This is a genomic window from Amycolatopsis sp. NBC_01286 (genome assembly GCF_035982555.1).
In the GTDB taxonomy this organism is placed as follows: Bacteria; Actinomycetota; Actinomycetes; order Mycobacteriales; family Pseudonocardiaceae; genus Amycolatopsis.
Genome location: NZ_CP108428.1, coordinates 6,403,717 through 6,626,385 on the forward strand (window position 1 = coordinate 6,403,717; position 222,669 = coordinate 6,626,385).

The window sequence follows — 222,669 nt, forward strand, 5'->3', positions numbered from 1 at the left end:
CCCGGACCGGCCGCTGCTGGTCGGCTCGCTCAAGTCCAACCTGGGCCACACCCAGGCCGCGGCCGGGGCGGCCGGCGTGATCAAGATGGTGCAGTCGATGCGCCACGGCACGGTCCCGGCGACGCTCAACGTCGACCGGCCCAGCGAGCACGTCGACTGGACGGGCGGCCTGCACCTGGTCACCGAGGCGACCCCGTGGCCCGAGGGAGCGATCCGGCGGGCGGGCGTCTCGTCGTTCGGCATCGGCGGCACCAACGCCCACGTGATCCTGCAGCAACCGCCGTCGCAGCAAGAGGTTCCGCGCCCGGCCGACACCGGCGTACCTCCACTGTGGACGATCTCGGCCGGGTCGCCGGACGCCCTGCGCGCGCAGGCCGCCCGGCTGGCCGCGCACTGCGCGGCCCACCCCGAACTGGCCGACCACGACCTCGGGTTCTCCCTCGCGACGACTCGCGCCGCGCTGACCCACCGGGCGGTGCTGACCTGCCGGGAAGCACTGACGGCGCTGGCGGCCGGGAAGACCGATCCCGGGCTCACCACCGGCGTCGTCGGCGAGGGCGGCCTGGCCTTCCTGTTCGCCGGACAGGGCAGCCAGCGCGCCGGGATGGGCCGTCACCTGCACGAGCGGTACCCGGCTTTCGCGCGAACCTTCGATGAGGTGTGCGCCGAGCTGGACCTCCCACTGCGGGACGTCGTGTTCGGCGCGGACCAGGACACCCTGGACCGGACGGAGTTCGCGCAGCCCGCGCTGTTCGCGGTCGAGGTCGCGTTGTTCCGGCTGCTGGAGCACTGGGGCATCCGGCCGGATCTGCTGCTCGGGCACTCGGTCGGCGAGCTGGCGGCCGCGCACGTCGCCGGCGTGCTGTCCCTGCCCGACGCGGGCCGGCTGGTCGCGGCGCGGGGGACGCTGATGCAGGCGTTGCCCGCGCAGGGCGCCATGTACGCGGTGGCCGCCACGGCGGACGAGGTCGGCGAGCTGCCCGCGGGAGTGTCGCTGGCCGCGGTCAACGGCCCCCGCTCGGTGGTGCTGTCCGGCAGCACCGACGCCGTCACCGCGGTGGCCGAGAGGTTCCGCGCGCGGGGCCGCCGCACCAAGCGGCTGCGCGTCAGCCACGCGTTCCACTCCGCGCTGATGGAGCCGATGCTCGACGACTTCCGGGCCGTCGCGAAGAGCCTGGACTACCGGCCGCCCCGGATCCCGGTCGTGTCGGACCTGACCGGCCGCGTGGCCACCGACGAGCAGCTCTGCTCACCGGACTACTGGGTCGACCACGTGCGCGGCACGGTCCGCTTCGCCGACGGCGTCCGCACGCTCGCCGAGAAGGGCGTCACCACGTTCCTGGAGATCGGGCCGACGACCACCCTGACGGACATGGCCGCGGAGTGCCTGGACGACGCCATGGACACGGCCGTGGTCCCCGCGCTGGCCGACGACGACGTCCTCGCCGCGATCGCGGCACTGCAAGTGCGCGGCCACGGCCCGGACTGGGCAAAGTGGTACGCCGGGAGCGGGGCGCGGCCGGTGCCGTTGCCCACGTACGCCTTCCAGCGCAAACGGTTCTGGCTCCTGCCCGAATGGGCGCCGGAGCAGAACCGCGCCGACACGGAGTTCTGGGCCGCCGTCGCGAGCGAAGACCCCCGCCGGTTCGGCGACCTGCTGGGCACCGACCTGGACGTCGCCGGCCTGCTGCCCGCGCTGGCGCGGTGGCGGCGCGGGCACGACCAGGACACCGAAGCGGACCGGCTGCGGTACCGGATCGGCTGGCAGCCGGTCACCGGCCACGACGCCGCGAAGCGCGACTGGGTCGTCGTCCACCCCGCGGATCGGCCCGTGCCCGAGCCGATCCTCGCGGCGCTCGGCGGCACGGCGCTGGCCGTCGACGCCGGAGCCGGCCGTGCGGAACTCGCTGGGCTCCTCCGGGACGTCGAGCCCGGAGACGGCCTGGTTTCCCTGCTGGCGCTCGACGAACGGCCGCACCCGGCCGGGGTGCCCGCCGGGCTCGCGCTGACCACCGCGCTCGTCCAAGCCGCCGGAGACGTCGACCTCGACGTCCCGTTGTGGTGCGTGACGCAGGCAGCGGTGTCCACCGGCGCCGGCGACCGGCTCGGCGCGCCCGTGCAGGCCATGGTGTGGGGCCTCGGCCGGGTCGCGGCCCTGGAACACCCGCGGCGCTGGGGCGGTCTCGTGGACCTGCCGTCCACAGTGGACCACGCCGCCGCCGAGCGGCTGGCCGGAGTGCTGTCCGGCACCGAGGACCAGGTCGCCGTGCGTGCCTCCGGCGTGTTCGCGCGGCGGCTTCTGCGCGCCCCCGCCGTCGGCGCCCCGCCCGGCCGCGCCTGGCCGCGGCACGGCACCACCCTGATCACCGGCGCCTTCGGCGCACTGGGCCGGCACCTGGCCCGCCGGCTGGCCGCCGAAGGCGTGCAGCGGCTGCTGCTGACCGGACGGCACGCCGACGACCCCGAGTTCGTCGCGGAGCTGACCGCGCTCGGCGCCGAGGTCGACGCGGTCGCCTGCGACGTCGCCGACCGCCAGGCCGTCGCGGACCTCCTCGCCGCGATCCCGGCCGACCGGCCGCTGACCGCCGTCGCCCACGCGGCCGGCGTGCTCGACGACGGCGTCATCGACGCCCTGGACCCGGACCGGCTCGCCCGCGTCCTGCGCGCCAAGGCCGACGGCGCGCGTCACCTGCACGAACTCACCGACGGCCTCGACGCCTTCCTGCTGTTCTCCTCCGCGACCGGCGCCGTCGGCAACGCCGGGCAGGCCAACTACGCGGCGGCCAACACCTACCTCGACGCGCTGGCCGAGCAGCGCCGTGCCGACGGCCTCGCGGCCACCGCGCTGGCCTGGGGCCCGTGGGGCGACGGTGGCATGGCGGACGCGGCGGGCGTCGGCAGCCGGTTGCGCCGCGGCGGCATGACTGTGCTCGACCCAGGTGTGGCCGTCGCCGCGCTGGCCACGGCCTACGCCCGCGACGAGTCCGGCCTCGTGCTCGCCGACGTCGACTGGGCGCGCTTCGGCAAGGTCTTCGCCACGACCCGGCCCAGTCCGCTGCTGGCGGAGCTGCCGGAGGCCCACCGGAGTGCCGCCGAACCGCCGGAAGAGGCCCCCACGCTGCGGCTGGCCGGGCTCTCGGCGCCGCAACGGCGCCGCGAGCTGCGCGACCTGGTCTGCCGGCACACCGCGCTGATCCTCGGGCACGACTCCGCCGCGCGGATCCAGCCCGGGCGCCCCTTCCACGAGCAGGGCCTCAGCTCCCTGGGCGTCGTGGAGCTGCGCAACCAGCTCGGCGCGCGGACCGGGTTGCGGGTGCCCGCGAACGCGTTTTTCGACCACCCCACGCCGCTCGCACTGGCCGGCTACCTGGAAGCGGGCCTCGCCGACGATCCGGCACCGGCGGCCGCCGAGCCCACCGAGTCCGCAGCGGACGTGCTCAGCCGGGCCGAACGGGAAGTCTTGCTGGCACAGGAGGATCTCATCGATGGCTGACGACAACGCGGTGCTCGCCACGCTGAACCGGGTGACCACCGCCCTGCGGGACACCCGGGAACGGCTGCGCGTGACGCAGGCGCGGGCACGCGAACCGATCGCCGTCGTCGGGCTGGGCTGCCGGTTCCCGGGCGGGGTCGCCGACCCCGAGGCGCTGTGGCGGCTGGTCGAGGGCGGCCACGACGCCGTCACGGCGTTCCCCGCCGACCGCGGCTGGCCGGCCGACCTCGCCGGCGCGGGCGGTTTCCTCTCCGACCCGGCGTGGTTCGACGCCGCGTTCTTCGGCATCGGCCCACGCGAGGCCCAGGGCATGGACCCGCAGCAGCGGCTGCTCCTGGAGATCTCCTGGGAGGCGCTGGAGCGCGCCGGGATCGACCCGGCCTCGCTGCGCGGCTCCCGCACCGGCGTCTTCGCCGGGACCAGCGACCAGGACTACCGCCAGCTGCTGATGGCCCACCTCGACGACCACCCCGACCACCTCGCGACCGGCACCTCGGCGAGCGTGCTGTCCGGGCGGATCGCCTACCTGCTCGGCCTGGAGGGGCCCGCGGTCTCGGTCGACACCGCGTGCTCGTCTTCGCTGGTGGCCCTGCACCTGGCCGTGCGCGCGCTGCGCGCGGGGGAGTGCGATCTCGCGCTGGCCGGCGGCGCGCTGGTGATGGCCACCCCCGGCATCTACCGCGCCTTCGAGCACCAGAGCGCGCTCGCCGCCGACGGCCGCTGCAAGGCGTTCGCCGACACCGCGGACGGCGTCGGCTGGGGTGAAGGCGCCGGCGTCGTCGTGGTGGAACGGCTTTCCGACGCTCTCGAGCACGACCACCCGGTCCTCGCCGTCGTCCGCGGCACCGCGGTCAACTCCGACGGCGCGTCCAACGGCCTGACCGCGCCCAACGGGCTGGCCCAGCAGCGAGTCCTGCGCGCCGCGCTGGCCGACGCCGGGCTGCGACCGTCCGATGTGGACGTCGTCGAGGCGCACGGCACGGGCACGAAACTCGGCGACCCCGTCGAGGTCGCGGCCCTGCAGGCCGTCTACGGCCGCGACCGGGACCGGCCGCTGGCCATCGGCTCGATCAAGTCCAACATCGGGCACAGCCAGGCCGCGGCCGGCGCCGCCGGGCTGCTCAAGGTCGTGCTCGCGCTGCGCCACCGGACCCAGCCCGCGACGCTGCACGCGGATCCGCCGTCGTCCCAAGTGGACTGGACCGGCGGTGGTGTCGAGGTGCTCACCGAGAACCGGCCCTGGCCGGCGGACGGCGAGCGGCCGCGCCGGGCCGGGGTGTCCGCGTTCGGCATCAGCGGCACCAACGCGCACGTCGTCGTCGAAGAAGCACCGGCTCGCATCGAGGCTGTCCCCGCGAACGCGGCCCAGCTGCCGTGGGTGCTCTCCGCGCGCTCCGAGTCCGCGCTGCGGGCCCGGGCCGGGCAGCTGGCGTCCCAAGTGGACGGCCGGGATCCGGTCGCCATGACCCACGCGCTGATCACGACGCGCAGCACGTTCGAGCACCGCGCCGTCGTGCTCGACGACGACCCCGCGACCGCGCTCGACGCGGTGAGCCACGACGCCACCGTGCCCGGTCTCGTCCGCGGCACCGCGGACCTGACCGGCAAGGTCGTGTTCGTCTTCCCCGGCCAGGGCGGCCAGTGGGCGGGCATGGCCGCGGACCTCCTGGAGAGTGCGCCGGTGTTCCGGGAGCAGCTCGAACGCTGCGCCGTCGCCCTCGCCCCGCACACGGACTGGGACCTCCTCGACGTCCTGCGCCAGGCCCCGGGCGCGCCGTCGCTGGACCGCGTCGACGTCGTGCAGCCCGCGTTGTTCGCGGTGATGGTCTCCCTGGCCGCCCTCTGGCGCGCGTCGGGAATCGAACCGGACGCCGTCGTGGGGCACAGCCAGGGCGAGATCGCCGCCGCCCACGTCGCGGGCGCGCTGTCGCTGGAGGACGCCGCGCTCGTCGTCAGCCGCCGCGCGAAAGCACTGACCGCGCTGTCCGGCCTCGGCGGCATGGCCTCGGTCGAGCAGCCCGCCGAAAGCCTGCGCCTAGACGACCGGCTGGCGATCGCCGCGGTCAACGGGCCGGAGTCCGTGGTGGTCGCCGGGGACACCGCCGCCCTCGACGACCTGGTCGCCGAGCTGAGCGCGGCCGGGGTCAAGGCGCGACGGCTCGGCGTCGACTACGCCTCCCACTCGCCCGCGGTCGAACGCGTCCGCGACCGCGTGCTCGCCGACCTCGCCCCGATCTCGCCGCGGGCCGCGGAGATCCCGTTCCACTCCGCGGTGACCGCGACCGTGCTCACCGGCACGGAGCTCGACGCCGAATACTGGTACGACAACCTGCGCAAACCGGTGCGGTTCGCCGACGCCCTCGCCGGGCTCCCGGCGCCGGAGCACACGTTCTTCGCCGAGATCAGCCCGCACCCCGTGCTCGTCCCCGCGGTACTGGCGGCGGTCGGCGACGACGCCGTCGTCACCGGGACGCTGCGCCGCGGCGAAAGCGGCCGGGACGCGTTCTTCGCCGCGCTCGCCCGGGTGTACGTGCGCGGCCTCCGTCCGAAGTGGACGGAACTGGGCGAGCCCGGCCGCCCCGCGTTCGCCGAGCTGCCGACCTACCCGTTCGAACGCAAGCGCTTCTGGCTGGCGCCGAAGGAGACCCGCAGCAGCGCGCACCCGGTCCTCGACGCGCCGGTCGAGCTGGCCGACACCGGCGAACTGGTGCTGACTGGCCGGCTGTCGTCGGCGGAGACGCCGTGGCTGGCCGACCACCAGGTCCTGGACGCGGTGATCCTGCCCGGCACCGCCTGGCTCGAACTCGCCCTGCACGCCGGGGCGGCCGCGCAGTGCCCGGTCGTCAAGGAACTCACCCTCGAACGGCCGCTGGTCCTGCCGAACGACACCACCGTCGCCGTCCAGCTGCGCGTCGGCGCGCCGGACGCGGCCGGGCAGCGCGACCTGCGCCTGTACGCGAAGGCCGACGGCGCGAAGTGGGAGCGCCACGGCGAAGGGCTCCTCGGCCGGCAGCCGGCGGACCCCGAGCCGATCGGCGCGTGGCCGCCCGAAGGCGCGGAACTCGTTTCGCACAGCGGTCATTACGCGACGCTCGTCGAGCGCGGCCTGCGGTACGGGCCCGCGTTCCAGGGCCTGCGCGCGGTCTGGCGGCGCGGTGACGACGTCTTCGCCGAGGTGGCCTGCCCGGTCGACACGCGCGGGTTCGCCGTCCACCCGGCCCTGCTCGACGCCGCCCTGCACGCGCTCGGGTTCGGCACCGGCGGCCCGGTGGCCGACGGGCCGATGCTGCCGTTCAGCTGGACCGAGGTGACCGCGCACGCCACGCGCCCGGCCGCGCTGCGGGTCCGCTTGCGCGGCGCGGTGGGCGGCTCGGTGCGCCTCGACGTCGCCGACGGCGACGGCGCGCCGGTGCTCTCGGTGGGCTCCCTGGTGCTGCGCCCGGCCACCGCCCGCGGCGACGTCCCCCGCGACGCGCTGTTCCGGACCAAGTGGGTCGAGGTGCCCGCCACGGGCAACACCGCACCGGGTGGCATTGTCGCCGTCGGCCTGGACACCGGCCGGTTCCCCGCGTTCACCGACCTGAACGCCCTGCGGGCCGCCGTCACGGCCGGGCAGCCGGTGCCGAGCGCGGTGCTCGTCGGCGCGTCCGGCGACTCGGTGCGGGAGGCCACCCACCGCGCGCTTGCTCTTGTGCAGTGGTGGCAGGTCTTCCCGGAGTTCGTCGCCTCGAAACTGGTGTTCCTGACCTCGGGCGCGGTCGCGGCCCGCGGTGGTGACGACGTCGCGGACCTGGCCGGCGCGGCCGTGACCGGCCTGGTCCGCTCCGTCCAGACCGAGGAGCCCGGCCGGTTCGTGCTGCTGGACGCCGCCGACGTCACGCCGTTGACGGTGGCCGCCGCGCTGGGCACCGGCGAGCCCGAACTCGCGCTGCGCGGGGGAGTGCTGCTGGCGCGCCGGCTGGTGCGCGCTTTCGCCCCCGCGCCCACGCCGTTCGCCGACGCCGAGGACGTCGTGCTGATCACCGGCGGCACCGGCACCCTCGGCGGGCTCCTCGCCCGGCACCTGGTCACCGGGCACGGCGTGCGGCGGCTGGTGCTGGCCGGCCGGCGCGGCCGCGCGCCCGAATTGGTCGACGACCTCGCCGAGCTGGGCGCGACGGCCGCCGTCGCCGCCTGCGACGTCGCCGACCCCGGGCAGCTGCAACGGCTGCTCGACGAGCACCGGCCGACGATCATCGTGCACGCGGCCGGAACGCTGGACGACGGCGTGCTGCCGGCCATGACCCCGGCGCGCCTCGACGCGGTCCTGCGGCCGAAGGCCGACGCGGCCCTGCTGCTCCACGAACTGACAAAAGACCGGCCGCTCAAGGCGTTCGTGCTGTTCTCCTCGGCCGCGGCGACCGCCGGCAGCGCCGGTCAGGCGAACTACGCCGCCGCCAACGCCGTCCTCGACGCGCTGGCCCACCGGCGCCGCGCGCTCGGTCTGCCCGCGATCTCCCTGGCGTGGGGCCTGTGGGCGGAGCGCAGCGACCTGACCCGCCACCTCGCGCCGACGCCGGATGCCTTGTCCACCAAGGAAGCGCTCGCCCTGTTCGACGCCGCCGTGTCGCTCGGCGACCCGGTGCTGGTGCCCGCCCGGTTCACCCTGGACGGCGCCGTCGACCGGCCGCTGCTGCGGGAGCTGGCCGAACGGCCCGACACCCCGGACGACGACCTGCGCCACCGGCTGGACCGCCTCGGCGGCCCGGACCGGGAGCGAGCGCTGGTCGACCTCGTGCTGACGACGGTCGCGGGCACCCTCGGCCACGACGGCACCGGCGACCTCCGCCCGAACGCCGGCTTCCTCGAGGTGGGCGTCGACTCCCTGGCGGCGGTCCGGATCCGCAACCGGCTGGCCGGGGTGCTGCGGCTGCGGCTGCGCGCGACGGTGACCTTCGACCACCCGAGCCCGGTGGTGCTGGCCCGGCACCTGGCCGAGCTGCTGGCCACCGGCGCGGAGGACGTCATCGACGAGGAAGGCGCGCGGATGCGCGAGTCGGTGCTGAGCACTCGCGACACCGACTGGCAGGAGACCCGCCGGTTCGTCACGTCACTGCACGAGGTGTCGCAACCGCCCCAACCGGTCCGGCTGGCCACCGGCTCCCGGCACCCGGCGCTGGTGTGTGTGCCGGGCATCGTCGGCATGTCCGACCCGGTGCAGTTCGCGCGGCTGGCCAAGTCCTTCCAGGGCGACCGGGACGTCTGGGCGGTGCGCCACCCCGGCTACCGCCGCGCCGAACCGTTGCCGAAGAGCCGGGACCTGCTGCTGGACCTGCACGCCGCCGGGCTGCGCGCCGAACTGGGGGACGAGCCGTTCGTGCTGGCCGGGCTGTCCGCCGGCGGCCTGGTCGCCTACCAGATCGCCCGGCGGCTGCGGGAGCAGGGCAGCCCGCCCGCCGGGGTCGTGGTGCTGGACAGCTACGTCCCCAGCGAGCACCAGCGGCTGGTCCGCCTGCTGCCCGGGCTCGGCGAGGAAGCCCAGGCCCGGATGGACAACCCGAACCACGCGGTGCCGGGCGACGACGGCTGGATCACCGCGATGCTGCACTACCAGGAATTCGACTGGACACCGGAGGAACTGCCGATTCCCGTGCTGTTCGTGCGCGCGGCCGAACCGCTGGAAGGCTGGCCCGCTGATTGGGAACCCGAATGGCCCTTCGAGCACACCCTCGCCGTGGCGCCCGGCAACCATTTCACCATGCTGGAAGCCCACGCCGCGGACACCGCGGGACTGATCGACGGCTGGATGCGCAAATCCCTGGAATGATGCGGGTAAGCGCTTTCGAAGACGAGTGATTCTACCAGAAACGCCATCGCCGGCTTTGCCTGAACGCCGGGGAAAGCCAAAATCGAGAACGCAGCCGACTCGAGGGGAATCCGCGTGCAGCGACCCGAGCGCAACGCCCGACTGGCCGGGCGGACCCTGGGCGAAAGCCTGGCCCTGCTGGCCGGCTCCACCCCGGACGCCCGTGCGAGATTCCCACCGCCGGTGACGAGATCACCGCCACCGAGCTGGACCTGGCCGCGACCGCGGCCGCCCACGGGTTCCTCCGCGCCGGCGTCCGACCCGGCGACGTCGTCGGCGTGCTGGTGCCCACCGCGGCCCGGTTCCTCACCACGATCTACGGGCTCTGGCGCGCCGGCGCGGCGGTCAGCGTGCTGCCGATCCAGGCCGGCTTCGCCGACGTCGCCAACACCGCGCGCCGGCTCGCCCGCATCGTGACCGCCGCGGGCATGCGCCACCTCGTGCTCGACCCCGCCCACGCCGACCTCGGCGACGCGCTCCGCGGCCTCGGCACCGGCGTCACGCTGGTGCCGCCGTCCGCCCCCAGCGGCACCGGTGACGCGCGTGCCCTGCCCACCGTCGATCCCGCGTCGCTGGCCATCGTGCAGTTCACCTCGGGCAGCACCAGCCGGCCCAAGGGCGTGATGCTGCCGCACGAGACGACCATGGCCGGGCTCGAGTCCTGCGTGATCGCGGGGGAGTTCACCGCCGGCGACGTGTTCCTGCAGTGGGTGCCGACCTTCCACGACATGGGCCTGATCGGGCTGCAGTCGCACTGGCTCAACGGCGCCGACGTGCACGTCTTCGCCCCGACGACCTTCCTGCGGCGGCCGGGTGCGGTGCTGGCGCACTTCGCCGCGCACGGCGGCACGGTGATGACCGGCCCCAACTTCTCCTACGACTACCTCGTCGACCGCGTCCCGGCGGAGGAACTGGCCACTTTGGACCTGTCCCGCTGGCGGCTGGCGTTCAACGGCGCGGAACCGGTCAGCGCGGCGACCGTGCGGCGGTTCACCGAGGCCCTGAAACCCAGCGGGGTGGCCGAATCCGTGATGTACCCGGTGTACGGCATGGCCGAGGCCACCCTGTCGATCAGCTACCCGGATCCCGGCAGCACCGCGCGCGTCCGCGCCGTGGACCGCCAGGAGCTGGGCGCCACCGGCGTCGCGCGGCCGGTCGCCGAGACGGCGCCGACGGCCAAGCCGGTCGTCTCGGTGGGCCGCGCGGTGCACGGCATCGACCTGCGGGTGGTCCGCGACAGCGGCGCGGTCGCCACCGACGGCGAGTTCGGCGAGATCCAGATCGCCGGGGACCCGGTGGCCACCGGCTACTTCCGCGACCCCGGAGCGACCGCCGCCGCGTTCGACGGCCGCTGGCTGCGCACCGGGGACCTCGGCTTCCGGCTCGACGGCGAGCTGTACGTGACCGGGCGGCGCAAGGAGATGGTCGTCGTGCACGGCCAGAACTTCTTCCCCGACGACGTCGAGCGCGTCGCCCGGACCGTGCCGGGGGTCTACCGCGGCCGGTGCGTCGCCTTCTCCGACACCGACGACGAAGGCGGCGAACGGATCGGGGTGATCGTCGAGACCGGGGCGGACCCGGCCGGCGTGTGCGAGGAAGTGCGCCGCCGCGTCGCCGCCGAAGTCGACCTCGCGCGGGTGGCGATCTACCCGGTGAAACCCCGCTGGATCCCGCGCACCACCAGCGGCAAGTGGCAGCGGGTGCTCGCCGCTCGCCGCGTCACCGCCGGCGAAGCCGACGGAATGTTCCCGGACAACGCACACGACGGCCGAGGAGAACGGGTGTGAACAACAGGACGACATCGCGGGCCGGCGTACCCCTGCTGGCCGACGAGGAAATGCACAGCGCCAGGATCTTCGCCGACTACCAGCACGCGACGTGGGAGCTGCACCACATCCCGTGGGACTCCTTCCGGGCCGATCTGGTGAAGCCCGAGCACATCATCTTCGCCAAGGGCGTCATCATCGGCGAGTCCAACGTGGTCGCGGCGACCCACGGGCTGCTCAACGAGTTCGGCATGGACTACGACTTCTCCCAGTTCACCTGCATCTGGGGCTACCAGGAGATCCAGCACCACCTGGCTTTCCAGACCTGGCTGCAGCTGGCCGGGCACAGCATCGAGCACCGCACGATCGCCTCGATGCGCGAGGCCTACCCGCCGGGGGTCACCCGGGCGGCGACGCTCGCCACCAACGTCATCTGCGAGGTGCTCGCCACCCACGCCTACAAGTGCGTCGCGCGCAGCATGGAAGAACCGGTGCTGGCCGAGATCCTGCGCAAGGCGAGCGGCGACGAAGCGCGCCACGCCCGCGAGTTCGTGCACTACACCGCGCAGCAGCTGGCCGACCGGCCCGAGGAGCTCGTCTCGGTCTTCGAGACCCTCTACATCTACATGGGCACCACCCGCGACCTCTACCGCCACCCCGTCAGCCGCTTCAAGGGCGACCTGCCCGAGCTGGCCGGCCACGAGACGATCGACGAGATGTTCGCCTACTTCGCCGAGGTCGACGAGGACGGCACCGAGTGGGCCAAGTGCTGCGAGCAGCTGTTCAAGTACTTCTCCACGATCACCGGCTACCCGCTGACGAAGATGGCGGACGTTCGCCGCGCGATCGTCGACGAGTCGCTCAAGGCCGAGGCGGCGGTCGGATGACCATCGCCGCGCACCAGCCGGGGGAGGAGATCGAATTCCCCTGGCACACCGAATCTTCCTTCAACTGCTTCGGCTGCTCACCGCACAACCCGATCGGGCTCAAGCTGCGCATGCGCAGACTGTCCAATGGGGACTACGCGGCCGAGACGGTGTTCTCCGAGGACTACGCCTCCTACCCGGGAATCGTGCACGGCGGCATCGTCCAGGTGCTGCTGGACGAGGTCATGGGCGACACCCTCGCGCTGGTGCACGGCATGCTCGCGTTCTCGGTGACCCTGCGCAGCCGGATGCTGCTGCCGCTGCGCGTCGGCGTCCCGTACACGACGACCGCGCGGATCACCGGCCGCGGCCACGGGGTGCTGCACACCGAAGCCGAGATCACCGGGCCGGACGCCGAGACGCACGTCATGGCAGGCGGCACCTTCCAGCCGATCCGCTCCGAGCAGGCCCGGACCCTGATGGACCTGGACGAGGCCGCCTTCGGCCGCGTCCGGCACTACTTCGACCACGGAACAGGAGAGTCATGACCGCCGAATCCGCCACCCGCGAAGACATCGCGTCCGTCACCGCCGAGTACCTCGCCGGCGAGCTGAAGATCCCGACGGGCGAGATCGCCGCCACCGACGTGCTCCGGGACCTCCCCGGCGCCGACTCGATGAAGATGCTGCGCGTGGTGGCCAAGCTGGAGCGCCGCTGGGACGTCGAGTTCGAGGACGAGGAGATCTTCGCGGTGAAGACCGTCGACGAGCTCGTCACGCTGGTGCGGAAGGGCATCGGCGGCGACCTGGCGGAGTCATGACGGCGACGACCCCGCAGCAGGCCCGCGAGGCGACGAACAAGCACTACGAGCTGCCGCCCGAGCTGTTCGCGCTCTACCTGGACCGTCGCCTGAAGTACAGCGCCGGGCTGTACCCCGACGAGCACACCGACCTCGACACGGCGCAGACGAACAAGCTGCACTTCGTCGCGCGGCAGCTGGGCCTGAAGGGCGGGGAACGGCTGCTCGACGTCGGGTGCGGCTGGGGCAGCCTGATCCTGTTCATGGCCCAGGAGTACGGCTGCCGCGCCACCGGCGTGACGCCGTCCGGGCCGCAGGCCGAGTACATCCGGGCGCGGGCGGCCGAGGCCGGCGTCGCCGAGCTGATCACCCTGGTGCCCGGCTCGTTCACCGACGTCGAGCCGGCCGGGCGCTTCGACGCCGTGACCATGCTGGGCTCGATCGTGCACATGCCGGACCGGACCGAGGTGCTGCGCAAGGTCCGCGGCCTGTTACGGCGCAACGGATCGCTGTACGTGTCGGAGAGCTGCTTCCGCGACCACGAGACCTACCGCGAGTTCTCGCGGCGCCCGGGCACCGTGCACGTCACCGAGGACATCTTCGGGTTCGCCGACATGGTGCCCGCCTCGGTGCTGCTGGAAGCGCTCGAATCGGCGGGGTTCAGCCTCACCGGTCTCACCGACCTGACGGCGCACTACCACCGCACCATCGAGCAGTGGGAGGAGCGCGTGCACGCCGCGCGCGACCGCGTCGAGCAGGTGGCGCCCGGCATGAGCGAACCGCTGATCCGGTACCTGCAGACGGCCAACGCCGGCTGGGGGTACACCACCAAGCACTACGCCCTGACCGCGGTGAAGTCCCGGATGGGCCCCACGGAGGCGCCATGAACCAGCCCGACGCGTCCGACGCCCGGGCGGACCTGGACCCGGCCGAGATGCGCCGGCTGGCCGGGGCCGCTGTCAGCCGCGCGGGCACCCGCCAGTGGTCGGTCGACGACCTCCCGTGGGAGTCCCTGCGGCCGGAGGAACTGACCGAGACCGACTGCTCGGTGGTCCGGTTCATCACCTTCATCGAGGACCACATCCCCGGTTACCTCACCTACTTCCTCCAGGCGTTCCCGGTGTCCGGCGGCGACCAGGCCATCGAGGAGTTCTGCTTCAACCGCGAGTACTTCCGGTTCCTGATCTCCTGGGCCAACGACGAGGAGCGGCACGCGTCGGTGCTGACGCGCTACCAGATCGAGGCGGGCATCAGCGACCCCGACACCCTGATGTGGGAGCTGGCGCGGGAAGGCAGCAAGAAGTTCGCCCTGCCCTACGAGACCCCGGTGCAGGCCTTCACCTACACGCTGGTGCAGGAGAAGGCGACGCAGCTGTTCTACCAGCGGTTCAAGGCCGTCGCGACCGAGCCCGTGCTGCGCTCCCTGCTGCACCGGCTGGCCCGCGACGAGGCCCGGCACTTCGCGTTCTACAGCGAGCTCGTCACCGCCTACATCCGCCGGCACGGCCTCGCCGCGACGGTGCCCGACCTCAAGGACGTGCTCGCGACGTTCCGGATGCCGCTGGCCGACACGCTCAAGGGGTACTGGCGGTGGTCGGTGAAGATCACCGACGCCACGTCGTACGACCACACCGAGGCCTACGACGCGCTGGTCCGGCTGGTGACCGGCTTCGCGGGCGAGAGCGGCCGGGCGTCGGCGGCGGACCTGACCGGGTTCGTGCACCGCATCCGCGCGATCTGAGGGACGGGAACCAGATGACCACGCTGTTCGACCCCCGCGATCCCGCGGTGCGCACCGACCCGTACCCGGTGTACCGGCGCCTGCGCGAGACGGACCCGGTCCACCGGTCGGACTTCGGCTTCTGGGTGCTCTCCCGCTACGCCGACGTCGACGCCGTGCTGCGCGCGCCCGGCGTGTCCAGCGAGTTCTACCGGAACCCGAGCTGGGCCCAGCGCCGCGGCGGCCTGGACAGCCCGCTGGTGCGCAGCGTGCGGAGCTGGCTGCTGATGCTCGACGGGCCCGCGCACCGGCGGATCCGCGGCGTCATCGGCAAGGTCTTCACCCGCGCCGCCGTGGACCGGCTGCGCCCGCGCGTCGCCGCCGAGACGAACCGGCTGCTCGACGTCGCCGGTGAGGGCCGCACCGACCTGATCGCGAGCCTCGCGCTGCCCCTGCCGGTCACCGTGACCTGCGACCTGCTCGGCCTCCCGACGGACGACCGCGACCGGTTCCGGCGCTGGACCGAGCAGATCAGCCGGGTGATCGACCCGGCGATCACGGCCGCGGACGTCGCCGAGCTGAACCGGGCGGAAACCGAGTTCCGGGCGTACGTCACCGGAGAGCTCGACCGCCGCCGCGCCACCCCGCGCGACGACATCCTGTCGCTGCTCGCCCACACCGAGGTGGACGGCGTCCGCCTGACCGACCACGAGATCATCGCCAACGTGCTGTTCCTGTTCGTCGCCGGGCACGAGACCACGGTGAACCTGATCGGCAACGGCCTGCTCGCGCTGCTGCGCCACCCGGAGCAGCTGAAGCTGCTGCGCGAGCACCCCGAGCTGATCCCCGGCGCCATCGACGAGATCACCCGCTTCGACGCGCCCGTGCAGATCGCCTCGCGGCTGCTCGACGACCAGGTCGTGCTCGACGACGTCGCCCTGCCCGCCGGCTCGAAGGTCATGCTGCTGTTCGGCGCGGCCTGCCGTGACCCGGAGCGCTACGCCGACCCGGAACACCTCGACGTCACCCGGACCGGGATCAAGAACCTGGCGTTCAGCGGCGGCCCGCACTACTGCCTCGGCGCGGCGCTCGGGAAGATGGAGGCCGCGACCGTGTTCCGGGCGCTGCTGGACCGCTACCGCGTGATCGAGCTGACCGGCGAGGAGCTGTGCTGGCGGCCCAACGTCAGTTTCCGCGGGCTGGAACGGCTGCCGCTGGACCTCGCACACTGAGCCGGGCGCGAAGGCGGCGATCCAGCCGGTAGGTGCCGAGCGTGGAGCCACCACGGGCGCCCTGCTCGGCGATCGGCTCCGTCGTGGCCCGCACGATCTGCTCCCGCTGCGCCCGGTGGTGACCGACCGCTGGTCATCGTCGTGTACTCGCCCAAGTACACGGCCGCGCGGCGACGCCTTCCGTCACTCGATCGAGGGAGATGACAAAAGCGACCTGTCCGGCGGCGCGACGGCTGCGAACAAAGGGCATACCCGGGAACGAGCCGGGTGAAGTTCTCCGCCGATCGGCCAATCCGGTCCGGCGGGAGCGCCGAACCACCGCCAGTACCCTGGGCAGATCCACAGTGGACTGTCTCCGCCGCCGCAATCCGTGGAGTGATTTCGCATGAGCAAGCTTCGTATCGCCGGTATCGGCCTGACCGCGGTCGCCGCGCTGGCCCTGACCGCGTGCAGCAGCAACGACACCGCCTCTTCGGGCTCGGCGAGCAGCAGCGCGTCCGCGCCGGCCCCGATGTCCTCCTCGGCCGCCGCGCCGGCCGGTGGTGCCACCGACGGCGTGACCACCAACGCCGACGTCTTCGGCCCCGCCTGCTCGCAGCTGCCGCAGGGCTCGTCGCCCGGTTCGCTGGACTCGATGGGCCCGCAGCCGGTCGCCTCCGCGGCGTCGACGAACCCGCTGCTGACCAAGCTCGTTGCGGCCGTCAAGGCCACCAACCTGGTCGACACCCTCAACAGCGCCCCCGCCATCACGGTGTTCGCCCCCGCCGACCCCGCGTTCGCCGCGTTGGGTGACGCGAAGTTCAACGAGCTGGCGGGCAAGCCGGCCGAGCTGTCGCCGATCCTGCAGTACCACGTCGTCGGCAAGCGTTACGACGCCAAGGGCCTCGCGTCCGCCGGCACGCTCGACTCGCTGAACGCCGCGGGTGGTCCGCTGAAGATCGAGGGCACCGGTGACAACATGACCGTCAACGGCGCGAAGATCCTGTGCGGCAACATCCCCACCAAGAACGCCACCGTCTTCGTCATCGACAAGGTGCTGACCCCGGGCACCAACAAGTAACACCGGATCTCCCGGGCCACCTCACCCCTCCCGCGCGGGTGGTCCGGTGACAGAGCAGGCCGCCGCGGCTCCGCCAACTCGGAGCCGCGGCGGTCGCGTCGCATCCACGAGGTGACGTGCCCTCGTGGTCTCCGGCCTGGCGGCGGGTTGCAGGAGATCCGCCGCCGGGGGACGCCGAAGCGGCGGCGTTCCGCCGGTCGCCGGCTCTGCCGGTTCACTCCAGGGCAGGGCCGGCGGCCGGCCCTCGGTCTCGCCGGCCGTGAAGTGCTTTCCGGCAAAGGAAACGAAGGCCACCTCGGGACGCGCCCGAGGTGGCCTTCTGAATCATCTCCTACTGTTCGGTGGAGAGCTGGAACTCGACGCCGCCGAGGTCGTCCTTGCCGTCGGACTGCGACATCCGGAACACGAACTCACCGCCGGCCGCCGCGTCGGTCGCGGTGAACGTCACCGCGGTTTCGAGGCGTTCCTTCGGCTCGATCACCAGGCCCTGCAGCGTCGCCTGCCGCGGGTCGACGATCTCGACCTGCGTGTCCCCGACCGGCCGGACGCCGACGCCCTTCTGGCCGCTCTGGCGCCAGCGCTCGGCGAGCACCTTGCCGAGGTCGACGACGACCGTGCCGGGCCCGCCCGCGAACGGCTTGCCGGGCTGGGTGAAGACCAGGTCCGTGGTCAGCCGGTCGGCGACCGGGTTGCCCAGGGTGAACGGGTGGGTGGTGCCGACGCCGGGCTTGAGCTTGATCGTGTCGACGTTGTGCCACGCGATGTTGTTGTTGTTCCGCGTGTTGGTGAGCGTGTTCGACCCGGGCAGCTCGGGGGAGGTCATCGGGTCGGTCGCGGAGATCCACCGGGCCAGCAGGCAGAAGTGGCCGGGACCGGGGACGCCGGCCCACAGGACCGGGACCTGCACGGACCCCGGGGCCACGGTCACCGTCGCCGAGGAGCCGACCGGGACCCAGTCCGTCGGCCACAGGGCCGCGCCGCCCTGCGCGGTGTAGGAGACCTCCACGTGGCCGGTCGACGCGCCGGAGCCGTACGGGCCCGGGTTGTTGAGCGTGACCACGACGTAGTTCGTCGCGCCGACGACCGGGTTGATCGAGGCGCACGGCGGCAGCGACGCGCACACCTTGATGTCCGGGCTCGTCCAGATCGGGTTCAGCGCGTGCGGCGCGACCCCCGTGTCCGCGGCGGCGTCCTTGATGAACACGTCCGTCTTGCGGCAGTTCTTCAGCGCGTCGAGGATCGCGGTCCCCGCGCCCGCGCCGCTGGCGGGCGTCGCGGCGTAGGTGCCGCCGGTCGTGGTGGCGTAGTCCTGCATGATCGTCGGGATGACCGGGTAGGCCGTGCTCGTCTGCACGTAGACCGACGAGATCTTGATGCCCTTGGTCGCCGCCTGGACCGCCCGGAGGTGGGCGTTCGCCTGGTCGGCCGCCGCGAAGGCGTCGTCGAAGCCGCCGGGGCGGGCGTCGGTCACCAGGATGACCATCTTCGTCGCGTTGCTGCGCCAGACGCCGGCGAAGTTGCCGACCTGCGGCCGCCCGGTGGTGGGCAGGTTGTTGACGGCCGTGTTGACCGCCTCGTCGGAGGCCTCGGGTTCGTTGTTGCCGCCGGTCGCGGTCAGGGCGTTGATCTGCGGGGTGACCGTGGCCAGGTTGAGCGCGGTGAGGTCGCTGTGCACGGTGATGTTGTCCTTGAACGTCACCAGGCCCAGCTTGTAGTCGTTGCCGGAGTTGGACTGCACCGCGGTGGCGATGTTGCCCAGCTCGTTCTTGATGTTGGTCAGGGCCGGGCCCATGCTGCCGGTGTCGTCGATGACGAAGGTGACGTCGAGCGGCCCGCACGGCGAAGTGGGGGCCGGGGCCACGGCCGGGGTGGCGGCGGCGGTGAACACGGGCAGGAACGTGGCCGCGACGGCGACCGCGAGCGCGGCGGCGAACGGTCTGCGGCGCCGGTGGCGCAGAGTGGTGCTCATCGGGGTTTCCTCACGGGAGTGGGGGCTGGACTGCCACCGAGCGTCGCCCCGCGTGGTTGTGAACCGGTTGTCGCTCGCGCGCAGATCAGCTGGTTGGCTGTTTTCGCACCGCATCCGCGTGGTTACGCTCGCTGAGCCGTTTCGGCGCGGGAAGGAGCTGGGGGTGTCCCAACCCGGGGAACTGCGCGTGCTGGGCCCGGTCGAAGCCGTGGGCCCGGCCGGGCTCGCGACGCTGCACGGAACGCGGCAGCGGGTCGTGCTCGGGGTGCTGGCGCTGCACGCGGGCACGGTGCTGCCGATCCCGCGGCTCGTGGACGTCCTGTGGGGCGAGGACCCGCCGCGCACCGCCGTCAAGACACTGCACAGCCACGTCGCGCGCCTGCGCCAGGCCCTGGACGTCTGCGGCTTCCCGGCCGTCCTGGTCACCCGCGGGCCGGGCTACCTGCTCACCGTCCCGCCCGCGACGGTCGACGCGCACCGGTTCGAGCAGCAGTTGCGCGCGGCCGCGGCGGACCTCGCGGCGGGCGCCGTCGAGCGGGCGGCGACGACCCTGCGGGCCGCCGTGACGCTCTGGCGCGGAGACGCCTTCGCCGACGCGGCGCTGTCCGGCTGGGGCCTGCGCGAAGTGGACCGCCTGCACGAGCTGCGGCTCTCGGCGGTGGAGGACCTCTGGGACGCCGAGCTGCGGCTGGGCCACCACGAGGACGCCGTCCGCGAGCTGCCGCGGCTGCTCGCCGCGGCCCCGACCCGGGAACGGCTGACCGGGCTGCACATGCTCGCGCTGTACCGCTGCGGGCGGCACACGGACGCGCTCGACGCCTTCCAGCGGCTGCGGCGGCGGCTCGCCGACGAGTTCGGCGTCGACCCCGGTCCCGAGCTGCTCACCCTGCACACGGCGATCCTGCGCCGCGACCACGAGCTGGAGCCGCGGGCCGCCGCGGCCGGGCCGTCGCAGCTGCCCGCGGGCGTCGGCCACTTCACCGGCCGTGGTGACGAACTCGCGTCGCTGGACGCGGCCCTCGACGACGGCGATCGCCCGGTCGTGGTGATCTCGGGTGCCGCGGGCATGGGGAAGACCGCTTTAGCGCTGCACTGGGCGCACCGCGTCGCGGCCCGCTTCCCGGACGGGCAGCTGTTCCTCGACCTGCGCGGCCAGGACGCGGCCGAGGCGATGCCGGGGTCCCGGGCGCTCGCGCACCTGCTGCGCGGCCTGGACGTGCCGGAGGAGAACATCCCCGGCGACCCGGCCGAGCGCGCCGCGCTGTACCGCTCGCTGCTGCACGGGCGCCGGTGCCTGGTCGTGGTGGACAACGCCCGCGGCCTCGACGACGTCCTCCCGCTGATCCCCGGCACCGGCCCGGCCCTGCTGGTGATCACCAGCCGGCAGACCCTCGCCGCGCTGAGCACCCGCCACGCGGTGCACCCGGTCGCCCTGGACGCCTTCGCGCACGCCGAATCCCTCGCGCTGCTGAACCGCGTCCTCGGTGCCGACCGGGTGAAGCGCGAGCCGGGGCCGGCCGCCCGGGTCGCGCGGTTGTGCGGCGGGATGCCGCTGGCGTTGCGCATCGCGGCGGCCCGGCTGGTGGGCACGCCGAAGCGGCCGCTGGCCGAGCTCGCCGCCGAGCTGGCCGGGGCCGGCCGCCTCGACACCCTTGCGGTGGAAGGGGATTCACGCACGGTCCGCGCCGTGCTCGCGACCGCGTACCTCCCGCTCGGCGACGCGCAGGCCCGGCTGTTCCGCCGGGTCGCGCTGAGCCCGGGCGCCACGTTCACCACCGCGCTCGGGGCGGCGTTGTGCGGGATGACGGCCGGCGACGGCGACCGCGCGACCGCCGGGCTGGCGACCGCGCACCTCGTCACGGCCGCGGGGGAGGACCGCTTCCGCTTCCACGACCTGATCCGCGAGTTCGCCCGGCAGTGCGCGCGGGCCGACGAACCCGCGTCCGCCCGGGCGGAAACCGGCGACCGGCTCGTCGACTGGTACCTGCTGGCCGCGGCCGGCGCGAACCGGGCGCTCGACCCGAACCGCGACCTCGTGACGCCGGTGCCGCGCTACGCCGCGCCCGCCGTGCCGGTCGGGCCAGACCGGCACGCCGCGCTGGCCTTCCTCACCGCCGAGCGCGACAACCTGCTGCCCGTGGTGCGGTTCGCCCGCGAGCACGGCCGCCCGGAAGCCGCCTGGCAGCTCACGTACCTGCTGACCAGCTTCTACGACACCGCCGGGCACTGGCACACCCGCGTCGAGCTGTGCCGCCAGGGCGCGGCCGCCGCGACCGAGATCGGCGACCCGCTGGCCGAAGCCGAGATGCTGCGGGCACTGGGCGTCGCGTACTTCATGACCCGGCGGCTGCAGGAAGCGCTCGACACCAACGCGGCCGCGCTGCGGACGGCGCAGGCCGCCGGCGACGTCCAGGGCGAGGGGCACATCCACAACAACACCGCCAACGCCTACGCGGAGCTGCGCCGCTTCGAGGAGGCCATCGCCTCGCACCGGCTCGCGGTCGCGCGCAACGCCGAGGCGGGCAACGACCTCGGCCACGCGCTGTCCCAGCGCAACCTCGGCCACACCTACGTCCGGATGGGCCGCGCGCGGGAGAGCCTCGACCCGCTGACGGAGGCGCTGGCGACGTTCCGCGACCTCGGCAACGCGCGTCTGGAGGCCGCCACGCTCGACACGCTGGGCGAGGCGCACCTGCAGCGTGGCGACCACGCGGCGGCGCTCGCCCACCTCGGCGAGGCGATCGCGGTGAGCCGGGCGATCGGCGACCGCTGGCTCGAATGGGAGTCGCTGCTCGACGCCGGCCGCGCCCACCTCGGCCAGGGCGACTTCGCCGTCGCGCTGGCGCACTTCGGGCAGGCGCTGGACCTCAGCCGCGACGTCGGCGACCGGCACGGGGAGGCGTCGGCGCTCGAACACCTGGCCCGCGCGCGGCTGGGCGCGGGCGACCTGGCCGCCGCGCGGGAGCACCTGGAACGCGGGCTGGCGCTGCGGGCCACGGTGCCCGACGGTTACGAGCAGGCGCACCTGCACCGCGACCTCGGCGAGCTGGAGGCCCGGCTCGGCCGCCCGGCCGACGCGGCCCGGCAGTGGGCCACGGCCGCCGCGTTGTACACCCAGGCCAACGCGACGGCCGAAGCCCGTGAGGTGGCTAACCGCCGGGCTTGATCGTCACCTCCGTCCGCGCGTTGCCGAGCGTGCCGGCCGAAGGGGAGAACAGCTCCAGCACGAAGCGGGACTCGCTCTGGGTGTCGAGGAGCTTGACGACGGCGTCGCCCCCGCTCGCGCCGACCGGGATGGTGAGGGTCGCGTCCTTCACCGGCACGTACGCCGGGACGCCGTCGCCGACCGGCAGGGTGCGGTAGTGCACGGTCACCGGCGCCCGCACCGGGGTGCTGACGTGCACGCCGATCGCGCAGACCTTCCAGCAGATCTTCCCGCCGTCGGTCGACACGACCACGAGCGGCCCGCCGGCGCCGTCGTCGTCGAGCACCCCACCGGCGGCGAGGTCGTCGGCCAGGGTCACGCCCACGGGGTCGTAGAGGCGCAGCAGGAAGGGTTCGTTCGGCTCCGGGACGGCGTCCTTGACCACCTGGACGGAGACGGTCCGCGAGCTGGCCTCGCCGGTCCAGGTCAGCCGCCCGTTCACCGGGACGTAGTCGGCGGGGCTGGTCGCGCCGGGGGAGCCGTCCTCGGTCTTGTAGGAGACCGTGCCGGTGGGCGCACACCCCGCGGCCGAGGCGACGGACACGGTGAAGCTGAAGGTGGTGTAGCCGGGATTCAGGTCGGGAGTGCCCTCGTAGAGCGTCCGGTCGGCCACCGACACCGCCGCGGGACCGCACCCCTGGGCGGCGTCCGCGGCCGGCACGGGCACCAGGCCGAGCAGGAGCACGACCGCCGCGAGCACCGCTGATCTCATGCGAGCCACCCCTTGGGTCCGGGCGCACGGGAGCAGCGCGCCGCCGGGATATGGCGTACCGCACCCCGGTTGTGGCCGGGTTGTGACACCGTGTGGGGTGTGGCGGAGGAGTTGGCGAGTCGCGCGGCGTCGGCCCGCTGGAAGTGGAAAGCCGAAAGGGCTCGGACCGCCATCAGCGCCGCCTTCGCGAGCCGGGATCAGCACCTGGCCGGCGACTGGTGCGGGTTCGAGGAGTCGACGAGGCTCGGCGAGAGAGTGGAACGGCTTGGTCCCTCGCCCGGCCGGATCATCCAACGGTGGCCGGCGAAACGGCAGTTCGTCGCCGCCCTGCAAGCATGCGGATCCGCGGTGTTTCCCTCGGTCGATGTCCACGTGGTCGTCATGGATGCCCCGGACGCGGGCTGGATCCGGGTCCGGGCCGACCTCGTGGCGGGCGACCTCGCGCGCGCCGTGGGGGAGTGGATGACCGACGGGTTCATCGCGTTCGACCCCGAGGTGGATTCGCTGCTGAGCGTCGATGTCGAAGAGAAGGGCGGCGAGTCCTTCATCGAAACGACGCTCATCGGTGCCGGGTTCGGTGAACTGCGTGCGGGTCTCGCGAAACGCGGGCCGTCGCCGCTGGCCGTCGTGGACCAGGGGTGCCGGCCGTGAGTGGTGTTCCCCGCCACCGGTGCGGGGAACACCACTCCCGGGTCACGTCAGCTCATGGCGACCGCGTTCTTCGCGCGGACCGTCGTCGACGCCAGCAGCTGGTTGTCTTCCGGGCGGGCGTCGCCGGAGTAGACGTTCTCGATGGTCGCCACCACCTTGAACGACGTCCGGCCCGCCGCGACGTCCGCCGCCGTGTACGTGTAGGCGAAGGGGAAGACCACCTTGCGGCCCGCGGCCGCCGGTACCCACTGCTTGAGGTGGCCGATCTCCTGGTTGTAGCCCTGCTCGTCCAGCCGGTACAGGGTGACCGTCACCGTCTCGTCGTGGCGGGTGTTCGCGACCGACACCTTGATCGGCTTGGTCTGGTCCACCCGCGCGGTCGCCGGCACGGTGAAGTCCGACAGCGCCACGTCGTGCGTATCGACCTTCAGCGTGTCGAAGCCGGTCCCGGTCCGGCCGTCGGCGGTCGTGCCGGTCACCTCGACCCGGTAGTCGCCGTCCGCGGCGTACCGGTGCCGGATGTCGGCGCCGGTGATGGGGGCCGAGCCGCCGTCGCCGAAGCGCACCTCGCCGCTGACGAAGGGCCGGCCGAGGCTGTCACCCGAGTACGGCGCCAGCGTGACATCCGTGTACACCGACGGGTTGTTGGGGTAGAAGTTCAGGAACGGCGCCAGCGGCGGCGCCGTCTCGAGCCGGATGTCGAACAGGGACGCGGCATCGACGTCGTCGGCGACGCGGATCTGGTACGTCTCCCCGGCGACCGCGGTGAACACGGCGGCCCGGCGGTCACCGGAGGCCACACAGTCCACTTCGGACAGTGAGTCCGCCGACGTGCCCCGGTACACCGTGATGCCCGGGCCCCAGTCGAACATCGCCAGCGCGCTCACCGACCGCGTGCGGTCCGGGGTGAACCGGAACCACACGGACCGGTCGGCGTCCGGGTCGCAGCTCGGCGCGACCTCGCCGGCCTCGGCCGAGGCCACGGTCAGGTCGCCGGAGTACTCCCCGGGCACGGCGGCCGTCGCGGCCGCCGCGAAGTCGTCGTTCTGCGCCGGCGGCACGGTGGTGAAGCCCACCGTCAGGTCGCTCTGGTTGTACTGCTGGGCCAGCATGACGTGGTAGGTCGTGCCGGCGGTCGCGTGGAACGTCGCGGTCCCCGGGTAGCTCCACGTCGCGCAGGCGCCCGGCACCTGCGTCAGTGCGCCGCGGTCACCGGTGTAGACCGCGACGAACGGCCGGGCGGAGCCGGTGCTGGACGGCGTCACGCGGACCAACGCGTCCGCGGCCGCGGTGTAGTCGTACCAGACGGTCCACGTCGTATAGGTGCCGCACGGCGTCGGGTCGTCGGCCGCCTTGGTCGATTCGGTGACGTCCTGGCTCGCCGTGAACGGCAGGGCGGTGACGGCGGTGGCGGAGCCGAAGTCGTCGTTGGACGGCGGGGCCGCGTGGGCGACCCCGGGCGCCAGCAGCACGGCCGTGAGGGCCGCGACACCGGCGAGCAGTGGACGGGCGGACAGCTTCATCTTGTTCCCCCTGGAAGTGATCAGACGGCGACGATGCGCGAGGCGGGCGGCTTGACGGTCGTGGCGATGGAGATCGCCTCGTTGTCCGCCGGGACGGCGTCGGTCACCGGGTACTGCAGCTGGACCTCGGCGCGGAACGCGACCTTCCCGGCGAGCGTGTCGTCGGGGGTGAAGGTGTAGGCGAACGGGAACCGGACCTTGCCGGTGGCCCGCGCGGGCACCTGCAGCGTCAGCCGGCCGACCTCGGCCCAGTAGTCCGTGGTCCGCTTGGACAGCACGACGGTCACCGACTCGGCGTAGCGCGTGTTGCTCACGTCCACCGAGATCGGCTTGCTGACGCCCTGCCGCGCCGACGCCGGGGTGGTGAACTTCGCGATCCCGACGTCGTGCGTGGTCACCGTGACCGGCTGGGTCACCGTCGCGGTGCGCCCGTCCGGGGACGTCGCGTGGAGCGTGGCGGAGTAGACGCCGTCGGCCGCGTAGCGGTGGTACACCGTCTCCGTGCCGAGCGGGGCCGTCGCGCCGTCGCCGAAGTCCCACGTCCCGCTCAGCGGCAGGTCGATCGAGTTCCACGACGACGCGGAGAAGCCGGCGTTGTCGAACACCGTCGGGGTCGACGGGTACACGGACACGTCCGGCTGGAGCGGCGGCGCCTCGTCGACGACCAGCTGGACCGGCCCGTAGCCGCGGTGCGCCCCGGTGACGCGCAGGAAGTAGCCGGTGCCGGGACTCGTGCGGAACACGGCCGTGCCGCTGCCACTCCGCCGGCAGGTGACCTGCGTCAGGTCCGGCAGCGAGTTCCCGGCGTACACGGTGACGGCGGCTTCGGACCCTTCGACCCGCGCGGTGACCGAGCGCGCCGTGTCCGAGGCCGGGTAGGAGTACCAGACCGACGGGATGCCCTCGTCCTCCACGCAGCTCGAGTCCGGCTCGCCGGCCTGGGCCGTAGCGGTCGAGAGGTCCGCCTGCCGGGTGAACGGCAGGGCGGTGACCGGCTCGGCGGCCGCGAACGCGTCGTTGGCCGCCGGCGCGACGGCGTCGAGCGCGAACGACAGGGCGCCACCGGGCGCGTCGAGGCCGCCGACCAGGAAGGAGTAGGTCGTCCCGGCCGTCACCTGGAGCGTGATGGCCGGGTCGGTCCCGTAGTCGCAGGCGTCGGCCACGCTCTGCAGCCGGCCGCGCGGGCCGGTGTTCGCGGACAGGATCGTCCGGTGGTCGCTGCCGGCCGTCGTGGCGCGCAGCAGCCCGTCCTGGGTCGCGGTGTAGCTGAACCAGACCGACCCGGCCGCGGCGTACCCCGAGCACCAGCCCGGGTCGTCGCTCGTCTTGGTGGCCGCGCTGGTGTCCTCCTGCGTGGTGAACGGCAGGGAGGTGACGGCCACCGCGGCGTCGAAGTCGTCGTTGGCCGGCGGTGCCGCCGCGTGCGCGACGCCCGGGGCCACCACGGCCACCGCCGCGATCAGCACCCCGACCACGGCGACACGGCCGCGTGATCGCAATGAATACAGCACGAAGTGCTCCCCCTCGTGAAACGCCCCCGCCCCCATGACGAAGATCCCCTGCCGGACGTATCGACGGCACCCCGTCCGGCGTGACCGACTTCGCGGGAATTACGCCGGATGCCGTAACGGCGCGGCCCCGCCGTTCGCCGGGCGGTGTATTTCCCCGGCCGCTCCGGCATCCGATCGGTACCACAGCCGATGGGGAAGGAACGATCATGCCGGAACACGGGATCTACCACGCCAGGGCCGACGCCGAGCGCGCGTTGCTGCTGGCCGGGACCACGTCGCCGTTCACCGTCACCGTCCGGTTCGCCGGTGGGCTGACGCCGTCGCAGGTGGACGCCTTCGCCGCGGCCGCGGACCGGTGGGCCAAGGTGATCGTCGGCGACCTGCCGCCGGTCGTGGTCGACGGCGAGGCGATCGACGACGTGCTGATCATCGCCAAGGGCGCCGACATCGACGGCGCCGGCCACATCCTCGGTCAGGCGCACATCACCCACGTGCGGCCGGCCGGCCCGGAGCCCTCGGCGTTGCTGCCGGCTCGCGGCGAGATGACCTTCGACAAGGTCGACCTGGCCAAGATGGAGGCCGAGGGCATCCTCGGCGACGTGATCACCCACGAGATGGGCCACGTCATCGGCGTCGGCTCGCTCTGGGCGGCCAAGGGCCTGCTGGTCGGCAAGGGCACCACCGACCCCACGTTCTCCGGGCCCGGTGCGATGGCCGAGTACCACAAGCTGCGCGGCGGCTCGGGCGACCCGGTGCGGGTGCCCGTGGAGAACACCGGCGGGCCCGGCACCGCGGACGTCCACTGGCGGGACGAGACCTTCGGCGACGAGCTGATGACCGGCTTCGTCAACCCGGCGCCGAACCCGCTGAGCCGGGTCACCGTCGCCGCCCTCGGCGACCTCGGGTACCAGGTCGACGTCGACGCGGCCGACGGTTACGAGCTACCCGTGACCGTCGCACCAGCGGCCCGCTTCGCGGTGCACGCGTTCGCGGTGACGCCGGTGCCGGCCGAGCTGCCGCGGACCGCGCTGCAGGCCTGAAGTCCACAGTGGCCGGTTCCCGCACCCGGGAACCGGCCACTGCTTCAACAGCTCGAATACATCTTCAGGTGGGCGATGTCCTTCCACAGCCCGGTTTCGAAGCTCGCCCAGGCGCGGAACCGGTAGCGTTCCGCGCTGCTCGGCATGTTCTGCACGAACTTGCGCCAGTCGCCGCCGATCGGGTGCTCGGTGGCCAGCGAGCCCAGAACGGCCCAGTCGGCGTCCAGCAAGTCGACGTGCCAGATCACCCAAGCGTCGTCGTCGTCCCCGCTCGTGACGGTGCCGTCGAAGGTGGCGGTGCCGTTGGGGAACAGGGTCCACTTGGCCCCGTCGAACATCGTGCAGTCGCCCTTCTTGATCAACCCCCAGGTGAACTCCCACGGTGTCCAGCCGGTAAGCCGTTCCGCGGCGGCGTTCGCCGCCTCCACGATGGTCGAGGGATCCATGACACTGCCTTCCGCTCGATTCACTGCTGCCGCTGGACAGAGGCGCGGAACGCGACCTTGATACGCGTCACCGGCCCCGCGTGGCGGGCACCGCCAGGGCCAGGGCCAGGTTCTCGTCGAGGAACATCAGCCCGCGCGCGGCGAACTCGCGGAACACGGCCTCGACCTCGGCGACCGGCGCGGTGAGACCGAGCTCGCGGTGCACGGCCGCGGCGGTGCGCGGGCGGTCGACGCAGGCGAGGTAGATGCCGGCGAGCGCGTCGTGGAAGGTGTGGGTGCCGGCGCGGTCCGGCCGGCCGTCGTAGATCTGCAGGAAGCCGGGGGAGGTGCGGTAGACGAGGACCGGCCGCCGGTCCGCCTGCCACGCCGCCGTCCACGCCGACACCGCGTTCCCCAGCGGGGCGTAGACGTCCGCGTCGAGCGCGGCTTCCGTTTCGTAGTCGAAGAAGTAGGCGACCCGGTCGAGGTCCACTGTGGCCGGGTAGACGTGCCGGTAGCTGGGCTCGGGCTCGCGCCGCCGCAGCGGGAACCGGGCCGGCTGGGTGAACAGCGGGCTGAACCGCTCCAGCCAGACCCGGTCCGCGCCGGCCGGCGGCTGGAGGTGGACCAGGTCCGGGACGACCGCCGCCTGCGCCGCGTACGCCTCGGGCGTCTCGCCCGGGAACCCCCAGAGGATGTTCCAGCCGACGGTGATCCCGTAGTACCCGGCCCAGCGCAGCAGGTTGACGTTCTGCGCGGCCCGGACGCCCTTGTCCATCAGCCGCAGCACTTCCGAGCTCAGCGACTCCAGGCCCGGCTGCAGCCGGGTGACGCCCGCCGCGGCGAGGACCTTCAGCTGGGCCCGGGTCAGGTTCGCCTTGACCTCGTAGAAGATCTCGTAGTCGCGGGCCCCCTCGGTCATCGCCGGGAACAGCTCCTTGAGGTAGCCGGGCTCGAGGATGTTGTCGACCGCGTCGAACCGGAAGGTGCGGTACCGCCGGGCCTGCCGGTCGAGCTCGGCGAGCACCCGGGACGGCGACTTGGCGCGGAACCGCATGGTGGTCCCGTTGAGCCCGCAGAACGTGCAGTGGTGCTTGGCGCCCCACCAGCAGCCCCGGGCGGACTCGAACGGGATCGTGACGTGCTCGGTGGGCAACCCGAGCCGTGCCGCCCGGGCGAAGTACTCGCCGTAGTCCGGCACCGGCAGGTCGTCGAGCCGGTCGTGCGGCGCCTCGGGCGGGGTCGCGACGACGTCGTTCCCGGCGCGCCGGGCGACGCCGGGAACCGCGCCGGGGTCGGTGCCGTCCGCGAGCGCGGCCAGCAGCCGCGGGAACGCGACGTCACCCTCGCCGAGGACGGCGAAGTCGACGCAGTCCACCGACCGCACCAGCTCCCGGCCCATGTCACCCTCGAAGTTGGCGCCGCCGAACACGGTGACGATGCCGGGGTGCCGCTCCTTCAGCCGCCGTGCGAGCGCGAACGACGCCGTGTTCTGCTGGAACGTCGAGCTGAAGCAGACCACCCGGACCCCGGCGAACTCCCCGGCGACGGCGTCGAGGTACGCGGGCACGTCGTGCTCGCGCGTGCTCAGCAGCCGGGCCGCCGCGGACTCCGCCGGTCCGTCCAGGTAGGACAGTTCGGTGCCGAGCTCGGCGAGCAGCTTCCCGTCCGGATCGGGCGCGGCGTCGCCGAACGCCTCGACCGAGAACAGCCAGTCGCCGAGCTGCCGGCCCCGGTGCTCGGCCAGGGATCGGTAGTAGTCCAGGCCGATCCGGACGGCGAAGTCGAGGTTCAGGTGCAGGGTCCGCACCGGGAGCCCGTGCTGGTCCGCGATCGCCTTGAGCAGCCCGAGCTGGATGGACGGCCGCTCCACCTCCAGGAACGGCATCGACACGAGAACGGCCGGCACTGCGGTCATGGTCTGGCTCCCCCTGCGAATGGCTGTGGTCGATGAATTCAGGGTCTGATGATGCTTCTGATCATCAGAGGGAGCATGTCACCGAGCGCAATGGCGCCGGACGCGAAGTCGATGACCACCGAGGCCTGGTGCGCGCTGAAAGACTCTGCGAACCCGGAGATGAGCGGCTTCTCGTCTTTGGTCGAGTTCCAGGCGAGCCACAAGATGCTGTCCAGCAACTTCTGCTGCTGGTCAGACAGTTCCTGCTTGAATACTTCGAGTCTGACAAAGAGATCCTTCACTTCATTTTCGAATTCTTTGGAGTCCTCGGCGCTGGTTTCGGACATGAATTTCCTCCTGAGTGAATCATCCACTGTGTACTTCGGACAGTCGTATGCGCACTTCGTCCGCGTCGGGATGGGCGAGGTGCGTGAGGATGTCGTGCGCTCGTTGCCAACCGGCTCGGGCGGACTCGGTGTCGCCGAGTTCGCGGTGGAGGCTCGCGATGTCGATGTGCAACCGCGCCTCGACCATGAGGCTTCCGTTGCGGTGCACGAGGTCCAGGGCCGTCTCGTAGCAGGTGAGCGCGCGGGCGTGGTCGCCGAGCTGCTTGTGGGCGTAACCGAGGCTGTGCCAGCTCTGGGCCGCGCCCATGTGGTCGGCGAGTTGCGTCTGCAGGTCGACCGCTTGGCGGCAGTAGTCGATGGCCACTGCGTGGTCGCCGAGCAGGGTGTGGAACCAGCCGACCGCGTTGAGCGCCGTCGCCTGCCCGGCCCGGTGCTCGGCCGCGCGGAACAGGTCCAGGGCCTGCTCGGCGTGCGCGAGCGCGTCGGCGACGGCGCCCTGCCGGTCGAGCAGCCAGGCGAACTGGCGGTGCGCGTAGGCCTGCCCGACGACGTCGCCGGCGGCGCGGGACAAGGTCAGCGCGGCTTCGAGATCGTCGTGGGCCTCGGTGTGCCGGCCGAACCGGACGTGCGTGCCCGCCAGGTGCAGGTGGCCGAAGGCCTGCTTGCGCTCGTCGCCGAGCCGGTGCGCGGCGGCCGCCGCCACCGTGAGCACGTCGCGTTCGTCGTGCCAATGCCCTTGCATGGAAAGGAAACGCTGCAGCGACCGGGCGAGGTCCCAGACGCGGGTGTCGAACGCGGCGCCCGCGTGGACGGCCAGCAGCAGCACGCGGTGCTCGGCCTCGAACCACGCGAGGGCCTGCCGGTGGTCGGTGATCCGGTCGGACTCGGCCCCGGCCGGGAGCGGGGTCAGCGCCGGCGGCACTTCGAGCCGCGGGTCGAGGAAACCGTCGGCGTGGAAGGCCGTGTGGGCGTAGTGGCCCAGCACGCGGTGGACGGCCGTCTCGCGGTCGGCGGGGGACTCGACCTCGTGCACGAGCTCGGTGGCGTAGGCGCGCAGCAGGTCGTGCACGGTGTAGCGGCCGGGGGCGTGCTCGGTGATCAGGTGCGCGTGCGTGAGCTCGGACAGGATCGGGCGCGCCTTGCCGGCCGGGACACCGGCCAGGCTCGCCGCCGCGCGGAGGCCGACGTCCGGCCCGGGGTGCAGCCCGAAGAGCCGGAACAGCCGGGCGGCGGCCGGATCGAGCCGCAGGTACGACCAGGAGAACACGGCGCGGGCGTCGGTCGCCGGGTCGGTGCCGGAGAACTCGTCGAGGAACCCGCGCGCGTCCCGCAGCTGCCCGGCCAGCGCGGCCAGGCTGAAGCCGGGGTGCGTCGCGGCGCGGGCCGCGGCCACCGCCAGGGCCAGCGGGAGCCGTGCGCACAGGCCGATGATCTCCTCGACGGCCGCGGGTTCGGCGGTGATCCGGCCGGCGCCGAGCCGGCCGCTCAGCAGCGCCCGGGCCTCGGCGTCGTCGAGCAGGTCGACGGTGACGGGGTGCGCGCCCGCGACGACCAGGCCGGCGAGGCGGTCCCGGCTGGTCACGACCACCACGCAGCCCGGCGCACCGGGCAGCAGCAGCCGGACCTGCTCGGCGTCGCGGGCGTTGTCCAGCACGACCAGGACGCGCCGGTTCGCCAGCAGGCTCCGGTACAGGCCGACCTGGGCCTCGACGGTCGTCGGGATCCGGCCGCCCGGCACGTCGAGCGCCTCGAGGAATCCGCGCAGCGCGCCGGCCGGGTCCACCGGCGCGCCGGTCGGGTCGAAGCCGCGCAGGTTCACGTACAGCTGGCCGTCGGGGAACCCGGGCGCGACCGTGTGGGCCCAGTGGACGGCCAGCACCGTCTTGCCCACCCCGGCGGTGCCCGACAGGACGACGATCCGGGTGGCCGGGACCTGCTCGTCGCACACGTCGTCGAGCCGGCTAAGGGCGCTCTCGCGGCCCGCGAAACCGGGGGTGTCCGGGGGTAGCTGGGCCGGAGTGGTCGTCGGCGTGGCCCGCGGCGCGGCCGGCAGCTCGCCCCGCAGGATCGCGCGGTGCAGCGCGCGCAGTTCGGGGCCGGGATCGGCGCCGAGCGCGTCGGCGAGCCGCTGCCGGACCGCGGCGTACCGGTCGAGGGCCTCGGCCTGGCGCCCGGCGTTGTGCAGGGCACGCATGAGGAGCGCTTCCAGCGGCTCCGCGAGCGGGTAGTCCCCGGCCAGGTCGGACAGCGCGCCGAACACGGCGTCCGGGTGGCCGAGGCGCAGCTCCAGCTCGCCCCAGCGCACGGCGGCGTCGAACCGGTGCCGCTGCCAGGTCGCGCGCACCTGCTCGGCCCAGCCGCCCGGGATGGCGGCCAGCGGGGTGCCGCGCGGTCCGAACACCGCTTCGGCGAGCGCCGCCGCCCGCTCGGCGTCGGTGCGGCTCCCGTCGTTTCCGTACTTGACCAGGCGGTCGAAGCGGAGCAGATCGACGTCGTCCGGGTCGATTTCCAGCACGTAACCGGCGGTACCGCGCGTGACGCTCGCGGTCTCCCCGGTGGAATCGGCGAGATCTTTGAACAGTCGACGGATTCGACTCACGTGGGAATACAACACATTGCGCGCTTCGGCCGGTGGATCGTCACCCCAGACCCGGCCGATGATCGTTTCGAGCGAAACGGGACGCCCGGCGTCGGCCGCCAGTGCCGCGAGCACCGCCTGCTGCCGGGGCGTTCCGATGTCCAGGGATCGCCCCGCCACCCGGAGCTGCACCTCCCCGAACAGCACGAACTCCATGCGGCGGCCTTCCCGTTTCCGACGCGTCGCGAATGGCGGAACCGATACTGCTCCGTCCGCAAGATTCCCGCAAGGTCGCCGAGCAGGTCGTGGCGGAATCGTGAACCCGGGAACGGAAGAGTTCGAGGAGGGGCCATGTACCACGATTCGCCGGCACCATTGCTGGAAAACGCCGCCCGGGGTGCGGAATGGGCTTGGCGGGATATCGTCGAGCGTTATTCCGCGCTGGTTTCCGCCGTGTGCCGCCACTACCGGATCAGCGGCGCGGACGCCGAGGACGTCCGCGGCGCGGTGTGGCTGAACCTGGTGACGCACCGGGCGCAGATCCGCGACGCCGAGGCGCTGCCGGGCTGGCTGCGCACCACGACCCGGCACGAGTGCCTGCGGGTGCTGCGCCACCGCACCCGGCAGATCCCGACCGACGCCGTGCTGATCGACGACCCGGCCGAGCCGGACTTCGCCGCCGCGCTGATCGGCGAGGAGCGCCGGGCCGCGGCCCGTCACGCCCTGGCCGCGCTGCCCCCGCGGGACCGGCGGCTGCTCTCGATGCTGATGTGCGATCCGCCGCGGTCCTACCGGGAGATCAGCGCGACGCTGGGCATCCCGGTCGGCTCGATCGGCCCGTCGCGGGCGCGCTGCCTCGCCCGGGCCCGGCGCGCACCGGCGGTGGCGGCGCTGCTCGGCGGCGATCCGCTCGACGTCCCTGGACACACCCCTCAGAGCGCGCGGGTGATGGCGTGATGCGCCGAATCGGCGGTATCACCGCCCATGCTCGCGGCTCCGCAAGCGGAGGAGGAACCACGATGAACCTGTTCCGTACCACCCTGGCCGCCGCGGCCGCGGTGCTCGTCTTCGCGGCGGCCGGCTGCTCCGACTCCGCCGACTCCGGGTCCGACTCCGGCTCCGGCTCCGGTGCGCAGGACGCCACCACGGAGGCACCCCTGCCCACCGGCGCCCCGAGCACCGAGGCGTCCGGTCCGGAGAGCCCGAGGACCGCCGACGACACCGGGGGCGCGATCACGATCCCGCAGCTGCCGATCGGCGGCGTCCCCGAAAATCCGGGTGCCGAGGAGCAGTGCGTGACCGCCAGCTGGCTGCAGCCGGATCTGTTGCCGGACAACGGTGTCGAAGTCACCGGGCTGCAGCTGGAGCCGCCGGGTGCCTTCCGCTTGGGCGGCCGGTGCGGGGAATCGCCCGCGTGCGCCTCGTTCACGTTCAGCGCGGCGGCCGGCACCTGTTCCGTCGCGGTGACAGCGCGCGGGACCGGTGGCGACGCGACGCTGACGATCAAGGGCCAGGTGGTGTGCGCCGCCGGGAAGGACGCTTCATGCCGGGATCTCCCGACCCGGGTGAGCCCCGGGCAGATCGGGCTGACCCAGCCGGAGTCGCCGTCGACCGAGACCACGGCGACCCCCACCGGGTGAGCCCGGCTGCCGCCGGGGCGCTCGAGCGTTTCCTCGACGCGGGCAAGACCGCGATCCCGCCGCTGACGCTGCTGACCGCGGTGCTGTTCTACTTCGGCTACGTCTCCGCGCGGGCGCGGTACGAGTACTTCGGCGTCGACGTCGACACGATCGGGCTCGGCACGCAGGAGTACATCATGCGCAGCCCGCAGCCCTTGCTGACGCCGTTGCTCGTGGTCGCCGCGGCCGGGCTCGGCTCGGTCGCGGTGCGCGCCGCCGTCCGGAAGCGGATCCGGACGGCGACGGCGGTGCGCCGGCTGGGCCGGGTCGCGCAGGGGATCGGGCTCACCACGCTGATCGCCGGTCTCGTGCTGGTGTCCGGCTACACCTTCCTGCGGGACTGGTGGTTGTTCGGCCTGGTGACCCCGTTGCTGATCGCCGTGGGCGCCACGCTCGTGCGGTACGGCGCGACCGTCCGGCGGTCACCGGACGGCGCGCCGCCGTTCCGGCGGAGCTCGGTCGTCCTCGGGTACCTGGTGCTCGCCGTCAGCGTGTTCTGGATGACGGCCACGACCGCGCAGTGGTCCGGCCGAGGGCTCGCGATGGCCGACGCGAACCGCCTCGACAAGCTGCCCAGCGTCATCCTCGACACCAAGGAGAGCCTGTACCTGCGCAGTCCCGGCCTCGAGGAGACCAAGCTGCCGCCGTCCGAGGGCCAGACGTTCCACTACCGCTACCGGCACCTCCGCCTGCTGATCCACGGCAAGGACCGGATGTTCCTCGTGCCGGACCGGTGGTCGGCGAGCGACTCGACGATCATCGTCCCGCTGGACGGCTCGGTGCGGGTCCAGTTCCAGTTCCAGAACCAGCGGCCTCAAGCCGGGCGGTAGGTGGTGATGGTGCCGCCGTGGCTGAACGTCCGGGTCTCCACCGGCGTGAACGGCCGCGGCCGGAACGGGCCGGTGAACGCCGGGAGGCCGTGGCCCGCGACGACCGGGTAGCGCTTGAACACCAGCTCGTCGATCTCCGGCAGCAGCTCGCCCGCGAGCCGCGCGCCGCCGCAGAGCCAGATGTCCGCGCCGGGCTCGTCCTTGAGCCGGCGGACGGTGTCCACCGGGTCGCCGGTCAGCTCGACGGCGGGGTCGGCGCTCGCGCCGAGCGTCGTCGAAGCCACGTACTGCCGGAGGTGGGCGTACGGGCTGGTGACACCGGCGTCGAGCCCCGGCTGGTAGGCACCGCGGCCCATGACGACCGTGTCGAACCGCTTGTTCGGCACGCCGTCGAGCCCGATGTGCGGCCGGACGTGGCTCGGCATGGTCTCCGGGAACTCCGCCCGGAGGTACTCGACCATGTCCGGCGCCTCCGGGTAGAAGTCGAACTCGCCGCCCGGCCCGGCGATGAACCCGTCGATCGAGACGGCGACGTAGTAGACGAGCTTGCGCATGCGACCCCCGGAACAACTCGATGTGTAGTACTTTACTTGTAGTGGTTTGACCATAACACTACAAGCGGAGTGGTCACAAGCGATGGCGCGACGCAATCCGGAACGACGGGCGGCCCTGCTCGACGCGGCGATCGAGGTCCTGGCGGCGGACGGCGCGCGCGGGCTGACGTTCCGCGCGGTGGACCAGCGGGCCGCGGTGCCCACCGGCACCGCCTCCAACTACTTCGCCGGCCGCGAGGAGATCCTCACCGGCGCGGGCGAGCGCGTCTACGAACGGCTGGTGCCGGACGAGGCGACCCTGGCCGCCCCGTTCGACGGCCCGCGTGACCGCGCCCGCCTCGCCGAGCTGATGCACGCCCTGGTCGAGCGGGTGGCGGCCTTCCCGGCGGGCTTCCTGGCCCTGCTGGAACTGCGCCTGGAGGCGGCCCGCCGCCCGGAGCTGCGGGAGGTGCTGACCCAGCGGATCCGCGCGGACCTCGACTTCAACGTGGCGAACCACCTGAAGACGGGCCTGCCCGGCGACGCGACGACGGTCAAGCTGCTGTGGCTGGCGCTGAACTGGCTGATCATCGAGCGTCTGACCCTGCCGGACCTGCTGACCCCGCAGGAACGCGCAGGGCTCGTCGACGCCCTGGTCGAGCGCCTCACCCCGTGATCCCGGAGGTGTCCGGCTAGACCGGTTCCGCGCTCTCCTCGGCCGGCGCCTTGTGGGCGGCGGCGTAGTGCGCGGTGCCGATCGCGCCGGCGACGGCGAGCACGAAACCCGCGATGGCCGCGACCGTGAAGCCGTCGCGGACGCGGTCGTCCAGGATGGTCACGCCGATCAGCGAGGACACGGCGGTGTTGGTGGTGAACATCGTGGCCGTGACGGCGGTCGCGCGGCCGCGTTGCAGGGCCATCGCGAAGACCACCGCGGCGACCAGGCCGTTGGCGATCATCGCCCAGATCGCCGGGTCCAGTGCCACCCGCCAGGCCGAGCCCGACGTGTCGAGCGTCCGGGCGGAGATGCCGACGACGCTGAAGCCCAGGCCGCCGCAGAAGCCCAGCACGGGTGCCGACCAGCGGTGGTCGTGGCGCTGGACGTAGAAGCCGATCGCCGCGATCGGCACCGCCGCGGCCAGCAGCAGGTACCTGGCGGCGGTGGGCAGCAGGTGCGCGGGACCCGGGTCCGCGGACAGGCCCAGCAGGACGAGGCCGGTCGCGCCGACGCCCAAGGCGGCCCAGCCGGCGGAGGCCAGCCGGATGCCGAGGAACGCGGAGATCGTCGCGGTGACGCCGACGCTGAACGCCAGCACCGACTGGACGAGGAACAGCGGTAGCCGGTGCAGCGCGGCGGCGGCGAAGATGAAGCCCAGCAGGTCCACGCCCACGCCGAGGAAGTACAGCGGCTGGCCGCGCAGGGCGACGAGGTCCTGGGGCGCGCCGCCGTAGGCACCGGCCCGCCGGACGCCGGCGGACTCCAGGATCGAGCCGCTGCCCGACGCGACGGCGGCCAGCAGGGCGAGGACGTAACCGAGGATCACCGGTCGAGTCTGTCAGCCCGCCCGCCGCCGGGATCCGAAAGGCCGGTAAAACCGCCCGCGGCGAGGCCCGGCCGCACCCATAACACCTGGGATAACACCGAGGCGGCGACGTCCGCCGCTCGTCGCGAACACCGCGTGCTGACCAGCGGATATGTGACGCGGGCCACCGTGCGGCGAGCCGGTCGTTTACTCATCGTTTACCGACTTGCGTCGGTTGTTGGAGATTTTCGCCTGCCGCACAGTGATGGGGCGAAGTTACCGCGGAATGGGTCCGGAACCGTTCCCCGTCGTCCCCCTTTCCCTTTTGCACAAGGAGAAGCTCGTGGTCATCGCGCTGGACAAACGAATGATGGGCCTGGTTCTCACGTGTGGTGCGGTCGTGGTCACGGCCACGCTCGCGCTCACCCCGGCCGCCGGGGCCCAGTCGGTCGCGCCGCCGGCGCCGAACGGCGTGACGCTCACCCACCCGCTCGGCGACAACAGCGCGCTGCGGCTCCCGGCCGCCGCGAACGCGGCCCGGGACGCCAAGGCCGCGCGCAGCTTGAACTACAGCCAGCAGGTGCAGCAGAACGACGAGTGGTGCTGGGCCGCGGACGGCGCGAGCATCGAGCAGTTCCACGGCGCTTCGACGTCGCAGAACCAGTTCTGCGCCGCGGGCAAGGGCACCAGCGCGGGCAACTGCCCGAACCAGGCCGCGCAGATCGGCGAGATCGTCAACGGCTTCCGCGGCACCGGGTTCTCCGCGAGCAGCGCCGGCGGCGCGGTGTCGTTCTCGACGATCACCCAGCAGATCGACGCCGGGAACCCGGCCCTCACCGGGATCTACTGGACCTCCGGCGGCGGTCACGCCGAGGTGATCTACGGCTACGACGCGGGCAACCAGTCGATGAACGTCGGCGACCCGTGGCCGACCTACCAGCGCTACCGCACGCAGTCCTACAACGACTACCTGCGCAACAGCGAGTTCACCTGGGGCGACACCGTCGTCGGCATCACGGGCGGGCGGTGAGCTAGGCCATGACCAGGTCTGCGGTGAAGGTCCTGACGGCGGTGCTGCTGGCACTGGCGGGTACGGCCGGGTCCGGCGCGGCGGCCTCGGCCGCGCCACCCGCGTGGGTGCCGCTGCCGGCGGCGCAGGTCGCCGCGGCGGTGACCGCGGCCCACTCGGCCGAGGCGATCAGCTTCGCCAGGACCAACTTCCGCAGACCTGGTCAGCCCGACCCGGGCGTCATCACCGTGGCCGGCTCGGGTGTCCCGGCCTACACGCTCGACCCGGCGTTCGTGCGGGGTGACGGCGCCGGCCGGGTCGCGGTCCTCGAGTACGTCGCGGTCGTCGCGCACGCCCAGGACGGCCGCACCGCCACCATCCAGGCCGCCCCCGACGCGGCGGGCTGGCGGGTCGGCAGCGTCTTGTCCGGCGACGACGAGACCCGCCTCGCCACCCGGCTGCCGGCCGGTGCCGTCCTGCTCGACGAGCCGCAGATCAACGGCTGGTACGCGCTGGGCACCGACGGCGTCCGGCTGCTGCAGGCCAGCCTGCCGCAGACGCCGGTCGGCGCGTTCGTCCCGCTGGCGGACTACCAGCGCCAGGTCCACGACCGGTACGCGGACAAGCAGCCCGGCTCCCAGTACCAGCGTGACGGCGGGCTCGGCTTCGCCCAGCACCCCGAAACCGCCGCGCCCGCGACGTCGGGGTGGTGGTGGTTCGGCCTCGCGGGCCTGGCGGTCGTGCTCCTGGCCGTCGTGGCTCTGGTGCTCGTGCGTCGCGGTCGCGCGACGTCTCCGGCCCGGAACACTGAGGTGGCCGCCGGGCGCCCGTGACGGGCTCGCGGGTCAGCGCAGCCGGTCGCGCAGGCCGGCGGCGAGACCGGCGACGGTCAGCAGGTCGACGAGCCCGCCGCCGTACTCGACCAGCCGCGGGCGGCGCGCGCCGCTGAGCCGGAACCGGAGGTGGACCCGGGTGGTGCCGGGGCCGTCGCCGGTGAGGCGGATCGCCCAGCTGATCTCCAGGCGGCCGCGGGTGGAGCGGTGGACCAGGGTGTGCGGCGGGTCGTGGGTGACGATCTCGAAGGTCGCGTCGCGGCCGCCCCAGTCGTCGATGACGTCGCCCGGGCGCAGGTGCTGCAGCGCGGGGTCGAGGTGGCGCAGGGCGCGGCGCCGCCGGGGGAGGAGCGCCTCGATCCCGGTGGGCAGGTACCAGCCCGCGCGGTTCTTGCCGAGCTGGGCGAACCAGGGCCAGACCCGCTCGGGCGGCGCGTCCAGGGTGAACCCGCGGTCCATCACGACGTCCGGGTGGGGGACGAGGTCGTCGCCGGGTGCGGGCGCGGCGACTTCGTCCGCGCGGGGTGCCACTCCGAAGCCGATCACCTTGACCACCGCCGTTCCGTATCGAATGAAACCGTATCACCCGACGCCCGTTGGGGTAGGGTGCTCGCATGACCGCCAAGCCCAGGACCCGCGCCACCGACCGCCCGGGGGACGTCTCCCCGTTCGCGTTGGGGTTGCTGCTGCGCCGGGCGCACGCCCGCGCGGCGGGGGCGATGGCCACCGCGATGCGCCCGCACGGGTTGGAGCTGCGGCACTTCGCCGTGTTGATCATCCTCGTGGACCGCGGGCCGACGACGCAGCGGGACCTGGTCGAGGCGACCGGGTCGGACAAGGCCGGGATCATGCGGGTCGTCGACGACCTGGAGGCGAAGGGGTTCGCGGTCCGCAACGCCGTGCCGGGGGACCGGCGGGTGCGCGAGGTCGAGATCACCCCGGACGGCGTCAAGGCCTTCGACGCCGCGCACGAGGACGCGCTCGCCCCGGCCGAAGCGCTGCTCTCGCACCTGCGTGCCGGCGAGCCGGCGAAGCTGATGGACCTGCTGACCCGGTTCACCTATCCGCCCGGGGGCGAGGCGTAGGCCTCACGCCGCGGCGAGCCCGTACCGGAGGGCCGCGGCCATCGTCGCGACCCGGCGGCCTTGCGAGCGGGCCGCCGTCAACGCCGTTTCGCCGACGGCGATCGAGCCGTCGTCGCCGGTGACATGACCGGCGCCGTAAGGGTTTCCGGCGGAGTCGTTCCGGTGGTCCTTGTATCCGGGCGGGACGATGACACCGCCGAAGTGGTAGACGGAGTTGTAGAGCGCCAGCAGCGTCGACTCCTGGCCACCGTGCGCGGACGCCGTCGAGGTGAATCCACTGTAGACCTTGTCCGAGAGCAGATCGCGCATCCACAGCCCGGACAAGGTGTCCAGGAACTGCTTGAGCTGGCTCGCGACGTTCCCGAACCGCGCCGGGGTGCCGAACACGACCGCGTCGGCCCAGAGCAGGTCGTCGTGGGTGGCCACCGGGATGTGCCCGGTGCCGGCCAGGTGCTCGACCCAGGCGCCGTTGCGGGCGATCGCCTGGACGGGCGCGATCTCCTCGACGCGCCGTAGCCGCACCTCCGCCCCGGCGTCGGCGGCGCCGGCGCGCACGGCGTCGGCGAGGGTGAAGATCGTGCCGGTCGCGGAGTAGTAGACGACGGCGACGTGACAGGTCGGCTCGGACATGACCGCTCTCCTCGTTGATTCATCACTCGGTGAATCCTTCACGACTGAACGTATCACATGATACCGTCGCGAGTGCAACCAAATGACTGCGTCGAAAGGAGGCGTATGGACCTGGACGGGATCGACGCGATCGGGCGGACCGCGTTCGAGGTGGCGCTGCTGCGCGCGGCCGAGGACCGCCGCCCGGACCGGCTGGCCGCCGACCCGTGCGCGCGGCTGTTCCTGGAGGCCGCCGGGATCACCGAGGAGAAGCCCGACTTCGCCGCGCTGATGGGACCGCAGGTCGCCGTGCGGACGCGGTTCCTGGACGACGCGCTGCTGGCCGCCGGGGCCCGGCAGGTCGTGCTCGTCGCGTCCGGAATGGACGGTCGCCCGTGGCGGCTCGACTGGCCCGCCGGCACCGAGGTCTTCGAGATCGACCAAGCCCCCGTGCTGCGGTTCAAGGACGCCGCCGCGGCGTCCCTGGCGGCCCGGTGCGTCCGGCGTCCTGTTGTCGCCGACCTGCGTGACGACTGGGCGGTGCCGTTGCGGGAGGCCGGTTTCCGGCCCGACCGGCCCACGGCGTGGCTGACCGAAGGGCTGCTCTACGCGCTGGACGAAGCCGCCGCGGACGGGCTGCTGGCGACGATCACCGGGCTCAGCGCGGCGGGCAGCACCCTCGCGTTCGACCACGTCGAGACCAGTGCCGCCCTGCGCGCGGCGATCGGCCCCGACCTGGCCCGGTTGTGGCGGTCGGGGCCGGTCGATCCGGCGCGGTGGCTGACCCGGCACGGCTGGGAGCCGGACGTGGGCGAACTCGCCGACGTCGCCGCGAAGTACGGGCGGCGGATCCACCCGGCCTACGACCCGGCGGCCGGTGGCACGGCGCGTGCGTGGCTGGGCCGAGCCGTCTTCCTCGGACAGGAAAGGTGACCATGAGCGCACCGAAGTTCGTCACCCACCCCGACGGCGTGCACCCGCCGCCGGGCAACGCGTTTTCGCACGCGGTCGTCGCCGGCGGCCTGGTGCACACCTCGGGCCAGGTCGGCGTGAGCCCGGACGGCCTGCTGCTGGACGGCTTCGAAGGCCAGGCGAAGCAGGCGTTCGAGAACCTGGAGGTGGTGCTCGACGCGTGCGGCGCCGGGCTGGCCGACGTGGTGAAGGTGACTGTCCTGGTCGCCGAGACGGCCGACGTCCGCAAGTACCTGCCGATCGCGGCGAAGTACCTCGCGCACCGCCCGGCGAGCACCCTGCACGCGGTGAAGGCGTTCGCGATGCCGGGGCTGCTGTTCGAGGTGGACGCGGTCGCGGTGCTGCCGCGCTGAGCGGGCGGTGCCGGGGGAACCCGCCCCGGCACCGCTCACTCCGCCGCTACGTGGCTCGACGCCACCGTGAACTGCCGCACCACCGGCCGGGCGATCGCCCACGCGGGCGCCATCCGCGCCCGCACGACAGGGTCGTCCATCGTTGCGCGGATCGCCGCCGCGTCGGTCCAGCGGGCGTGGTTGACGACCGTGGTGCCATCGGGTGCGGCGAGCAGGTCCGCCGTCACGAAGCCGGGCTGGTGGCGCAGCACCTCGTCGGCGTTGGCGCGCAACAGGTCCAGGAGCTCCCGCTGCCGTTCGGGCGCGACCGTGAAGGTCGAGATCACGACGAGCACGGCTCAGCGCACCGGGAACATACGCTGCTTGACCGGCGGCAGCGCTTCGGCCAGGCGCAGCACGGTCCGGAAGGCGTGCCGGGGTAGCCGGGACGTCGTCGCCGCGCCGCGGGCGTTGCGGGTGGACAGCGCGAGTGCCGCGTTGGCGTAGGCGCGCATGTCGGCTTCGTACCCCCGCACGCCGCCGTCGCCGGCCAGGTGCCGGCGCAGTGTGTCGGCGTCGCGCAACGCCGTGTTGGCGCCGATCCCGGCCATCGGGGTCATGTTGTGGATCGCGTCGCCCAGCAGGGTGACGGCCGTGGGCGCCCAGTGCGGCAGCTCCGGCATCGTCTTGAGCGGGATCGCCGCGATGGTCGCGGGATCGGTCTCGGCGATCATCCGCCGGAGCGGGGGCGCCCAGGTCGCGGTCCGGTCCCGGACCAGCTCGCGCAGGCGGGCGGGCTCGGCGGTGCCGAGGTCGTCCGGGTAGGTCGAGCGGTCCGCGGCCCACGCCCACACCACGTACCGCGCCTCGGCGCCGGCGTCCCAAGTGGACAGGAACAGCCAGCCGGGCCGGGCGGGCACGACGTTGTTGACGGCGCCGTCGACGAGCGTCGCCGGCAGGGCGGTCGCGAGGCCGGGCGTGAGCCGGACGCGGCCGGCGATGTTGACGATGCCGAGGTCCTGGCGCCGCAGGTCGGGCAGCCGCTGCTCGCGGACGCGGGAGTTCGCGCCGTCGGCCCCGACGAGCAGGTCCGCGTCGATCGCGTGGCCGTCGGCGGTGTGCACGCGGACGCCGTCGCCGGTGTACTCGAAGCGGTCGAACGCGGTGCCCCAGCGGATGAGGCCGTCGCAGCCGAGGAGCAGGGCGTCCCGCAGGGCGTCGCGGTTCACCGCGCGCCGGCGCGTCACGGGATCGGCGTTGGCCGGGGTGCCGGTGTGGTCGCGTTCGGCGAGCACCCGCAGGTCCTGGTCGTGGAAGCGGACGACGTCCGGCGCCGGGGTCGACGTCGCGACCAGTCGCGCCCAGTTCTCCCCGGGCAGGCACGCGTGCAGGGCGCGCAGGCCGTCGGCGTTGAGGTGGATGCCGTAACTGGCGGGCCGGGCGTCCGGGGTCGGGTGGCGTTCGAGCACGACGACGTCCACGCCGCCGCGGCGCAGTCCGTGGGCCAGGCACAGGCCGCCGAGCCCGGCGCCGGCGATGACGACTCGCATGAAGGTTCTCCCTCGTCGGTGGATCAGGCTTTTCGGTGGGTCAGGGTCGGTAGGTCAGGCTTCGCCGGGAAAGGCGAGCCGGGTGAGCAGGTCCAGCAGGAGCCGGACGTCGCCGAGGCCGCCCTGCAGGTGCGCGGCGACGGGCTCGGCGTGGCGGTGGGCGGTGCCGAACACGGCCGTCCCGGCGGGGGTCGGGGTGATCGTGTGCACGCGGCGGTCGCCGGGGCGCGGATCGCGGGTGACGAGCCCGGCGCGTTCGAGGTCGTCGACGACGCGGACCATCGTGGCCTTGTCGCTGCCGACGGCGCCGACGAGCGCCCGCTGGCTCATCGGCCCGCGGTGGTGGAGCGCGACGAGCACGATGAAGTGCCGGAACTCCAGCCCCAGCGGCCGCAGGACACCCAGCAGCTCCGCGGCGACGCGGTCGTGGGCGCGCCGCAGCAGCAGGCCGAGGGCGAACGGCGACTCGTCACCCGGTCCGTCCGTCGCCCACGCCGTGTCCAGCTGCATCGTCATGACCGAGAACGTATCAATCGATACGACCTTGTGCAAGAAGGTTTCATGTGAGACGTTCTCTGGTGTGAACACGAACCAGGAAGTCCGCGTCCCGTCCGAACCCGCCGCCCCGCCGCGCAAGAACCGCTGGGAAGGAATCGTGGTGACCGCCGCGCCGACGGTGGCTTTCGTGGCCGCCAACGCCGTCGGCGACCTCACCGCCGGCCTCGTGACCGCCGCGGTCACCGCGATCGCCGCGTTCGCCTGGCGCCTCTACCGACGTCAGTCACTGCGCCAGGCCGTACTGGGCCTGCTGCTGGTCGCGGCGTGCGCGGCGGTGGCCGCCGTCACCGGCGAGGCACGCGGGTTCTTCCTCATCCCCGCACTGATCCCGTTCGCGGTCATCGCCGTCTGCGTGACGACCGTCCTCATCGGACGCCCACTGACGGGCCTCATCCTCAACCGCGTCGCCGGCGGCCCCGCGGACTGGCGCTCGGTGCCCCGGCTACGCCGCATCTACACGGTCTCGACGCTCGCCTGCGCGGCGGTCAACGTCGTCAACGGCGCGCTGCAGGTGATCTACTACCGGGGCAACCAGCCCTTGGTCCTGGGCGCGGTCCACATCGCGACGGGCCCGGTGTTCGCGCTCATCGTGGCGGTGACGATCGCTTGCGTCCGCCGGTCCCGGCGCGGCTGATCCCTTCGACCGCGCTTCCGAGGACTTCCGGCCCGGCTCCGGGTCAGGTCCGCTTGCGGCTCGCGATCTCGTCGGAGAGCTGCCGCACGTGGGCGGGGTCCGCGTCCCGGGCCAGGGCGACGTAGTGGTCCATGACGGCCGGCCGGTAGCGCACGGGCAACGTCTGTCCAGGGGCGAGCCGGGTGAGCTCGGTGATCGTGAGGTCTTCGTCTGCGATACCGCGGAACGAGAGGCCGCCGGCGGTCTCCACGTCGAACATCAGGACCACGCGTGGATTGCTGTTGACCTCCCGCCAGTCGACGAGAACGCCGAGCGCAAGCGCCCCCGTACGCAGTTCCGCATTGCGCTTGCCCGCATCACCGCTCAGGAGCGGGTTCGGGGCGACGCCCGGGAAGCCGGGCCCGACGCCGAGCGCTTCCCGGCTCAGGTCGGGCCTGAGCTGCGCCATCAGATCGTTCAGATCGTTGCGCTTCTTCTTCCGACCGAACATCCTGACCCCTCCCTCACGCCGGTGCCGGAATCTCGGCCTGGCGCTTCGCCCTCACTGCGATTGTACGTCGCGGTCCGGGAGCGCGCTTCCGGTCAAGTCATGGGGTGCGGCGTTGTTCCACAACGCTTCGGCTTCGTCGACGAACGTCCGATACCCGAGGGCAGTGCCGGGCTGGAGGACGAACTTCGGCTCGCCGGGAAGTACTCCGCGAAGACCGCGGACAACGGCCCGGCGTGGTCCGGGCGGCTGTCGATGGCGATGACGCCGACCGCGATCGGGTGCGCCACGAGCCGGACCGTCAAGTCGCCCTCGGTCGCGGACTTCAGCTCCGCCAGCAGCCTCAGCGTGTGGCGCACTCGTTCCCGGGCGCTGGCGGGCGAGCGTTCCGCGTAGTAGCGCGACGCGGCCGCGTCGATCGCGGCCGACTCGGGATCGATGAGCACGAACCTGATCACGGTCCCGGCCTTCAGCAGCCTTTCCAGCTTGGCGTAGTGGTTGTTGACGAAGGAGTTGCGGGCCATGCCCGTGACGAACAGGTCGGCGGCGTTCTCGATCGCCCGGTCCAGTTCGGGGCCGAAACTTTCGCTGAAGACCGGACGTCGGGTGCGGGCGAGCTGCTGGACGCTGATCAACCCGCGTTGGCCGGAGGCGTCGAGGCAGTTGAAGCCCGCGGCCGAGATCCGGGAGGAGACGCGCACCTCCAGCCGGCCGGTCGTCCTGGTCCGCAAGGTCGTCAGGTCGTCCAGCGTGGTCATGATCCGTTGCCGCAGCCTGCCGTTCGCGAGGGTCTGCGAGATGCGCCGGCCGGCCGTTTCGATGAGCACGTCGTCGGTCGGGTCGAGGACGAGCACGCGGATGCGGCCACCGTTTTCGAGGATGGCGCGCATGTCAGGGCCGTCGGGTCGGCCTGGTGCGATCGCCGGATCTGCTCGGTCAGCCGTCGCGACCGGATCTGGGAAAAGGCGAGCAGCGCCAGCAGCGCGAGGACCACGAAGCACCCGCCCTCCCCGGTTCCGGGCCGGCCTATCCGTACCGCAGCGTGCGTAGGGCGGGTTCACGCGTACGGCGGCGGGCGTAGCCGCGAAGCCGCCTCTCGACCGGCGACGGCTGTGCGCTCATCCCGGGACACTGTGCGGGTCAACACATCCGCAGTGGATCAGAGGTGGCGCTCATGACCGGAACACAGCTCGGCGAACAGCGGACGGCGGCGGGCTGGGCGCGGGCGATGCGGGTTGTCGCGACGGCGGAGGTGCTTCTCCTCCTGGTGCAGGCGGCCACCGCGGGGCAGCTGCTCGAAGGGGTGGCGTCGGCGCGGACGTTGCACGGGGCCGGGGCGATCCCGGTGGCCGTGTTCGCGGTGGCGGAGCTGCTCGTCGCCGCGGTGGTGTGGCGGCGGGGGCGGCGTCCCGCGTGGCCGGTGTGGGCGAGCGGGATCCTGGTCGTGCTGGTCTTCGTGCAGGCGATGCTCGGCGGGATGGGCAACCGGGCGGTGCACGTGCCGCTCGGCGTCGGGGTGGTCGTGCTCTCTTCGGTGCTCGCCGCGTGGGCGTGGCAGGCGTCTACTGTGGACACACCCGGGAGGTGAACGTGTGCCGTCCCGGGCCTTCGGTCGTGGTGCCGCCGGGGAGGCGGATCTCGGCGCGGGTGCCGGGTGGGACGTCGACCGTGAGCCGCAGTTCGTCGGCGTCGAGGTGCCACGAGCTGCGGATCGGGCCGTACGGGCTGAGGTGTTCCGCCTCGGCCCGGCGCAGGCCGCCGCCCGGGCTCGGCTGGATGACGAACCGGCGGTACCCGGCCTCGTCCGGGCCGGGGTCCGCCGGGAGCCGGATGCCCGCGATGTGGGTGTACAGGAACGACATCGCCGCGCCCTTGCTGTAGTGGTTCAGCGAACCCCGCACCTCACCGCCGTCGACGGCGTCCCAGCGCTCCCAGAACGTCGTCGCGCCGCGGTCGAGCATCTCCAGCCACGACGGGATTCCCGTCGACAGGAGCACCCGGTACGCGACGTCGAGGTAGCCGTGGTCGGCGAGGGTGGGCAGCAGCAGGCCCGTGGTGAGGAACCCTGTGCCGACGTGGTCACCGGCCTCGGCGACCAGCGAGGCGAGCCGGCCGGCCACGGCGTCGCGCAGCCGTGAAGGCACCAAGCCGAACGCGAGCGCCCGGACGTGGTTGCCTTGCGTGGACTCGCCGAGCGTGCCGAGGTACTCGCGCTGCCACGCGTCCCGGGCGCCGTCCGCGAGCCGCCCGAACCGGACGGCGTCCGCCGCGTGCCCGAGCAGCGCTGCGACGCGACCGAGCACCCGGGCCGAGCGGGCGAGGTAGGCCGTGGCGACGATGCCGTGGTCGGCCGTCGGGTCGGGGTGGGGCGGGACGCCGGGCTCGAGCCATTCGCCGAAGTGCCCACCGGTGTCCCACAAGAACTCGTCGTGCGGGGCCGAGCGCACGCGGTCCGGGTGACGGCGTTCGCGGGCGGCCGCGGCCGCGTACTCGACCCAGCGGACCATCGATTCGTATTGCCCGGCAAGGACTTCCCGGTCGCCGTACGCCCGCCAGAGCTCCCACGGCACGAGCACCGCCGCGTCGCCCCAGCCCGCGGACCCGGCCATCGCGTCCGGGAAGGCGTTGCCGGACGGGCCGTCGCCCGCGGGGTCGGGTGTGATCGTCGGGACGCGGCCGTCGGGCCATTGGTCGGCGGCCAGGTCCCGCAGCCACTTCCGGGAGAACCCGGCGACGTCGTGGGTGAGCGCGGCGGCGGCGACGTAGACCTGCCAGTCGCCGGTGAAGCCGGAGCGTTCCCGCTGCGGGCAGTCGGTCGGTACGTCGCAGGCGTTGCCGCGCAGGCTCCACACCGCGGCCCGGTGCAGGGCTTCGAGCCGCGCGTCGCCGCACGCGAACGTCCCGGCCACGGGCAGGTCCGTGTGGACGACCACGGCGGTCACGTCGGACGCGGCGAGCCCGCCGGGGAGCCCGTCGACCTGGACGTACCGGAAGCCGTGGGTGGTGTGCCGCGGCTCGAAGACGTCGCGGCCCGCGGAAACGACCGTGTCGACCTGCCCGGCGGGCAGGAGTTCCCCACTCGCGAAGTCGAACGCCCGCAGGTGGTCGGTGGTGACGCGGCCGTCCGGGCCCAGGTGCTCGCCGTGGGTCAGCCGCAGCCGGGTGCCCGCCGGGCCGAGGTCGGCGAGCCTGACCCAGCCGTTGAGGTTCTGCCCGAAGTCCACGACCACACCGCCGGGGAACCGGGTGATCGACACCGGCGGGATCTCCTCGATCCGGCGGACCGGCGGCGCTTCCGTGAGCACCAGCTGTTCGGGGCCACCCTCGCGAACCCGCGCCGGGTCCCAGCCGGGCGCGTCCAAGCTCACCGAACCCGGTGCGGGGAGCCGGAAGTCGGTCGTCTGGCCGTCCATCAGGTCCGCGGTGATCCGGCTCGGCCGTGACCACCAACCCGGGCCGGTGGTGACCGCGGTGGTGCCGTCGATCGCCAAGGTCAGCCACGCGGCGACGCGGTCACCGAAGCCGTCGGCCGCGCGCTCGAAGCCGTGGCGGCCGCGGAACCAGCCGTCGGACACCAGGAGTTCGACGGAGTTCACCCCTGGCCGCAGGAGAGAGCCGACGTCGAACGGCTCCACCTGGACCCGCTTGCGGTAGGCGGTGAAGCCCGGTGTCAGTTCGAGGTCGCCGACGCGGGTGCCGTTGACGAACAGCTCGTAGATCCCGTGCGCGGTCGCCCAGGCCGTCGCGGTGCCGACCGGTCCGGTGAGCGTGAACTCGTGACGCAGCTGGTAAGCCGGGCGCTGGCCGGGTGGCGCGACGACCGGCTCGTGCGGCTCGACCCACGTCGCCGACGTCGTGGGCAGCGTGACGGCGGTCCACGGCGCGGGCTCCGACCAGTCGCTCTCCCCGAGGTCGGTCCAGACGCGGACCTGCCACGCCGTCGCCTCACGCTCCGGCAGCTCGACGAGCATCGACCGGTCGCTCTCGCACCGGCCCGACGTCCAGTCCGGGCCGGTCAGCCGGACCTCGTACGCGTGCTGGACGGCCGCGCCGCCGGGCAGCCACCACGACAGCCGCGGTCGCGGTCCTGACGGCCGGCCCGGCGTGAGGTGGTCGAGCCGCAGCCGGGTGGGGGCGGTGCTCACGTCAGCCGGTAGAGGTCGTAGCGGACGGTGCCGGGCGTGCGTTCCGCCGACGCCACCAGGATCCCGGCGGACAGCCGTCGTTCGACCGCGCCGGAAAGCGTTACGGTGAGCCGGAACTCGTACCGGGACCGCTCGACGTGCTCGCCGCGGGCGAGCGCGGCCAGCACCTCGGGCGGCCCGCTCCGCACCCCGGTCGAAGTGATCGAAACGAGCCCGTCGATGGTCTCGACGAGGTAGCGCGCCTCGACCAGCGTGGTGCCGTCGGGCAGGAGCCGTTGCCAGTCCGCACCGACCGCCTGGATGCGGCCGGTGAGCCCGGGACCGGTGAAGCTCCCGCCCGTGATCGGGACGACCCGGCGGTGCCCTTCCAGGGTCTCGCCGACGTCGAGGACCTCGCCGAGTTCGACGACCGCGCTGCTGACGTACTCGAGAGCGGGTGGTTCGAAGAGTGGCACTCAGCGGACCTTCCGGATCGGCAGGATCAGCACCGCGCCCAGCAGGCCGGCGATCGCGCCCGCGATGAACAGGGCGGGGAAGTTCTGCGGCACGGCGGCTGTCGCGCCGATGGCGAGGATAGCGGGCGCCAGCGCCGGCACGACCGACGTCGGCAGGTTGCCGGCCAGGTTCATCAGCCCGAGGTCCTTGGCCGTGTCGTCGGGGTTGGGGAGCACCTGCGTGATGAGGGCGATGTCGACGGCGAAGTAGACGCCCTGGCCCAGGCCGATCACGCCCATCGCGACCAGGAACAGGGGATAGGTGCTGGTGAACGTCGCGAGCAGCAGCCCGATCCCGAAGATCACGGCCGCGGTGACGACGAACGGCTTGCGGCGTCCGACGCGGTCGGAGATCTTGCCGGCCAAGGGGGCAAACAGCAGCGCCGCGCCGGTGAGCACGAGCGTGGACAGGAAGACCGCGTTCGCGATGCCGGCCGGCGGGATGTGGAAGACGTTCATCAGGTAGAAGGCCTGGTACGCCTGGATCGCGGCGACGCCGAAGAAGATCAGCAGCCGGCTCAGCCAGGTGAAGCCGAAGTTGGGGTGGCGCACAGGGTTCACCCAGAACGTGCGGGGCAGGTCGCGCCACGCGAACGCGGGCCGCTCCTCCGGGGAGAGCCGCCGGTCGCGCATCGTGAAGGTGAGCAGCAGCGTCCCGAGGACCGCGAGCCCGGCCGGCAGCAGGATCATCGCGGGCAGGTTCGGCGCGACCAGCTGCGCGATGAACAGGCCGATGACCGCGCCGACCGGGAGGCTCAGCCCGACCACGGCCGACGCCGGGCCGCGGCGGTCCGGGGGCAGCTGGTCCGGGATGACCGAGGTGAACGCGACGGTGGCCGCGCTCGCGCCGACCGTCGTGCAGCTCGCCGCCAGCGTCAGCGCGAAGGTCGTCGAGCCGAGCTGCAGGCCGATCGCGCCGAACGTGAACAGAATGGCGCCGAGCAGGAGGAACGGCCGGCGCCGGCCGAACCGGCCCGTCGTCCGGTCGCTGAGCCGGCCGAAGACCGGGAACGCGATGAGCGAACACAGCGCGCTGATGCTGGTCACGATGGAGACCATCGTCGTGGCGCCCGCGGGGTCGAGCAGCGTCGCCTTGACCGACAGCGTCAGCACGGCCGGGACCAGGACCGCCATCCCCGCGCCGACCGCGGCGAAGGCGAAGAAGAAGAGGAACCCGCGCCGTGGCCCGGGAAACGTCGTGCCGGTGGTGGACTCTTGGCGGAAAGAAGTACTCATCGTTGGGCACCTTTCGCGTCTCGGTCGGCTGACCTGCGGGGAAGGATGAGCGCCCGGTGCGGTGTACCGTGAGGGGGATGCCAATCAATGGAACGCCGAGGTCGACATGACCGAGTCCGCGCGGGTGCGGGGCCGCCGTCCGGCCCACGGCGAACCGGTCGTCGACCGCGCGCTTTCCCTGCTCGCGTCGTTCGACGCCGAGCACCGCACCCTCACGCTCGCTGAGCTGAGCCGGCGGGCCGAGATCCCGCCGAGCTCGGCGTTGCGGCTCGCGAACCGCTTGGTGGACTGGGGCGCGCTGGAGCGCGACGACGCCGGCCGGTTCTGTGTCGGCCTGCGGTTGCTGGAGGTCGCGACGCTCGCCCCGCGCGGCCACGGCCTGCGGCAGGTGGCGCTGCCGTTCATGAACGACCTCGCCGAGGTGACGCACCAGCACGTCCAGCTGGCGGTGCGCGACGGGATGCAGGCGATGCTCGTCGAACGCCTGTCGGCCCACCAGGCGACCCCGGTGGACTACCGCATCGGCGGCCGGCTTCCGTTGCACTCCACCGGTGTTGGCCTCGCGCTGCTCGCTTTCGCACCAAAGGAGGTCCAGGAAGAGCTGCTGTCGAAGCCGGTCTACAGCGAGCCCGACAACCGCCTGATCCTCCCGGACGCCCTACGCCGCACCCTGGCCGACGTCCGCCGCGAGCGCCTGGCCATCTTCCGACGCGAGGACGAGCACGAGTCGATCGTTTCGGTGGCCGCGCCGGTGTTCGACCGGGAAGACGCCGTGGTGGGCGTGGTGGGCGTGCTGGTCCCGAAACGCGTCGCGCAGCCGCGGCGCCTGGGGCTCGCGGTGCAGACGACGGCGCGGGGCATCTCCCGTGAACTGGGCGCGGCCCGGGTGCGTCTCTGAGGCTGCCGGTTCTTTCGTGGCGCTGATGAGCGACCGGAATGCAGCTCAGGGTTGGCGGTGCGGAGCATCTCCCGCGTGATCCGGATGCGGCGTGGCGGGTGCTGGTGTCGAAGCGCGCAGCCGCGGCGGCTGGGTCTGGCAGTGCAGACGACGGCGCGGAGCATTTCCCGCGAGCTGGGTGCGGCCCGGCTGCGCCTCTGACGCTTGCCATTGAATGGCAGGGCCGTAGGTGGGCCGGATCGCGCGCGGTCATTCTCGGCGCATGCTCCTTCTCCACGACGGCAACGGTGTCGCCTTCCGCGATCTCGACGGCGACGGGGTGATGGCCCCGTACGAAGACCCGCGTCGGCCGGCGGAGGAGCGCGTGCGAGACCTGCTCACGAGGATGACGGTCGCCGAGAAGGCCGGGCTGCTGTGTCACGCGCCGGTGTCCGTGGCGCCGGATGGCGGCCTGGTCGACGCGCCCGCCGGGCTGTTGCCGACCGCGCCCACGACGTCGGTGCTGCGTGACGGGCACGTGCGCTGCCTGAGCCTGATGGCCCCGGTCGCCGCCGGGCCGCTCGCCCGCTGGCACAACCGCGTCCAGGACCTCGCGGCGGGCAGCAGGCTCGGGATCCCGGTGCTGCTGTCGTCCGACCCGCGGCACTCGGCGAACGAGAACCCGCTGACGTCCGTGCCGTCGGGTGGCTGTTCGCGCTGGCCGGAGCCGCTCGGGTTCGGCGCCCTGGACGACGAGGACCTGGTGCGCGAGTTCGCCGGGATCGTGCGGGCCGAGTACGCCGCGGTCGGGATCCGGCTGGCCCTGCACCCGATGGCCGATCTGGCCAGCGAGCCGCGCTGGGCCCGGATCTCCGGCACCTTCGGCGCCGACCCGGACGTGGTCGCGCGCTTGGCCGCGGCCTACGTCGAAGGCCTGCAGGGCCCGGCGCTCGGCCCGGGCTCGGTGGCCGCGATGGTCAAGCACTGGCCCGGCGCGGGACCGCAGGCGGGCGGGCTCGACGCGCACTTCGCGTCCGGGCCGGACCAGGTCTACCCGGCCGGGCGGTACGACCTGCACCGCGACCGGTTCCGCCCGGCGCTGCGGGCCGGCGCCGCCGCGGTGATGCCGTACTACGGCCGTCCGGTCGGCGTGCCGGGGCTGCGTGAGGTCGGGTTCGCGTTCGACCCCGAGGTGGTGGCCGGGCAGTTGCGCCGCGACGAAGGCTTCGACGGCCTGGTGTGCACGGACTTCGGGCTGCTGACCGACAGCGTCCTGGCCGACGGGACCGTGTGGCCGGCCCGCGCCTGGGGTGTCGAGCACCTCGACCGGACCGAGCGGGCGGTGCTGCTGCTCGACGCCGGCGTCGACCAGTTCGGCGGCGAGTGGTGCCCCGAAGTGATCACCGGCCTGGTCGCGACGGGCCGGGTGAGCGAAGCGCGGCTCGACGAGTCCGCAGGCCGGGTGCTGGCGCTGATGGTCCACTTGGGACTGTTCGAGAACCCTTATGTGTCCGAAGAAGCCGCGGTCGAAACCGTCGGCCGCGCGGACTTCACCGCCGCGGGTGCGGCGGCCCAGCGGCGGTCGATGGTCCTGCTCGACGAGGGGATCCTGCCGCTCGCCGAGGGCGTCCGGCTCTACGTCGAAGGCGTCGACCCGGCGGTCGCGGCGCGCTATGCGTCCCTTGTGGACACACCGGCGGACGCCGAGGTGGCGCTCGTCCGCATCAACGCGCCGTACGAGCCCGCGCGGCAGCTGCCCGAGGCGTTCTTCCACCAGGGCCGTCTCGACCTGCCGGACGACCGTCGCGACCAGCTGACCGCGCTCGGCGCGACGGTGCCGATCGTCGTGGACGTCTTCCTCGAGCGCCCGGCGATCCTGCCGGAGGTCGCGTCGGCCGCGGCCGCGCTGCTCGGCGACTTCGGCGCCTCCGACGAAGCCGTGCTGGACGTCGTGTTCGGTCGCGCGCGGGCAGAGGGCCGGTTGCCGTTCGAGCTGCCCCGGTCGATGGCCGCGGTCGAGGCCCACCCCGAAGACCTGCCGGGCGGGACGGCCGACCCGCTCTTCCCGCTCGGACACCCCCAGAAAGGCTGACCCGCATGCCGATCCACCCCGCCGTGGCCGCGAAACTCCCGCTGCTCGACGGCGTCCCGTCCTTCGAGGCGCTGGTCACCGATCCCGCGTTCCGCGACCGGATGATCCAGTTCATGACGCCGTCGGTGGGTGGCCCGCCGCCGGTCGTCGAGACCCGCGACGAGAAGGTGCCCGGTCCGCACGGGCCGGTGCCCGTCCGCGTCTACGCGCCCGGTGCCGGGCGGCCGTGCCTGGTGTGGCTGCACGGCGGCGCGTTCAAGATGGGCGACCTCGACATGCCGGAGGCGGACTGGGTGGCGCGCGAGATCGCCGTCCGCGCGGGCGCGACGGTGGTCAGCGTCGACTACCGGCTCGCCGTCCCGTACCCCGTCCCGCACGACGACGTCGTGGCCGCGGTCCGCTGGGCCCGCGACACGCTCGCGTCGGAGCGGATCGTGCTGGGCGGCGCCAGCGCGGGCAGCAACCTCGCGGCGGGCGCGGCCCTGCGCCTGCGCGACGCCGACGCTTGGCAGCCCGCGGCGCTCGCGCTGGTGTACCCGGTGCTGCACCCGGAACTCCCGCCGCCGACGGCGTCCCTCACCCAGCTGATGACCGAAGTGCCGCCGCTCCTGCACTTCCCGCCGGCCGAGGTCCGCTCGATCACCGAGGCCTACCTCGGCGGCCCGGTGAGCAGCGCGGACGGCTACGCGATGCCGGGCCTGGCGGTGCTGGCGGACCTCAGCCCGACCCTGCTGCTGACCGCGGAGTACGACGACCTGCGCCCCTCGGGGGAGCGCTTCGCGGGCGCGCTGGCCGCGGCCGGAGTGGACGTGCACCACGTCCAGATCCGCTCGGTGCTGCACGGCTTCCTGGGCCTGCCCTCGGCAATCGAGCCGGTGGACCGCGCACTGACGCTCATCGCGGGAACGCTCGCGTAGCCCACCCCGCTACCCGACCCGCGACCCCGCCGCAGCCCCCCAAGCGCCCCGAAAAGCCGTGAAGGCCTCCTTACCGGCCATAAGAGCCGGTAAGGAGGCCTTCACGGACGACCCGCGACCCGCTCAGCCGAGTGCGCGGAGGAACTGCACCGAGCGGTCCACGATCGCGCCGACGTCCCGGGCGTCCGTCCACATGTGCCGCGCGCCCGGGACCAGGTCCAGCTCCACCGGGGCACCCACCGCCCGCAGCGCCGACGCCAGCCGCTCGCTCTGGGCCGGCGGGACGAGGTCGTCGGCGTCGCCGTGCATCAGCAGGATCGGCGGGGCGTTCCGGTGCGCCAAGGTGAGCGGGCTCGCCGCCCGTGCTCGGTCGGGGTCGGCCGAGGGGGCCACGCCGAGCAGATCCGTCTCCCGTGAGTCGTCGGTCCCGCCGCCGGACGACGCGACGTCGCCGGGCAGGCCCAGCAGGTCGGTCGGCGGGTACCAGGCGACGACGCCGTCGACGTCACCGCCGTCCAGCGCGGCCAGCAGGGCGAGGTGGGCGCCCGCCGACTCGCCCCACAGGAACGTCGCGGCACAGTCCACTTCGGACCGCAGCCAGGTGATCGCCGCGCGGACGTCGGCCAGCTGGGCGGGAAAGCGCGCCTCCCCGCTGAGCCGGTAGTCTGCCGCGGCGACCGCGAAACCCCGCTCCGCCAAGGTCGGGCACAGCGTCGCGGGGATCGTCGTCCGCCGCGAGCCGCGCCGCCAGCCGCCGCCGTGCAGGTACACGATCGCCGGGTGCGGGCCGGGGCCGGTTGGCAGGTGCAGGTCCAGCTCCAGCGGCCGGAAGCCGAGGACTTCGCGGTAGACCGTCACGCGGCGGGTGCCTTGTGGAACCGGCCGCCTTGCATGATCGCCAAGAGATTGTCCTTGTCCTGCAGCACAGTCACGTCCGACGTCGGGTCGCCGCGCACCACCAGGATGTCGGCGAAGTAGTCCTCCGTCAACACGCCGATCGGCATGTCCAGCACCTGGCCGCCGTACTGCGTCGTGGCGCGCAGGGCCTCGGCGGGGGAGTAGCCGAACAGGCGCACGAACAGGTCCAGGTCCCGCGCGTTGCGCCCGATCGGGTTGTTCGGGAAGCCGTAGTCGCCGCCGGGCAGCACGCGCAGGCCGCGTTTGCGCAGCTCCGGGTAGAGCTGCTCCATCGCGGCGAGCGACTTCACCGAGCCCATCTTCTCCGCCAGGCCTGCGTCGATGCCGAACTCGGCGCCCTCGTGGACGTTCGCCCACATGATGCCGACGGCGGGGGACAGGAAGATCTCGTCCTTGTGCTCCTCCAGGAGGTCGATCGCCTCCTGGTCGGCGTACGAGCAGTGGTACACCGAGCGGAACCCGCTGCGCACCGCCAATTTGATCGACTCGGGCGACTGCGCGTGGCAGTTGAGCCAGACGCCGGACTCGCGCGCCTGCTCACCCGCCGCGGCGGCCTCTTCCGCGCTGTACTGGGTGACCATCGAGCCGCCTTCGAAGAAGACGTCGTCGTTGCTCATCAGCAGCTTGACGCTGTCGAAGCCGAGCGCGGCCTGCTCGCGGATGAACGCGCGGACCGCCTCGGGGCCGATCTCCTTGGGCGTCGGGCCGTTCGGGCCCAGCTGCACGGGGTTGTTGTCCCGTTCGAACGACGCCGCCCGCATCCGGGGGCCGGCCGTCAGGCCCGCGGCGATCCGGTCGCGCAGCCGCACCTCGGTCGGCACCGGCGTCAGCGACCCGGCGGAGTACGCGCTGGTGAAGCCGTGGTCCAGGAGGATCCGCGCGTTGCGCTCGGCGAGCGCGAGGTGCTCGTCGGGCGTCGGCATGTGGTGGAAGAACGACACGTCCAGCGGCGGGTTGAACGACGGGTCGACGTGCCCGACGGCGGACGGGAACGTCAGGTGCGCGTGCGACTCCACCAGGCCCGGCATGACCGTCGCGCCCCGGCAGTCGACGACGCGGTCACCCGGTTCGGGTTCGACGCCGGCGCGCACGGCTTCGATCTTGTCGCCGCGCACCACGACGTCGCCCGGCACCGCCGGAGCGCCGGTCCCGTCGAACACCCGGCCGCCGGTGAACACCACTCTGGGTTCGCTCATCTGCTCGTCCTCACTGACGAAGTCATGCACCGATCATGTTGTAACCGCCGTCGGCGACCATGAAGCTGCCGGTCATGTGGCTCGCGTCCGCGGTGGCCAGGAACAGCGCGGTCCCCGCGAGTTCCTCCGGCCGCGGGATGCGGCCGAGCGGGGTGTCGCCCCGCAGCTGCTCGCCGCGCCCGGACTTCCAGTCCTCGCGGCCCAGCGTCGCCTCGGTCTCGATGAAGCCCGGCGCGAACACGTTCACCCGCACGGTGGGCGCGAAGGCGCGCGCGTAGGACTTGGTCAGGCCGATGATCCCGTACTTGGCCGCCGCGTACTGCGGGGCGCGGGCGCTGCCCCGGGCGACGACCGTGGAGCCGATGTTGACGATCGCGCCGCCGCCCTGGGTGAGCATCCGGTCGCCGAACTCGTGGGTGCACAGCAGCGTGCCCTTGATGTCGACGGCCAGGACGTGGTCGATCGACTCCTCCGTGATGTCCCGCCACGACATCTGCTCGCGCGCGACGTCGCCGACGTTGTTGATCGCGACGTCGAGCCGGCCGAAGTGACTCCAGACCTCGTCGGCCAGCCGGACGATCTGCGCGCGCTCGGCGATGTCGGCCTGCACGATGAACGCCTTGCGCCCGGCCTCTTCGACGCGCTGGGCGGTGCGCTCGGCCCCGGCGCGGGAGCCGCGGTAGTGCACGGCGACGTCGGCGCCCTCCTGCGCGGCGCGGACGGCGATCTCCGCGCCGAAACCGGTGCCCGCGCCGGTGACCAGGACGGTCTTGCCGGTGAACCGCTGGGGGAAGGTCACGAAATGTCTCCTTAGACGAGGGTGCGGCCGCCGTCGGCGTACAGGATGTGTCCCGTGACGAACGCCGAGCGGTCGGAGCAGAGGAACAGGACGGGGCCGACGAGGTCGTCGACGGTGCCGAGACGCCCCGCCGGGACCAGCGACGTCAGGCCGTCGCGGACACCGGGCTTCTCGAGGTGGTGGCGGGTCAGCCCGGTCTCGGTGTAGCCGGGCGCGACGGCGTTCACCGTGACGCCACTGGCCGCCCACTCCCGGGCCATCACCCGGGCGAGCTGGTTGACCCCGCCCTTCGTGGCGGCGTACGGCGCGTGGTGCGGGTGCGCGAGCAGCCCGGACACCGACGAGAGGTAGACGATCCGGCCGTGCCCGGCCGCCACCATCACCTCGCCCGCGGCCTTGCCGGTCCAGAACGCGCTGCCCAGGTTGAGCGTGACGATGCCGTCCCAGACCTCGTCCGGGGTCTCGAGCACCGGACGCCGGTCGTTGACGCCGACGGCGTGCACGAAGACGTCGAGGCCGCCCAGCAGCTCGGTGGCGCGGGCGACGCAGTCGCGGCTGCCCTCGGCCGTGGTCAGGTCCGCCCGCAGCGTGTTGGTCCCGACGGCGGCCAGCCGCTCCTCGTCGACGTCGGCGACCACGACGTCGGCCCCCGCCTCGGCGAGCGCGGCGGCGACCCCGCCACCGATCCCGCCGGCGCCCGCCACCAGGGCCTTCCGCCCGCCCAGCCCGAGCCAGTCCACCCGCACGCTCCTTCACCGTTCTTGGTCCGCCCGACGCTAGGTCCGGAGCCCGGGCCGGGAAACGGCCGTGCCATTGGTTGGCAGATCCGGGCGCGCCGGCCGGGGGCGCTGGTGGGATGGCGGCATGAGCAGGCTGCCGCACCTCACCCCCGACGACCTGAACCCCGAGCAGCGGGCGCTGTACGACGAGATCACCGGCGGCCCCCGCGCGGCCGGGCCGCAGCGGTTCTCCCTGAAGGACGACGAAGGACGGCTCGCCGGCCCGTTCAACGCGATGCTCGTCGCGCCCCCGGCCGGGCAGGCGCTGCAGGCGCTCGGCGCCGCGATCCGGTACGAAACGACGTTGAGCGACCGCGTCCGGGAGCTCGCGATCCTCGCCGTCGCGGCCCGCTGGGCCAGCGCGTTCGAGCAGCACGCCCACGAGCCGCACGCGCTCGCCGCCGGGCTCACCGGGGCGCAGGTCGAGGCCGTCCGCACGGGTGCGATCCCGGACCTGGCCGACGAGACCGAGCGGGCCGCGCTGCGGTTCGTGTCCGCGCTGCTGCGCGAAGAGGACGTCGACGACGTGACCTACGCCGAGGTCGTGCCAATCATTGGCAACCGGATGGCCGTCGAGCTGACGACTCTGGTCGGCTACTACGCGACGCTGGCCCTCCAGCTGCGTGTGTTCCGCGTGGCCGACCCCGCAGGAAGTGGACTCCGATGAAGCTCGTCACCTTCAACGACAACCAGGTCGGGCGCATCGCCGACGACCAGGTGCTGGAACTCGACACCGCCTCGACGCGCGAGTTCTTCGAACGCGACCGGGACGTGCCCGAGACCGGCCGCCGCTACCCGCTGGCCGACGTGCGCCTGCGCGCGCCGATCGTGCCGAAGAAGTTCTTCCACACCGCCGGGAACTTCCGCGAGCACCACGAGGACCTCGTCCGGGTGAACTGGTCGCACCCGGTCAACAAGGGCATCGTCTTCTTCCAGAACGTCGACGCGATCATCGGCCCGGAGGAGCCGATCGTGTACCCGTCGCACCTGACGTCGGAGCTGGACTACGAGCTGGAACTGGCGATCGTGCTCGGCAAGCCGGGCAAGTTCTTCACCGCCGAGCAGGCGGCCGAGCACATCGGCGGCTACCTCGTCTTCAACGACATCACCGCGCGCGACATCCAGCGCCGCGAGATGGAGTCCGGCGTCTTCTCCTTCTCCAAGGCCATCGAGACGTTCTGCCCGATCGGCCCCTACATCGTGACGGCCGACGAGATCGAGGACCCGCACAACCTGGACATGGAACTGCGCGTCAACGGCCAGGTCCGGCAGAAGTCCAACACCGGCCGGATGTCCGTGTCGATCCCGCAGCTCATCGCGTACCACTCGCCGCAGACCTACAGCGCGGGCGACCTCATCACCACCGGCACGGTCGCCGGCGTCGCCGCGAGCACCGAGGACCCGTTCGCGAACTACCTCAAGCCCGGCGACGTCGTCGAGGCCGAGATCGAGGGCATCGGGATACTGCGCAACCCGGTCGTGTCCTGGCAGGACGCCCACGGCACCCCGCCGCCGGCCGCGGACCAGTGGGTCTGATGCGCCTGTCCACAGTGGACGACCGCGCGGTCCTGGTGGCCGATGACGGCGTCATCGACGTCGCCGGCGCCAGCGACGGCCGGTTCGGCCCCGATCCGATGGCCGTCCTCGAGGAGTGGACGGCGTTCCGGGTGTGGGCGGCGAACGCGGCGCTGCCCGCGGCGGAGCCCCTGGCCGGCCGCGCGCTCGACGCGCCCGTGCCGCGGCCGCGCCAGGTCTTCGCGATCGCCCTCAACTACCCGCCGCACGCCGCCGAGGCGGGCTACCAGCCGCCCGCCGATCCGCTGGTGTTCACCAAGTTCCCGAGCTGCATCACGGGCCCGGACACCACGGTGGAGCTGCCCGGCGACCGCGTCGACTGGGAGGTCGAGCTGGTCGCGGTGATCGGCGTCGGCGGGCACCGGATCCCCGCCGGGGACGCGTGGCACCACGTCGCCGGGCTGACCGTCGGGCAGGACCTGTCCGAGCGCGGCGTCCAGCTGCTCGGCACGCCGCCGCAGTTCTCGCTCGGCAAGTCGTTCCCGGGCTTCGGCCCGACCGGCCCGGCCCTGGTGACGCCGGACGAGTTCGCCGACCCCGGCGACCTCCGGCTGGTCACCGAGCTGAACGGCACGGTCGTCCAGAAGGCGCGGACCGGCGAGATGATCTTCGACGTGCCGGAGCTGATCGCCCGGCTGTCGGCGATCTGCCCGCTGCTGCCGGGCGACCTCGTCTTCACCGGAACCCCGGCGGGCGTGGGCAACCGGATGAGCCCGCCGCGCTACCTCGGGCCGGACGACGTGCTCGTCAGCCGGATCGAGGGGATCGGGGAGCTGCGCACCCGCTTCCGGACCGCCTGACACCACACCCCGGCCGTGGCTTCGGTGATCACCCGGCGTGACCGGCCGCGGCAGGTCGCGCCGGGCGTCGCCGTCGCCGGGCCGGACGGCGCCGCGATCGAGCGGCGGTCTGCGCGGCCGCTAGTCCCGGTCGCCGGCCGCTTTGGCGCGGTCGTGGGCCCAGCCAGCCAAGACGACGCCGATCGCCGTCACGACCAGGTAGCAGACCAGCGTCCCCGCGAACCCCGCGTCGAGCCAGGCGAGCAGGCCGAGGTTCCCGTGGTCGATCAGCAGCCGGATCGCGCCCTGCGCGCCGGCCACCAGCAGCACCATCCCCAGCACCTGCAGCACCCCGAACTTCATGCTGTCCCCTCCCGTTGTTGATACGACTGCATCATAACCAGGAGTGACCAGCGCGCTCAACCCCCGGGAGCGCGGTAGCGTGTCCGGCGTGGCGGGGAGCCGGATCACGGTGCGGGTGGGCGAGCGGCAGCTGACGCTCTCGAACCTCGAAAAGGTGCTCTACCCGAAGACCGGGTTCACCAAGGGCGAGGTGCTCGACTACTACACGCGGATCGCTCCCGTGCTGCTGCCGCACATCCACGACCGGGCGATGACCTTCGTGCGCTTCCCCGACGGCGTCACCGGTGGCTCGTTCTTCGAGAAGGACGTCTCCCGCCACGCCCCGGAGTGGGTCCGCACCGCGAGCCTCACCGTCGCCGGCCGCGGCAAGGAACCCGAGATCGTCAACTACCCGCTGATCAACGACCTGCCCGAGCTCGTCTGGGCGGCCAACCTCGCCGCGCTCGAACTGCACATCCACCAGTGGACCGTCGTGGACGGTGACGAGCGGAGCCTGCCGGACCGGCTGGTGTTCGACCTCGACCCGGGCCCCGGCGCGACCGTCGTCGACTGCTGCCGGGTCGCCGAGCGGCTCTACGACGTGCTGGCCGATGACGGCTTCACCCCGGTCGCGAAGACCAGCGGCTCCAAGGGCATGCAGCTCTACGCGGGCGTGGTGACCGCCGACGCCGGGGAGACGTCGCAGTACGCGAAGGCGCTGGCCGAGCGGCTGGCCGGCGAGACCCCGGACCTGGTCGTCGCGCGGATGACGAAGACCCTGCGCCCGGGCAAGATCTTCATCGACTGGAGCCAGAACAACCCGTTCAAGACCACGGTGGCGCCGTACTCGCTGCGCGGGCGCGACGAGCCGACCGTGTCCACTCCGGTCACTTGGGACGAGGTCCGCGCCTGCCGGCACGTCACGCACCTGCGGTTCACCGCGGACGAGGTCCTGGAGCGCGTCGACGAACTCGGCGACCTCTTCGCGGACGTCGAGCGGACGCGCGTGCCGATTCCGGCATTCGGCTGAATTTCGGAAAACGCAATTCTCCGCCGATTCGCCTCCGGTTCTCGCGGTGGCCGCCGGGATGCCGCGAAGAATTGCCGGACACCAGCCTGACCAGCGCTATTTGATCGTCCACAACGGACCCGTGCACGTGCAGACGGGCGTGTCGGTGCACGACCCATCGGCCGGGCGGTTCCCGTTGTGCGCCAAGGTGGACGGACTCGGTACGGTCTACGCGTAAACCGTCAGCATGAGCCGCCGGAGCCGGTCATGAGAATCCAGAAACCACCGCGGCTTTCGCGGGCATTCGGTCGCAGTTCGCCGGGCGCGTTGTGCGAGCCGTTCGCGGTCACCACGGTGCTCGAAGGGGCCCGGAGCACGGTCGTCACCGTGGCCGGTGACATTGATCTCGCCACCGTCGGAATTCTTGTCGAATGTGGGGAAACCGCGATTCGCGCGGGTGGCGTGCTCGTGCTCGACCTCGGCCAGGTGCGGTTCTGCTCCGGGGTCGGCCTCCGCGCGCTGCACCGGCTGCAGGGCGCGGCCGAGGAAGCGGCCGTCCCGGTCGCCTGGGTAGTGCGGACCCCGCGGCTGTGGCGGTTGCTGCGAGGAGCCGGTGCCACCGGCTTCTCCTGCTACCGGGACCGCGCCGACGCGCTCGCCGCCGTCGGCTGATCCCGGCACGACCGGCCGGGCAGGGCGCCCGGGCGGCTTCGGAGGAGGGAAAGGAAACGGGTGTCCGGCCTGATCGACGCCGATCTCGAGTTCTGGTTCCAGCGCGGCTTGCGCGCCTACCTCGGCGAGGTGGCCCGGGCACTGGGCTTCGGCCTCGAGTCGTGCACCGTGGACGTCGACGTCCCGGTGTCGGCCTACCTCGCCGTCGACTGGCGGCTGCGGCGCTTCCCCGAGCGCGACGTCGCCTTGCTGTGGGACGAGGTGCACGGCTGGGCGGTCGCGGTCGAGGCGGCCTGCGGGGAGGAGATGATCGTGCTGGCCTACCTGGGCGGGGCCGACATCCTGCCGGACCCCCGGGTGATCGTCCGGTTCCTGGCCGCGCTGCGCGCCGGTGACCTGGCCCCGGACGGGCTGGGTTCCCCGGTGTTGCGCCGCGCCGGGAGCCACCAGGACCTGCTGCCGCTGCTGCCGACCGGCTAGGCGCTGTCCTGTGAGTCTGCTCGATGGGCTTCGTGATCCAGGTGGTTCCTGGCGGTGCGGGCGGGTCGCCCTCGTACCGGGGTTGTACTCGGGTGAGCCGCCCGTGCCGTCAGGGGCCGCCTGGGCGCGAAGACCGCGAGCTTGACTCGCAGGACAGCGCCTAGGCACGCGGGCCCCCATCCTCCACACTGGACGGCATGGTGGGGACGAGCACGGTGCCGGACGCGGTGGCGCCGATGCTGGCCGTCGACGGGCCGCTCCCGGACGACGACCAGCACGGCTACGAGTGGAAGTGGGACGGGTTCCGCGGGTGCGTGCGCGTCGCGGGCACCGGCGAAACCCGGATCACCAGCCGCAGCGGCAGCGACCACACGGCCCGGTACCCGGAGCTGGGCGACGTCTTCGGACCCGCGCTCGGCGGCCGGGCCGCCGTGCTGGACGGCGAGGTCGTCGCGCTGAACCCGGCCGGGCGGCCGGAGTTCGAGCTGATGCAGCGGCGCGCCATGTACGAGCCGACGCCGAAGCTGCGCGCGGAGGTCCCGGTCGTCTACTTCGCCTTCGACCTGCTGTGGCTCGACGGCGAGTCGCTGCTGAATCTGCCGTACGCGCAGCGGCGCGAGCTGCTGGCCGGCCTGCTCCAGCCGGCGGACGGCCGGATCGTCGTGCCGCCCTGGTACACCCGCGCCGACATCGCGCCGGCGCAGCTGCTGGCGACCGCGGCCGAGCACGGCATCGAGGGCGTCGTCGCGAAGCGCCTGGACGCGCCGTACCTGCCCGGCGCGCGGTCGCCGGTGTGGACCAAGCGCGCGCTGACCCACACGGCCGAGGTGGTGGTCGGCGGCTGGCGGCCCGGCGCGGGCCGCCGCGCGGGCACCCTGGGCGCGCTCCTGCTGGGCGCCTACGACGACGAAGGCGCGCTGGTCTACCTCGGCGACGTCGGCACCGGCTTCTCCGACGACGCGCTCAAGCACCTCAGCGGCGTGCTCGCGTCGCTGGCCCGCCCGGCGAGCCCGTTCGACACTGAGGTCCCGCGCGACCGCGCCCGCGGCGCCCGGTGGGTGGAGCCGTCGCTGGTCGGCGAGGTCGTCTACCGGCGGTTCACCCCGGACCGGCGGCTGCGGCACACGTCGTGGCGCGGCCTGCGCCCGGACCGGACGCCGGCCGAGATCGGGCTGCCCCCGTTGTGAAGTAGCGGAAACTGTCGGTGCCGCGTGGTTGCATGGGCACCATGACGACCTCGGTCCTGCACGCCCCACCCACGCGCATCCACCGCCCGGACGTCCCGGTCATGGAGCGGACCACCGCCGACGAACTGCCGAGCATCCAGGAACTCTGGCCGGCGTTCGAGCGGCTCGTCGGGCTGCGCGGCCGCAAGATGTACGGGCGGGCCGACGTCAAAGCGGGCACCTACACGGCGTGCACGCCGATCAAGGAGGAAGACCGGCCGGCGGAACTCGGGCTGGCGACCGGGATCCTGCCCGGCGGCTGGTACCTGCGCGGGAACCTGACCGGTGAGCCGCCGGGCATCTTCGAGAAGATCGGCGCCGGGATGGCGGAGCTCGAGGGCGCCGGGCCGATCGACGACAGCCGCCCGCTCGTCGAGTTCTACCGCCGGTACGACGCCATCGAGCTGTGGGTCCCGGTGTTCCCGGCATGAGCTCGCCGGTGCGGCTGGTCGAGATCACCGACGTCAACCGGGATGCCGTGTGCGCGTTGCACGTGCACCCCGGTCAGCAGCGGTTCGTCGCGTCGGTGGCGCGGTCCCTGGAGGACGCGGCGACGACACCGGAGGGCGAACCTTGGTACCGGGCCGTCTACGCGGGCGCCGAGCCGGTCGGGTTCGTCATGCTCAGCTGGGACGTGCCGCCCGGGCGCCCGGGTGTGCTCGGGCCGTACTTCCTGTGGCGGCTGCTGATCGACGCGCGGCACCAGGGGCACGGCTACGGCCGTGCGGTGCTCACGCTCGTCGCCGGACTCGTGCGCGCGGACGGCGGCACCGAGCTGCTTACCAGTCACCAGCCGGACGAAGACGGGCCCGGGCCGTTCTACCGGAAGTTCGGCTTCCGGCCGACCGGCGAGATCGACGACGGGGAGGTGGTCCTGCGGCTCGCACTGTGACACTCAAAAGCTGAATCACATCAGCAGGAAGGCCACGTACACCCCGCCGCCGGCGGCGGCCAGGCCGATGAGGAAACCCACCCACCGCGGGATGTCGTAGTCCTCCAGCAGGGATTCGCGCACGAGCGCGACGAGGAGGCCGATCGAGGCGAACACGATGATGCCGACGTCGTTGCCGACGGTGTTGCGCAGGTCCACGACGGTGCCGTTCTTGCGCACTGACACGATGTCGTTCGTCGTCCGCGACACCTGCACCACGACCAGCGTGCCCGGTTCGGTGTCGAGGGCCTGCTGTTCGTCGCCGAACTCGAAGTCCCCGGTCGCGCTGCGGACGGTGATGAAGTAGGTCGTGTACCCGGTCGAGTCCTGGGACGACTGGTGGTACACGTCCCGGTGCCCGACGACCGTGCCCTCGATGCTGTAGGTCGGCGCGTCGCGCACGTCGAGGTCGTGCACGGCGTAGGTGAGGAAACCGGCCGGGAGACCGAACCAGAAGAGGGTGCCGAACAGGCGCAGCACGAGCATCGCCCAAGCGTGCTCGCGCACGGCGTCCGGCGGGAGGGGACAACGGCCCTCACGGGGGTGACCACGGTCACGTCGATCGCTGTCACACGGACGCGGCGGCGGGGGTCGAGCAGGTGACGGACCCGAAGCGCGGGCCGGAAACCCTTGAGGAGCCCCGATGTCCACCGCTCACCTGATCGTCAGCATCGCCGGTGCCGCCATGGCCGGGTTCTCGGCCTTCTCGGTCTTCAGCCACGCGAAGTGGGTCGTGGAGCCGCTCGCCGAGTACGGCGTGCCCCGCTCGTGGTGGCCTTGGCTCGGCACGGCCAAGGCCGCCGGCGCGGCCGGGCTGATCGCGGGCCTGGTCGTCCCGCCGATCGGCGTCGCCGCCGGGATCGGCCTGGTGCTCTACTTCACCGGCGCCCTCGTCACGGTCGCGCGGGCGAAGTCGTACGCGCACCTGGCTTTCCCGCTCGTTTACGTGGCGCCCGTCGTCGCTTCGCTGGCGCTGGCGTCCTGATCAGCGGCGCCGCCGGCGCTGGGGTGCTGATCAACGGCGCGCGAGCCACGCGAGAGCGTCGGTGGCGTGGTCGAGCACCGAGAGGTGCCCGTCGGCCGGGTGCGGCCGGAACTCGGCGGTGGGGCAGTGCGCGGCGAGCCACGCGCCGTGCGACGCGGGGATCAGCCGGTCGCGGCCGCCGTGCACCAGCAGCAGGGGAGCGGTGATCAGCGCCGGATCGCAGCCCCACGGGGTGACGTAGGCGAGATCGTCGTCGATCAGGGCACCCGGCCCGGCCGCCAGCGCCGGCCCGACGACGTCGTTCAGCCACGCCTGCGAACCGTTGAGCGCGGGCATGTCCGCGTCGGTGAAGACATCGGGATCGAACTCGGCGGCGGCCTCGTACTTCTCCTTGGCCACACGACCTTCGGCCGCGGCGCGCAGAGAAGCTTCGCTCGCCGGGGCCATGCCGCCGAACCAGTCGAGCCCCGCGGCGTCGAAGGGCGCCATGGCGGAAATGCTCACGACGGCGAGGACCCGCGCCGGCAGCAGCGCCCCGCAGGCGAGGGCGTGCGCCCCGCCGCCGGAGTGCCCCACAACGGCGAATTCGTCGATACCGAGCGCGTCGGCGACGGCGGCGGTGCACGCGGCGGCGTTCGCGACGTCCCGCCCGGGAAGGGACGTGGAGCCGCCGTAACCGGGCCGGTCGTAGGACACCCACCGGACGTCGTGGCGCGCCCGGACGAGCGGCGGGGGCGGGGTGCCGACGTTGGGCGTCCCGTGGTGCCAGACGACGGTGAGCCGCGCGGGCGTCCCGGTGTCGTAGACGTGCAGGGTCCGCCCATCGGGCAGCACCAGGTCGGTCTCGGTCACCATCCCCCGAGCCTAGCGGCGGCCGTCCCGCTGTAACGAAACCCCGGCGCCGGCCGTCGGAGGACCACGACACCACCACGAGAGGAGCCGACATGAGCGACGGGAACTACGTGACCCTGGACGACAACCGGAACCCGGTCCACGTCTGGTACGACGCAAAGGACGAGGAGATCCACCTGACCTGCAACGACCCGCGGCTGACGAACGAGAACGGGCAGAAGCCCGGATTGCACGTGGTGGTCAACGCCAAATTGACGTCGGCCAACTACAACCCCGCCACCTTCAACCAGCTCGCCCGTCTTCTCCGGCTCGAAGGCAAGTCCGCGCCGGCCGAGGCCGAGCTGCACCCGCGGCAGCTCGCCCAGCGCGACCAGGTGATCAAGCAGGCAGGCGGCTGAACCTCCGTCAGCGGGCCAGCCGTTCCGCCAGCCAGGCCAGCGAAAGCGGGTAGCGGTAGTCGATCGCGGCGTGGCCGGCGTCGAACAGCTCGAAGTGCACCCGCTCGTCCGGGACGCCCGCCTTCGTGAGCTGGTCCCGGAACGCCTGGGCGCCGACGTCGAGGTAGTACTCGTCGCGCGTGCCTGCGTCGATCCAGACCGCGCGCAGGGACCGGAGTGCCTCGGCGTGGCCGGGCGCCATCCGGACTGGGTCCCAGTCCAGCCAGCGCTGCCACGTCTCCGGGCGCAGCACGCCCGTCGCGGGGTCGAACGGCAGCTCCGGGCGGCCATCTTCGCCCGGCGAGAAGCAGGCGGAGACGCCGATCAGCTGCAGCAGGTTCGCGTCCTCCGGCTTGGTGAACGCCGGACGGGCGCGGAAGTCCGCCCACCACGCCTGGATGTCCTGGTCGTAGCCGCGAAGGGCGCGGACGGCGTCGCCGAAGTCCGGGACGTAGCAGAGTTCGTAGAGCGTGTCGCCCGCGTGGGTGGCCAGCGCGCCGAACAGGTCCGGGCGCAGCATCGGCGTGATCATCGCGCCGAAGCCGCCCGACGACTTGCCCGTGATCGCGCGGGATTCGCGGTCCGGGATGGTGCGGTAGTGCTCGTCGACCCACGGCACGATCTCGTCGCACAGGTACGAGTGGTACCGCCCGGTGCCGGGCGAGTCGACGAACTGCGAGCCCCCGTAAGCGGTCCACGCGTCGACGTACACCACGACGCAGCCCGGCGCCCCGGCGGCGAAGACCGCGTCGGCCGTCTCGGGGAACGGCTGCCGGAACGCCGTGCGGTTCGCCCACATCGCCAGGTGCCCGGTGTAGCCCTGGATCACGTACACCGCCGGGTAGCGTTCGGCGGAGTCGTCGTAGCCCGGTGGGACGTACACCCACAGCGGCCGCTCGTGCGGGTCGCCGAGCGGATTGCCGCGCAGCAGCGCGGAGTTCACGGTGTGCCGGTCGAGCCGGCCGGCGAGGTCGCCGTCCCAGGGCAGCATGGCGCCAGTCAACCACGCGCGCCGACCACTTGCAGGGGCTAAGCGATAGCTCTTTTCCTCGCGTAGCGTTGAGCCGCTCGGCTCCGACGTCCGTGTCAAGGGCACGGTGGTGGAGAGGGAATGCGGGGACGATCATGAAACATCCGGGACCGTTGTTCACCCTGCTCGCGGGCGTCGCGCTCGCCGGTGGGATCGGGATGGCCAATCTGGCGACGGGGACCGGCGCGCCGCCGGTCGCCGGCGCCGCGAACGCCGCGGGCGCGCCGCCCACGACACAGCAGACACCAACGACACAGCCGCCGACGACCCAGCCGGCCAAGACGGTCGACGCGCCCGCGCGGGCCGACTACGCCGGGCACGTCGACGGCGGCGGCGCGTCGGTCGCGGTGTCGGTCCGCGACGGCCACGCGATCGCCTACGTCTGCGACGGCAAGAAGGTCGAGGCCTGGCTGCAGGGCGTGACCGTCGGTGGGAAGCTGGACCTCAAGGGCACCAAGGGCGCGAACCTCGCCGGCAGCTACGACGCCGCGGCGGTGACCGGCTCGGTCACGGCGGGCGGCAAGACGTGGAAGTTCACCGCGGGCCCGGCCAAGAAACCCGCCGGGCTCTACCGCGCGACGCCGAAGGTGAAGGGCAAGGGCGCGAAGGTCGGCTGGATCGTCCAGGCCGACGGCAGCCAGGTCGGCATCCTCACCACGGACGACGACCAGCAGTCGATCGCCGCGCCGGCCCTCGACCCGGCGGCCGGGACCGCGACGGTCGACGGCGCGCCGGTGACCGCCGAGGCGATCAGCGGGATCGCGGGTGGGTTCTGATGACCGCGCCCGCGAGGAACAACCGCGCCGGGGCCGCGCTCCTCGTGCCGCTGGCGATCGGCGCCGTCGTCGCGGTGGCGCTCGGCGTCTACGGCAACCTGCACACACCCACCGGCGTGGCCATCAACGTCGCGGGCTTCTCGAGCCCGCAGGCGGTGAAGGCGTGGCTCGCCACGGTCGTCGTCGTGCTGGCCATCGTGCAGCTGGTCACGGCGCTGGTGCTGTACGGCAAGCTCGGGAGCGGCGCGCCCGCGTGGGTCGGGCCGGTGCACCGCTGGTCGGGGCGCCTGGCGTTCCTCGTGTCGATCCCGGTGGCGCTGCACTGCCTGTACGCGCTCGGGTTCCAGTCGTTCGACACCCGCGTGCTGCTGCACTCCCTGCTGGGCTGCTTCTTCTACGGCATCTTCGTCGTGAAGATGTTGCTGCTGCGCAAGGACGGCGCGCCCGGCTGGTCGCTCCCGGTCGTCGGCGGCCTGGTCTTCACCGCGCTGGTCGGCCTCTGGCTGAGCGCGTCGCTGTGGTTCTTCACCCAATCCGGCTTGACCTTCTAGGGGGACGATCGTGCGCGAAGAGGAAACGCTGGCCCGCCGGACGGCGCTCGCGGTGCTGGGCGCCGGTCTGGTGGCCGGCTGCAGCACCTACGGCGGCGGCACGAACGGGACGTCCGCGCCGGCACCCGCCACGGGCAGCGGCACCGAGCTGGGCGCGGCGGGCGACGTCCCGGTCGGCGGCGGAAAGGTGTTCGCCGACAAGCAGGTGGTGGTGACGCAGCCCGCGGCGGGGACGTTCGCCGCGTTCTCGGCGATCTGCACCCACCAGGGCTGCGCGGTCGACGCCGTCGCGGACGGCACCATCAACTGCCCCTGCCACGGCAGCAAGTTCAAGATCGCCGACGGCTCGGTCGCGGCGGGCCCGGCGAACCAGCCCCTGGAGAGGAAGACGGTGACGGTCACCGGCGGCAAGATCACGCTGGCCTAGGCGTAGGCCTTCGCGATCGTCATCTGCCGCAGCGGCGGGGCCTGGTCCGCGGCCTGGACCGTCCACAAGGGATTCACCGGGTCCGGGTCGCCGTAGAGGAACGTCTTGGCGCTGCAGGCGAACCGGGCGTTCAGGCCGGCCACCGGGGGCGCGCCGCCGGTGACGCCGAGGCACTGCAGGCCGCCGTCCAGGGCGAGGAGGAACGGGTTCGCCGTGCCGTCGCCCTGGGGCGGCGACGGCAGGGCCCCGGTGTAGGTCAGCAGCACCGCCTTCGTCGCCGTCGAGGGGCAGACGACCTGGTGCCGCGCGTTCGGCGCGGTGGCGGCGAAACACGGGTCGTACACCTTGTCCTTGACCGCGCAGCGGTAGGCGTCGTGCCGGCCGGACACCGTCGACGCCGCCGAGCAGGCGCCGGTCGCGGCCGTCGTGCGGATGCCCGCGGTGACGCGCGTGCCGGTCCACGGCCGGTACGCGACGGTCTGGGTGAACCGCTCGGTGCCGCTGCCCACGGTCAGCGGCACCGCGAAGGCGGGGCCTTTCGCGGCGTCGGCGAGCCAGCCGGTCACCGGGCCGATCCCGGCGGCCAGGAAGCTGTGCAACGCGCCCGCGTCCGCCGTGCCGCACGGTGTCAACGCGGCCCAGACCTCCGCCGCGACCTGGGCGAACGGCCGGTCGGCGGCGTAGTGCGCGGCGCCGGCGTCCGCCGCGCAGGCCAGCACGCCGGGGTCCTGCTCGAGCTCGCCCGGCCGGGCGAGCGCCATGCCGAACAGCGCCGCCGCGCGGTGGGCCGTCCAGGCCAGCGCCAGCCCGAGGTACGGGCCGGGGTCGGCCTGGCCGCGGATGCTCGCGGGCAGCCGCTCGACCGGGACGTCGTAGGTGACGCCGGCGCCGGGCCAGAGCAGGTCCCGCAGCCGGGGCTGCGGGAACAGCTGGACGGTCGCGGTGCTCGGCGCGGCGGTGCGGGCGCTCGGTGCCGGCCAGCCCGGCGGCAGGACGATCCGGTAGGGCACCCGCGCGTTCGACGTCAGGGTGACGCTCGCGCCGCTGCCGTCCTCGGTCACGCACGCCCCGACCGGTGCCCGCGCGTCGGCCGGCCCGCCCAGTTCCACCGTGACGCCGGCCGTGCTCGCCGCACGCCCGAGGCACGTCGGCGGCGGATCGGCCGCCGCCTGGGCGACGTCGCGGCCCAGCGCGGCGAAGTCGAGCAGGCCACCCCAGAACGCGCCCTCGGGGGCCAGGTCGGCGACGATCCGGCGGGTCGTGGCGTCGTAGGAGGCGAGCGCGAGGCGCGTCCCGTTCGCGGTGATGACGACCGGCGCGAACCCGGACGGCGGCGCGGTGGGCACCGCGATCCGCACCTGGACCGGGAGCCGCGGCGGCGCGCCGGCGTCGAAGGTCAGTTCGGCGCCGCCGCCGGTCCGGCGGGCCACCGGCGTCAGGGCGCCCGGCTCCGGCGCGGCGTGCGCGGCAAGCCGGGTGCCGGCCAGGACGGCGTCCGGGGGCACGACGACCTCGACGTCGCCGACGGTCAGCGTCGCGCCGGCCGCTCCGGACACCGCGGCCGCGTCCCCGGCGCCGGCCAGCCGTTGCTGCACCAGCACCCCGGCGGCCCCCAGCAGCAGCACGACCACGGCCGCCGCCAGGGCGAGCCGGGCCGGCCCGTGGTCCGTGGCCATCCGCACCTCCCAGCACCTGCTCGTCGAGTCTCCGGACGGCGCGCGGTCGTCAGCCGTCGTCGCCCAACCGTGACCGGGTCGCATTATGGGCCCCCGGGTGGCGCGCACGCGAGGCTTCGGCCGGGATCACCGCAGGTAAGAACTCGCCGCCGCCCGGTTCGTCTGGCACCATCGGGCGGGTGAACCCGGTCGAGATCGCCTGCGACGAGTCGGGTTCGGAGGGGGAGAACCTCGTCGGCGGCGAGACGGACGTCTTCGTGCACGCCGGGATCCGGATGTCCCCGGCGGCGGCCGAGGCCTGCGTGCGGGAGATCCGCCGCCGCATCGGGTCGCCCGCCGAGGAGTACAAGGCCAACCACCTGCTGCGCGCCAAGCACCGGCCGGTGCTCGAATGGCTGCTCGACCCGGCGGGCCCGCTGGCCGGCCGCGGGCACGTGCACCTGACCGACAAGACCTTCTTCGCCGTGCGGGCCGCGGTCACGCTGCTGGCCGAGCACGGCACTGCCGCCATGGCGCGCACCCTCCACCGCGAGGGCCCGGCCGCGTTCGGCGCCGACTGGGACTTCTTCCTCGCGGCCTTCACCAGCGTGCTGCGGCTCCGGCCACGCCGGGGCGTGCCGACGTCGCCCGCCGAGTTCTTCGCGCTGGTTGCGAAGCTCGCCGAGACGCCGGGCGAAGCCGGCGAGATCATGGGCCGGTTCGCGGGCGGCGGCGACCGCGTGGCCGCCTACCGATCCCGGCTGGCCACCGACGCGAGCGTCGTGCCGGTGCTGGACCCGCTGGTGCCCGCGGTGCTCCACACGATCCGGCACTGGAGCGCCGACGGCACCCCGGTCGCCCTGGTCCACGACGAGCAGCTCGCGCTGACCGCCGAGCGCGTGCTGCAGCTCAAGGCCACGCTCGGGTCCCGGCTGGCCGGCGTGCGGTTCGTCGACTCGCGGTCCGACGCCCGCGTCCAGATCGCCGACTTCCTCGCCGGCGTCGCCCGGCGGATCGCCTCCGAGGAGCTGAACGCCCGCGGTGACGCCACCCTGACCGCGCTCCTCCAGTCCTTTGTGGACGCGGACTCGGTCTGGGCCGGCCCGTTCGTCAGCAGGTGACGACCGCGACCGGCGACGACGTCGTGTCGAGCCGCTTGACGTAGGCGGCTCCGGTACGCCGCGCGCACGCGCTTTCCTTGCCGGTGAACGGCCCGTCGAAGACGGCGTACACGTCGGCGCCGTCCACCTGCTGCCGCAGCGAACCGCAGCCGGTGCTCGGCGTGTGCAGGTAGCGCGCGCCCGGGTGGGCGTTCAGCAGCTGCTGAACGTCAGTGCGGTAGCGGGCCGGCGTGACGGCGGAGCCGAGCACGACGACGTAGGAGCCGTCGCACGCGGGTGTGCTCATCGGCGTCGTCAGCCCGAGGTCGGCGGCGGGGACGACCGACGTCTGCACGGTCACCTGGGTGGTCGTCACCGGTGGCACGCTCGCCGGCGAGGACGTCGGCGGCGGCGGTGCCGTCGTCGAGGAGGTAGGTGCCGCCCCGGCCCGCGACGACGCCCGGTCGACCAGGAACCACGCGGCCACGGCCACCAGGGCCACCAGCGCCACCCCGGCGACCAGCCACGGCGCTTTCGAACTCCGCGGGACCGCGGGCGACGCCGTCCGGGTCGCCTGCCGGGTCGGGGGCGCGGCAGCGGGGACCGGGCTCGGGCCGCCGAGCGCGGCCCGCGCGGCGGCGGCCAGCTCCGTGACGCTCGCGAAGCGCCCGGCCGGGTCCTTCGCCATGCCGCGCGCGACGACGTCGTCGAACGCCGCGGGCAGGCCGGACCGCAGTGAACTGGGCCGGGGCGGCGGCTGGTGCAGGTGGGCGCCGATCAGCGCCGCGGCCGTGGTCGCCGCGAACGGCTTGCTGCCGGTCAGGCACTGGTGCAGCACGCAGGCCAGGGCGTAGACGTCGACGCGGTGGTCGGCGGGCGCGTCGGCGAACCGCTCCGGCGCCATGTAGTCGAGCGTGCCGACCGCGCCGCCGGTCGCGGTGAGCCCGGTCGCGGGCCCGGCCGCGCGGGCGATGCCGAAGTCCACGAGGTAGGCGAAGCCGGTCGGGCCGACGAGCACGTTCGACGGCTTGACGTCCCGGTGCACCAGGCCCTCGGCGTGCGCGGCGGCCAGGGCCTGCGCGACCTGGCCGACGACGTCGACGGCGTCGGCGGGGGCGAGCGGCCCGCCGGCGGTGAGCCGGGAGCCGAGGTCGTCGCCCTCGACCAGGCGCATGTCGAGGTAGAGGCGCCCGTCGATCTCGCCGTAGGCGTGGATCGGGATGACGTGCGGCTCCCGCAGCCGCGCGACGGCGTGCGCCTCGCGCCGGAACCGTTCCTGGAAGTCGTGGTCGGCGGCGAACTCCGGGGCGAGCAGCTTCAGCGCCACGACGCGGTCATGGCGCGTGTCGTAGGCGCGCAGCACCTCGCCCATCCCGCCGCGGGCGATCAGCGACTCCACCCGGTACGGCCCGAACTGCCAGCTCACGCGTCTTCCTCCACCACTCGCCAGGCGTGAGGAGACTACGCGACCCGGACGGCGACCCAGCGCGACCGGGGGACCGGGCGCCGGAGTCCACAGTGGAGCACGACGTCCGGTCCGGCCGGCCTACGTCCGGGGCGTCCCGAAGTCCTGCGTCCAGTACGCCTTCTTCGCCGAGTCGACGCTGTAGCCGATGCCGATCTCGCGCAGCGAGCAGTCGAGGATGTTGGCCCGGTGCACCGGGCTGTGCATCCACGCGTCGACGACCGCGGTGGGGGTGCGCTGCCCGGCCGCGATGTTCTCGGCCCACTGTGCCCAGCGGTACCCGGCGTCGGTGATCCGCACCGCGGGTCCCTCGCCCTTGCGGCCGGTATGGCTGAAGTAGCGGTACTTCGCCATCTCGTCGTTGTGCGCCTGGGCGGCCACGGCCAGCTGCGGGTCGCTGGTCAGCGGCTTGCACCCGTTCTGGACCCGGTTGCTGTTGGTCAGCTGGAGGACCTGGGCGGGGTAGAGGTCCGCGGCGGACGCGGGCGCGGACCACCCCGGGGCGAGCGCCGCCACCACCGCGGTCGCGCCGCAGGCCACCATTTTCCGGAACATCACAACCTCCTCGATGGACGGTTTTGCCGACACCAGAGGACTGCGCCGGGGGACCGGGTGACCAAACCCGCCCGTTGGGACGGTTCCCGCCGGTACGGGCCGTGCCCGCGGAAGGCGGATTTTCACCGGACCGGAGACCGGCGGCACCGGCTGGGTGGATCTCCGGAGGCCCTCCCCGACGAACAGTCGCGGCACGTGCAGGCTCACGTGCGGCGGAATCCTTGACCACCGTCGGCGAACGGAGCGGAATCCGGCGTCCGACGGCGCGCGCCGGTCCGGGAAGTCCACGTAGGCTGGTCCGGTGCGGACACGGCCCACCCTGACCTGGACCTCGACGGACGCGCCGCTGCCGCGGACGGCCGGCCTCGACGAGCTGACCGCCGTCGTCGCGCGGCGGCGGGTCGCGGTGCTGAGCGGCGCCGGCCTGTCCACGGAGTCCGGGATCCCCGACTACCGCGGCGAGAGCGGCAGCCTGCGCCGGCACACGCCGATGACCTACGACGAGTTCGTCACCAGCGACGCCGGCCGGCAGCGGTACTGGGCGCGCAGCCACCTCGGCTGGCGCACGATCGCCCGCGCCGACCCCAACGACGGCCACCGCGCGGTGACCGCCCTGCGCGACGGCGGGTACGTCGCCGGCGTGATCACCCAGAACGTCGACGGCCTGCACCAGGCGGCGGGCACCGCGGACGCCGTCGAGCTGCACGGCAGCCTCGACCGCGTGATCTGCCTGGACTGCCGGCGCACCAGCCCGCGCGCCGAGCTGGACCGGCGGCTGCGCGCGGCCAACCCGGACTTCGAGGGCACGGCGACCCGGATCAACCCGGACGGCGACGTCGAGCTGCCCGAGGACGTCGTGCGCCGGTTCGGCCTGGTGCCGTGCGCGGACTGCGTGTCCGGCGTGCTCAAGCCCGACGTGGTGTTCTTCGGCGAGAACGTGCCGCGGCCGCGCGTCGAGCAGTGCTTCCGGCTGGTCGACGAGGCCGACGCGCTGGTGGTCCTCGGCTCGTCCCTGACGGTGATGTCCGGCCTGCGGTTCGTCCGGCACGCGGCGAACGCGGGCAAGCCGGTGGTGATCGTCAACCAGGGCGAGACCCGCGGCGACCGCTACGCGACGGTCCGGGTGGACCGGCCGCTGGGCCAGGCCCTGACCGAGCTGGCCGACCGGCTGGGCTGCCCGGTCAGCGGGGGTCGCGGCCGAACCGCGTGAGCAGCCGGTCCTGGCGTGACGCCGGGGGCGCGCCGGCCGGCGGGTCCGCGAAGAACCGGTCGACCGCGAGCCCGGCGAAGATGTCGTCGTAACCGTCGTCGACCCAGGCGACGAGGTCCGCGTCGAGCGTGTCGCCGGCCCCGAGCGCGCGCGCCAGGTCCCAGGTGTGCACGACGCTGTCGGCGGTCCGCACGGCCAGGGCCCGCCGCCCGGTCAGTGCGCCCATCGGGTAGTCGACGACGCGGTCGAGCGCGCCGCTCCCGGCGAACGCGGCCGTGCAGGCCTCGGCCGACGCGGTGAACGCCGTGACCGGGTCGTCGCCGAGCGCGTCGGCGTCCCGCTGGGCCAGGAACTCCTCGCGGGTGGCGCCATGGACCAAGCCGACGTAGTTGAGGTTGCCACGCGTCATGTGGTTGGCCAGCTGCCGGACGTCCCACTCGGGGCACGGCGTCGGCGCGCCCCAGCCGCCGGGTGGCACCGCGCGCAGGTGGTGTTCGAAACCCTTGGCCGCGCGGCGGAACCGGTCGAGGACGTCGTCGAAGGTGTCGGCCATGCTGCCGAGTCTGCCCACCTCGCGCGGCCGGAGCCAGCGGAAATCGGTCACGGCGTCCGGTGGACGAACCGACCCGGGCGGGTTGGGGGGAAACGCGCCCGGGACGGCTCTGCGACGGACCTCCACAGCCAGTCGTTGCCCACAAGACGTCGCGGCCGCCCCGGGCGTTACACCGGCTGCAACCCGTTCCACGACCAGTGCGGCACGGCCAGGCCGGCGGGCACTTCTTCGTGGGGACCCGGGTAGGTGAGCACCTCGGCCACCGCCCACTCCATGTAGGACCGCAGCGCGGCCCGGAACCCGGGATCGGCGGGCAGCCCCGCGTCGTCGGCGGCGAGCACGAAGCAGTCCACGAACCGGCGGCCGAGGTCGGTCATGTCGCCGTTGCCGGCGTGCATCCTGAGCATCGCCGAGTGGTCCGCGCACTCGGTGGAGAACCGCGGCGGGCCGCCCATCACCTCCGCCCAGTACCAGGCCAGCCGCTCCACGTGCTTCGGGTGCTGACCCGGGTGGGAGAACGGGTGGTTCAGCTCGGGATCGGCGAGGCAGCGTTCGTGGTGGGCGGTGGCCAGCGCGAGGAACGCGGGGTCGCCGCCGGCGAAGTCGTACAGCGTCGGGCGCACGGGCCGAGCCTGGCACGCGCGGCCCGGCAACACCAGCGCGTCAGCGCATCGCCGCGCGTTCCGCCGCGGGCGTGAAGCCGCCGTAGGAGTCGATCGCCATGCGGACGTCCTCGGCGACGAGGTCGTGGTTGAGCGCTCCGGCGGCGGCCGCGCCCTGGGCCGCGGCGATGATCACGGTGGCCCGCGCGTCGACGACGTTGCCGGCGGCCCACACGCCCGGGACGCTGGTCTGCCCGCTCGGGTCGACCTTGACGACGTCGTTCTCCACCGCGCAGCCGAGCTCGCGCAGGTGCGCGTCGTGCGGGACGGTCCGGGTCCGGATGAACAGCGCCGCCCGCGGCACGAACCGGCTGCCCAGCTCGACGCCGGTGAGCTCGCCGTCCTCGCGCCGCACCGCGGTCACGGTGCCCTCGACGACCCGGATGCCCCGCGCGTCGAGCCGCGTCCGGTCCTCTTCGGACGGTGGCGCGGTGTGGGCGAAGTAGACGACGTCCGGTGACCACTGGCGCACGAGCAGGGCGTGCTCGACGCTCGCGGCTTCGGTGCCGAGCACGCCGAGCGGCCGGTCGCGGACCTCGTAGCCGTGGCAGTAGGGACAGGTCACCGCGTCGGTGCCCCAGCTTTCGCGCAGGCCGGGGAGGTCCGGGAGGTCGTCGTGGACGCCGGTGGCGTACAGGACGCGCCGCGCGGTCAGCACGCGGCCGCCGGCCAGGCGCAGCGTGAAGCCGGGCTCGAGGCTGGTGACGTCGTCGTCGACGAGGTCGACGCCGTACCCCGCGAGCTCTTCGCGGCCGATCTTGAGGAGCTCGTCCGGCGGCAGCCCGTCGCGGGAGAGGAAGCCGTGCATGTGGGCGGCGGGGGCGTTGCGCGGCGCGCCGCCGTCGACGACCGCGACGCGCCGCCGCGCTCGGCCGAGCATCAGGGCGGCGTTGAGGCCCGCGGCCCCGCCACCCACCACCACTACGTCGTAACTGCTGTTCTCGGTCATGCGGCCACCATGACCCCGGCGTCACGAATCCGACAACTTCTGTTGCCGTTTCCGGGACGAAGGAGTTTCCTGGGGGCATGACGGACGCGATCAACCAGGCACTGGCCGAGGTGGGCCCGCGGCTCAAGCGGGTCCGCACGCAGCGGCGGGTCACCCTCGCCGACCTCTCGGAGGCGACGGGCATCTCGAAGAGCACGCTGTCGCGCCTGGAGGCCGGCCAGCGCAAGCCGAGCCTGGAGCTGCTGCTGCCGATCGCGCAGGCCCACCAGGTCCCGCTGGACGAGCTGGTCGGCGCCCCGGAGGTCGGCGACCCGCGCGTGCGCCTGACGGCGCGGCGTATCCCGCGCCACAACGGCGCGACGATGACGGTGCTCCCGCTGACCCGCCAGCCGGGTGCGCCCCAGGCGTTCAAGATGATCCTCGAGCCGGAGACGGGCGAGCCGGACCCGCAGGTCCACGAGGGTTACGAGTGGCTGTACGTGCTGTCGGGACGGCTACGGCTGGTCCTGGCGGACCGCGACATGACGCTGGGTCCGGGCGAGGCGGCGGAGTTCGACACGCGCCTGCCGCACTGGTTCGGCGCGGTCGACGGGCGGCCGGCGGAGATCCTGAGCCTGTTCGGCAAGCAGGGGGAGCGGCTCCACCTGCGCGCGAAGTCCCGCTGACGGCTCACCCCGCCGGCAGCGGGGCCTGAGCCTCCAGGAGCGGTGCGAGCAGGTCCCCGTGCGTCTCGACGCGGTCCAGGACGTCGTCGGCGGTGAAGGTCAGGCGGCTGACGTGCCGGCACGCGCGGACCTCGGCCCACGTGAGCGGCGTCGAGACCGTGGGGTGCTCGCGGCCGCGCAGGCTGTACGGCGCGACTGTCGTCTTGGCCGGGTTGTTCTGGCTCCAGTCGATGAACACCCGGCCGGCGCGCTGGGCCTTGACCATGACGGCGGTGACCGTCGCCGGGGTCTCGCGCGCGAGCCGTTGCGCCAGCCGCTTGGCGTAGGCCGACGGCGCGGCCGGGTCGTCCGTGCGGATGCCGCAGTAGAGCTGCATCCCCTTGGAACCGGACGTCTTCGCGAACGGCGTCAGCCCGTCGGCGAGCAGGACGTCGTGCAGGCGTTCGGCGACCCGGCAGCAGTCGACGATCGACGTGCCCGGGCCGGGGTCGAGGTCGAACACCAGCCGGTCCGGCGGCCGGCGGGTCGCGCCGGGGCCGACCGTCCACTGGGGAACGTGCAGCTCCAGCGCGGCCAGGTTCGCGGCCCACACCAGCGCGGGCAGCTCGTCGAGCAGGGCGTAGTCGATGGTCCCCTCGCCGCGGCCGGACCGGGAGCCGGTGCTGGGCAGCGTGACGGTCGGCAGCCAGTCCGGGGCGCCGCGCGGGGCGTTCTTCTCGAAGAACTGCTGGCCGCCGACGCCGTCGGGGAAGCGGATGAACGTCACCGGCCGGCCCGCGAGGTGCGGCAGCAGCACGGGCGCGACGCGGGAGTAGTAGTTGATGACCTCGCCCTTGGTGAAGCCGTCGGGGAACAGCGGTTTGTCCAGATTGGACAGTGTCAGCCGCCGGTTTCCGGCCTGCACGGTGATCTTCGGTCCCAACGGGGGAGCGGGCTCCGAGGGTGCGGGCTCCGGCGCGGCTTGGCCGGTCGAGCGCGGGGCGCGGACGTCGTCGGGGCTCTTGTCGGCCCGCAGGCCCCGCCAGGCGGTGTGGCGGACGCGGCCGCCGCGGGTGAACTGCCGGTAGACGACCTCGCCGACGAGGTGCGGTTCGACCCAGCGGGCGCGGGTGGTGTCCTCGCGCGGCGGCGTCGTGGCGAAGGGGTGGGTCCGGCGATCGAGCGGCGTCAGCATGGTGACGAGATCGGCGCGGGCTGCCTGGGAGAAGCCGGTGCCGACGTCGCCGATGTAGACGAGGTCGCCGGTGGCGGGGTCGTGGGCGCCGAGCAGCAGGCCGCCGAGGGTGCCGGTGAAGCTGCGCTGGCCGGGGCGCCAGCCGCAGACGATGACCTCCGCCGTCTGGATGAACGGGTGCTTGAGCCAGGAGTCGGGCCGGTGGCCGGGCTGGTAGGTCGAGCTGCGGAGCTTGGCCACGACGCCCTCGTAGCCGGCGTCGGCGGCGTGGGCGAGGAAGTCGGCGGGGGAGCGGTGGTCGGCGTCGAGTTCGGCGAACGTGACCGCGCGGACGACGGAAACCTTGTGGAGGTCGGGCATCGGCAGCGTGGTGAGCAGGCGACGGCGTTCGTCGTAGGGCTCGGCCAGCAGGCTGCGCTCGCCCAGCTGCAGCAGGTCGAAGGCGAGGAACCGGACGGGGAGGTCGTCGAAGGGCTCGTCGCGGCGCAGGGAGCTCTGGTGCTTGACGTAACGGCCGCGGCGTTCCTGCATCAGCTCGAAGTCGATCCGGCCGTCCTCGTTGTAGACGACGACTTCGCCGTCGAGCAGCGCGGCTTGGCCGTCGAGGTCGAGGACGCCGGTGACGCCGCGGAACTCGGCGGTGAAGTCGATGTTGTTGCGGCTGGTGAGCACGGTGGTGCCGTCGGGGGCGATGCGCATGGCGGCGCGGTAGCCGTCCAGCTTGTACTCGTAGGCCCACTCGGGGCCGCTGCGCAGGCGCCCGCCGTCGGCCTTGGCCAGCATCGGCTCGACCCAGGCGGGGACGCGGGCGGTGTCACGCGCTGCCATGCCGGCCTCCGTTCCCCGCTCGGTGCTCCGACCGTAACCCGTTCGGCCTAGCTTCGCTGGGTTTGTGCAGGTGAAAGCCGTACTGGTAGCGCGCGGGACCGGGCGTCAGGTCGCTGACAGCGCCGTGTGCGGCCCGTGCCAGCGGCCCGCGTCAATCTTGGAATGTAATTCCAACGGCGGCCGCGCCTCGGCTCACCAGGCGGCCGCGATCGGCGAAGGAGCCATCATGAACACCCCAGTCACGATCATCGGTGCCGGACTCGGCGGCCTCACCCTCGCCCGCGTCCTGCACGTCCACGGCATCCCGTCCGCGGTGTACGAGGCCGAGCCGTCTCCGATGGCCCGCATGCAGGGCGGGATGCTCGACATCCACGACTACAACGGCCTGCTCGCCGTCGAGGCGGCCGGCCTGACCGAGGCGTTCCAGGACCTGGTGCTGGAGGGCCGGCAGGCGATGCGGATCCTCGACCACCAGGGGAAACTCCTCTTCGAGAAGGTCGACGACGGCACCGGCGGCCGCCCCGAGGTGCAGCGCGGCGAGCTGCGCCGACTCCTGCTCGACGGGCTCCCGGACGGGACCGTCCGGTGGGGCCACAAGGTCAGCGCCACCCGCGTCCGCGCCGAAGGGGACTACGAGGTGACCTTCGCCGACGGCTCCGCCGTCGTCACGAACCTGCTGGTCGGCGCGGACGGCACCTGGTCGCGGGTGCGGTCGCTGGTCACCGGCGCCGTCCCCGAGTACGACGGCACGGCGTTCATCGAGACCTACCTCTACGACGCCGACACCCGGCACCCGGCCACGGCGAAGGCGGTCGGCGGCGGCTCGATGGCGTCGAACGGGCCCACCCCGGACCGGGCGATCAGCGCCCACCGGGAAAGCGGTGACACCCTGCACGCCTACGTCGCCCTGACGGAGTCCCTGGACTGGTTCGAGGCTCTCGACTTCGCCGATCCGGCCGCGGCCACCGCGCGGATCGCCCGGGAGTTCGACGGCTGGGCTCCGGAGCTCACCGCGCTGATCACCGACGCCGACACCGCGCCGGTCTTCCGCCCGCACTACGCCCTGCCGATCGGACACCGCTGGGACCGCCTGCCGGGCGTCACCCTGGTCGGCGACGCCGCCCACGTGACGGCCCCGAACGGCGAGGGCGCCAACCTGGCCATGCTGGACGGCGCCGAACTCGGCCAGGCACTGGCGGCCCACCCGGGCGACGTCGAAGCCGCGCTCGCCGACTACGAGGAGGCCATGTTCACCCGCACCGCCACCCCCCTCGACGACGCCGCCCTGATGGAAAGCCTCTTCGACGGCGAACTCCCGGAGAGCCTGCGGGAGATGTTCAGCGGAGACCAGCAGAAGTCCTGAGCCCCGACACCCGCGTGTCGACCCTCCAAACACGCGTGTCGACCCTCTGATCACGGGAGTCGGCTTCCGGATCACACGGGCCGCGAGCGAAGTCGTGGGCCGGCACCGCCGGCGCGTGGGCCGGAGAGGTCGGCTCGCGTGATCGGGAGGTCGACTCGCGTGATCCCAGGGTCGACACCCGTGATCGCCGGGACGACACGGCGCATCCGGACGAACCAGGCCGCCGCGGCGGGCGTCGGCCTAAAGCCGTCCGTAGGCCGGGGCGGTGTGCCGGGGGACGTCGGGGCCGCGCCAGGTGGCGGCCAGTTCGTGCAGCGGCGTGTCCAGCACTTCGCCGAGGCGGACGATCGTGCCGAAGCCGGGGGAGGGCAGGCGGCCGGTCTCGATCTTGCGGAGGGTCTCCGGCGAGATGCCGGCCGCCTGCGCGACTTCCGCGAGGTCGCGGCCCGCCCGCGCGCGGCGCAGCAGGACGCCGAGCCGCCGGCCGGCTTCGACCTGGGCGGGCGTGAGCGGTTGACGGACCATGCTCCGAGGGTAGGACTGGTATTACTATACCGGCAAGTGCTACGGTCCCGGTATAACTATACCAACCCTGTGACGTGAGGTTTTCGTGATCGAACTGAAGACGCCCGCCGAGATCGAGCGCATGCACGTGGCCGGGCGTTTTGTCGCCGAGGTGCTGACCGAGGTGGGGCGGCTCGCCGACGTCGGCGTCAACCTCATGGACCTGGAGCACCACGTGCGCGGCATGATCGAGCGCCGCGGCGCGGAGTCGTGCTACTGGGACTACGCGCCGTCCTTCGGCAAGGGCCCGTTCCGCAACGTCATCTGCCTCTCGGTCAACGACGCCGTCCTGCACGGCCTGCCCCACGACTACGTCCTGCGGGACGGCGACGTGCTCAGCGCCGACATCGCGGTCGGCATCGACGGCTGGGTGGCGGACTCGGCGCGCACGGTCATCGTCGGCACCCCGGCCGAGGAGGACCAGCGGATCATCCGCGCCACCGAGGAAGCGCTGGAAGCGGCGATCGAGGTGGCGCGCCCGGGCAACCGCCTCGGCGACATCTCGGCGGCGATCTACGCGGTGGCGTGCGACTACGGCTACCCGGTCAACACCGAGTTCGGCGGGCACGGCATCGGCCGCACCATGCACGAGGACCTGCACGTCTCCAACAAGGGCCAGGCGGGCCGCGGGATGAAGCTCCGGCCGGGCCTGACCCTCGCGCTCGAGCCGTGGTTCGCCCGGACGACCGACAAGATCGTCTACGACCCCGACGGCTGGACCATCCGCTCGGCGGACGGCTCGCGCACGGCCCACTCCGAGCACACGGTCGCCGTCACCGACGACGTCCCGCTGGTGCTGACCCGGCGTGCCCCGGAGACCCCGGCGGCGCGGGACGACGCCGACCGGCTGTCCACAAAGGACGCCTGACGCGGCCCGCCGCCGGTCGTGATCGACCGAGTACGGTGGATCACGACGCGGCGGTCGGCGACCGCCCTCCGGCGATCGCGACGAGAAGGGCCCCGCTCATGGCCGACCCCGACCTGCCGGACAACTGGGGCCGCTGGGGCGCCGACGACGAACTGGGCACGCTCAACCTGATCACCGACGACGTGCGCGCGCAGGCCGCCGCCGAGGTGCGCACGGGCCGGTGGGTGTCGCTGGCGCAGCCGATCACGCCGAACCCGATGATCAGCAGCCCGTTCGCGCCCACGACGGTGGACGTCTCGCCGGTGCAGCAGCTGATGTCGTACACCGGGGTGGGCGTGTCGGCCGACCTGATGCTGGTCACCAACCACCACGCGAAGTCGACGCACCTCGACGCGCTGGCGCACTGGTCGACCGGCGACCAGGTCTACCCGGGCCGGCCGCGGGCCGAGGTCGTGACCGCCGGCGGGGTCACGCACGCGTCGACGTCGGCCTTCGCCGCCGGGATCGTGACGCGCGGGGTCCTGCTCGACCTGGCCGTCGACGGACCCCTTCCCTCGGGATACGCGGTGACGTCACACGACTTCGAGGAAGCCGAGCGGCGCCTGGACGTCGAGGTGCGGCCGGGTGACGCACTGGTGGTCCGGCTCGGCTGGCCGGCCACCCCGGTCCCCGGCACGCCGACCCCTGGCATCAGCGTCGACGCCGTGCGCTGGATGGACCGCCGCGGCGTCGCACTCTGCGCACCCGACCGGGGTGACGCCTTCCCGCCGCTGGACCCGGGCGGCCCGTCCCCGCTGCACGGCATCGGCCTGGGCCGGCTGGCGATGCCCCTGATCGACGCGGTCGCGCTCGACGACCTCGCGGCGCTGTGCGCGGAGCTGGAGCGCTACAGCTTCCTGCTTTCCGTTGCCCCGCCACGTGTCCACGGCCTGACCGGCATCCCGGTCAACCCCGTCGCGCTGTTCTGAACGAGGTCTCCCGCCGGGTCTCAGGTGATGGCCAGGTCCGTCCGAAGTGGACGGCCCTGCATCGCGCACCAGACCGCCGCCGGCGTCAGCGGCATGTCCGCGTGCCGCACGCCGTACGGCCGCAGTGCGTCGACGACGGCGTTGACGACCGCGGCGGGGGAGCCGACCGTCGCGGACTCGCCGATGCCCTTGGCGCCGATCGGGTGGTGCGGGGACGGTGTGCACGTCTCGCCCAGCTCCCACGACGGGCATTCGAGGGCCGTCGGGAGCAGGTAGTCCATGAAGGAGCCGCCGAGGTGGTTGCCGTCGTCGTCGAACGCGATCAGCTCCATCAGCGCCATCCCGATCCCGTCGGCGAGGCCGCGGTGCACCTGCCCGGCCACGATCGCCGGGTTGATCCGGACGCCGCAGTCGTCGACCGCGACGAACCGGCGCACCCGGACCTGGCCGGTGCCGGGATCGACGTCCACCACACAGATGTAGGCGCCGAACGGGTAGGTCAGGCTCGGCGGGTTGTACACGCAGGACGCGTCGAGCTGCCCTTCGACGCCTTCGGGCAGCGCCAGGTCGGAGTGCGCGGCGCGGGCGATCTCGCGCATCGTCCGGCCCTGGTCCGGCACCCCGCGGACGAACCAGCGGCCCGGCTCCCACTCCAGGTCGTCCGGGCTGACCTCGAGCATCGCCGAGGCGACGAGCCGCGCCCGCGCGCGCACCTTCCGCGCGACCAGCACGGTGGCCGCGCCGGACACCGGCGTCGAGCGCGAGCCGTAGGTGCCGAGGCCGAACGGCGTGGCGTCGGTGTCGCCCTGCACCACCTCGACCTCGTCCGTCGGGATGCCCAGCTCATGCGCGACGATCTGGGCGAACGTCGTCTCGTGGCCCTGGCCCTGGGACATGCACGACAGGCGCAGCACGGCCGAACCGCTCGGGTGCACGCGCAGCTCGGCGCCGTCGGCCATGCCGAGGCCCATGATGTCCATGTGCTCGCGCGGGCCGGCGCCGACGGCTTCGGTGAAGAAGCTCAGCCCGATGCCCATCAGCTCCCCGCGTTCGCGCTTGTCCTTCTGCTCGCGGCGGAGGTCGTCGTAGCCCGCCATCTCCTTGGCCAGCGCCAGCGCCCTGGGGTAGTCGCCGGAGTCGTACTCCCAGCCGGTCGCGCAGGTGTACGGGAACTGCCCGGGCCGCAACAGGTTCCGCTCCCGCAGCTCCGCCGGGTCGACGCCGAGGTCGTAGGCGAGCACGTCCATCATCCGCTCGACCAGGTACACGGCTTCGGTGATGCGGAAGGAACACGCGTATGCCACGCCGCCGGGGGCCTTGTTCGTGTGGACGCCGGTGACCGCGCAGTGCGCCGCGGGCAGGTCGTAGGAACCGGTGAAGACCTGGAAGAACCCGGCCGGGAACTTCGACGGCTGCGCGGTGCCGTTGAACGCGCCGTGGTCGGCCAGCACCCGCACGCGCAGGCCGAGCAGCTTCCCGTCGCGCGTCGCCGCGATCTCGCCGTGCATGTGGTAGTCGCGGGCGAACGACGTGCTCATCAGGTTTTCCGAGCGGTCCTCGACCCACTTGACCGGCCGCCCGGTGAGCATCGTGGCCGCGACCGCGCACAGGTAACCCGGGTACATCCCGACCTTGTTGCCGAAGCCGCCGCCGATGTCCTGCGCGACGATCCGGATCTTGTGCTCGGGCAGCCCGGTGATCATCGAGTAGAGCAGCCGGTGCGCGTGCGGCGCCTGCGCGGTGGCCCAGACGGTCAGCTTGCCGGTGACCGGGTCCAGCTCGGCGACCGCGCCGCAGGTCTCCATCGGCGCCGGGTGCACCCGCGGGTAGAGCATGTCCTGCGTCGCGACGACGTCCGCGCGCGCGAAGGCGTCGGCGGTCGCTTCGGCGTCACCGGACTCCCAGTCGAAGATCCGGTTGTCCGTACGGCCTTCGACGTCGTCGCGGATCAATGCGGCGTCGGCGTCGAGGGCGGTCCGCGCGTCGGCGATCACCGGCAGCGGCTCGTACTCGACGTCGATCAGCTCGAGCGCGTCTCGCGCGGCGTAGCGGTCTTCGGCGACGACGAACGCGACCTCCTGGCCCTGGAACCGGACCTTGTCGGTGGCCAGCACGGCCTGGACGTCGTGGGACAGCGTCGGCATCCACGCCATGCCGCGCTCGGCCAGCATCGCGCCGGTGATGACGGCCCGGACCTTCGGGTGCGCCTCGGCGGCACTGGTGTCGATCGCGACGACGCGGGCGTGCGCGTGCGGGCTGCGCAGGATCGCGCCGTGCAGCATGCCGGGCCGGGTCACGTCGTCGAGGAACGTACCGCGGCCGCGGACGAACCGGCCGTCTTCCTTGCGGGGCAAGGAACCGTGGCCGTTCGCGGTCACGCTTCACCGTCCGGGTGCTCGGCGGCCCAGCGGACCGCGCGGACGATGTTCTCGTAGCCGGTGCAGCGGCACAGCTGCCCGGAAATGGCCTCGCGGATGGTGTCCTCGTCCGGGTCGGGGTCGCGGTCGAGCAGCCAGCGCGCGGTCATCAGCATCGCCGGGGTGCAGAACCCGCACTGGACGCCGTGGCAGGCGACGAACCCCTGCTGCACGGGGTCGAGCCGTGGGCCGTCGGCGAGGTCCTCGACGGTCCGGACGCGCTTGCCGTCGGCCATCGCCGCGAGCACCGTGCACGACTTGACCGGCAGCCCGTCGAGCCAGACCACGCAGGTGCCGCAGTTGGACGTGTCGCAGCCCCAGTGCGTGCCGGTGAGACCGAGGTCGTCGCGCAGGAAGTGCACCAGCAGGAGCCGGGGCTCGACGCTGCGCCGGTACGCCTCGTCGTTGACGGTCACGGTGATCTCCACGTCACCCCGCCCGCCGCGCGTGCGCCTGGTGCAGCGCCCTGGCGGTCAGCTGCGCGACGAGGTGGCGCTTGTAGTCGGCGGGCCCGCGCTGGTCGGCGGTGGGGGAGCAGTGCGCGGCGGCGATCGTCCCGGCCTCGGTGAGCCGCTCCGGCGTCGCCGGGCCGCCGCGCAGGAAGTCCGCCGCCTCGGCGGCGGCGAAGTGCGGGGCGCCGACGGCGGTGAGGCCGAGCCCGGCTTCGACGATGACGTCGCCGTCCAGCCGCAGTGACGCGCCCGCCGCGGCGATGGCCCAGTCCCCGGCCCGCCGGCCGACCTTGGCGTACGCGCTCCCGGTGCCGTCGCGGATCGGCAGCCGCAGCTGCACCAGCAGCTCACCCGGCCCGACGGCGGTCTCGTACGGCCCGGTGAAGAACTCCCGCACGGGCACGACCCGCGTCCCGGTGCCGCCCTCGACGACGGCGTCGGCCCGGACGGCGGTGAACGCGGCCGCCAGGTCCTCCGACGGATCGGCCTGGCACAACGAGCCCCCGACGGTCCCGCGGTTGCGCACGATCGGGTCCGCGACCACGCGTTCGGCGTCGTGCAGGATCGGGAACAGCCGCCCGGCTTCGGCCGAATCGAGCAGTTCGGCGTGCCGCACGAGGGCCCCGATCCGCAGCTCCCCGCCGACGACCTCGATCCGGGCCAGCTCGCCGAGCTCGTTGATGTCGACCAGCGCTTCGGGCCACGCCAGCCGCAGCTTCATCATCGGGATGAGACTGTGCCCGCCGGCGATCACCCGGCCCTCGGGGCCGTACTTGGCCAGCAGCTCGAGGGCGTGCCCGACACTGGTGGCCCGCTCGTACTCGAACTGCGCCGGCACCTGCATGACCGCCGATCGTCCCCGCCGGGTCCGCGGTCCGCAACAGTGGATTAAGGGAACTCTGAATCCGGGCGTGCCGACCAGCGCCCCGAGGCGAGGGTCAGACGTCGGCGGGGGCGTGGGTCCACTGGAGCGCCTCGTGCCACTCCGCGATCAGGGCTTCGTCGTCCGCGAACGTCGGTGTTGTTCCCACCGGGACCCACGACTGGCCTACCAGGTCGCCGTCTTCGACGCGCTGGACCGTGATTCCGGTGTACTTCACCACCTCGCGGCCGAATTCGGCCGGGGCCGAGACCTCTCGGGTGCCCAGCCGCAGCCGCACCTGTCGTTCGCCCGTCACCCGACCACCCTCCCCTTCATTCTCGACAGTGCTGTCGCGAATGAGTGCGGATCTGTAACAGCCTGGGCGGGTGGACTGCGGTAAGCGGCCGGAATCGGCCGGTGGACGGCAGATAAATTAGCTCTCGTGAATCGCACCGAACGGCTGTACGCCCTCGTGGAAGAACTTCGCGCCGTCTCGCCCCGGCCGCGCAGTGCGACCTGGCTGGCGCGGCGGTTCGAGGTCAGCGTCCGCACCGTCGAACGGGACCTCGACGCGCTGCGGGAGTCCGGTGTGGCCATCCGGAGCGGCACCGGGCGCAACGGCGGCTACAGCCTGGACCGCGAGCGCACCCTCCCGCCCGTGACGCTCACCGCGCGCGAGGCGCTGGCGATCAGCGTCGCGCTGCGGGCCGCGTCGGCCACGCCCTTCGCGGACGCCGCGCGGCGGGCGGCGCAGAAGGTGCTGGCCGTTTTGCCGCCCGATGTGCGGCGAAGGGAGGACGCGCTGGCCGCACGCGTGCACCGCGTCGGCCCGCACCCCGACCTGCCGGTGATCCGCGGTGCGGTCGCGGACGCGGTCGAGGACGCCGTCGTGTCGAGCCGGGTGCTGCACGTGACCTACACCGACCGGGCGGGTGCGGCCTCCGAGCGCGACGTCGAGCCGCTGGGCCTGCTCTGGGGGCCGCACGGCTGGTACCTCGTCGCGTGGTGCCGCCTGCGCGACGGCGTCCGCGGGTTCCAGCTGCACCGCATCACCGCCACCGCGCCGACCGGCGAGCGGTTCCGCCCGCGCGAGGCCGAGTGGGCCGCGGAACTCGACCGGCTGGACGCGGAAGCCCTGCGGTGAAATGCCGGGAAATGTGACGCCGAACACCGACAGGACGGTGTCGCGGACCGCTGGAACCGTGGCGGACATGGAAAACAACGAAGAACGGATGCGGCAGTGGTGCCGCATGTGGAACGAGGACCCCGCGCTGGCGCACGAGCTGATGAGCCCGACCTGCGTGCAGTGGTCCGGGCAGACCCCGGGGCTCGACAGCGTGGTCGGGCCGGCGGAGCAGGTGCGGTTCCTCGAGGGGTACCGCGGCAAGCACATCAACATCTTCCGCCCGCGGGTGCTCGCCGACGGCGGTGACCACTTCGCCTACCTGTGGGACGTCGACAAGGCGGACGGCCGGAAGATGACCGGCTTCGACGTCAACATCCTGCACGGCGGCGGGATCGCGGAGAACTGGACGTTCGTGGGGGAGCGGCGCGACACCACGCCCGACCCGGCGTACACCGCCGGCGACGACCTGGACAAGGTCCTCGACGGCTGGCTCCGGTGGCGCGCCGGCGAGCCGGTGGACGTCATCACCGGGGACTTCGGGTTCTTCTCCGGCGCGGCGGGCCCGCTCACGCGCCCGGATCCCGCGGTCCTGACGCCGCATCGCGCGCCGATCGTCGATCCGGTCCGGGGCACCGTCGCGTTCCTGTGGACCGGACCCGCGGCGAGCGGCGCCGACCTGCTGTCCGTGCGCGACGGCCGGGTCGCCCGCGCCTGGTCGCTGACCGGGACCCGGTCCTTCCGCTACTGAGTCCTACCCGGGTGCGACAGCGCGCCGGACGCTCTCCCGCAGGAGCGTCCGGCGTTGCTCGTGCAGCTCCGGCGGCTCCTCGCCGGTGGCGGCGTAGACGTTGCTGACCGGCGACCACGCCATCGACATCGCGATCACCATGGCCATCAGGTCGAACGGGTCCCCGGCCCGGACGAGCCCCGCGGCCTGCGCGTCGGCGATGGCGCCGAGCTTGGCGGCGTCGAGGCGGTCGGCGTCGGCGACGAGGTGCCCGGCGGGGCGCCGCTCCAGCCGGACCCAGGTGGCCAGCCGGATCAGGTCGGGCCGGCGGAGGTACTCGTCGTACAGGCGGACGGCCCAGTCCGCGAGGTCGCCGGCGTCGATCGGGACGCCGTCGCGGATCGAGCCCATCGAGTCGAGGAAGATCGTGTCGAACAGCTCTTCCTTGCTGCCGAAGTAGCCGTAGAGCTGCGCTTTGTTGGTGCGGGCCGCGGCCACGATCCGCTCGACGCGCGCCCCGGCCAGGCCGTACCGCGCGAACTCCTGGGTCGCCACGTCGATGATGCGCTGCTTCGTCGCGGCGCCCCGCGAGGTCAGGGGCTTGTCGGCCATGCGGCCCACGATAACAACAGACCAGTCTGTTTGCCGGATCGCCGATGCTCGGCTACGGTCAAATAGACCGAACAGTCTGTTTGTTTGAGGAGCAAGCCATGAGGACGACCGTGGGCTGGCAGGCCGACCACGCCGGGGACGCGTTGCGGCAGGTGCCGCTCGAACGCCGTGACCTGCGGGCGGACGATGTCGCCGTGCGCGTGGACTACTGCGGGGTCTGCCACAGCGACCTCCACGCGCTGGGCCGGCCCGGCCGGGATACGCCGCTGGTGCCCGGCCACGAGTTCACCGGCGTGGTGACCGAGGTGGGTAGCGGCGTCACGCGGTTCGCCGCCGGGGACGCCGTCGCCGTGGGCAACATCGTGGACTCGTGCGGGGAGTGCCCGATGTGCCGGCGGGGGCAGGAGAACTTCTGCTACGCGTTCCCGACCCTGACCTACGGCGGCACCGACCGCCACGACGGCACCCCCACCCTGGGCGGCTACTCCCGCGAGTACGTCGTCCACGAGGCCTTCGCCTACCCGCTGCCCGCGGGACTCGACCCGGCGGCCGCGGCGCCGTTGCTGTGCGCGGGGATCACCGTCTGGGAGCCGTTGCGGGCGCTGGACGTCGGCCCCGGCACGCGTGTCGCCGTGGCCGGGCTCGGCGGCCTCGGGCACCTCGCGGTCAAGTTCGCCGTCGCGCTCGGGGCCGAGACGACGGTCCTCAGCCGGACCGACGGCAAGGCCGAGGACGCCCGCCGCCTCGGCGCCCACGACCTGGTCGTGTCCACCGACAAGCGGCAGCTGGCCGCGGCGCGGGACCGGTTCGACGTCGTCGTCGACACCATCGCGGTGCCCCACGACCTCGCCCCGTACCTGAAGCTGGTCGCGCTGGACGGCACCCTCAGCGTCGTCGGCCACCTGGGCTCGGTCACCGTGTCGATGATGGATCTGCTCGTCGGCCGCAAGAAGCTGGGCTCCGCGGGCAGCGGCGGCCGCCCGGCGACGGCGGAGATGCTGGAGTTCTGCGCCGAGCACGGCGTCACCGCCGACGTCGAAGTGCTCCCGTCGAAGCAGGTGAACGAAGCCCTCGAGCGGCTCGGCCGCAACGACGTCCGGTACCGCTTCGTGCTCGACCTGGCCGACCTTTCGTAGCCCGGACACTGCGGCATTCGGGTCATTCTTTGCGTTTCCGGTGAGAAATATCGAGGGTTTCCCGCTTCCCGTCGAGCACGCATCGTGCAAATACCCCGGTCCGGCGTCGCTCTGAAGCGTGACGTTTCCCGATCGGCTTTCGACGGCTCGGCCCGGTCAGTACCTGGTTGAGTAGCCCGATTTCCCGGTGATCGCCCATTGGGCGCCTTGACACAGGGCACTCCGGGTGAACCGCGGGCGAAGTGCTAACGAAGCAGGCCATTTTCCGTCTTCCTCAGGCCAGCCACCGGAAATTCTCGAAAGGGAAGTCATGTCCCGAAGATCAGTGTTCGTCGCCTTGACGGCCGTCACGGCGTTGCTCGCACCGACGGCCGTCGCCGCCGCGGCGCCGCCCGGGGTCGATCCGGCCACCGTCGACCTCACCCTCAACGCGGGCCAGAGCACCACCGTGACCAAGCACGTCACGACGTCGGCCGTGCCGCCGAACCCCGACCTCGTGCTGCTCGCCGACACCACGGGCAGCATGGGCGCCGCGATCGGCAACGTGCGCGCGAACGCCGACACCATCACCGGTGACGTGCTCGCCGCGCAGCCGACCGCGCAGTTCGGGGTGGCCGAGTACAAGGACTTCGGCGACCCCTTCGCGTTCCGCGTCAACACGGGCATCACCGGTGACCAGGCGGCGGTCCAGGCCGGCACGAACCAGTGGGTCGCCTCCGGTGGCGGCGACGGCCCGGAAGCCGACCTCAACGCCCTGTACGAGCTGGCCACCGGCGCGGTCACCTTCCGCCCGGACGGCACGCGCATCGTCGCCTGGTTCGGCGACGCGCCGTCGCACGACCCGAGCGGCGGGCACGACCTGGCCCAGACCATCGCCGCGCTGAAGGCGGCGAACATCCGCGTCGTCGCGGTCAACGTGGGCGCGCTCGACCTCGACGGGCAGGCCAGCGCGATCACGTCGGCCACGGGTGGCGTGCTGCTCAACAACGTGCCCTCGAGCGCGGTCTCGCAGGCCATCCTCGACGGCATCAAGTCCATCGAGGTCACGGTGGCCCCGCACGTCACGACGTGCGACCCGCAGCTCACGGTCACCAACGCGCCGGCCAGCGTGAAGGTGCCCAGCGGTGACGTCGCCACCTTCACCGAGACGGTGGCCGCCGCGGCGAACGCCGCGCCGGGGACGTACCACTGCACCGTCGACTACCTGGTCGACGGCGTCTCGCGGGGCTACATCGAGACGACGACCGTGCGGGTGCTCGGCTTGAGCATCAACGACGTCACGGTGGCCGAAGGATCCGGCGGTGCTCCGGTACCGGCGACCTTCACGGTGTCGTTGCTCGGCGGGGCCAGCCCGAACCCGGTGACGGTCCACTACGCCACCGCGAACGGCACGGCGACCGCGCCGGCGGACTACGCGGCGGCGAGCGGCGACGTCACCTTCGCGCCCGGTGAGACGACCAAGCCGGTGACCGTGCTGGTCAACCCGGACACGGTCGACGAGCCGGACGAGACGTTCACGGTGACGCTGTCGGCGCCGGTCGGCGCGGGCCTGGTCGACCCGACCGGGATCGGCACGATCACCGACGACGACCGGGACGGCGCGTTCTCCTGCACCGGCACGGCCGCCAACGTCATCGGCATCACGGCCGGCGTCGCCAACCCGGCGAACCTGCCCTGCGCCGACGACAGCCAGACGGTGCTGGGCGCGACGCTCAACGCCGGCCTGATCAAGGTGGAGACCAAGGCGCTGACCGCGTCGACGGACGTCACGCCGGACAACCAGTCGGCGGCCCCGGCCGCCGGTGACCACGCGCAGGCCACCGCCAAGATCGACAAGACGGTGATCAGCACGCTCGGGCTGACCATCGAGCTGGGCGTGATCCAGTCGCAGGCGTCGGCGACCTGCCAGCCGGCCACGGGCGGTCTCGCCCCGGTGCTCGCGGGCAGTTCGACCATCGCCTCGCTGAAGATCAACGGCCTCGCGGTCACGGTCGGCTCGGCCCCGCTGACCATCCCGCTGGTCATCGGATCGCTGAAGCTGAACGGCCAGACCGTGGTGAACGGCGTCGTGAAGCAGCAGGCGGTCGCGCTGGACACGGCGCTCGCCAAGATCGTGCTCGCGGAGTCCCAGGCCGACGTGCACGGAACCAACGCCCACCCCGCCGGCAACCCCTGCCGGCGCTGACCAGGTGAAGTGAGCGGGGGCGGCCGGTGCATCCGGCCGCCCCCGCCTTTTCAGCCGAGCAGCCGGGGATCCGGTTCGCCGCCGGCCTCGCTCAACGCGCCGAAGACCGCGCGCACCAACGTGGCCAGGTCCTTCGGGTTCTTCTTGTCCAGCCCGCCCAGCAGCTGCTTCAGCACGGTCAGCTGGTCGAAGTAGACGCGCTCGGTGACCAGGTTCTCCTGCTCGTCGAAGACGAAGTACGCCGTCATCCGGGTGCGGTGCGTGCTGCCCGTCGGCGGGATCTTGCCCAGCGGGCCGAGGTGGGTGCCCTTCAGCCAGAACTCGACGACCACGGCGTCGGCCGTGTGGCGCAGGGCGATGATCTCGTGGTCCTGGTCGGGGAACGCGACGCGGGTGTCGTGGTAGTAGCCGCGGACCTCGCTGGTGCCGTCGTGGACCGTCATCGACGCGATCAGCTCGTAGTGCGGGTGCGGGAACGTCTCCAGCACGTCGTCCCAGGCCTGGCGCACCTCGTCGTGGAAGTGGTCGAGGACGAGCTTCTCGCGAGCGCGCAGCACGTCTTCCGGCGGCAGGGTGTAGGCGGTCGTCATCCGGGGTCCTCAGTCTTGGTGGGATAAAACCTACGCCGTAGGTATGGGCCGACCGTAGACCTACGCTGTAGGTTTTGTCCAGGAGGTGCGGGATGGACACCGAGACGGACCCGCCGCGGCGCGGCCGGCCCCGGCGTGGGCAGGAACCCTTGTCGCGCAAGCGGATCGTCGACGCCGCGATGGCGCTCGCCGAGGCCGAGGGCGTCGAACGGCTGACCATGCGCGGTGTCGCCAAGCGGCTGGGCGTCGACGCGATGAGCCTCTACAACCACGTCGCGAGCCGGGACGCGCTGCTCGACGCGATCACCGAGGCGGTGCTGGCCGGCCTGCGCCTGCCGGCGCCGAGCGGCGACCTCGCCGCCGACGTCCGCGCGGTCGCCCACGCCTTCCGGCGTTCCGCGCTCCGGCACCCGCGCTGCGTGCCGCTGGTGCTGACCCGTCAGCTCGACGCGCCCGCCGTGCTCGGGCCGACCGAGGCGGTGCTGGCCGTCCTCGACCGGGCCGGGTTCCCGCCGGAGCGCGCCGTGCACGCGCTGCGGACGTCGCTCGCCTTCCTGGTCGGCTCGCTGCTGCGGGAGGTGTCCGCGGGGCCGGCGTTCAGCGGCGCCGACGTCGAAGGCGCCGGGCGGCGCGAAACCGAGCTGACGGCGTCCGGCCTGCCGCACGTCGTGGCGGCCGCCCCGCACCTGGCGGTCTGCGACCACGACGCCGAGTTCGCCTTCGGCGTCGACGCTCTGGTCGCCGCGCTGGAGGCCGCCCGCCGCTGAGCATCACCGTGTGTGCCGGGGCGTGCCCCGGCCGGGGTGAACCGGTGGTGCGCCCCGGTGAAAACGCGGCAAAACGGTGATTCCACACCTTGGGGTGAAACGGATTCACGGCCCGGCCCGCCGGGCGCAAACTGCTCGGGGAACAATCCCGACGCGAAAGGTCAAAAATCGATGGGTGCCACCGCGGTCGACCGGATCAAGCTCGTTTTCACCCTCTTCGACGTCGACCGGAACGGCTATCTCGAAGAACGGGACTTCTCGACGATGGCGGACCGCGTGCTGCGGGCGGCCCAGGGCTCCGGCGCCGCCGCGAAGCAGGCGATGGAGGCGGCCTTCCACCGGTACTGGACCACCCTGGAGCGGGAGCTCGACGCCAACCACGACGGCAAGGTGAGCTACGACGAGTACGCGGCCTGCGTGCTGTCGCCGGAACGGTTCGACGCCACGGTGACCGAGTTCGCGGAATCCCTTGCCGCACTGGGGGATCCGGACGGTGACGGGATGATCGAACGCCCGCTGTTCGTCGCCCTGATGACGGCGATCGGGTTCGACCGCGACAACATCGACGCCCTGTTCGAGGCCTTCGGGCCGTCGGCGGGCGACCGCGTCCGGGTGCCGGTCTGGACCGCGGCGATCAAGGACTACTACAGCCCGGACAAGGTCGGCATCGCCGGCGACCACCTGGTCGCGAACGTGGCCGGCTGAATGGGCGCGCACCGCGCGCGGCCGGTCGTCGGGCTGGCGGTCGGCCGGGGTACGGGTCCGGAACTGGCGGACGTCTTCGAAAACGTGCTGACCAGAATCGGCCTCCGGCACTCGACCGAAATCGAAATCGTGCGCTCGCCCCGGTTGTACCATTCCTATTTCTCACTGAAGGGTGAAGGGGAAACCGAGCGGATCCGCCGGCTGACCCACGAGGACGCCGAGCACTACGAGCGGTTCTGCCGGGAGCAGGCGCGGGCCGACGTCCCGGCGATCTTCCGCACGGCGATCAACGCGCAGTCGCTCTACCTGGTCCGGGAGCGGCTGCAGGCGGTCAAGGTCGACCCGATCACGCCGGGCCTGCTGCTGGTCCGGGACCAGGCCCAGGGCTTCTACACCGGCGAAAACCGGCACACGCCGGGCGTGCTGACCCGCACGACGGTGTTCAGCAAGGAGATCACCGAGAAGGTGATCGTGTTCGCGCTGCGCCGGGCCTGGGCGCAGTGGCCCGACGACGGACCCGCGCGGATCGTCCTGGCGTACAAGTTCCACCTGCTCGACGGCGCGCTCGGGGAGTGGGTCGCCGAGATCGCCGGCCGGCTCGGGGTGACCGTCGAGCTCTGCCAGCCGGACACGGTGAACCGCAACCTGATCGAGCACGGCCTCACCCCGCGCACGCTGGTCGTCGCCGGCAACGAGTGGGCCGACATCATGCACGTCGTCCTGCTCGACGCGTTCGGCGGCGAACGCCAGGAGCGCCGCTACACCGAGAACGTCCTCCTCCACCCGGACGTCGCCGGGCTCGTCGAGTACCAGACCGTGCACGGCTCGGCCGACGACCTCGCGGGGACCGGCCGGGTCAACCCGACGGCCACCATCCGGGCCGCCGCGGCCATCGCCGAGCGGCACGCGGGCTGCCCGGGCGCCATCGCGGCGACCGAACAAGCGCTGGACGCCGCGCGCGACCGGGGCGTCGGCACCCCGGACGTCGGCGGCCGGCAGTCGACCGCCGAATTCGTGGCCGAAGTCCTGGCCGCGCTCGACCCGGCGGCCGGCCGGGTGCCGGTGGCGGGCGCGTGAAGACGGCCCTGGTCGTCGTGGACCTGCAGAACGACTTCTGCGCCGGGCCCGTCGTCGCGGCCCGGTACCGCGGCGCACCGGGGACGTTGCAGCGGGCCACGACGAACGCCGCGCGCGCCGTCGACCTCGCCCGGCGGGCCGGCACGGAGGTCGTCTTCGTGCGGTTCCTCGGCGACGTCGAGCACCAGCGGCCGAGCTGGCGGCGGCGCGACCGGGTGCTGGGCAAGCAGCCGAAGTGCCGGACCGGTTCGTGGGGCGCGGAGTTCCACAAGGTCGCGCCCGCGGCCGGCGAGCGCGTCTTCACCAAGTACGCCTGCTTCGACGCGTTCCTGGCGCACGGCTTCGGGCAGTACCTGCGCCGGCGCCGGATCGGGCACCTCGTCCTCGCCGGGGTCTACGCCGACGTCTGCGTGGACTCGACGGCGAGAACGGCGTTCCAGAAGGGATTCCACCTCACGGTCCTGACCGACTGCACGACCGCCCTGCACCGGTCCGACGAGGAAACCCTGCGGTTCATGGAAACCGTCTACGGGGCGCGGACGACCACGCACGACCGGCCCGCGTCGTGGACCCGATTCGCGGAGGAGGACGAGTGGTCACCACCCGAGGCGTCGAAGGCGGCGTCGGCCGGACCGCGCTGATGGTCGCCGCGGCCAGGGCGATCGAGGCGACCCGGCCGGATTCCCTGGCGCACGACGGGTTCGCGCGGCACTTCGTCCGGGCGGCGCGGGCGTCGGGGGAGTGGCCGGTGCACTGGCACGACGTCCCCGGCGGGGCGGCGAACCCGCTGTGGGGCCGGCTCGGGCGCTACTTCGGCCTGCGCACGCGGGTCCTGGACGACTTCCTGCTCGACGCGGTGCGCGCCGGCACCGGGCAGGTCGTGCTGCTGGGCGCCGGGCTGGACTCGCGGGCCTTCCGGCTTGCGTGGCCGGCCGGCTGCCCGGTCTTCGAGCTGGACCGGCCGGACGTGCTGGCGTTCAAGCAGGAAGTCCTGGACGACCTGGGCGCGACGGCGAGCGCGGCCCGCAAGACGGTCGCGGTGGACCTGTGCGAGGACTGGGTCCGGCCGCTGCGCGAGGCGGGGTTCGACCCGCGCGTCCCGACGGCGTGGCTGGCCGAGGGCCTGCTGCTCTACCTGCCCGCGGACGCGGAACGCCGACTCATCACGACGGTGGACCGCCTGGCGGCGCCCGGCAGCTGCCTGGCGTACGAGGTCAAGCTCGGCGTGGAGTACCGCACCAGCGCGATCTACCGCAGCACGAAGGAACAGATCGGCGTGGACCTGACGGCCCTGTTCGACGCCGAACCCCGCCCGGACTCGGCGGCCGCACTGCGGGCCGGCGCCTGGGAGACATCGGTCCGCACCCCGTTCGACCTCGCGGTGGAGCACGGCGCGGGCCTGGTGCCGGAGCGCCATGACGCTTTGGCGAGCAACCGCTGGGTCTTCGCGGCCAAACCGCCGCGGTGAGTCGGGGCGCTGGTGTGGTGAGTCCTTCGAGGGCGACGCGGCGATTGTCTGGATCCGCGGCCGGTTCGAGCCTGCCGAGGCCGCCGCGCTTTCGTAGGTCGGTCGGGCTGGTGAGCTGCCGCGGTTCTCGTGGTGAACCGGTGGTGAGCCGGGGCCGTGCTTTGGTGAAGAAGCAGTGGTGTGCACCGGCGACGGCGAGGTCGTCCGGGTCGTGGCCGGTCGAAGTGCGCCGGTCGGCTGGAGTGGATCCGGCGGGCGTCCCCTGGCCTTCACCGGCAAACCCGCGCGGTGAGCCCGGCCCGGGCCCTGTCGTAGACTTCCCGCGGGTGGTGAGGGCTGGGAGGCTTTCGGTTGGTCGTGCGTGAACCGGCGTTGCCGGTCGATCCGAGGCTGCCCGGCGAACCGTCGTTCGCCGAGGTGACCGCCACGCGGATGTGGCTTGCGCGGCACGGGGTCGAGGTCGGGTTGCCGACCCGGCTGCTCGCGTTGCGCGTCGGCACCCGGGAATGGCTGCGGCGGCCGACCGTGTTCGCCGTGCTGGTCGTCTGCCTCGTCTTCTGGCCCGGTTTCCGCGCGCCGCGGGAGCTGGAGCTGCTCCGGCCGTTGCTGGTCGGCGTGGTGCTGGCCGCCTTGCTCGTGATGCGGTGGCGCCAGGTGCAGGCGCGCGAAGAGCTCGCCGAGAGCCTGACCGGCACCGGCACCCCGCCGCCGTGGCGTGCGGCGGCGCGGCAGGTCGGCTGGTGGCACCTGGCCGCGACGGCGATCACGTTCGGCGGCGGAGCCGTCCTGTGCGCCCTGCAGTTCCTCACCGAACCCGCCGCGCCCCTGGACGCCGGGGCCCGCACGCTCGGGCTCGCCGCCGGGGCCGGGGCGATCGCGCTGGTCCTCGGCCGGGTGCTGCGCGCGCCGATCATCGCCGAGGACGCCGCGTCCCGCGCCGTCGACGGCGTGCTGCGGGCCCAGGACGCCCACCGGTTCGCCCCGTCCGCCCTGTTCTTCGTCGCGGTGTGGCCGGCCGGAATGGACCTGGACCACCTCGGCGCGCAGGGGTGGTTCGCCTTGTCCTACCTCGTGCTCGCGGCCGGCACGCAGCTGGTCGGCTGGCTGCGTTTCCGCCGCCGCTTCCGGCAGCTGCCCGCGGGCTACTACGGCGACGCGGACCGCTCGGTCAGTCCGCCGCGACACCGCGGGAGCGAAGGACCTCCCGCAACCGCGGGCCGAGGAACTCCGAGCCCACGACACGCCGCAAGTTCGGCAGCAGGGCGAGATCGTCGAGCGAGCTGACGTCGAACAGCTCGTCCTCGCCGTCCCAGATCGGCGCGCACTCCTGGTACACCCGCAGCCCGCCGTCCATGACCAGCTCCGTCACAGTGGCCAGGAGTCCGTCGCCGATCTCCAGCGCCTCGAAGTACTCACGCGCCTCCGGGACCACTTGGTGGGCGAGCCCGCGCTGGTAGGTGTGCTCCCAGGTGTCGGTCACGCCCAGGACGTCGGCGATGCGGAACGCGGGCGTCAGCGTCTTGTCCGTGTACATCAGCTGCTCGACGACGATCAGCTTGAGGTTGAAGTCGGTGAAGTCGGCCATGGGCGCAATCTATGGGTTAGCGTGGACGCGCGAGAAGCTTGAAACGTTTCATGTTCGGCAAGGAGGCCGGCACGATGACAGGCACCCGCAGGCTCCGGTCCGCGATCACCCTCGTGCTGGCGGCGGTACTGGCGGTGACGCTGTCCGCCCCCGCCGAAGCACGCGCGTTCACCACGACCGTCACCAACTTCGACGCGCAGGGAAACCAGGTCGTCCGGTTCGACACGCGAGGTGACGCGGTCGACGCGCACGACGGCGAGATCGCCCTCTTCGGCGGTACGTACTACCTCTACGGCACCAGCTACGACTGCGGTTTCGCCTGGCAGGCGACGAGTTCGCCGTTCTGCGGGTTCAAGGTCTACACCTCGCCCGACCTCGTGCACTGGACCGACCGGGGCCGGCTCTTCGACGCCACCGGCGTCTGGCAGACCCGCTGCAACGGCGCCACCTACGGCTGCTTCCGGCCGCACGTCGGCTACGACGCGGCCACCCGCAAGTACGTGCTCTGGGTCAACGTCTACGACAACAGCGTCGGCTTCCGGGTCCTCACCAGCGCGAACCCGGCCGGCCCGTTCACCGAAGCCCCGGTGCCGACGCTCGCGGTGAACAACAACGCGCCGGCGGGCGGGGTCAACAACGGCGACCACGACGTCTTCGTCGACACCGACGGCACCGCCTACCTCGCCTACACCGACTGGCGGGCAGGCGGCGACATCGTCGTGGAGCGCCTCGCCGCGAATTACCTGACCGGTACCGGCGCCTACACGCGGCTCGGCCAGAGCCAGACCGAAGCGCCCGCCCTGTTCAAGCGGAACGGCGTCTACTACCTGACCTACTCCGACCCGAACTGCGGCTACTGCGCGGGCACCGGCACGTCGTACCGGACGGCGGCGAACCCGCTGGGGCCGTGGTCGGCGCCGGTGAAGATCAGCCAGGACTCGTGCGGCGGGCAGCCGGCGTTCGTCTCGGCGCTCCCGACGACGTCGGGCACCGCCTACGTCTACGCCAGCGACCTCTGGAACAACGGGCAGCGCAACGAAGCTCTCGCCAACTACTACTGGGCGCCGCTCGAGTTCACCGCCACGGGCGCGATCGCGCCGATGACCTGCCGGAACTCCTTCTCGCTGGACCTCGCCACCGGGTCGGCCGGGCACCAGGACCCGCCGCCCGGCGTGGACCAGGCCGACGGCGTCGCCGGCTTCCGGACCTACTGCGACGTCGGCGCCGGCGTCGCCCGGTTCCAGACGTTCGTCCCGAGCCGCGGCGGCACGCTGTCCGCCGTCTCGTACACGAGCTTCCAGGCCGGAAACCCCGGCGCGGGCCTCGAAATCGGCGTCTACGCCGCGACGGAGGAGTTCCAGCCGACCGGCGCCGCGCTGAGCACGACCGTCGTGCCGGCGACGTCGATCGGGTGGTCCCCGCGCGCGGTCACGGTGACGCCGGGCATCGCCGTGACGGCCGGGAAACGCTACGGGCTGCTGGTCCGCTCGGCGACCACCACCGGCTGCTACGGCTTGGAGTACAACGACTCCAGCCCCTACCCGGGCGGCGGCGAGGCCTACAGCAACGACCACGGCGTGACGTTCCGCGCGGAGCCGGGCCGGTCGCTGAAGTTCTCCACCAGCGTCGGCTGAGCGTGAGAGGGCACGGCGGGAGAACGATGATCGCCTATGCTCGGGGACGACCACGCCGCCGGTCCCGCACAGGAGAGAACCGCATGCCGATCCACGACCTCGTCTTCCGGGGACGGCGCCTCACCAGCGACAACGCGCTGGTGATGGCGATCGTCAACCGGACCCCGGACTCGTTCTACGACAACGGGGTGACGTTCGAGGAGGAGCGGGCGCAGGCGGCGATCGGCCGGGTGCTCGACGACGGCGCCGCCGTGATCGACATCGGCGGCGTGCCGGCCAGCCCGGGCCCCGAGGTCACCGTCAAGGAGGAGATCGCCCGGGTCGTCCCGACCGTGGCGTGGGCCCGCGAGCACTTCCCGGACGTCGTGATCAGCGTCGACACCTACCGCGCCGAGGTCGCCGACGCCGTCTGCCGCGCCGGCGCGGACCTGATCAACGACAACTGGGCCGCCTACGACGCCGAGATCCTGGACGTCGCCGCGGAGCACGGCGCGGGCTACATCTGCGCCCACACCGACGGTCTCGACCCGCGCACCGACCCGGTGAAGCCGGTCTACGACGACGTCGTCGCGTCGGTGATCGCCGACACGACCGCACTCGCCGAGCGCGCGGTCGAGCGCGGCGTCCCGCGCGAGGGCATCATGATCGACCCCTGCATCGACTTCTCGAAGAACACCCACCAGTCGCTGGCCGTGCTGCGCAACGTCGACAAGCTGGTGGCCACCGGGTGGCCGGTGCTGATGGCGCTGTCCAACAAGGGCGTCGTCGGCGAGACGCTCGACGTCGGCATGGACGACCGGGTCACCGGGACGCTGGCCGCCACCGCGCTCGCGGCCGCGCACGGCGCCGCGATGTTCCGGGCGCACCAGGTCCGCGAGACGCGGCACGTGGTCGAGATGATCGCGAGCATCGTCGGCACCCGGCCGCCGAAGAACGCGGTGCGGTGGCTGTGAAACTCCAGCAGATCTGGCCGCCCGAGAGCGTCCGCGAAATCGGGCGGGACGACCTCGAAGCCCTCTACCGCTTCCCCGACGTCGCGAAGTGGCTGGTCGTCAACTTCGTGTCGAGCACGGACGGCGCGATCACCGTCGCCGGCCGCTCGCGCCCGCTGTCGACCGAGCCCGACCGGGTCGTGTTCAAGCTGGGCAGCGACCTCGCCGACGTCGTCCTGCTCGGCGCCGGGACCGCGGTGGTCGAGGAGTTCGACGGCGTCCACCCGGACGAGGAGACCGCGGACCGCCGCCGGCGCCACGGCCTCGAGCCGGTCCCGCCGATCGCCGTCGTCACCACCGGCCGCAGCCTGCCGCCCGACGCGCCCGTGATCACCGGCGCCGCTGTGCCGACCATCGTCATCACCAGCGAGCGGACGCCGGAGGACCAGCGTGACGCCTGGGTCGCGGCGGGGGCCGACGTGATCGTCGCGGGGGAGGAGCACGTCGCGCTCGACCTCGCCGTGGCCGCCCTGACCGAGCGTGGTCTCCACCGGATCGACTGCGAAGGCGGGCCCCGGCTGTTCGCGTCGCTGGCCGAGGCGGGCCTGGTCGATGAGTTCCGGCTGACGGTCGCGCCGTTCCTGGTGGCCGGAACGGCGGACCGGGCCGCCGTCGGCGGTGCCTTCGACCCGCTGAAGCTGGACCTCGGCACCGTGCTCACCGACGGGTCGAGTCTCCTGACGCGCTACCTGGTGCCGTAAGGCCGGTCCGCGTGCCCGCGACCTCGCGGACGGCTCCGGCGACCGCGCCGAAGTCCTTGCGCAGGATCGCGCCGTGGTTGCTGGTGACCTTCGCGCTCACCTCGATGTGCGGGTTGCGGGCGACCGCGGCGTCAAGCCCGGCGCGGATCCGCTCCTGCTCGTCGCCGCGGCTGCCCAGCGACGTCCCCGACGCGACCACGAACCGCGTCGGGACCGTGATCGCGTCGAGCACCGGGCCCAGCTCGCGTTCGCGGGAGAGCACGCCGACCTCGATGTTGCTCTCGGCCTGCTGCTCGGCGCTCATCCGCGGGGCCAGGCCGGTGGGGCGCAGCAGCGGCAGGAACCAGCTCATCCGCTTGAACAGCTTGCGGATCCGCTGCTCCATGGCGTCGTCGAGCCAGTCGTACGGGAAGGCGCCGTCGACCAGGACCGCGCCGATCGCGCGTTCCGGGTTCCGCGCGGCCCAGTGCGCGCCGACCAGCGCGCCGTAGGACCAGCCGACCACCAGCGCCCGGTCCACGCCCCGAGCGGCGAGCACGGCGTCGACGTCCCGGACGGCGACCTCGAAGGAGTAGTCGCCCGAGCGCTTCGACTTGCCGCGCGCCCGCTCGTCGTAGGTGATGTGCCGGAAGCCGTCGCCGAGCTCGGCGACGACCCGGCGCCAGTAACCCTGGGTGGCGAACTGGCCGTTGAGGTAGACCACGGGGATGCCGGGACCGCCGGTGTCGGTGACCGCCAGGGCCGTGTCGTCGATCGCCACCATGCCGGACCAGGTCGTGCTGTTCGTTGTCATGAGGCGACTGTCGGCGGCTCGCCTGACACGGCCCTGACGCCGTCCTGACACGCCGATCAGACCGCTGTCCCCCCGGTGACCGGTTGCACGACGCCCGTCACGAAGGACGCCCGGGCGCGGTGCTTGATCGTTGAGATCCAGCAGCTGAGTCAGATCCGGGTGGCGATCAGCTGACGCAGCTCGCCTTCGCCGAGCCCACCCCAGATGCCGTGCGTCTCCCGCACCGCGACGGCGTGGTCGAGGCACTGCAGGCGCACCGGGCAGCTCGCGCAGATCTGCTTGGCGAGGTCTTCGCGGCGCTTGCGCGCCATCCCGCGTTCGTTGTCGCTGTGGAAGAACACACCGGCGTCCATCCCCCGGCACGCCCCGCGCATCTGCCAATCCCAGTTCTCGCTGACGACCACCGGAAGCCGGGACACTTCGGACACCGGGACCACATCCCCTCGAATTTCGGGCCGCGAACCGGCCACCAAGCGGCGGTTACCCGGTATCCGCGCTGATCACCCACGCCACCACGAAGATCACCCACGTGTGGTACGCCACGGCCGGCCTCGACGGTTAAGCGAAGGGTTATTCGCTCGTTGCCCTGCGTGTCCCCCGGGGGGACCATCCGATCACCTGATCGACGGCGGAAGCGGGTACGCGGCATGCGGATCGAGTCCGACGGGCACAGCCGGGGCAACCCGCGGCTGTACGAACTCGTCGAGAACGCGCCGAAGGAAGGGCCGGGCCCGACCGTCTGGGCGTGGCCCCAGCTGATCGGGTTCCTCAAGGTGGCCGGGCAGCCCGTCGCGGGGCCGTGGCCGCCGCACCAGCGGCCGCGGCCGGAGCCCGAGGAGGACACCCTGCCGGTCGCCGTCCCGGACGAGGACTGAGGACGGAGGACTGACGCCCATGTACCCGAGCCGGTTCTCCTACGAGGCCCCGCGCGAGCTCGACGAGGCGCTCGGCCTGCTGCGCGAGCACGGCGACGAGGCGAAGGTCCTCGCCGGCGGGCAGAGCCTGGTGCCGCTGATGAAGCTCCGCTTCGCCGCGCCCGCGCTGCTCGTCGACATCAACAACCTCCCGGGGCTCGACCACCACGAGGTCGACGACGCCGGAAACCTGCACGTCGGCGCGCTCTGCCGGCACGTGACGCTGGAACGGTCGGACCTGCTGCGCGACACCCAGCCGACCATGGCCGCCGCGGCGCCGCTCATCGCCGACCCGATCGTCCGCAACCGCGGCACGCTCGTCGGGTCGTTGTGCCACGCCGACCCGCAGGGCGATTGGGCGTCGGTGGTGCTGGCCCTCGACGGCTCGATCGTCGCGGCCGGGCCGGGCGGACGGCGGAGCATCCCGGCCCGCGAGTTCGTGCTCGGCCCGTTCCAGAACGCCCTGGCCCCGGACGAGATCGCCGTCGAGGCCGTCATCCCCGCGCCGCGCGGGACGCCGTCGGGTGGCTACCTCAAGCTGGAACGCCGGGTCGGCGACTTCGCGACGGTCGGCGTCGCGGTCGCCGTCGACACCACCCCCGACGGCCGGGTCGGCCGGGCTGGGATCGCGCTCACCGGCGTCGGCGGCGCCACCATCGAGTGCGCCGACGCGGCCGCGGCGCTCGTCGGCGGACCGCTGACCGCCGAGACGATCGAAGAGGCGGCGACGCTCGCCGCGGCGGCCGCCCGGCCGAAGTCCGACCACCGCGGCAGCGCCGCGTACAAGCGGCACATGGTGCACACCTTCGTGGTGCGCGCACTGGAAGGGACCACCCGATGAGCCTCGTGCACGAAGTCCGCGACGAACCGGCCGCGGGCGTGCCCGAACGCCGGATCACGGTGACCGTGAACGGCCGCCGCAGGGTCATCGAGTGCGAGCCGCGGCTGCTGCTGTCGCACCTGCTGCGGCAGGGGCTGCGCCTCACCGGCACGCACATGGGCTGCGACACGACCAGCTGCGGAGCCTGCACCGTGCTCGTCGACGGCACGCCGGTGAAGTCCTGCACGATGCTCGCCGTGCAGGCCGACGGCCACGAGGTGACCACCGTCGAAGGCCTGGCGTCGGCCAGCGAGCTGCACCCGGTGCAGGAGGGCTTCCGCGAGGAGCACGGCCTGCAGTGCGGGTTCTGCACGCCCGGCATGATGCTCGCCGCGAAAGCGTTGCTGGACCGCGAACCCGATCCGTCCGAAGAGGACGTCCGCTGGGCCCTGTCGGGCAACCTCTGCCGGTGCACCGGGTACCAGAACATCGTCAAGTCGGTGCTCTGGGCCGCCGCGAAACTGCGGAAGGAAGACCAGTGACGAAGGCACTCGACGAGGTCGGGATCGGCGGCATCGGCGCGAGCCGCAAGCGCGTCGAGGACAGCCGATTCATCCGCGGCCAGGGCCGCTACACCGACGACATCGTGCTGCCTGGCATGCTGCACATGGAGATCCTGCGCAGCCCGATGGCGCACGCGCGGATCAAGTCGATCGACACCAGCAAGGCGTGGGAGATCCCCGGCGTCCACCTCGTGCTCACCGGCGACATGGCCGCGACGCGCAACCTCGCGTGGATGCCGACGCTGTCGTACGACACCCAGGCCGTGCTGGCCACCGACAAGGTCCGGTTCCAGGGCCAGGAGGTCGCCTGCGTCGTCGCCGACGACCCGTACATCGCCAAGGACGCCTGCGACGCGATCGACGTCGAGTACGAGCCGCTGCCGGTGGTCGTCAACCCGGAGCAGGCGCTCGCCGCGGACGCCCCGGTGATCCGCGACGACAAGGCCGGCCAGGACGGCAACGTCGTCTACCACTGGGAAGTGGGGGACAAGACCGGCACCGACCGCGCGTTCGCGAGCGCGGACCGGATCTCCAAGCTGCGCCTGCACTACCCGCGCTCGCACCCGTCGCCGATCGAGTGCTGCGCGTCGGTCGCCGACTACGACCGCGCGACGCAGAAGCTGACCGTCTACATGACCACGCAGGCGCCGCACATCGTCCGCGCCGCCGTCGCGATGATCGCCGAGCTGCCCGAGCACATGATCCGGATCGTGTCGCCGGACATCGGCGGCGGCTTCGGCAACAAGGTGCCGGTGTACCCGGGGTACGTCTGCTCGATCCTGTGCTCGATCCTGCTGGAACGCCCCGTCAAGTGGATCGAGGACAAGTCCGGCAACCTCATCTCCACCGGGTTCGCCCGCGACATGTACCTCGACAGCGAGCTGGCGCTGCGCGAGGACGGCAAGATCCTCGGCGTCCGCATCCACGCCGACGCCGACCACGGCGCGTTCTTCGCCGACGCCCAGCCGAGCAAGTTCAAGATCGGCCTGCTGCACTCGGCGTTCGCCTGTTACGACATCCCGGCCGCACACCTCACCGCGCGCGGCGTCTACACGAACAAGGCGCCCGGCGGCGTCGCCTACCGGTGCTCGTTCCGCGTCACCGAGGCGATGTTCTTCCAGGAACGCATGGTGCACCAGGCGGCGAAGGACCTCGGCATCGACCCGGCGGAGTTCCGGCGCCGCAACTTCGTGCGCGCGGACCAGTTCCCGTACCGGACGCCGTTCGGTTTCCTCGTCGACTCCGGCCAGCCGGAGAAGTGCCTCGACGTCGGCCTGAAGGCGATCGGCTACGAGGACTTCCTGAAGCGGAAGGAAGAAGCGCGCAAACGCGGCCGCCTGCTGGGCATCGGCATCTCGACGATGACCGAGCCGCTGGGCGCCGGCAACAGCCGCGAGTACGACATCCTCGGCATCAAGATGTTCGACTCCGCCGAGCTGCGGGTGCACCTCACCGGCAAGGCGCTGCTGCGCGTCGGGACGAAGAGCCAGGGCCAGGGCCACGAGACGACGTGGGCGCAGATCGTCAGCCACGAGCTGGGCATCCCGGCCGAGGACGTCACGGTCGAGGAGGGCGACACCGACACCGCGCCGTTCGGGATGGGCACCTACGCCTCCCGCAGCACGCCGGTCGGCGGCGCGGCGATCTCGATGGTGTCGCGCAAGATCCGGGCCAAGGCGCGGAAACTCGCGGCGCACCTGCTCGAAGTGTCCGAAGAGGACGTCGAGTGGGAGCTGGGCCGGTTCTACGTCCGCGGCGTGCCCGACCGCGGCGTCACCATCCAGGAGTGCGCGATGGCCGCGTACTCGAACATGCCCGACGGGATGGAACCGGGGCTCGAGAACCACGCCTACTACGACCCGCCCAACCTGACCTGGCCGTTCGCCGTCTACATCGCGACCGTCGAGGTCGACCCGGAGAGCGGCGTGTGGGACGTGCTGAACCTCGTCGCGGTCGACGACTGCGGCGTCCGCATCAACCCGATGATCGTCGAGGGGCAGATCATGGGGGGCCTCACCGAGGCGTACGCGATGTCGAACATGCAGTTCATCACCTTCGACGAGGAAGGCAACTGCGTCGGCTCGAACTACATGGACTACCTGCTGCCGACCGCGTGGGAGACGCCGGGGTTCGAGCTGCACAGCGAGGTCGTCACGCCGTCACCGCACCACCCGATCGGCGCCAAGGGCATCGGCGAGTGCGCGGCGGTCGGCGGGCCGGCGGCGTTCGTCAACGCCGTCATGGACGCGCTCGACGGCACCGGCATCCGCAACATCGACATGCCCCTGCTGCCGGACCGCGTGTGGCAGGCGCTGCGGACCGGCCGGGACGTCTCGGGCGTGCCGCCGGTCCGGACGGACGACTGATGGACGGCTGGGACGTGCTGGCGGAGGCAGGCGACCGGGCCCGCCGCGGCGAGGCGTTCGCGCTCGCGACGGTCGTGTGGCGCGAAGGCCCGTCGTCGGGCAAGGAGGGCTGCCGCGCGATCGTCACCGAGGACGGCGAGCTGCACGGCTGGATCGGCGGCGCCTGCGCCGAACCCGTGGTGCTGCGGGAGGCCCGGCAGGCGCTGGCCGAGGGCACCCCGCGGCTGCTGTTGCTCGGCACGCCGGACCGGTTCGGGTCGGTGCCCGACGGGATGACCGTCGTGCCGATCTCGTGCCAGAGCGAAGGCGCGCTGGAGATCTACGTCGAGCCGGTCGTCCCGGCGCCGCACCTCGTGGTGGCCGGCCGCTCGCCGCTGGCGCACACGCTGGTCGCGCTGGCGACGGCGCTGGGCTGGCGGGCGGAGCTGAGCGAAGACTTGGCTTCGGTGACCGAACGGTCCTACGTGGTCGTCGCGACCCAGGGCCACAACGACGAGGAGACGCTGGAACGCGCGCTGACGCGGAACCCCGCGTACGTCGGGCTGGTGGGTTCGCGCAAGCGGGGCGAGGCGGTGCTCGGCTACCTCGCCGACCGCGGGGTGCCCGCCGACCGGCTCGCCCGCGTCCAGGTGCCCGCCGGCGTCGACCTCGGCGCGGTCGAGCACCGGGAGATCGCGGTCGCCGTGCTCGCCGAACTGGTCCGGCTGCGCGCGGCGGCGCGTCCGGTGCGGGTCGTCGAGCGCGTCGCCGAGGAGGCCGTGGACCCGGTGTGCGGGATGACCGTGGCCCGGCGCGACCCGGTCGAGTGCGACGGTGTCGCGTACTACTTCTGCTGCGCCGGGTGCCGCGACGCGTTCCGCCGGGACCCGGCCGCGTACGCGAAGAAGGAGAGCCGATGCTGATCGAGAACGAGTTCGCGGTCGGGCAGCCGATCGACAAGGTCTGGCGGTTCTTCGACGACGTCCCGAAGGTGGCCGCGTGCCTGCCCGGCGCCGAGCTGACCGAGGACCTGGGCGACGAGGCGTACGAGGGCCGCGTGAGTGTCCGCATGGGACCGGTGGCGCTGAAGTTCGGCGGCACGGCGAAGATCGCTTCCCGGGATGACGCCGCGAAGCGCATCGTCGTCGACGCGGCAGGCGCCGACGAGAAGGGCCGCGGCCAGGCGAGCATGACCGTCACCGCCCGGCTGACGTCGGCCGGCGGCGTGACACGCGTGCACGTCACCCAGGACCTGCAGGTCTCCGGCGCGGCGGCGCAGTACGGGCGCGGCATGATCGCCGACGTCACCTCCGTGCTGATGCGCGACTTCGCGGCCAACCTGCAGCGCGGCATCGACCACGCCGAACGCGGCGAAGAGGTCGCCGGCGCGGCCCCGGCGCGCGGGTTCAGCATCGGCCTGCAGGCGACGCTCATGGCGCTGAGACGCGTGTTCCGCCGGTTCTTCCTGCCCTATCCGAGCTCGTCGGTCTGAGGAGGAGACATGGTCCTGTGGTGGATCGGCAACGCCGTGCTGCTGCTCGTCGTGCTGCCGGTGGTGATCGCGCTGCTGAATCGCGTCCTGGCCGCGTGCGAACGGATCCGCGCGGCCACCGACGCGATCCTCGTGGGCGGCGTCGAGCTGGCCGGGCAGCTGGAGCCGGTGCCGGCGGCGCTCGCCCAGACCGGCCGGACCATCGGCGAAGTCGCCGTCGGCGCCACCCGGTACGCGGGCAGCGTCGCGAAACTGCTGGGCTGAAAGGAGTTCCGTGATGCCGGTCGTCGCCTGGTTCACCCTGGCCATCGCCGCGCTGATCATCCTGTTCGCCGCCGTCGGGCTGCTGCGGGTGATCCTCCACTTGCGACACGTCCGCGACACGCTCCGCGCCGTCACCGGCGGCGTGCGGGTGGTCGCCGACCGGACCGCGCCGGTGCCGGGCGCGCTCGCCTCGGTCAACGCGAACCTCAAGCCCGTCCGCGACTTCTGCGAGTCGGTGTGAGCACCGGCTGGGTGGTGGGGTTCGCGATCGGGATCGTGGTCGTGCTGGTCGTCGTCGCGCTGGTGGTGCCGATCCTGCTGCTGGCCAGGTCGATCGGGCGCGAGGCCCCGCTGATCGACGGCGCTCTGCGCGACGCTGTCCGCAACACGGCGCCGCTCGCGGAGCTGAGCGCGACCATCGAGCACGCCGAAGTGATCGTCGCCGGGCTGCGGCGCGGCCGGACCAGGCTGGGAGGCTGACATGACGTCGTGGTGGGTGGCGGTGATCGCCGGTTTCGTGGTGGTGCTCGCGGTGGCGGCGCTGCTGAGCGTGCTGATCGTGCTGGTCCGGGTGATCGACCGCCGGGTGGTGGCGGTGCGCGACACCCTGGCTGCGGCCGCGGCGAACACGGCGTCGACGTCGTTGATCCCGCAGACGGCGTCGCGAGTGGACGCCGTGCTCGCGGAAGGCCTGGAGCACCACCTGTTCCTGGGGAGGGCCCGGACATGACGCTGCTGGTCGTCTTGACGGTGCTGGACATCGTGCTGCTGATCGCGGGCCTGGCGTTCTACCTGTGGTGGGTAGGATCGCTGCTGGCCCGGATCGCGACGAACCTGGAGGAGTGCGCGGAGACGGTGCGCACGATCAACGGCCACGCGGCGCTGATCGTCCCGGGCGTCACGCACATCAACCGGACGGGGGCAGTGGTGGCGGGCGCGCTGCCGCTGCTGTACGGAATGGCGGAGGACATCGTCCGGGCCGCCCCGGCACCGGCCGCCGCAGTGGCCCGTCCGGCATCGGGCACCCGCCGCTCCCGCCTGCACGACGCCGTCGGCTTCGCACCGCGTTGAGCCGTTTCGCCCCTTTCGCGCGGGATGCGCTGGTAGCGTCCCGGCGATGCGAGTGTGGTGGTGCGGCCTGGTGCTGACGGCGGGAGTGGTCCTCGCCGCCTGCGGCAGTGGCCGGTCGGGAAACGGTCAGGTGGTGCAACAGTCGACGACATCGGTTCCGTCCACAACGGAATCGACGGTGACTCAGTCTGTCTCCACGACAACGCCTCCGGTGACCACGACAACGGCCCCGGACGACCGGACAACCCGAGCCCACACGACAACGGTGACCCCAAGGAAGACGACCACACACCGCCGCACAACCACCCGCCGGTGGCCGGGCTAGCGCTCGTCGAGCGTGTCCGGTCGCGACCGGACACGCTCGGAGCGATCCTCAGTCCGTGTCCGCTGCCTCTTCGGCGTCCCCTTCGCCGCCGTCCTCGGCGGCTTCCGCCTTGTCCGGCGTGGCGTCGGCGATGCCGGTGTGTTCCGCCTGCTCGGCGGCCTCCTTGGCTTCCTTGATGCTTTCCCGGACCTCGGCGAGCTGTGCTTCGCCTGCGGGCTGATCGGTCACGGCGACTCCTCGATCGACAACAAGACTCAACGGCCCCTGAGCTGCGGTTTCGCCAGCCCCAGCGCGGCGCAGACGATCAGGACCACCGCCAGCACCGCCACGATGATCTCCAGGGCCGGCATCCGCGCGGCGGACGTCGACAGCGTGACGATGCTCGACACCAGCAGCAGGACGCCGGCCGCCATGCTGAGCCAGCAGAGCGGCGTGGTCCGCGGGATGACGTGCCAGCGTGTGGCCATCGAACCTCCTCGGTCGGGTCTGCCCGCTGAACTGCCCCGAACCCCCGGTGATCAAACCGGCGGGAATCCGACGTCACCCGAGTTGTCGCGAAACCGCCGGCGCCCGCGGACCCCGGGCCCGTCTACTGGCGATCATGACCGCACGCCACCCCCGCGCCGTCGCCGCCGTGACGCTCGGGATCTTCGCCATCGTCACCACCGAGATCCTCCCGATCGGGCTGCTGACGCCGATCGCGGACGGCTTCGGCGTCTCGGCCGGGGTCGCAGGCTGGACGATGACCATGCCCGGGTTCGTCGCGGCCGTCGCGGCGCCCGTCGTCACCGTCGCGACAAAACGGCTCGACCGGCGGCCGATGCTCGCCGCGCTGATGCTCCTGCTCGCCGTCTCCGGCTTTCTCACCGCCGCCGCGCCCGCGTTCTGGGTGCTGCTCCTCGCGCGGTTCCTCGTCGGCCTGGTCATCGGCGGGTTCTGGTCGATCGGCGCCGGCCTCGCGCCGCGGCTCGCCCCCGCGAACACCGCCCGCGCGACGTCCGTGATCTTCGCCGCCGTCCCGCTCGGCTCGGTGCTCGGCGTGCCGCTCGGCACCCTCGTGGGGCAGCTCGCCGGCTGGCGGACGGCGTTCCTCCTGCTCGCCGTGCTGAGCCTGGCCGCCTTCGCCGCGCTGCTGGCGTTCGTGCCGTCGCTGCCACCCGGCACCGTGACCCGGGCGGCCGTCCTCAAGAACCTGCTCCGCCGGTCGGGTGTCCGAAGTGGACTCGCGGTGACGTTCCTCGTCGTCCTGGCGCACTTCGGCACCTACACCTACGTGACGGCCCTGCTCAGTCCCGGCCTGACCAGCGCGTACCTCCTGGTCTACGGCGCGGCCGGGATCGCCGGGACGTTCCTCGCCGGCACCCGCCGCCTCCCGGTCACCTTCACCGCGGCGGCGCTCCTCATCGCCGTGGCCGCCGCGGCGCTGCCGTTCGCCGGCCCGATCGGCGCGTTCCCGCTGCTCGTCGTGTGGGGCCTCGGCTACGGCGCGGTGCCGGTCTGCTCGCAGACGTGGTTCGCCCGCGCGGCCCCGGACGCCCCGGAGGCGGCGACCGTCGTGTTCACGGCGTCCTTCCAGGCGACGCTCTCGGCGGGCGCGCTGGCCGGCGGGTTCGTGGTGGACGCGCTGTCGGTCCCGGCCGTGATGGTGGGCGGCGCCCTGGTCGCGGTGGTCGCGGCCGTGACGGTTCAGGGCACGCGGCGCACCGTCGCCCCGGCCCGCAGCGCGCGCGGGATCTCGGCGACGGCGTCGACCGCCGCCAGCAGCCGGTCCAGCTCCTCGGCCGACGCGGGGGAGTCCAGCTCGACCCGGTAGCTGATCCCGGTGGACGCCCAGGTCTCGGTGTCGAAGCCGCCGCCGGCCGTCACGCGGACGCCGGTCAGCTCGACGCCCAGGGGTTCCGCCTCGCGGTACAGGTCGTTGAGGACGCACCCCGCGGCGGCGAGGTTGAGCAGGTGGCCGCCGGTGAAGTCCGTCTCGACGCTCACCCCCGCGGGCGTCCACCGGTGCGGGAACGTCACCCCGCTGACGCTGCGCAGCGAACCCGCCCCGGCCACGACCTCGAACGCCGGTGTCACCGGCTGTGCCCGATCCATTCGTCCTCCCAGGCGTGTTCGTACCGTTCGCGGTTGCAGCGCGGCCGGTACACCGCCGCGAGCTCGCGCACGATCTGCTCGCGGTGCGACCGCAGCCCGCCCGGCGGATCGTACGTGCAGATGTGCACTTTCCACCGCGAACCCGCCCGCGAGATCCAGCACGGCGCCCGCGGGTGCCGGAACGGCAGGCCCGCGGCGGCGAGGTCGTCGGCCTGCCCGGCGTAGATCACGGCGTAGCGGCCGGGGCGCGCCTCGGCGTCGGGGCGGCAGAGGATCGCGTAGACGGCCGGGGCCGCGGGCGGGGTCCAGCCGCCGAGCAGCCGGGGGCCGTCGAACGGGTAGCCCGCCGCGGTGCCGAGGCGGATCACGAGCGCTCCAGCGCCGGCAGCAGCGCGGCCAGCTCCTCGAGGCCGCGCAGGTCTTGGCCGGAGACCAGGACGTCGACGTGCGGGCGCACCACGCTCAGGCCGAGCGAGTCGCCGCCGGGGTGCGGGTTCGTCCACACGAGACGGTGGCACAGCCGGGCCAGCCGCTCCACCGCGCGGGCCAGGACGTCGGGGTCGCCGCGGTCGAGGCCGTCGGAGCAGACGACGACGATGCCGCCGCGGCACCGTCCCCGCCGCCCCCACGTGCGGACGAACTCGGCCAGCGACGCGCCGATCCGCGTCCCGCCGTCCCAGTCGAAGACGGCTTTCGCGGCGCGGTCGAGGGCCTCGTCGACGTCACGGGTGCGCAGCTCGTCGGTGATCCGCGAGAGCCGGGTGCCGAAGCAGAACACCTCGACGTGCGGGGTGGCCCGGCCCGCCGAGTACGCGAACTGCAGCAGGGCGCGCGAGTAGTCCGCCATCGACCCGGAGACGTCCAGCACGAGGGTCAACGGCCGGGGCCGGACGCGGCGGCGGCGCCGGTGCAGCCGGGCCGGCTCGCCGGACAGCCGCAGCGATTCGCGCACGGTGGCACGCAGGTCGGCGATCGGCCCGGTGCGGGCGGGGCGGCTGCGGCGGGTCCGCCGGCGCGGGGGCGTCAAGCCCAGGCGGACGGTCATGCGGCGGATCGCCGCCAGCTCGTCGGGGGTGCAGGCGCCGAACGCCTTGTACCGCAGGCTGTCCACAGTGGACGCGGCGAGTCCGGCGGCATGCGGGGTCTCCTGTTCTTCCCCGGGGTTCCCCGACTCCGGCAGGGAGAGCACGGCGGCGGACTCCAGGGTGGCGGTGAGGGTGGCGAACTCGGGCGGCGCGTCGTCGGCGTCGAGGAAACAGCGGCGGAAGACGACGTCGTAGCGCGCGATGTCCTCGCGGCGGCGCACCAGCGTCAGCCGGCCCGCCCAGTAGACGTCGACCAGGTCGGCCGGGTCGAGCCGGGCCGCCGCCCGGCAGAAGGTGAGCATGTCGCCGGTGCCGACCGCGAGCCCTTCGTCCCGCAGCGCGCGCCCGAACCCCACGAGGACCCGCGCCAGGTCAGGCACCGGAAGTGAGTTCCGCCAGGTGCTCGCGCACGACGTCGAGGTCGTCGCGGTCCTTGACGACGGCGCCGAGGGTGTCGGTGGCCGACGCGTGGTCGAGGTCCGCCGCGCCGAGGAAGGTGAGCATCCGCGCCCAGTCGACGGTCTCCGCGACACCCGGCGGCTTCGCCAGGTCGAGCTCCCGGAGCCGGTGCACGGCCGCGACCACCTTGCGCGTCAACACTTCTCCGACGCCGGGCTCGCGGATCCGGACGATCTCGGCTTCGCGCTCGGTGTCCGGGTAGCCGATCCAGTGGTACAGGCAGCGCCGTTTCAGCGCGTCGTGCAGCTCACGGGTGCGGTTGGACGTCAGCAGCACGACCGGGGGCGTGGCCGCGGAGATCGTGCCGATCTCCGGGATGGTCACCTGGAAGTCGGCCAGCAGCTCCAGCAGGAACGCCTCGAACTCGTCGTCGGCGCGATCGATTTCGTCGATCAGCAGCACCGCCCCAGCACCGGCGCGGACGGCGGCCAGCAGCGGGCGCTCCACCAGGAACTTCGGCCCGAAGAGCTGGTCGACGGCCGTCTCGCCGGCGGCCTCGCGCTCCGGCAGGGCCCGGATCTGCAGGAGCTGGCGCGCGTAGTCCCATTCGTAGAGCGCCTGCGCGGTGTCGATGCCTTCGTAGCACTGGAGCCGGATCAGGCGTTTTCCGAAGACCGCGGCGAGGGTGCGCGCCAGCTCGGTCTTGCCGACCCCGACCTCGCCCTCCAGCAGCAGCGGCCGGTGCAGCGACATCGCCACCAGCAACGCGGTGGCGAGGCCGCGGTCGGCGAGGTAACCGCCGCCGCGCAACGCCCCGGTGAGCTCCGCGACGGTGTCCGGGTAGTCCATCTACCGGTCCGGGCCGAGCACGAGGTCGCGGACCGTCGAGCCGCCGAGCTTGCCCTCGCGGGCGAGCCGGGCGCGCCACGCGGCGGCCGGGTCGTCGTCTTCGGCGAACCGGTCGAAACCGACGTTCGCCATGCTCTTGCAGGATTTCTGGGGCCCGCGGTCGAGGTCGTCGCCGGCCTGGCCGGTGGCACGCCAGACCGCGCGGAACACCTTCAGCGCGTCGCCGGGCTCGTCCATGGGCGGACGATAACTCGGTCGGACGCTGGGCCGGGGCGCGGATTAATGGTTCGCTTATCCGCGGTTGTGGCGGAACCGGGGTCACGGAGAGCATCTGCGCATGACGTTGGGCCAGCTGAACGCGTTCGTGCTGGTGGCCAGGCTGGGGTCGGTCACCGACGCGGCGAAGGCGCTCGGGGTGAGCGAGCCCGCGGTGTCCCAGGCGCTGGCCGCGCTGCGCCAGCACCACGGCGACAAGTTGCTGATCAAGCGCTCCGGCGGGATGACGCTGACCGCGGGCGGCAGCAGGCTGCTGCCGATCGCGTCGCAGATGGTCGCGCTCGGCGCGGAGGCCGACGCCGCCGTCCGGCAGGCCAACGGTGTCGCCGCGCGGCTGCGGCTCGCGGTGACCAGCGAGATCGCCGAGTTCGTCGCGAACCCGCTGCTGGAGGCGTTCCGCAGACGGGCGGGCAACACGATCGACGCGAACGCCGGCGTGGCGCGCACGGCCGAGCTGCCGGTCCTGGTCGCCAACCGGCTCGCCGACGTCGCGCTCGGCCCGCAGCCGGGCGCCGAAGGCGGGCAGGGCCTCGACAGCGTGCCGATCTTCCGCGGCTCGCTGGTGGTGGTGGGGTCGCCGCACGGGCGGCACCAGGGCGGCCCGGCGCACTGGCGCTGGCTGCTCGACCCGGCGGGCGCCGACCCGGGCAGCGACACCGGCCGCCTGCTGCGCGCGCTCGGTGTCGCGGACGACGCGATCCAGGTGTTCCCCAACCAGACGGCGGCCTGGTCGGCCGCGGCGAGCGGCGGGGGCGTGTCGGTGGCGCTGGAACACCTGGTCGCGCCGCAGCTGCGGCGCAAGGAGCTGACGGTGGTCCCGACCCGCGCGACTCCGGTGCCGGCCTGCTGGTTCGTGACGACGTTGCCGACGGACCGCCGCACGGGTGCGGCCAACTCGCTGCGGCACTTCCTGGGCACGCCGGGCGCGATGCACGTGATGCGGGCGCCGGGCAGCGGGGTGCCGCCGTCCCGCTTCCGGCCGCCGGTCTACGTGACGATCTGGAGCTGACGGCGTTCCACTGGTCGGAACACCGGGCTGTCGCGCGGGCCGGGCCCGGTGCGACGGTCGGGGCATGGCTCCCGTGATGGCGGCGATCGTCGGCCCCGGCAACATCGGCACCGATTTGCTGGCGAAGCTGCGACGCAGTGAAGTGATCGAAGTCGGTTACGTCGTCGGCGTGGTCGAGTCCGACGGGCTCGAACGCGCTCGCGCGCAAGGGATCGCGGCGTCCGCCGAGGGCGTCGACTGGCTGTTGCGCCAGGACCCGTTGCCGCAGCTGGTGTTCGAGGCGACGTCGGCGAAGGCGCACGCCGCCAACGCGCCGCGCTACGAGGCCGCCGGCATCCAGGCGATCGACCTGACCCCGGCGCACCTCGGCCCGATGGTGTGCCCGCCGGTGAACCTCGGCGCGCACCTCGACGCCCCGAACGTCTCGATGATCACCTGCGGCGGTCAGGCCACGATCCCGATGGTGCACGCGGTTTCCCGGGTGACGCCGGTGCCGTACGCGGAGATCGTCGCGTCGGTCGCCTCGCGCGGCGCGGGGCCAGGGACACGGGCGAACATCGACGAATTCACCCGCACGACGTCCGGCGCGGTGGCCGAGATCGGCGGCGCTGGGCGCGGCAAGGCCATCATCATCCTCAACCCGGTCGAGCCGCCGATGATCATGCGGGACACGGTGTTCTGCGCGATCGGGATCGACGCCGACCGCGACGCGATCACCGCGTCGATCCACGAGATGGCCGACGAGGTCCGCAAGTACGTCCCCGGCTATGCGCTGCGGGCGGATCCGCAGTTCGACGACGCGCGTGAGGAGTGGGACGGCAACGCGCGCGTCGGGATCTTCCTGGAGGTCCGCGGCAACGGCGACTACCTGCCGGAGTACGCCGGCAACCTCGACATCATGACCGCCGCGGCCGCCCGGGTGGGCGAGCTGATGGCCCGCGCGAAGCAGGAGGTGCCGGCGTGAGCAGGCCCCAGTTGAAGCACGACGTCCGGATCGTCGACACCACGCTGCGCGACGGCAGTCACGCCATGGCGCACCGCTTCACCGAGCAGCAGGTGCGCGACACGGTGCGCGCGCTGGACCGCGCCGGCGTCGAGGTGATCGAGGTGACCCACGGCGACGGCCTCGGCGGATCGTCGTTCACGTACGGGTTCTCCGCCGTCGACGAGCTCAAGCTGATCGCCGCGGCGCGTGAAGAGGCGAAGCAGGCGAAGATCGCGGTGCTGCTGGTGCCCGGCATCGGCACGGCCGAAGACCTGCAGCAGGCGTTCGACGCGGGCGCGGAGATGGTCCGCGTCGCGACGCACTGCACCGAGGCGGACGTCTCGCCGCAGCACTTCGGCCTGGCGCGCGAGCTGGGCATGGAGACGGCCGGGTTCCTGATGATGGCGCACCGCACGCCGCCCGAGGACCTGGCGAAGCAGGCCCGGATCATGGTGGACGCGGGCTGCCAGGCGGCCTACGTCACCGACTCGGCCGGCGCGCTGCTGATGCACGAAGCCCGCGCCCGGTTCGAGGCCCTGGTCGCCGAGGTCGGCGACGAGGCCTGGGTCGGCTACCACGGCCACCAGAACATCTCGCTCGGCGTCGCGAACTCCGTGCTGGCCTACGAAGCCGGGGTCCGCTACATCGACGGGTCGCTCTGCGCCCTCGGCGCCGGGGCGGGCAACTCGCCGACGGAGGTCCTCGCGGCGGTGTTCGACCGCCTGGAGGTCGACACGGGCCTGGACGTCGGCGGCCTGCTGGACGCGGCCGAGGAGATCGTCCGCCCGTACCTGCAGCGCTGGCCGAAGATGGACCGCAACGCGATCGTCCAGGGCTGGGCCGGGGTGTACTCGAGCTTCCTGCTGCACGCCGAGCGCGCGGCGGAGCGGTACGGGGTGCCCGCGCAGGCGATCCTGCGGCGGTGCGGGGAACTCGCGCTCGTGGGCGGCCAGGAGGACATGATCATCGACGTCGCGGTGCAATTGGCCGCGGAGGGGTAGGCAACCGGATCCGGGGTTCGCGCGTGGTGGAGGCATGACATCAACCGCGACTCAGGACCCGGCGGTCATCTCGCTGGAGGTCGTCTGCCGCCGCGCCCTGCGCACGGGCCCGCCGTACCAAGAGGCGTCGACGCTGCGGCAAAGTCCCGCAGTCGTCTTCGACATACTGCTGCACCTGCTCGCCGGGTGCATCGCCGGGACCGCGGCAGCGGGCTCGCTGGGCTTCTTCCCCGGTCTGGTGCTGGGGTACATCGTGGTGTCGTTCGTGCACCGGGTCCCGCTGCGGCGGTGGTGGGGCGCCACCACCGGCGGGGCGATCTTCGGGCTCCGCTGGGTCGTAGCCGGGACACGCCGGAAGCCGCCCTTGGGCCGGCTCATTTCGGTGTGGTTCGGCGGAGTGCTGCTCACGGTGCTGACCGTCCTTCTCGGCGGCTAGCGAACCGGTCCAGCGCGGCCAGCGTCCAGGCGCGTTTCGCCGGGCTGCCGCGGTGCCCGGAGTGGTCGTCGATCAGCAGTTCCGCGCCCGGCCACGCCCGCGCCAGCTCCCACGCCGTCGTCACCGGGCAGCTCAGGTCGAGGCGGCCGTGGACCAGTACGCCCGGGATGTCCGCCAGCAGCCCGGCGTCGCGGATCACCGCGCCTTCCTCGAGCCAGCCCGCGTTCGCGTAGTAGTGGGCCGTCAGCCGGACGAACGCCATCATCGCGGCGTCCGGCGGTCCACTGTGGACACGCGGCGTCGCGCCCGGCTCCAGCGACAGCACCGTGTCCTCCCACTCCCGCCAGGTGAGAGCCGCGCGAACCCGCTTCGCCGGGTCGTCCAGCAGCCTGACGTAGTCGGCGACGACGTCAGGGGATCCGCCGCTGAACCGCTGCCACGCCTCCGGGAAGAACCGGCCGACCCCGCGGTAGAGCCAGTCGATCTCCGAGCGCCGCGTCGTGCTGATCGCGCTGAGCACGATCTCCGACACCCGGTGCGGGTACCGCTGCGCGTACACCAGCGCGAGCGTCGTGCCCCACGACCCGCCCGTCAGCAACCAGCGGTCGATGCCGAGGTGCTCGCGCAGCCGTTCCAGGTCGGCGACCAGGTGCTCGGTCGTGTTGTGCGCCAGCGACGTCGCCGGGTCGGCGGCGTGGGGCAGGCTGCGGCCGCAGCCGCGCTGGTCGACCAGCACCGCGCGGTAGCGGGCCGGGTCGAACACCCGCCGCATCCCCGGCGCGCACCCCTGGCCGGGTCCGCCGTGCAGCATGACCGCCGGTTTGCCGTCGGGGTTGCCGCAGGTCTCCCAGTACACCTGGTGCCCGTCGCCGACGTCGAGCAGCCCGTGGTCGTACGGCTCGATCGGCGGGTAAAGCTCGGTCATGAACGCGCCCCCGTGTCCTCGTGCGGTCACCGTCCGGATCCGACCCGTGATCATTCCGGATCGTCGCCGTCCACACGAGGGGATTTCTCGGCCGGCGGCTCGTCCGGCGCGTTGCTCAGTCCGGCTCGACCGGAGAGGTGCAGCTGCCGTCTGGCCTGCTGCACCTCTCCGGTCGAGCACCTCGCCGCGATGAGCCACGCTTCGCTTACCGATGCGGCGGGGCGCGCCGGCTCCCCGGCGCGCCCCCTGCGAGGTCAGGCGGGTTCGCCGAACCACCGGCGCAGCGCGGCGTCCAGTCCCGCGGTGCCGCCGTCTTCCCGGGCCCAGGCGATGTGCCCGTCCGGCCGGATCAGGACGCCGGTCAGGGCGGGTTCGGTCTTCGCGGTGAGCACCCCGACCCGATCGGCCCAGCCGCTCGCCGTCGCGCGCAGTTCGGCGGACTCGGCGAGGTCCAGCAGCAGCCCCCGGCCGTCCTGGAGGTGCTCGCCGAGGCGGGTGCCGTCGGCGAACGCGAAGTCGGGGGCGGCGCGCCCGGTGAGGTCGTGCTCGCCCTCGATCGGGTAGCGGTGCAGCACGCCGGAGAGCTTCTTGGCCAGGTAGGTCGCGCCGTCGCCGGTGTTCAGCAGGTCGGTGACGACGTGGCGCAGCGCCTGCGCCCGCGGGTCGGTGCGCATCAGCGCGATCTGCGCCCGCGTCCACTCGAGCACCCACTCACCGATCGGGTGTCGCTCGGTGGTGTAGCTGTCGAGCAGCCCGTCGGGTGCCGACCCGCGGATCGTCGCGGCCAGCTTCCAGCCGAGGTTGACCGCGTCGCCGACGCCGAGGTTGAGCCCCTGCCCGCCGAACGGCGAGTGCACGTGGGCCGCGTCGCCGGCCAGCAGGACCCGGCCGCGGCGGTAGGTGCTCGCCTGGCGCGCGTTGTCGGTGAAGCGCGTCGCCGTGTGCACCTTCGTGACACGAACGTCGACACCGGACACCCGCCGCAGGCTGTCTTCCAGCTCCTGCGCGGTGATCGGCGCGTCGCGGTCCTCGGGCGGCCCGTCGAACTCGACGGTCAGGATCCGGCCCGGCACCGGCCCGTGGACGTAGACGCCGTGGTCGGTGTGGTTCCAGCCGGTGCGGAGCGCGTCGGCGCCGGTCAGCTCGACCAGCGCCTGCCGCCCGGTGACGGCGGGGTCGGTGCCGGGGAAGTCGAACCCGGCCCCCTTGCGCACCAGGCTGCGGCCGCCGTCGCAGCCGACGAGCCAGCCCGCGCGGATCTCGTCGTCGCCGAGGTGGACGGTCACGCCGTCGTCGTCCGCCTCGAACCCGGTCACCGCGACCCCGCGGCGCACCTCGACGCCCAGGCCGGCGGCGCGCTCGGCGAGCAGCGCCTCGACCGCCTGCTGCCGCACCACGACCACCCCGGCCGCCGGGCCGACGTCGCGGAACGCCGGATCGTCGAAGTGGACGCCCGCCGAGCTCACCATGACCCCGGCGAAGTGCCCCACGGGCGGCACCGGCCTCGCGCCGCCGGCGCCGCGGCTCTTCAGGAACTCCTGCATCCGCGCGATGTCCTCCTGCACCAGCGCCTGGAGCGCGGGCAGCATGCCGCGGCGGTAGAACGCCTCGGCCGTCGGCAGGTTGATCGACCCCGCCTTGATCGTCTGGTCCGGTTCGGGCAGCCGTTCGGCGACGAGCACGTCGACGCCAGCCAACCGCAGTTCGCAGGCGAGCATCAAGCCCACCGGTCCGCCCCCGGAGATCACCACATCCCTGTTCATGCTTTTGATGATGCCGACAAACTTATACCGAGTCAAACTTTGTGCTCGGTCTATACTCTCGGTCCATGGCGGATCACGGACTGCGCGAGCGCAAGAAGCGGGCGACCCGGCAGCTCATCGCGGACATCGCGAGCGGCCTGTTCATCCAGCGCGGCTTCGAAGAGGTGACGGTCGCCGAGATCGCCGAGGCGGCCGGCGTCTCGAAGATGACGGTCTTCAACTACTTCCCGCGCAAGGAGGACCTGTTCCTGGACCGCCACGCCGACCGCATGGCCGACCTGGTCGCAGCGGTGCGCGCCCGGCCGTCGGGCACATCGGCGGCTGCCGCTTTGAGACATCACCAGCACGAACTGCTGGCCGCCGGCCACCCCCTGTCGGGCGCGATCCAGGGCGCGTCGGGCTTCTGGTGGGTCCTGCGCTCGAGCCCGGCGCTGATGACGAGGTTCCACGAGCAGGAGCGCGAGATCGCGGAAGCGCTGGCGGAGGTGCTGTCGGAGGAGACGGGCGAGCCCCTGCGAGCCCGCACGGTGGCAGCGCTGCTGACAACGGCGATCAGCACGATCTTCGCCAACGCGGTAAGCCGCCTGGTAGCGGGCGACAAGGAAGCCGAGGTCCGCCGCGACCAGGTGACGGTGATCGACCAGGCCTTCGACCTGGTGGAACACGGAGTGGGCGACTACCCGGGCTGAGTTCGCTGCCGCCATGCTGGAGCCTTTGCCTTCCACCCGGCCCGCGACCTGCGCCGCCGCCATCGACTCGGCGGCGGTTGGCGAGCACACGGGGGTTGCGCGGTCAAGCTGCGGCGGCGCGGTTCACCCGGCTGCCCGGACCAAGCGATCGAGCCGCGGGTTCGATGGCGGTGGGTGCGATCGGCGGCCGACCGGGCCCTGACCCCCGGTTGCCGCCCTCCGGTTGCTGTAGCGGCTCTCCCGGCAATCGTGTCGACTACTCCGGTCAGCATGGTGGCAGTTGCGGTCGGGGTGGGGGCCGTCGGCGGGCAACTCGGCCATTCGCGACCAGCCAACACGGCGACGGGAGTGTCAACGTGGCGCCGGGAGTGGTCGACACAGCGACCGGAAGGGCGGGCGCGGTGAGGTGCCGGGGCGGCCGACACGGCGCCGGGAGTGGCCACCATGGCGACGGGAGTGGCCAACGTGGCGACGGGAGTGGGCGACATGGCGACCGGAAGGGCGGGCACGGTGAGGTGAGCGGGGTGGCCGACACGGCGCCGGGAGTGGCCACCATGGCGACCGGAAGGGCCAACACGGCGACGGGAGTTGCCGACACGGCGACCGGAAGGGCCAACGTGGCAACCGGAATTCAGCGCAATGCGGCCTTCGCGCCTTTCGCGACCGCGTCTGCCACCGTGGCCAGGCCGGGTGAGTCGAGCTTCCACTGCTGCCAGTGCAGCGGGACGTCGAGTGGACGGTCCGGTGCCAGGTCCACCAGGGCCTCGCCGCGTGGGGCCGCCTGGATCTCCGGCACCATGCCCCAGCCCAGGCCCGCCGCTACCGCGTCCACAAAGGACTCCGATGCCGGGATGTGGTGGCGTACCAGCGTGAAGTTGCGGCGGCGGGTCAGCCCGCGGAGGAAGCGGTCCTGCAGGTCGTCCTTGCGGTCGAACACGATCACCGGGGCCGTCGGGAGCAGCTGCGGGAGCGGGCCGCCGGTCAGGCGGCGCTCGATGAACTCCGGGGACGCCATCGCGCGGTAGCGCATCCGGCCCAGCCGGCGGGATGTGCAACCCTGCACCGGCTGTGGCGCCGCCGTGACCGCGGCCATCACCAAGCCCTCGCGCAGCAGCGCCGCCGTGTGGTCCTGGTCCTCGCGCTGGAGGTCGAAGCAGATCCCGAGGTCCTCGGGCACGGCGGCGAGCGCGGGCAGGAACCACGTGGCCAGGGAGTCGGCGTTCACCGCGATCGTCAGCGTCCGCGTGCCCTCCTCGCCGAATCCCAGCTCGCCGAGCGCGTCCTGCTCCAGCTGGGCCAGCGACCGCGCGAACCGGACCACCACCTGGCCCGACTCGGTGAGCCGCACCGGTTTCGTCCGCAGCAGCAGGACGCGGCCGGTGCGCTGCTCCAGGGCCTTCACCCGCTGGCTCACCGCGGACGGCGTCACGTGCAGCACCGCCGCGGCGGCGTCGAAACTCTGCTCGTCGACGACGGCGAGCAGTGTCCTGACCTGGTCGAGCGGCAGATCCGACATCACGAGCGCTAATGTTACGTAAGAATCTTTAGCTGGAGTAATGCGGCCCTCGACCTTAACGTCGGTGACGTGCTCGCTCTCCTCCTGGCCGGGTTCGGCACCGGCCTGTCCCTCATCGTCGCCATCGGCTCCCAGAACGCCTTCCTGCTGCAGCAAGGGCTGCGCGGCGGCACCGTCGCGCCGCTGGTCGCCATCTGCGCGGTGTCCGACCTGGTCCTGATCGCCTTCGGTGTCAGCGGGATCGGCGTCGTCCTCGGCCGGTGGCCGACGGCGATCGGCGTGATCGCCGTCGGCGGCGGCTTGTTCCTGCTCGGGTACGGTGCTCTCGCCGCGCGGCGGGCGTTCCGGCCGTCGGTACTCAGTGTCGGCGACGAGCGCACGCCGCTGCGCAAGGCTGTCCTCGCGTGCCTCGGCTTCACCTGGCTCAACCCGCACGTGTACCTCGACACCGTGCTGCTGCTCGGCTCGGTCGCCGTCGCCCACGGCGACGGCCGCTGGCTGTTCGGCCTCGGGGCCTGCGTCGCGAGCGCCGTCTGGTTCAGCGCCCTGGGGTTCGGCGCCCGCCGCTTGGCCGGGGTGTTCGCCCGGCCGGCGGCGTGGCGGGTGCTGGACGTGCTCATCGCGGTGACGATGGCCGGCCTCGGTGTGTCGATGGTGCTGAGCCGCGTCTGATCACCCGCGTCCGGTCACCACAGCTGGCCGCGGTCTTCGGCCGGTGGACGTTCCAGTTCCAGCAGGAACGCCTTGCGCTTCAGACCGCCCGCGTACCCGGTGAGCTTGCCGTTCTTGCCGACGACGCGGTGGCACGCCACCAGGATGCTCAGCGGGTTGCGCCCGACCGCCGCGCCGACCTCGTGCGGCAGCCCGCCGACGGCCTTCGCGAGGTCGCCGTAGGTGGCTGTCCCGCCGTACGGGATCTGGTCGATCGCGGCCCAGACGTCCCGCTGGAACTGGTCGCCCTCGGCGCGCGTCGGCACGTCGAACTCCGTGCGCTGCCCGGCGAAGTACTCCTTCAGCTGCCGGGCGGCCTCCGGGAACGCCGTGTCGTCACGTTCGCCGAACGCCGTGCGGTCCGGGCGCGTCCAGTGGTGCGGGAAGTACAGGCCGGTGACGACGGTGCCGTCGTCGTCGCCGACCAGGGTCAGCTCGCCGATCGGCGAGTCGATGATCGCGTGTTTCACCAGTTCTCCCAACTGCTGCCGTCCGCCCGCGCGCCACGCAGGCCGGGCAGCGGACTCGCTCCGACGGCGGCCGTGACCACCGTCCGATGTGGACTCCACGACGTCGACGTCGTGAGCCGCCGGGCCATCCCGGCCCAGCCGGCCGGCGTCGCGCTGACGACCCAGACGTCCGGTTCGGGGGCCGCGAACCGCCGGGCTTGCCGCAGCCACGACGCCGCTGTTTCCGGCCACGTCACCGTCGCCAGGACCAGGCCGCCCCACGCCGCGGCGATTCGCGCGCCGTCGGCCCGCGACCCCGCGTCGGCCGCCGTGCCGAGCACGATGTGTCGCGCCCGCCCCACGAGACGCAGCACGGCGTCGAGTTCCGCGTCGGTCATGTCGCGTCGTGGAACACGAGACCGAGCGTGTGCCGCTGCCCCGAACCGACCGCTGACACGCCGTGCCGCACCGGTGCCGCCGACCAGCCGCGGGCCGAGCGGACCGGCCGGTCGCGCGTGGTGAACACCAGGCCGTGGCCCTGCGGGATGAGCGTCGCCGTGCCGCGGGACTGCGCCCGCGGACGTTGCTCGACCAGCAGGAACTCGCCGCCGGTGTGGTCGATGCCCGGATCGTTCAGGTTGATCACGACCTGCAGCGGGAACACCTTGTCCCCGTAGAGGTCCCGGTGCAACGCGTTCCAGCCGCCCTCCTGGTAACGCAACAGGATCGGCGTCGGCCGGGCCTGGCCCGCGTCGTGGCAGATCGCCAGCCACTCCTCGAGGGTGTCCGGCCACTCGGCTTCCCGGCCGAGCCGGGCGGCCCAGTCACGCGCGATCGGCAGCAGCCGCAGGTACAACGCCTGACGCAGCGCCCGGATCGGTTCCGGGAACGGCTCGGCGAAGTAGTGGTAGTCGCCGTGGTCCCCGAATCGGTACCGCCGCAGGTTCACCGTCGCCCGGAAGTGCTCCGGCTCGCCCCAGAGCGCGACGAGCTTCGCGCATTCCGCGGGCGTGAGCAGCTGCGGCAACAACGCACAGCCGTAGTCGTCGACCTCGGTGGCCACCGAGGCCCAGTCGGCCGAGGCGACGCGCTTCTCGAAAGTGCTCATACCTTGTAGACGCGCGGGCCGGGTGAAACGTGAGATCGGAACCGGCAGCTCAGGCCGCGGCTTCCAGGTCGAGCAGGACCCGCTTGGCCTCTTCGCCGCCGGCGTACTGGCCGTACGAGCCGTCGGAGCGGACGACGCGGTGGCAGGGGACCACCACCGGCAGCGGGTTGCGGGCGCACGCCGTGCCCACCGCGCGGACCGCCTTCGGGCTGCCCGCGGCCGTGGCGACCTGGGCGTAGCTCTCGGTGTGGCCGTAGCCGATCTCGGGCAGGTGCTCCAGGACCGAGAGCCGGAACCCGTGGGCCAGCCGGAAGTCCAGGGCCACGTCGAAGGTTTGCCGGCCACCGGTGAAGTACTCGTCGAGCTGGCGGGTGACGGCGTCGAGGCGGGCGGGGGCGCGCAGGATCCGGGGGCTGATGATGTCGGCCAGCTCGGCCAGCACGGCGTCGTGGTCTTGGCGGTCGAAGGCCACCTTGACCAGGCCCCGCTCGGTCGCGGCCAGCAGCAGCGGGCCGACCGGGGAGTCGAGGGTGCGGTAGGCGAGGTCCAGCAGGCCCTCGCGCTCGGCGGCGGCGGACAGCCGCTCGTGCATGTGGTGTGGCACGACTTCGTAGCCCGTCCCGGGGTACGTCATGAAGATGTCACTCATGAGTGCGCTCCTTCCAAGCTCACCGGATAGGTGACCCGCAGGGCTTTGACGCCGTCGGCGGCCGCCCGCCGGGCGGCGTCCGTGCTGCCCCCGATGATCTCCGCGATGTCGCGGTAGGGCAGCCCGGCCAGGTAGTGGTAGGCGACGGCGGCACGCTGCTTGTCCGGCAGCTTCGCCAGCGCGTTCCACAGGTCGCCGTCCCACTCCGCGGCCCGGCCGGGCCGATCCGGGACGTCGCCGACCGGGACCGGGCTGCGGGCCTGGGCGCGGGTGACGTCGACGGCCTTGCGGTGCGCGATCGTGACGAGCCACGCCTGGACGTTGGCGTCAGGCGGCAGGTCCGGGTACGCCTTGAGCGCCGAGAGGAAGGTTTCCGACCAGGCGTCTTCGGCGTCCGCCGGCCCGAGCACGGCCCGGCAGACCCGGAGGACCATCGGCCCGTGCTCGGCCACGACTTGCTCGAACGGTTTCACGATCACACCTAGTAGACGCGCCGGACGCGGGAAACGTGAGACCCGATCTTGTCACGCGTACGGGTACACCCAGTACCCGTCCCCGTCGAGGAGGTGGTTCGCGACGACGAACTGCCGGACACTCGCCAGCAGCGCCTGGTAGTCCGTGTCCGGCACCGGCTGGACCGCGTAGGACGGGCCCCGCTCGACGCCCGGCGCCGGCAGCGTCGCGCCGTCGTAGGTGGTGTCGAACGGGTAGACGGCACACGTGTTGACCAGCCCGTCCGGCCGGTTCGCGTAACCCGGGCCCCAGCGCTGGGCGCAGGCCTGCTCGGCGGTCGCGCGGTGGGCGGCCTGCGCCGCGGTGTCGTGGTGCAGCCGCGTGATCGGGTACGTCCGGCTCGCGCCGGTGCCCTGGTAGCCGGGGTTGCCCGGGACGAAGTGGCCCTGCCGGAGGCCGGGGTAGGTGGTCGGGAAGCCGGTCATCGCGGTCCGGACCAGCGCGGCCGACGCCGGGAAGCCGGACGTCGCCGCGTTGTCCAGGACGTAGAGCGGCTGGAAGCCGAACGCGCAGTCGCTGCCGGCCGCGTACGCCGGGTCCAGCAGACGGGCGACGTCGCAGCGCAGGTACGCGCTGTGCGCGCCGGTCACCAGTGTGGTGCGGCCGCCGGTGTCCTCGGCGACCAGGTGCCGCTCGCCGACGTACCAGGTGCGCTGCTCCGCCCGCACCGGCGGCGAGTCGGCGGGGGACGCGGGATCGGTGCCCTCCATGGTGAACACGCGCGTTTCGTCGGACTGCGCGCGCCAGTCGGCGACGCTCTTGAGGACCTGCGCGCTCGCGGTGTCGCAGTGCGCGGTGCCGGTGGTGTAGCGCGGGCCGCAGCTCATCGAGACGCCGAACTTCATCGCGTCGGTGACCACGCCGGACAGCGACCAGCCGACCATCCGCGTCGCGACTTCGAGACGCCGTTGCGCGGGCAGCAGGTTGCTGGTCGAGATGACCCGGGCCCACGCCTCGCCGATGACGGCGCAGCCCGCTTCCGGGCAGGCGTAACGCTGGTAGGCCATGTCCGTGATGGTGCAGCTGGCGAAGCGGTTCTTCGTCCAGTAGCCGTTCTTGACGTCCTTGCGGCATTCGTCGAACGTCACGGGCGCCGGGGTGTTCTGGTCGAGGCCGGACAGCTGCCGGGGTGCTTCCGCGGCGGCCACCGGGATCGCGCGGAAGACGCCGACCGCCCGATCCGGTGCCGCGGAGGCGGTCGCCGAAATGCTCGAGAAAAGGATGGTGGCAATTCCCAATGAACCGAAGAGCCGTGTTCTGAAAGGCATTACTCCCCATTCCGCGGATCCGGGCTGTCACGCTAGCGCGGCCCGATCAGTGGGGTCACTCCGACGAAGGAGTGAACGGAAAGTGTTGCCTCATCAACCAGTCACACGATCGAGGCGGTTCCGCTCACGACGGTGGCACCGAGTTCCGCGGAATTGTGCACCCGCGGTGACAGCCCGGCCGCGGCGAAGATTTCCCCGGCGACCGGAGCCTGCCGCTCGCTCGATTCGATCAGCAGCACGCCGCCCGGAGCGAGCCAGCCCGGAGCGCCCGCGGCGACCCGGCGGGCGAGGTCGAGCCCGTCCGCGCCGCCGTCGAGCGCGGTGAGCGGTTCGTGCAGCCGTGCCTCCGGCGGCATGGTCGCGACGGCGTCCGACGGCACGTACGGCACGTTCGCCAGGAGCACGTCGACGCGGCCGCGCAGGGAATCCGGCAGGGCGTCGTAGAGGTCGCCCAGGTACACCGCGCCGGGCACGTTGACGCGGGCGCATTCGACGGCCGCCGGTTCGACGTCGGCCGCGTGCAGCTCACCGGGGGTGACCAGCGAGGCGAACGCGGTCCCGAGCGCGCCGGACCCGCAGCACAGGTCGAGCACGACCGGGTCCGGCGGGGCCAGCGAGACGGCGACGTCGACCAGGAACTCCGTGCGGTGCCGCGGCACGAACACCCCGGGCGCCACCGTGATCCGCAGGCCGTGGAACTCCGCCCAGCCGAGCAGGTGTTCCAGCGGGAGGCCGGCGACCCGGCGTTCGACCAGCGACTCGAGCTCGGCAGACGTCGTCGCGGCGGCGAGGAGCAGGTCCGCTTCGTCCTCGGCGAACACGCACCCGGCGGCGCGCAGCTTCGAGACGACGTCGGCGTGGGAGGCGTGGGAGGTGTCGGGCACGGATCACCGTACCCGGGGATCAGGCCCGGACCTGCACCGCGTCGCCGACGCCGAGGCCGTCGAAGAACGCCGCCGAGTCGGCGTCGGACAGGTGCACGCAGCCGTGCGACGGCGCGTCCAGCGGCCCGGCGTGGAACGCGATGCCGCCGGCGGCGAAGAACACCGAGTTGGGCATGTTCGTCCCGTAGATGCTGCTGTGGTGGTCCCGGTCCTTCCAGACGACGTGGAACGACCCGGCCGGCGTCGCCTGGTCCGGTGGCCCGAACCCGGCCGGGACCGGGCCGCGCACCACCTGACCGTCGTGCAGCAGCCACGCCAGGTGCTGCGACAGGCTCACGCACGCGCCGGTCTTGACGTCGCAGGGCGGCGCGGGCGGCGGTGCCGGGGTGGGTGTGGGGGTCGGGGTCGCCGAGGTGGTCGGCGGGAGCGTCGACGGCTCCGCGATCAGGCTGGGCGTCGTCTCCCGCGGCGCGGCACAAGCCGCCGTGACCAGCAGGAACCCCAAGAGGGCCACCGCCCGCGTGCTGCGCATCCGTCGTCTCCTCGTGTCGTGCGTCCGCAGTTCAGTACGTCCGAGCGGGCCGAAAGGTTGAGCCGGGCGTGCAACGGGCGTGTCCCTGCGTGCAGCGCGGCTACCGCGGCGGGTACCCGGACGGTCAAGGTCGAACCATGACGAAGCTGAGCGCCGAGCAGATCGCCCGGCACGCCTACGACGCCGGGTTCCGCGGCCAGGGCCTGACCACCGCGGTCGCCGTCGCGCTGGCCGAGTCCGGCGGCCGCACGACCGCGCACAACGGCACCCCGCCGGACAACTCCTACGGCCTCTGGCAGATCAACATGCTGGGCGCGCTCGGCCCGGACCGGCGCCACCAGTACCACCTGAAGTCGAACGACGCGCTGTTCGACCCGGACACCAACGCGCGGGTCGCGAAGGACATCTCCAGCGACGGCAAGGACTTCACGCCCTGGTCGACGTACACGAACGGCGCCTACAAAGACCACCTGACCGCGGCGCGCAAGGCCGCCCAGGACGTCACGAAGCACCACGGCAAGCCGTCTCACGCGCAGTCCGGGAGCACGCAGAGTGGTGCGCTCCGGGTCGACGACACCGTGCTGCACGCCTACGTCAAGCGCACCCACGGCGTCTCCGACGCCCTCGGCGGCGCGGCCGGGCACCTGGGCGACGTCCGGGACATCGCCGGGGACAGCTTCGGCAAGATCGGCAAGGAGTCCGGGTTCGCCGACGCGCTCGCCGGCTTCGGGCTGGCGCTGCAGAAGCAGGTCAAGGGCGTCGGCACGCACGCCACCGGGCTGGCCACCGCCGCGCAGAAGGCCGCCAAGTCCTACCGCGACCACGAGACGGCCACCGCCGCCGCCCTCGACGAACACGCCCGACGGAGCTGACATGGACACGACCGCGCTCGCGCACTCGTTCGCGAAGGACCTCATCGCGCACCGCAACAAGCTCGCCGGGAAGGCGGAGGACGCCGTCCGCGCCGAGTACGCGCTCAACCGGGTGGCGTCGTCGCTGGACGACCAGCACGCCGCCTACCACAAGGAAAGCACCACCGTCCTGGGCCACTGGGACGGCCACGGCTCCGACGGCTTCAAGCACAACAGCGCGAAGCTGACGAAGGAGCTGAAGGTGACCGGCACCGCGGGGGCGGCGGCCGAGAAGATCGTCGCGCACATCGCGTCCACAGTGGACAGCGGGCACACGGCCGTGCAGCGGCTCGTCGACGAGTACACCACCAAGGCGAAACAGGTCCTCGACGCCGGCACCACCGCCGGGACGCAGGCCGCGCTGATGCGGGCCGTCGGGCACGCCGCCGACCTCGCGCCGCACTACACGCGGCAGTCGGCGTCGACCCTGCGGCACGTCGACGCCGAACTCAAGGCGGCGGCGAAGAAGCTGCGCGCGTTGCAGAAGGACCTGACGCACGACGGCGTCATGGACAAGGCCGTGGCGAAAACCGAGGCCACGCACGCCAAGAAGCCCCACGGTGGCGGCACGAGCAAGGCGTCCGCCAAGGGCAAGGACGTCGTCCACGCGGCGCGGATGCAGATGGGTGTCCGCGAGAACCCGCCGGGCAGCAACAAGAACCCGTACGGGCCGACCGCCGCGTGGTGCTCGTCGTTCGCGACGGCGATGTGGCGCAAGGCCGGGGTGAAGATCCCGATCCTGCCGTTCAGCGGCGACGTCTACCACTGGGGCCAGGAGAACGGGCACGCGTACGGCAAGAACTCGCTGCACGACGCGCGCCCGGGTGACGTGCTGATCTTCGGCACCGGCCCGCAGAACACGTCGACGAGCACGCACATCGGCATCGTCGAGAAGGTCGAGGGCGACAAGGTCACGATGATCGAGGGCAACTCCGGGGACGCGGTCCGCCGCAACACGCACACGCTCTCGTCGTCGACGTTCTACGGAGGGGTCCACCCGTGATCACCGGAAAAGCCGCCGATCGGACGGTCGCCGTCGAGGTCGCGCCCGGCGGCGCGCTGCAGGAGCTGACGCTGGAGGCGTCGGCGCTCCGCCTCGAGCCGGACGAACTGGCCCGCCGCATCCTGCTGCTCACCGCGGCGGCGTCGGCCCGCGCGACGGCGTCGCTGTGGCACACCCTGCCGGAAGGCGACCTGGACGCGCTCGGCCTGAGCGTTCCCGGGGAGCAGGCGGAAGAGACGACGCCCGAGAGCTGGCGAGCCCAGTGAGCGCCGAGCGCACGGCCGTGGAACTGGCCGACGACGCCTTCGCGACGCCCGACCCGGGCTACGGCGCCCGGCTGGCCCTGATCCGCGCCGCCGCGGCCGCCGACGGCGTCTCGCTGGCGGTGGACCTGCACGGATCCCTGGTGGACCTGCGGTTCGACCGGTGGGCGCTGAACCGCTCGCCGGGGGAGCTGGCGGCCGTGGTGAAGCGCCTGGCGGCCGAGGCCGCCGCCGACGCGCTGCGGCAGGGGCGCGAGGTGCTGGGCGAGCTGCTGCCGGAGTCCTCGCCTGCCGAGCGCGTGTGGGGGCCGGAAACGCATCCCGTCCGGCTGGCGCGGCTGGACCGGGAGGACGACGCGTTCGCCCCGGCGACCTGGGCCACCTGACGGTCGTGAGTGGTAATTCGGGTTAGAACCCTCATTACCACTCACGACGAGCCGCGGCAGGACGCTAGCGGGCGTCGTCGGTCAGGCGGGTGACGCGGTCGGCGAACCAGGCGTCGTCCGCGGGGGTCACCATCACCCACGGCTCGCCGCCGACGCTCTCCGGCGTCACGGCGTAGCGGCCCGCCGCCGTGTCGAACCAGGCCAGCACCGGGGTGCGGCCGGCCGGGCCGGTCGCGGCGAGCTGGCCCGCGGCGTAGCGCTCCGCCGTCACGAGTGTCGCGAGTGGACGGATCGCCCGGCCGGTGATCCCGGCCGCGCCCAAGGCCCGCTCGAACGCGTCGTACCCGGCCTGCGCGTACGCGTCCATCGCCGCCGCGTACGCCGCGCGCGGCAACCGGAGCTGCTCGCCGGGGCCCGGGGGCAGCGCACCGAGCATGCGCGTCACCGCCGGCACCAGGTCGGCGGCGCGCATCGGCTCCAGCACCAGGTCCCGCTCGTCCAGCACGGCCAGCACCCCGGCCGGGCCCCGGACGGCGGCCAGCAGCCGCCACGGCGCCTCACCGAGCACCAGCGCGTCCACGCTCAGCGCGGGCGCCCCGAGCAGCACGAACAGGTCCGCCAGCCCCGGGTCGACGGCGTCACCGTCGGTGAGACCGGCCTCGGTGAGCCCGGCGAAGACACGCACACCCAGGTCGTCGCGCTCGGCGTGGGTGGCGCCGTGCGCCGGCACGTCGAACGGGTACGGCGGCGGCCCGCCCGGCCCCAGGTCCTCCCAGAGGAGATCGAACTCCAGATGCGACAGGATCACTCCCGCCGCCGTCGCGGTGCGCCGCGCCATGGTCCCCCTTCCCGTGGGATGCGGCCGCCGTCGGGCACGATGGTGCCGATGGCCGAGCCGCACTCAGTCGACGTACCCGCGACCGGGTACCTCGTCGTCCGCGCTTCGGGCGCCGCGGCCGCCCGCGCGGCCATCCTCGGCGGCCCGGCCGCGCCCGAGAGCGTCCAGCTGCTGCTGCGCTGCCCGGTCCCGCGCGCCGTCGCCGAGTCCGGCGCGAAGCTGACGTTCGCCGACGCGACGCTGCACCTGCAGCCGTCCGGCGTCGTGATGCTGACGGTCGCGGCGGCGAAGCTGTCCATCTCGTTCGCCGAGCTGCGGCCGCTGATGTTCCGGCCCGTCGAGGTGGCCGCGCCGCTGCGGTCGCTGTTCGCCGGCGCGGTCGCGCACGTCCTGGCGGCGGGCCCGCGGCTGGACCCGCACGGCCTGGCCCACCACCTGCTCGGCCTCGCCGAGCTGGTGCTGCGAAGCGCGCTTCGCGTCGAGCTGGACCGCGTCGACGCGCTCGCCGCGCGAAGGCGCGAAGCGGTGGAGTACATGCGCGCCCACCTGGGCGAACAGTCGCTGAGCGCGGACCGGATCGCCGAAGCGCTGTACATCTCGCGACGGCGGCTGTACCAGCTGTTCGACGACGGCCAAGGCGTCTCGGAACGGTTGAAGGGGCTGCGGATCGAGCGGGCCAAGGTGCTGCTGGCCGACCCGGCGAAGGCGGGCCGCGGAATCGCGGAGATCGCGCGGGACTGCGGATTCATCAGCGCCCCGCACTTCTCGCGGACGTTCCGCCGCGCCACCGGGCGGACGCCGCGCGAGTTCCGGGAGCAGGCGCTGCGGGGCTGACGCATCAGCGTCTCGCACTTCTGGCGGCACCCGCGCGGGGTTCGGCCGGCGTCAGGTCGACGCCCGCGACCAGCGTCCCGGCCAGCCCCGCGACCTCCAGCCAGCCGCGTCCGCCGGGGGAGTGCAGGGTGAACACGGCCGCGCGCGGGCGGTCCGGGTCGAGCACGACGGCCTGCAGCTGCGCACCCGCCAGGCCGATCCGCTCGACGATCACCACCGGGTAACCGCGGCCGGTGCGGGCGCTGCTGACCTCGCGGATGCCCGGCGTCTTGTCGGCGACGAAGTGGCCGAGGTCCGCGGCGGCGGTCTCGTCGAGCGGGCCGTCGACCGCGACGACGCCGGCGATGAGCAGCGCGGGGTCGGCGTCGCGGTGCTCGACCAGCGCCAGCAGACCCGCGCGCTGCTCGTGGGCGATCTCGGCGGCCTGCACGGCGGCCGCTTCCAGGCCCAGGTCGCGGGCGGCGTCGGGGCCGCGCAGCCGCACCATCAGCGCGTGCAGCTCGGCGGTCGTGCGCTCGACCGAGGCCAGGCTCACCGGGCTGATCCCGGGTACGGCGGGCAGTTTCACCGGCCACCCAGTGCCGCGGTGAACGTGCCGACGGCGCCGGCGGGCGGCGTGACCGGCGCGACGGGCGTCCGCGCGACGGTGACGCCCAGATCGCGGCCGGCTTGGGAGAACGTGTCGAGATGTGTTGCCAGGCCACGGAAATCCGGTGCGCTGGGCAGTGGGGCGCCGTCGCCGAGGGACCGCAGCCGTTCGGCGACGCGGGCCGCTTCGGTGCGGTGGACGCGTTCGAGGTCGCGGGCCTGGTCCAGCAGGCGGTCGAGGTCCCGTTGCGCGGCCGTGAGCCGGCTGCGCGCCGCGGTCAGTTCGCCTTCCGCGCCGGGGGAGAACTGGACGGTCGTCTCGGCGCGTTCGACGTCGTCCTGGGCGTCGACGACTACGCGCCGGGCGGTGCCGGCCCGGTGGTCGAGATCCTCGGCCTGACGTCGGTGGGCCGCGAGGACACCGGCCCAGTCGTCGAGGACGGCGGCGGCCTTGCGGAGTGCTTCGGGCACGGCGGCGAGGCCCGCGCGGGTGCGCCCGGCGCGGTCGGCGAGGGCCTGCGCGGACCGGCCGGCCCACTCGGGGATCTCGCCGGGCGTGGGCGCGTCGCCGAGCTTCGCGGCGGCCGCGACGCAGCGGCGAGCCGCTTCGGCGACGGCGTCCGCGCTGCCGGGGACGGGGTCGAAGCCGAGACCCCGGAACTCAGCCATCGGCACGGCCGGAATCGCCGAAAACGGCCGGGCCGAAACGGTGGGCGCCGCCGGGGTCGGTGCGCCGGGTGGGGGTTTGGCCGAGGTTGTCGCTGAGGGTCTGGTCGGCGTCGGCCGGCTGGTGGGGCTGCGCGGTGGTCTGGCCTGGGTCGGTGGAGAGGCCCTGGTCGGGTTCGGCGGGCCAGTGCGGTTGTGTCGTGGTTTGGCCTGGGGCGGGGGTTTGATCGGCGTCGGCGGGCCAGTGCGGCTGTGCCGCGGTCTGGCTTGGGGCGGTGGCGGTGGGCTGGCCGGCGTCGGCAGGCTGGTGGGGCTGCGTTGTGGTCTGGCCGGGGTCGTCCGAGCCCGGCTGTGCGGTGATGCGGCCCAGTGCTTCCGCCGCGCTCGCGTCCGCGCCGCGGAAGGCCTTCGCCGCCGCGTGGACGCTGTCCGCCGTTGCCGCGTAGTCCGTTCCCACGGCTCGTATCCTTCCTGACCACTCGCCGGTCAGCGCGGTGAGTGCGGCCGCGACCGCCTGCGGGCCGAGGTCGCCGCTTGCCGTCGCCTCGACGTCGGCCGCGGCTGCCGCGAACTCGTCGGCCGTGTCCTCCAGGCGCACTGCAAGGGCGTCTAGGGCGGCCGGGTCGGCGTGGAACCCGGTCATTCGCCGAACACCGGGGGATAGGCCGGGGGCAGGTCGTCCAGCAGGTCGTAACCGTCGGCGTACTTGTCGCGGTGTTCCGTGTCGTCCTCACCCCGCGCGCCGCCCTGGCCGGGCGGGTACATGCCGTAGCCGCCCGCCGAGCCGCGGCCGCCGGTCGTGCCGGGGCCGAAGCCGGACGTTCCGGCGCCGAACCGGCCCGTGCCCGCCCGTTCGCCCTCGCCGAGCCCACCGGCGCCCGCACCGGCACCGGCACCGCTGCCCGTCATGCCCGGCATGCCCGCGAAGCCGGGGACCGAGCCGGAACCGGAGCCACCCGCGCCGATCACGCCGTCGAGACCGGAAAGCCCGGGCAGCCCGCCGATCCCGCCGGGTACAGACCCGGTGAGCGTGCCCGGCAGCACACCCGCGGTCGTCGTCGAGTCGTCCGGCAGGCCGCCGGAGCCGCGGTCCGGGCCGGGCGAAGGCGTAGGAGACGGCGACGGCGACGGCGTGGGTGAAGGCAAAGGCGAAGGCGTGGGCGCGGGAGGCACGCGGGGCGCCACCGGGTTCTCACCGTTCGCGCTCACCTGCGGTGCCGCGTCGAACGCCGGCGGCAGGCGGTGCCGGACCTCGTGGCTCGCCCCTTCGTACTGCTCCATCACGCGGACGGCTTCGGCCTTCGCGTCGTCGGCCTGCTTCTTCGTGGGGAGCTTGTCGTCCAGCAGGTCGTTCAGCATGTACGTGCCCTCGGGGCCGTCCAGCCGCTTGACCGCGTAGCCCTCCTGGAACCACCGCTCGGCCCAGTAGTGCACCGGCTCCGGCATCTTCCGCCGGGCCTCGCCGATCGCCGAGGTGTAGGTGTCGAGGCCGTCGCCGATGCTCCGGGCGTTCTCGCCCGCCGTCGCGGCCCAGCCGGTCAGCTTCTGGATCGAGTCCGCGGCCTGCGCCGCCGACGGTCCCCGCCACGACAACAGCAGCTTCTGCACCGTCGCGTGGACGTCGCCGGTGGCGGTGTCGACGCCCTTGGCGAGCTCGGCCCACCGGTGCGCCTGCTCACCGAGCTTCGGCGGGTCGGCCGACTGGACCATGTCCCACATCTCGCGGTGGTCGTAGCTGTCCCAGTTGATCCGCCCGAAGGCGTCCTCTTGCCGGTTCGCGATCTTCTCCCGGCGGACGCGCCGCGCCTTCGCCTTCTCGCGCTTCGTCGGCTCGTGGTTCGTCGAGTGGTAGTCAGGCATCCTGCGCCCCCGCGCTCGCCGCCAGCGTGGCGGCGGCTTCTTCGTCGTTACGGCGGTGCGAAGCGGCGACGGTGTCGAGCGCCTGCCGCAGCGAAGCCAGTTCGGTCAGGTAGGACAGCAACGCCGTCTGCACGCCACCGGCCTCGGCGCCCCCGCGCAGCCCGAACGACGCGCGCATCCAGTGCGAGACCGGCCCCTTGCCGTCGGCGAGCGGGGTACCCAGGTCCTGGGCGTTGCCGAGGTAGCGGGCGACCTCCTGGTACCGCTCGTCGAGGGCCTTCTGCGCGGCGGCGATCTCGGCGTAGTCCAGCGCGAGCACGTCACCGCCGTCGGCGACGAGCGTGGCCGAGCCGACGCCTTCCGGCTTCGCGACGGTCGAGGCCTTCTCCCGCGGTTCGTGCTGGTCCTGCTTCTCCTGCCGCTGCTGCGCGCGCAGCTGCCGCCGCGCGTCGGCCTCGTCGCGCACTGTCGCCATGGAGGTCCTTCCCTACGCCACCCAGGCGTCCATTTTGACCAATGGGCGGCCCGGAGACCAGCGACACCCCCACCGCTGCACAGGTGGACACGAACAGTGCACGAACCGGATAGGGCAGGATGTCCGAATGATCCGCCGCGCCCTGACCGCTGTGTTCGCCTCCGCCGCCGTACTCCTGCTGTGCACGCCGCCGGCGTCGGCCCACACCGAGCTGACGTCGAGCTCGCCCGCGGAAGGCGCGTCGCTGGCCGAGGCGCCGTCGCAGGTCCAGCTCACGTTCGAGGAGCCGGTCACGCTGCCGCCGGACGCCGTGAAGATCACCGGCCGCGACGGCACCGCCTGGCCGGTCAGCACCCCGGTGGCGGCCGGGAACGTCGTGACGGCGCCGGTGACGCCGGCCGGGCCCGCCCAGGCCTACACGCTGACCTGGAAGGTCATCGCGAAGGACGGCGACAACGTCACCGGCACTCTCCACTTCACCCTCACGGCCGCGGCTACCGCGGCGCCGGCGACACGCGCGGCGATCACCGAGGCCGCGCCCACCTCGCAGGCCCCCGTCGTCGGCGTGGACACCAGCAGTTTCCCCGGCTGGGTCTGGATCGTGGTCGCCGTCGTCGGCCTGCTCGCCGTGATCGTCGTCGGGCTGCGCTTCCTGCGCGGCGGCGGCCCGAAGGCCTAGTCCTGCGGCACCGTCACGACCCACCGTTCCGGACGCCGGCGCAGGTAGCCCCACCAGTACAGCGCCGCCACCAGCAGCACCCCGGCCGTGATGCCCAGGTCGAGGGCGCTCTGCTCGACCAGGATGTAGACCAGCGCGGCGACGGCGAGCACCGGCACGACCGGCCACGCCGGCATCCGCCACACGTGCGGCTTCCGGTGCGCGGCCCGGCGGGCGCCGAGCGCGGCGGCCGCGACGCTGAGGTAGAGCGCGACGACGGCGACCCCGGTGACGCCGTTGAGCGTGTCCACCGGCACGAAGCACAGGACGGCCTCGGACAGCCCGGTCACCAGCGTCGCCACCCACGGCGAGCCGTACCGGCGCCCGACCACGCTCATCACGCGGTTCACCGGCTCCGGCCAGGCCCGATCGCGGGCCGAGGCGAACAGCACCCGCGAGTTCTGGATGACCATGACGATCACGGCGTTCACGATCGCCGCCGCGATGCACAGGCTGATCGCGACGCCGACGCCCGAGTTGCTCCAGCTCGTGACGAGCGCGGTCAGGTCGAGCCCGGCGAGCGCCGCGGCGTCCGGCACGGCGAGGGTGATCGCGACGACCGGCACCAGGATGACCAGCGCGCTGACGCCGAGCGTCCAGAACACCGTCCGGACGACGGTCCGGCGCGGCTCCCGCATCTCCTCGGCGAGGTAGACGGCCGTGCTGAAGCCCTGCACGACGAACAACGCGACGGCGAGCCCGGCGATCACCGCGATCGGCCCGATCCCGCCGGTGCCGAGGCTCGGCTTGACCAGCACGGCCGGGCTCTGTGAGGTGTGCGTGAAGCCGAGCAGCGCTACGACGAAGATGGCGACCAGTTCGATGACCAGGAAGATCCCGGTGATCCAGGCGTTGGAACGCAGGTTGAGCAGACCCATCACGGTCGCCGCCAGCATCACGATCGCGCCGGCCACCGACGGGTCGATGGCGACGGCCGCGGCGAGGTAGTCCGCGACGCCGATGGCGATGATCGGCGGCACGACGAGGATGACGATCACCGACAGCATGAACGTCAGCCAGCCGGCGAACCGGTTCGCGACGGTGGTCACCATGGCGTATTCACCGCCCGCGCTCGGGACCAGGGTGCCCAGCTCGGAGTAGCAAAAGGCGACGCCGACGCAGAGCAGCACGGCGAGGGTGATGGTGAGCGCGGTGCCGGTGCCGAGGTCGCCGAACAGCGGGGGCACCAGGACGAACAGGGACGACGCCGGCGTCACGCAGCTGAGCGTGAGCAGCGTGCCGCCGCCGACACCGATGGAGCGGGTGAGCGAGCGGGGTCCGGCGGGGGTGGTGGCCGTCGCGGTGCTGGGCGGGACAGGGGTGCGGGGCATGGGCGTTCCCTCCGGCCGGGGCAAGGTGCGACGGATGGAACAGCACTGATTCGGTGTTGTCAACGCCAGAAATTCGACTGATTTCGTCGTTCAGGCGGTCGGCGGCCTTCGCATTTAGTGACCATCCGTGATCGAATCGCCGGGTTTGCCTCGCGTCGCCCGCGTCAGGGATGATCCCGGGCGTGAGCAGCCAGGACACCCCCAGTCGGCCGGCACCGCCGGTGCTCGACGACATCTCGCGGCAGATCATCGCGCAACTGCAGGAGGACGGCCGGCGCGCGTACGCGACCATCGGCAAGGCCGTCGGCCTGTCCGAGGCCGCGGTGCGCCAGCGGGTGCAGCGGCTGTCCGACTCCGGCGTCATCCAGATCGTCGCCGTCTCGGATCCGTTGCAGGTCGGGCTGTTCCGGCAAGCGATGATCGCGATCACCGTCGACGGTCCGCTCGAGCCGGTCGGCGACGCGCTGGCCGAGATGGACGAAATCGCGTACGTGATCCTCTGCGCCGGACGCTACGACGTGCTCTGCGAAGCCGTCTGCGCCGACGACGAAGCCCTGCTCGAGCTGATCTCGACGCGCATCCGCGCACTGCCGGGCGTCCGGCACGCGGAGGCGATGGTCTACCTCAAGCTGCGGAAACAGACCTACCAGTGGGGCACTCGCTGACCGTGACGACTGAATCCGAAGGCAAGATCGCACCTTCAGTCGATAATTAGTTGTTGATGATGGTGACGGCGACCGGATCGCTTGCGCAACGTCGATGGCGCGTGCGATAACCGAGCCATGACCACAACCGCCGACCCGGCCGCCACCGTCGACGCCGCGGCCCTCGCCCAGTCCGCTCGCAGCAACCTCTGGATGCACTTCACCCGCCACTCCGCCTACGACACCACCGACGTCCCGGTGATCGTGCGCGGCGAAGGCGCCTACATCTGGGACGCCCGCGGGAAGCGGTACCTGGACGGGCTCGCCGGGCTGTTCGCGGTCCAGGTCGGCCACGGCCGCGAGGAGCTCGCCGAAGCCGCCGCGCGCCAGACGAAGCAGCTCGCGTACTTCCCGCTCTGGGGTCACGCGCACCCGTCGGCGATCGAGCTGGCCGAGCGGCTGGCCGCCGCGTCGCCCGGCGATCTCAACCGCGTGTTCTTCACCGTGAGCGGCGGCGAGTCGGTCGAGACGGCGTGGAAGCTGGCCAAGCAGTACTTCAAGCTCGTCGGGAAACCCACCAAGCACAAGGTGATCAGCCGCGCGCTGGCCTACCACGGCACCTCGCAGGGCGCGCTGTCGATCACCGGCATCCCCGGCGCGAAGGCCGACTTCGAGCCGCTGGTGCCGAGCACGATGCGCGTGCCCAACACGAACTTCTACCGCGCCACCGAGCACGCCGACGACTACGCCGCCTACGGCCGCTGGGCCGCCGACCAGATCGAGCAGGCGATCGAGTTCGAGGGCGCGGACACCGTCGCCGCCGTCTTCCTCGAGCCGGTGCAGAACACCGGCGGCTGCTTCGTCCCGCCGCCCGGCTACTTCGAGCGCGTCCGCGAAATCTGCGACAAGCACGACGTCCTGCTGGTGTCGGACGAGGTGATCTGCGCGTTCGGCCGGGTCGGGTACGACTTCGCCGCCAAGCGCTACGGCTACCAGCCGGACATCATCACGACGGCGAAGGGCCTGACGTCCGGGTACGCGCCGCTGGGCGCGGTGCTCGCGAGCGAGCGGCTGATGGACCCGTTCACCCGCGGCGCCACGACGTTCATGCACGGCTCGACCTACGGCGGGCACCCGGTGTCGTGCGCGGTGGCGCTGGCCAACCTCGACCTGATGGAGCGCGAGGACCTCTACGGCCACGTGCTGGCCAACGAGTCCGCGTTCCGGTCCACTTTGGACAAGCTGACCGACCTGCCGATCGTCGGCGACGTCCGCGGCGCGGGGTTCTTCTACGGCATCGAGCTGGTCAAGGACAAGGCGACCAAGGAGACGTTCAGCGCAGCCGAGTCGGAGCGCGTGCTGCGCGGTTTCCTGTCGGACGCGTTGTTCGAGGCCGGGTTGTACTGCCGCGCCGACGACCGCGCCGAGCCGGTCGTGCAGCTGTCGCCGCCGCTGATCTGCGACCAGCACCAGTTCGACGAGATGGAGCAGATCCTGCGCGACACCCTGACCCAGGCCTGGAAGCTGCTCTAGCCGCCGCCGGAAAAGTCGTGTTCGTGCGAGCCGGTTAGCCCGGACGGGCAACGAGGCGGGCCGCCGGCCGCCCGGCTGGGTACCGTGGATCGCAGGGGACCGGGGGAGCGGCCGTCACCGGCCCGTCCGTTCGTGCCGTCGGCCGCGCACCCGGGAGGATCCTCGATGACCGCGACCACGGACACCCCGCGCCTGCCGTTCGCGCGGCCGAACGTCCTGGAGATCGCTCCGCTCTACGACGTGCTGCGGCGCGAGGGGCCGGTGGTGCGTGTGACCACGCCGGTGGGTGACCCGGCGTGGCTCGTCACCGGCTTCGACCAGGTGCGGACCGTGCTGTCGGACCCGCGGTTCGGCCGCTCGCACCCCGCGCCGGAAGAGGCGTCGTCACTGTCGGACGCGGCGATCCTCAGCCGGCCGCAGGGTGACCACGACACCGAGCACGCCGAGCACGCGCGGATGCGGAAGATGCTGGTCCCGTCGTTCTCCGCCAACCGGATGCGACGGCTGGCCGGCCACGTCCAGGAACTGGCCGACGGCTGCTTCGACGCCATGGACCGGGCCCGCGCCGAGCACCCCGGGGAGCCGGTCGACCTGCACGAGCTGCTGTCGTTCCCGCTGCCCGTGCTGGTGATCTGCGAGCTGCTCGGCGTCCCGTACGAGGACCGCGACACGTTCCGGGTGCTTTCGGAGCGGATGGGCCGCACGGACATCGGGACCGGCGCCGACGCCGCGCTCGACGAGTTCGCCGAGTACATGGGCCGCCTCGCCGCGGCGAAGCGGCGCCATCCCACCCAGGACGTCGTCTCCGACATGGTCCGCGCCCAGGCCGACGACCCGGCGTTCAGCGACGACGACCTCGCCCGGCTCGCCGCCGGCCTGCTGTTCGCCGGCCACGAGACGACGTCCAACCGGATCGACCTCGGCGTGTTGTTCCTGCTCACCGACCTCGCCCAGCGCGACGCGCTCGTCGCCGACCCCGAGGGCCGCGTCCACGGCGTCGTCGAAGAGATCCTCCGGATGTCGGCACCGGGCGGCCTCGGCCTCCTGCGGTACGCGCACGACGACGTCGACCTCGGCGGCGCGGCGATCGCCCGCGGTGACGCCGTGGTCCTGTCGATCAGTGCCGCCAACCGCGACGAGTCCGTGTTCCCCGGCGCCGCGACGTTCGACCCGGAGCGCAAGCCGAACGGGCACGTCGCCTTCGCCCACGGCGGCTGGTTCTGCATCGGCGCCAGCCTCGCCCGCACCGAGCTGCGGGTGGTGTTCGGCTCGCTGTTCCGCCGGTTCCCGGGGCTGCGGCTGGCCGTCGGGGTGGATGAACTGGAGGTCCGGACGAATCGTGTCACCGGGGGAGTGGACCGCGTGCCGGTCCTCTGGTAGACCGAAGCGGCTTCGACGCCGTTATCACCGGAAAGTCAGGACAGCATGGCCCTGTGGGACAAGCTCGGAATGGACGACAAGCTCGTCAAGGTGCTGAAGGAGATCCCACCGGGCCCGGAGGCCGAGGACTTCGGCCCCGCCTTCGTCACGATCCACCAGCTGGCCGTCGAGCTCGACCAGCGGTTTCCCGAGGTGCGGCGGCAGCTGGACGTGCCGTTCGGCGGTGGCGCGAGCCGGCACGCCGGGCTCGTCGAGCTGCTCGGCAAGGAGCTGGTCGACAAGATCAAGCGCTACGGCGACGTCTACCCGATCGAAGCCGCACAGCTGTCGTCGGTGCGGTTCCGGGAGCTGCGGCTGCGCGGTCCGGGCGGGCGTGACCTGGTCGGCGCGTCGCGGACCGACCTGCCGCTGATCCGCCTGCGGGCCAAAGACAAGCCCGAGGACTGAGCGGTGCTCCCACCGCCACCGGTCCGGGTCATGGTGGCCGAGCGCGACACCGGCGTGCGGGACCGCCTGAGCGGGATCCTCGGCGAGGCGGACGGCATCGAGGTCGTCGGCTCGGTCGGCGACGCGACGGCGGCCCGGGCCACCCTCCGGCGGCGGCTGCCCGACGTGGTGCTGCTGGACCCGCGCCTGGCGCCGCTGGGTCCGGTTTCCCGGCGCCCCGCGGTGGTCGTGCTGGCCACGTTCGACTCCGAGGCGGGGATCCTGCGCGCGCTGCGGGACGGCGCGGCGGGGTTCCTGCTGCGCTCCGCCCGGCGCAACGAGCTGATCAAGGTGGTCCGGCTGGCGGCCGACGGGCACGTGGTCCTCTCGCCGGACGCCTCCCGCCGCCTGGTTTCCGCGGCGACGCGCCTGTCCGGCCCCCGCGACGAGCGGCTGGCGCGGGTGGACCTGCTGTCGGAGCGCGAACGGGAGGTGCTGGTCGGCATCGGCTCGGCCCTGACGAACGCCGAGATCGCGACGCGGCTCGAACTGCCGGAGCCGGTGGTGCGGACCCTCGTCACGCAGGTCGTGAAGAAGCTCGGGTGCGCGCACCGGACGGAAGCCGGGCTGCTGGCCATCGAACGCGGCCTCTGCCGCTGACGGCCCTGCCATGAGGGGCACCCTCAGGGACACAAACGCCCTGAGGGTGCCCCTCACGACCTTCGTCAGAACCCGCCGAGGGCGTTCGGGACGCCGACGCCCGTGGGGGCGTCGTAACCCGGGGCGGCCACGCACAGGTAGTCGCCGCCGCACTTCGTGCCGCCGCCGACGGGATCGTTGTTCCCGGCCGTGATGTCGACGAACTGCGACGCCCGGGCGTAGAGGTCGGCCGGCTGCGCGACCCCCGCGCGGCCGGACCGGCCGTACAGCCCGGCGACGAACGGCGCCGACGCGCTGGTGCCGTTCACCGGGAGCCAGCCGCCCACGTCGGTGTTGTAGATCGCCAGGTCGTCCGCGACCGCCGCGACGTCCGCGACCGTCCGCTTGCCGCAGTGGGTGTCCTTCTGCCACTTCGGTTTCGCGACGTAGGCCGAGCAGCCGCTGCCGCCGTAGGCCCACGCCTGCTCCGCCCAGCCGCGCGCGGAGTCCGGGTCCCTCGCCAGCGACGTCCCGCCGACCGCGACCGTCGTCGCCAGCGCGGCGGGGTAGCTCGCCGCGGTGAACCCGGAGTCGCCCGAAGAGGCCACCACCGTCACGCCCGGGTGCCGGTAGTGGCTCGCGAACGCCAGCTGCGCACCGCCTTCCCGCGAGCCGTAGCTGTTCGACACCACCTTCGCGCCCAGCCGGACGGCGGTGTCCTCGGTCTCGGCGAGGTCGGCGAACCCGGGGGTGGTGCCTTCCACGACGACGATCCGGCACGACGGGCACGCCGCGGACACCATCGAGACGTCCAAAGTGGACTCGATGGCCCAGCCGAAGTCGGCCGCCGGCAACGGCGTCGCGGCGCCCTGCTGGTTGACCTTGCGGAAGCAGCCGTTCGCCGTGGTGCACGGCGGCAGGCCGTACTGCGCCCGGTAGGTGGCCAGGTCGGCCTCCAGGTTGGGCGCGTCGTAGGCGATCGAGATGCCGACGACCGTGTCGGGCCCGGTGCTCGCAGGCAGCCGGTAGGCCGAGGCCAGGTCGTCGGCACCCCAGCCGACCGGGCCGTCGGCCAGCGCGCGCGTGGCCCCCGGCGTGAAAGTGGTGAGGCAGCGCAGGACGCCCGGCCCCGCGTCGGGACAGGCCGCGCGCGGCCCGGGTGCGGCGGCCGCGGCCGGAGCCAGCGCGATCGCCGCTGCGCACACGGCGGTCAGTACGCCTAGCTTTCGAATGGACACAGTGGACACTCCCCTCAAGATGCGTAGACGTGGTAGGCGGCGGTGATCGTCTCCGCGATGGTCGCCCCGGTGGCGTCGGACGCGGTGACCCGCAGCGAGACGTCCGTGCCGCGGAAGGTGTCCGTGGTCGCGGCGAAATCCGCGTGGTAAACGCCGTTCCCGCGGGCCGTGACGGCCGCGTCCTGCCAGGTGGTGCCGTCGGTCGAGTACTGCACGGTCGCCCCGGTGATCGCGCTCGCGGCGGCCGACTGCAGGTGCCCGGCGGTGAGGTCGAGACCCTGCGGCCCGGACGCGGTGGAGCCGTCCGCCCGGAGCCCGCCGACCGCGTACCCCAGCGTCAGCAGCGGCTCGACCGTGCAGGACCGGTCCGGCCCGTCGGCTCCGCGCGCGCAGTACAGCGCCTGCGGCAGGGCGACGCCGTCGACGTGCTGCGACTTCCACGTCCACTCGGTGCGGGTGGCCGTGCTCTGGTGGTACATCGGGCCGGTGCGGCCCGCGTCGAGCGTCAGTCCCAGCGTCGACGGCCCGGCGCCGACCTCCTGTTCCAGGTTGAGCGCGAAGCCGCCGACCGGGTCGCCCTCGGCGACCGTCGTGCCGTCCTCGGTCAGCGTGTAGTGCCCGGTGATCGTGTCGCGCGACTCGCCGTAGTAGCCGAAGCCGGTGTGGCCGGGCTCGTTGTCGCTGAACGGCGTGATGGCGAACCGCAGCAGGTCGCCGGCCCGCGTCGCGGCCGGCTGGGTGTACACGGTGGCGTCGTCCAGCGGCTCGAGGGCGACGGCACCGGCCGGGTGCAACGGGAACCGGTTCCAGCCTTCGGTGACGGCGGTGCCGCCCCGGTAGCCGTGGAACGCCTCGTACTGGCCGCCGGCCCAGCCGGGGAACGGCCCGGGCAGGACGTACTTCGAGAACCCGCCGAACCAGACGAGGTCCGGTGCGGCCGAGACGTACTCGGTCTGCCGCCGCGGCAGGTCGATCGGGTGCGACGGCCGCCCGCTGGTGTCCTCGAAGGCGAACATGCCGCTGCGCTGCCGCAGGCCGGCCGAGGCGTACTCGCTGTAGTAGGTGGCGTCGACCGTGGCGACGTCCTTCGCCGTGATCACGTACCGCTGCTGCGGGATCGTGCCGGCACTCGCCTTCTGCAGCACGTATTCGTACGGCGTGCCGGGTCCGGGCGGGGACACGAGCCGGCTGTACGGGTACGTCTGCAGCGCCCCGGTGGTGACGGGTTTCGCCGTCGGCGACACCGAGATCGGCACACCGGGACCGGCGTCGAAGTCGACGAGCAGCGCGGGCCCGGTCTTCGCGGCCCGGCGGAACAGGAACCCGGTGTCGTCGAGCAGCGCGGGCCGCGGGGTCACCCAGGTCAGCTTGCTGGTGGCGCGTTTCGCGTCGACCCGGACGGTGGTGTCGGACTTCACCGCGAACTCGGGCTGCGCGCTGAAGCGCAGTTCGGTCGGGTTGCCGTCGGCGTCGGCGGTCCAGAAGACGCCGAGCGCGCTGTAGTTCCCGTCCGGCGCGCTGAACTTCGCGGTTCCCCCGGCGAAGTAGTTGTAGTTCTCGTTCGGATCCAGGACGTTGCCGTCGTCGGTGTTGTAGAGGAACGCGATCCCGGTGTCGGCGGGCTTTCCGCCGATGTCCTTGGCGTCCACCGAAACCGTGCGCATCACCGACCGTGGCTGCGCTTTCGGCTGCTTCACGCCCTTGAGCGCGAAGCTCGCTCCGCCGGCGAAGAGCCCTTGCCCGCCGAAGCGGCCGCGGGCGTTGTCCTCCTTGAACTGCTTCGCCAGCGCAGCACCGAAATCGGACACGTCCTCGGCGACCTGCCCGCCGGCCAGCAGCGCCTTGACGTCGAACAGGCTCAGGTCGAGCCCGCGCCCGAGGTAGGGGAGCGCGGTGCCGGGAACCTCGTAGTCCCGCCCGCCGAGGCGCAGGTGCACGAGCGCGCGGGCCATCCCCTTGGCCGCGGCGGGCTGGACGTCGAAGGTGTCCCGGCCGTCCGGAGCGGTCCGGACGGTGACCCGGTCACCGGTGATGAGCGTGGCGGTGGCCGCCGCGGTCGTCGCGCTCGCGGGTGGCGGGGCGAGCCCGGTCAGCCCCGCCTGGCCGGCGAGCAGGACCGCGAACACCGAAAGAGTTCTTCGCACTGGCGCCTCCGTGTGGTGGTTGATCACCACTACGACGAGCCAGTCGCCGGGACCGTTGAGCCCGGTTCCCGAACCTGCCGGAAGTTACCTCGAACGGCTCAACCACCCAGAGTCAGGAAGAGTGGACCGCCGGCACCGGCCGGGCGACGCCGAAACCGCCGTACGGTCCGGCTTTCGCGCGCTTGCGGACCTCGTCGAAGTGCCGGTGCACCGCCTCCGCCGCGGCGTCCGGGTCGCGCAGCAGGAGGGCGTCCACGATCACCTGGTGCCGTTTCGCGGTGGCCGTCGGCGAGGCGGCCGGGCCGCCCAGCTCGCCCTCCGCGATCCGGTAGACGTCCCAGAACAACCCCGTCAGCTCGCGTGCCAGGTCGAAGCCGGCTTCCGCGCAGATCAGGTCGTGGAACTCGCGGTCGGCCTCCGCCGCGTCCGGGCCCTTGCGGCGCATCCGGGCCACGCACGCCTGCAGGTCGTCGATCAGCTCCGGCCGGTGCTCGACGGCGACGCGGCGGGTCAGCTCCGTCTCCAGCATCTCGCGGACCTCGAGCAGGTCGCGCAGGCGGCCGACGTCGGTCGCGCCGCGGGCGCGCGTGCGGAACAGCAGCCACGTCTGCAGCGACTCCGAGCCCGCCGACCCGACGAACGTGCCGTAGCCGTGGCGGATCTCGACGATGCCCAGGGCCTGCAGGGCCTTGATCGCCTCGCGGATCGAGTTGCGGCTGACGCCGATGTCCTCCATGAGGCTCAGTTCGGTCGGCATCGGCGCGCCCGGCGGGAGCTCCCGTTCGACGATCAGGTCGATGATGCGCTTGGTGATCTCTTCGCTGCGCTGCGGACGGGCCACTGCTTGTCCTCCCCGGATGCGTCGTGAGAGGACATCCTACGTCATACGTCCAAGACTCTTGACCGCCACGCGCCCCAGTCCTAGGCTCACGCCGGTCATAGGACGTCCCATGTCCTACCGTTCGAGGCCCGCAGGAGACAGCGATGTCCCAGAGCCCGTCGCTCAGCCGCCGCCAGGTGCTGCGCTACACCACCTTCGCCGGCGCGGCCCTGGCGTTCCCCACCGTGCTCGCCGCGTGCGGCGGCCCGGCGTCCACCAACAAGACCGGCAGCTCGACCGGGTCGCTGACCGCCGTGATCGGCTACGGCAACAACCAGACGTGGGACCCGCTGCAGACGGCGTCCGCCTTCTCGATGGCCGCGATCCTGCACTGCTACGAGTCCCTGGTGGAGGGTGACCCGATCACCCGCGCGCCGTTCCCCGGCCTGGCGAAGGCCCTGCCCGCCGACGCGAGCGGCACGAGCCTGAAGTTCGAGCTGCGTGACGGCGCGAAGTGGCACGACGGGCAGCCCGTGACCGCCGACGACGTCGTGTTCACCTACGCGCGGGCGCTCGACGACCAGGAGAACGTGCTGATCCACAGCTTCTTCGCCACCTGGCTGCAGGAAGTGCGCAAGACCGGCGACCGCGCGGTCGAGTTCGTCCTCAAGTTCCCGTTCCCCTACGCGCTGCAGCGGATCCAGTGCTGCAAGATCGTCCCCAAGCACGTCTACGACGGCAAGTGGGCCGACGCCGCGGCGGGCAAGGTCGTCGGCTCCGGGCCCTACAAGATCGTCGAGCAGGCCCCGCTGTCGCACACGAGCTTCGAGAAGTTCGCCGGCTACAACGGCCCGCGCCCGGGCGCCTACGACAAGATGCTGTGGAAGTCCATCGTGGACTCCGCGCCGCGCGTCGCCGCGATCTCCGGGGCGGCGCCGGACGCGCAGATCGCCGAGAACATCCCGCCCGCCAACGCCGACCAGCTGCGCAAGGCCGGCCGGACCGTCGAGTTCGCCGACGGCGGCAACAACCTCTTCCTGCTGTTCAACACCGCGCACGCGCCGTTCGACGACAAGCTCGTGCGCCAGGCGCTGCACTACGCGATCGACAAGAAGAAGATGGTCGAGATCGGGCTGAAGGGCGCCGGCTCGCCCGGGACGTCGTTCATCAACCCGAAGCTCCCGTCCTCGCAACCCGCGGCGCAGGACTTCGCCTACAACCCCGACAAGGCGAAGTCGCTGCTGCAGCAGGCGGGCGCGACCGGGCTGAAGATCACGCTGTCCACGACGAACACGTCGCTGGTGGCCGACTGCGTCAAGGTGATCAAGGAGGGCTGGGACGCGATCGGCGTCCAGACCACTTTGGACGCCCAGGACACCAAGGCGCTCTTCTCCAAGCTGGACGCGGGTACCGACTTCCAGGTCGTCGCCTCGACCAACAACCCGATGCAGTTCGGCAACGACCCCGACCTGATGATCCGCTACTACTACGACGCGAAGTCCATCCTGACGTCGAAGTACGCGCGCTGGACCGGCGCCGACGCCCAGGCGCTGCTGGGCCTGCAGGACCAGGCCGCGGCGGAGACGGACGAGGCGAAACGCACGAGCCTGAACAAACAGCTGCTGGACGAGATTTCGGAGCAGGCCGTCATCTACCCGGTGGTGTTCACCCAGCTCGGGACCGCGTGGGACCCGAAGGCGATCACCGGCGTGCACGCCCAGGGCTACCCGGGCATCTACCTGAACCAGGCCAAGCCCGCCTGAGCGAGGAGAGCCCCCGTGGTCGTCGTCGTGCGGATGCTGCTGAGCCGCGTCCTCGCCCTGATCCCGCTGCTGCTGGGCGTGATCCTGTTCGTCTTCGTCGTGATGCGGTTCGCGCCGACCGACCCGGCGCTCGCCGCCTTCGACGGCGCGAACGCCACCGCCGAGCAGCTGCAGCGGTTCCGGCTGGACAACGGCCTGCTGGACCCGCTGCCGCTGCAGTACGTGCACTTCGTCTGGCACCTGATCCAGGGTGACTTCGGCACCAGCGTGATCACCAAGCAGCCGGTCGGCGAGACCATCGCCACCGCGCTGCCGCTGACCGTGCAGCTGACCCTGCTCGGCCTGGTCATCGCGCTGGTGGTGTCGCTCGTGCTCGGGGTGACGTCGGCGCTGTACCGCGACCGCTGGCCGGACAAGGTGATCCGGGTGGTCACGCTGGCCGGCGTCGCGGCCCCGGCGTTCTGGGTGGCGCTGCTGCTGGTGCAGTGGCTGGCCGTTGACCGCGGCCTCTTCCCGACCAGCGGGTACGTCAGCCCGGCCGACTCCCTCGGCGGCTGGCTGAACTCGCTGACGCTGCCCGCGGTCTCCCTCGCGCTGCCGGTCGCGGCGCAGCTCACCCGGGTGATCCGGACGTCGATGGTCGAGGAGCTGGACAAGGACTACGTCCGCACCGCGCGCGGCGGCGGGCTGCCACCGGTCGTCGTGGTCGGCCGCAACGTGCTGCGCAACGCGCTGGTCACCCCGCTGACCGTGCTCGGCCTGCGGGTCGGCTACCTGCTGGGCGGCGCGGTCGTCATCGAGACGATGTTCGCGCTGCCGGGAATGGGGCAGAACATGATCCAGGCCGTCAAGGACGGCGACACCGCCAAGGTCCAGGGTTTCGTGATCACCATCGCGATCGGGTTCGTGCTGGTCAACCTGATCGTCGACGTCCTGTACCTGATGGCGAACCCGCGGCTGCGGAGCCACTCGTGAAGCGGCTGCGCGGGGGTTGGCCCGCGCTCGCGGTGCTCGGCGTCCTGCTGCTCGTCGCCGTCGTCGGCACGCTCGTCGCGACGCACAACCCGGACGCGCTGAGCACCGACACCGGCGGCCCGAGCGCCGCGCACTGGTTCGGGACCGACCAGTCGGGCCGGGACATCTTCTCCCGGCTGGTCGCGGGGACACGCTGGTCGCTCGCCATCGGCCTGGGGGCGGTGGCGCTCGCACTCGTGTCCGGCGCGACGATCGGGGCGTTCGCCGCGACGTCGGGCGCCCGGGTGGACGCCGTGGTGATGCGCGTGCTCGACATCATCATGGCGTTCCCCGGCATCGCGCTGGCCGCGGTCCTGGTGGCGGTGTTCGGCCACGGGATCCTGGTGCTGATCCTGGCCATCGGGTTCCTCAACACGCCCCCGGTGGCGCGCGTCGTCCGGGCGAACGTCCTCGCGCAGTACGGCGAGGACTACGTCGCGGCCGAAAGCGTCATCGGGGCGCGCCGGTTCTACGTGCTGACCCGGCACGTCGCGGTCAACTGCGCGGCGCCGGTCCTGGTGTTCTGCACGGTGACGGTGGCCGACGCGATCGTCTTCGAGGCGTCCCTGTCGTTCATCGGTGCCGGCATCCAGCCGCCGGACCCGTCGTGGGGCTCGGTGCTGGCCGACGGCAAGGACCTGGTGCTGACCGGCGGCTGGTGGGCGACGCTCTTCCCCGGCCTGCTGATCCTGATCACCGTGCTGGCGCTGAACGTCCTGTCCGAGCGCGTCTCGGACGCGTGGGCCGCGCCATCGGCCCGCGCGGCCCGGGCCGGTGCCGTGGCCAAGGCCGTCGCCGCGCGCGAAGACGCCGACACCGAGCCCGTCCTGCCGATCGCCGGGCTGCGGGAAGCGGGGGAGCGGCTCGCCCGCACCGCCCGCTCGCTGGACGACCGCGAGACGGTCCTCGAGGTGGACCGGCTGGCGATCGCGTTCCCCAGCCGCCACGATGGCGTCAACGTCGTCGACGGCGTCTCGTTCAGCGTCCGCGCGGGCGAGGTGCTCGGCCTGATCGGCGAGTCCGGTTGCGGCAAGTCGCTGACGTCGCTGTCGATCCTCGGCCTCCAGCCGCCGACGGCGACGGTGACCGGGCAGATCCGGTTCGCCCAGCGTGACCTGCTCGCGCTGCGCCCCGGCGAGCGCCGCCGGCACCTCGGCCACGACATCGCGATGATCTACCAGGACGCGCTCAGCTCGCTCAACCCGGCGATGACCATCCGCGCCCAGCTCAAGCAGTTCACCCGCCGCGGCGGTACCCGCACCCCGGCCGAGCTGCTCGACCTGGTCAACCTCGACCCGGGGCGGACGCTGCGCGCGTACCCGCACGAGCTGTCCGGCGGGCAGCGGCAGCGCGTGCTGATCGCGATGGCGCTCTCCCGCGAACCGAAGCTGATCGTCGCCGACGAGCCGACCACCGCGCTCGACGTCACCGTGCAGGCCCAGATCATGGCGCTGCTGCTGAGGCTGCAGGAAGAACTCGGCTTCGCGCTGATCCTGGTGTCGCACGACCTCGCGCTGGTCTCCGAGATCGCCGACCGCGTCGTCGTCATGTACGGCGGCCAGGTCGCCGAGCTGGGTGCCACCGCGCAGGTCATCGGCTCGCCGCGGCACCACTACACACGCGGCCTGCTCAGCGCGGTGCTGTCGCTGGAGGAGAACGAGGCCCGGCTGACCCAGATCAAGGGCGTCGTCCCGGCCCCGGCCGAGTTCCCGGCGGGCTGCCGGTTCGCCGGCCGCTGCCCGGCGGCCCGCGGCAAGTGCCACGACGAACCGCCGGTCCGCTTCGGCGAGCCGGTCGACCACCTGGTCGCCTGCCACTTCCCGGCGGTCGACCTCGCTCGCGAGAAGGAGGCGACGGCGTGAACCTGCTGGAGCTCGACGGCGTCCACGTCGTCCACCAGTTCCGCGGGGCGAACCTGTTCGGCCACGACAGCGTCTACGCGCTGACCGACGCCCACCTCGTCGTGAACCCGGGCGAGACCGTCGGCGTTGTCGGCGAATCCGGCTGCGGCAAGTCGACGCTGGCCAAGGTGATCGTCGGCCTGCAGCGCCCCACCGCGGGCACCGTGCGGTTCCGCGGCAAGCCCCTGGACCGCGGCTTCGGCCGCGAGGTCGGCATGGTCTTCCAGGACCCGTCGACCGCGCTCAACCGCCGGCTGGCCGTCGCCCGGATCATCCGCGACCCCCTCGACGTCCACCGCGTGGGCACGCCGGACGAGCGGGACGACCGCGTCCGCGAGCTGATGACGCTGGTCGGCCTGCCCGACAGCGTCGCCGACGCGGTGCCGGGCCAGCTGTCGGGCGGGCAGCGCCAGCGCGTCGCCATCGCCCGGGCCCTGGCGTTGGGACCGGCGCTGCTGGTCGCCGACGAGCCGACGTCGGCCCTCGACGTCTCGGTGCGCGCGCAGATCCTCAACCTGCTGCTCGACCTGCGCGAACAGCTCGGGCTGGCGATGGTGTTCGTCTCCCACGACATCCAGACGGTCAAGAAGATGAGCGACCGGATCGTCGCGATGTACCTCGGCCGCGTCGTCGAAGAAGCCCCGGCTGCGGACCTGCCCGAGGCCGCCCGGCACCCGTACACGCGGGCCCTGTTCTCGGCGACGCCCAGCCTGCTGCACCAGGTCGAGCCGATCGTGCTCACCGGCCCGGTGCCGTCGGCGACCCACCCGCCGAGCGGCTGCCCGTTCCGCACCCGCTGTCCGAAGGCCACCGGCGAGTGCGCGGCCGACCTGCCGCCGCTCGCCGTGGCCGACGGTGGCCACACCTACCGCTGTATCCATCCCGAGACCCCTGCCGGAGTGAGCGCCTGATGCCGAAGTTCGCCGGAATCGTCCCCCCGCTGTGCACGCCGTTGACCGACGACTTCAGCGTGGACACCGACTCGCTGCGCCGCCACGTCGAGTTCCAGCTCGACGCCGGCGTGCACGGCATCTTCGTCCTCGGCTCGTCCAGCGAGGTCGCCTTCCTCCCCGACGCCCAGCGCCGGGTCGTCGTCGAGACGACGGTCGAGCAGGTCGCCGGGCGCGTCCCGGTGCTGGCCGGCTGTATCGACATGACGACGTTGCGGGTCGCCGAGCACATCCGGGCCGCCGAAGCCGCCGGGGCCGACGCCGTCGTCGTCACCGCGCCGTACTACACGCGCACGCACGTCGCCGAGATCGACCGGCACTTCCGGCTGCTACACGAGCGCACGTCGCTGCCGATCGTCGCCTACGACATCCCGGTGGCGGTCCACACGAAGCTGGACGGCGCCCTGGTGCTCGACCTCGCCGCCGACGGCGTCCTCGCCGGCCTGAAGGACTCCAGCGGCGACGAAGCGGCGTTCCGCGCGGTGCTGCTGGGCAAACGCGAACGCGGCCTCGACGCCTTCGCCGTGTTCACCGGCTCCGAACTCGTCGTCGACGCGGCGCTGGCGATGGGCGCGGACGGCGCCGTCCCGGGCCTCGGCAACGTCGACCCGGTCGGTTACGTCCTCATCCACGACCACTTCAAGGCCGGCAACCTCGCCGCGGCCCGCCGTGAACAAGAGCGTCTGCTGAAGCTGTTCTCGATCACCTCGGTGGCCCCGCCGAGCCGGATGGGCCGCGGCTCGGCCGGCCTCGGCGCGTTCAAGGCCGCGATGAAGATGCGCGGCTTCATCGACAACGCCGTCATGGCCCCGCCGCAGCTGCCCCTGGACGACGAGGAACTGCTGCGCATCAAGGAGAAACTCGTCGAAGCGGGCTTGCTCTGACGGTCCCGCCCACCCGGCCGAGGGAGATGAGGACGACGCCGGCGATGCTGAGCGCGCCGCCGGCGACGTCCACCCAGGTCGGCGTCTCGCCCAGCCACACGAACGCCACCGCCAGGGCCACGGCCGGGACGAGGTAGAGCGCGCCGGTCGCGACGGCGATCGTGTGGCGGGCCACCGCGTACCCCCAGGCGACGAACCCGGCCGCCGAGGGCAGCACACCCAGGAACACCACGGACAGCGTCGCGCTCAGCGGCGCCGTCTCGACGCCGCGAAGGGCCGCGGGCGCGAGCGGCAGCAGGAACAGCGTCCCGGCCCACATCGCGTAGCAGGCGACCTCGAGCCCGGTGTAGCGCTTCAGCAGGGGCTTGCTGCCGAAGTGGTAGACGGCCTGGACCGCGGCGGCGGCCAGCACGACCCACGCGGCCCCCGAGTAGCCCAGGCCGCCGCCGAGCGCGATGAGCGCGCTGCCGCCGAACGCCACCGCGCTGCCCAGCACCTTCGCCGTCGTCAGGCGCTCGCCCAGGAACGCCGTCGCGAGCAGCACGCTGAACACCGGCGCCACCGAGACGAGCAGGCTCGCCGTGCCCGCCGGCACGCGCACCTCACCCCAGTTGAGCAGCAGCTGGTACGCGCTCATCCCGGCCAGCCCGCATCCCGCGATCAGTGGCAGGTCGGCCGCGCGCGGCCGCCGCACCCCCAGCACCGGCGCCACCAGCAGCAACCCGGCCGACGCCACCGCGAGCCGGGCGAACGACAACCCGGCGACGCCGTAGCCGCCGAGCCCCACCTTGATCGCCGGGAACGCCGACGCCCACAGCACGACGGTGACGGCCAGGGCGAGGGTTGCCTTGAGAGTGGGCTTCACGACGGATATCGTCGGCCGGAAGATACAGAAGTACCAGTTACGATTTCCTTGCTGAAGAGAAAGTCTGACTTCATGTTGGAGCTGCGCCGCCTGCGCATCCTGCACGGTCTCGCCCAGCACCGGACCGTGGCCGCGACCGCCGCGGCGCTGCACCTGACCGGCCCGGCCGTCTCGCAGCACCTGGCCGCCCTCGAACGCGAAGCGGGCACGCCGCTGCTCGAGAAACAGGGCCGCGCCCTGGCCTTCACCTCGGCCGGGCGGCTGCTGGTCTCGCACGCCGAGGTGATCCTCGACGACCTCGCCGCCGCGGAGTCGGCGATGGCGGCCGTGTCCGAGAACGGCGGCACCGGCACGGTCCGGCTGGCCGCGTTCGCCTCGGCGGCGCGGCAGCTGCTGCCGGCGGCGTGGGCCGGGCTCCGGGAGGCCGGCACGGTCTCGCTGCGCCTGGTCCAGGAGGAGCCGGATGACGCGCTGGAGTCGTTGCGCCGCCAGGACGTCGACATCGCGCTGGTGCACAGCTATTCGCTGCTGCCGCGCAGCATCCCGCCGCGCTGCGAGGACCGGCGGCTGCTGGCGGACCCGGTGCTGCTCGCGCTCGCCCCGGCGCTGGCCGCGTCGGCCGGCCTGGCGCCGGGCGAACCCGTGCGGCTGGCGCGGTTCGCCGGCCACCCGTGGCTCGTCCCCGCCGCCGACCTCTCGTGCCGCGAGATGATCCACCGGGCGTGCGGCGCGGCGGGGTTCGTGCCGCCGGTGGTGGCGGAGGCGAGCGACTTCGCGGTCCTCGTCGCGCTGGCCGCGTCCGGCGCGGGCGTGGCGTTGGTGCCCGCCATGGCGTTGCCCGCCGGGCCGCCAGGGGTCAGCCTCCACCCGCTCGAAGAACCGTTGACGCGCAAGGTGTTCGCGCTGACCCGGACGGGCACCGCGCGGCGCCCGGACATCCGGGTCGTGCTCGACGGACTGGAGCGGTCGGCTCGCGACTGGGCGGACCGCTACTGCTGAGGCCGCGCCTTCTCCACGGCCTCCAGGAACTTCGCGACCTTCGCCCGCATCCCGTACGGGTACAGGAACGTGTTCCTGGCCAGCTTGTCGGCGAACAGGGGCACGTTCGCGACGACGTCCGCCGCCGCATCCGGGACCACGAAAACGATCTTGCCCAGTTTCCAGGCCGTCGGCGGCGTGTGCTGGATCTTGCTGATCTTCTCGACCGGGAACGTGTTCTTGGTGTCGCCCGGGAGGATGAACCAGCTCTTCGTCGCGATGCTCAGCGTGACGGTGTGCCCGTCGAAACGGATCGACCTGCGCCTGGCCCTCAGATGCACGCGTCCGACTATGGCAGAGCGCGCGCCCTTCGGGACAGGTGCTTCCGGGTGCTCAGAGCGTTTTGCAGGTCAAGGCCGGGCGCGCGGTGCCGTTGCCCTGCCCCGTCAACGCGGTGAGGCCGAACGACGTCGAGCCGTTCGCGTCGAGCTTCGCGTTCCAGTCCGCGTTGTCGACCGTGACGGTCGAGCCGTCGACGGTGAAGGTGCCGTTCCACAGGCCGGTGATGTGGTGGCCGTCGGGCAGGGTCCAGTAGACGCGCCAGCCGAGCAGCTTGACGGCGCGGTCGTTGTGCACGGTCACCTCCACCTGGTAGCCGCCGGGCCACGAGTTCGTCACCCGGTAGTCGGCCGCGCAGCCCAGGTCCGCGGGGGCCGGGGAGCTGGTGACGGGCGTCGACGGCGGGGGAGTGGTGGAGAACGGTACGGGTGCGGGCGCGGCCACCGTCGTGCCGCTGTCGGGCACCAGCGCCGTGCCGATGAGCACGCCCAGGGCCAGCAGCAACGCGCCGCCCGCACAGGCGAGGACGAGCTTCCGGCGGGGCCGGCGGACCTGCAGCAGGCGCGTCCCGACCTGGGGGACCACCCGCGGCGGCGGCAGCGGACGGCCGCCGGTGACCGCCTCGAACAGCTCCTGCACCTCGGCCATGGCCGGCCGCTGCGCGGGATCGCGCTGCAGGAGCCGCCCCAGCACCTCGGCCAGCGGGCCGCTGTGCTGCGGCGGGATGACGTCGTCCTGGGCGATCCGCCGCAGCAGGACGATGGTGTTGTCCTCGTTGCCGAACGGCGGCATACCCTCCAGCGCGCGGTAGAGCGTCGCGCCGAGGGAGAAGACGTCCGCCGGGAACCCGGCTTCGGCGCCCCCGGCGACTTCCGGCGCCAGGTAGGCGGGCGTGCCGGCGATGAACCCGCCGCCGGTCACGGTCCCTTCGCCGGTCGCGCGGGAGATGCCGAAGTCGGCGATCTTCGTGACGCCGTCGGGGGCCATCAGGACGTTGCCGGGCGTGACGTCCCGGTGCACGATGCCTTCGGCGTGCGCGGCGGCGAGCGCCGACGCGACCTGCTCGCCGACGCGTGCGACCTGCTCGGCCGGCAGGGTTTCCCGCTCCAGCAGGACTTCGGCCAGGCTCTGCGACGGCAGGTACTCCATCACCAGGTACGGGTCGCCGGCGTGCTCGACGACGTCGTGCACGGTGATGGCGTGCGGGTGCCGCAGCCGCGCGGTGAGCCGTGCCTCGCGCAGCGCCCGCGGGCCGCCCTGCCCGCCGCCGGACGGGTCGAAGCCCAGCTGCTTCACCGCGACGACCCGGTCGAGCCGCTCGTCGCGGGCACGCCAGACGACGCCCATCGCTCCCTGGCCGATCCGGTCGACCAGCCGGTAGCGCTCGGCGATCAGCTGTCCTGCCTCGGTCACGACGACCCTCCGGTACCGGTGCTCGCCCAGGCCTTCCCCGGTGACACGGATCCGGGGACCGAACGGTTCGAGCTTAACGGCCTGCTCGTTGCCCCGCCGACGAGCAGGCCGCCGCCAAGCTCACGCGCCGAGCGGGTGCAGCTGGTCCCACGAGGGGACGCGTGGGGTGATCCGCAGCCTCATCCCGGCCTCGGCGGGCAGCTTGTCCGCCTTGCGGGCGTTGCAGCTGCGCGCCGTCCCGCCGCACGCGGCGACCGTGTTGAGCCAGTCGGTCCGCGCGCCGCCGCGGCTCAGCGGCACCACGTGGTCGATCGTCGTCGCGCGCTGCCCGCAGTAGGCGCAGCGGTGCCCGTCACGTGCCAGCACACCACGCCGGGACCAGCGTGGCGGCTGCGTATATCGCCACTTCATGACGACGTACCGCAGCAACCGCACGATCTTCGGGCGCGGGAACAGCCCGTAGGCGAGACCGGCTTCGGCCTCGTGGACCACGGCGACGTCGCGCACGAGCATCCGGATGGCGTGCGGGACGGACACGGTGTGCAGCGGCTCGTAGCCGGCGTTGAGGACGAGAACCCCCATGGCGCAACCTCTTTCGGTGTGGACGGATACGAAAAGCCGCCCGGATCGCGGTGATCCGGGCGGCTTTCCGCGAAGCGACCCGTTCATGGTCGCCGAGGTTCGCGAGAGGCGTCAATCGTGTTTCAGCGCCGGTTAATGCAACGGGTGATTCCGGAAGAACCGCCAGATCACCGGGGTCGCGTCGATGACGGTCGGCGTGGCCGAGTCGAGGTTCGGTTTTGTGCTCGGCCAGACGTGCCCCGCGCCTTCGACGCGGTAGTGCTCGACCGTGCCGCGCCGGTCGCAGGCGAGCCACTTCTGCGCGACGACGCCCTTCACCGGCGTCCACGACAGCGGCCCGAACCGGCAACCGTCCCTTGTGGACCACGCAGCGAGCCAGTCGGGGATCGGCGGCAGGCCCTTCTCCGGAACGCCGGTGTAGGGGATGGTCGTGTCGGCGGTGCCGTGGAAGTCGAGGATCGGCACCGGCCGGCTCGGGTGGCAGGCGCCGCCCTGCGGGTAGAAGGCGCCGGACACCGGGGCGAACGCCGCGATCCGGCTCGCCAGGCGGCAGGCCAGCACGCCGACGAACCCGCCGCCGTTGGACTTCCCGGCGGCGAAGACGCGGTTCGCGTCGACGCACAGCGTCCGCTGCAGCTTCGTGATCAGGTCGCTGGTGAGCAGGACGTCGTCCGCGGCGGCCGAGTAGGGCGCGCCGGTCCAGGCGGTCTCGCCGTCGGTCCCGACGAGGCCCTGCGGGTAGACCGAGATCGCGTCGAGCGCGGAGAAGCCGGACAGCTCCTCCTGGTACTGGGACGTGCGCTTGTGCCCGTGGAACGACAGGAGCACCGGGTAGGACCGGCGCGGGTCGTAGTGCGCCGGCAGGTGCACGGTGTAGGTGCGGTCGAGGCCGCCCGAGGTGAGGTGCTGCGTCGTCGTCACGCCGGCCGGGACGGGCGCCGGGCGGCCGCAGCCGGTGGTGCGGACGGGGTGGTCGACGACGTGCGACGGTGTCACAGCCGCGGCGGGTGCGGCGAAGCCGGTGGTCAGCGCGCAGGCCGCGGCGAACGCGGCCGCCCACCGGGGCCGGGGGAAGCGTCCGGGCACTCGATCCTCCTTGATCGGCAGCAGGGCGTGGCCAGCATCACACCGGCTGTCGCGGCCCGCCTACATTGCGTTCATAAAGTGCGCGGCCGGGTGACGGCCCGGACTGTCGGACCCCCTCGGTACGATCGCACCCGTTCGCCGTGACACCCGGAAGGAAGCCCGTGACCACCCCGATCGAGACGCTCGAGTTCCAGTCCGAGGCGCGTCAGCTGCTCCAGCTGATGATCCATTCGATCTATTCGAACAAGGACACGTTCCTGCGGGAACTGGTGTCGAACGCTTCGGACGCCCTCGACAAGCTGCGGCTGGAGTCGTACCGCGACAAGGACCTCGTCGCCGACACCGCCGACCTGCACATCACGATCGAGTCGGACCCGGCCGAGCGCACGCTGACGGTGCGGGACAACGGCATCGGCATGACCCGTGACGACGTCGTCGGCCTCATCGGCACGATCGCGAAGTCCGGCACCGCCGACTTCCTCGCCAAGCTCAAGGAAGCGCAGGACGCCGCGGCGTCGCAGGACCTGATCGGCCAGTTCGGCGTCGGCTTCTACGCGAGCTTCATGGTCGCCGACAAGGTCACCCTCGTGACGCGCCACGCGGGCAGCGCCGAAGGCGTCCGCTGGGAGTCCGAGGGCGAAGGCACCTACACGATCGAGCCGGTCGAGGACGCGCCGCAGGGCACCGCGGTCACCCTGCACCTCAAGCCGGAGGACGCCGAGGACGCGCTGTACGACTACACGTCCCCGGCCAAGATCCGGGAGATCGTGAAGAAGTACTCCGACTTCATCACCTGGCCGATCCGGATGACCGCCGACGCCGCGCCGGCCGCCGAGGGCGAAGAGCCCGCCGAGCCGGTGGTGGAGACGGTCAACTCGATGAAGGCGCTGTGGGCGCGGTCGTCGAGCGAGGTCTCCGAGACCGAGTACAGCGAGTTCTACAAGCACGTCAGCCACGACTGGCAGGACCCGCTCGAAACGATCCGGCTGCAGGCCGAGGGCACGTTCGAGTACCAGGCGCTGCTGTTCCTGCCCTCGCACGCGCCGATGGACCTGTTCCTGCGGGAGCGCAAGCGCGGCGTGCAGCTCTACGTCAAGCGCGTGTTCATCATGGACGACTGCGAGTCGCTCGTCCCCGAGTACCTGCGGTTCGTCAAGGGCGTCGTCGACGCGCAGGACCTCTCGCTCAACGTGTCGCGGGAGATCCTGCAGCAGGACCGCCAGATCCAGCTGATCCGCCGCCGCCTGGTCAAGAAGGTCCTCTCGACGGTCAAGTCGATGATGTCTTCCGACGCCGAGAAGTACGCCACGTTCTGGCGTGAGTTCGGCCGCGCGGTCAAGGAAGGCCTGCTCGACGACTTCGAGAACCGCGAGGCGATCCTCGAGATCTCGTCGTTCCCCTCGACGCACGACGCCGAGAAGCCGACCTCGCTGCGCGAGTACGTCGAGCGCATGAAGGAGGGCCAGGAGCACGTCTACTACATGACCGGCGACTCCCGGTCGGCCGTCGAGAACTCGCCGCACATGGAGGCGTTCGCGGCCAAGGGCTACGAGGTGCTCGTGCTCACCGACCCGATCGACGAGATGTGGGTCGACGCGGTGCCGGGCTTCGACGGCAAGCAGTTCCAGTCCATCGCCAAGGGCCAGGTCGACCTGGACTCGGACGAGGACAAGAAGGCCACCGAGGTCGCGCGCGAACAGCAGCAGAAGGACTTCGAGGGCCTGCTGTCGTGGATGGGGACGTCGCTGGGCGAGGACGTCAAGGAGGTCCGGCTCTCGTCGCGGCTGACGACGTCACCCGCCTGCATCGTCGGCGACACCCACGACCTGACCCCGACGCTCGAGAAGATGTACCGCGCGATGGGGCAGGAGCTGCCGCCGATCAAGCGGATCCTGGAGCTCAACCCGGAACACGCCCTGGTCACCGGCCTGCGCGAGGCACACGCGTCGCGCCCGGAAGACGCCGGCCTGGCCGAGACGGCGGAGCTTCTCTACGGAATGGCCCTCCTGGCCGAAGGCGGCGAACTGGGCGATCCGGCCCGCTTCATCAAGCTGCTGGCGAACCGCCTGGAGAAGACGCTCTGAGACAGCGGCCCGGGCGGGACTTCCCGCCCGGGCCCGCTCCTCTGCCGGGGCGGCACTTGCGTGCTCGGCTCAGCGGCACGTCCGGCCGGACCCGGGGGCGGTGGCTCTCGCTCGCGGCGGGCATACGCATGTCCTGCTCGCTGGTTCAGCGGCACTCGCGCCTGGACCTGCGGGCAGCGGCTCTTGCCCGCGGCGGCATGCACGTGTCCTGTCCGCCGGACCCGCCCGCGGCGACGCGATCCGTCGGCATCTGGCTGGAACTTCACCTTCCGGGCCCGCCAGCCGGGCCGGCGTCGGCGTGGACCTGTCCAGCTTGCCGGTGGCTCCACGTGCCGGCATTACCCGCGTGGGCCGAGACTCCTCCCCAGACCCGCCCGAGGAGGACACTCACCCGAGAGGCTCTCGTCGGGTGAGAGGAGCTCTCGTGTCCTCGTCGCAGGTTTTCGCCAACCGCGAGGACGGCGGCCGCCGGCTGGCGCGGGTGCTCGCGCGCCGGACCTGGGCCGATCCGCTCGTGCTCGGGCTCGCGCGGGGTGGGATGCCCGTGGCGGCCGTCGTCGCGCGGTGGCTCGGTGCGGAACTGGACGTCGCGGTCGCGCGGAAGATCGGCGCGCCCGGGCGGCGCGAGTACGGCGTCGGCGCGGTCACGCCCCACGGCCCGGCCCTCTACTCCGACGCGAGCCTCCGGGCGCTGCACCTCACCGCCGGTGAGCTGACGCGGACGGAAAACCGCGAGCGGGCCGAGGCGCGCCGCCGGCTCGCGCGCTACCGCGGGGACCGGGCGCCGGTCGGCTGCGCCGGCCGGGACGTCATCCTCGTCGACGACGGGCTCGCCACCGGCGTCACCGCCCGCGCGGCGCTGCGTGATCTGCGCGCCGGCGAGCCGCTGACCTTGGTTTTCGCCGCTCCCGTGTGCGCTCCGGACGCCGTCGCGCTGCTGCCCGAGGCCGACGACGTCGTCAGCGTCGTCGAGCCGCCGGAGTTTCGCGCCGTCGGCCAGTGGTACGCCGATTTCCGCCAGACGCGTGACGAAGAGGTGCTCGCGCTGCTCGCCCGGTGACCGTCGGCGGTTCCACAGAGGACGCACCGTGACGTGCTGCTCCACCCGGGGAACACCCGATTGAGCGGCTGGGCGGCGGGGTATCACCGGGCGGGGGTACCGACTGATGGGGCAGGTGTCATGGCGGAACGGGACGGACTCGGCGCGCCGGCGCTCGGACTGCGGCAGTACCTGCTGGCCGTCGCGAGCAAGCTCGACGCGCCCGCGTGGTTCTGCGAGGTCGAGGTGCCCGCCACCGCCTACCTCGCGCTCGAACTGCGTCTCGACCGGTTCCCGGACCACGAGACGGCGCTGCTGTGGGACGAGCAGGACGGCTGGGCCGCGGCCGTCGAGTCGGCGACCGGCGAGGACGTGGTGGTGCTGGCCTACCTCGGCGAGGACCTGCTGCCCGCGCCGTGCGCCGTCGAGGAGTTCGTCCGCGACCTCTACGGGGACGGCTATCCGGGCCGGCCGGACCCGCCGGACTTCCGCAGACCCGGTGCGGCGGACGGCTTCGACGAGCGTCTCGCCGCCTACGCCGGGAAGAGCGTCTGCCTGCCGGAAGGCCAGGCCTGAGGGCCACCCGTTCGTCCGTCCACATCGGACACAGTGCGCCCCGCCGGGTGACGGCCGGACCTGATCGCACTACCCTGGGACGACCAGGAGTGACCAGCGGGAGGCCCAGTGAGCACGGAAGCCGCCGACGCGGTGGTGATCGGCGCCGGGCACAACGGCCTGGTCGCGGCCAACATGCTGGCCGACGCCGGCTGGTCGGTGCTGGTCCTGGAGGCGACGGACCGGCCGGGCGGCGCGGTCCAGACCGCCGAGGTCACCGAACCCGGCTTCCACGTCGACCTGTTCAGCTCGTTCTACCCGCTGGGCGCGGTGTCGCCGGCGATCCGCGGCCTCGGGCTCGAAGGGCACGGTTTGCGGTGGCGGCACGCCCCGGACGTGCTCGCGCACGTGCTGCCGGACGACCGGTGCGCGGTGCTCTCGCGCGACCTCGACCGCACCGCGGCGTCGGCCGACGAGTTCGCGCCGGGCGACGGTGACGCGTGGCGGGCGCTGGCCGCGCAGTGGAAGGAACTTCGGGAACCGTTGCTGGCGGCGCTGTTCGCGCCGTTCCCGCCGGTCCGCCCGGCGCTTAAGCTGTTGCGGCGCACCGGAACCGCCGACGCGTTGCGCCTGGCGCGGATGCTGACGCTGCCGGCGCGCCGGTTCGGCGAGGAGGTGTTCGCGGGGGAGGGCGCGCGGCTGCTGCTGGCCGGAAACGCCGCGCACAGCGACGTTTCCGTGGACAACGCGGGCAGCGCCGTGTTCGGCTGGTTGCTGGCGATGATCGGGCAGGACACCGGGTTCCCGGCCCCCGCGGGCGGCGCGGGGGAGCTGACGGCGGCTTTGGTGCGCCGCCTGGAGTCCCGGGGTGGGAAAGTCCACTGTGGACGTCCGGTGCGCGAGGTCATCGTCGCCGGCGGGCGGGCACTGGGCGTGCGCGACGCCGCGGGCGACCCGGTCCGGGCGCACCGCGCGGTGCTCGCCGACGTCCCGGCACCGATCCTGTACGGCGAGCTGGTCGGCGCGGAGTGGCTGCCGTCCCGGCTGGTCGACGACCTGCGCCGGTTCGAGTGGGACAGCGCGACGGTGAAGGTGAACTGGGCGCTGTCGGGCCCGGTGCCGTGGACGGCCGAGGGCGCGCGCGGCGCGGGCACCGTCCACCTCGGCACGGACCTGGACGGCCTTTCAGCGTTCGGCAACGAGCTGGCGCGCGGCCGGACGCCGCGCCGCCCGTTCCTGCTGTTCGGCCAGATGACGACGACCGACCCGGACCGCTCACCGGCGGGCACCGAGGCGGCGTGGGCGTACACGCACGTCCCGCGTGGCTCGATGGCGGGCCGCGGCGCGCTGGAACGACGGGTCAAGCGGATCGAGGAGACGGTCGAGGCCCACGCGCCGGGGTTCGCGGGCCTGATCAAGAACCGCTACGTCCAGGGCCCGGCAGAGCTGGCGGAGCACAACCCGGGCCTGGTGGGCGGAGCGATCAACGGCGGCACGACGGCGATCCACCAGCAGCTGTTCTTCCGCCCGGTCCCGGGCACGGGCCGCGCGGACACCCCGGTGGACCACCTGTACCTGGCGGGCGCATCGGCCCACCCGGGCGGAGCAGTCCACGGCGGCCCGGGAGCCAACGCGGCCCGCGCGGCTTTGGCCCGAGCGGGCAAACTGGGCGGCGGCTACGCGGCCCTGATCCGAGCGGCCCACCGAGCAATCTACGGCTGAGGCAAGCGACCGGAGCGGCCACCATGGCGACCGGAAGGGCCGACACGGCGCCCGGGTGGTCAACACGATGCCGGGACCGGCCAACGCGGCGCCCGGCGTGGCACTGGCCCGGCCGACACGGTGACCGGCGCGGCCGACGTGGAGCCCGGAGTGGCCAACACAGCGACGGGAACGGCTGACCACGGTGCCGGGAACTGCCAACACGGCAACCTGATCGGCCAGCTCGGCGACCTGAGTGACCGACCCAGCGAGCGGGAAGCGCTAGTTCTCCACCACCGGGATTGCGCAGCGGCGCCACTGGACCTGGTCGCCCGTGCGGTCCGCGTGCCAGATTTCGGTGGCCGTGTCCGATTCCCACGTCGGCAGGAGGCGGCCCGTCACCACCTGGCCTCGAGCCACCCGGCCGAACAGCTCGACGCCGTCCGCTCGGCGGGCTGCCGGGATCCACGCGGGGAAGCGGGTGCGGGGGAGCTTTCGTTCGATCCACTCGCGGGCGGAGCCTTCGCTGCCGTGGTCGGACTCGACGATGCTCGACACCGGGCCGTCGGCGCCGACGGCCAAGCCTATCGACGCGCGCCAGCGCACGGTGGGGGCGGTGCTCCGCCGGTCGGGTCCTGATCCGTCTGACATTCCATCCAGGCTCCCGGAAGAACGGGTACGGGGACCACTACACTTTCGGATGGATCGGCGTTCACTCACGGTGCCCCCTGGCGTTTCCGGGACCTCGGTCACGCAAGATCTTCCCCACCCGAGTGATGTTTAATCACGGCCCGCGCCGGGGAACCTTCGGGGCCGGCCATCCCGAGCGACCGTGCGGCGCCGTCCACAGTGGACGCGAACGGCCGGGCCGCGGCTCGGGACCCGATCACCAACAGCCGGTCTCGGTTACCCGAAGCGGACGATACGGCTACCGTGACGGGGGTGAGGAGGTGGTCGCCGTGCCCTTCCAGCGTGACGTCGTGGTGATCGGCGCCTCCGCGGGCGGCGTCGAGGCCCTCCGAACCCTGGTCCAGGCCCTGCCGGCGGACTTCCCCGCGGCGATCCTGGCCGTCATGCACCTGTCGCCCGGCGCGTCGAGCGCCCTGCCCCAGATCCTGAGCCGCGCCGGCGCCCTGTCCGCCGTGCCCGCGCGCCACGGCGGGCCGCTGACCAAGGGCGTCATCCACGTCGCCCCGCCCGACCGGCACCTGCTCATCGCCGACGGCGCCCTGATGCTCAGCCGCGGCCCGACCGAGAACGGCCACCGGCCCGCCATCAACGCCACGCTCCGGTCCGCGGCGGTCGCCGCCGGCCCCGCGGCGATCGGCGTCGTGCTCTCCGGCGCGCTCGACGACGGCTCCGTCGGGCTCTGTTCGGTGGTGGAGCGCGGCGGCCTGGCGATGGTCCAGGACCCGGAGGAGGCGCTCTACCCGGACATGCCCGCGAACGCGCTGGCCCGGACGCCGACCGAGCACGTCTACCCGGCCGGCGTGCTCGGCAAGGTGCTGGACAAGCTGGTGCGCGTCCCGGTGGACGCGGTCGCGGTGGACCCGCCGTCGCCGGCGCTGCTGCTGGAGGACCGGATCGCGCGCGACGGCGTCCGGCTGGACGCGGTCGTCCCCGGCGAAGGGACCCCGGCCTCGGGCTACAGTTGCCCGGACTGCCAGGGCACGTTGCTGGAAATCAGCCAGCCGCACGGGCAGTACCGCTGCCGCATCGGGCACGCGTGGTCGGCCGAAGCCCTGCTCAGCGCCCACGACGCCGAGTTCGAGCGGGCGTTGTGGACGGCGTTGCGTTCCCTCGACGAAAAGGCCGCGCTGGCCCGGCGCATGCAGCGCGACACCAGCCACCGCGGCCTCGCCGGCCTGACCGGCCGCTACGACACCACCGTGCACGAGTGCACGACGGCCGCCGAAACCCTGCGGAGGTTCCTCATCGCCCGTCACCCGGAGACCGGGCCCACGCCGTGACCGCCGACCGCGCGGCCGTGACCCTGGTGCCGGACGTCCGCGCGGGCTCGACCGTCGTGACGGTGACCGGGGTGCTCAGCCTAGACACCTATCCCGACCTGCGCGACGGCCTGCTCAAGATCGCCACGGACGCCCCCGACAGCGTCGTCGCCGACATCCAGGGCCTTCGCGTCGACGACGACAGCCTGGCGAGCGTCTTCTCCGTCGTCGCCATGCGGATCGGCGACTGGCCCGGCGTCCCGTTCGCGCTCGTCTCCACGCGGCCGGAGCACCTGGCCCTGCTGGCGAACCGGTCGATCGACCGGTTCGTCGCGGTCCACGCCGACGTCGGCACGGCCGAGCGGGAACGGGACAACCCGCCGCGCCGCCGCGCGGTGCAGCTGCTCGCGCCCATGACCGGCGCGTCGGCGCTGGCCAGGCAGTTCGTCGCCCGCGTCTGCGCGGAGTGGGGCGTGCCGGAGCACGAGGAGGACGCGCAGCTCATCGCGACCGAGTTCGTCGAGAACACGATCCGGCACACGATCTACGCGCCGCGGCTGCGCCTGGAGCTGCGGCGCGGCATCTTCACCGTCGCGGTCGGCGACGACGACCCGCGCCCGGCCGTGCGCCACGAGCGGCTCGGTCCCGGGGAAGCCGGCCTCGGGCTGCAGCTGGTGGCGCAGGTCGCCCGGGTGTGGGGCTGCAGCCGGTCCTGGTCGGGCGGCAAGGTGGTCTGGGCGGTGCTGACCAGGCGCGGCCGCCCGGGAAACCGGGCCGGGTAGCGTATCCCCGGTGACGGATCCCGGGCCGGAGGCCGACCGCCAATTCGAGTCGGTGCTCACCTACCTGAAGGAGTCCCGCGGGTTCGACTTCACCGGCTACAAGCGCACCAGCCTGATGCGGCGCGTCCAGCGGCGGATGAGCCAGGTCGGGGCCGGGAGCTTCGCCGACTACATCGACCAGCTGCAGGTCAACGCGGACGAGTTCGTCGCGCTGTTCAACACGATCCTCATCAACGTCACCGGGTTCTTCCGCGACCCGGACGCCTGGGACTACCTGCGCGAGCAGGTGATCCCCGCGCTGCTGGCCGAACGCACCCCGGAAGAGCCGATCCGCGTCTGGAGCGCCGGCTGCGCGGCCGGTCAGGAGGCCTACAGCCTGGCGATCGCGTTCGCCGAGGCGATCGGGGTCGACGCCTTCCGCCAACGCGTCAAGATCTACGCCACCGACGTCGACGAAGAGGCGCTCGCCCAGGCGCGGCAGGCGACCTACACCCCGGCCGAGCTCGACGGGGTGCCCGAGGACAAGGTCGAGGAGTACTTCGAGCAGTACGGCAGCCGGTACAGCTTCCGCAAGGACCTGCGCCGCTCGGTCATCTTCGGCCGCAACGACCTCGTGCAGGACGCCCCGATCTCGCGGATCGACCTGCTCGTGTGCCGCAACACCCTGATGTACTTCAACGCGGACACCCAGACGAAGATCCTCGAGCGGTTCCACTTCGCACTCGCCCCGCGCGGCATGATGTTCCTGGGCAAGGCCGAGATGCTGCTCAGCCACGGCCGCATCTTCGAGCCGCTCGACCTCAAGCGGCGGGTGTTCCGCAAGGTGGCCAACTCACCCGTCGGCTACAACCGCTTCGTCACCTACGGCTACCCGGCGCGGCGCCCGGCCGACGTCTCGGGCCTGGACCAGCTGCGCGAACACGCTTTCTCGGCCAGCCCCGTCGCCCAGATCGTGGTGACCGGCGACGAGGTGACGGCGCTGATCAACCAGCAGGCGGAGCTGGCGTTCGGACTGTCCGAACGCGACATCGGCCGCAAGCTGTGGGACCTCGACGTCTCCTACCGCCCGGTCGCGCTGCGCCCGTACGTCGAGCAGGCCCGCCTGGAGCGCCGGTCGCTGCGCATCAAGGACGTCGAATGGCGCCGCGCCGGCGACGTGGTGTGGTACGAGGTGCACGTCAACCCGTTGCTGGGCAAGGAGAAGAGCCTGCTCGGCGTGTCGGTGGTGTTCCACGACGTCAGCTGGGCGCGGTTGCTGCTCACCGAGCTCGAGCACTCGAACCGCCAGCTCGAGTCGGCCTACGAGGAGCTGCAGTCGACCAACGAGGAGCTGGAGACCACGAACGAGGAGCTCCAGTCCACAGTGGAGGAACTGGAGACGACCAACGAGGAGCTCCAGTCCACCAACGAAGAGCTCGAAACCATGAACGAGGAACTGCACTCCACCAACGACGAGCTGCAGACGATCAACGACGCCCTGCGTGACCGCGGCGTCGAGCTCGACGACCTCAACGACTTCCTGGAGTCGGTGCTGACCTCGATCCAGGCCGGCATCGTCGTGATCGACACCGAGATGCGGATCAAGGCCTGGAACCGCGGCGCCGAGGAGCTCTGGGGCGTCCGCCGGGAAGAAGCCGAGGGCACCCACCTGCTCAACCTCGACATCGGCCTGCCGCTCGCCGAGCTGCGCCCGGTGGTCCGCGACGCGCTGGCCGACGCCGAATCGCAGGCCGAGCTGACCCTGGACGCGATCAATCGCCGCGGCCGCGCGGTCGTCGTCCGGCTGATGTGCAGCGCCCTGCGCGGGGCCGACGGCCGCAGCCACGGCGCGTTGCTGATGATGGAGGAAACCCGCACGGGCGCCGGCGGCTCCGCCTAGGCTGGGGCCATGAACGAGTCGCGACGCGCCGGTGGTTCGGAAGAGCTGGCCCGCACGCTGCTGGCCACGGCCCGCAGCGCCGCGACCGCGGCGGTGCGGGCGGGGCTCGAAGACATCGAGGAGCGGCACGGGCAGCACGTCGCCGACGAGGTCGCCGGCTTGATCGACGTCGCCGACGTGTACGCCGGGCTCGCCGACCACGACGTCCGGCCGCGCGGCCGGGCCGACCGGCGCGACCGGGACAACCGGGATGATGACGGGCCCTGGGAGTTCAAGCCGGTCTCCGCGGTGTGAGCGGCGCGGGTCACTTCCGCCAGTCGTAGCTGAGGACCGGCGGGTCGTCGGACCCCTTCGTGACGGTCAGGTGCTCTTCGGGGTGCGCGGTGGCGTACCGCGTCATCTCGTCGTACATCCGGTCGCGCATCCCGACGTCCTGCACCTCGATCGTGGCGCGCTGGCCCAGCCGGCCGGGGTCCACGTCCGGGTCGGTGCGGATCGCCAGGTTCCAGAAGTGCCGTTTGTCGGTGCCGTCGGCGCCCTGGCCGTCGTTGGTGAAGTAGACCTCGCCGCTTTCCTTGTCGTAGATCTGCTGGGTCACCTTGATCTGGTCGTCGCCCTGGGCGGCGGAGAAGTAGCCGGAGTCGTCCCCGGCGTCGCTGGTGTAGAAGCCGACTTCGCCGCCGAACGCGCTGCCGAAGCCGTAGCCGCCCTTCCACAGTTCCAGGCGGTACTGCTTCCCGGTCTCGGGATCGGTGAACTCCATGTTGTCGCCCTGGGCGCTGGTGCGGTCGAGGTCCGCGCCGATGAGCTGTTCCATCTTGTCGTAGATGTCGTGCCAGCCCAGGTAGCTCTGCACGGAATGCTCGCCGGTGGTGTAGAAGTCGCCGTCCTCGACGTACTCGAAGCCGAAGTAGTCGTAGATCTTCCGCGCGACCGCGGGGTCCTGCATGATCGTGTCCCAGTCGCCCCTCAGCAGGGCGAGGTCGAGCTTCGGGTTCTTCGCCACCAGTGCGGCGAGGCCGGGGATCTCGGCGAGGATGATCGCCGCGATCTCGGCCGGGTTCCGCTTCTCCGAGCCCGCGAGTTCCCACACCCGGCCTGTTTTGTTGCGGATCTTCAGGCCTTCGACGAGCAGCACCGCGTCGTAGGTGGTCACCACCCGCTGCATGTCGGCCAGCAGGACGAGGGCCCGCCCCTTGATGATCTTGTCCTCCGCCCAGGCGAGCACGACGGTGCCCGTGCCGCTGCCGAGGCCGTGCCACACGTTGTCGAGCTTCGTCTGCAACGCGTCGGCGTCCGCGCGTTTGCTCCGCGCTTCCAGCTGCGCCTTCGCCAGCGCGTCGCGGACCACCTCGAACGACTTCGCCGACTCCTCGAGATCTTCGGCCTGTTCGTCGCGGTTCTTTTTGAAGTCTTCGAGCGAGGAGAGCGCCGCCTCGCCGGCGCCGCCGTGCCAGCCCTGGCTCAGCTCCACGCGGACGCTCTCGACCAGGGCCTTGGCGTCCTTGACGGCTTCCTTGGTGGTCCGGCAGGCGCGGGCCCGGTCGTCCAGTTCGGTCGTGCTGCCCTTCTCGACCTGGTCGGCGAGCCCGCGGATCCGGTCGAACACCGACGTCATCGGTCGATCCGTTCGAAGCCGCTGTCGAGGGTCTTCAGGAAGGCGTCGCGGGCGTCGGCGTCGGTGCTGTCGTAGCTCTTCGCGGCGCTCTTGATGCTTTCCACGAGGCTCTCGACCTGCTGCTGCGCGGCCTGCAGGTCTTCCTGCCGGGTCAGCAGCCAGACGTCGTAGTCGCCCGCGTAACCGCCGGCCCGGTCCGTGCCGCCGACGTTCGGCGAGCCCCCGGCCGCGAGCGACGGCGGCGTCCCCGCGCCGAGCTTGGCCGCCGCCTTGCTGATGTCCGCGACATCGACCTCGAACCCCACCGACCATCCTCCCGCGTGACGTTTCGCGCGGGAAACGTAACACCCGTGCCGCGGTCAGACGTCCGGTTCGGCCATTTGGTTCCTAGTTGTCCCGGCGCAGGTCCAGCCGCTCGGGGTGCGGCCGGAAGCCGGCCGAGGCGTAGGTGGCGACGGCGGCGGCGTTGGCGCTCGCGGTGCAGACGATCGCGCTCGACGAACCCAGCTCCCGGAGCGCGGCCGCCGCGGCGGCGGTGATCGCCCGGCCGTGGCCGTGACCCCGGTGGTCGCGGTGCACGCCCATCGGCTCGATCAGCCCGGGCCGGCCCGGACCCGCCGACCACACCGTCACGATCGCCACGGCGTTGTCTTCGCCGTCGTACCCGATCAGGCTCCGGGCGTCGGCGTACGGCGACCCGGCCGCCATCGTGTGCCAGCGGTCCTCGGTGGCCGTCGACCGGTCGAACGACGCCCGCAGGACCTCGGTCCAGACCGCCGCCTGCGCCGGCCCGGCCACCTCGATCCGCAGGTCCACCTCCGGCACCGGCTCCGCGAGATCGCGGTGCAGCGGCGTCCACGGCTCGTCGGCCCGCCAGCCGTCCCCGGCCAGCACGTCCCGGAGCAGCACGTCGTCCGGTGCCTCGACCGACACCGGCCCCGCGGGCAGGACACCGCGCTCCGGGGTGGACACGTCTTCGGCCAGCTGCCGCGCCAGTTCCGCGTCCTGCCGCACGTCCGGCGCGATCGTCAGCCGCACGAGCCCGGGGCCGTCGAGCAGCCCGACGGCGACGATCCGGCCGTCGCGGGTCCAGGTCCGGACCACCGCGGCCGTCGCCGCCGCGCCGAACCGGTAGTTCCAGCCGAGGTCTCCCGGGTGCAGCTGCAGCGGCGCGTCGTCGCTCTGCCACTGCCGCAGCGCGGCCACGGCCTCGGTCAGGCCTTCGGTTCCCGGGGTCTCCACGACGATCGCCATACCCGTGATCACACACCAGCGCGCGGCGGTCCGCACCCGGTTTTCGGGTCGGTCCTACGGCGTCACCGACATGAGGTCGACGACGTCCGCGGCGCGTTGCCGCTTCGCGAAGGACTCGCGTTGCCGATCGGCGCCGCCTTCGCCGGCGATCAGGCGTGCCGTTCCCTCCCAGGCGAACTCGCGGTCGCCCGCCGCTTCGAGCGCGGGACCCGTCAGCGTGATCAGGTCGTCGAGCACCACCGAGGCGGGCACGAGGTCGCCGGTGCGCGGGTGCGGGCAGCGGCCGGTGACGCCGTCGCGCGAGGCCCGCCAGAGCTGGCCGCGCAGCACCTCGTTGGGCAGGTCCGGCGGGGGAGTGCTGTCGTCCAGCGCGGTGGCGACCAGGCCGCGCGCCAGCACGGCCAGCAGCACCGCCTCTTCCGGCGTCGCGGCGACGTCGGCGATGCGGAACTCCAGCGTCGGCTGGTTTTCCGAGAGCCGGACGTCCCAGTAGACCATCCCGCGGTCGAGGATCGAGCCCGCGCGCAGCCACGCGTCGACGACGCTCTCGTACTCGTCGAGCGAGGCGAACTTCGGCGGCGGGCCGGCCGAGGGCCAGCGGCTCCACTGCTGGTAGCGCCAGCTGTGGTAACCGGTGTCGTAGCCGTCGGTGATCGGCGAGTTGGCGGTCAGCGTGAGCAGCGCCGGCAGCCACGGGCGCACCCGGTTCAGCACCTGGATCCCGGTTTCCTTGTCCGGGATCGCGACGTGCACGTGGCAGCCGCAGGTGAGCGCGGTCCGCGCGGTGGCGCCGAAGTGCTCGGCCATCTGCTCGTAGCGCGGGGTGGGCGTGATGATCGGTGCTTCCACTTCGGACAGTGGCGCGCAGCCGCTGGGCAGCACCCGCAGCCCGCGCTTGGCCGCCGCGCCGGCGAGATCGGCCCGCAGCCCGCGCAGCTGGCTCAGGGCACCGGAATGCGTGCGGCAGATGTCGGTGGCGGCCTCGGCCTGGGTCCGGGTGAGCTCGTGCTGCAGCTCGCCCTGGTCGCCGCCGGCCGCTTCCGCCGCGTCGACGACGTCGTCGCCGGCGTGCGAAAGCATTCCTCGGCGGTCGACGACGAAGAACTCCTCTTCGACGCCGAAGGTCAGTACCTGGTCTGTCACCGGGGTTCTCCTGGGGGGTTGGGGAACCAGCGGGATACCCGGACGCGGTATGCGGCAAACCGGGTGACGGCGCGACTACGCTTGTGTGACCGCGCGCACTCGGGGTATTCCGGTGACATGGAGTGGCACGAAGAGCTTCACGAGCAGGCGGACGAACGGGTCGAGCGTCTGGACGAACGGTTGTGGCGGGTGGCGACCGCACTGCACGCGCGCCCCGAACCGTCCTTCGAGGAGCATGCCGCGGCCGAGCTGCTGACCGGCGAGCTGGCCGCGGACGGCTTCGAGGTCGAGACCGGCACCGCCGGGATGCCCACGGCGTTCGTCGCGCGCGCCGGCACCGGCCGCCCCTGTGTGGCGCTGCTGCTGGAGTACGACGCGGTGCCCGGCCTCGGGCACGCCTCCGGGCACAACCTGGTCGCCGCGGCCGGGCTCGGCGCCGCGCTGGCCGCCAAGGACGTGCTCGGCGACAGCCGCGGCTCGCTGCTCGCGGTCGGCGCGCCGGCCGAGGAGAGCGGCGGTGGCAAGCAGGCGCTCGCCGAGGCCGGGATCTTCGACGACGTCGACGCCGTCCTGATGGTCCACCCCGGAGTGCACTCGTGGTCGTGGGCGCCGTTGACCGCGCGGGTCGAGCTGAAGCTGACCTTCCACGGCCGCGCCGCGCACCCGACCGCCGACCCGGAGCACGGCGTCGACGCGCTGGCCGCGCTGATCCAGGCGTTCGGCGCGCTGGCTGCCTTGCGCCAGCGGCTGCCCGCGGGCTCGCACGTCCAGGGCATCATCACCGACGGCGGCGAAGCGACCACCGTCGTGCCCGACCGCGCCGAAGGCCGCTTCGGCCTCCGCGCGCTCACCGCGGCGGCCCTCGACCAGCTGGCCGAGGATGTCTCGACGTGCGCGCAGGGCGCGGCCCTGGCGACCGGGGCGAAGGTGGACGTCGAACGCCTCGGCCGCGGCTACGCCCACTTCCGCGACAACCCGGTGCTGTCCGAGCGGTTCACCGAGCACCTCGCCGCGTGCGGCATCCACGCCGGGCCGCCCGAGCCGGGGGTGTACCTCGGGTCGTCGGACATCGGCGACGTCAGCCTCCGCGTCCCGGCGATCCACCCGTTCGTGGCGATCGCGGCCGCGGAGTACCCGGACCACACCCGCGAGTTCGCGGAAGCGGCGGCGAGCCCCCGCGGCCGTTCGGCGATGCTGGCGTCGGCGGCCGCGCTGGCCCGCACGGCGATCGACCTGCGGACGCACCCGTCGCTCGTCAGCCGGGCGTGGGACTACTTCCGGGCCCAGGAGCGGAACGGGTCCTGAAAGCCGTGAAGGACTCCTTCCCGGCTCTTATGGCCGTGAAGGAGTCCTTCACGGACCTACGCCACCGACGTGTAGTGCGAAGCGTCGCCTTCGAGGGACTCGCTCGGCGTGCCGTCGACGCCCGCCGGGATGTCGCCCGCCACGGTGACGCGGTTGAGGCGGCGGGGGAGGCCGTCGTAGTTGTCGATCGCGTAGTGCTGGGTGATCCGGTTGTCGAACAGCACCAGCTGGTTCGGCTCCCACGCGACGCGCACGATGTTCTCCGGCCGCGTGACGTAGGACTGCAGCAGCCGCAGCAGATCCCGGGACTCGCCGACCGACAGGCCCGCGATCCGCTGCGCGAAGCCGCCGATGAACAGGCCGCGCTCGCCGGTCGCCGGGTGGACCCGCACCACCGGGTGCAGGGTCCGGTACTTGCGCGAGACGAACTGCGCGCGCCGGGCCTGCTCCTTCTCGTCGAGCGTCTCCGGCGGCCGGACGTAGTCGTAGTCGTTGGTGTGCTCCGCGCGCAGCGTGTCCGCGAACGCCCGCAGCGGTTCCGGCAGGTCGCGGTAGGCCGCGCCGGCGTTCGCGATCAGCGTCTCCCCGCCGTAGGGCGGCACCACGAGACTGCGCAGGGTGCTGGCCTTCGGCGGGTTGAGCACGAAGGTGACGTCGGTGTGCCAGTGGTTGGCGCGGCCCTGCTCGCTGTCGACCGGCAGGATCGTCGGGGCGCCGTCGACGGCGGGCACCGTCGGGTGCGCCTTGGTCAGCTCGCCGAAGCGGGCGGCGAAGCGCTGCTGGCCCTCGTCGTCGAGCTCGACGTTGCGGAACACCAGCGCCTTGTGCTCGTGCAGGGCGTCGGTCAGGAACGCGATCTGGGCCGCGTCGAGGTCGCCGGCGGGGTCGACGCCGATGATCTCGGCGCCGATCCTCCCGGTGAGCTTGCGGACGTCGGTGCCGATGGTGGTCATACGGGCTCCTTCACTCGGTTGCGGTTGACGGGCCGCGCGAGGCCGTAGTGCTCGCGCAGGGTGGATCCGGTGTAGGCGGTGCGGAACAGCCCGCGCCGCTGCAGTTCCGGGACGACGAGGTCGACGAAGTCGTCGAGCCCGCCGGGCAGGGTCGGCGGCATGATGTTGAAGCCGTCGGCCGCGCCGCCGGTGAACCAGGCCTCCAGCTCGTCGGCGACCTGGACCGGCGTCCCGGCGAAGACGCGGTGCCCGCGCCCGCCCGCCAGCCGTTCCAGCAGCTGCCGGATGGTCAGGTCCTCGCGCCGGGCCAGGCCGACGACCAGCTCGAACCGGCTCTGGCCGCCTTCGGTGAAGCTGCCGACCTCGGGCAGCGGGCCGTCGAGCGGGTAGCCGGTGAGGTCGTGGTCGAGCATCTTCGACAGCTGCCGCAGCCCGTACTCCGGCGTGATCAGCGCGTTCAGCTCGGCTTCGCGCCGGTGCGCCTCGGCTTCGGTGCGGCCGAGGATCGGCGAGATGCCCGGCAGGATCTTGATCTCGTCCGGCGACCGGTCGAACTTGGCCAGCCGGCCTTTGACGTCGTCGTAGAAGGCCTTGCCCTCGGCGAACGTCTGCTGCGCGGTGAACACGGCTTCGGCGTGCCGCGCCGCGTACTCCTTGCCCGTCTCGGACGACCCGGCCTGCACGAGCAGCGGGTGGCCCTGCGGGGGCCGTTCGATGTTCAGCGGCCCGCGGACCTGGAAGTGCGGGCCGTCGTGCGCGATCGGCCGGATCCGGTCGGTGTCGGCGTAGACGCCGGTCTCGCGGTCGACCAGCGCGGCGTCGTCCTCCCAGCTGTCCCACAGCTTCTTGACGACCTCGATGAACTCCTCCGCACGCTCGTAGCGGGAGGCGTGCGACGGCCGCTTGGCCAGGTTGAAGTTGCGGGCCTCGTCGATGCCCGCCGACGTCACGATGTTCCAGCCCGCGCGGCCGCCGGAGAGGTGGTCGAGCGAGGCGAACTTCCGGGCCAGGTGGTAGGGCTCGTTGTAGGTGGTCGACGCCGTCGCGATCAGTCCGATGTGGACTGTGGACGCGGCGAGCGCCGACAGCAGCGTGAGCGGCTCGAAGTGGCTGTGCGAGTTGTGCTTCACGTTGCCCCACAACGCGACGCCGTCGGCGAGGAACAGCGAGTCGAGCTTGCCGCGCTCGGCCGTCCGGGCGATGTCGACGTAGTGCTGCAGCGTCCGGGCCCGGCGCGGGTCGGTCGTGGGGTGCCGCCAGGCGGCTTCGTGGTGGCCGTTCGGCATCACGAAAGCGTTCAGGTGCAGTTGCCTGGTCATGGTTTCTCCTTGGGACGCCAGGTCGAGAACCGCCGTTCGAGGACGACGAAACCCTGGTTCACGAGCACTCCGAGCACCGAGACCGCGATGATCCCGGCGTACATCTGGGGAATCTGGAAGTTCACCTGGCTGGTGTTGATCAGGTAGCCGAGCCCGGCCTTCGCGCCGACCATCTCCGCGGCCACCAGCACCAGGATCGAGTACGACGCCGCCATCCGGATGCCGGTGAACACCGTCGGCACCGCCGAGGGCAGGATCACCTTCCGGAACAGCCGCGGGCTGGACAGCCCGAGCGACCGGGCCGCCTTGACCAGCAACGGGTCCACGGTGTTGACGCCGGCGATCGTGTTGAGCAGCACCGGCCAGACGCAGGCGTAGACCACGAGCGTGACCTTCGACAGCTCGCCGATGCCGAGCAGCAGCGTGAACACCGGCAGCAGGGCGAGCGCGGCGGTGTTGCGGGCCAGCTCCAGCAACGGCTGCAGGAACCGCGCCACCGGCCGGTACCAGCCGATCAGCAGCCCGAGCGGCACCGCGACGGCGACGGCGATCGCGAACCCGGCGGCGGACCGGCCGATGCTGGCCACCAGGTGGTCGGCGAGCTGGCCGTCGAGGGTCAGCTCCCACAGCGCCTGGAGGTCCTCCGACAGCGGCGGGAGGAACGTCCGGGTGCTCTCGTCGAGGACGAACCGGGGCAGCAGCTCCCAGAGCGCCACGAACAGGACCACGGCCGCCGAGCCGTGCACCGCCCGGGTCAGCCTTTTCGTGAACCGTCGCGGCCGGGCCGGCGCGGCCGGGGGTCCGGTGTGGACGGTGGGCGCGTCGAGGGTGGTGGTCATCCGACGGCACTCCGTTCGGTCTCGGCGGCCTTGCGGACCTCGTCGTGCAGCAGCTCCCACAGCCGGTGGCGCTGCCGCCCGAACTCGGGGGACGACCGGACGTCACCGCCGCGGTCCCCGAGGTCGACGTCGACGACGGCCTTGAGCCGCCCGGGCCGGGAAGTCAGCACCGCGACCCGCTGGCCGAGGTAGACGGCCTCGTCGATGCCGTGGGTGATGAACACGATCGTCTTGCCGGTGCGGCGCCAGATCCGCAGCAGCTCGTCCTGCAGCTGCTCGCGCGTCTGGGCGTCGAGGGCGGCGAACGGCTCGTCCATCAGCAGCACCGCCGGGTCGTAGGCGAGGCTGCGCGCGATCGCGACGCGCTGCTTCATCCCGCCGGACAGTTCGTGCGGGTAGCGGTCCTCGAAGCCGGAAAGCCCGACCAGGGCGAGGTATTCGCGCGCCCGCTCGGCCCGCTGCCGCTTGCCGAGCGGGCCGCCTTCGAGGCCGAACTCGACGTTGGCGCGGGCGGTGCGCCACGGGAACAGCGCGTACTGCTGGAAGACGACACCGCGGTCGAGGCCGGGGCCGCGCACCGGCTCGCCGTCGATGCGGATCTCGCCGGACGTCGGGGTGGTGAGCCCGCCGAGCAGATCGAGCAGCGTCGACTTGCCCGAGCCGCTCGGCCCGACCAGGGACAGGAACGTGCCGTCGGCGATGTCGAGGGAGACGTCGTCGAGCGCGGTCAGCGCGCCGAACGTCTTGGTGACGGACCGGATCGCGATCACTTGGACACCGCCGGGGCGCCGTCGCGGTAGGGGTTGAACTCGTTGGTGTAGAGCTTCCCGGTGTCCAGCGCGTCACCCTTGATGAGGCCCTGCTGCTTCAGCCACGGCGACCAGAGCGTGTAGTCCTGGTCGGAGATCAGGCCGCCGCGGGTGACGCCGACGCTCTTCCAGTACTGCAACGTGTTCGTGTTCTCGTTGCGGCCACGCCCCTGGATGATCTTGGTGAACCGGGCGATCACCTGGTCCCGCGGTGTGGTCCGTTCCCACTCGATCGCGCGGGCCACGGCGGAGACGAAGACCTTCGTCGTCTCCGGGTACTTCTTGATGAAGTCGGTGCGCAGCACGTACGGGCCGCCGTTGTAGGCCCCGAACGCCTGGACGTCGCTGAACAGCGGGCGCACCCCGCCGGCCGCGACGGCGTGGTCCTGCAGGATGCCCTGCAGCGCGGCGACGTCGAGCTGGCCGTTGCGCAGTGCCTGCTCGGCGTTGACCGGCGGGATGACGACCAGCTGCACCTGCTTGACTTCGTCGTCGGAGAGGCCTTGGCGCTGCAGCCAGAGGTCGAGGACGGCTTCGAGGTTGGCGCCCGCGGTGTTGACGCCGACCTTCTTGCCGATCAGGTCGCGGGCGGTCCGGATCGGACTGTCGGCTTTGGCGTAGAAGCCGAGGAAGGACTTTTCGTCGGAGCCGTAGTAGTTGACGACCGCCTTGACCGGCGCGCCGGCCTCGACGAGCTTGACGACCGCGCCGGTGAAGGCGCCGCCGAAGTCGGTCTGGTCGGTGGCCGCGGACTGGATGTCCTGCGGGCCGCTGATCGTGTTGCCGACCCACTTGAGCTTGACCGGGCCGAGGTAGCCCAGGTCCTCGGCGAGTTCGGGCAGGGTCACGGAGTTCGCGCTTCCCTGGTAACGGAGTTCGAGCTTTTCGGGTTGCCCGGGCGCGCCGGTGGCCGTCGCCGACGCGCACCCGGACAGCAGCGCCGCGACCAGGCCGGCGGCGAGGAGGGCGGGCAGAGTTTTCTTCACGGTGGGCTCTTTCGGCTCGGGAGTCGGCACGACGCGACCACCGGCCGATGCGGCCGGCGGGTTCGCCGGTGGGGATGCCCCAATTGTTCGCAGCCGCCGCGAGCACGGTCAACTTTGCGAGTTTCTGAATTAACTACCGCGGTTCACGAGGCATGCGAAAGGTGCGTCAGGAGCGGACCGAGCGGGTCGTCGTAGAGGATGTCGAGCAGCACCGCGCCGCCGGCCGTGGCCAGTTCCGTGCCCGGGAAGCTCGTCGCCACAACGGTTTCCGCCGGATCGGCGCAGGTCCGGGAGCGGGCGCGGACCTCGTCCCGGATGGCGGGAAGGCAGCCGGGTACCTGGGCTACACTCCGGTCGACCAGCACGAGCACGGCCGGGTTCAGCACGTCGAGCAGCAGCGCCACGGCTTGGCCGATCAGCCGTGCGCGGTCCTGGAACAACCGCACCGCCGCGGTTTCCCCGGCCGTCGCGAGCGCGAGCAGTTCCGGAAAGGAAACGCCGGCTTTGCGCGCCAGCGTCGCTTCCGAAACGGTCGCCTCCAGACAACCCGTGCGCCCGCAGCGGCACGGTTCACTGCTGTCGTCGACCGGCAGGTGCGCGACCGCGCCCGCCGCCGACCGCGGGCCGTGGTGCACCACGGTGCCGGTGGCGAACGCCGCGTCGACGACGTTGCCGGTGAACAACTGCACGACGCTGTCCCGCGCCCGCGGGAGCCCGAAGAGCTGTTCGGCGTGCACCAGGGAGCGCGCGTGGCCGTCGATCGCCACGGTGAGCCCGGTCGACGCCGTCAGCAGGTCGCGCACCGGGACGTCGCGCCAGCCCAGCAGCGGGTGGTCGACGACGGTGCCGGAGTCGCGGTCGACCCAGCCGCCGGTGGCGAACCCCAGGCCGAGCGGTTCGCGGTCCGGCGCGTGGCCGAGCAGCAGGTCGTCGAGGATCTCCGCGGCCCGCGCGAGCAGGTCTTCGGCGGGCAGGCCGTCGTGCGGTTCTTCGTGCTGTACCAGGACATTCCCGCGGACGTCGAGCAGCGCGACGGTCGCGTGGTGCACGGCGAGGTGCAGCGCGCCGACGACGTGGCGCCCGGTGTCGAGCCCGACCGGCACGTGCGGCCGGCCGACGGACCGGCGTGGTTCGGCCTCGGGCAGCTCGCGCAGCAGCCCGAGCCGGGTGAGGTCGGCCGTGTGCCCGGTGACGGCGGCCGCGGACAGCCCGGTCCGCCGCGCGATGGTGCTGCGCGCGATCGGCCCGTCGTCGAGGACCGCCCGCAGGACCGCGCTCGCGCTGGCACTGCGCCGGGCGCCGCGCGCGTCCGTCCTCTGTGGACCGTCGGCCCCCGCCGTCATGGCCTGATCGTGGCAGACGCCGCGGCGTGCGCCCAGCGTGCCCAGGATGCAGGACTTGACGCATACCCATATGGGAATATGATGGCCGCGTGGCACGAGCAGCGACGACGGCGGACACCTTCAATGCGGTCGCCGAACCCCGGCGGCGGCAGATCCTCGACGAGCTCATGGCCGGCGAACGGTCGGTCGGCGACCTCGTCGGCGCGCTCGGGCTGGCGCAGCCGCAGGTGTCCAAGCACCTGCGGGTCCTGCGCGAGGTCGGGGCGGTGGACGTCCGGGAAGAGGGCCGGCAGCGCGTCTACCGGGTCAACGGCGCCGCGCTGAAACCCATCCACGACTGGGTCAAGCGCTACGAGCGGACGTGGTCCGAGCGCTTCGAGCTGCTGGACGACGTCCTGGAAGAACTCAAGGAACAGGAGCGGTGACATGGTGGAAACGGCGAGCAGCGCGAAGATCACCCTGCCGAGCGACGAACAGATCCTGATCACGCGGGAGTTCAACGCGCCGAAGCACCTGGTCTACCGCGCGTGGACCACGCCCGAGCTGGTGAGCCGCTGGTGGGCCGGGCACCGCGGGACGACCACCGAGGTCGAGATGGACCTGCGCCCCGGCGGCCGCTGGCGGTACGTGATCAAGGCGAACGCGGGCTTCGAGGTCGCCTTCCACGGCGAGTACCGCGAAATCGTGCCGGACGAGAAGCTCGTCTTCACCGAGATGTTCGAGGGCGCGGATCCGCTACCGGACGCCGACGTGCCCGTCGACACCGTCACCTTCTCCGCCCTCGAAGACGACCGCACGGTGGTGCACCTGCTGACCCAGACGACGAGCAAGGCGTTGCGGGACATGATCCTCGAGTCCGGCATGGAAGCCGGCATGCAGGAGCAGATGAACCTCATCGAGGAGCTGGCGAACTCGCTGCGCTAGCCCGCAGGAACCGCTCGCCCGCCTTCGCCAGCTCCCGGGCGAGCTCCGGCGCGTCCAGCACCTCGAAGTCCACTTCGAGCAGGCCCAGGTACAGCGCGAGCATCGGCGCGTGGTCGGACCCGACCTCCGCGACACACCGGTCCGGCCCTTCGGCCGTGACGTCGACGGCCAGCGGCAGCCGGGCTCGCACGTGCTCGGCCGAAGCGTGCAGCCGGACTTTCGCGTGGTAGCGCCAGGTCGCCGCGCCCGCGCTGCGCTGCACGAACCGCACGACGTCACCCTCCGGCGGCTCACGCGGGGCGAACCGCGGCCCGTTCGGCGTCCGCGGGGTCAGCCGGTCGACGCGGAACGTGCGCCAGTCGCCGCGGCCGGTGTCCCACGCGACCAGGTACCAGCGCCGGCCCCAGCTGACCAGGCGGTGCGGCTCGACGTCGCGGCGGCTGTCCGTGCCCTCGTGGCTGGTGTAATCGAACCACAGCCGCTCGCCGGCCCGGATCGCCGACGCGATGGCGCTCAGCACGTCGGCGTCGACGGCCGGGCCGGTGCCGGGCACCGCGACCGTCGCGGCCTGCAAGGCGTGCACCCGGTGCCGCAGCCGGGACGGCAGCACCTGCTCGAGCTTCGCGAGCGCGCGCACCGATGTCTCCTCGATCCCGGCGACCCCCGCGGCGGTCCGCAGCCCGACCGCGACCGCCACGGCCTCGTCGTCGTCCAGCAGCAACGGCGGCAGCTGCGCGCCCGCGCCGAGCCGGTAGCCGCCCTGGACACCGGGGGAGGCCTCGACCGGGTAGCCGAGGTCGCGCAGCTTGCCGACGTCGGCGCGGACGGTGCGCGTGGTGACGCCGAGCCGGCCGGCCAGGTCGGCGCCGGTCCAGTCGCGTCGTGTTTCGAGCAGCGACAGCAACCGCAGGAGCCGTGCGGAGGTCTGCAACATCCTTCGAGGATGCCAGGAATCGCGGAAGGAACCCTTCCGCAATCGTCCTTAGCGTCCTGGTCATGACGAACGACATCCGCCCCTTCCGCGTCGAGATCCCGCAGGCCGAGCTGGACGAGCTGCACCGGCGCCTGGACGCCGCCCGGTACGCCGAGCCGGTGCCCGGCGACGAGCCGGACTGGTCCCGCGGCATCCCGCCCGAGCGCGTCCGCGAGCTGGCCGAGTACTGGCGGACCGGCTACGACTGGCGGGCACAGGAGGCCGCGCTCAACGCCTTCCCGCAGTTCACGACCGAGATCGACGGCCAGACCATCCACTTCCTGCACCTCCGCTCGCCCCGCGCCGACGCGATGCCGCTGCTGCTCACCCACGGTTATCCCAGTTCCTTCGCCGAGTTCCTCGACGTGCTCGGCCCGCTGACCGAGCCCGGCCCGGACGCCTTCCACGTGGTCGTCCCGTCGCTGCCGGGTTTCGGGTTCTCGACGCCGTTGAGCGGACCCGGGTGGGAGCTGGCGCGCACGACCGACGCCTTCGCCGTGCTGATGACACGCCTCGGGTACGACCGCTTCGCCGCGCAGGGTGGTGACATCGGCGCGGGCGTCACCGGCCGGCTCGCGTCGCTCTACCCGGAGCGCGTCCTCGGTACCCACGTGAACAGCGACCGCGGGACCATCGCCCTCGCCGGCGAGCAGCTCCCGATGCCCGAGAACCTGACCGAGGCCGAGCAGGCCGAGCTGGACGCGGCCCGGGAAGCCTGGAAGGCCCGGCGGGGCTACCTGGACCTGCAGTCCCACACGCCCGAGACGATCGCCGCCGGGCTCACCGACTCGCCGGTCGGGCAGCTGGCGTGGATCGCCGAGAAGTTCGAGGCGTGGACGAACTCCGCCGGCGGGATCGGCCGTGACCGGCTGCTGACGACGGTCGGCCTGTACTGGTTCACCCGCAGCGGCGCGACGGCGGCCCGGTTCCTCTACGAGGCCGCCCACTCCGGTCACGGCTGGCTGGCGCCGGCCGACGTCCCGGCGGGCTGGGCCGTGTTCGACAGCTCGCCCGTGGTCCGGCGGATCATGGACCCCGAGGGGAAGATCGAGCACTGGTCGGACTTCGCCGAGGGCGGCCACTTCGCGGCGATGGAGGCGGGTGAGCTGCTCGTGGCCGACATCCGCGCGTTCTTCCGCGAGCTGCGCCCGTGAGTGGCCATACTCGGCGGCGTGCAGTTCGCCATCCTCGGGCCGGTCGAAGCCCACGCTCCCGACGGGACGCCGGTCGCCCTCGGCGGTCCGCAGCTGCGCGGGCTGCTCGCGTTGCTGGCCCTCGACGCCGGGCGCGTCATCAGCGCCGAGCGGCTCATCGACGGCCTGCACGGCGAAAACCCGCCCGAGGGCGCCGGCGAAGCCCTGCAGTCCCAGGTGTCCCGGCTGCGACGGCGGTTGCGGGACGGCGGTGCGCCCGACGGCCTGGTCGAGTTCACCCCCGCCGGGTACCGGCTGGCCGTCGACCCGCAGGACGTCGACGTCCACCGCTTCGAACGGCTCACCGCGCAGGCCCGGGAGACGGCGGATCCGGCGGCCAAGCTGGCGCTGTTCGGCGACGCGCTCGCGCTGTGGCGTGGCCCGGCGTTCGACGGGCTCGCGGACCCGCCGCGCGCGGCCCGGCTGGCGGAGCTGCGCGCGGCCGCGACCGAGGACCGGATCGAGGCCGGGCTGGCCCTCGGTCACCACGAACGGCTCGTCGCGGAGCTGCGGGAGCTGACTCGCGAACACCCGCTGCGGGAACGGCTCGCGGCCCAGCTGATGCGCGCGCTGCACGGCGGCGGGCGGTCGGCCGAGGCCCTGGCCGTGTTCGCCGAGACCCGGGACCGGCTGGCCGACGAGCTGGGCGCGGACCCGTCGCCGGAGCTGGCGGACGCGCACGTCGCGGTCCTGCGGGCCGCCGCGCCGGCTCCGGCGCGCCGGGTTCCGGTGCCGCTCAGCGGGTTCGTCGAGCGCGCCGAGCTCGACCGGCTGCGCACGACCCTGCGGGCCGCGCGGCTCGTCACGCTCACCGGGCCGGGCGGTGCGGGCAAGACCCGGCTCGCCGTCGAAGCCGCGTCACGCGAGCCCGGCGAGGTGTGTTTCGTCGAACTGGCGGCGACGACCGAAGTCCCGCAGGCCGTGCTCGCCGCGCTGGGCCTGCGCGAACAGGGCGTGCTGTCCTCGGCCGCGGCGGCCGGCCCGGCGGACCGGCTGGCCGCCGGCCTCGCCGACCGGCCGCTGCTGCTGGTCCTCGACAACTGCGAGCACGTCGTCGCCGAGGCCGCGCGGCTGGTCCGGCGGCTGCTCGGCGCGTGCCCCGGCCTGCGGGTGCTGGCCACCAGCCGGGAGGCCCTCGGCCTGACCGGCGAGACGCTGGTGCCGGTCGGGGCGCTGGCCGCCGGCGCCGCCGAGCGGCTCTTCGTCGACCGGGCGGCGGCCGTGGTCCCCGGCGTGGTCCTCGATCCCGCCACCGTCGCCCGGATCTGTGCCGCGCTCGACGGTCTGCCCCTGGCGATCGAACTCGCCGCCGCGCGGCTGCGGTCGCTGACCGCCGAAGACGTCGCCGCCCGCCTCGACGACCGCTTCCGGCTGCTGTCCCGCGGCGAGCGCACCGCCGAACCGCGGCACCGCACGCTGCGCGGCGTCGTCGAGTGGAGCTGGGACCTCCTGGAACCCGACGAGCAGCGGCTCGCCGGGCGGTTCGCGGTGTTCGCCGGCGGCGCGCGCCTCGCCGCCGTCGAGCGCGTCTGCGCCGTCCCGGACGCCGATGGCCTGCTCACCGGGCTCGTCGAGAAGTCGCTCGTCGAGTACAGCGACGGCCGCTACCGGATGCTGGAGACGATCCGGGCGTTCTGCGCGGAGCAGGGCACCGGCGACCACGCGGCGCACGCGAAGTACTTCCTCGACCTCGCCCACGCGGCCGAGCCGAAACTGCGCGGCGCGGACCAGCTCATGGTCCTGGCGGAGCTGACCGCCGAGCACGCCGACCTGCACGCGGCGCTGCGCTGGAGCGTCGCCGAGGCGCCGGACGTCGCGTTGCGGCTGGTCGCGGCCCTGACGTGGTACTGGTGGCTGCGCGGGCTGCGCGGTGAGGCCCGGCCGTTCGCGGACGCCGTGCTCGCCGCCGTCGGCCCCGAACCGCCGCCGGGGCTCGACGAGGAGTACGTCGTCTGCCTGATCCACGCGTCGGCCACCGACGTCGAGATCGAGCCGATCCTGCGCCGGCTCACGGGATCGCTGCGGTACCCGTACCTGTTCCTGCTGTGGGCGTTTTCCCCGCGCACCAAGGCATCCGACGGCGAACGCCTCGCCGCGCTGATCGGCCCGGACACCTGGTCACGGGCGTTCGCGCGGATCGGCGACGGCCTCGGCGCGCAGTACCGCGGCCGGATCGACGAGGCCGAAGCGCACTTTTCGGCGTCCCTGCAAGGGTTCCGCGACCTCGGCGACCGCTGGGGGCAGGCGAGCGCGCTGGAGAAGCTCGCGGAGTTCGCCGACTGGCGCGGCGACCACACGCGGTTCCGCGAGCTGATGGACGAGTCCGTCCGGCTGGCCGGCGAACTGGGGGCGGGCGAGGACGCCGCCGACCTGCTGTGCCGCCGCGCCGACGGGATGCTGCGGGCCGGGGACACCGCGGCCGCGCGGGCCGACTACGAAGCCGCCGCCGAGCAGGCGCGGGCGGTCGGCACGACGTTGACGCTCGCCCGGGCCCGCGGCGGGCTCGGCGAGATCGCGCGGCACGCGGGCGACCTCGCCGCGGCCCGGCGCTGGTACGCCTCGGCCGTCGGCCTGGCCGTCGACCCGGTGACCGGCGGCGAGACGCGGATCGGGCTGTACACCGGCTTCGGCTGGACGGCCGCGGCCGAAGGGCACCTCGACGAGGCGACCGAGCTGCACCAGGAAGCGCTGGCGACGGCGTTGGAGCACGCGAACCTGCCGGGTGCGGCGCAGGCCGTCGAAGGCCTGGCCGGCGTGCTCGCCGCGCGGGCCGAGGACGAGCGGGCGGCGTTCCTGCTCGGCGTCGCCGTCGGGCTGCGCGGCACGGAGGTGACCGGAGACGCCGACGTCGCCGCGGTGGCCGGGGCCGTGCGGACCCGCATCGGCGGCGACGCCTACGTCAAGGCGTTCGAGCAGGGCCGGGAAATGCCGCCTGACCAGGCGCTTCAGGACTTCGGTCAGGCGCGGTTCGCGCTCGGTTCGTGAGCGGTCAGCGGCCGCGCCCACGCTGCTGAGCATGACGGACAACCGAGAAATCCTGATCTCCGGCGCCAGCGTCGCCGGCCCCGCCCTCGCCTGGTGGCTGCACCACCACGGCTTCCGCCCGACGATCGTCGAGCGCGCCCCGAGCCTGCGTGAAGGCGGCTACAAGGTCGACATCCGCGGCACCGCCGTCGACGTCGTCCGCCGGATGGGCCTGCTGGAGCAGGTGCACGCGGTCGCCACCGACATGCGGGGCGCGGGGTTCGTGAACAAGCGCGGCAAACAGGTCGCGAAGCTGGACGCCGACACGTTCGGCTTCCGCGACGGCGACGACACCGAGATCCTGCGCGGCGACCTGGCGAAGATCCTCTACGAGCACACCCGCGACGACGTCGAGTACGTCTTCGGCGACTGGATCACCGGGCTCGACGAGCGCGCGGACGGCGTCCACGTCACCTTCGCCCACGGCGCGCCCCGCCGCTTCGACCTGGTCGTCGGCGCCGACGGCCTGCACTCCGGCGTCCGCGCGCTGGCGTTCGGCCCGGAGGAGCGGTTCCTGAAGCGGTTCGACGCCTACATCTCGATCTCGACCGTGCCCAACAGCTTCGACCTGGACCGCTGGGAGCTGCTGCACTCGGCGGCGCCGGGCAAGATGGTCAACGTCTACAGCACGGCCCGCGCCGCCGACGCGAAGGCCGCGTTCTGGTTCAGCGGCACGGACCTGCCCTACGACCGGCGCGACGTCGGCGGCCAGAAGAACCTCGTCGCGGACCAGTTCGCCGGCCTCGGCTGGCAGGTCCCGGAGCTGCTGGAGTCGATGCGCGCGGCCGACGACTTCTACTTCGACCCGGTGTGCCAGATCCTGATGGACCGGGTGTCGGCCGGGCGCGTGACCCTCGTCGGCGACGCGGGCTACTGCCCGTCCCCGGCTTCGGGCCAGGGAACGAGCCTGGCCCTGGCGGGCGCGTACGTCCTGGCGGGCGAACTGGCCGCGGCCGCGGGTGACCACGAGGTGGCGTTCGAGCGGTACGAAACGCAGATGCGGCCGTACATCGAGAAGAACCAGGCCCTGGCGAAGTCCGCGCTGCGCGGCATCATCCCGCAGTCCCGCGCGTTCGCGTGGATCAACACCCGGATGATCAAGCTGATGCCCTACATGCCGGGCCGCAACCGCATCCTGGAGCAGATCGCCGGCCCCATCCGCCAGGCCGCGAACGCACTTGTGCTGAAGGACTACGCGGTCGCGGCCTGACCTCCGAGCGCCGCGCGGACCTGCTCGCCGACCTCCTCCAGCTCCGCCCGCTCCCGCACCCGCCAGTCCGCGCTCAGCACGAAGCCGTCGTCCGCGTGGCGGGGGATGACGTGCAGGTGGACGTGGGGGATCTCCTGGCCCGCGGCGGTGCCGTCGGCCAGGAACAGGTTGATCCCCTCGGTCCGGATCTCCGTGCGGCGCAACGCGGCCGCGAGCGTCTGCGCGATGGTGAACATCCGGGCCCCCGCCGCCGCGGGGAGGTCGGCCAGGCCCTCGTGGTGGGCCCGGGGGAGCACCAGCAGGTGGCCCGTCGACACCGGGCGCAGGTCGACGACGGCGACGAACTCGTCGTCCTCGTGCACGAGGGTCGCCGGGGCTTGCCCGGTGGCGATCGCGCAGAAGATGCACTTGCCGCCGGGCGTGGTCGCGGGGAGGTGAGGAGGCTTGGCCATGCCGCCGACCGTAGCGGGAAGATCAGCCCGCTGTCAGGTGCGCGTCCGCCCAGTCCGCGAAGGACGTCAGCGGGATGCCGAGGGCCCGCGCGAACTCCGGGCGCGCGGGGTGGCCGATCTCGTTCGTCCACTCGTGCCGCACGGTGAACGCGGGCGCGCCGGCCGCCACGGCCTCCGCCGAGGTCATGTCGGGCGCGGTGATCTCCACGCCGTGGACGCGGGAGAGCACCTCCGCGACGCCCGCCATCGTCCGGCGCTCACTGGCGAGTTCCAGCTCGACGCCGTCGAAGCGCGCCGGGTCGGCGAACGCCGCCGCGGCCGCGGCACCGATGTCGGCGACGGCGACGAGCGAAAGTTCGGTATCCGGCTTGATGGTCGTCACCAGCCCGCCGCCGACGCCGTGGGGGAGCAGGAACGACGGCGGCAGGAAGTTCTCCATGAAGAACCCGGGCTTGAGCAACGTCCAGTGCGCGAAACCGGCTTCGCGGACGCGGTCCTGGATCGCGGTCTTCGTCTCCAGGTAGTGCTCCATCGACTTCCAGCGGCCCTCGGCCCAGCCCGGCGCCGAGCGGTGCTGCCCCGCCCCGGAGACCGACGCGTGCACGAACTGCGCCCCGCCCGCGTCCCGGGCGGCGTCGATCAGGTTGCGGGCCTGGACCCACTCGGAGTCGCCGTCGAGGTCGGTCAGGTCGGGCAGCTGCACGGAGAACACGCCCCGGACGCCCTTGAGCGCGGGGCCGAGTGAACCGGGGTCGTAGAGGTCGCCGGTGACGAGCTCGGCGCCGAGCGCCTGGATCGCTCGGGCCCGTTCGGTGCCGGGATCGCGGACGAGGGCGCGGACTTCGGTGCCCGCGGCGAGCAGCGCGCGGGCGGTGGCGCCACCCTGCTTGCCGGTGGCGCCGGTGACGAGGACGGGGGACATGGGAGCTCCTTCGGACGACTAAGTGGCGGGGCCCGCCACTTCGTCTCCGCTACGATAGCCATCAAGTGGCGGCCCCCGCCACTTAACCTTCCGGAGGTTTCATGCGGCGGTCCGACGCCCAGCGCAACTACGCGCTGATCCTCGCCGTCGCCGAGCGGGAGGTCGCCGAGCACGGCGCGGAGGCGTCCCTCGAGCAGATCGCCCGCACGGCCGGCGTCGGCTCGGCCACCGTGCGCCGGCACTTCCCGAGCCGGCGCGCCCTGCTGGACGCGGTGTTCCGCGAACGCGTCGACGCGCTGGACGGCCGGGCCCTCGCCCTCGCCGACGCCGCGGACCCGCGGGCCGCGCTGCTCGACTGGCTCACGGCGTTGACGGAGTACGCCGCCTCCGCGCGGGGCATGGCCGCGGCGCTGATCCCGGACGAGGATTCCGGCGGCGACCACGTCTGCGGCCGCCTCACCGACGCCGGCGAACCGGTGCTGCGCCGCGCGATCGAGGCGGGCGCGGTGCCGGCCGGGGTGACGTCGGCGGACCTGGTCGCGGTGGTCACGGGCATCGTGCTGGCGACCGAACACGGCCGTGACCCGGCGGGGGAAGCGTTGCGGTTGCTGGGGTTGGCGGTGCGGGGGATCAGTCCGTCATGAGAAGTCGTAGGCCGCGGTCAGCCAGCCGCGGACCTCGTCGTCCACATCGGACACTTCCCGCAGGCTCACCCGGTGCCCGACCCGCGGCCCGGCGGTGCCCCACGCCGGGCGGATCCGCGCCGTCTCGACCGGGCCCGGCAGGAACAGGTACAGCAGGACGTCGCGCGAGCGCGGCCGCACCTCGGCGAGCTTGCGCTCCCGCTTGAGGAACACGCCGATCTTGACCGCGTCCTCGTGGAAGCCGCCGAGGGTGCGCAGGTGCGCGGCGATCGCGTCGTACACCGCGCGCTGCGCCGGGGAGCGCGCGGCGAACGTCTCGTCGACCGTGCAGCCCGGCACGCACGTGTGCCCCTGACCGGCGCGCGCGAACTCGCGGTCGCACTGCGGGCACGTCCAGCGGGTCGGCACGCCGTCCAGGATGGCACTCACCGCGCGCCGGGACGACCCGGTGCCGGAGACGCGTTGCGCTGGTTCGCTGAGCCGCCGGCCAGGTACCGCTGGACCGTCGGCGCGATCTCTTCGACGAGGTCTTCCTGGGTCAGCGCGACCACCGGCGGCAGGCGCAGGACGTACCGGGTCAGCGCCAGGCCGAACAGCTGGGTGACGACCAGACCGGCGCGGCGGGGCGCGTCGGCCGGGTCGCCGAAGCGCAGCACCGCCGGGGTCACCTGGCCGGCGAACACCTCCCGGATCTTCTCGACCACGGCGTCGTCGGCCACCGCCGACCGCAGCAGCGTCAGCAGGATCTCGTCGGTCGGCGGCTGCTCCCAGAGTGCGAGGAACTGCCGCGTCAGCAGCTCGCCGACGGTGCCCGGATCGGCTTCGGCGAGGTCCGGCAGGTCCAGCTCGACGTCCACCGCCGCCGCGAACAGGCCGTCCTTGCTGCCGTAGTAGCGCATCACCATCGACGGGTCGATGTCCGCGTCGGCGGCGATCGAGCGGATGGTCGCGCGGCGGAAGCCGTCGGCGGCGAACCGGCGGCGCGCGGCGTCGAGGATGGCCGCGCGGGTGGCGTCCGACCGGCGGGGAGAGGGCTCGTCAACCATGTCAACAAGTGTAGGCCAACACTTGTTGACAAGCCAGCCCGGTGGTGCTTACGTGGATGCCAACAGTTGTTGGCAAACTTTGAGGAGATCGCCGTGAACCTGCCGAGCCGTACCGATGTGGTCATCGCCGGAGCCGGCCCCGCCGGCCTCGCCGCCGCGATCGCGCTGGCCGAGGCCGGCGTCGACCACGTGCTGCTGGACCGCCAGGCCGAGGGCGCGAACACGTCCCGGGCCTGCGTGATCCACGCGCGGACGCTGGAAGTGCTCGCCGAACTGGGTGTCACCGAACGGCTGAAGGAGCTGGGCGTCGTCGTCCCGACGTTCACGGTCCGCGACGGCGCCGCGGTGCTCGCGCGGGTACCGTTCGGCGGGCTGCCGACGGCGTACCCGTACACGCTGATGGTGCCGCAGGACGTGACCGAAGCGGTGCTGCTGGCGCGGCTGCGCGAGGCCGGCGGCGACGTCCACCGGCCGTACGAGGTCACCGCGGTCGCGGGCGACGACACCGGCGTCACGGTCACGGCCGGGACCCACACGATCCGGGCGCGGTACGTCATCGGCGCCGACGGCATGCACAGCGTGGTGCGTGAGCAGGCCGGGATCGGGTTCACCGGCGCCAGCTACCCCGAGTCGTTCGTGCTCGCCGACGTCCGGATGAGCTGGCCGCTGGCCCGCGAGGAGGTCAGCCTGCACCTGTCGCCGGAAGGGGTGACGGTTGTCGCCCCGCTGCCCGGCGCCGCCGACCACTACCGGGTGGTCGCGACCGTCGCCTCCGCCGTCGAGAAGCCGGGCATCGAGGACATCCAGTCCATTGTGGACAAGCGTGGGCCGGAGGGTGCGCGGTCGCGGGTGATCGAGGTGCTGTGGAGCTCGCGGTTCCGGGTGCACCACCGGGTGGCCGACCACTACCGCGCGGGCCGGATCCTGCTGGCCGGCGACGCGGCCCACGTGCACAGCCCGGCCGGTGGCCAGGGCATGAACACGGGCATCCAGGACGCCGTGGCGCTGGGCGGTCTGCTGGCCCGGGTGCTCGCCGGCGAGCCGGACGCGCTCCTGGACACCTACGAGCGGACCCGCCGCCCGGTCGCCACCGGAGTGGTCGCGTTCACGGACCGCATGACCCGCATGGCCACGCTCCGCCCCCGCCCGGCGCGCCTGCTGCGCAACACGGTGCTCAAGCTGGCCTTCGGCCTCCCGCCGGTCCGCGCGAAGATGGCCTACCAGCTGGCAGAACTGGCGGCCCGCTGACCGCCCCGGCCCGCGATGCCCCTGCGAACACGCGCGATGCCTCGCCGGTCACGCGAGATCCGCCGGGAGTCACGCGAGTTCCGGCTTCAGTCACGCGAGATCCGTCCCGAGTCACGCGATGCCCGCCGGTCACGTGAGATCCGCCGGGAGTCACACGAGTTCCGGCTTCAGTCACGCGAGATCCGTCCCGAGTCACGCGCGATCCGGCTCAGCGGGTCGGGGGAACGATCCCGTACTCGTGGATCTTCCGGTAAATCGTCGCCCTCGAAATTCCGAGCAGCTTGGCCGCGCGGACCTTGTTGCCGTCCGCGTCCTCCAGGCAGCGGACGATCGCGTCGCGCTCTATCGACTCGAAGCGGTTCAACGGCCTGCGCGTCACCGCGTGGAACTCGGCCGGGAGGTCGCCCGGGCGGATGGTGCCCGCTCGGCGGCGCTGGGCCACCGTGCGCAGCACCTGGTACAGCTGCCCGGTGTTGCCCGGCCACTCCGCCCGCATCAGCAGATGGAGTGCCGCCGCTGAGCAGGTGAGGCGGCCGCCGTAACCCAGTTTGCTCAGGACCAGCGGGACCAGCTCCGCCAGGTCCTCGACGTGGTGGCGCAGCGGGGGCACGCGCACCGTGCGCGGGAAGAACTTCAGCAGCTCCGCGAGCGCCGGCTTGGTCTCGGCCCCCGGCGCGAGCGTGGCCACCACCCACGGCGCGTCGTCGCGCTCGCGCAGTTCGCGCAGGGCCCCCGCCAACGCCGTCGCGGCCGAGACCGACAGGCGGTCGGCGTGGCAGATCACCAGCGTGCGGATCGGGGTCTGGGCGTGCTCGCGCAGCAGCGCGGCCGTCCAGTCCGGGCCGGTCGCGACCGCCGCGTCCACCGTGAGCAGCCGGGCCGCCGGGTGGTGGCGCTGGTGCAGGCCCTTGGCCAAGGTCAGCTTGCCCGTGCCGGGCTCGCCTTCGAGGGCGACCCACTCGCCGCGCTCGTGGCCGGCGTCGAGTTCGTGGCCGCAGCGCAGCCACAACGGCGCCGAGCCGACGACGCCCGGCAGGTACATCGGCAGCATCGGGATCGAGGCGGCCAGCGTCTCCTCGGCCTCGATCAGCTTCACCGACAGCACGCCGCCCGCGGTGTCGGTCTCGCGCTGGCCCGGCACGCGGCGGCAGTACACGCGCACGCGCAGGCCGCTCGACAGCGCGAGCATCGCCGACGTCCGCTGGCCGTCGGCGAGCGCCTCGGTGGCGTAGCCCAGCAGCAGCGACTGGTCGGCCGGGTCGAGCAGCTGGCGCGCCCGGTCGTTCATCATCACGATGTCCTCGTTGAACGCCAGCACGATGCCGGTCCAGCGGCGGCACGTCTGCAGGTAGGCCTGGAAGAGGATCATCTCGCGCAGGTCGCTGTGGCGCAGCAGGGCCTGGCGGATCTGCTCGGCGGTCGAGCGGGCCAGCGCGATGAGCAGGCCGCCCGCGTCCTTGTACCAGCAGGTCAGGTCGACGGCGCCGATCTTCTTGCCGGAGATCGGGTGGTGGATCGGGACGCCGGCGCAGGCGAGGTTCTCGAGGTGCTCGGCGTAGTGCTCGTGGCCGAACACGGTGGTCGCGCGGCCGTCCTCCAGGGCGGTGCCGATGCCGTTGGTGCCGACGGACTGCTCGCCGTAGCTGAACCCGGGCACCAGCTCGACGCGCTCCAGGTGCCGGCGCAGGTCGGCGTCGCCGGTCCGCTGCGTGAGGACGACGCCGCTGGCGTCGGTGAGGATCAGGCTGATGGGCTGCCCGTCGAACTGCTCGGTGAGCTTGCCCAGGACGGGCTCGGCGCCGCGCATCAGGGGGATGTCGAGGTTCTGGTCCCCGAGGTAGAGGGGGTCGATCCGGTCGGCTTCGACCTGGAACTCCCGTGACCGGCGCCAAGACGCGAGGATCGTCTGCCGGACGGTGCCGGCCGGGACCTGTTCGGCGGTGAGGAACCGCACCCGCGTCCGGGCGAGCTCGTCGTCGGCGAGCAGCATGCCGGGCACCTTGTCGTCCACGTGACCTCCTGAATCCCGCGGCCCCGTGGGTGCGGGCACACCCATGTGCCGCCCGTCCAGCCTAAGCGCGTTAGGCCTTTCACGGTGTCTCAAATTGAGACGCTCCGGTCTCCCCGGCGGCGGTGCGATGAGGGGGCCGGGGACTTCGTGTCCGCCCATCCACCAGGAGGTGTGCCAGTGGCCGCCGATTCCGGGGAGACCTACAACCCGTGGACGATCGTGAACCTGGTTTTCACGCATCTGGCCGAACAGGGCCTGCACCCCGTGTTCGGCGGTGAGGGCCACCCCGGCGATCCGGCGGCGGCCCTGCTGCGCGCGCTCGGCATCACGCCGACCGTCGAGGGAGACGCGCGCGTGCGGAACGGTGTCCAGACCGAGCTCGCCGAACTGCGCGCCCGGATGTTCAGCGAGCGTGAAGCGCCCTGAGCAGCGGTTCTGTCTCAGATTGAGACCCGCGTCACGACGGGGCGCCCCTTGAATGGTGAACGCAGGACGTGCGCCCCGACACCCGGCCGGGAAGGGAGCCGCTCGGCCGCCGTAGGCAGGAGCCACGGATAAGGAGTGATCTATGAGCCGCCAGAGTGTGGCGAAAGCCCACCAAAAGATCCAGGAACTGTCGTGGGAACCGGCGTACCACACCCCGGTTTCGCACTACGGGACCGACTACACCTTCCAGAAGGCCAAGAAGAAGGACCCGCTGAAGCAGGTCCTCCGTTCGTACTTCCCGATGCAGGAAGAAAAGGACCACCGGGTCTACGGTGCCGAAGACGGCGCGATCCGCGGCAACATGTTCCGCCAGGTGCAGGAACGCTGGCTGGAATGGCAGAAGCTGTTCCTGAGCATCATCCCGCTGCCGGAGATCTCCGCGGCGCGGGCGATGCCGCTGCTGTTCCGCACGGTTCCGAACCCGGAACTGCACAACGGCCAGGCGATCCAGATGATCGACGAGGTCCGGCACTCGACGATCCAGCAGAACCTCAAGCGCCTGTACATGCAGAACTACATCGACCCGGCGGGCTTCAACTCGAGCCTGCGCAACTTCCAGAACGACTACTGCGGCACCATCGGCCGTCAGTTCGCCGAAGGCTTCATCACCGGTGACGCGATCACCGCGGCCAGCATCTACCTCACCATCGTGGCGGAGACGGCGTTCACCAACACGCTGTTCGTCGCGATGCCGGCCGAAGCCGCCGCCAACGGCGACTACCTGCTGCCGACGGTGTTCCACTCGGTGCAGTCGGACGAGTCCCGGCACATCAGCAACGGGTACGCGACGCTGCTGATGGCGTTGTCGGACGAGAGCAACCACCAGCTGCTCGAGCGCGACCTGCGCTACGCGTGGTGGAACAACCACGCCGTGGTCGACGCCGCGATCGGCACGTTCATCGAATACGGCACGAAGGACCGTCGCAAGGACCGGGAAAGCTACGCGGAGATGTGGCGTCGCTGGATCTACGACGACTACTACCGCAGCTACCTCGTCCCGCTCGAGAAGTACGGTCTGGTCATCCCGCACGACCTCATCGAGGAGGCGTGGAACCGGATCTGGAACAAGGGCTACGTCCACGAGGTCGCGCAGTTCTTCGCCACCGGGTGGCTCGCCAACTACTGGCGCATCGACCCGATGACCGACGAAGACTTCGAGTGGTTCGAGTACAAGTACCCCGGGTGGTACGACAAGTACGGCGCGTGGTGGGAGAACTACAGCCGGCTCGCGACGCCGAACGGGCACCACCCGATCGTCGCCGAGGACGTCAACTACGTTTACCCGCACCGTTGCTGGACGTGCATGGTGCCGTGCCTCATCCGCGAGGACATGGTGGTCGACGAGGTCGACGGCCAGCACCGCACCTACTGCTCGGAGACGTGCCGCTGGACCGACGCCGAGGCGTTCCGGCCCACCTACCAGGGCCGCAACACCCCGAACATGGGCAAGCTGGTCGGCGCACGCGAGTGGGAGACGCTCTACCACGGCTGGAACTGGGCCGACGTCGTCACCGACATGGGCTTCGTGCGCGACGACGGCAAGACCATGGTCGCGCAGCCGCACCTCGACCTGGACCCGAAGAAGATGTGGACGCTCGACCACCTGCGCCGGATGCCCGAGGTGCAGTCGCCGAACGTGCTGCTGAACCAGATGTCCGACGAGGAACGGGCCGCGTTCCAGGCCGACTACAACCGCCAGGGCCCGGCCGGGCGCCCGGCGCCGCAGAAGGCCTGACGCGCCACGGGTCGTGAGTGGTAATGCGGGTTCTAACCCTCATTACCACTCACGACCCCCGACTCAGGGACGGGGCTGGCATGGCAGAGAAACACCGCGTGCGGTTCGAGCCCGTCGGGATCGAGATCGACGTCGCCGAGGAGCAGACGATCCTGCGCGCCGCCGCCGAGCAGGGCGTGATGCTCATGCACGGCTGCAAGGAAGGGCAGTGCGCGGCCTGCAAGTCGTTCATCCTCGACGGCGAGGACGTCGAACACGACAAGTACTCGACCTTCGCGTTGCCCGACTACGAAAAGGAGGAAGGGTTCACCCTGCTGTGCCGGGCCCACGCCTATGAGGACCTCACGATCGAGCTGCTCAACTACGACGAGGAGATGATCCAGTCGGGGCTGCCGATCCAGGAGGCGGAGGTCGAGGTGGTGTCGAACGACAACGTCACCCACGACCTGCGCCACCTCGTCGTCAAGCTGACGGATCCGGAGCAGCCGCTGAAGTTCTTCCCGGGCCAGTACATGGACTTCGCGATCCCGGACAGCGAAGAGTCGCGGTCGTTCTCGATGGCCAACACCTCGGCGCGCGACGGGCTGCTCGAGTTCGTCGTCAAGATCTACCCCGACGGGCTGTTCTCCACGTTCCTGGACACCCGGGTCGCGGTCGGGGACCGGCTGCGGATCACCGGCCCGTTCGGGGTGTTCACGTTGCGGGACAACCCGAGCGCGGATCTGATCTTCGTCGGCGGCGGGGCCGGGATGGCGCCGATCCTGTCGTTGCTGCGGACCATGGCCGAACGCGGCATCGAGCGGAAGGCGACCTTCTACTACGGTGCCCGGCGGCAGCAGGACCTCTGCTTCGACGCCGAACTGCGGGAGCTGCAGGAGAAACTCCCGAACTTCCGGTACGTGCCGGCGCTTTCGGAGCCGGGTGACGACGACTGGGACGGCGAAACCGGCTTCGTCACAGACGTCCTGCGCGCGGCCGGACTCGACCTGAAGGGCGCCGACGCCTACGTCTGCGGCCCGCCGCCGATGGTCGAAGCCGCGCTGGAACTGCTGCCCGCGCTCGGCGTCGCCGACAAGCGCGTCTTCTACGACAAGTTCACCACCACGGGCGAATCCGACGCCTGACACCCGAGGACGGATCCCATGACAGCCACTTCCGAACGCAGTGTGCCGAAGCCGACGTTCACCGACGCCGAAGCGGGCGCCAAGGTCTTCCCGGACTCCAGCGCCCGCCAGTACAACTACTTCACCCCGGCCAAGCGCAAGCAGAGCCACTACGAAGACGTCACCGTCGAGGTCCAGCCCGACCCGCGGCACTACCTCTCGCAGGGCTGGCTCTACGCCTTCGCCGACGGCAAGGCCGGCTACCCGCTGGAGTGGACCGCGATGAAGGCGTGGGGGTCCGACCGGCCGGTACCCGAGCGCAGCCCCGGCTCCGGCGGCAAGGGCTACGACTGGCCCGCCCACGGCTGGCACGAGTTCCGCGACCCCAACGAGGAGTGGGAGCTCACCCTCTACCGGTACAACGCGAACGTCGTGCGCCAGCTCAACCAGAACATCGACGCGGCCCGCCAGGCCAAGGCGTTCGAGCAGTGGAACCCCAACTGGGTCGACTTCGTCGCCAAGCACGTCGGCGCGTGGATGCACGTCGACCACGGCCTCGGCCTGTACCTCTACGCCAACGCCAACCGCCGCGCCCCGACGAACATGCACAACAACGCGATCTCGGTGAACAGCATGCACCGGATCCGCGCGGCGCAGGACCTGGCGCTGTACACGCTGACGCTCACCGAAGAGGTCCCCGGCTTCGACGGCGGCGCGCACCTGACGACGTGGAACGAGGACCCGGCCTGGCAGGGCGTGCGGGAGACCGCCGAGCAGCTGACCGGGATCTGGGACTGGTGCGAGGCGATCTTCGCCTCGAACATCGTCTTCGAGCCGCTCGTCGGCGAGCTGTTCCGCAGCAACCTGGTGCAGCAGGCCGCGCCGGCGAACGGCGACTTCGTCACCCCGACGCTGATCGGTGCGGAGGAGTTCGACTTCTCCGAGCGCGACCTCCGGTACACCAAGGCGATGTTCGACCTGCTGATCAACGACAAGGAGTTCGGCGACCAGAACAAGGCGCTGGCGCAGAAGTGGCTCGAGGACTGGGTCCCGCGGTGCATCTCCGCCGCGCGCGCCCTGCAGCCGTTGTGGTCGCAGCCCGACGCCAAGCCGATCCGGTTCGAGGACGGCCTCGACCGCGTCAAGAGCCGGTTCGCCGGCATCCTGTCCGATTTGGGTCTCAAAGCACCGGAGGAGCTGGGCCAGTGACCGTCTTCAAAACCTCGGAAAGCCCGTACAAGGTCAACAACACGGCCTCGAACATGTGCGGCTTCACCCTGATGAACAACCAGGTCGGCGCGATCATCGCGGAAGTCATGGCCGGCAAGGACAACGTGACCGTGACGCCGTTGCCGTCGATGATCCGCGTCGACGCGAAGGGCCGGACCGACCTGGTCTACGCCGAGGTCGACGAGGCCGCCGGCGAGGAAGAGGGCTGGTTCAACGCGGCCGAGTTCGAGGAGAGCATGTCCACCCACTACGGGCGGATGATCCACGAGGACGACCGCACGATCATGTTCGCCAACCCCGAGGACGCGGCCGAGTACCTCGACTTCGACCTCAAGGTCATCAACAAGTAGTTCGCACCAAGCAGCGAAGCACTCGATCCGCTCAGGAGGGTCACCCGTGTACGAAAAAGATGGCGAAAAGTATTTCGTAGTTGACGCCCACACCCATTTCTGGGACGCCAGCCCGGACAACTGGGTCAAGGGGCAGGAGGAATACGCCAAGGGGTGGATCGAGTGCTTCCACGCCTACCAGGGCCTCGGCCCGAAGGAGACGCACTGGCCGATCGACCGCTTCCAGAAGTACTCGGAAGAGCTGATGATGCACGACCTGTTCGAGGTCGGGCACGTCGACACGGCCATCTTCCAGCCGACGAACCTGCGGCAGTGGTACAAGAACGGCTTCAACACCACCGAGGCCGACGGCGCGATGGCCGAACGGCACCCGGGTCAGTTCCTGGTGAACACGACCTTCGACCCGCGTGAAGGCGACGAGGGCATGAAGGCGTTCGAGGAACGCGTCAAGCGGTACGGCTGCAAGGGCGTCAAGCTCTACACGGCCGAGTGGCGCGGGGACTCCCGCGGCTGGAGCCTGAAGGACCCGGAAGCGGCGAAGTACCTCGAGAAGTGCGAGGAGCTGGGCGTCAAGAACGTCCACATCCACAAGGGCCCGACGATCTGGCCGCTCGACAAGGACGCCTTCGACGTGTCCGATGTGGACCACGTGGCGACCAACTTCCAGGGCCTCAACTTCATCGTCGAGCACGTCGGCCTGCCGCGCATCGAGGACTTCTGCTTCATGGCCACCCAGGAGCGCAACGTCTACGCGGGGCTCGCCGTCGTCATCGGCGGCCTGATGCACGCCCGGCCGAAGTTCTTCGCGAAGGTCATGGGCGAGCTGATGTTCTGGATCGGCGAGGACAAGCTGATCTTCGGCGCGGACTACGCCATCTGGGAACCGAAGTGGCAGGTCGAGGGCTTCGTCGACTGGAACATGCCGGGCGACGAGGAACTGTCGGACTTCGCGCCGCTGACGGTCGACCAGAAGCGGAAGATCCTCGGCCTGAACGCGGCCCGGCTGTACGGCATCGACGTGCCGGAGGAACTGCGGATCAAGGACCCGGAGAACGTCGAGCCCGTCGGTGTGCCGAACTCATGACGGCACTGGACGAACGGGGTGTGCGGGCCGGCCACGCCGAGGTGTGGTCGGCCCTGGGCACCGTCCGGGATCCCGAACTGGACGAACCCCTCACCGACCTGGGTTTCGTGGCCCGTTGTGAGGTGAGCGCGGCGGGCCACGCCGTCATCCGGCTGCGGCTGCCGACCTACTTCTGCGCGCCCAACTTCGCGTTCCTGATGGTCGCGGACGCCTACGACGCCGTCGCCGGGGTGCCGGGCCTGACCGGGCTCGACATCCGGCTCGACGACCACTTCGCCTCCGACGTCATCAACCGCGGGGTGGCGGCCCGGCAGGGGTTCGTCGCGTCGTTCGAGGGCGAGGCCGTCGACGAGCTCGACACGCTGCGCTACGACTTCGTGCGCAAGGCCGTGCTGGCCGGCACCGACCGGGTCTGCCGGACCCTGTCGGGCACCGGGCTGGACCCGGCGGAGCTGACGCTCGGCGAGGTCCCGCCCGGACCGGACCTCGACCGGCTGCGGGCCCGCCGCCGCGAGCTCGGCCTGCCCGCCGGCGACGGCGACCCGTTGCTGCTCGACCCGGCGACCGGCCGGCGGGTCGAGCCGGGCGACGCCAAGCGGCACCTGGCCTTCGCCCGGTTGACCCGCACGAGCATGGAGGCCAACTCCGGCGTCTGCCGGGGCATGCTGCGTGCCCGGTATTCGCTGACCGCAGAAGAGGAGGGCACGGGATGAAGGCCGTGCGGCTGCAGAAGTACCACCAGCAACCGGTGATCGAAGAGGTACCGGAGCCGCGCGCCACCGGACCCTTCGACGTCGTGGTGAAGATCGGCGGCGCCGGCGTGTGCCGCACCGACCTGCACATCATCGAAGAGCAGTGGCGGGACAAGTCTGGCGTCGCCCTGCCCTACACGATCGGCCACGAAAACGCGGGCTGGGTCCACGAAGTCGGCCCCGCGGTGACGAACGTCGAAGTCGGCGACACGGTCATCCTGCACCCGACGCCGACGTGCGGGCTCTGCCACGCCTGCCGCGCGGGCGACGACATGCACTGTCCCAACGGGAGCTTCCCGGGCATCGACAGCGACGGCGGCATGGCCGAGTACCTGCTGACGTCGGCGCGGGCGTGCATCAAGCTCGACCCGGCGACCCAACCGGAAGACGTCGCCGCACTGGCCGACGCGGGCATCACCGCCTACCACGCGGTGCGCAAGGCCGTCCCGCTGCTGTACCCGGGCACCACCTGCGTCGTCAACGGCGCCGGCGGCCTCGGGCACATCGGCATCCAGTCGCTGAAGGCGCTGACCGCGACCCGCGTGGTCGTGGTCGACCGCAACGCCGACGCGCTGAAGCTGGCGGCCGATCTGGGCGCCGACGAAACGGTGCTGGGCGACGGCAAGCAGGTCGACGCCGTGCTCGACCTGACCGGCGGCAACGGCGCGGAGGTCGTGCTCGACTTCGTCGCCGAGCAGGGCGCCCAGCAGGACGCGTTCGCGATGACCCGGCGCGCCGGGTCGCACTTCGTCATCGGCTACGGCAGCAACATCGACATCCCGACCATCGACATCATCTCCACCGAGCGCAGCGTCATCGGCAACCTGGTCGGCACGTACAACGACCTGGTGGAGCTGATGGTCCTCGCGCAGGCCGGGAAGGTCACCCTCCACACGAAGAAGTACCCGCTGGACGCGGCTCTCGACGCACTGGCCGACCTCGATGCCGGACGCGTGCGCGGTCGGGCCATCCTCACACCCTAGGAGCAGGAAACATGGCGAAGGAACTTCGGTTCGGCTCGGACGCCCGCGACCTGCTTCTCGCGGGCGTCGACAAGCTGGCGGAAGCGGTCAAGTCCACCCTCGGCCCCAAGGGCCGCAACGTGATCATCGAGAAGATCACCGGTTCGCCGGTGGTCACCAACGACGGCGTCACCATCGCCCGCGAGATCCACCTGAAGAACCAGTTCGAGAACATGGGCGCGCAGCTGGTCAAGGAAGCGGCGATCAAGACCAACGACGTCGTCGGCGACGGCACCACCACCGCCACCGTGCTCGCCCAGGCCATCGTCCACGAAGGCATGCGGGCGATCACCGCCGGCGGCAACCCGGTGCTCGTCAAGCGCGGCATCGACCACGCCGTCGGGTTGCTGGTGGCGTACTTGGAGAAGCAGGCGCACCCGGTGGTGTCCGAAGCGGACTACGCGCGGGTCGCGGCGATCTCGGCGAACGACGACGACACGGTCGGTGCCGTCATCGCGAAGGCCCTGCACACCGTCGGCGACGGCGGCGTGGTGACGGTCGAAGAGTCGCCGATGATCGGGATGAGCGTCGACTTCGTGGAGGGCTTCGAGTTCGACAACGGTTACCTCTCGCCGTACCTGGTCACCGACCCGGGCCGGCTGGAAGCGGTGCTCGACGACCCGTACATCCTGATGTCGGCGGAGAAGATCACCAAGGTGCAGCAGCTGATGCCGTTGCTGGACAAGGTGATGCGGGCCCCGCGGCCGCTGGTGATCATCGCCGAGTCGATCGAGGGCACGGCGCTGTCCATGCTGGTGCACAACCACGTGAACGGCACGTTCCAGTCGGTGGCCGTCCGCGCGCCCGGCTTCGGCGACCGGCGGCTGCACAAGCTGGAGGACCTCGCGGCGATCGTCGGCGGCGCGGTGCTCTCGCGGACGTCCGGCTTCAGCATGGAGACGATGACGCTGGAGCACCTCGGCCGGGCCAAGCAGGTCCGGGTCACCGCGAACAACACCACGATCGTCGGCGGCGGCGGTACCTCCGACGCCGTCGAGTTCCGGGTCGGGCAGCTGCGGGCGGAGCTGGAGCGCGCGCAGTTCGGCATCGACGAGGACGTGCTGACCGAGCGGATCGGCGCGCTGACCGGCAAGGTCGCGGTCGTGCGCGTCGGGGCGGCGACCCCGGCCGAGCTCAAGGAACTGCAGCACCGGGTCGAGGACGCGCTGTCCGCGACGCGGGCGGCGATGGCCGAGGGCATCGTGGCCGGCGGGGGAGCGGCGCTCCTGCACGCCGAGAAGGCCCTGGAAGGCCTGGGGCTGGAAGGCGACCAGGCGATCGGGGTCGAGATCGTCCGGCGCGCGCTGGCGGAACCGGCGTTCCTCATCGCCCACAACGCCGGGCACCCGGCGCACGAGATCGTCGCGCGCACCCGGGAGCTCGGCTCGGACGAGGGTTTCGACGCCCTGAACGACCAGTTCGGCGACATGATCGCCTTGGGCGTCGTCGACCCGTTGCGGGTGTGCCGCTCGGCGATCCAGAACGGCGCTTCGGTGGCCGGGTTGCTGCTGACGACGAACTCGCTGATCGCCGAGGAGCAGACGCCGTGGGGTGGTAGCGCGGCGCTGATGACCGAGTTCGGCCCGCTGGACGAGGGCCTGCACCAGCCCTCGCCCGACGCGAGCACGCCGCAGTCCCTCGGGATGGGCCCCTCCGTCGGCTGATCTCGGGCCTGCGGAGTGTCGGGGGTCTCCCCGTCGGTGTCCTGAGCACCGGCGGGGGACCTTCGCGTCGTGCAGGGTGCGCCCGGTGCTGTCACCCTGGTGATCATGACGCACTACACGCTCGTCCAGACCCTCGCGACGGTCCAGGAGTTCGAGGCGAAGGGCTTCCTCGGCACGGTGGGCAAGATCGCCGCGGCGACGGTCATCTTCTTCATCGTGATCGGCCTGATCGTGGGGCTGCTGCTGGGGTTCTTCATCGGCCGCTCGGTGGGCCGCCGGCAGGGCCCGCGGTGAGCGCTACCGGACCAGGCCGTGCCGCGCGAGTTCGTGGCCGGCCAGGACCGCGATGACCTCCTTGTCGCGGGCGCGCCAGCCCGTGGCGATCTCGCCGGACTTCGCGAGGCGGCGCAGGGGCTGCGTGGTCAGCGCCCGCAGGGCCAGCAGGTCCAGGCCCTCGTCGCCGAGTGCGCGCAGCTGGGCGGCCGCGGAGGCGCGGCGGGCGAAGTGCCAGCGCATCGGGAGCCACGTCGCGAGCAGCGTCAGCACCGGCAGCGCGATGATGATCGCCGCCATCCACCACGCCAGGTTCTCGACGGCTTCGATCTGCCAGCGGCCGGCGTCGGCGAACTGGGTGCCGACGTTCGAACCGCCGTGCAGCGCCTTCGCGAGCGCGTCGCCGATGAGCGGGATGCCGTCGGCGGAGTTCGCGGCCGAGTCGAACGTCCCGGTCAGCCCGGTGCCGGCGCTGACGAGCCCGTCGCCCGGCGCCCGCAGCTTCATGACCTCGTCGTACACCGTCGTTCCCAGCCACACCGCGAAGACGACGAGCAGCAACGCCAGCAGGTCGCTGACGAGCTGGGCGGTACGGCGGATCGGCCGTTCGGCGTAGAGCTGCATCGGGGACGCCTTTCGCGGTGGGGGAGCGCGGCCACGGCAACGTACCCGCGCACCCCCGGGGCGAACCGCGAGCCTAGCTCCGGACGACCTCCGCGAGCCCGGTCAACGCCTGCGGCAACGGCTCCCGGTGCAGCACGCCGAGCCGTTGCGTCGCCCGGGTGAGCGCGACGTAGAGATCGGCCGCGCTGTCGGCGAGGATCTTCGCCGGCTCCACGACCAGGACGGCGTCGAACTCCAGGCCCTTGGTCTCCGACGCCGGCACCGTGCCCGGCACGCCCGGCGGCCCGATGACGACACTGGTGCCTTCGCGGCCGGCTTCGTCGCGGGCGAACTGCTCGATCACCGCGGCCAGTTCGTCGTCGGTGACCTGCCTCGACCACGGCCGGACGCCGCACGCGCGGACCGACTCCGGGGGCCGGACGCCGGGCGCGAAGTCCGCGAGCACCGCGGCGGCGACCTCCATGATCTCCGCCGGGGTGCGGTAGTTCACCGTCAGCGAACGGTAGACCCAGCGGCCCGGCACGTACGGCGCCAGCACCGCGTCCCACGACCGCGCCCCGGCCGCCGAGCGGCGCTGCGCGAGGTCGCCGACGACCGTGAACGACCGGCCCGGGCACCGCCGCATCAGCACCCGCCAGTCCATTTCGGACAATTCCTGGGCTTCGTCGACGACGACGTGGCGGTAGGTCCAGTCCCGGTCCGCCGACGCCCGTTCGACGAGGCTGCGTGTGTCGGCCTCGACGAACCGGTCGGCCAGGTCCTCGGCGAACAGCAGGTTCTCGGCGGACAGCATGACGTCCTCGTCCATCTCCTCACGATCGAGCTTCATCGTCTCGAAGACGCCTTCGGCGTACTCGGCCTCGGCCTTCCGCTCCCGGGCCACCACCGCGGCGGCCGCCTTCTCGGCCGTCTTGTCGCGGCCCAGCAGGTCGACCAGCTCGTCGAGCAGCGGCACGTCCGACACCGTCCAGGCGTCACCCCGGGCCCGGAACAGCGCCGAGCCGGCCGGGGCGGACTCGTACAGCCGCGCCAGCAGCGTTTCCGGCGTCAGGACCGGCCAGAGCCGCTCCAGCGCGGCGGTGAACGTCTCGTCGGCGGCCAGTTCGGCGATCAGGTCCTTCCGCAGTGACTCCCACTCCGCCTTGTCGTCTCGGGACAGCCAGCCGCGGCCGATCCGGCCCATCGCCCGCTCGGTCAGCACGTACGTGACGATCTCGGTGAACACCGCGCGGGCCTCGTTGTGCGGCTGCCCGCTGTCGCGCGCTTCCTGCCGGGCCCACTCCGCCGTCTCGGCGTCGATCCGGACCGTGACGTCCCGCAGTTCGATCGGCAGCGGCTCTTCCGGCAGCCGCTGCCGATCGGCGACGGCCGCGGCGAGGACGTCGAGGATCTTCAGGGATCCCTTGAGCCGCACGGCTTCCGGCGTGTCCTCGGCGGTGACGTCCAGGCCGGGCACGAAACCGCCGGTGGTCGTGAAGACGACGTCGGTCTCGCCCAGCGACGGCAGGACGCGGCCGATGTGGCTCAGGAACGCCGGGTTGGGCCCGACGACGAGCGCGCCGTGGCGTTCCATCCGTTCCCGCTGGGTGTAGAGCAGGTAGGCGACGCGGTGCAGCGCCACCACCGTCTTCCCGGTGCCCGGGCCGCCTTCGATCACCAGCACACCCGGGTGGTCGAGCCGGATGATCTCGTCCTGCTCGGCCTGGATCGTCGCGACGATGTCGCGCATCCCCTCGCCGCGCGGCGCGTTGATCGCCGCGAGCAGCGCCGCGTCCCCCTCGTCACCCTCGGCCGGGCGCCCGAGCACCTCGTCGGTGTACCCGAGCACGTGCCGCCCGCGCGTGCGGAACTGCCGGCGTCGGCGCATGTCCTCCGGGTTCGCGCCGGTGGCCGTGTAGAACGCGCGTGCCGCCGGCGCCCGCCAGTCGAGCAGCACCGGCCGGTAGTCGTCCTCCTCGTCGAACAGGCCGATCCGGCCGATGTAGGAGCGCTCGCCCGCGACGGCGTCCATCCGGCCGAAGCACAGGCCGTTGTCCACCACCTCCAGGCGTTTCGCCTCCCGGCCCAGCGCGCGCACGCCGACGTCGCGTTCCATGGCGCCGAGGCCCTTCCCGCCCAGCGCCGCGTCGTACTCGCCCCGCACCCGCGCGCGCTCGGCGTCGAGCCGCGTGTAGAGATCGGCCACGTACGCGCGTTCGGACCGCAGTTCTTCTTCGTACCCCTGTGCAGCCACGTTCCCTCATCGTTTAAGAAACTTCCCCGGCGGTCAGGCCGCGGGCCTGCCGAACCACTTCCGCAACGCGCCGGGCAGCGCCGCCGCGTCCTCCCCGGCCCAGACCACGTGCCCGTCCGGGCGCAGCAGCACCGCGGGCACGTCCAGCTCCTCGCTGACGTCGACGACGTGGTCGACCCGGTCTTCCCAGCCCGTGGCGGAAAGCCCGCCGGTCTGGTCGAGCAGCAGCCCGCGACCTTCGTGCATCAGGTCGTAAAGCCGCCCGCTCTTCAGCTGCACGTCACGCAGGCGCCGGCCGAGCAGGTCGGGCCCGTCGCCGACGTCGTAGCGGATGTCGACGGCGATGAGCTGCTCGGTCAGGTAGCGGCTCACGTCCTCGAAGTCCATCAGCTTCGTCAGGAGCTGACGCACGGCCTGGGGACCGGGCTCCAGCGACGTCAGCTGCATCTGCGCGCGGGTGTTGACCAGCACCTGCGTGGCGACCGGGTGCCGCTCGGCCTCGTAGCTGTCCAGCAGGTCCGCCGGCGCCCAGCCGTCGACCTCGGCGGCCAGCTTCCAGCCGAGGTTGAACGCGTCCTGGAGGCCGAGGTTGAGGCCCTGCCCGCCCATCGGCGGGTGGATGTGCGCGGCGTCGCCGGCCAGCAGCACCCGGCCGACCCGGTACCGCTCGGCCTGCCGGGTGGCGTCGCCGAAGCGGGAGAGCCAGCGCGGCGAGTGCACCCCGAAGTCGGTGCCGGCGGTGGAGCGCAGCTGCCGCTTGAACTCCTCGAAATCCGGCGGCGTCGAGCGGTCCTCGGCGACGCTGTCGGCGGGGACGACCAGGCGGTACAGGCCGTCCCCGATGGGCCCGACCCCGAACCGCTTCTGGGTCTTGCGGACTTCGGTCATCACGGCGGTCAGCGTCTCGGGGTCCTCGGTCAGCTCCATCTCGCCGAGCAGCGTGTCGACGCGGGTGGGCTCGCCGGGGAAGCCGACGCCGAGCAGCTTGCGCACCGTGCTGCGGCCGCCGTCGCAGCCGACGAGGTACCGCGCCCGCAGCTGCGTCCCGTCGGCCAGGTCGACGGTCACGCCGTGGTCGTCCTGGGCCAGTCCGGTCACTTCGGTGCCACGCCGGATCTCGACGTCCAGCTCGCCGGCGTGCTCGGTCAGCAGGCGTTCGGTGACGGGCTGCAGGATGCTGAGGACGTACGGGTGCGAGGTGTCCAGGTGGGCGGGCTGCGGCTTGCTGATGCCGGCGAAGAACCCGTTGAGCGGGTACTTCTTGCCGGCCGCGAGGAACCGCTCCAGCAGCCCGCGCTGGTCCAGCACCTCGATGGTGCGCGCGTGGATGCCGAGCGCGCGCACGACCGGCGAGGGCTGCGGCTCCTTTTCCAGCACGAGCACGTCCACGCCCTGCAGCCGCAGTTCGCCGGCCAGCATGACGCCCGTCGGTCCGCCGCCGGCCACGATCACGTCGAGCACAAAATCCCCTGTCCGTTCGAAGAAAGTCCTGGTCAGTACAGCGCCGGGGAACGCCCCCGGCACGAAGATCACCGGTGGTTCACACGGTCGTGGGCCGCGCGGCCCACGCGAAGAGCAGGTCGGCGGCCACCGCCGTCCCGTCGGCGCGGATTGTGACGGCCTCCGCGCGCGTCCGGGTTTCGGGAGCCAGCGCGATCTCGAGCGCGGCCGAGAGGGACGCGACGGTCGGCGCCGGGCCGTCGTGCGCCACCCCGATGCCCAGGGCGGCGACCCGGCTCGCCCAGTACGGCTGGTCCGTCGCCTGCGGGACGACGACCTGGGGCACGCCGGCGCGGGCGGCCGTCGTGGTGGTGCCCGCGCCGCCGTGGTGCACGACGGCGGCGCACCGGCCGAACAGCGCCTGGTGGTTGACCTCGCCGAGCACGAAGCAGTCGTCCCGGTCGTCGGCCAGGCCCAGGTCGGCCCAGCCCTGGAGGACGAGGACCCGGCGCCCGTGCGCGCGGACGGCGTCGACGGCGACCTGCGCGACGTCCGCCGCCGCGTGCATGGGCATGCTGCCGAAGCCGACGTAGACCGGCGGCGGGCCCGCGGCCAGGAACGCGTCCAGCTCGGCCGGGAGCGGGCGGTCGTCCGGCACGATCCACGCGCCGGTCTGCACGACGTCGAGGTCCGTGGCCCGCCACGGATCCAGGACCGGGTCCGTCGCCAGCCACGGCCGGGTGCCGACGACGTAGTCCCGGACGTGGTCCACCGCGGGCAGGCCGTGCGCCACCCGGCTGGTGTTGAGCGCCGCCCCGAACAGCGCGTTCACGCTCTCGGCGTCCAGGTCCCACAACGCCCGGTTGTCGGTCATCTCCGGCGGGTGGGGCCGGCCGGCGTACGCCAGCGGCGCGTGGTGCGGGGACGGCAGCGTGGAACTCTGGAAGGCGACGAACACCGAGCGGACGCCCAGCAGTTCGGCGATGGACAGCGCGCCGGCGGCGGTCGGCAGCATGCCGGTCGCCACCAGGACGTCGCAGCCTTCGGCCGCTTCGGTCACCACGTCGAACTGGGCGGCGATCAGCTGCGCAGCCCGCTCGGGCAGCGACGACGGCGCCGGTGCCGCCTGGGTCAGCTCCTTCGCCGACGGCCCGACCGGCACGTACGCCACCCCGACGCCGGCCAGCCGGCGCGCGAAGTCCTCGTCCGCGGGCGCGCACACCCGCACTTCCGCGCCGCGGGCACGCAGCGTCAGCGCGAGCCCCACCAGCGGTTCGACGTCCCCTCGTGACCCGTACGTCGACAACAACACACGCACTAGCGAACCCCCGTTTTGGTCGAATCCAGCCGCAGATCCCGGCTGAGGCCGATGATTCTGCGGCACGACCTGGGTCTTGCGGCAAGCCCCGGGGTGCGCTATACGTTAGTAGTGGAAGGGAGTGGTCACTCCTCCTTCCGGTCTCGCGGGTATCTCCGCAGCTCCAGCTTGTCTCCCTCCGCGGTCGTTCGTCGAGAGCCGTTCGCGCGAACCTGATCTATGACGGCCGTCATAGTGTGGGCTCGGGTGTTTCGTGCTCTCATGGGACTATGACAGCCGTCATAGAAATCCGGGAGCTGGGCGACCGCCCGGCCGACCGGGAGTGCGTGGCCGCGCTGGTCGCGGCCTGTTCGCCGGGCAGTCTCCGGCGGCGCTTCATGATGGGCGGCCCGGCCGAGCCGGGCGAGATCTTCCGGCGCTACCACCGGTTCCTGCTCGCCGGCCCACCCGGCGGCGTCGCGCTGCTGGCGACGTCCGGCGGGATTCCGGTGGGGCTGCTCAACTTCGTCGCGGAGACCCCCGGGACGGCCGAGCTCGGCGTCCTGGTCGCCGACGCGTGGCAGCGGCAGGGGGTCGGGAGTGCGCTGAGCCGGTGGCTGCAGGCGTCCGGGCGGTGGCCGGGGTGGACGGTGGGGGCGACCGTGCAGGCCGGGAACGCCGGCGCCGAGACGCTGCTGCTGCGCCAGGGCTTCCGCCCGGTACCCGCCTACGAACGCGGCGAGCGCGACTTCGCGCTGGTCGTGCCCGACTGGGCTACCATGACGAGTGTCATGAAGGAGGCCGTCGATGACGAGGACACCACGCGAGCGGATCGTGCTGAGCGCCGCGCAGCTGGTGCGGATCCAGGGCGTCGGGGCGACGGGCATGCGGGACGTGGTCGCGCACGCCGAGGCGCCGCGGGGGTCCCTGCAGCACTACTTCCCGGGCGGTAAGGACCAGCTGATGGCCGAAGCCGTCGCCTGGGCGGGCGGGTACGCCGCCCGCCGCGTGGCCCGGCTCGCGGCCAAGCTCGAGAACCCGACGCCGGGCAAGCTGTTCGCGGCCATGGCCGCCCAGTGGCGCGACGAGTTCACCACGACGGGCTTCGACGCGGGCTGCCCCCTGGTGGCGACGGTCGCCGACGCGGCGGCGACGAGCGAGAGCCTGCGCGACGCCGTCGGCAAGGCTTTCGAGGGCTGGCAACGACCTTTGGCGGAAACGCTGTCACAGTTCGGCGTCCCCGCGGCTCGCAGCGTCTCGCTGGCGGTGCTCATGCTGAGCACGTTGGAGGGCGCGATCATCCTGGCGCGGGCACACCAGGACGTCGCCCCGCTGGACACGGTGGTGGAGGAGCTACGCCCCCTGCTCGACGGCGCAGTGTCCACTGTGGACTAAAGCTCGCGGAAGAAGTCGCGGATGTCCTGCAGCAGCAGGTCCGGCGCCTGCAGGGAGGCGAAGTGGCCGCCGGTGTCGTGCTCCGTCCAGCGGGTGATGTTGTTCGACAGTGCGGCCAGACCGCGGATCGCGTGGTCGCCGCGGAAGTTGGCCACCCCTGTCGGGACGCCCGATGGCTGCGGGCGCTCGCCCCAGCCGTCCTGGCCCGCCTCCAGGTAGAGGCGCGCGGCCGAACCCGCGGTGCCGGTGAGCCAGAAGGTCGTGACGTTCGTCAGGATCGCGTCGCGTGAAACCGGTGTCTGCTGTGTCGCCGTCGGGTCCCAGTCGACGAACCATTCCAGGTTCCACGCGAGCTGGCCGGCGGGGGAGTCGTTGAGCGCGTAGGCCAGCGTCTGCGGCCGGGTCGCCATCTGCGTGGCGTAGCCGGAATGCGCGTACCACCAGACCTGGTTCTCCTGCGCCCGCTTGCGGTCCTCTTCGGACAGCCGGTCGAGGTCGCCGGGCGCGGTCGGGACACCGGCGTTCGCGACGGCGTTGACGTGCACGCCGAGGACTTGCGAGGGGGCCGTCCGGCCCAGTTCGGGGGAGACGATGCTGCCGAAGTCACCACCCTGGGCGCCGTAACGCTCGTAACCCAGCCGCCGCATCAGCTCGGCCCACGCCCGCGCGATGCGGCGGGTGTTCCAGCCCGGCTCGGTCGTCGGCCCGGAGAACCCGAAGCCGGGCACCGACGGCGCGACGACGTGGAACGCGTCCGCCGGGTCGGCGCCGTGGGCGCGTGGGTCGGTGAGCGGGCCGAGGACGTCCAGGAAGTCGGCCACCGTGCTCGGCCAGCCGTGGGTGAGGATCAGCGGCGTCGCGTCCGGCTCGGGCGAGCGGACGTGCAGGAAGTGCACACGCTGGCCGTCGATCGTGGTCGTGAACTGCGGGAACGCGTTGAGCCGCGCCTCCTGTGCGCGCCAGTCGAAGCCCGTCTGCCAGTACTCCGCCAGCTCGGCCAGGTAGGGCTCGCTGACGCCGTAGGCCCAGCCGGCGCCGGGCAGCTCGCCGGGCCAGCGGGTGCGGGCGAGCCGGTGGTGCAGCTCGTCCAGGTCGGCCTGCGGGACGTCGATGCGGAAGGGTTCCATGGCCGTAGCGTTCCGCGCGTGTAGGACAGGATCGGTCCTAGTCGTCTGGCATTCTCGGACGCATGCGGGAAACCCCTGGCCGGCTGCTCCGGCTGCTGTCGCTGCTGCAGATGCACCGGGACTGGTCCGGCACCGAGCTGGCGCAGCGCCTGAGCGTGACGACGCGGACCATCCGTCGCGACGTCGACCGCCTGCGCGAGCTGGGCTACCCGGTGCACGCGGCGATGGGCCCGGTCGGCGGCTACCGCCTCGGCGCGGGTGCCGAGCTGCCGCCGCTGCTGCTGGACGACGACGAGGCCGTCGCGGTCGCGGTCGGCCTGCACGGCGCCACGTCCGGCGGCGTCGCCGGGCTGGAGGAGGCGTCGCTGCGGGCGCTGAACAAGCTGGAGCAGGTGCTGCCGTCCCGGCTGCGGCACCGCGTGGAAGCCTTCGACGCGGCTTCGCTGGCGCTCCCGGTCCGCGGCCCGGTGGTCGAGGCGGCCGTGCTGACCGCCGTGTCGGCGGCGATCCGCGCGGCGGAGACCCTGCGCTTCGACTACGTCAGCCACGACCGCACCGAGTCCCGCCGCGACGTCGAGCCGCACCGGCTGGTCTCGTGGGGCCGCCGCTGGTACCTGGTCGGCTGGGACACCGGCCGCGCGGCCTGGCGCACCTTCCGCGCCGACCGGCTGACCCTGCGCACCCCGAACGGCCCGCGCTTCACCCACCGCGAGCCGCCGGACGGCGACCTCACGGCGTACCTGACCCGCACGATGGGCCGCGAGCTGTGGCCCTACCGCGCCCGGCTTCGCGTGGCGGCTCCGGCCGAAGAGATCCGCGGCCGGGTCGACGGCGACGTCACGCCGATCGACGACCGGAGCTGCCGGCTGGAGCTGGCTTCGGACTCCTTCGACCTCATCGCGTTCGTGGTGTCCACCTTGGACGTCCCGTTCACGGTGGAGTCACCACCCGAGCTGGTGGAACGCCTGCGGACGCTGTCGGCGCGCTACGCCGACGCCGTCACACCAGGCTAGGCACCCGCTCCGCCTCCAGCGGCGGTCCCGGCGGCGTGCCGTCCCCGAACGGGTGGCCGCCCAGTTGCTCGCGGCCATGTGGGGTGAGGAAGCCCGACAGGTCCGGGCCCAGCGGGACGATGCCGCTCGGGTTGATGGTCCGGTGCACCACGTAGTAGTGCTCCTTCGTCTGCGCGAAGTCGATCGTGTCGCCGAAGCCCGGCGTCTGGAACAGGTCGCGCGTGTACGCCCACAGCACCGGCAGCTCGGTCAGCTTCTGGCGGTTGCACTTGAAGTGGCCGTGGTAGACCGCGTCGAAGCGGACCAGCGTGGTGAACAGGCGGACGTCGGCCTCGGTGATCGTGTCGCCGACCAGGTAGCGCTGGTCCGCGAGGCGCTCGGACAGCCAGTCCAGGCGGGCGAACAGCTTGCGGTAGGAGTGCTCGTACGCCGCCTGCGAGCCGGCGAACCCGCACTGGTACACCGCGTTGTTGACGTCGGTGAACACCTTCTGCGCGACGTCGTCGATCTCGTCGCGCAGCTTGTCCGGGTACAGCTCGGGCGCGCCGTCGCGGTGGTACGCCGTCCACTCGGTGGACATGTCCAGGGTCATCTGCGCGAAGTCGTTGGTGACGACCTGGCCGGTCGGGACGTCGACGAACGCGGGCACCGTGATGCCGCGCGGGTACTCCGGGTCGCGCTTGAAGAACGCCTCCTGCAGGCGCTCGATGCCGAGCACCGGGTCGCGCCCGCCGGGATCGAGGTCGAAGCTCCAGCTCCGCTCGTCGTGGACCGGCCCGGCCATGCCCATGGACAGCGCGGGTTCCAGGCCGAGCAGCCGCCGCACGATCACCGCGCGGTTCGCCCACGGGCACGCCCGCGCCACGACCAGCCGGTAGCGGCCGGCCTCGACCGGCCAGCCGTCACGGCCGTCGGCGGTGATCCGGTCGGGGATGTAGTTGAGGTCGCGCTTGAACTCGCCGTCTGTCATCGGTTCCTCAGCAGTCGTCGGTCGGGGGAGTGACGTCCAGCGCCGCGGCCAGCCGGGCCAGTACCGGCCCGGCCGTCCGGATGTCTTCGGCACTCAAGTGGTCGAACACCGACGCCCGGGCGCGGGCGAGGTGGGTCGGGTAGGCCGCCTCCAGTCTGGCCAATCCCGCGTCGGTCAGCACGGCGTTGGACGCGCGGCCGTCCTCCGCGCACTTGCGCTTCTCGACCAGGCCGCGGCGGGTGAGGTCGTCGACGACCCGGCTGATCCGGCTGAGCGAAAGGCCGGTGGCCGCGGCCAGCGCGGAGATGCGGAGCGTGCGGTGCGGGGCCTCGGACAGCGCGACCAGCACGCCGTAGTCGGTGATCGCGAGGCCGGTCTCGGGCAGGAACTGGTCTTCGAGCGCCCGCGGCAGCGCGGTCGTGATGCGCATCAGGGACCGCCAGAACGGGGCCTCGGCGTGGTCGAGCGCGGACTGTTCACCCATACCGGCGAGTCTAGCGAAAGCTTGCTTGCGCAACCAGTAAAAACGAGTACAGTGTCGTTGAGCCCTCAATCACTGGGGGGCGCCACCACGAGGAGAGAAGACAGCATGACCAGCGCGACCACCTACCCCCAGCTGACCGGTGAGTACACCCTGGACGCCGCCCACTCGCGGATCGGGTTCAACGCCCGGCACGCCATGGTGACCAAGGTGCGCGGCAGCTTCAACGAGTTCACCGGCACCGCCACGATCGACGGTGACGCCCCGGAGAAGTCGTCCGCCCAGGTGACCATCCAGGCGACCAGCATCGACACCCGCAACGCGGACCGCGACGGGCACCTGAAGAGCAACGACTTCCTGTCGATGGACGAGTACCCGACCATCACCTTCACCACCACCGAGATCAAGCAGACCGGTGAGACCAGCTTCGACGTGACCGGCGACCTGACCGTCAAGGACGTCACCCGTTCGGTGACCATCCCGTTCTCGTTCGAGGGCTCCGCCAAGGACCCGTTCGGCAACGACCGCGTCGGCTTCGAGGGCTCCACCACGATCAGCCGCAAGGACTACGGCATCACCTGGAACGCCGCCCTCGAGACCGGTGGCGTGCTGGTGAGCGACAAGGTCACCCTCGAGTTCGAGATCTCGGCGATCAAGAACGTCTGACCTGTGCTTTGAAGCCGTGAACGGCCCATCGGGGGACTCCCTCGATGGGCCGTTTCCGGCTACCTGGGGACCTTCGTCGCGCGCAGGTTCTCGATGCCGACGTCGAGGGCCGCTTCGAGGTGGTCGAGGCGGCCGGTCGACAGCATCACCACCACGCCGCCCTGGATCCCGGCCAGCAGGGCGGCCGCGGTGCGCTCCGCGTCGACGTCCGGCGCCACCTCGCCCGCGTCACGCAGGTGACGGATGCCGGCCGCGATCTCGTCCTGCCACTGGCGCAGCATCTCGCCGACCACCGCCTGCGCCCCCGGCGTGGCGCGGCCCAGCTGGGAGATCAGCACGTTGAGCGGGCAGTGCTGCCCCCGGCCGCGGTAGTGCGAGACGACGGTGTCGCGCCAGCGCCGCCACGCCGCCCACGACGTCAGCCGGCCCAGCTGCGGCTGCTGCACGGACAGCACTTGGTCGGCCTCGAACCGGGCCACGGCCAGCAGCAGCTCGTCCTTGCCGTCGGGGAAGTAGTGGAACAGCTGGCTCTTGCTGGTGCCCGTCCGCGCCCGGACGTCGTCGAGCGTCGTGACGGCGACCCCGCGCTCGCGGATCTCGGCCGCCGCACCTTCGATGATCCGCTGCCGCGTCGCGGCGCCCTTCGCGGTCAGGGGCTTCACCTGGGTTGGACTCACGGGTCCACTTTAATCCGCTGTCGCCGCCGCGGCCCGGCGGTCACACTGGCGGAATGTCCACCATCGTCCCGTTGCCGGTGCTCGTCACCGTCGCGCTCGTCGCCGGCGCGGTCGTGGCCTGGGTGCTGTCGCGCCGGGACAGCGGCTGGGCCGAAGTCGTGCCGGCGCCGCCGGGATCGGTGCTGGTGCTGGACGAACTGGGTCCGCTGCGTGACTTCGCGGAGCGGGCCCAGGTGGATCCCGCGCTGCGCCAGGACTGGGTCGACGAGGTGTTCTCGCTGCTGCGCGACACCTCGAACCAGGCCGAGCTGTGGCAGCTCCTGGCGTCGCACCTGCGGCCGGGCACACCGGGGTTCTGGCCGGGTCTGGACCTGCGCGCGGAGTCCCAGGTCCTGGCCGGGACGGATCTGCGAGGGTGCGAGGTGCGCGACGCGGTGTTCCGGGAGGTGCGCTTCTGGGGCGGCGCGCGGTTCGACGGCCTGGTCGGCACCGGCCTGGTGAGCTTCGAGCGGTCCGCCTTCACCTACCACGCCTCCTTCCGCGGCACGGAGTTCCGCGCGGGCGCGGACTTCGAGGGGGCCACGTTCATGGCCAACACGTCGTTCGCGGGCGTGACCGCCGGCGACCGAGTGCGGTTCGACGAAGTCCGGTTCTCGGGCCGCACGGACTTCACCGGCGCGGAGTTCGCGACGGGCGTTTCGTTCGTGGCCACAGGTTTCGCCGGCCCGGCGAAGTTCCGCGACGCGCGGTTCGCGGCGGAGGCGCGGTTCTCGGGCACCCGCTTCAGCAGCCACGCCGACTTCACCGGCGCGACGGCGGGTGCGTTCCGCTTCGCCGGGGCGCACGCTCGCACCGAGGTCCGCGCGGTCCGGACGTGGCCCGCGGGCGTGAGCCTGGGGGAGCCGCAGCGGCCCGGGCACTGGGCCGAAGTGCGCGGGGTCTAGGACGGGTCGGAGCCGCGCAGGGCGGCCCACCAGAAGCCGAACGCCGCGACCAGGACGGTCACCGCCAGCCAGCCCGCGACCCCGGTGCCGTCGACCAGCGCCCAGAACACGCCGACCACCGGAGCGACGGCCAGCACCGGCAGGTCGGCCCGCAGCTGGCGGCGCAGGGTGACCGGGCGACGGGCCGCCGCCGCCCGCTCGGCGTCCGGCTCGGCCGGGTTGTCGAGGCGACGGCCGCGGGGCTCGGTGGTGCGGAGGCCGCCCGCGGGGTGGAACGTCGTGCCGCCCACGCGCACCAGCACCCGGCGGTCGCCGGTCAGTTCGGCGACGGACGGGGTGGCCAGGCCGATCAGCGCGGGGGAGAAGTACACCGGGAGCCAGGACGGCGTGGGCGTCTCCAGTTCCAGCCACGACCGGGTCAGCAGGCCCCGTTGCACCTTCACCCGCCGGATCGGCACGGTCCGGCGGGTGCCGCCGCCCACCCGGACGAACCGGGTCAGCAGCACCAGGACGTCCACCGCGAGCACGCCCGCAGCGGCGACGACGGTCGCCGTCGCGTAGGTCGTCGTCCGGTCGGTCGTCACCAGCGGGGTCGCGCCGCGGATCGCCGCCCGGCCGGGGTCGGCGGGGTCGTAGAACACCGGGAGGGTGCTGCCGGGCGCGGGCCGGACGTCCACCGCGACGGTGGCCGTCGCGGCCGACCCGCCGGCCAGGGCGAAGCGGATCAGCGCGGAATCACCGTCGAGGCGGACGACGGTCGCGGTCGAGCGGGCCGTCATCCCGCGCAGCTCGCCGGCCGCGGCGGCGTACCCGGCCAGCTGCACCGCGAACACGAGCGCGCAGGCCAGCAGGGCCAGCGCGCTCGTCAGGAGGATGTGCCGGACGGGCCGGAGCGTCAGGAGAGTCTTCACCACTGCCTCGGGTACGGAAGGCGGGCGGTGCGAACACCGCCCGCCTTCGCAGGGAACCGCTACTTCACGAAACCGATCTTCGCGAAGTCGTACGGGGTGTTCGCGAAGCCGGGCGAACCGTAGTTCGCGACCGTCTTGCGGACGGCGAACGCGCCGACCGACTGGAAGATCGGCAGCTGGTGCCCGACCGCCCAGATCTCCTTGTCGACCTCGTTCAGGTCGGCGGCCCGCTTGCTGTCGTCCAGCTCCTGGGCCGCGGTGTCGTAGAGCTGGTTGATCTTGTCGTCGCCGATGTGGCCGTAGTTCTGGCCGATGTTCTTCGGGTCGTTGTAGTAGATGCCCTGGCCGCCGCCGATCGGGAACGCCGTCGAGATCCAGCGGAACAGCGTCATGTCGAAGTTGCCGACGTTGACGTAGTTCTTGAAGAACTCGGTGCTCGGCACGGCCTGGATGTCCAGGTTCACGCCGATGGCCTTGAGCTGCGACTGCATGATCTGCCCGGTCTGCTGGCTGATCGGCGTGCCGATCGGGATGATCAGCCGGACCTTCAGCTCCTTGCCGTCCTTCGCGCGGAAGTCACCGGCGGTCTTCCAGCCGAGCTGGTCGAGCTGCTTCTTCGCGGCCTCGACGTCGAACTTGTACGGCCCGGAGTTGTCGACGTACTCCTTGGCGCCCTTGAGGAAGATGTGGTTGCCCAGGGGCTGGGTGTCCTTCTGCATCTGCCCGAGGATCGCCTTCGAGATGGCGACCGTGTCGATGCCCCGGAAGATCGCCAGCCGCAGGTCCTTGTCGGCCAGGATCGACGAGCTCGCGCCGTTGAAGGTCACGTGCGTGTAGTCCGGGTAGGTGGACTGGCGGATGACCGTGTTCGGGTCGCCCTGCGCGCGCTTGAACGCGTTGACGTCGTTGTTGAGGTTGTAGAAGTCGATCTGGCCGTTGGCGAACGCGTCCGCCAGCGCCGGGCGCTCGACCTTCTTGAAGGTGACCGTGTCGAGCTTCGCCGGGGTGCCCCACCAGTTCGGGTCGCGCTCGAGGACCACGGTCTTCGCGGTCTGGTCGATCTTCTGCACCTTGAACACGCCGGCGGTGATCTTCGGCTCGGTCGCGAACGACTTGTTGAAGGTCTCCGCGTCGGCGTTGAGCTCCTTCGGGTACAGCGGGATGAACAGCGACTTCCACTCCGCGAACTTCTTCGCGAAGGTGACCTTCACGTCGAGGTCGTCGGTGCCCTTCTCGACCTTCGCGATGTCCTGGTAGCCGGTGGTCTGCGAGACCTCGTAGGCCGGGTCCTTGCCGTTGAGCACCTTGGCCTGCGCGGCGAAGTCCTCCCAGGAGAACGCGCGGCCGTTGCTCCACTTGGCCTTCGGGTTGAGC

Annotated in this window: 229 protein-coding genes and 2 pseudogenes (2 of these 231 cut by a window edge); 126 read left to right on the forward strand and 105 right to left on the reverse strand. The window is 72.5% G+C overall.

The features are described from left to right. The 10 genes and pseudogenes from OG570_RS30200 to OG570_RS30245 all read left to right on the forward strand — a co-directional run. Window positions 1-3,493, forward strand: the 3' portion of a protein-coding gene (locus tag OG570_RS30200) for a type I polyketide synthase (RefSeq protein WP_326952510.1). The gene continues 3,242 nt to the left of window position 1, outside the view; 3,493 of the gene's 6,735 nt are visible here — the last part of the coding sequence; its start codon lies off the left edge, out of view; the stop codon is at window positions 3,491-3,493. Window positions 3,494-3,563: 70 nt separating this feature from the next. Further along, window positions 3,564-9,299 (forward strand): annotated as a pseudogene (locus OG570_RS30205) (SDR family NAD(P)-dependent oxidoreductase); the annotation flags it as partial. 59 nt (window positions 9,300-9,358) lie between these two features. Continuing rightward, window positions 9,359-11,125 (forward strand): AMP-binding protein, encoded by a 1,767-nt coding sequence (locus OG570_RS30210; RefSeq protein WP_326960206.1) that lies wholly within the window; start codon window positions 9,359-9,361, stop codon window positions 11,123-11,125. Next, complete coding sequence (locus OG570_RS30215) at window positions 11,122-11,991, forward strand: ferritin-like domain-containing protein (RefSeq protein WP_326952512.1); 870 nt, start codon at window positions 11,122-11,124, stop codon at window positions 11,989-11,991. Before OG570_RS30210 ends, OG570_RS30215 begins: the two co-directional genes overlap by 4 nt. Further along, entirely contained in the window at window positions 11,988-12,518 is a 531-nt protein-coding gene (locus OG570_RS30220; RefSeq protein ID WP_326952513.1) for a PaaI family thioesterase, read from the forward strand. The genes OG570_RS30215 and OG570_RS30220 overlap by 4 nt, the downstream gene beginning before the upstream one ends. Next, entirely contained in the window at window positions 12,515-12,790 is a 276-nt protein-coding gene (locus tag OG570_RS30225) for an acyl carrier protein (RefSeq protein ID WP_326950601.1), read from the forward strand. The genes OG570_RS30220 and OG570_RS30225 overlap by 4 nt, the downstream gene beginning before the upstream one ends. Then, window positions 12,787-13,656: an SAM-dependent methyltransferase gene (locus tag OG570_RS30230; protein ID WP_326952514.1), complete on the forward strand. Its 870-nt coding sequence runs from the start codon at window positions 12,787-12,789 to the stop codon at window positions 13,654-13,656. The genes OG570_RS30225 and OG570_RS30230 overlap by 4 nt, the downstream gene beginning before the upstream one ends. Next, entirely contained in the window at window positions 13,653-14,510 is an 858-nt protein-coding gene (locus OG570_RS30235) for an acyl-ACP desaturase (RefSeq protein ID WP_326952515.1), read from the forward strand. Before OG570_RS30230 ends, OG570_RS30235 begins: the two co-directional genes overlap by 4 nt. Before the next feature lie 14 nt (window positions 14,511-14,524). Then, window positions 14,525-15,721: a cytochrome P450 gene (locus tag OG570_RS30240; RefSeq protein WP_326952516.1), complete on the forward strand. Its 1,197-nt coding sequence runs from the start codon at window positions 14,525-14,527 to the stop codon at window positions 15,719-15,721. Between the two features lie 385 nt (window positions 15,722-16,106). Then, the gene (locus tag OG570_RS30245; RefSeq protein WP_247052859.1) at window positions 16,107-16,781 is read left to right on the forward strand and encodes a fasciclin domain-containing protein; all 675 of its coding nucleotides are present in this window, start codon (window positions 16,107-16,109) and stop codon (window positions 16,779-16,781) included. 331 nt (window positions 16,782-17,112) lie between these two features. Here the strand turns inward: OG570_RS30245 and OG570_RS30250 are convergent, their stop codons facing one another. Then, window positions 17,113-18,750 carry a vWA domain-containing protein gene (locus OG570_RS30250; RefSeq protein ID WP_326952517.1) on the reverse strand — a complete coding sequence of 546 codons (1,638 nt, stop codon included), beginning with the start codon at window positions 18,748-18,750 and terminating at the stop codon, window positions 17,113-17,115. Window positions 18,751-18,913: 163 nt separating this feature from the next. Here OG570_RS30250 and OG570_RS30255 point away from each other — a divergent pair, with 163 nt between their 5' ends. After that, entirely contained in the window at window positions 18,914-21,916 is a 3,003-nt protein-coding gene (locus tag OG570_RS30255) for a BTAD domain-containing putative transcriptional regulator (protein WP_442788199.1), read from the forward strand. On the opposite strand, the gene OG570_RS30260 is transcribed toward OG570_RS30255, so the two are convergent. Then, complete coding sequence (locus OG570_RS30260; protein WP_326952518.1) at window positions 21,900-22,667, reverse strand: Calx-beta domain-containing protein; 768 nt, start codon at window positions 22,665-22,667, stop codon at window positions 21,900-21,902. The genes OG570_RS30255 and OG570_RS30260 overlap by 17 nt on opposite strands. Window positions 22,668-22,766: 99 nt before the next feature. Here OG570_RS30260 and OG570_RS30265 point away from each other — a divergent pair, with 99 nt between their 5' ends. Continuing rightward, window positions 22,767-23,318 carry a hypothetical protein gene (locus OG570_RS30265; protein ID WP_326952519.1) on the forward strand — a complete coding sequence of 184 codons (552 nt, stop codon included), beginning with the start codon at window positions 22,767-22,769 and terminating at the stop codon, window positions 23,316-23,318. A 47-nt stretch (window positions 23,319-23,365) separates the two neighbouring features. Here OG570_RS30265 and OG570_RS30270 read toward each other — a convergent pair whose 3' ends face one another. Continuing rightward, complete coding sequence (locus OG570_RS30270) at window positions 23,366-24,841, reverse strand: hypothetical protein (RefSeq protein WP_326952520.1); 1,476 nt, start codon at window positions 24,839-24,841, stop codon at window positions 23,366-23,368. A gap of 20 nt (window positions 24,842-24,861) precedes the next feature. After that, window positions 24,862-26,352 (reverse strand): PKD domain-containing protein, encoded by a 1,491-nt coding sequence (locus OG570_RS30275; protein ID WP_326952521.1) that lies wholly within the window; start codon window positions 26,350-26,352, stop codon window positions 24,862-24,864. Window positions 26,353-26,558: 206 nt separating this feature from the next. On the opposite strand from OG570_RS30275, the gene OG570_RS30280 reads away from it, so the two are divergent. Then, window positions 26,559-27,392 (forward strand): leishmanolysin-related zinc metalloendopeptidase, encoded by an 834-nt coding sequence (locus OG570_RS30280; protein ID WP_326952522.1) that lies wholly within the window; start codon window positions 26,559-26,561, stop codon window positions 27,390-27,392. A gap of 44 nt (window positions 27,393-27,436) precedes the next feature. On the opposite strand, the gene OG570_RS30285 is transcribed toward OG570_RS30280, so the two are convergent. The 4 genes from OG570_RS30285 to OG570_RS30300 all read right to left on the reverse strand — a co-directional run bounded on the left by OG570_RS30285 (window position 27,437) and on the right by OG570_RS30300 (window position 32,855). Further along, window positions 27,437-27,838, reverse strand: coding sequence for a DUF6294 family protein (locus tag OG570_RS30285; protein ID WP_326952523.1), 402 nt, complete (start codon window positions 27,836-27,838; stop codon window positions 27,437-27,439). 67 nt (window positions 27,839-27,905) lie between these two features. Further along, window positions 27,906-29,735, reverse strand: coding sequence for a RiPP maturation radical SAM C-methyltransferase (locus OG570_RS30290; protein WP_326952524.1), 1,830 nt, complete (start codon window positions 29,733-29,735; stop codon window positions 27,906-27,908). A 38-nt stretch (window positions 29,736-29,773) separates the two neighbouring features. Continuing rightward, window positions 29,774-30,061, reverse strand: a complete 288-nt coding sequence (locus OG570_RS30295) for a hypothetical protein (RefSeq protein ID WP_326950588.1) — start codon at window positions 30,059-30,061, stop codon at window positions 29,774-29,776. A gap of 19 nt (window positions 30,062-30,080) precedes the next feature. Next, window positions 30,081-32,855, reverse strand: a complete 2,775-nt coding sequence (locus OG570_RS30300; RefSeq protein ID WP_326952525.1) for an AfsR/SARP family transcriptional regulator — start codon at window positions 32,853-32,855, stop codon at window positions 30,081-30,083. Window positions 32,856-32,990: 135 nt separating this feature from the next. Between OG570_RS30300 and OG570_RS30305 the strand changes: the two genes are divergently transcribed. From OG570_RS30305 to OG570_RS30315, 3 genes are all read left to right on the forward strand, one after another. After that, window positions 32,991-33,596 carry an RNA polymerase sigma factor gene (locus OG570_RS30305; protein WP_326952526.1) on the forward strand — a complete coding sequence of 202 codons (606 nt, stop codon included), beginning with the start codon at window positions 32,991-32,993 and terminating at the stop codon, window positions 33,594-33,596. A 62-nt stretch (window positions 33,597-33,658) separates the two neighbouring features. After that, window positions 33,659-34,279, forward strand: a complete 621-nt coding sequence (locus OG570_RS30310) for a hypothetical protein (RefSeq protein WP_326952527.1) — start codon at window positions 33,659-33,661, stop codon at window positions 34,277-34,279. After that, window positions 34,276-35,148, forward strand: a complete 873-nt coding sequence (locus OG570_RS30315; RefSeq protein WP_326952528.1) for a hypothetical protein — start codon at window positions 34,276-34,278, stop codon at window positions 35,146-35,148. The genes OG570_RS30310 and OG570_RS30315 overlap by 4 nt, the downstream gene beginning before the upstream one ends. Here OG570_RS30315 and OG570_RS30320 read toward each other — a convergent pair. Continuing rightward, the gene (locus OG570_RS30320; protein ID WP_326952529.1) at window positions 35,133-35,702 is read right to left on the reverse strand and encodes a dihydrofolate reductase family protein; all 570 of its coding nucleotides are present in this window, start codon (window positions 35,700-35,702) and stop codon (window positions 35,133-35,135) included. The genes OG570_RS30315 and OG570_RS30320 overlap by 16 nt on opposite strands. An 82-nt stretch (window positions 35,703-35,784) precedes the next feature. Here OG570_RS30320 and OG570_RS30325 point away from each other — a divergent pair, with 82 nt between their 5' ends. Further along, window positions 35,785-36,357, forward strand: a complete 573-nt coding sequence (locus tag OG570_RS30325; RefSeq protein WP_326952530.1) for a TetR/AcrR family transcriptional regulator — start codon at window positions 35,785-35,787, stop codon at window positions 36,355-36,357. Between the two features lie 16 nt (window positions 36,358-36,373). Here the strand turns inward: OG570_RS30325 and OG570_RS30330 are convergent, their stop codons facing one another. Next, complete coding sequence (locus OG570_RS30330; protein WP_326952531.1) at window positions 36,374-37,225, reverse strand: hypothetical protein; 852 nt, start codon at window positions 37,223-37,225, stop codon at window positions 36,374-36,376. Window positions 37,226-37,547: 322 nt separating this feature from the next. Between OG570_RS30330 and OG570_RS30335 the strand changes: the two genes are divergently transcribed. After that, window positions 37,548-38,234 carry a papain-like cysteine protease family protein gene (locus OG570_RS30335; protein ID WP_326952532.1) on the forward strand — a complete coding sequence of 229 codons (687 nt, stop codon included), beginning with the start codon at window positions 37,548-37,550 and terminating at the stop codon, window positions 38,232-38,234. A gap of 8 nt (window positions 38,235-38,242) precedes the next feature. Continuing rightward, a complete protein-coding gene (locus OG570_RS30340) occupies window positions 38,243-39,046 on the forward strand; it encodes a hypothetical protein (protein ID WP_326952533.1) in 804 nt (267 codons plus the stop codon). 12 nt (window positions 39,047-39,058) lie between these two features. Here OG570_RS30340 and OG570_RS30345 read toward each other — a convergent pair whose 3' ends face one another. Then, a complete protein-coding gene (locus tag OG570_RS30345) occupies window positions 39,059-39,601 on the reverse strand; it encodes a hypothetical protein (RefSeq protein ID WP_326952534.1) in 543 nt (180 codons plus the stop codon). A gap of 59 nt (window positions 39,602-39,660) precedes the next feature. Between OG570_RS30345 and OG570_RS30350 the strand changes: the two genes are divergently transcribed. Continuing rightward, on the forward strand, window positions 39,661-40,131 hold the full coding sequence (locus OG570_RS30350) for a MarR family winged helix-turn-helix transcriptional regulator (protein WP_326950577.1): 471 nt from the start codon (window positions 39,661-39,663) through the stop codon (window positions 40,129-40,131). Window positions 40,132-40,134: 3 nt separating this feature from the next. Here the strand turns inward: OG570_RS30350 and wrbA are convergent, their stop codons facing one another. Then, window positions 40,135-40,761 carry an NAD(P)H:quinone oxidoreductase gene (wrbA, locus tag OG570_RS30355; RefSeq protein ID WP_326952535.1) on the reverse strand — a complete coding sequence of 209 codons (627 nt, stop codon included), beginning with the start codon at window positions 40,759-40,761 and terminating at the stop codon, window positions 40,135-40,137. A 105-nt stretch (window positions 40,762-40,866) separates the two neighbouring features. On the opposite strand from wrbA, the gene OG570_RS30360 reads away from it, so the two are divergent. Next, complete coding sequence (locus OG570_RS30360; RefSeq protein WP_326952536.1) at window positions 40,867-41,673, forward strand: SAM-dependent methyltransferase; 807 nt, start codon at window positions 40,867-40,869, stop codon at window positions 41,671-41,673. Between the two features lie 2 nt (window positions 41,674-41,675). Beyond that, the gene (locus tag OG570_RS30365; RefSeq protein ID WP_326952537.1) at window positions 41,676-42,065 is read left to right on the forward strand and encodes a RidA family protein; all 390 of its coding nucleotides are present in this window, start codon (window positions 41,676-41,678) and stop codon (window positions 42,063-42,065) included. A 35-nt stretch (window positions 42,066-42,100) separates the two neighbouring features. Here the strand turns inward: OG570_RS30365 and OG570_RS30370 are convergent, their stop codons facing one another. From OG570_RS30370 to OG570_RS30380, 3 genes are read right to left on the reverse strand one after another with little or no spacing between them, the layout of a single operon-like run. Further along, window positions 42,101-42,400 carry an antibiotic biosynthesis monooxygenase family protein gene (locus OG570_RS30370; RefSeq protein WP_326952538.1) on the reverse strand — a complete coding sequence of 100 codons (300 nt, stop codon included), beginning with the start codon at window positions 42,398-42,400 and terminating at the stop codon, window positions 42,101-42,103. A 3-nt stretch (window positions 42,401-42,403) separates the two neighbouring features. Then, window positions 42,404-43,594: an FAD-dependent oxidoreductase gene (locus OG570_RS30375; RefSeq protein WP_326952539.1), complete on the reverse strand. Its 1,191-nt coding sequence runs from the start codon at window positions 43,592-43,594 to the stop codon at window positions 42,404-42,406. Between the two features lie 54 nt (window positions 43,595-43,648). Continuing rightward, complete coding sequence (locus OG570_RS30380; protein WP_326952540.1) at window positions 43,649-44,110, reverse strand: MarR family winged helix-turn-helix transcriptional regulator; 462 nt, start codon at window positions 44,108-44,110, stop codon at window positions 43,649-43,651. A gap of 64 nt (window positions 44,111-44,174) precedes the next feature. Here OG570_RS30380 and OG570_RS30385 point away from each other — a divergent pair, with 64 nt between their 5' ends. Beyond that, window positions 44,175-44,786 (forward strand): DUF3159 domain-containing protein, encoded by a 612-nt coding sequence (locus tag OG570_RS30385; protein ID WP_326952541.1) that lies wholly within the window; start codon window positions 44,175-44,177, stop codon window positions 44,784-44,786. Between the two features lie 43 nt (window positions 44,787-44,829). On the opposite strand, the gene OG570_RS30390 is transcribed toward OG570_RS30385, so the two are convergent. Both OG570_RS30390 and OG570_RS30395 read right to left on the reverse strand, forming a co-directional pair. Further along, window positions 44,830-45,276 (reverse strand): hypothetical protein, encoded by a 447-nt coding sequence (locus tag OG570_RS30390; protein WP_326950569.1) that lies wholly within the window; start codon window positions 45,274-45,276, stop codon window positions 44,830-44,832. Window positions 45,277-45,368: 92 nt separating this feature from the next. Next, window positions 45,369-46,163: a hypothetical protein gene (locus OG570_RS30395; protein ID WP_326952542.1), complete on the reverse strand. Its 795-nt coding sequence runs from the start codon at window positions 46,161-46,163 to the stop codon at window positions 45,369-45,371. A gap of 284 nt (window positions 46,164-46,447) precedes the next feature. On the opposite strand from OG570_RS30395, the gene OG570_RS30400 reads away from it, so the two are divergent. Next, window positions 46,448-46,861, forward strand: a complete 414-nt coding sequence (locus OG570_RS30400; protein WP_326952543.1) for a hypothetical protein — start codon at window positions 46,448-46,450, stop codon at window positions 46,859-46,861. Here the strand turns inward: OG570_RS30400 and OG570_RS30405 are convergent. The 3 genes from OG570_RS30405 to OG570_RS30415 are packed head-to-tail and all read right to left on the reverse strand — an operon-like array spanning window position 46,836 to window position 51,148. Next, entirely contained in the window at window positions 46,836-49,418 is a 2,583-nt protein-coding gene (locus tag OG570_RS30405; RefSeq protein WP_326952544.1) for a family 78 glycoside hydrolase catalytic domain, read from the reverse strand. The genes OG570_RS30400 and OG570_RS30405 overlap by 26 nt on opposite strands. Then, window positions 49,415-49,873, reverse strand: coding sequence for a DUF3237 family protein (locus OG570_RS30410; protein WP_326952545.1), 459 nt, complete (start codon window positions 49,871-49,873; stop codon window positions 49,415-49,417). The genes OG570_RS30405 and OG570_RS30410 overlap by 4 nt, the downstream gene beginning before the upstream one ends. After that, window positions 49,874-51,148, reverse strand: coding sequence for an MFS transporter (locus tag OG570_RS30415; RefSeq protein ID WP_326950564.1), 1,275 nt, complete (start codon window positions 51,146-51,148; stop codon window positions 49,874-49,876). It lies immediately after the preceding gene. A 106-nt stretch (window positions 51,149-51,254) separates the two neighbouring features. On the opposite strand from OG570_RS30415, the gene OG570_RS30420 reads away from it, so the two are divergent. The 3 genes from OG570_RS30420 (at window position 51,255) to OG570_RS30430 (ending at window position 55,034) form a co-directional block, all read left to right on the forward strand. Next, window positions 51,255-52,046, forward strand: coding sequence for an IclR family transcriptional regulator (locus OG570_RS30420; protein WP_326952546.1), 792 nt, complete (start codon window positions 51,255-51,257; stop codon window positions 52,044-52,046). Between the two features lie 262 nt (window positions 52,047-52,308). Beyond that, complete coding sequence (locus OG570_RS30425) at window positions 52,309-54,117, forward strand: glycoside hydrolase family 3 protein (protein WP_326952547.1); 1,809 nt, start codon at window positions 52,309-52,311, stop codon at window positions 54,115-54,117. Window positions 54,118-54,122: 5 nt separating this feature from the next. Then, complete coding sequence (locus tag OG570_RS30430; protein ID WP_326952548.1) at window positions 54,123-55,034, forward strand: alpha/beta hydrolase; 912 nt, start codon at window positions 54,123-54,125, stop codon at window positions 55,032-55,034. Window positions 55,035-55,157: 123 nt separating this feature from the next. Here OG570_RS30430 and OG570_RS30435 read toward each other — a convergent pair whose 3' ends face one another. The 4 genes from OG570_RS30435 to OG570_RS30450 are packed head-to-tail and all read right to left on the reverse strand — an operon-like array spanning window position 55,158 to window position 58,687. Continuing rightward, complete coding sequence (locus OG570_RS30435) at window positions 55,158-55,892, reverse strand: alpha/beta hydrolase fold domain-containing protein (protein ID WP_326952549.1); 735 nt, start codon at window positions 55,890-55,892, stop codon at window positions 55,158-55,160. Beyond that, window positions 55,889-57,148: an amidohydrolase family protein gene (locus OG570_RS30440; RefSeq protein ID WP_326952550.1), complete on the reverse strand. Its 1,260-nt coding sequence runs from the start codon at window positions 57,146-57,148 to the stop codon at window positions 55,889-55,891. The genes OG570_RS30435 and OG570_RS30440 overlap by 4 nt, the downstream gene beginning before the upstream one ends. A gap of 22 nt (window positions 57,149-57,170) precedes the next feature. Further along, on the reverse strand, window positions 57,171-57,947 hold the full coding sequence (locus tag OG570_RS30445; protein WP_326952551.1) for an SDR family NAD(P)-dependent oxidoreductase: 777 nt from the start codon (window positions 57,945-57,947) through the stop codon (window positions 57,171-57,173). Window positions 57,948-57,958: 11 nt separating this feature from the next. After that, a complete protein-coding gene (locus OG570_RS30450) occupies window positions 57,959-58,687 on the reverse strand; it encodes an SDR family NAD(P)-dependent oxidoreductase (RefSeq protein WP_326952552.1) in 729 nt (242 codons plus the stop codon). Window positions 58,688-58,811: 124 nt separating this feature from the next. On the opposite strand from OG570_RS30450, the gene OG570_RS30455 reads away from it, so the two are divergent. The 3 genes from OG570_RS30455 to OG570_RS30465 are packed head-to-tail and all read left to right on the forward strand — an operon-like array spanning window position 58,812 to window position 61,101. Then, window positions 58,812-59,393 carry a carboxymuconolactone decarboxylase family protein gene (locus OG570_RS30455; protein ID WP_326952553.1) on the forward strand — a complete coding sequence of 194 codons (582 nt, stop codon included), beginning with the start codon at window positions 58,812-58,814 and terminating at the stop codon, window positions 59,391-59,393. Further along, on the forward strand, window positions 59,390-60,262 hold the full coding sequence (locus OG570_RS30460) for a fumarylacetoacetate hydrolase family protein (RefSeq protein ID WP_326950556.1): 873 nt from the start codon (window positions 59,390-59,392) through the stop codon (window positions 60,260-60,262). The genes OG570_RS30455 and OG570_RS30460 overlap by 4 nt, the downstream gene beginning before the upstream one ends. Continuing rightward, a complete protein-coding gene (locus OG570_RS30465; RefSeq protein ID WP_326960210.1) occupies window positions 60,262-61,101 on the forward strand; it encodes a fumarylacetoacetate hydrolase family protein in 840 nt (279 codons plus the stop codon). Before OG570_RS30460 ends, OG570_RS30465 begins: the two co-directional genes overlap by 1 nt. A gap of 120 nt (window positions 61,102-61,221) precedes the next feature. Here OG570_RS30465 and OG570_RS30470 read toward each other — a convergent pair whose 3' ends face one another. Then, the gene (locus OG570_RS30470) at window positions 61,222-61,443 is read right to left on the reverse strand and encodes a hypothetical protein (RefSeq protein WP_326952554.1); all 222 of its coding nucleotides are present in this window, start codon (window positions 61,441-61,443) and stop codon (window positions 61,222-61,224) included. Window positions 61,444-61,531: 88 nt separating this feature from the next. Between OG570_RS30470 and ligD (OG570_RS30475) the strand changes: the two genes are divergently transcribed. The 6 genes from ligD (OG570_RS30475) to OG570_RS30500 all read left to right on the forward strand — a co-directional run bounded on the left by ligD (OG570_RS30475) (window position 61,532) and on the right by OG570_RS30500 (window position 65,701). Next, window positions 61,532-62,452, forward strand: coding sequence for a non-homologous end-joining DNA ligase (gene ligD / locus OG570_RS30475; RefSeq protein ID WP_326952555.1), 921 nt, complete (start codon window positions 61,532-61,534; stop codon window positions 62,450-62,452). A 246-nt stretch (window positions 62,453-62,698) separates the two neighbouring features. Beyond that, window positions 62,699-63,103 (forward strand): STAS domain-containing protein, encoded by a 405-nt coding sequence (locus tag OG570_RS30480; RefSeq protein ID WP_247052785.1) that lies wholly within the window; start codon window positions 62,699-62,701, stop codon window positions 63,101-63,103. Window positions 63,104-63,163: 60 nt separating this feature from the next. Beyond that, window positions 63,164-63,583, forward strand: coding sequence for a DUF6292 family protein (locus OG570_RS30485; protein ID WP_247052783.1), 420 nt, complete (start codon window positions 63,164-63,166; stop codon window positions 63,581-63,583). Between the two features lie 197 nt (window positions 63,584-63,780). After that, window positions 63,781-64,770: a non-homologous end-joining DNA ligase gene (ligD, locus tag OG570_RS30490; RefSeq protein WP_326952556.1), complete on the forward strand. Its 990-nt coding sequence runs from the start codon at window positions 63,781-63,783 to the stop codon at window positions 64,768-64,770. A gap of 41 nt (window positions 64,771-64,811) precedes the next feature. Continuing rightward, window positions 64,812-65,240: a GyrI-like domain-containing protein gene (locus OG570_RS30495; protein ID WP_326952557.1), complete on the forward strand. Its 429-nt coding sequence runs from the start codon at window positions 64,812-64,814 to the stop codon at window positions 65,238-65,240. Next, window positions 65,237-65,701 carry a GNAT family N-acetyltransferase gene (locus tag OG570_RS30500; RefSeq protein WP_326952558.1) on the forward strand — a complete coding sequence of 155 codons (465 nt, stop codon included), beginning with the start codon at window positions 65,237-65,239 and terminating at the stop codon, window positions 65,699-65,701. The genes OG570_RS30495 and OG570_RS30500 overlap by 4 nt, the downstream gene beginning before the upstream one ends. Window positions 65,702-65,716: 15 nt before the next feature. On the opposite strand, the gene OG570_RS30505 is transcribed toward OG570_RS30500, so the two are convergent. Then, entirely contained in the window at window positions 65,717-66,226 is a 510-nt protein-coding gene (locus OG570_RS30505) for a hypothetical protein (protein WP_326952559.1), read from the reverse strand. Between the two features lie 157 nt (window positions 66,227-66,383). Here OG570_RS30505 and OG570_RS30510 point away from each other — a divergent pair, with 157 nt between their 5' ends. Next, window positions 66,384-66,725 (forward strand): DoxX family protein, encoded by a 342-nt coding sequence (locus tag OG570_RS30510; RefSeq protein WP_326952560.1) that lies wholly within the window; start codon window positions 66,384-66,386, stop codon window positions 66,723-66,725. Between the two features lie 30 nt (window positions 66,726-66,755). Here OG570_RS30510 and OG570_RS30515 read toward each other — a convergent pair whose 3' ends face one another. Continuing rightward, the gene (locus tag OG570_RS30515) at window positions 66,756-67,580 is read right to left on the reverse strand and encodes an alpha/beta fold hydrolase (protein ID WP_326952561.1); all 825 of its coding nucleotides are present in this window, start codon (window positions 67,578-67,580) and stop codon (window positions 66,756-66,758) included. A gap of 89 nt (window positions 67,581-67,669) precedes the next feature. On the opposite strand from OG570_RS30515, the gene OG570_RS30520 reads away from it, so the two are divergent. Continuing rightward, entirely contained in the window at window positions 67,670-67,975 is a 306-nt protein-coding gene (locus tag OG570_RS30520; protein ID WP_326952562.1) for a hypothetical protein, read from the forward strand. 7 nt (window positions 67,976-67,982) lie between these two features. Here OG570_RS30520 and OG570_RS30525 read toward each other — a convergent pair whose 3' ends face one another. Next, complete coding sequence (locus OG570_RS30525) at window positions 67,983-69,005, reverse strand: alpha/beta hydrolase (protein WP_326952563.1); 1,023 nt, start codon at window positions 69,003-69,005, stop codon at window positions 67,983-67,985. A gap of 134 nt (window positions 69,006-69,139) precedes the next feature. On the opposite strand from OG570_RS30525, the gene OG570_RS30530 reads away from it, so the two are divergent. From OG570_RS30530 to OG570_RS30540, 3 genes are read left to right on the forward strand one after another with little or no spacing between them, the layout of a single operon-like run. Beyond that, window positions 69,140-69,820 carry a hypothetical protein gene (locus OG570_RS30530; RefSeq protein ID WP_326952564.1) on the forward strand — a complete coding sequence of 227 codons (681 nt, stop codon included), beginning with the start codon at window positions 69,140-69,142 and terminating at the stop codon, window positions 69,818-69,820. Continuing rightward, on the forward strand, window positions 69,820-70,371 hold the full coding sequence (locus OG570_RS30535; protein WP_326952566.1) for a DUF6529 family protein: 552 nt from the start codon (window positions 69,820-69,822) through the stop codon (window positions 70,369-70,371). The genes OG570_RS30530 and OG570_RS30535 overlap by 1 nt, the downstream gene beginning before the upstream one ends. 10 nt (window positions 70,372-70,381) lie before the next feature. After that, window positions 70,382-70,798, forward strand: coding sequence for a Rieske (2Fe-2S) protein (locus OG570_RS30540; protein WP_326952567.1), 417 nt, complete (start codon window positions 70,382-70,384; stop codon window positions 70,796-70,798). On the opposite strand, the gene OG570_RS30545 is transcribed toward OG570_RS30540, so the two are convergent. After that, window positions 70,795-72,474: a hypothetical protein gene (locus tag OG570_RS30545; RefSeq protein ID WP_326952568.1), complete on the reverse strand. Its 1,680-nt coding sequence runs from the start codon at window positions 72,472-72,474 to the stop codon at window positions 70,795-70,797. The two genes, OG570_RS30540 and OG570_RS30545, sit on opposite strands and share 4 nt — an antisense overlap. Before the next feature lie 179 nt (window positions 72,475-72,653). On the opposite strand from OG570_RS30545, the gene OG570_RS30550 reads away from it, so the two are divergent. Then, window positions 72,654-73,574 (forward strand): DUF3800 domain-containing protein, encoded by a 921-nt coding sequence (locus tag OG570_RS30550; protein ID WP_326952569.1) that lies wholly within the window; start codon window positions 72,654-72,656, stop codon window positions 73,572-73,574. On the opposite strand, the gene OG570_RS30555 is transcribed toward OG570_RS30550, so the two are convergent. Together OG570_RS30555 and OG570_RS30560 are read right to left on the reverse strand one after the other, a co-directional pair. After that, window positions 73,564-74,979: a serine/threonine-protein kinase gene (locus tag OG570_RS30555; RefSeq protein WP_326952570.1), complete on the reverse strand. Its 1,416-nt coding sequence runs from the start codon at window positions 74,977-74,979 to the stop codon at window positions 73,564-73,566. The two genes, OG570_RS30550 and OG570_RS30555, sit on opposite strands and share 11 nt — an antisense overlap. 120 nt (window positions 74,980-75,099) lie before the next feature. Next, entirely contained in the window at window positions 75,100-75,573 is a 474-nt protein-coding gene (locus tag OG570_RS30560) for a CAP domain-containing protein (RefSeq protein WP_326950538.1), read from the reverse strand. A gap of 301 nt (window positions 75,574-75,874) precedes the next feature. Between OG570_RS30560 and OG570_RS30565 the strand changes: the two genes are divergently transcribed. Next, on the forward strand, window positions 75,875-76,783 hold the full coding sequence (locus OG570_RS30565; RefSeq protein WP_326952571.1) for an NAD-dependent protein deacetylase: 909 nt from the start codon (window positions 75,875-75,877) through the stop codon (window positions 76,781-76,783). Here OG570_RS30565 and OG570_RS30570 read toward each other — a convergent pair. The 3 genes from OG570_RS30570 to OG570_RS30580 all read right to left on the reverse strand — a co-directional run bounded on the left by OG570_RS30570 (window position 76,755) and on the right by OG570_RS30580 (window position 78,947). Continuing rightward, the gene (locus OG570_RS30570) at window positions 76,755-77,336 is read right to left on the reverse strand and encodes a TIGR03086 family metal-binding protein (protein ID WP_326952572.1); all 582 of its coding nucleotides are present in this window, start codon (window positions 77,334-77,336) and stop codon (window positions 76,755-76,757) included. The genes OG570_RS30565 and OG570_RS30570 overlap by 29 nt on opposite strands. Before the next feature lie 167 nt (window positions 77,337-77,503). Further along, the gene (locus OG570_RS30575; RefSeq protein WP_326950535.1) at window positions 77,504-77,959 is read right to left on the reverse strand and encodes a group II truncated hemoglobin; all 456 of its coding nucleotides are present in this window, start codon (window positions 77,957-77,959) and stop codon (window positions 77,504-77,506) included. Between the two features lie 40 nt (window positions 77,960-77,999). Next, entirely contained in the window at window positions 78,000-78,947 is a 948-nt protein-coding gene (locus OG570_RS30580) for an NAD(P)/FAD-dependent oxidoreductase (RefSeq protein ID WP_326952573.1), read from the reverse strand. Between the two features lie 77 nt (window positions 78,948-79,024). Here OG570_RS30580 and OG570_RS30585 point away from each other — a divergent pair, with 77 nt between their 5' ends. Next, entirely contained in the window at window positions 79,025-79,612 is a 588-nt protein-coding gene (locus OG570_RS30585; RefSeq protein ID WP_247052756.1) for a helix-turn-helix domain-containing protein, read from the forward strand. A 4-nt stretch (window positions 79,613-79,616) separates the two neighbouring features. Here the strand turns inward: OG570_RS30585 and ligD (OG570_RS30590) are convergent, their stop codons facing one another. After that, entirely contained in the window at window positions 79,617-81,614 is a 1,998-nt protein-coding gene (ligD, locus tag OG570_RS30590) for a DNA ligase D (RefSeq protein WP_326952574.1), read from the reverse strand. A 226-nt stretch (window positions 81,615-81,840) separates the two neighbouring features. On the opposite strand from ligD (OG570_RS30590), the gene OG570_RS30595 reads away from it, so the two are divergent. Beyond that, a complete protein-coding gene (locus OG570_RS30595; protein WP_326952575.1) occupies window positions 81,841-82,977 on the forward strand; it encodes an FAD-dependent oxidoreductase in 1,137 nt (378 codons plus the stop codon). 240 nt (window positions 82,978-83,217) lie between these two features. On the opposite strand, the gene OG570_RS30600 is transcribed toward OG570_RS30595, so the two are convergent. Then, entirely contained in the window at window positions 83,218-83,502 is a 285-nt protein-coding gene (locus OG570_RS30600; protein WP_326950531.1) for a helix-turn-helix transcriptional regulator, read from the reverse strand. 85 nt (window positions 83,503-83,587) lie between these two features. Here OG570_RS30600 and map point away from each other — a divergent pair, with 85 nt between their 5' ends. After that, window positions 83,588-84,409 (forward strand): type I methionyl aminopeptidase, encoded by an 822-nt coding sequence (gene map / locus OG570_RS30605; RefSeq protein WP_326952576.1) that lies wholly within the window; start codon window positions 83,588-83,590, stop codon window positions 84,407-84,409. A 98-nt stretch (window positions 84,410-84,507) separates the two neighbouring features. After that, window positions 84,508-85,377, forward strand: a complete 870-nt coding sequence (locus OG570_RS30610) for a cyclase family protein (protein ID WP_326952577.1) — start codon at window positions 84,508-84,510, stop codon at window positions 85,375-85,377. A gap of 20 nt (window positions 85,378-85,397) precedes the next feature. Here the strand turns inward: OG570_RS30610 and OG570_RS30615 are convergent, their stop codons facing one another. From OG570_RS30615 to OG570_RS30630, 4 genes are all read right to left on the reverse strand, one after another. Next, window positions 85,398-87,755 carry an aerobic carbon-monoxide dehydrogenase large subunit gene (locus tag OG570_RS30615; RefSeq protein ID WP_326952578.1) on the reverse strand — a complete coding sequence of 786 codons (2,358 nt, stop codon included), beginning with the start codon at window positions 87,753-87,755 and terminating at the stop codon, window positions 85,398-85,400. Beyond that, window positions 87,752-88,222 (reverse strand): (2Fe-2S)-binding protein, encoded by a 471-nt coding sequence (locus OG570_RS30620; protein WP_326952579.1) that lies wholly within the window; start codon window positions 88,220-88,222, stop codon window positions 87,752-87,754. The genes OG570_RS30615 and OG570_RS30620 overlap by 4 nt, the downstream gene beginning before the upstream one ends. Before the next feature lies 1 nt (window position 88,223). Beyond that, window positions 88,224-89,090 (reverse strand): FAD binding domain-containing protein, encoded by an 867-nt coding sequence (locus OG570_RS30625; RefSeq protein ID WP_326952580.1) that lies wholly within the window; start codon window positions 89,088-89,090, stop codon window positions 88,224-88,226. Window positions 89,091-89,184: 94 nt separating this feature from the next. Beyond that, on the reverse strand, window positions 89,185-89,424 hold the full coding sequence (locus tag OG570_RS30630; RefSeq protein WP_326952581.1) for a hypothetical protein: 240 nt from the start codon (window positions 89,422-89,424) through the stop codon (window positions 89,185-89,187). 126 nt (window positions 89,425-89,550) lie between these two features. On the opposite strand from OG570_RS30630, the gene OG570_RS30635 reads away from it, so the two are divergent. Continuing rightward, the gene (locus OG570_RS30635) at window positions 89,551-90,252 is read left to right on the forward strand and encodes a helix-turn-helix transcriptional regulator (protein WP_326952582.1); all 702 of its coding nucleotides are present in this window, start codon (window positions 89,551-89,553) and stop codon (window positions 90,250-90,252) included. A gap of 67 nt (window positions 90,253-90,319) precedes the next feature. Further along, complete coding sequence (locus OG570_RS30640) at window positions 90,320-90,982, forward strand: hypothetical protein (protein WP_326952583.1); 663 nt, start codon at window positions 90,320-90,322, stop codon at window positions 90,980-90,982. 3 nt (window positions 90,983-90,985) lie between these two features. Here the strand turns inward: OG570_RS30640 and OG570_RS30645 are convergent, their stop codons facing one another. Then, window positions 90,986-91,573 carry a TetR family transcriptional regulator gene (locus OG570_RS30645; protein ID WP_326950522.1) on the reverse strand — a complete coding sequence of 196 codons (588 nt, stop codon included), beginning with the start codon at window positions 91,571-91,573 and terminating at the stop codon, window positions 90,986-90,988. Window positions 91,574-91,671: 98 nt separating this feature from the next. Between OG570_RS30645 and OG570_RS30650 the strand changes: the two genes are divergently transcribed. Beyond that, the gene (locus OG570_RS30650; protein ID WP_326952584.1) at window positions 91,672-92,709 is read left to right on the forward strand and encodes an NAD(P)-dependent alcohol dehydrogenase; all 1,038 of its coding nucleotides are present in this window, start codon (window positions 91,672-91,674) and stop codon (window positions 92,707-92,709) included. 310 nt (window positions 92,710-93,019) lie between these two features. Further along, window positions 93,020-94,894 carry a Calx-beta domain-containing protein gene (locus OG570_RS30655; RefSeq protein ID WP_326952585.1) on the forward strand — a complete coding sequence of 625 codons (1,875 nt, stop codon included), beginning with the start codon at window positions 93,020-93,022 and terminating at the stop codon, window positions 94,892-94,894. Between the two features lie 50 nt (window positions 94,895-94,944). Here the strand turns inward: OG570_RS30655 and OG570_RS30660 are convergent, their stop codons facing one another. Continuing rightward, on the reverse strand, window positions 94,945-95,484 hold the full coding sequence (locus tag OG570_RS30660; protein WP_326952586.1) for an ester cyclase: 540 nt from the start codon (window positions 95,482-95,484) through the stop codon (window positions 94,945-94,947). A gap of 92 nt (window positions 95,485-95,576) precedes the next feature. Between OG570_RS30660 and OG570_RS30665 the strand changes: the two genes are divergently transcribed. From OG570_RS30665 to OG570_RS30690, 6 genes are all read left to right on the forward strand, one after another. Beyond that, window positions 95,577-96,251, forward strand: coding sequence for a TetR/AcrR family transcriptional regulator C-terminal domain-containing protein (locus OG570_RS30665; RefSeq protein WP_326952587.1), 675 nt, complete (start codon window positions 95,577-95,579; stop codon window positions 96,249-96,251). A 171-nt stretch (window positions 96,252-96,422) separates the two neighbouring features. Beyond that, window positions 96,423-96,956, forward strand: coding sequence for an EF-hand domain-containing protein (locus OG570_RS30670; protein ID WP_247052713.1), 534 nt, complete (start codon window positions 96,423-96,425; stop codon window positions 96,954-96,956). Beyond that, the gene (locus OG570_RS30675) at window positions 96,957-98,033 is read left to right on the forward strand and encodes an isocitrate/isopropylmalate family dehydrogenase (protein WP_326952588.1); all 1,077 of its coding nucleotides are present in this window, start codon (window positions 96,957-96,959) and stop codon (window positions 98,031-98,033) included. It abuts the gene before it with no gap. After that, window positions 98,030-98,674: a cysteine hydrolase gene (locus OG570_RS30680; protein WP_326950516.1), complete on the forward strand. Its 645-nt coding sequence runs from the start codon at window positions 98,030-98,032 to the stop codon at window positions 98,672-98,674. The genes OG570_RS30675 and OG570_RS30680 overlap by 4 nt, the downstream gene beginning before the upstream one ends. Continuing rightward, window positions 98,626-99,501: an SAM-dependent methyltransferase gene (locus OG570_RS30685; RefSeq protein WP_326952589.1), complete on the forward strand. Its 876-nt coding sequence runs from the start codon at window positions 98,626-98,628 to the stop codon at window positions 99,499-99,501. Before OG570_RS30680 ends, OG570_RS30685 begins: the two co-directional genes overlap by 49 nt. 351 nt (window positions 99,502-99,852) lie before the next feature. Next, window positions 99,853-100,785, forward strand: coding sequence for a hypothetical protein (locus OG570_RS30690; protein ID WP_326952590.1), 933 nt, complete (start codon window positions 99,853-99,855; stop codon window positions 100,783-100,785). On the opposite strand, the gene OG570_RS30695 is transcribed toward OG570_RS30690, so the two are convergent. Next, a complete protein-coding gene (locus OG570_RS30695) occupies window positions 100,670-101,086 on the reverse strand; it encodes a DUF6892 domain-containing protein (RefSeq protein WP_326952591.1) in 417 nt (138 codons plus the stop codon). The two genes, OG570_RS30690 and OG570_RS30695, sit on opposite strands and share 116 nt — an antisense overlap. A gap of 74 nt (window positions 101,087-101,160) precedes the next feature. On the opposite strand from OG570_RS30695, the gene OG570_RS30700 reads away from it, so the two are divergent. The 3 genes from OG570_RS30700 to OG570_RS30710 all read left to right on the forward strand — a co-directional run bounded on the left by OG570_RS30700 (window position 101,161) and on the right by OG570_RS30710 (window position 104,413). Further along, a complete protein-coding gene (locus OG570_RS30700; RefSeq protein WP_326952592.1) occupies window positions 101,161-102,720 on the forward strand; it encodes a family 43 glycosylhydrolase in 1,560 nt (519 codons plus the stop codon). Between the two features lie 83 nt (window positions 102,721-102,803). Then, window positions 102,804-103,673, forward strand: a complete 870-nt coding sequence (gene folP, locus OG570_RS30705; protein ID WP_326950511.1) for a dihydropteroate synthase — start codon at window positions 102,804-102,806, stop codon at window positions 103,671-103,673. Next, the gene (locus OG570_RS30710) at window positions 103,670-104,413 is read left to right on the forward strand and encodes a pyrimidine reductase family protein (RefSeq protein WP_326960212.1); all 744 of its coding nucleotides are present in this window, start codon (window positions 103,670-103,672) and stop codon (window positions 104,411-104,413) included. The genes folP and OG570_RS30710 overlap by 4 nt, the downstream gene beginning before the upstream one ends. Here OG570_RS30710 and OG570_RS30715 read toward each other — a convergent pair. Further along, complete coding sequence (locus OG570_RS30715) at window positions 104,370-105,206, reverse strand: alpha/beta fold hydrolase (RefSeq protein ID WP_326952593.1); 837 nt, start codon at window positions 105,204-105,206, stop codon at window positions 104,370-104,372. The genes OG570_RS30710 and OG570_RS30715 overlap by 44 nt on opposite strands. A gap of 149 nt (window positions 105,207-105,355) precedes the next feature. Beyond that, window positions 105,356-105,634 carry a WhiB family transcriptional regulator gene (locus OG570_RS30720; protein WP_247052696.1) on the reverse strand — a complete coding sequence of 93 codons (279 nt, stop codon included), beginning with the start codon at window positions 105,632-105,634 and terminating at the stop codon, window positions 105,356-105,358. A gap of 219 nt (window positions 105,635-105,853) precedes the next feature. On the opposite strand from OG570_RS30720, the gene OG570_RS30725 reads away from it, so the two are divergent. Genes OG570_RS30725 through OG570_RS30775 form a run of 11 tightly spaced genes read left to right on the forward strand, consistent with a single transcriptional unit; the run spans window position 105,854 to window position 112,675 of the window. Continuing rightward, entirely contained in the window at window positions 105,854-106,081 is a 228-nt protein-coding gene (locus OG570_RS30725) for a hypothetical protein (RefSeq protein WP_326950509.1), read from the forward strand. Between the two features lie 19 nt (window positions 106,082-106,100). Then, entirely contained in the window at window positions 106,101-106,961 is an 861-nt protein-coding gene (locus OG570_RS30730) for an FAD binding domain-containing protein (RefSeq protein ID WP_326952594.1), read from the forward strand. Beyond that, a complete protein-coding gene (locus OG570_RS30735) occupies window positions 106,958-107,482 on the forward strand; it encodes a (2Fe-2S)-binding protein (protein ID WP_326952595.1) in 525 nt (174 codons plus the stop codon). Before OG570_RS30730 ends, OG570_RS30735 begins: the two co-directional genes overlap by 4 nt. Then, entirely contained in the window at window positions 107,479-109,869 is a 2,391-nt protein-coding gene (locus OG570_RS30740) for an aerobic carbon-monoxide dehydrogenase large subunit (protein WP_326952596.1), read from the forward strand. Before OG570_RS30735 ends, OG570_RS30740 begins: the two co-directional genes overlap by 4 nt. Further along, window positions 109,869-110,771, forward strand: a complete 903-nt coding sequence (locus tag OG570_RS30745; protein WP_326950505.1) for an XdhC family protein — start codon at window positions 109,869-109,871, stop codon at window positions 110,769-110,771. Before OG570_RS30740 ends, OG570_RS30745 begins: the two co-directional genes overlap by 1 nt. Beyond that, on the forward strand, window positions 110,765-111,340 hold the full coding sequence (locus tag OG570_RS30750) for an SRPBCC family protein (RefSeq protein ID WP_326952597.1): 576 nt from the start codon (window positions 110,765-110,767) through the stop codon (window positions 111,338-111,340). Before OG570_RS30745 ends, OG570_RS30750 begins: the two co-directional genes overlap by 7 nt. Window positions 111,341-111,349: 9 nt before the next feature. After that, window positions 111,350-111,604 (forward strand): hypothetical protein, encoded by a 255-nt coding sequence (locus tag OG570_RS30755; protein WP_326952598.1) that lies wholly within the window; start codon window positions 111,350-111,352, stop codon window positions 111,602-111,604. Between the two features lie 13 nt (window positions 111,605-111,617). After that, window positions 111,618-111,845 carry a hypothetical protein gene (locus tag OG570_RS30760; protein WP_326952599.1) on the forward strand — a complete coding sequence of 76 codons (228 nt, stop codon included), beginning with the start codon at window positions 111,618-111,620 and terminating at the stop codon, window positions 111,843-111,845. After that, window positions 111,842-112,084 carry a hypothetical protein gene (locus OG570_RS30765; RefSeq protein ID WP_326952600.1) on the forward strand — a complete coding sequence of 81 codons (243 nt, stop codon included), beginning with the start codon at window positions 111,842-111,844 and terminating at the stop codon, window positions 112,082-112,084. The genes OG570_RS30760 and OG570_RS30765 overlap by 4 nt, the downstream gene beginning before the upstream one ends. Before the next feature lies 1 nt (window position 112,085). After that, a complete protein-coding gene (locus OG570_RS30770) occupies window positions 112,086-112,334 on the forward strand; it encodes a hypothetical protein (protein WP_326952601.1) in 249 nt (82 codons plus the stop codon). Then, window positions 112,331-112,675, forward strand: coding sequence for a hypothetical protein (locus OG570_RS30775; protein WP_326952602.1), 345 nt, complete (start codon window positions 112,331-112,333; stop codon window positions 112,673-112,675). Before OG570_RS30770 ends, OG570_RS30775 begins: the two co-directional genes overlap by 4 nt. A gap of 373 nt (window positions 112,676-113,048) precedes the next feature. Here OG570_RS30775 and OG570_RS30780 read toward each other — a convergent pair whose 3' ends face one another. Both OG570_RS30780 and OG570_RS30785 read right to left on the reverse strand, forming a co-directional pair. Then, entirely contained in the window at window positions 113,049-113,228 is a 180-nt protein-coding gene (locus OG570_RS30780) for a hypothetical protein (protein WP_326952603.1), read from the reverse strand. A gap of 26 nt (window positions 113,229-113,254) precedes the next feature. Further along, window positions 113,255-113,467, reverse strand: coding sequence for a hypothetical protein (locus OG570_RS30785; RefSeq protein ID WP_247052668.1), 213 nt, complete (start codon window positions 113,465-113,467; stop codon window positions 113,255-113,257). Window positions 113,468-113,601: 134 nt separating this feature from the next. Here OG570_RS30785 and OG570_RS30790 point away from each other — a divergent pair, with 134 nt between their 5' ends. Next, entirely contained in the window at window positions 113,602-114,813 is a 1,212-nt protein-coding gene (locus OG570_RS30790) for an MFS transporter (protein ID WP_326952604.1), read from the forward strand. Here the strand turns inward: OG570_RS30790 and OG570_RS30795 are convergent. The 5 genes and pseudogenes from OG570_RS30795 to OG570_RS30815 all read right to left on the reverse strand — a co-directional run. After that, window positions 114,762-115,094 (reverse strand): annotated as a pseudogene (locus tag OG570_RS30795) (OsmC family protein); the annotation flags it as partial. The gene OG570_RS30790 and the pseudogene OG570_RS30795 overlap by 52 nt on opposite strands. Continuing rightward, complete coding sequence (locus OG570_RS30800) at window positions 115,073-115,462, reverse strand: hypothetical protein (RefSeq protein ID WP_326952605.1); 390 nt, start codon at window positions 115,460-115,462, stop codon at window positions 115,073-115,075. The pseudogene OG570_RS30795 and the gene OG570_RS30800, both read right to left, overlap by 22 nt. After that, window positions 115,459-116,559 carry a vWA domain-containing protein gene (locus tag OG570_RS30805; RefSeq protein WP_326952606.1) on the reverse strand — a complete coding sequence of 367 codons (1,101 nt, stop codon included), beginning with the start codon at window positions 116,557-116,559 and terminating at the stop codon, window positions 115,459-115,461. Before OG570_RS30805 ends, OG570_RS30800 begins: the two co-directional genes overlap by 4 nt. Further along, complete coding sequence (locus OG570_RS30810; protein ID WP_326952607.1) at window positions 116,552-117,427, reverse strand: AAA family ATPase; 876 nt, start codon at window positions 117,425-117,427, stop codon at window positions 116,552-116,554. The genes OG570_RS30805 and OG570_RS30810 overlap by 8 nt, the downstream gene beginning before the upstream one ends. Further along, entirely contained in the window at window positions 117,428-117,664 is a 237-nt protein-coding gene (locus OG570_RS30815; RefSeq protein WP_326950494.1) for a hypothetical protein, read from the reverse strand. Between the two features lie 100 nt (window positions 117,665-117,764). On the opposite strand from OG570_RS30815, the gene OG570_RS30820 reads away from it, so the two are divergent. The 4 genes from OG570_RS30820 (at window position 117,765) to OG570_RS30835 (ending at window position 121,134) form a co-directional block, all read left to right on the forward strand. After that, the gene (locus OG570_RS30820) at window positions 117,765-118,712 is read left to right on the forward strand and encodes a LysR family transcriptional regulator (protein WP_326952608.1); all 948 of its coding nucleotides are present in this window, start codon (window positions 117,765-117,767) and stop codon (window positions 118,710-118,712) included. 64 nt (window positions 118,713-118,776) lie between these two features. After that, complete coding sequence (locus OG570_RS30825; protein WP_326952609.1) at window positions 118,777-119,676, forward strand: acetaldehyde dehydrogenase (acetylating); 900 nt, start codon at window positions 118,777-118,779, stop codon at window positions 119,674-119,676. Further along, window positions 119,673-120,698 carry a 4-hydroxy-2-oxovalerate aldolase gene (gene dmpG, locus OG570_RS30830; protein ID WP_326952610.1) on the forward strand — a complete coding sequence of 342 codons (1,026 nt, stop codon included), beginning with the start codon at window positions 119,673-119,675 and terminating at the stop codon, window positions 120,696-120,698. The genes OG570_RS30825 and dmpG overlap by 4 nt, the downstream gene beginning before the upstream one ends. Window positions 120,699-120,732: 34 nt before the next feature. After that, complete coding sequence (locus OG570_RS30835) at window positions 120,733-121,134, forward strand: hypothetical protein (RefSeq protein ID WP_326952611.1); 402 nt, start codon at window positions 120,733-120,735, stop codon at window positions 121,132-121,134. Here OG570_RS30835 and pip read toward each other — a convergent pair. Continuing rightward, a complete protein-coding gene (gene pip / locus OG570_RS30840) occupies window positions 121,103-122,059 on the reverse strand; it encodes a prolyl aminopeptidase (RefSeq protein WP_326952612.1) in 957 nt (318 codons plus the stop codon). The genes OG570_RS30835 and pip overlap by 32 nt on opposite strands. A 254-nt stretch (window positions 122,060-122,313) precedes the next feature. Next, window positions 122,314-123,822, reverse strand: a complete 1,509-nt coding sequence (locus tag OG570_RS30845; protein WP_326952613.1) for an FAD-dependent oxidoreductase — start codon at window positions 123,820-123,822, stop codon at window positions 122,314-122,316. A 65-nt stretch (window positions 123,823-123,887) separates the two neighbouring features. Here OG570_RS30845 and OG570_RS30850 point away from each other — a divergent pair, with 65 nt between their 5' ends. Further along, window positions 123,888-124,511 carry a TetR/AcrR family transcriptional regulator gene (locus OG570_RS30850; RefSeq protein WP_326950488.1) on the forward strand — a complete coding sequence of 208 codons (624 nt, stop codon included), beginning with the start codon at window positions 123,888-123,890 and terminating at the stop codon, window positions 124,509-124,511. A 631-nt stretch (window positions 124,512-125,142) separates the two neighbouring features. On the opposite strand, the gene OG570_RS30855 is transcribed toward OG570_RS30850, so the two are convergent. Then, window positions 125,143-126,027: a LysR family transcriptional regulator ArgP gene (locus OG570_RS30855; protein ID WP_442788336.1), complete on the reverse strand. Its 885-nt coding sequence runs from the start codon at window positions 126,025-126,027 to the stop codon at window positions 125,143-125,145. 69 nt (window positions 126,028-126,096) lie between these two features. On the opposite strand from OG570_RS30855, the gene OG570_RS30860 reads away from it, so the two are divergent. Continuing rightward, window positions 126,097-126,699, forward strand: a complete 603-nt coding sequence (locus OG570_RS30860) for a LysE/ArgO family amino acid transporter (protein WP_326952615.1) — start codon at window positions 126,097-126,099, stop codon at window positions 126,697-126,699. Between the two features lie 14 nt (window positions 126,700-126,713). Here the strand turns inward: OG570_RS30860 and OG570_RS30865 are convergent, their stop codons facing one another. The 8 genes from OG570_RS30865 to OG570_RS30900 all read right to left on the reverse strand — a co-directional run bounded on the left by OG570_RS30865 (window position 126,714) and on the right by OG570_RS30900 (window position 132,141). Next, window positions 126,714-127,193: a methylated-DNA--[protein]-cysteine S-methyltransferase gene (locus OG570_RS30865; RefSeq protein WP_442788337.1), complete on the reverse strand. Its 480-nt coding sequence runs from the start codon at window positions 127,191-127,193 to the stop codon at window positions 126,714-126,716. Between the two features lie 11 nt (window positions 127,194-127,204). After that, window positions 127,205-127,585: a hypothetical protein gene (locus OG570_RS30870; RefSeq protein ID WP_326952617.1), complete on the reverse strand. Its 381-nt coding sequence runs from the start codon at window positions 127,583-127,585 to the stop codon at window positions 127,205-127,207. Continuing rightward, window positions 127,582-128,295 carry a 2OG-Fe(II) oxygenase gene (locus tag OG570_RS30875; RefSeq protein WP_326952618.1) on the reverse strand — a complete coding sequence of 238 codons (714 nt, stop codon included), beginning with the start codon at window positions 128,293-128,295 and terminating at the stop codon, window positions 127,582-127,584. The genes OG570_RS30870 and OG570_RS30875 overlap by 4 nt, the downstream gene beginning before the upstream one ends. Before the next feature lie 49 nt (window positions 128,296-128,344). Continuing rightward, on the reverse strand, window positions 128,345-128,944 hold the full coding sequence (locus OG570_RS30880; RefSeq protein ID WP_326950482.1) for a methylated-DNA--[protein]-cysteine S-methyltransferase: 600 nt from the start codon (window positions 128,942-128,944) through the stop codon (window positions 128,345-128,347). Further along, window positions 128,941-129,423 carry an RNA polymerase sigma factor gene (locus tag OG570_RS30885; RefSeq protein WP_326952619.1) on the reverse strand — a complete coding sequence of 161 codons (483 nt, stop codon included), beginning with the start codon at window positions 129,421-129,423 and terminating at the stop codon, window positions 128,941-128,943. Before OG570_RS30885 ends, OG570_RS30880 begins: the two co-directional genes overlap by 4 nt. Window positions 129,424-129,468: 45 nt before the next feature. Further along, window positions 129,469-130,725 carry a transporter gene (locus tag OG570_RS30890; protein WP_326952620.1) on the reverse strand — a complete coding sequence of 419 codons (1,257 nt, stop codon included), beginning with the start codon at window positions 130,723-130,725 and terminating at the stop codon, window positions 129,469-129,471. A gap of 101 nt (window positions 130,726-130,826) precedes the next feature. Next, entirely contained in the window at window positions 130,827-131,609 is a 783-nt protein-coding gene (locus OG570_RS30895; RefSeq protein ID WP_326952621.1) for a putative protein N(5)-glutamine methyltransferase, read from the reverse strand. 19 nt (window positions 131,610-131,628) lie between these two features. After that, complete coding sequence (locus OG570_RS30900; protein WP_326952622.1) at window positions 131,629-132,141, reverse strand: L,D-transpeptidase; 513 nt, start codon at window positions 132,139-132,141, stop codon at window positions 131,629-131,631. 137 nt (window positions 132,142-132,278) lie between these two features. Between OG570_RS30900 and OG570_RS30905 the strand changes: the two genes are divergently transcribed. The 4 genes from OG570_RS30905 to OG570_RS30920 are packed head-to-tail and all read left to right on the forward strand — an operon-like array spanning window position 132,279 to window position 134,704. Beyond that, window positions 132,279-133,013, forward strand: coding sequence for a transglycosylase SLT domain-containing protein (locus tag OG570_RS30905; protein ID WP_326950477.1), 735 nt, complete (start codon window positions 132,279-132,281; stop codon window positions 133,011-133,013). A gap of 1 nt (window position 133,014) precedes the next feature. Further along, the gene (locus OG570_RS30910) at window positions 133,015-134,055 is read left to right on the forward strand and encodes a CHAP domain-containing protein (RefSeq protein ID WP_326950476.1); all 1,041 of its coding nucleotides are present in this window, start codon (window positions 133,015-133,017) and stop codon (window positions 134,053-134,055) included. Continuing rightward, window positions 134,052-134,321 carry a YbaB/EbfC family DNA-binding protein gene (locus OG570_RS30915; RefSeq protein WP_326952623.1) on the forward strand — a complete coding sequence of 90 codons (270 nt, stop codon included), beginning with the start codon at window positions 134,052-134,054 and terminating at the stop codon, window positions 134,319-134,321. Before OG570_RS30910 ends, OG570_RS30915 begins: the two co-directional genes overlap by 4 nt. Next, entirely contained in the window at window positions 134,318-134,704 is a 387-nt protein-coding gene (locus OG570_RS30920) for a hypothetical protein (protein WP_326952624.1), read from the forward strand. The genes OG570_RS30915 and OG570_RS30920 overlap by 4 nt, the downstream gene beginning before the upstream one ends. A gap of 64 nt (window positions 134,705-134,768) precedes the next feature. Here the strand turns inward: OG570_RS30920 and OG570_RS30925 are convergent, their stop codons facing one another. Further along, window positions 134,769-135,542 (reverse strand): ESX secretion-associated protein EspG, encoded by a 774-nt coding sequence (locus OG570_RS30925; protein ID WP_326952625.1) that lies wholly within the window; start codon window positions 135,540-135,542, stop codon window positions 134,769-134,771. Window positions 135,543-135,590: 48 nt separating this feature from the next. Between OG570_RS30925 and OG570_RS30930 the strand changes: the two genes are divergently transcribed. Beyond that, window positions 135,591-136,376 carry a helix-turn-helix transcriptional regulator gene (locus OG570_RS30930; protein ID WP_326950472.1) on the forward strand — a complete coding sequence of 262 codons (786 nt, stop codon included), beginning with the start codon at window positions 135,591-135,593 and terminating at the stop codon, window positions 136,374-136,376. A 4-nt stretch (window positions 136,377-136,380) separates the two neighbouring features. Here OG570_RS30930 and OG570_RS30935 read toward each other — a convergent pair whose 3' ends face one another. The 5 genes from OG570_RS30935 to OG570_RS30955 are packed head-to-tail and all read right to left on the reverse strand — an operon-like array spanning window position 136,381 to window position 139,965. Further along, complete coding sequence (locus OG570_RS30935) at window positions 136,381-136,944, reverse strand: hypothetical protein (protein WP_326952627.1); 564 nt, start codon at window positions 136,942-136,944, stop codon at window positions 136,381-136,383. Further along, on the reverse strand, window positions 136,941-137,633 hold the full coding sequence (locus tag OG570_RS30940) for a hypothetical protein (protein WP_326952628.1): 693 nt from the start codon (window positions 137,631-137,633) through the stop codon (window positions 136,941-136,943). Before OG570_RS30940 ends, OG570_RS30935 begins: the two co-directional genes overlap by 4 nt. Next, entirely contained in the window at window positions 137,626-138,273 is a 648-nt protein-coding gene (locus OG570_RS30945) for a hypothetical protein (RefSeq protein WP_326952630.1), read from the reverse strand. The genes OG570_RS30940 and OG570_RS30945 overlap by 8 nt, the downstream gene beginning before the upstream one ends. Beyond that, window positions 138,270-139,490 carry a WXG100 family type VII secretion target gene (locus tag OG570_RS30950; protein ID WP_326952631.1) on the reverse strand — a complete coding sequence of 407 codons (1,221 nt, stop codon included), beginning with the start codon at window positions 139,488-139,490 and terminating at the stop codon, window positions 138,270-138,272. The genes OG570_RS30945 and OG570_RS30950 overlap by 4 nt, the downstream gene beginning before the upstream one ends. Further along, window positions 139,483-139,965, reverse strand: a complete 483-nt coding sequence (locus OG570_RS30955) for a hypothetical protein (protein ID WP_326950467.1) — start codon at window positions 139,963-139,965, stop codon at window positions 139,483-139,485. Before OG570_RS30955 ends, OG570_RS30950 begins: the two co-directional genes overlap by 8 nt. A gap of 127 nt (window positions 139,966-140,092) precedes the next feature. Between OG570_RS30955 and OG570_RS30960 the strand changes: the two genes are divergently transcribed. After that, the gene (locus OG570_RS30960; protein ID WP_326952632.1) at window positions 140,093-140,644 is read left to right on the forward strand and encodes a copper resistance CopC family protein; all 552 of its coding nucleotides are present in this window, start codon (window positions 140,093-140,095) and stop codon (window positions 140,642-140,644) included. Here OG570_RS30960 and OG570_RS30965 read toward each other — a convergent pair. After that, window positions 140,641-142,014 carry an APC family permease gene (locus tag OG570_RS30965; protein ID WP_326952633.1) on the reverse strand — a complete coding sequence of 458 codons (1,374 nt, stop codon included), beginning with the start codon at window positions 142,012-142,014 and terminating at the stop codon, window positions 140,641-140,643. The two genes, OG570_RS30960 and OG570_RS30965, sit on opposite strands and share 4 nt — an antisense overlap. A gap of 170 nt (window positions 142,015-142,184) precedes the next feature. On the opposite strand from OG570_RS30965, the gene OG570_RS30970 reads away from it, so the two are divergent. From OG570_RS30970 to OG570_RS30990, 5 genes are all read left to right on the forward strand, one after another. Beyond that, window positions 142,185-142,679, forward strand: a complete 495-nt coding sequence (locus OG570_RS30970) for an Lrp/AsnC family transcriptional regulator (protein WP_326950464.1) — start codon at window positions 142,185-142,187, stop codon at window positions 142,677-142,679. Between the two features lie 117 nt (window positions 142,680-142,796). Next, a complete protein-coding gene (locus tag OG570_RS30975; protein ID WP_326952634.1) occupies window positions 142,797-144,191 on the forward strand; it encodes an aspartate aminotransferase family protein in 1,395 nt (464 codons plus the stop codon). A gap of 165 nt (window positions 144,192-144,356) precedes the next feature. Then, window positions 144,357-145,571: a cytochrome P450 gene (locus OG570_RS30980; RefSeq protein WP_326952635.1), complete on the forward strand. Its 1,215-nt coding sequence runs from the start codon at window positions 144,357-144,359 to the stop codon at window positions 145,569-145,571. A gap of 45 nt (window positions 145,572-145,616) precedes the next feature. Next, a complete protein-coding gene (locus tag OG570_RS30985) occupies window positions 145,617-146,018 on the forward strand; it encodes a hypothetical protein (RefSeq protein WP_247052611.1) in 402 nt (133 codons plus the stop codon). Between the two features lie 3 nt (window positions 146,019-146,021). Continuing rightward, window positions 146,022-146,657: a response regulator transcription factor gene (locus OG570_RS30990; RefSeq protein ID WP_326952636.1), complete on the forward strand. Its 636-nt coding sequence runs from the start codon at window positions 146,022-146,024 to the stop codon at window positions 146,655-146,657. Between the two features lie 65 nt (window positions 146,658-146,722). Here OG570_RS30990 and OG570_RS30995 read toward each other — a convergent pair whose 3' ends face one another. From OG570_RS30995 to OG570_RS31005, 3 genes are all read right to left on the reverse strand, one after another. Continuing rightward, window positions 146,723-147,841 (reverse strand): S53 family peptidase, encoded by a 1,119-nt coding sequence (locus tag OG570_RS30995; RefSeq protein WP_326952637.1) that lies wholly within the window; start codon window positions 147,839-147,841, stop codon window positions 146,723-146,725. A 47-nt stretch (window positions 147,842-147,888) separates the two neighbouring features. Beyond that, window positions 147,889-150,018 (reverse strand): hypothetical protein, encoded by a 2,130-nt coding sequence (locus OG570_RS31000; RefSeq protein WP_326952638.1) that lies wholly within the window; start codon window positions 150,016-150,018, stop codon window positions 147,889-147,891. A 112-nt stretch (window positions 150,019-150,130) separates the two neighbouring features. Beyond that, window positions 150,131-150,859 carry a FadR/GntR family transcriptional regulator gene (locus OG570_RS31005; RefSeq protein ID WP_326950457.1) on the reverse strand — a complete coding sequence of 243 codons (729 nt, stop codon included), beginning with the start codon at window positions 150,857-150,859 and terminating at the stop codon, window positions 150,131-150,133. Window positions 150,860-151,002: 143 nt separating this feature from the next. Here OG570_RS31005 and OG570_RS31010 point away from each other — a divergent pair, with 143 nt between their 5' ends. From OG570_RS31010 to OG570_RS31030, 5 genes are read left to right on the forward strand one after another with little or no spacing between them, the layout of a single operon-like run. Next, window positions 151,003-152,601: an ABC transporter substrate-binding protein gene (locus OG570_RS31010; protein WP_326952639.1), complete on the forward strand. Its 1,599-nt coding sequence runs from the start codon at window positions 151,003-151,005 to the stop codon at window positions 152,599-152,601. 15 nt (window positions 152,602-152,616) lie between these two features. Beyond that, a complete protein-coding gene (locus OG570_RS31015; RefSeq protein ID WP_326952640.1) occupies window positions 152,617-153,576 on the forward strand; it encodes an ABC transporter permease in 960 nt (319 codons plus the stop codon). Then, on the forward strand, window positions 153,573-155,477 hold the full coding sequence (locus OG570_RS31020; protein WP_326952641.1) for a dipeptide/oligopeptide/nickel ABC transporter permease/ATP-binding protein: 1,905 nt from the start codon (window positions 153,573-153,575) through the stop codon (window positions 155,475-155,477). The genes OG570_RS31015 and OG570_RS31020 overlap by 4 nt, the downstream gene beginning before the upstream one ends. Then, the gene (locus OG570_RS31025; protein WP_326952642.1) at window positions 155,474-156,427 is read left to right on the forward strand and encodes an ABC transporter ATP-binding protein; all 954 of its coding nucleotides are present in this window, start codon (window positions 155,474-155,476) and stop codon (window positions 156,425-156,427) included. Before OG570_RS31020 ends, OG570_RS31025 begins: the two co-directional genes overlap by 4 nt. After that, entirely contained in the window at window positions 156,427-157,350 is a 924-nt protein-coding gene (locus OG570_RS31030) for a dihydrodipicolinate synthase family protein (RefSeq protein WP_326952643.1), read from the forward strand. Before OG570_RS31025 ends, OG570_RS31030 begins: the two co-directional genes overlap by 1 nt. On the opposite strand, the gene OG570_RS31035 is transcribed toward OG570_RS31030, so the two are convergent. Further along, entirely contained in the window at window positions 157,316-158,215 is a 900-nt protein-coding gene (locus tag OG570_RS31035) for a DMT family transporter (protein WP_326950451.1), read from the reverse strand. The two genes, OG570_RS31030 and OG570_RS31035, sit on opposite strands and share 35 nt — an antisense overlap. Before the next feature lie 72 nt (window positions 158,216-158,287). On the opposite strand from OG570_RS31035, the gene OG570_RS31040 reads away from it, so the two are divergent. Continuing rightward, window positions 158,288-159,214, forward strand: coding sequence for a LysR family transcriptional regulator (locus OG570_RS31040; protein WP_326952644.1), 927 nt, complete (start codon window positions 158,288-158,290; stop codon window positions 159,212-159,214). Here the strand turns inward: OG570_RS31040 and OG570_RS31045 are convergent. The 4 genes from OG570_RS31045 to OG570_RS31060 form a co-directional block, all read right to left on the reverse strand. After that, complete coding sequence (locus OG570_RS31045; protein ID WP_326952645.1) at window positions 159,205-159,534, reverse strand: hypothetical protein; 330 nt, start codon at window positions 159,532-159,534, stop codon at window positions 159,205-159,207. The two genes, OG570_RS31040 and OG570_RS31045, sit on opposite strands and share 10 nt — an antisense overlap. Window positions 159,535-159,586: 52 nt before the next feature. Further along, window positions 159,587-160,945, reverse strand: a complete 1,359-nt coding sequence (locus tag OG570_RS31050) for a protein kinase domain-containing protein (protein ID WP_326952646.1) — start codon at window positions 160,943-160,945, stop codon at window positions 159,587-159,589. A 120-nt stretch (window positions 160,946-161,065) separates the two neighbouring features. After that, on the reverse strand, window positions 161,066-161,527 hold the full coding sequence (locus tag OG570_RS31055; protein WP_326952647.1) for an HNH endonuclease: 462 nt from the start codon (window positions 161,525-161,527) through the stop codon (window positions 161,066-161,068). A 132-nt stretch (window positions 161,528-161,659) separates the two neighbouring features. After that, window positions 161,660-162,613, reverse strand: a complete 954-nt coding sequence (locus OG570_RS31060; RefSeq protein ID WP_326952648.1) for an alpha/beta hydrolase family esterase — start codon at window positions 162,611-162,613, stop codon at window positions 161,660-161,662. A 161-nt stretch (window positions 162,614-162,774) separates the two neighbouring features. Between OG570_RS31060 and htpG the strand changes: the two genes are divergently transcribed. From htpG to OG570_RS31080, 4 genes are all read left to right on the forward strand, one after another. Next, complete coding sequence (gene htpG, locus OG570_RS31065; RefSeq protein WP_326952649.1) at window positions 162,775-164,697, forward strand: molecular chaperone HtpG; 1,923 nt, start codon at window positions 162,775-162,777, stop codon at window positions 164,695-164,697. Between the two features lie 424 nt (window positions 164,698-165,121). Continuing rightward, on the forward strand, window positions 165,122-165,757 hold the full coding sequence (locus OG570_RS31070; protein ID WP_326952650.1) for a phosphoribosyltransferase: 636 nt from the start codon (window positions 165,122-165,124) through the stop codon (window positions 165,755-165,757). 120 nt (window positions 165,758-165,877) lie between these two features. Beyond that, window positions 165,878-166,312 carry a DUF6292 family protein gene (locus tag OG570_RS31075; RefSeq protein WP_326952651.1) on the forward strand — a complete coding sequence of 145 codons (435 nt, stop codon included), beginning with the start codon at window positions 165,878-165,880 and terminating at the stop codon, window positions 166,310-166,312. Window positions 166,313-166,420: 108 nt separating this feature from the next. After that, window positions 166,421-168,013, forward strand: a complete 1,593-nt coding sequence (locus OG570_RS31080; RefSeq protein WP_326952652.1) for a phytoene desaturase family protein — start codon at window positions 166,421-166,423, stop codon at window positions 168,011-168,013. Between the two features lie 261 nt (window positions 168,014-168,274). Here the strand turns inward: OG570_RS31080 and OG570_RS31085 are convergent, their stop codons facing one another. Next, window positions 168,275-168,643 carry a hypothetical protein gene (locus OG570_RS31085; protein WP_326952653.1) on the reverse strand — a complete coding sequence of 123 codons (369 nt, stop codon included), beginning with the start codon at window positions 168,641-168,643 and terminating at the stop codon, window positions 168,275-168,277. A 308-nt stretch (window positions 168,644-168,951) separates the two neighbouring features. On the opposite strand from OG570_RS31085, the gene OG570_RS31090 reads away from it, so the two are divergent. Genes OG570_RS31090 through OG570_RS31105 form a run of 4 tightly spaced genes read left to right on the forward strand, consistent with a single transcriptional unit; the run spans window position 168,952 to window position 172,896 of the window. Continuing rightward, complete coding sequence (locus OG570_RS31090) at window positions 168,952-169,962, forward strand: chemotaxis protein CheB (protein ID WP_326952654.1); 1,011 nt, start codon at window positions 168,952-168,954, stop codon at window positions 169,960-169,962. Then, window positions 169,959-170,723, forward strand: coding sequence for an ATP-binding protein (locus OG570_RS31095; RefSeq protein ID WP_326952655.1), 765 nt, complete (start codon window positions 169,959-169,961; stop codon window positions 170,721-170,723). The genes OG570_RS31090 and OG570_RS31095 overlap by 4 nt, the downstream gene beginning before the upstream one ends. Window positions 170,724-170,733: 10 nt before the next feature. Further along, window positions 170,734-172,602: a CheR family methyltransferase gene (locus OG570_RS31100; protein WP_326952656.1), complete on the forward strand. Its 1,869-nt coding sequence runs from the start codon at window positions 170,734-170,736 to the stop codon at window positions 172,600-172,602. Window positions 172,603-172,611: 9 nt separating this feature from the next. Then, window positions 172,612-172,896 carry a hypothetical protein gene (locus OG570_RS31105; protein WP_326950438.1) on the forward strand — a complete coding sequence of 95 codons (285 nt, stop codon included), beginning with the start codon at window positions 172,612-172,614 and terminating at the stop codon, window positions 172,894-172,896. A 10-nt stretch (window positions 172,897-172,906) separates the two neighbouring features. Here OG570_RS31105 and OG570_RS31110 read toward each other — a convergent pair whose 3' ends face one another. The 4 genes from OG570_RS31110 to OG570_RS31125 all read right to left on the reverse strand — a co-directional run bounded on the left by OG570_RS31110 (window position 172,907) and on the right by OG570_RS31125 (window position 176,617). Continuing rightward, window positions 172,907-174,220 carry a DUF4474 domain-containing protein gene (locus OG570_RS31110; RefSeq protein ID WP_326952657.1) on the reverse strand — a complete coding sequence of 438 codons (1,314 nt, stop codon included), beginning with the start codon at window positions 174,218-174,220 and terminating at the stop codon, window positions 172,907-172,909. Continuing rightward, window positions 174,217-174,525 carry a hypothetical protein gene (locus tag OG570_RS31115; protein WP_326952658.1) on the reverse strand — a complete coding sequence of 103 codons (309 nt, stop codon included), beginning with the start codon at window positions 174,523-174,525 and terminating at the stop codon, window positions 174,217-174,219. Before OG570_RS31115 ends, OG570_RS31110 begins: the two co-directional genes overlap by 4 nt. Window positions 174,526-174,607: 82 nt before the next feature. After that, a complete protein-coding gene (locus tag OG570_RS31120) occupies window positions 174,608-175,474 on the reverse strand; it encodes a GNAT family N-acetyltransferase (protein ID WP_326952659.1) in 867 nt (288 codons plus the stop codon). A 54-nt stretch (window positions 175,475-175,528) separates the two neighbouring features. Continuing rightward, complete coding sequence (locus OG570_RS31125) at window positions 175,529-176,617, reverse strand: carboxylate-amine ligase (protein ID WP_326952660.1); 1,089 nt, start codon at window positions 176,615-176,617, stop codon at window positions 175,529-175,531. 117 nt (window positions 176,618-176,734) lie between these two features. Between OG570_RS31125 and OG570_RS31130 the strand changes: the two genes are divergently transcribed. After that, window positions 176,735-177,922, forward strand: a complete 1,188-nt coding sequence (locus tag OG570_RS31130) for an amidohydrolase (RefSeq protein ID WP_326952661.1) — start codon at window positions 176,735-176,737, stop codon at window positions 177,920-177,922. 56 nt (window positions 177,923-177,978) lie between these two features. Here OG570_RS31130 and OG570_RS31135 read toward each other — a convergent pair whose 3' ends face one another. The 6 genes from OG570_RS31135 to OG570_RS31160 form a co-directional block, all read right to left on the reverse strand. Further along, complete coding sequence (locus OG570_RS31135; protein ID WP_326952662.1) at window positions 177,979-178,875, reverse strand: TauD/TfdA dioxygenase family protein; 897 nt, start codon at window positions 178,873-178,875, stop codon at window positions 177,979-177,981. Continuing rightward, window positions 178,872-180,194 (reverse strand): LLM class flavin-dependent oxidoreductase, encoded by a 1,323-nt coding sequence (locus tag OG570_RS31140; RefSeq protein ID WP_326952663.1) that lies wholly within the window; start codon window positions 180,192-180,194, stop codon window positions 178,872-178,874. The genes OG570_RS31135 and OG570_RS31140 overlap by 4 nt, the downstream gene beginning before the upstream one ends. Further along, complete coding sequence (locus OG570_RS31145) at window positions 180,191-181,033, reverse strand: ABC transporter permease (RefSeq protein WP_326952664.1); 843 nt, start codon at window positions 181,031-181,033, stop codon at window positions 180,191-180,193. The genes OG570_RS31140 and OG570_RS31145 overlap by 4 nt, the downstream gene beginning before the upstream one ends. Further along, window positions 181,030-181,803, reverse strand: a complete 774-nt coding sequence (locus OG570_RS31150) for an ABC transporter ATP-binding protein (protein WP_326952665.1) — start codon at window positions 181,801-181,803, stop codon at window positions 181,030-181,032. Before OG570_RS31150 ends, OG570_RS31145 begins: the two co-directional genes overlap by 4 nt. Further along, entirely contained in the window at window positions 181,800-182,828 is a 1,029-nt protein-coding gene (locus tag OG570_RS31155; RefSeq protein ID WP_326950429.1) for an ABC transporter substrate-binding protein, read from the reverse strand. The genes OG570_RS31150 and OG570_RS31155 overlap by 4 nt, the downstream gene beginning before the upstream one ends. 143 nt (window positions 182,829-182,971) lie before the next feature. Next, window positions 182,972-184,171 (reverse strand): ROK family transcriptional regulator, encoded by a 1,200-nt coding sequence (locus OG570_RS31160; RefSeq protein ID WP_326952666.1) that lies wholly within the window; start codon window positions 184,169-184,171, stop codon window positions 182,972-182,974. A gap of 89 nt (window positions 184,172-184,260) precedes the next feature. Here OG570_RS31160 and OG570_RS31165 point away from each other — a divergent pair, with 89 nt between their 5' ends. Next, window positions 184,261-184,596: an ArsR/SmtB family transcription factor gene (locus OG570_RS31165; RefSeq protein WP_326952667.1), complete on the forward strand. Its 336-nt coding sequence runs from the start codon at window positions 184,261-184,263 to the stop codon at window positions 184,594-184,596. Window position 184,597: 1 nt separating this feature from the next. Next, on the forward strand, window positions 184,598-185,095 hold the full coding sequence (locus OG570_RS31170; RefSeq protein WP_326952669.1) for an SRPBCC family protein: 498 nt from the start codon (window positions 184,598-184,600) through the stop codon (window positions 185,093-185,095). On the opposite strand, the gene OG570_RS31175 is transcribed toward OG570_RS31170, so the two are convergent. Then, window positions 185,064-186,029 (reverse strand): helix-turn-helix transcriptional regulator, encoded by a 966-nt coding sequence (locus tag OG570_RS31175; protein WP_326952670.1) that lies wholly within the window; start codon window positions 186,027-186,029, stop codon window positions 185,064-185,066. The genes OG570_RS31170 and OG570_RS31175 overlap by 32 nt on opposite strands. 62 nt (window positions 186,030-186,091) lie before the next feature. Between OG570_RS31175 and OG570_RS31180 the strand changes: the two genes are divergently transcribed. Genes OG570_RS31180 through OG570_RS31190 form a run of 3 tightly spaced genes read left to right on the forward strand, consistent with a single transcriptional unit; the run spans window position 186,092 to window position 191,495 of the window. After that, complete coding sequence (locus tag OG570_RS31180) at window positions 186,092-187,222, forward strand: epoxide hydrolase family protein (RefSeq protein WP_326952671.1); 1,131 nt, start codon at window positions 186,092-186,094, stop codon at window positions 187,220-187,222. A gap of 18 nt (window positions 187,223-187,240) precedes the next feature. Next, entirely contained in the window at window positions 187,241-190,246 is a 3,006-nt protein-coding gene (locus OG570_RS31185) for an ATP-binding protein (RefSeq protein ID WP_326952672.1), read from the forward strand. Between the two features lie 31 nt (window positions 190,247-190,277). Further along, window positions 190,278-191,495, forward strand: a complete 1,218-nt coding sequence (locus tag OG570_RS31190; protein ID WP_326952673.1) for an FAD-dependent monooxygenase — start codon at window positions 190,278-190,280, stop codon at window positions 191,493-191,495. On the opposite strand, the gene OG570_RS31195 is transcribed toward OG570_RS31190, so the two are convergent. Both OG570_RS31195 and OG570_RS31200 read right to left on the reverse strand, forming a co-directional pair. Continuing rightward, a complete protein-coding gene (locus OG570_RS31195; protein ID WP_326952674.1) occupies window positions 191,477-191,947 on the reverse strand; it encodes an HIT family protein in 471 nt (156 codons plus the stop codon). The genes OG570_RS31190 and OG570_RS31195 overlap by 19 nt on opposite strands. A gap of 22 nt (window positions 191,948-191,969) precedes the next feature. Then, entirely contained in the window at window positions 191,970-192,869 is a 900-nt protein-coding gene (locus OG570_RS31200; protein WP_326952675.1) for an NmrA family NAD(P)-binding protein, read from the reverse strand. A gap of 101 nt (window positions 192,870-192,970) precedes the next feature. On the opposite strand from OG570_RS31200, the gene OG570_RS31205 reads away from it, so the two are divergent. Further along, window positions 192,971-193,513: a TetR/AcrR family transcriptional regulator gene (locus OG570_RS31205; protein ID WP_326952676.1), complete on the forward strand. Its 543-nt coding sequence runs from the start codon at window positions 192,971-192,973 to the stop codon at window positions 193,511-193,513. Here OG570_RS31205 and OG570_RS31210 read toward each other — a convergent pair. Together OG570_RS31210 and OG570_RS31215 are read right to left on the reverse strand one after the other, a co-directional pair. Continuing rightward, complete coding sequence (locus OG570_RS31210) at window positions 193,508-193,942, reverse strand: DUF5655 domain-containing protein (RefSeq protein WP_326952677.1); 435 nt, start codon at window positions 193,940-193,942, stop codon at window positions 193,508-193,510. The genes OG570_RS31205 and OG570_RS31210 overlap by 6 nt on opposite strands. Continuing rightward, window positions 193,939-194,559: a TetR/AcrR family transcriptional regulator gene (locus OG570_RS31215; protein ID WP_326952678.1), complete on the reverse strand. Its 621-nt coding sequence runs from the start codon at window positions 194,557-194,559 to the stop codon at window positions 193,939-193,941. The genes OG570_RS31210 and OG570_RS31215 overlap by 4 nt, the downstream gene beginning before the upstream one ends. Window positions 194,560-194,652: 93 nt before the next feature. Between OG570_RS31215 and OG570_RS31220 the strand changes: the two genes are divergently transcribed. Then, complete coding sequence (locus OG570_RS31220; protein ID WP_326952679.1) at window positions 194,653-195,807, forward strand: FAD-dependent oxidoreductase; 1,155 nt, start codon at window positions 194,653-194,655, stop codon at window positions 195,805-195,807. A 208-nt stretch (window positions 195,808-196,015) separates the two neighbouring features. Here the strand turns inward: OG570_RS31220 and OG570_RS31225 are convergent, their stop codons facing one another. After that, window positions 196,016-197,797, reverse strand: a complete 1,782-nt coding sequence (locus OG570_RS31225; protein ID WP_326951566.1) for a sigma-54-dependent Fis family transcriptional regulator — start codon at window positions 197,795-197,797, stop codon at window positions 196,016-196,018. Between the two features lie 198 nt (window positions 197,798-197,995). Between OG570_RS31225 and OG570_RS31230 the strand changes: the two genes are divergently transcribed. The 10 genes from OG570_RS31230 (at window position 197,996) to OG570_RS31275 (ending at window position 207,538) form a co-directional block, all read left to right on the forward strand. Then, window positions 197,996-198,244 (forward strand): hypothetical protein, encoded by a 249-nt coding sequence (locus OG570_RS31230; RefSeq protein WP_247052568.1) that lies wholly within the window; start codon window positions 197,996-197,998, stop codon window positions 198,242-198,244. Between the two features lie 142 nt (window positions 198,245-198,386). Next, a complete protein-coding gene (locus tag OG570_RS31235) occupies window positions 198,387-200,039 on the forward strand; it encodes a methane monooxygenase (protein ID WP_326952680.1) in 1,653 nt (550 codons plus the stop codon). Window positions 200,040-200,119: 80 nt separating this feature from the next. Continuing rightward, the gene (locus tag OG570_RS31240) at window positions 200,120-201,163 is read left to right on the forward strand and encodes an NADH:ubiquinone reductase (Na(+)-transporting) subunit F (RefSeq protein WP_326952681.1); all 1,044 of its coding nucleotides are present in this window, start codon (window positions 200,120-200,122) and stop codon (window positions 201,161-201,163) included. A gap of 18 nt (window positions 201,164-201,181) precedes the next feature. Continuing rightward, window positions 201,182-202,351 (forward strand): toluene hydroxylase, encoded by a 1,170-nt coding sequence (locus OG570_RS31245; RefSeq protein WP_247052565.1) that lies wholly within the window; start codon window positions 201,182-201,184, stop codon window positions 202,349-202,351. Then, the gene (gene mimD / locus OG570_RS31250; RefSeq protein ID WP_326952682.1) at window positions 202,348-202,722 is read left to right on the forward strand and encodes a propane 2-monooxygenase effector subunit MimD; all 375 of its coding nucleotides are present in this window, start codon (window positions 202,348-202,350) and stop codon (window positions 202,720-202,722) included. The genes OG570_RS31245 and mimD overlap by 4 nt, the downstream gene beginning before the upstream one ends. Before the next feature lie 46 nt (window positions 202,723-202,768). Then, on the forward strand, window positions 202,769-203,806 hold the full coding sequence (locus OG570_RS31255; RefSeq protein WP_247052563.1) for an amidohydrolase family protein: 1,038 nt from the start codon (window positions 202,769-202,771) through the stop codon (window positions 203,804-203,806). Then, on the forward strand, window positions 203,803-204,519 hold the full coding sequence (locus OG570_RS31260) for an iron-sulfur cluster assembly protein (RefSeq protein WP_326952683.1): 717 nt from the start codon (window positions 203,803-203,805) through the stop codon (window positions 204,517-204,519). Before OG570_RS31255 ends, OG570_RS31260 begins: the two co-directional genes overlap by 4 nt. Continuing rightward, entirely contained in the window at window positions 204,516-205,541 is a 1,026-nt protein-coding gene (locus OG570_RS31265; protein WP_326952684.1) for an NAD(P)-dependent alcohol dehydrogenase, read from the forward strand. The genes OG570_RS31260 and OG570_RS31265 overlap by 4 nt, the downstream gene beginning before the upstream one ends. A gap of 11 nt (window positions 205,542-205,552) precedes the next feature. After that, window positions 205,553-207,244: a chaperonin GroEL gene (groL, locus tag OG570_RS31270; RefSeq protein WP_326950411.1), complete on the forward strand. Its 1,692-nt coding sequence runs from the start codon at window positions 205,553-205,555 to the stop codon at window positions 207,242-207,244. A 105-nt stretch (window positions 207,245-207,349) separates the two neighbouring features. Beyond that, window positions 207,350-207,538, forward strand: coding sequence for a hypothetical protein (locus OG570_RS31275; protein ID WP_247052559.1), 189 nt, complete (start codon window positions 207,350-207,352; stop codon window positions 207,536-207,538). Window positions 207,539-207,541: 3 nt separating this feature from the next. Here OG570_RS31275 and OG570_RS31280 read toward each other — a convergent pair whose 3' ends face one another. The 4 genes from OG570_RS31280 to OG570_RS31295 all read right to left on the reverse strand — a co-directional run bounded on the left by OG570_RS31280 (window position 207,542) and on the right by OG570_RS31295 (window position 213,132). Further along, window positions 207,542-208,141, reverse strand: a complete 600-nt coding sequence (locus OG570_RS31280; RefSeq protein ID WP_326950409.1) for a hypothetical protein — start codon at window positions 208,139-208,141, stop codon at window positions 207,542-207,544. Between the two features lie 73 nt (window positions 208,142-208,214). After that, on the reverse strand, window positions 208,215-210,374 hold the full coding sequence (gene helR, locus OG570_RS31285; protein ID WP_326952685.1) for an RNA polymerase recycling motor ATPase HelR: 2,160 nt from the start codon (window positions 210,372-210,374) through the stop codon (window positions 208,215-208,217). 33 nt (window positions 210,375-210,407) lie between these two features. Then, window positions 210,408-211,835: a rifampin monooxygenase gene (rox, locus tag OG570_RS31290; RefSeq protein WP_326952686.1), complete on the reverse strand. Its 1,428-nt coding sequence runs from the start codon at window positions 211,833-211,835 to the stop codon at window positions 210,408-210,410. Between the two features lie 79 nt (window positions 211,836-211,914). Further along, window positions 211,915-213,132, reverse strand: a complete 1,218-nt coding sequence (locus OG570_RS31295; protein ID WP_326952687.1) for a glycosyltransferase — start codon at window positions 213,130-213,132, stop codon at window positions 211,915-211,917. Between the two features lie 269 nt (window positions 213,133-213,401). Between OG570_RS31295 and OG570_RS31300 the strand changes: the two genes are divergently transcribed. Together OG570_RS31300 and OG570_RS31305 are read left to right on the forward strand one after the other, a co-directional pair. Then, window positions 213,402-214,064, forward strand: a complete 663-nt coding sequence (locus tag OG570_RS31300; RefSeq protein WP_326952688.1) for a GNAT family N-acetyltransferase — start codon at window positions 213,402-213,404, stop codon at window positions 214,062-214,064. Further along, window positions 213,997-214,506, forward strand: a complete 510-nt coding sequence (locus OG570_RS31305) for an LmrA/YxaF family transcription factor (protein WP_326952689.1) — start codon at window positions 213,997-213,999, stop codon at window positions 214,504-214,506. The genes OG570_RS31300 and OG570_RS31305 overlap by 68 nt, the downstream gene beginning before the upstream one ends. Here OG570_RS31305 and OG570_RS31310 read toward each other — a convergent pair. Next, window positions 214,503-215,633, reverse strand: coding sequence for an epoxide hydrolase family protein (locus OG570_RS31310; protein WP_326952690.1), 1,131 nt, complete (start codon window positions 215,631-215,633; stop codon window positions 214,503-214,505). The genes OG570_RS31305 and OG570_RS31310 overlap by 4 nt on opposite strands. Window positions 215,634-215,695: 62 nt before the next feature. Here OG570_RS31310 and OG570_RS31315 point away from each other — a divergent pair, with 62 nt between their 5' ends. Further along, on the forward strand, window positions 215,696-216,646 hold the full coding sequence (locus tag OG570_RS31315) for a helix-turn-helix transcriptional regulator (RefSeq protein ID WP_326952691.1): 951 nt from the start codon (window positions 215,696-215,698) through the stop codon (window positions 216,644-216,646). Here the strand turns inward: OG570_RS31315 and OG570_RS31320 are convergent. After that, window positions 216,633-217,616 carry a glutathione S-transferase family protein gene (locus OG570_RS31320; protein ID WP_326952692.1) on the reverse strand — a complete coding sequence of 328 codons (984 nt, stop codon included), beginning with the start codon at window positions 217,614-217,616 and terminating at the stop codon, window positions 216,633-216,635. The genes OG570_RS31315 and OG570_RS31320 overlap by 14 nt on opposite strands. Window positions 217,617-217,623: 7 nt before the next feature. Beyond that, window positions 217,624-218,100: a MarR family winged helix-turn-helix transcriptional regulator gene (locus tag OG570_RS31325; RefSeq protein ID WP_326952693.1), complete on the reverse strand. Its 477-nt coding sequence runs from the start codon at window positions 218,098-218,100 to the stop codon at window positions 217,624-217,626. Window positions 218,101-218,205: 105 nt separating this feature from the next. Here OG570_RS31325 and OG570_RS31330 point away from each other — a divergent pair, with 105 nt between their 5' ends. Next, complete coding sequence (locus tag OG570_RS31330; RefSeq protein WP_326950400.1) at window positions 218,206-218,763, forward strand: YceI family protein; 558 nt, start codon at window positions 218,206-218,208, stop codon at window positions 218,761-218,763. A gap of 59 nt (window positions 218,764-218,822) precedes the next feature. Here the strand turns inward: OG570_RS31330 and OG570_RS31335 are convergent, their stop codons facing one another. Continuing rightward, window positions 218,823-219,440, reverse strand: a complete 618-nt coding sequence (locus OG570_RS31335) for a TetR/AcrR family transcriptional regulator (protein ID WP_326950399.1) — start codon at window positions 219,438-219,440, stop codon at window positions 218,823-218,825. Between the two features lie 53 nt (window positions 219,441-219,493). On the opposite strand from OG570_RS31335, the gene OG570_RS31340 reads away from it, so the two are divergent. Next, a complete protein-coding gene (locus OG570_RS31340) occupies window positions 219,494-220,384 on the forward strand; it encodes a pentapeptide repeat-containing protein (protein WP_326952694.1) in 891 nt (296 codons plus the stop codon). Here OG570_RS31340 and OG570_RS31345 read toward each other — a convergent pair. Both OG570_RS31345 and OG570_RS31350 read right to left on the reverse strand, forming a co-directional pair. Continuing rightward, a complete protein-coding gene (locus OG570_RS31345; RefSeq protein ID WP_326952695.1) occupies window positions 220,381-221,295 on the reverse strand; it encodes a hypothetical protein in 915 nt (304 codons plus the stop codon). The genes OG570_RS31340 and OG570_RS31345 overlap by 4 nt on opposite strands. A gap of 59 nt (window positions 221,296-221,354) precedes the next feature. Next, on the reverse strand, window positions 221,355-222,669 hold the 3' portion of the coding sequence (locus tag OG570_RS31350; RefSeq protein ID WP_326950396.1) for an ABC transporter family substrate-binding protein. The gene runs 365 nt beyond the window's last position; only the last 1,315 of its 1,680 coding nucleotides appear in the window; its start codon lies beyond the right edge, outside the window; the stop codon is at window positions 221,355-221,357.

Bases quoted from the DNA above. Each gene is read 5' to 3' on its own strand.
- OG570_RS30985 (WP_247052611.1), top strand. From the start codon at position 145,617: ATGGCCCTGTGGGACAAGCTCGGAATGGACGACAAGCTCGTCAAGGTG.
- OG570_RS31225 (WP_326951566.1), bottom strand. From the start codon at position 197,797: ATGCTGCTCGCCGACGACGAGCTCGCCCGGACGCGGGTGCGGTTCCTC.
- OG570_RS30300 (WP_326952525.1), bottom strand. From the start codon at position 32,855: ATGGAGTTCGTGCTGTTCGGGGAGGTGCAGCTCCGGGTGGCGGGGCGA.
- OG570_RS30785 (WP_247052668.1), bottom strand. From the start codon at position 113,467: ATGGCCACACGCTGGCACGTCATCCCGCGGACCACGCCGCTCTGCTGG.
- OG570_RS30910 (WP_326950476.1), top strand. From the start codon at position 133,015: ATGGACACGACCGCGCTCGCGCACTCGTTCGCGAAGGACCTCATCGCG.
- OG570_RS30660 (WP_326952586.1), bottom strand. From the start codon at position 95,484: ATGACGACCGCCTACACCCTGCCGCCGGAAGACGTGCTGCGCGCTCGC.
- OG570_RS30960 (WP_326952632.1), top strand. From the start codon at position 140,093: ATGATCCGCCGCGCCCTGACCGCTGTGTTCGCCTCCGCCGCCGTACTC.
- ligD (WP_326952574.1), bottom strand. From the start codon at position 81,614: ATGGCAGCGCGTGACACCGCCCGCGTCCCCGCCTGGGTCGAGCCGATG.
- OG570_RS31260 (WP_326952683.1), top strand. From the start codon at position 203,803: ATGACGGCACTGGACGAACGGGGTGTGCGGGCCGGCCACGCCGAGGTG.
- folP (WP_326950511.1), top strand. From the start codon at position 102,804: ATGCCGATCCACGACCTCGTCTTCCGGGGACGGCGCCTCACCAGCGAC.
- OG570_RS30375 (WP_326952539.1), bottom strand. From the start codon at position 43,594: ATGCGAGTCGTCATCGCCGGCGCCGGGCTCGGCGGCCTGTGCCTGGCC.
- OG570_RS30645 (WP_326950522.1), bottom strand. From the start codon at position 91,573: ATGGCCGACAAGCCCCTGACCTCGCGGGGCGCCGCGACGAAGCAGCGC.
- OG570_RS30950 (WP_326952631.1), bottom strand. From the start codon at position 139,490: ATGCCTGACTACCACTCGACGAACCACGAGCCGACGAAGCGCGAGAAG.
- OG570_RS30390 (WP_326950569.1), bottom strand. From the start codon at position 45,276: ATGTTCGGTCGGAAGAAGAAGCGCAACGATCTGAACGATCTGATGGCG.
- OG570_RS30545 (WP_326952568.1), bottom strand. From the start codon at position 72,474: ATGGCCACGGACCACGGGCCGGCCCGGCTCGCCCTGGCGGCGGCCGTG.
- OG570_RS30340 (WP_326952533.1), top strand. From the start codon at position 38,243: ATGACCAGGTCTGCGGTGAAGGTCCTGACGGCGGTGCTGCTGGCACTG.
- OG570_RS31175 (WP_326952670.1), bottom strand. From the start codon at position 186,029: ATGTTGCAGACCTCCGCACGGCTCCTGCGGTTGCTGTCGCTGCTCGAA.
- OG570_RS30560 (WP_326950538.1), bottom strand. From the start codon at position 75,573: ATGTTCCGGAAAATGGTGGCCTGCGGCGCGACCGCGGTGGTGGCGGCG.
- OG570_RS31305 (WP_326952689.1), top strand. From the start codon at position 213,997: ATGCGGGACGTGGTCGCGCACGCCGAGGCGCCGCGGGGGTCCCTGCAG.
- OG570_RS31315 (WP_326952691.1), top strand. From the start codon at position 215,696: ATGCGGGAAACCCCTGGCCGGCTGCTCCGGCTGCTGTCGCTGCTGCAG.
- OG570_RS30225 (WP_326950601.1), top strand. From the start codon at position 12,515: ATGACCGCCGAATCCGCCACCCGCGAAGACATCGCGTCCGTCACCGCC.
- OG570_RS31195 (WP_326952674.1), bottom strand. From the start codon at position 191,947: ATGGCCAAGCCTCCTCACCTCCCCGCGACCACGCCCGGCGGCAAGTGC.
- OG570_RS30580 (WP_326952573.1), bottom strand. From the start codon at position 78,947: ATGACCGAGAACAGCAGTTACGACGTAGTGGTGGTGGGTGGCGGGGCC.
- OG570_RS30965 (WP_326952633.1), bottom strand. From the start codon at position 142,014: ATGCCCCGCACCCCTGTCCCGCCCAGCACCGCGACGGCCACCACCCCC.
- OG570_RS30600 (WP_326950531.1), bottom strand. From the start codon at position 83,502: ATGGTCCGTCAACCGCTCACGCCCGCCCAGGTCGAAGCCGGCCGGCGG.
- OG570_RS30240 (WP_326952516.1), top strand. From the start codon at position 14,525: ATGACCACGCTGTTCGACCCCCGCGATCCCGCGGTGCGCACCGACCCG.
- OG570_RS30400 (WP_326952543.1), top strand. From the start codon at position 46,448: ATGACCGGAACACAGCTCGGCGAACAGCGGACGGCGGCGGGCTGGGCG.
- OG570_RS31075 (WP_326952651.1), top strand. From the start codon at position 165,878: ATGGCGGAACGGGACGGACTCGGCGCGCCGGCGCTCGGACTGCGGCAG.
- OG570_RS31275 (WP_247052559.1), top strand. From the start codon at position 207,350: ATGACGCACTACACGCTCGTCCAGACCCTCGCGACGGTCCAGGAGTTC.
- OG570_RS30695 (WP_326952591.1), bottom strand. From the start codon at position 101,086: ATGGCCGACTTCACCGACTTCAACCTCAAGCTGATCGTCGTCGAGCAG.
- OG570_RS30425 (WP_326952547.1), top strand. From the start codon at position 52,309: ATGCTCCTTCTCCACGACGGCAACGGTGTCGCCTTCCGCGATCTCGAC.
- OG570_RS30360 (WP_326952536.1), top strand. From the start codon at position 40,867: ATGGACCTGGACGGGATCGACGCGATCGGGCGGACCGCGTTCGAGGTG.
- OG570_RS30220 (WP_326952513.1), top strand. From the start codon at position 11,988: ATGACCATCGCCGCGCACCAGCCGGGGGAGGAGATCGAATTCCCCTGG.
- OG570_RS30470 (WP_326952554.1), bottom strand. From the start codon at position 61,443: ATGAAGTTCGGGGTGCTGCAGGTGCTGGGGATGGTGCTGCTGGTGGCC.
- wrbA (WP_326952535.1), bottom strand. From the start codon at position 40,761: ATGTCCGAGCCGACCTGTCACGTCGCCGTCGTCTACTACTCCGCGACC.
- OG570_RS30675 (WP_326952588.1), top strand. From the start codon at position 96,957: ATGGGCGCGCACCGCGCGCGGCCGGTCGTCGGGCTGGCGGTCGGCCGG.
- OG570_RS30260 (WP_326952518.1), bottom strand. From the start codon at position 22,667: ATGAGATCAGCGGTGCTCGCGGCGGTCGTGCTCCTGCTCGGCCTGGTG.
- OG570_RS30380 (WP_326952540.1), bottom strand. From the start codon at position 44,110: ATGACGATGCAGCTGGACACGGCGTGGGCGACGGACGGACCGGGTGAC.
- OG570_RS30850 (WP_326950488.1), top strand. From the start codon at position 123,888: ATGGCGGATCACGGACTGCGCGAGCGCAAGAAGCGGGCGACCCGGCAG.
- OG570_RS30395 (WP_326952542.1), bottom strand. From the start codon at position 46,163: ATGCGCGCCATCCTCGAAAACGGTGGCCGCATCCGCGTGCTCGTCCTC.
- OG570_RS30670 (WP_247052713.1), top strand. From the start codon at position 96,423: ATGGGTGCCACCGCGGTCGACCGGATCAAGCTCGTTTTCACCCTCTTC.
- OG570_RS30625 (WP_326952580.1), bottom strand. From the start codon at position 89,090: ATGCAGGTGCCGGCGCAGTTCGAGTACGAGCGGGCCACCAGTGTCGGG.
- OG570_RS31215 (WP_326952678.1), bottom strand. From the start codon at position 194,559: ATGGTTGACGAGCCCTCTCCCCGCCGGTCGGACGCCACCCGCGCGGCC.
- OG570_RS30455 (WP_326952553.1), top strand. From the start codon at position 58,812: ATGAGCAGGCTGCCGCACCTCACCCCCGACGACCTGAACCCCGAGCAG.
- OG570_RS31140 (WP_326952663.1), bottom strand. From the start codon at position 180,194: ATGACCAGGCAACTGCACCTGAACGCTTTCGTGATGCCGAACGGCCAC.
- OG570_RS30515 (WP_326952561.1), bottom strand. From the start codon at position 67,580: ATGGTGACCGAGACCGACCTGGTGCTGCCCGATGGGCGGACCCTGCAC.
- OG570_RS30930 (WP_326950472.1), top strand. From the start codon at position 135,591: ATGGCCGAGCCGCACTCAGTCGACGTACCCGCGACCGGGTACCTCGTC.
- OG570_RS30570 (WP_326952572.1), bottom strand. From the start codon at position 77,336: ATGGCCGACACCTTCGACGACGTCCTCGACCGGTTCCGCCGCGCGGCC.
- OG570_RS31105 (WP_326950438.1), top strand. From the start codon at position 172,612: ATGAACGAGTCGCGACGCGCCGGTGGTTCGGAAGAGCTGGCCCGCACG.
- OG570_RS30290 (WP_326952524.1), bottom strand. From the start codon at position 29,735: ATGACCGCAGTGCCGGCCGTTCTCGTGTCGATGCCGTTCCTGGAGGTG.
- OG570_RS30700 (WP_326952592.1), top strand. From the start codon at position 101,161: ATGACAGGCACCCGCAGGCTCCGGTCCGCGATCACCCTCGTGCTGGCG.
- OG570_RS31320 (WP_326952692.1), bottom strand. From the start codon at position 217,616: ATGACAGACGGCGAGTTCAAGCGCGACCTCAACTACATCCCCGACCGG.
- OG570_RS30945 (WP_326952630.1), bottom strand. From the start codon at position 138,273: ATGACCGGGTTCCACGCCGACCCGGCCGCCCTAGACGCCCTTGCAGTG.
- OG570_RS30665 (WP_326952587.1), top strand. From the start codon at position 95,577: ATGGACACCGAGACGGACCCGCCGCGGCGCGGCCGGCCCCGGCGTGGG.
- OG570_RS30815 (WP_326950494.1), bottom strand. From the start codon at position 117,664: ATGGACGAGCCCGGCGACGCGCTGAAGGTGTTCCGCGCGGTCTGGCGT.
- OG570_RS30525 (WP_326952563.1), bottom strand. From the start codon at position 69,005: ATGCTGCCCTGGGACGGCGACCTCGCCGGCCGGCTCGACCGGCACACC.
- OG570_RS31180 (WP_326952671.1), top strand. From the start codon at position 186,092: ATGACGAACGACATCCGCCCCTTCCGCGTCGAGATCCCGCAGGCCGAG.
- OG570_RS30845 (WP_326952613.1), bottom strand. From the start codon at position 123,822: ATGAACAGGGATGTGGTGATCTCCGGGGGCGGACCGGTGGGCTTGATG.
- OG570_RS31245 (WP_247052565.1), top strand. From the start codon at position 201,182: ATGACAGCCACTTCCGAACGCAGTGTGCCGAAGCCGACGTTCACCGAC.
- OG570_RS30790 (WP_326952604.1), top strand. From the start codon at position 113,602: ATGACCGCACGCCACCCCCGCGCCGTCGCCGCCGTGACGCTCGGGATC.
- OG570_RS30825 (WP_326952609.1), top strand. From the start codon at position 118,777: ATGGCTCCCGTGATGGCGGCGATCGTCGGCCCCGGCAACATCGGCACC.
- OG570_RS30755 (WP_326952598.1), top strand. From the start codon at position 111,350: ATGGTCCTGTGGTGGATCGGCAACGCCGTGCTGCTGCTCGTCGTGCTG.
- OG570_RS31265 (WP_326952684.1), top strand. From the start codon at position 204,516: ATGAAGGCCGTGCGGCTGCAGAAGTACCACCAGCAACCGGTGATCGAA.
- OG570_RS30310 (WP_326952527.1), top strand. From the start codon at position 33,659: ATGAACCTGTTCCGTACCACCCTGGCCGCCGCGGCCGCGGTGCTCGTC.
- OG570_RS30440 (WP_326952550.1), bottom strand. From the start codon at position 57,148: ATGAGCGAACCCAGAGTGGTGTTCACCGGCGGCCGGGTGTTCGACGGG.
- OG570_RS31280 (WP_326950409.1), bottom strand. From the start codon at position 208,141: ATGCAGCTCTACGCCGAACGGCCGATCCGCCGTACCGCCCAGCTCGTC.
- OG570_RS30610 (WP_326952577.1), top strand. From the start codon at position 84,508: ATGGCCGACCCCGACCTGCCGGACAACTGGGGCCGCTGGGGCGCCGAC.
- OG570_RS30745 (WP_326950505.1), top strand. From the start codon at position 109,869: ATGGACGGCTGGGACGTGCTGGCGGAGGCAGGCGACCGGGCCCGCCGC.
- OG570_RS30460 (WP_326950556.1), top strand. From the start codon at position 59,390: ATGAAGCTCGTCACCTTCAACGACAACCAGGTCGGGCGCATCGCCGAC.
- OG570_RS30280 (WP_326952522.1), top strand. From the start codon at position 26,559: ATGCCGGAACACGGGATCTACCACGCCAGGGCCGACGCCGAGCGCGCG.
- OG570_RS30250 (WP_326952517.1), bottom strand. From the start codon at position 18,750: ATGAGCACCACTCTGCGCCACCGGCGCCGCAGACCGTTCGCCGCCGCG.
- OG570_RS30305 (WP_326952526.1), top strand. From the start codon at position 32,991: ATGTACCACGATTCGCCGGCACCATTGCTGGAAAACGCCGCCCGGGGT.
- OG570_RS30730 (WP_326952594.1), top strand. From the start codon at position 106,101: ATGTACCCGAGCCGGTTCTCCTACGAGGCCCCGCGCGAGCTCGACGAG.
- OG570_RS30810 (WP_326952607.1), bottom strand. From the start codon at position 117,427: ATGGACTACCCGGACACCGTCGCGGAGCTCACCGGGGCGTTGCGCGGC.
- OG570_RS31325 (WP_326952693.1), bottom strand. From the start codon at position 218,100: ATGGGTGAACAGTCCGCGCTCGACCACGCCGAGGCCCCGTTCTGGCGG.
- pip (WP_326952612.1), bottom strand. From the start codon at position 122,059: ATGACCGAGCTTTACCCGCCGATCGAGCCGTACGACCACGGGCTGCTC.
- OG570_RS31300 (WP_326952688.1), top strand. From the start codon at position 213,402: ATGACAGCCGTCATAGAAATCCGGGAGCTGGGCGACCGCCCGGCCGAC.
- OG570_RS31330 (WP_326950400.1), top strand. From the start codon at position 218,206: ATGACCAGCGCGACCACCTACCCCCAGCTGACCGGTGAGTACACCCTG.
- OG570_RS30975 (WP_326952634.1), top strand. From the start codon at position 142,797: ATGACCACAACCGCCGACCCGGCCGCCACCGTCGACGCCGCGGCCCTC.
- OG570_RS31160 (WP_326952666.1), bottom strand. From the start codon at position 184,171: ATGACGGCGGGGGCCGACGGTCCACAGAGGACGGACGCGCGCGGCGCC.
- OG570_RS30505 (WP_326952559.1), bottom strand. From the start codon at position 66,226: ATGCTCGTGCTGCGCCTGTTCGGCACCCTCTTCTGGTTCGGTCTCCCG.
- OG570_RS30520 (WP_326952562.1), top strand. From the start codon at position 67,670: ATGAGCGACGGGAACTACGTGACCCTGGACGACAACCGGAACCCGGTC.
- OG570_RS30820 (WP_326952608.1), top strand. From the start codon at position 117,765: ATGACGTTGGGCCAGCTGAACGCGTTCGTGCTGGTGGCCAGGCTGGGG.
- OG570_RS30760 (WP_326952599.1), top strand. From the start codon at position 111,618: ATGCCGGTCGTCGCCTGGTTCACCCTGGCCATCGCCGCGCTGATCATC.
- groL (WP_326950411.1), top strand. From the start codon at position 205,553: ATGGCGAAGGAACTTCGGTTCGGCTCGGACGCCCGCGACCTGCTTCTC.
- OG570_RS30480 (WP_247052785.1), top strand. From the start codon at position 62,699: ATGAGAATCCAGAAACCACCGCGGCTTTCGCGGGCATTCGGTCGCAGT.
- OG570_RS31145 (WP_326952664.1), bottom strand. From the start codon at position 181,033: ATGACCACCACCCTCGACGCGCCCACCGTCCACACCGGACCCCCGGCC.
- OG570_RS30725 (WP_326950509.1), top strand. From the start codon at position 105,854: ATGCGGATCGAGTCCGACGGGCACAGCCGGGGCAACCCGCGGCTGTAC.
- OG570_RS30295 (WP_326950588.1), bottom strand. From the start codon at position 30,061: ATGTCCGAAACCAGCGCCGAGGACTCCAAAGAATTCGAAAATGAAGTG.
- OG570_RS30890 (WP_326952620.1), bottom strand. From the start codon at position 130,725: ATGCCTTTCAGAACACGGCTCTTCGGTTCATTGGGAATTGCCACCATC.
- OG570_RS31340 (WP_326952694.1), top strand. From the start codon at position 219,494: ATGTCCACCATCGTCCCGTTGCCGGTGCTCGTCACCGTCGCGCTCGTC.
- OG570_RS30285 (WP_326952523.1), bottom strand. From the start codon at position 27,838: ATGGATCCCTCGACCATCGTGGAGGCGGCGAACGCCGCCGCGGAACGG.
- OG570_RS31130 (WP_326952661.1), top strand. From the start codon at position 176,735: ATGGAGTGGCACGAAGAGCTTCACGAGCAGGCGGACGAACGGGTCGAG.
- OG570_RS30320 (WP_326952529.1), bottom strand. From the start codon at position 35,702: ATGCGCAAGCTCGTCTACTACGTCGCCGTCTCGATCGACGGGTTCATC.
- OG570_RS31190 (WP_326952673.1), top strand. From the start codon at position 190,278: ATGACGGACAACCGAGAAATCCTGATCTCCGGCGCCAGCGTCGCCGGC.
- OG570_RS30875 (WP_326952618.1), bottom strand. From the start codon at position 128,295: ATGAGCACTTTCGAGAAGCGCGTCGCCTCGGCCGACTGGGCCTCGGTG.
- OG570_RS31170 (WP_326952669.1), top strand. From the start codon at position 184,598: ATGGTGGAAACGGCGAGCAGCGCGAAGATCACCCTGCCGAGCGACGAA.
- OG570_RS30640 (WP_326952583.1), top strand. From the start codon at position 90,320: ATGGAAAACAACGAAGAACGGATGCGGCAGTGGTGCCGCATGTGGAAC.
- OG570_RS31110 (WP_326952657.1), bottom strand. From the start codon at position 174,220: ATGACGTCGGTGTTCGACCGGATCCGCGGGCTCGCCGACCAGGTCGAG.
- OG570_RS30900 (WP_326952622.1), bottom strand. From the start codon at position 132,141: ATGCGCAGCACGCGGGCGGTGGCCCTCTTGGGGTTCCTGCTGGTCACG.
- ligD (WP_326952556.1), top strand. From the start codon at position 63,781: ATGGTGGGGACGAGCACGGTGCCGGACGCGGTGGCGCCGATGCTGGCC.
- OG570_RS30855 (WP_442788336.1), bottom strand. From the start codon at position 126,027: ATGTCGGATCTGCCGCTCGACCAGGTCAGGACACTGCTCGCCGTCGTC.
- OG570_RS30925 (WP_326952625.1), bottom strand. From the start codon at position 135,542: ATGGCGCGGCGCACCGCGACGGCGGCGGGAGTGATCCTGTCGCATCTG.
- OG570_RS30770 (WP_326952601.1), top strand. From the start codon at position 112,086: ATGACGTCGTGGTGGGTGGCGGTGATCGCCGGTTTCGTGGTGGTGCTC.
- OG570_RS31200 (WP_326952675.1), bottom strand. From the start codon at position 192,869: ATGTCCCCCGTCCTCGTCACCGGCGCCACCGGCAAGCAGGGTGGCGCC.
- OG570_RS30870 (WP_326952617.1), bottom strand. From the start codon at position 127,585: ATGACCGACGCGGAACTCGACGCCGTGCTGCGTCTCGTGGGGCGGGCG.
- OG570_RS30595 (WP_326952575.1), top strand. From the start codon at position 81,841: ATGAACACCCCAGTCACGATCATCGGTGCCGGACTCGGCGGCCTCACC.
- OG570_RS31085 (WP_326952653.1), bottom strand. From the start codon at position 168,643: ATGTCAGACGGATCAGGACCCGACCGGCGGAGCACCGCCCCCACCGTG.
- OG570_RS31310 (WP_326952690.1), bottom strand. From the start codon at position 215,633: ATGGAACCCTTCCGCATCGACGTCCCGCAGGCCGACCTGGACGAGCTG.
- OG570_RS30775 (WP_326952602.1), top strand. From the start codon at position 112,331: ATGACGCTGCTGGTCGTCTTGACGGTGCTGGACATCGTGCTGCTGATC.
- OG570_RS30530 (WP_326952564.1), top strand. From the start codon at position 69,140: ATGAAACATCCGGGACCGTTGTTCACCCTGCTCGCGGGCGTCGCGCTC.
- OG570_RS30980 (WP_326952635.1), top strand. From the start codon at position 144,357: ATGACCGCGACCACGGACACCCCGCGCCTGCCGTTCGCGCGGCCGAAC.
- OG570_RS30535 (WP_326952566.1), top strand. From the start codon at position 69,820: ATGACCGCGCCCGCGAGGAACAACCGCGCCGGGGCCGCGCTCCTCGTG.
- OG570_RS31205 (WP_326952676.1), top strand. From the start codon at position 192,971: ATGCGGCGGTCCGACGCCCAGCGCAACTACGCGCTGATCCTCGCCGTC.
- OG570_RS30955 (WP_326950467.1), bottom strand. From the start codon at position 139,965: ATGGCGACAGTGCGCGACGAGGCCGACGCGCGGCGGCAGCTGCGCGCG.
- OG570_RS31135 (WP_326952662.1), bottom strand. From the start codon at position 178,875: ATGACCACCATCGGCACCGACGTCCGCAAGCTCACCGGGAGGATCGGC.
- OG570_RS30940 (WP_326952628.1), bottom strand. From the start codon at position 137,633: ATGGCTGAGTTCCGGGGTCTCGGCTTCGACCCCGTCCCCGGCAGCGCG.
- OG570_RS30880 (WP_326950482.1), bottom strand. From the start codon at position 128,944: ATGAGTGACATCTTCATGACGTACCCCGGGACGGGCTACGAAGTCGTG.
- OG570_RS30905 (WP_326950477.1), top strand. From the start codon at position 132,279: ATGACGAAGCTGAGCGCCGAGCAGATCGCCCGGCACGCCTACGACGCC.
- OG570_RS30750 (WP_326952597.1), top strand. From the start codon at position 110,765: ATGCTGATCGAGAACGAGTTCGCGGTCGGGCAGCCGATCGACAAGGTC.
- OG570_RS30465 (WP_326960210.1), top strand. From the start codon at position 60,262: ATGCGCCTGTCCACAGTGGACGACCGCGCGGTCCTGGTGGCCGATGAC.
- OG570_RS30735 (WP_326952595.1), top strand. From the start codon at position 106,958: ATGAGCCTCGTGCACGAAGTCCGCGACGAACCGGCCGCGGGCGTGCCC.
- OG570_RS30650 (WP_326952584.1), top strand. From the start codon at position 91,672: ATGAGGACGACCGTGGGCTGGCAGGCCGACCACGCCGGGGACGCGTTG.
- OG570_RS30230 (WP_326952514.1), top strand. From the start codon at position 12,787: ATGACGGCGACGACCCCGCAGCAGGCCCGCGAGGCGACGAACAAGCAC.
- OG570_RS30495 (WP_326952557.1), top strand. From the start codon at position 64,812: ATGACGACCTCGGTCCTGCACGCCCCACCCACGCGCATCCACCGCCCG.
- OG570_RS31055 (WP_326952647.1), bottom strand. From the start codon at position 161,527: ATGGGGGTTCTCGTCCTCAACGCCGGCTACGAGCCGCTGCACACCGTG.
- OG570_RS30245 (WP_247052859.1), top strand. From the start codon at position 16,107: ATGAGCAAGCTTCGTATCGCCGGTATCGGCCTGACCGCGGTCGCCGCG.
- OG570_RS30585 (WP_247052756.1), top strand. From the start codon at position 79,025: ATGACGGACGCGATCAACCAGGCACTGGCCGAGGTGGGCCCGCGGCTC.
- OG570_RS31240 (WP_326952681.1), top strand. From the start codon at position 200,120: ATGGCAGAGAAACACCGCGTGCGGTTCGAGCCCGTCGGGATCGAGATC.
- OG570_RS30835 (WP_326952611.1), top strand. From the start codon at position 120,733: ATGACATCAACCGCGACTCAGGACCCGGCGGTCATCTCGCTGGAGGTC.
- OG570_RS30430 (WP_326952548.1), top strand. From the start codon at position 54,123: ATGCCGATCCACCCCGCCGTGGCCGCGAAACTCCCGCTGCTCGACGGC.
- OG570_RS30235 (WP_326952515.1), top strand. From the start codon at position 13,653: ATGAACCAGCCCGACGCGTCCGACGCCCGGGCGGACCTGGACCCGGCC.
- OG570_RS30970 (WP_326950464.1), top strand. From the start codon at position 142,185: ATGATCCCGGGCGTGAGCAGCCAGGACACCCCCAGTCGGCCGGCACCG.
- OG570_RS30500 (WP_326952558.1), top strand. From the start codon at position 65,237: ATGAGCTCGCCGGTGCGGCTGGTCGAGATCACCGACGTCAACCGGGAT.
- OG570_RS30420 (WP_326952546.1), top strand. From the start codon at position 51,255: ATGACCGAGTCCGCGCGGGTGCGGGGCCGCCGTCCGGCCCACGGCGAA.
- OG570_RS31010 (WP_326952639.1), top strand. From the start codon at position 151,003: ATGTCCCAGAGCCCGTCGCTCAGCCGCCGCCAGGTGCTGCGCTACACC.
- OG570_RS31040 (WP_326952644.1), top strand. From the start codon at position 158,288: ATGTTGGAGCTGCGCCGCCTGCGCATCCTGCACGGTCTCGCCCAGCAC.
- OG570_RS30715 (WP_326952593.1), bottom strand. From the start codon at position 105,206: ATGACAACGAACAGCACGACCTGGTCCGGCATGGTGGCGATCGACGAC.
- OG570_RS30655 (WP_326952585.1), top strand. From the start codon at position 93,020: ATGTCCCGAAGATCAGTGTTCGTCGCCTTGACGGCCGTCACGGCGTTG.
- OG570_RS31120 (WP_326952659.1), bottom strand. From the start codon at position 175,474: ATGGCGATCGTCGTGGAGACCCCGGGAACCGAAGGCCTGACCGAGGCC.
- OG570_RS31030 (WP_326952643.1), top strand. From the start codon at position 156,427: ATGCCGAAGTTCGCCGGAATCGTCCCCCCGCTGTGCACGCCGTTGACC.
- OG570_RS30270 (WP_326952520.1), bottom strand. From the start codon at position 24,841: ATGAAGCTGTCCGCCCGTCCACTGCTCGCCGGTGTCGCGGCCCTCACG.
- OG570_RS30365 (WP_326952537.1), top strand. From the start codon at position 41,676: ATGAGCGCACCGAAGTTCGTCACCCACCCCGACGGCGTGCACCCGCCG.
- OG570_RS30510 (WP_326952560.1), top strand. From the start codon at position 66,384: ATGTCCACCGCTCACCTGATCGTCAGCATCGCCGGTGCCGCCATGGCC.
- OG570_RS30325 (WP_326952530.1), top strand. From the start codon at position 35,785: ATGGCGCGACGCAATCCGGAACGACGGGCGGCCCTGCTCGACGCGGCG.
- OG570_RS30350 (WP_326950577.1), top strand. From the start codon at position 39,661: ATGACCGCCAAGCCCAGGACCCGCGCCACCGACCGCCCGGGGGACGTC.
- OG570_RS31235 (WP_326952680.1), top strand. From the start codon at position 198,387: ATGAGCCGCCAGAGTGTGGCGAAAGCCCACCAAAAGATCCAGGAACTG.
- OG570_RS30415 (WP_326950564.1), bottom strand. From the start codon at position 51,148: ATGAGTACTTCTTTCCGCCAAGAGTCCACCACCGGCACGACGTTTCCC.